Source organism: Deinococcus sp. AB2017081, from assembly GCF_034440735.1.
Taxonomy (GTDB): Bacteria; Deinococcota; Deinococci; order Deinococcales; family Deinococcaceae; genus Deinococcus; species Deinococcus rufus.
Genome location: NZ_CP140098.1, coordinates 3,324,511 through 3,550,617, shown reverse-complemented (window position 1 = coordinate 3,550,617; position 226,107 = coordinate 3,324,511). Strand labels below are relative to the sequence as shown.

Genomic DNA, 226,107 nt, shown 5'->3' with positions numbered 1-226,107 from the left:
ATCGCGCCGTGCCGCCTGCACCCCTGTGGTAGACCGGGCCGAACTGTAGGGAGACGGTCAAGACCGTGGGGGACACGCTTCCCGGTGGGCGGTCGTATGCTGGTCGGCATGAACAGAACGCCATACAGCCGTTGGACTGCCGGGAGTGTGCTGTCCTGGGCGCTCGGGGTGACCCTGGGTGTCATCCTGGGCGTGGCCCTGCTGATCGCCACACCCATCATGATGCGTGCCGCCACGCCTGCCCCATCCGCGAATGCGGAGGCCGGCGAGCCTGCCCAGGCCGGATCGAACGCCGAGGCTGGAGCGAACAGTGCGTCCGGAACCGCTGGCGAGGCTGGTACGGACATGGCATCCGGTTCCAGCGGCGCGGCCGGCACGAACGCTGAATCCGGCGCGGGCGGCGAGTCCAGTTCCATGTCCGGTTCTGCCTCGACCGGCGCTGCCGCTGGGGAAGGGGCGACGCCCCCCGCCGCTCCGGCCACTGAGGGCGCGGCCCCGGCCGCTGGCGCGTCGGGCGACGTGCAGGCCGGACAGACTGTGTACGCGGCCAACTGCTCGGGCTGCCACGGCGAAAACGGTCAGGGTGTGGTCGGGCCGAGTCTGGTGACCGCTGACGGCCCCAAGGCCTGGACGGACGCCCAGTTCCTGGCCACCCTGCGCGAGGGCAAGACGCCCGAGCGCCAGCTGAGCGCGGCCATGCCCCGTTTCAGCGAGGCCCAGATCAGCGACGCCCAGGTCGTGAACCTGCACGCGTACATCAAGACCCTGAACTGATCGGTTCTCCAGTCACGGGGCAGGGGGAAGATGGACGTCGCCGTTCCATCTTCCCCCTCTGTGCTACCCCCGGTCGCCCACGTGGATCGCCGCGATGCCGAAGGTCAACAGGCGGTAGCGGGTGCGGAAGCCCGTGGCGCGCATGAGCTGGGCGAGCTGCTCGGGCGGGGGGAAGGCCAGGACGCTCTCGGGCAGGTAGGTGTAGGCCCCGGCATTGCCGCTGATCAGGCCGCCGATGCGCGGCAGGACATGCTGGAAGTACACGCGGAAGACGCTGCCCAGCAGCCCCGGGCGTGGGGGCGGAAACTCCAGGATCACGACCCGGCCGCCCGGTGCGAGCACCCGCCAGAACTCGGCGAGGCCCTGGGCGTAGTCGGCAAAGTTGCGGAAGCCGAACGCGCACGTGATCGTGTCGAAACTGCCGTCGGGATAGGGGAGGGCCAGGGCGTCCCCTTCTTCCAGCACGATGTCCAGATGCCGGGCGGCAGCCTTCTGGCGGCCGATGGCGAGCATCTCGGGGACGAAGTCGCTGCCGGTCACGGCCACCTGCGGGGCGCGGGCCTTGAGTTCCAGCGCGAAGTCGGCGGTGCCGGTCGCCACATCCAGAATGCGCTGCGGGTTCAGGGCCAGCGCCTCCTGCGCGGCGGCGCGGCGCCACCCGCGATCCACCCCCAGGCTGAGCACCCGGTTCAGCAGGTCGTAACGGGGCGCGATGCTGGCGAACATGGCCTGGACGTCCTGGCCCTTGTCCTGCTTGTCGCCCACGGGCGGCCGGTTCGTCATGACCCCGATGATAGACGGCGCAGGCCGGGACAGACCGGACGCCCTACGCCAGTCTCAGCAGGCCCGCCGGGGTGGGGATGAAGCCACACGCGGCGTAGAAGTCCGTCAGGTGCGGCTCGAAGTCCACGTGCAGCCACTCCAGGCCGCCGTGTGCGCGTGCGGCCTCTGCGGCCCGCTGCACGAGCTGCACGCCGATCCCGCGCCGCTGCCACTGCGGATGCACGGTCGTGTCCAGCAGGAAGGCGTGCACGCCGCCGTCCCATGCCACGTTCACGAAGCCCACCAGCACGTCCCCGTCGTGGGCGGTGATCCACGTCAGGCTGCGCTCCAGCACCGGCCCCCACCACGTTCCGTCGGCGCTGCCGCCCCATGCGGCCTGCCGCAGCACACCCAGTGCCGCCAGATCGGGCCACTCGCGGACGCGGTATGTGGTCAGGAGATGATCCCCAGCGCCCGCCCGACCTCGGCATAGGCCTGGAGGGCGTGATCGAGGTCATCCTTCGTGTGCTCGGCGGTCACGATGTTGCGGATCCGGGCCAGGTCGCGCGGCACCGTGGGGAAGCCCAGGCCGACGGCAAACACGCCCCGGTCGAACAGCAGGCGGCTGGCCTCGAAGGCGGCGGTGGCCTCGCCGAAGATGACGGGCGTGATCGGCGTGGTGCTGCCGAAGGTGTCGAAGCCCAGGGACTTCAGCTCGGCCTTGAAGGAGCGCGTGTTGTCCCACAGGCGCTCCATCAATGTGGGGTCGCGCTGCACCTCCTCCAGCGCGGCACTGAGCGCCCCGACCGTTGCGGGGGCCTGCGCGGTGCTGAAGAGATACGGGCGGGCCCGGTTGATCAGCAGTTCCCGCAGGCTGGCATGCCCGGCCGCGTAGCCGCCCACCCCGCCCCACGCCTTGCTCAGCGTGCCCACCTGGATCACGTCGTCGGCGTACTCGAAGCCGAAGTGGTGGACGGTGCCGCGTCCCTGGGCCCCCATGACGCCGCTGCCGTGGGCGTCGTCCACGTACGTGACCGCGCCGTAGCGCCGGGCGACCTCGACCAGCCTGTCCAGCGGGGCCACGTCGCCGTCCATGGAAAAGACGCCGTCCGTCACGACCAGCTTCAGGCCGTCCGTGTCGTGTTCCTTCAGCAGGCGTTCCAGATCGGCCGGATCGGCGTGCCTGTAGACCTTCTTGGTCGCCTTGGTCAGCCGCAGGCCGTCGATGATGCTGGCGTGGTTCAGTTCGTCGCTGATCACGAGGTCGCCCTCTTTCAGCAGCGCTCCCAGCACACCCTGGTTGGTGGTGAAGCCGCTGTGCAGCACCAGGGCGCTGCCCGTGTGCTTGAAGGCCGCGATCTGGGCCTCGAAGTCCTCGTGAATCCGCAGGGTGCCCGCGATGGTTCGCACCGCGCCGGCTCCCGCACCCCACTTCTCCAGATATTCAGCAGCCCGCGCTTTCAGCGCCGGATGATCGGCAAAGCCCAGGTAGTTGTTGCTCGCCAGGTTCACGACCTCGCGCCCGTCGACCCGCGTGCGGGCACGGCTGGCGCTGTCCAGCACCCGTGGGTGGATCAGCAGCCCGCTCGCGCGCAGGCTGCCCAGCTCGGCATTCAGACGGTCGTGCAGACTCGTGGACATACGGGCAGTGTAGGGTCGGAGGGCCGGGCGCGTCCGTGGAGCGGAGACGGAGTCGCCCGCTACAGCGTCTGCACCTGCGGCGCGACCTGCGTGCCCAGCAGGGTCACGGAACGCAGCATCTGGGCGTGCGGCATCAGCACGTTCGTCATCTGGAAGGTCAGGCGATCCACTCCGCCCAGCGCGCCGTGCACGTGCCGCACCTTCGCGGCCACGGTGTCCGGTGCACCGATCAGGTACGGCCCCCGTGGCCCGCACGCGGCGTCGAACTGGGCCCGGTTCGGCGGTGCCCAGCCCCGCTCGCGTCCCAGGGTCTCCAGCATCCGTGCGTAGCCCGGCCAGAAAGCGTCCCGGGCCTGGGCGTCGCTGTCGGCCACGAAGCCGAAGGCGTGAACACCCACGCGCAGCGACTCAGGGGCGTGCCCGGCCTGCGCTCCGGCCTTGCGGTACAGATCCACCAGAGGCCGGAAGTGCTCGAACGCCCCGCCGATGACCGCCACCATCAGTGGCAGGCCCAGCAGGCCCGCCCGCACGAAGGACTCCGGTGTGCCGCCCACGCCCACCCACACCGGCAGCCGCTCCTGATACGGGCGCGGGTAGACGCCCTGCCCCCTCAGCGGGGCGCGGTGCCGGCCCGACCAGTGCACGTGGGTCTCCTCCCGCAGGCGCAGCAGCAGCTCCAGCTTTTCCTGAAACAGCGAGTCGTAGTCCTGCGTATTCAGCCCGAACAGCGGGTACGCCTCGACGAACGACCCGCGCCCCACGACCAGCTCGGCCCGCCCGCGCGACAGCAGATCCAGCGTCGCGTACTGCTGGAACACGCGCACCGGGTCATCCGCGCTCAGCACCGTCACGGCGCTGTTGAGCCGGATCCGGGTCGTCCGCGCCGCCGCGGCTGCCAGGATCATGCCCGGCGCAGAATCCAGATATTCCGGTCGGTGGTGCTCGCCCACCCCGAAGGACTGCACGCCGCTCGCATCGGCCACCTCGATCTCCTCCAGCAGGTTCGCCAGCCGGTCGGCGGGCGACAGCGTCACCCCGGTCAGCGGGTCGGACACCACGGCGGCAAAGCTGTCGATTCCCAGTTCCATACTTCGGAATATAAACCAATTGGAAAAGAAAAGCTGTGGGCCGGGAACCTCCATGTGGAGGTTCCCGGCCCGTGTGGTGAAGGTTACTGGCTGGTCACCGGCGTCGGCAGGTGCAGGGTCGTCCGGTTCAGGGACGAACTGCTCAGCGTCCGCTGGTACGTGGCCGTGTCACGCGGCAGGTAGACGTAGTGCTCGGCGCGTGACCAGCCGCTCTTCAGCGTCCAGGTCTGGTGCATGTTGGGCGTGGTCGTCGTGAAGTCCACGGTCACGTCGGCGCTGGCGTAGGCCACGCGGTCGTGGCTCAGCAGGGCCAGCTCCTCGCCGGCGTCGCGGGTGCCGTTGGTGTTGGCGTCGCGCCACATCAGCCAGTGCAGCAGCAGCACCTTCGTGCCGGCGGCGCTGACCGTCGGTGCAGCGGTCGTGCCCGCCGGGATCAGTGTCTCGACCGCCACGGCCTGCGCCGACGTCGCCGTCCAGCGGGCCGGATCGACCTCGGCCGAGGTCTTGCCGACGCCCACGCTGATCTGATACACGCTCTGGCCGCCCTCGGTGAGCAGGGTCAGGTAGGCGTTCGCGGGGGCGGCGGGGAAGCGCACCTCAGCCCCGGTGGGCAATGGGGGCCGTCCACCGTCCGGCGTGCCCGTCGTGGCCGCTCCACACGCGATCAGGCCCAGGGGCAGCAGGCCCAGCAGACCGGTCATCAGTCTCCGCTTCATTTCAGGCCTCCGTTCGCGCCCATGCTCGTCAGGCGGTCACTGTCCGGGTGCAGGCGGATGGCGATGGCCTCGTCTGCCGCCGGCACGGAATTCATGGTCACCACGAAGCGGTTCGGCGTGTCGCTGGGCTGCAGCACCTCGTGGCGCACCACGCTCCACCCGGCCACGCGCGATCCCGTCTCGGCCGAGCGGCTGTCGGGGCTCGTGAACGAGTACGTGAAGGCGCTGCTCGCGTAGCTGTAGAGGTCGTGTGTCCTGTGCAGTTCCTCGGTGGTCTCCGGCAGGCTGTTGCCGTTCGTATCGCGGAACAGCGAGAAGTAGACGTTGCAGGTCTTCACGGTGTCCGGCGTGACCACCACGTTCTGCATGCCGGTCGTCTCGCCGCCCTTGAACGGCAGCACGCACTTCGCGTTGGTCTTCAGCGCGTTCAGGGCGGAGCCGTCCATGCTGATCGTGCCCGTGCTGAGGGTCGTGGTGTTGTACGTGCTCAGGTAGCCCGTGCCCAGGAGCTTCGCCTTCGCCGTGACCTCTGGACTGTCCTGCTCGAAGTAGAACGCGGCCAGCCGCAGATCCGGCGTGACCGGCGTCGCCGGGAACTGGAAGTTCAGTGTCACCGGCGGCACGTACGGCGGGTAGGGGCGTGGGCATGCCGTCAGCAGGGTCAGCAGCGCCACGCCCGTGCCTGCCACCCTCACCGTCCTTGCACCATTGGATGTGTTCACATGACCACAGTACAGGCGTCTCACAAACCCCCGTGCTGCAGATGAGCGGAACTGACCGGAAGCTGACGGAGCGGGGGAAACGGGCAGAGGGCAGACCCCCAGGGCCGCCCTGGGGGTTCAATCGCTTCTCGCTTTGCTCGGCCCTCCGGGAGTCGATGACCTTGCGGCGCAGGGCGGCCTGCGCCTTCATTGCCTACTCGCTCCGCTCGCCGCCCTGTGGGCGTGGCATAAAACCCCCGGGGCGGCTCGGGGGTTCATCCGCTTCTCGCTCCGCTTGGCCCTGACGGGCGGCGATTACCGGTTCATAATATGAATCGCCTGCTTGTGCACTGCCTCGGCGGCCTCCAGCACGCTCTCGCCCAGGGTCGGGTGGGCGTGGATGGTCAGGGCGATGTCGCTGGCGGTCGCGGCCATCTCCAGGGCCAGGCCGGCCTCGCCCAGCAGGTCAGAGGCGTGGGGCCCCACGATGTGGACGCCCAGCAGCAGATCGGTGTCGGCCTCCACGACCATCTTCACGAAGCCGTCGGTGGCTTGGAGGGTCATGGCGCGGCCCGAGGCCGACAGGGGGAACACACCGGTCTTGACCGTGTAGCCCTTGTCCTTCGCCTCCTGCTCGGTCAGGCCCACCCACGCCAGCTCGGGGCTGGTGTACACGACGCCGGGAATGGCGACGGCGTCCTGCTCGGCGGGCTTGCCGGCAATGACCTCGGCGGCGACCAGACCTTCCTTCATGGCCTTGTGGGCCAGCATGGGGTTGCTCGCCACGTCGCCCACCACGTAGATGTGGGGCACGTTGCTGCGCTGCTTCGTGTCGGCGGGAATGAAGCCCCGGTCGGTCACGTGCACGCCGGCCGCCTGGGCGTTCAGGCCGTCGGTGCGGGGACGGCGCCCCACGGCGACCAGCACGCGGTCGAAGACCTCCGTGGTCTTCGCGCCGGTCTTCACGTCCTCCAGCTCGACGTGGATGCCGTCGGCCTTCTTCTCGGCCTTGTTGGCCTTGGTCTGCACGGCGATCTCGATGCCCTGCTTCTTCATGATCTTGGAAAATTCCTTGACGGCGTCGGCGTCCGCGCCCGGAATCACGTTGGGCAGGAACTCGATGACCTTCACCTTGCTGCCCATGTTGTTGTACACGTGCGAGAACTCGAAGCCGATCACGCCGCCGCCCACGCACAGCATCCGCGCGGGCACCGGATCGGGCACGACCAGCGCGCCGGTGGAGTCCACGATGTGGATCTGGTCGACGTCCAGGCCCGGCAGTTTCGCGGGTTCGGAGCCGGTGGCGATGATGAAGTTCGCGGCGGTGTAGGTCTTGTCCCCGACCTTGACCGTGTGGTCATCGACAAAACTGGCCTGCCCGATCAGGTGCGTGACCTTGTTGGCCTTGAACAGCGCGCCCACGCCGCCGGTCAGCTTCTTGACGATGCCGTCCTTCCAGCCGTTCAGTTTGGCGATGTCGAGCTTCTGCTCGCCGAAGGTCAGGCCGAAATCGGCGGCATGGCGGGCGGCGGCGATCTGTTCTCCGGCGTGCAGCAGCGCCTTGGTGGGAATGCACCCGACATTCAGGCACACGCCGCCCACGGCCTCGCGCTCGGCGCAGGCGACCTTCAGGCCCAGCTGCGCGGCGCGGATCGCGGCGTGGTATCCGCCGGGCCCAGCACCGATCACGAGCACGTCGTAGTCATAGGATGTCGTCATGGACGCAGTCTACCGCCGGCCCTGGTGAGCCGTCACTGACCTGCCGCCATAGCCGGACACGGGGGATTCACAAGTGGGGCTGGTCAGTTCGGGCTGAGCTGCGACACCGGCACGATCGCCGCGAAGTTGCCCACCATGCGGCCCTGGTGCAGCCTGGGTGTACCGGTGATCTGCACCTCGACCTCGCTGCCGTCGGCACGGCGCAGGCGGGTGCGGTAGGTGTTGCTCCGGCCTTCCCGCCGGGCGTCCCGTGCCTGTGTCAGGTGCGTGTGGTCCTCGGCCACCGTGAAGTCGAAGGGCGAGCGTCCCACGATCTCGGCGGCGGGGCGGCCCAGCAGCGCGGCGTAGGCGCGGTTCACGTACACGAAGCGCCCACTGCTGTCCAGCACGGTCAGACCGTGCTCGACGCTCTCCATGACCTGCCGCGCGAAGTCAAGTTCCTGCGCGTAGGACTCCTGCAGCAGGCGGTAGCCGCGCACCACGCGGATCACACGCTGGGCCAGCCAGAAAGCGAGTCCCTGCACGCCCAGCAGCGGCAGCAGCACCCAGTATGCGGCCGGGCGCGGCACGAGCAGGGCGACCAGAAAGCTGTCGAGGATCAGCAGCCCGAAGAGCACATAGGCCCATCTGAGCTCGAACTGACCTGGCCTCATTCTCTCATTCTCATCTTCGGCACTGACATTGTCCTTACGTCAGCCTTGAACAACCCGGCGGGTGGTTCCCGCTCCAGTCCGTCTGGGCGTCAAGCCCGCCCGTCACAGCGGCGGGGCCGGCGCCGCCCTATCCTGTGGGCATGACCGCGCCCGAGCCGACCGCCCCCCAGACCGGGCCGCACATCCACCTGCCCGACGGCTCCTGCTGCAAGCCCACCAAGTTCGCGCACCTGCACCAGCACACCCAGTACTCGCTGCTTGACGGCGCGGCCAAGCTCAAGGAACTCCTGAAGTGGGCCAAGGAGGTCACGCCCGAGGGCTGCACGCCTGCCCTGGCCATGACCGACCACGGGAACATGCACGGCGCGGTGCACTTCTACAACTACGCGACCGGCATGGGCGTCAAGCCGATCATCGGCTACGAGGCCTACGTGGTGCCAGGCGAGGGCACGCGCCGCGACCGCACCCGCGGCCAGGACGGCGAGAAGGGCATCTTCCACCTGACGCTGCTCGCCCGCGACTTCGAGGGTTACCAGAACCTGTGCCGCCTGAGCAGCCGCGGGTACACCGAGGGCTACTACTACAAGCCCCGTATCGACCACGAACTGCTGCGCGAGCACCACAAGGGTGTGATCGCGTTCAGTGGCTGCCTGGGCAGTGAAGTCCAGCAGCTGCTCCTGCAGGGCCGCGAGGACGACGCCAAAAAGCGCCTGCTGTGGTACCGCGAGCTCTTCGGCGAGAATTATTTCATCGAGATCCAGGATCACGGGCTGCCCGAGCAGAAGCGCAACAACCCCATCCTGAAGGCCTGGGCGAACGAGCTGGGCATCGGCATGGTCGCCACGAACGACGGGCACTACGTGAAGAAGACCGACGCGACCGCGCACGAGACGCTGCTCGCCATCCAGACGAAGGCCACGCTGGCCGACGAGAACCGCTTCAAGTTCCCGTGCGACGAGTTCTACGTGAAGGATCTGGAGGAGATGCAGCGCGCCCTGCCGCTCGCGGAGTGGGGCGCGGAGGTCTTCGACAACACCTCGCTCGTGGCCGACATGTGCAACGTCGAGTTGCCGGTCGGCAAGAAGCGCGTGTACCAGATGCCCGCCCTGCCGATCCCGGAAGGCCGCACCATGGCCGAGGAACTGCGCGTGCAGACGTACGCCGGGAGCCTGCGGCGCTACCCGCACCACGTCACCGAGGCGCTGCTGCGCGAGTACGCGACCCGCTCGCTGGCCGCGCTGGAGCCGGAGGAGCGCGAGCGGGTCACGCGGCGCACGGACGGCTGCGACGCCAGAAGTTGTGACCTCGACACCCTGCTCGTCCTCGTGGCGTTCCTGGGCAGCGAGTGGGAGGCGCGCGGCAAGGCCGCCGGTGAGAAGTACACCAAATACCCTGCGCTGGAGGTCATGGAGGCCGGAGCCGAGAGCGGCCCTCTGCCGGACTACGCGTGCACCGACTGGCAGCGCAGCAAGGGGGAAGCCAGCGACACGGCCATCCAGCTCGACCCCGGCAGCGAGGAGGAGACCACCTGCCGCGCGCACCACACGCACGCGCTGGTGCTGCTGCGCCGCGCCGAGTACGAGCTGAGCGTCATCAACAACATGGGCTTCCCCGACTACTTCCTGATCGTCGCGGACTACATCAACTGGGCGAAGGATCAGGGCATCAGCGTGGGGCCGGGGCGCGGGTCGGGCGCAGGCTCGCTGGTGGCGTACGCCATGCGGATCACGAACCTCGATCCCCTCGAGTTCGAGCTGCTGTTCGAGCGCTTCCTGAACCCCGACCGCATCTCCATGCCGGACTTCGACATCGACTTCAACGACGCCCGCCGCACGGAAGTGATCCAGTACGTGCAGGACAAGTACGGCGAGGACAAGGTCGCGCAGATCGCCACCTTCGGGACGATGGCCAGCAAGGCGTGCCTGAAGGACGTGGCGCGCGTCATGGGCCTGGAGTACGCCAAGGTCGACAAGGTCTCCAAGCTCATTCCCATCAAGTTCGGCAAGAGCTACTCGCTGGAACAGGCCCGTGACAGCGTGCCGGACATCCAGCAGTACCTCGCCGAGGACGCCGAACTCCTCAAGGCGTACGAGTTCGCGCAGCAACTGGAGGGTCTGACCCGCCACGCCTCCGTGCACGCCGCCGGGGTGGTCATCGGCAAGACGCAGCTCACGGACCTCGTGCCGGTCATGCGCGACACGAGCGGCGCGGGCATGGTCTGCCAGTACGACATGAAGGCCGTCGAGGACATCGGCCTGATCAAGATGGACTTCCTGGGGCTGCGCACCCTGTCGTTCCTCGATGAAGCCAGGCGGATCATGCGCGAGTCGAAGAACGTCGACATCGACTTCGACACCATCCCCTTCGACGACAGGATCACGTACGACCTGATGAGCCGCGGCGACACCAAGGGCGTGTTCCAGCTCGAAGGCGCGGGCATCGCCGACGCCAGCCGCCGCCTCAAGCCCCGGCGTCTGGCCGACATCATCGCCCTCTCGGCCCTGTACCGCCCGGGCCCCATGGAGAACATCCCCACCTACGTCCGCCGCCACCACGGCCTGGAGGAGGTGGACTACGTCCGCGACGGCTTCCCCACCAGCGCGAAGTACCTGGAGAAGATCCTCGCCGAGACGTACGGCATTCCCGTGTACCAGGAACAGATCATGCAGATCGCCTCTGAGGTCGCCGGGTTCTCGCTGGGCGGGGCCGACCTGCTGCGCCGCGCGATGGGCAAGAAGGACGTGGCCGAGATGGCCAGGCAACGCGACCTGTTCGTGGAAGGTGCGAAAGGGAATAACGTTCCGAAGGACGAGGCGAACAAGCTCTTCGACCTGCTGGACGCCTTCGCGAACTACGGCTTCAACAAGTCGCACTCGGCCGCGTACGGCGTCATCACGTACCAGACCGCGTGGCTCAAGGCGAACTATCCGGTCGAGTTCATGGCCGCGCTGCTGACCGTCGAGCGCAAGGACAGCGACAAGGTCGCCGAATACATCAGCGATGCCCGCAAGATGGACGTGCGCGTGCTGCCGCCGGACATCAACCGCTCGGCCGCGGACTTCGCGGTGCAGGGCGAGGAGATCCTGTTCGGCCTGTACGCCATCAAGGGCCTCGGCGAGAACGCGGTGCTGAAGATCCTGGAGGAACGCGAACGCGCCGGGCGCTACAGGTCGCTGGCGGACTTCTGCTCGCGCCTGGGCAACAAGGTCTGCAACCGCAAGGCCATGGAAAGCCTGATCAAATCCGGGGCCTTCGACGCCTTCGGCGAGAGAAAGCAGCTCACCGAGAGCCTGGAAGAAGCCATGACGTGGGCGCAGGGGGCCGCGGCGCTGGCGAACAGCGGCATGGACGCCCTGTTCGGCGCGCAGGAGGTCGCCCCGGAACCCGGCCTGAAACAGAACGTCACCGGCTACACCGACCTCGAACGCCTGTCCATCGAGAAGGACGCCCTGGGCCTGTACATCAGCGGGCACCCCCTGGAGCAGCATGAGGGCCTGCGCGAGGCCGCCAGCTGCCGCATCAGCGATCTGGACACGTGGTTCCAGACGCAGAACGTCGCGCCCGGCAAGCGCATCAAGGCCGTCCTGGCGGGCATGGTCGAGTCAGTCGTCAAGAAGCCCACCAAGTCCGGGGGCATGATGGCCCGCTTCATCCTGGCCGACGAATCCGGCCAGACGGAACTGGTCGCGTTCTCCCGCGCCTACGACCGCATCCAGGACAAGCTGGTGAACGACACGCCCGCCCTCGTCATCGTCGAACTGGAAAGCGAGGACGGCGGCCTGCGCGCCATCGCCGAGGAACTCGTCAGCATCGAACAACTCGCGGAAGTCCCCAAGGTCATGTACGTGACCATCGACCTGGAAACTGCCAGCCCCGACGCCGTGGGCGAGTTCCAGAGTGTGCTGGACGAACACGCGGGCAGCATGCCCACATACCTGCGCCTGGAGACCCCCGAGCAGTTCGTGATCTACCAGCTCGACCACGGCATGGGCAGCCCCGACGCCATCCGCGTGCTGAACCAGACCTTCCCCTGGGCGGACGCGTATCTGGCCTATGACCAGCAGACCATCCTGGGCCGCTTCGCGCCGAAGCCCCCGGCGTGGATGAACAAGCAGCAGGGTGGGGGGATGCGGGCTTGAATTTAGAAGAGATACAACTACTCTCTGCTCAGGATTTGAGGAAACTCTATGAGGATTCCACAGGGCTATCTTGGGAAGAGGAGTTAGGCTCTGCTTGGCTGAATAAGAATCATGGAAGTTTTAATATTTTTTACAAACGACCGATTCTGACTGCCTCTGCATATGTAAATTTAAGCCAAAAAGCCAGTATTTTATCCCAGACTCACTGCCAGATTTGCAACTCTTCGGCTCCCATCGTAAACCTTCCTCTCAGAATTAAACCAGAATCTTATCAATATTTAAATTCCGCAAAGAAAAAAGCATTCAGGAGTGCAATAAGACATAGATTCAAGAGTCAGATGTCTTTTGAGAAATTTAATGGTGATGTCTGCATATCTGTAATTTTTGTCTGTAGTTTATCAAGACCGAAAAAAGATGTGGATAACTTGTCAAAAATGCTTTTGGACTCACTCAAGAACATCGTCATAGAAGATGATGGACGTGTTGTTCATCTTAGCGTGGCTAGGCTAGATCATTCAGGGGATGAAGAGTACATCCTGATCCGCATTGCAAATTCAAGCTTAAACGATAATTCAAACGTCGCTGCAAATAAGATGATTCATAGCTGGGGAGGAATGCCAGAACTAAAGATAGAAGATTATCTTTGAAATAACAGTTGCTTCAAATTCTCTATCCTCGCAACATGTCATGGATCTGCCCATGCCGGCGCTTGTGCGGGTGGGCTGGGGCAGGGGCGTGGGGCGGTTACTGCGTCCAGTCCTCCACCTTCAGGTTCGCTACGCAGCTGCCCGCAGTCAGGCGGGTCTTGATTCGCGGTCAGGTTTTTCCCAGATCCCGACGTTTACTGGGTGCTCTGGCGGCCCAACACAGTGTCGATGACCATCTGCACGAAAGCGTCATCCAGCGGTTCACGCGTGAACCAGCGACGGTAGAACAGTGGCCCCATCAGTTGGGCGGTCAGTGCGCTGTGATCGGCGTCTGGGGGCAGTTCGCCGCGTGTCCTGGCCCGCGTCATGATTTCCCGGAAGGGAGCCATATGGCCGCGCTGGATGCGGCTCAGGATGTCGGCAATGCCGGGGTCACGTTCGGCGGCGTCAATGACCGAGGGCAGCACGGTGGACCACCGTGCGGTGGTCAGCAGATGCGCCAGGGTCGTGAGTTGCGTGGTCAGGTCGCGGCGCACGTCGCCGGTGTCGGGGATGTCCTGGCGGTCGATGAGCTGGGCGCAGGCGTCGGTCAGCAGGTCGGCGCGCGTGGGCCAGTGGCGGTAGATGGTGGTCTTGGCGATCCCGGAGCGGCGGGAGACCTCATCGATGCTGACGCCACCTAGGCCGCTTTCGGTCAGCAGATCCAGTGTGGTGGCCAGGATGGTGGTGCGAGACCGCTGAACGCGCGGGTTTGTGGCGCTGCGATCCGGCGGGGGCGAACTGGGGGAGATGACGGGAGGTGGTTGTGCCATGCCTTGATTCTCACCTCCTCAAACACTACGCTACCGTAGCGTATCGTACGCGCCCCGATGAACCGTATCCCCGCTGGAGGATCGTATGAAAGTCGCTTCACTGCGAATTATTACCGACGATATCAGGCGCATGGTGCCGTTCTACGAAACCGTCACGGGTCTCAGGGCCCGGTGGGCGAACGACCACTTTGCTGAACTGGTCACGCCTACCTTCACCGTGGCGATCGGCAGTCGCCGCACCATGCCGGTGTTCAGTGACGGTCCACTGCACACCGACAACTGCAGCCCCCTCCTTGAACTTCTGGTGGATGATGTCGACCATGAATACGAACGCCTCAAACCCCTGGTAGGCGAGTACGTCATGGAGCCCACCACGCAACCGTGGGGCAACCGTTCCATCATTTTCCGCGATCCCGACGGCCACCTGCTCAACCTGTTCACCCCCGTGACCGAGCAGGCCCGACAGAAATTCGGGGCGTGAGTCGTCAGGCGCGTCAGCCACCGCACCTTGACACTGGCTACAGGCGAAGCGGTATCTCTTCGTCGCACCGGTGCGTGACCTCGACCTTGCTGTAGGGCAACTGAAGCTCCTGTGGGATGCGGATGGCCTGGCTGTTACCGCTCTTTGAAGGTTCGGGATCGGGTCATCGGGTTACCGCTGGGGCAACCCCATTCTGTATTTACAGGGTGAGAAGGCGAGTCAGCGCGTCGTGTACCCCCTCCGCCCCTGCGGGGCACCTCTGGTTCGCAGCTCTACGAGTCCCCTGGGGGGGAGGCAGGGGTGTCACTCCTTGGCTCCCCCCCAGGGAGCTGGCACCGAAGGTGATTGAGGGGTCAGCCTTCAGCGTCCTCGGAAACGGGCTCTTCGGCCACCCCACCAAAGCTTGCCCAGTCCCGCTCCTGCTCTGGCGGTTGCTCACGTTCAGGCATGCCTTGAAAGGCAGATAGCGCCTCAACGATTGCTCGACCATCCTGCCTGTTTTCTGGGGTCGTCCTGGGCCACGGCTTGCATCGTACAGGGGCATAAAGACCGAGGCGGCAGGCGTGTGAGGAAAGTCGCGCCGCATGCGACCCCTCCGCCCCTGCGGGGCACCTCCCCTTAGAAGGGAGGCTTTGAAGGGCGTCACAGCCGACGTTTTCGCGCTTTTCAGGCTCCCTTTTGAGGGGAGCTGGACGCGCAGCGGACTGAGGGGTCAGCCCGCCGCCCCACCTCCAGATAAAAATCAACCCGCGCTTTTATCCCGCCCCGCCCGTAGAACGGGAAGCGGCCCGGCCCCGGCAAACCTGCCACGGGGGCGTGCCCGGAGGCTGTCATGAATCTAAGAAAACTGCTGCTGATCGTGCTTGCCCTCTCGACACTCGTGGTGACTGGCGCGGCCAGCGCGACCGGCTGGCCCGACCCGGACGATGCGTACTGCTCGACGCAGGGCACCGTAAAGATCTGCAAGCTCCGCTGAGGACGGCGGACACAGGGGGGACGGCAATGGCTGTTCCCCCATTTTATGCCGTCAGGCGGTGACGTACAGATCGACCACGTCCCCGACCAGCCCCATGTCCTGCAACCGCCGCGCGATCAGCGAGCGGTGGCACTCGCCGGGGTTCTTCTCGTAGCACAGCAGGGCGGCGTGCCCGTGGGCGGCCAGCGTGCCCAGTTCCTCCAGTGCGCCCTGCTGCGTGGCGAGGTGCAGGGTGTATGCGGCCTTCAGCGCGGCAATGTCCTTATCCAGCTTGTACGCCTTGCGGACGGCGGGCGGGGTACCCAGGTCGCGCAGGTGCCGGTACGCGATGCCCTGCTCCTTCAGCGCGGTACTCAGCGCGGTCTTGCTGTAGCCCCGGCGGCGGCTCTGGGCGCGTTCACGGGTGTCGACCAGCACGGTCACGCCGGCGTGCGTCAGGGTGGCCAGGAAGGCATCCAGCGGGGCGTCCTCGTAGCCGATGGTGTGCAGGGTGGGCGGGGTCATGCGTGCACGGTAGCGGGGGCCGCGCCGGGGGATCGTGGTGATCCTCCCCGGCGTGGCCCCCACGGGCGGCGGTCATACCAATTCCGATCGGATCGGTTCTCTGAACCGATTCGATCCGACCGGACTCGCAGAGCTGCGTAGCAGCGGGAGTCGGTATCAGTCGCTGGCGACGCCCAGGCGCGGGCCGCCCGACTGGTGCGGCTGGGTGGTCACCGGCTTGGCGTACCACGTCATGGCGGGGCGGGCATCCAGGGTGAAGGTGTAGCCCAGGCGTTCCCAGAAGCGGGCACCGCGCGGATTCTCGCCCAGGACGCTGGCGAGGATGCGGGTGGTGCCCGGCGGCACATGGCGTTCGAGGTACTGCACGGCCTGTTCCCCCAGACGCTGGGACTGCCGGTCTTCGCGGATCAGCAGCAGGTTGATGGTCACGTCGCCCGGCTGCGGATAGTCGTTCTTGCAGTCCAGCGCCCCCACGAGGTCGCCGTGGTCGTCATGGAGCAGGCGCAGGGCGCGGCGGTGGTCAAGCAGGGCGATCTCGATTTCACGTTCCACGTCGCCCAGGGTGGGGACGCGGCTGCCCAGCAGGGCAAAGTAGCCGGGTGTGGCGGTGTACAGCGCGTGAAGCATTGGCGCGTGGTGCAGCGCCAGTGGAGTGGCGATCAAGGACGGGCCTCCCGTCCAGCGGGTCTTGGGTTGTGCGGTGCTGGACAACTGGCAGCATACGCCGCGAGTTGTCACAGTTCTGTGAATGTGCCGCGCCGCAGGACTTGAGGTGAAGTTCACCCGGATGTGGGTGGGGGTGCGCTACCCTGCCCGGATGACCGGCAGCTTCTATTCCTCCAGACTGGCGCGGCCCGGCGCGGTGCTCGCGCCCATGGCCGGGTACAGTGACGCGCCCATGCGGCAGCTCGCCGCCGAACACGGGGCGCTGTGGACGGTCTCGGAGATGATCAGTGCGCGGGGACTGGTCGGTGGCGGCGACACCGAGAAGCTGAATCTGGGCCGCCCGTACGCAGGCGAACTCGGCCGCGTGGTGCAGCTGTTCGGGGCCGACCCGGACGTGCTGGCGGCGGCGGTGGCGCGGGCCGAGGCATGGTTTTCCCCGGCGGCCATCGACCTGAACATGGGCTGCCCCGTGCCCAAGATCCGGGGCAAGGGCGGCGCGTGCCTGCTCCAGACCCCTGAGGTCGCGTACACGCTGATCCACGCCATGCGCGGCGCGACGGGCCTGGACGTGAGCGCCAAGATCCGGCTGGGCTGGGATCACGACCGCAGCGTGGAGGTCGCGCAGGGGCTCGCGGCGGCGGGTGCGGCGCTGATCACGGTACATGGCCGCACCAGCGCCCAGCGCTACACCGGCCAGGCCGACTGGGACGCGATCGCGCGGGTGGCCGCCAGCGTGGATGTGCCGGTGGTGGGCAGCGGCGACATCACCAGTGCACAGATCGCCCGCGAGCGCCAGCGCTGCGGCGTGGCCGCCGTGATGATCGGGCGGGGCGCGGTGGGCAACCCATGGATCTTCACGGCCCTGGCAGGCGGCGACGACGCCTGGCCCGACGTGACCACCCGCGCCCGCACCGCCCTGCGGCATGCCGAGCTGCAGGAGGCCTTCTACGACGACGACACCGGCCGCCTGACCCTGCGGCCCCTGCGCAAGGTGCTGCCCGCGTACCTGCCCGACGTGCCGGAGGTGCGCGACGCGCTGGTGCAGGTCGTGACCGTGGAGGACGTGCGCCGGGCCCTGGATCCACTGCTGGATCTGCCCACCGGGCATGGTGGTGGAACAGCGAGCACGGCGCGTGTCACGGCGGGGTATGCTGGACAGCAGAGATGAACGTCAGCGAGTACTACACCTACCTGTCCGCTGCGCGGGAACAGTTGTGGAACTATCTGCGTGCCCTGCCGCAGGCAGACCTCGACCGTGACCTGATCGAGTCCGGCGACCGGTTCCACTCCATCAAGGATCTGGTGCTGCACGTCACGGACGTCGAGGATCACTGGGTGCATTCGGTGGCTCGGGGCGACGGCGTGAACCGCGAGGGCCGCTACGCCCACGACTGGGTCAAGCCGGACGCCGCGCAGTACGACCTGTCCTGGATCATCGACTACGGCCGCGAGGTCAATGAGCGCACCCGCACCTTCTTGGAATCCGGCCCGGACATGAACCGCAGCGTGAAACTGGTGCAGGACGACCCGGCCAGCGACACGGTCACGCTGGATCAGCTGTTCTGGCACGTCATGACCCACGAGGTGCGGCACACGGCACAGATCGCCCTGATGATCCGCCAGCTGGGCCACACCCCCCCGTGGCTGGACTACATGCGCTTCGCCCGCCCGCAGGTCACGGCCGCCCAGAGCGGCGGGGTCGATGGCCTGGGCCTCGACGACGACGGCGACGACCTCTGATCTCCTGACAACGCCGCCCGGATCAAGTGTCTGGGCGGCGTTCATTACTGAGTGCTACAGGATCCGTTGGCCCAGCAGGCTGGCGGCCATCCCGACCATGACCTCGGCCGTCTGGTTGCGGGTGTCCAGGATGGGGTTGACCTCCACGATGTCCATGGACGTGATCCGGTGCGAGTCCGACAGCAGTTCCATGAGCAGGTGGCCCTCGCGGTAGGTCAGGCCGCCGGGCACCGGGGTGCCCACGCCGGGGCACACGCCAGGATCCAGGGCGTCGGCGTCGAAGGACACGTGGATGCCGGACACGCCGTCCAGCTGTTCCAGCGTCCGGTCGACGATCCGCGTGATGCCCAGCTGATCCACGTCCTTCATGGTGTAGGCGCGGATGCCGGCCTCACGCAGGGCGTCGCGCTCGCGGGTGTCTACGGATCGGATCCCGATCATGGTGATGTCCTCCGGGCGCAGCGTCCAGCCGTCCCCCAGCCCGGTCAGCCGGGAATCGCCCAGGCCGGTCAGGTGCGCGACCGGCATGCCGTGGATGTTGCCGCTGGGGCTGCTGTCCGGGGTGTTGTAGTCGGTGTGGGCGTCCACCCAGATCACGCCCAGGCGGCCGGTGCCAGTCCCGGCCCCCAGGCGGCGGGCGTTGCCGGCCACGGTGCCCATACTGACCGAGTGGTCGCCGCCCAGGGTCAGCGGGAACACGTCCCGGGGCAGCGCGGCCACCCGGTCGGCGGTGAGCCGGCAGGCATCCAGAATGGGTTCCAGAAAGACCAGGCCGCCGCTGGCGTGCTTGTCGAGCGTCTCGGGGATCGGCACCGGTACGTCGCCCAGATCCGTGACGTCATGCCCCAGGTCGCGCAGCGTGCGCGAGAGCTGGGCGTTGCGCAGGGCCGAGGCCCCCATGTCGACGCCACGCCGGCCGGCCCCCAGATCCATCGGAATGCCCAGTATCGAGACCTTCATGAAGAGCAGTCTAGGGGTGCTCAGGCGCTATGCCTTGCGCGTGCAACATTATTGCCGGTTCGTCTGTGACGGACGGCCTCCACGCATCGTCCGGTGCATATTCATGTCGCGGACTCAGCGGCGTTCGTGGGCCCAGGTCGTCAGGTCGCCGTCGTCTGCGCTCCAGCGCTGCCCCGTGCGGGTGAAGCCGGTCTTCTCCAGCACGCGCTCGCTGGCACGGTTGTGCCGGGCGGTGGCGGCGACCACGCGGCGCACGCGGGCCAGGGTGTGCAGGTGCGCCACGAGCGCGCCCACAGCTTCGGTCGCGTACCCCTGGTTCCAGACGGCCGGATTCAGGCCGTAGCCGATCTCCAGCTCGCCGGACGCGCTCACCGTGCCGGTCGAGCCCAGCTGGCCGATCGCGGTGAGTCGGTTCCCGGCGCGGGCATCACGGGCCACGAGCGTGAAGGACGTGTCCGGGTGCACGTCCTCCTGACCGGGCCGCAGACGCGCCAGGATGGCGGGGAAGAACGCCAGGGGATCGCCCGGCCACGCGGGCGGAAAGTGCACGGACATGGAACTGTCCGGCCCGGATCCACCGAACCCGCAGTTGAGGTCGAAGCTGGGATGGTCGAGTCGCTGCTGGATCATGCGGCGGGTCAGGGGCAGCAGCCACGTGCGGGGGGTGCTCAGGATCGCCACGCCTGCAGGGTACGTGAAGATGACGGCCCGCTCACGGGCTGATGGGGGCGCCGGACACGGGCTACACTCGGCAGACCGCTCCGGGTCTGCGCTGAGCAGGTCACGGTGCTGCCTGCCCGTCCATGAATGATCCGTCCTTCCCCGTCACCGCCGTGCCCGACGCTCTGCCTGTGCCCACCCTGGGGCGTCGGGCGCTGTTGCTGGCGGACGTGGTGCATCCCTTCGTCTACCGCGAGACCTTCCCGCACGGCCTGCCGGACATCGACATCGTGCTGGCGGCCGGCGACCTGCCCGGCTCGTATCTGGAGTTCGTGGCGAGCAAGCTGACCGTGCCCGTCGTGTACGTGCACGGCAACCACGCCAACGAGACGGTCATGGACGAGGACGACCGGCGCGTGCCGCCGCGTGGAGTGATCGCCGCGCACCGCCGCGTGGTCGAGGTGGCAGGACTGCGGATCGCGGGCTGGGGTGGAGCGCCGCGCTACCGCCACGGGGGCAACGGCCAGTACTCGCCGGCCGAGGCCTCGTGGGGGCTGGGCCTGCTGGCCATCCAGGCAAGACGCGGCGTGGATGTGCTGCTCACGCATGCGCCGCCGCTGGGGCCACACGCTGGGCAGGACTACGCCCACCGGGGCGATCCGGCCATCACGCGCTTCGTGCAGCGTCGCCGCCCGGGAGTACTGGTTCACGGACACATCCACGAGTACGAGGGAAAGAAGCTCGAATACGTCGATCAGACCACCGGTACCCGCGTGCTGAACGCCTACGGCTACCGGATCGTGGAGCTGTGAGACCCTGCGCCAGCCCCCGGCGGGGGCATGACCGCTGGCTTAAGGCTTGCTGTGCGTCCAGCACATGGCGCAGCGCACTCCAGATGACAGGATGACCGCGTGGCAGGACAGCGACCTCCACCGCCGGCCGGGTGCCGGCCGTGGTCGCCGCGTCGCCAGAGGGGGAGACGCCCACCCCTCTAACAACGGGCGTGCGAGCGGGCTGACGCCGGCCTCTGGAGGGTTCGAGTCCCTCCGCCCGCCGAACCCATGAACTGAACAGCGGCCAGGAGTCATTCCCTGGCCGCTGTCCTGTTACCGTCGGGGCATGACCACGAACGCCCGGCGCCTGCGGGATTTCCACCACGCCATCGGCCTGAGCGTGCCGGGCCGGCCCACCGTGCCCACGCCGCCGCTGCTGGCCCTGCGGCGCACCCTGATCGACGAGGAAGCCGCCGAGGTGCGGGCCGAGTTCGCCGCCCTGGCGGCCCGGCTGGAGGCGGGAGAGACCCCTGGCCCGGCCGCCCTGACCGCGCTGGCCCACGAGCTGGCCGACCTGCTGTACGTCACCTACGGAGCACTGGATACCCTGGGCATCGACGCCGACGCCGTGTTCGCGGAGGTGCACCGCGCCAACCTGGCCAAGGCGAGCGGCCCGCGCCGCGCTGACGGCAAGCAGCTCAAGCCCGAGGGATGGCAGCCGGCAGATGTCGCGGGCGTGCTGGCCGCGCAGGAGCCGGTGGGGTAACGGACAGCGGGGGAGACCGGCTGGCCTCCCCCGCTGTTCAGGGGCCGCCGGGCGGGGTCAGAACGGCGTTTCGTCCTCGGTCACCTGAACCGGGGGGCGGGGAGCAGTGGCGGTCGCGCCGCCGGGAGCCGGGCGGGCGGGCGCAGGCCGGGCCGCGTGGGGGGCCGACGCGGGACGTCCGCCGCCGGGGGTGGCGTAGCGCTCCTGGCGCTTGCCGCCCCGGAAGATCGCCAGGGTGACGTACTCGAACTCGCCGTCGGATTTCTCGCGCAGGTGGTCGGGATCGGTGCTCTTGGCTCCACGCGAGTACTTCACGGCGGCCGGCAGCTTCATCTTGCGGCTGTCCACGGCCTCCAGCTCACGGCGGCGGTACGCGTGGCCCTTGTGGATGACGAGTTCCTCGCCGTCGGGGCTCGTCCACTTCCGCGCGCCGATCAGCGTCCAGTCGAAGTCGGGCTCGTTGTCGTGCGGGAACTGATAGCCGCCGGTGGGCACCTCGCCGCTCGTCCAGCCCAGGCGACCGTACTGGCGCTGCACGTCCAGCAGCTTGTCGGCGCTGTCCACGTCCACGGTGACCCGTGCCCCGAGATCCGTCAGAAATTCGATGTGTAACACGATTCCTCCTTACGTAAATAACATAACACACTCCGCGGGAATCCGCAGGGGATGCCGCCCGCGGCGGCTCAGCCCCGCCGCGTCAGCACGTACAGCGCCCGCTCACCGTCGCGGGCCAGACCACTGACCTCGAACCCGGTGTCCAGGTACGTTCCCAGCGCCTCCCGCAGGGCCAGCCGCCACGCCCGGCGCGTCTCCACGCTCAGCGTCTCGGGGCGGGTGGGCACCTCGACCAGCACTCGGCCCGCATCCAGCCCGGTCACCACCTCGCCCGGCGCGGTATCGGGCAGCGCGGCCAGGGCCACGGCGCCCTCGGCGGGTTCCGGCGGGCGCTCCGCGTGCTCGCGGGTCAGCTCCCACTCGATCATCAGGCGGTCGGCGGGTTCGGCCGCGTGGCGGTCGGCCGACAGCGCGTACCAGTCCGGGTGGTACGACCGCGCCACCGCGCCCAGCTTGCCCAGGTTCAGGCGGGCGTTGCGGGCCACCAGCGGATCGAAGGTCCACGTCATGCGCGTGTGGCCCTGCGCCCGTGCCCGCTCGCGCTGCGCGAGTTTCAGCGCCACCGCCAGTCCGCTGCCGCGCCACTCCGGACGCACCGCCAGCAGGTGCGAGTGGTGCCACGTCTGCCCCCCCACCACCGCCGGAAACCCGTAGGCGAGGCCCACCGGCACGTCCACGTCGCCGCCGACACCGCTGGCCGGGTACGCGCCCAGCACGATCCCGCCCGTGGCGGCGCTGATGCGGAACATCGTGCCCGGCAGCACCTCGCGGTCGGCGTAGCCCCACGCGGCCACCTGCACGTCCTCCAGCGCCCGCATGTCCCACGGGTCGGTCACGTCGCGGATCACATAGGGCTGATCTACGAGGTGCACGGTCAAGGGTGGAATTCCTCCTGCACCTCGGCGATCCGCTCCACGAAGTCGCGGTTCAGGGTCACGCCGATCCCCGGCCCCGTCGGCACCGGCATCAGGCCGTCATGGGCCTCCAGCGGCTCGTTCACGACGTCGGTCTCCCAGTAGCGGCTGGCGCTGCTCGTGTCGCCCGGCAGCGTGAAGCCCGGCAGGGTCGACAGGTGGATGTTGTGGGCCCGGCCCACGCCGCTTTCCAGCATGCCGCCGCACCACACGGGGGCACCGAAGGCCTGCGCGAGGTCATGCACCCGGCGCGCCTCGGCGTGGCCGCCCACCCGCGCGACCTTCACGTTGATCACCCGCCCGGCGTCCAGCGCGAGGCCCTTGCGGGCGTCCTGGGCGCTCGCCACGCTCTCGTCGAGGCACAGGGGGGTGCGCAGGCGGCCCTGGAGGGTGGCGTGATCCACGAGGTCATCCCACGCGAGCGGCTGTTCGATGTAGGTCAGGCCGTACTCGTCCAGCGCCCGCAGGCGGCCCGTGTCGGCCAGGGTGTACGCGCTGTTGGCGTCGACCGTCAGGCGGATGTCCGGGAAGGCCTCCCGCACCGCCCGCACCGGCTGCACGTCCCAGCCGGGCCGGATCTTGAGCTTGATGCGGCGGTAGCCCTGCTCGACGTGCCGGCGCACCACGTCCACCGTGGCGGCCTCGTCCGGCTGGATGCCCAGGCTCACGCCGACCTCCACGCTGTTTCGGCGGCCGCCCAGCAGCGTGCCCAGCGGGACGTTCAGCATCCGGGCCCACAGGTCCCACGCCGCCATCTCGACCATGGCCCGCGCCATGCGGTTGCCCCGGAAGCTGCCCAGCGCGTCGTGGAGCGCCTCGGGGTTGGCGAAGGTCTGGCCCAGGAGGCGCGGCAGGAACACCTCCCGCAGCAGGTGCAGCGCCCCGACGATGGTCTCCTCGCGGTACATGGGCGCGAACTCCATGGTGCCCTCCGAGAGGCCCTGTACGCCGTCGCCGTGCAGCACCAGCAGCGGCACGACCTTCTCGGTCTGCACCCCGAAACTGGTCTCGAAGCGGAACTTCAGCGGCAGGCGCACGACCAGCAGTTCGGCAGCGTGGATACGGAGCATGGCCTCAGTATGGAGCGCGTGCGGACGGATCGCGGGCCGGGGCAGGCGCGGTCGTTCCACGCACGACCAGCTGCGACCCGAAGACATAGTGCCGCTCCCGCCCGGCGGGCTCCTGGATCAGGCGCAGCAACTCTTCCAGGCTCTTGCGGCCCAGCTGTGCGAAGTCCTGCCGGATCGTCGTGAGCGGCGGGTCGAAGTACGCCGCCTCGGGCGTGTCGTCGAAGCCCACCACGGACACGTCGTGTGGCACGCTCAGTCCGCGCTGGCGCAGGGCACTCAGGACCCCCAGCGCCATCTGGTCGTTGGCGGCGAACACCCCCGTGAAGATCACGCCGTCCTCTAGGGCGCGGACGGTCGCCTCGAAGCCGCTGCGGGCACTCCAGTCGCCGTCGTAGGTGGGCAGCGCGTCCACACCGACCTGCTGCACGACGCTGTAAAAGCCCTCGCGGCGCAGCCGCGCGTCGCTCCAGCCGGGCGGGCCACTGATGTGCAGCAGCCGCCGGTGTCCCAGCGCTGCCAGATGGCGCGTGGCGGTCGCGGCTCCCTCGAACTGGTCAATGCTGACCGTCGGGCCGTGGACATCGGCGGTCGCGTCGATCATCACGACCGGCAGGCTGCCGTCCAGCCCGCGCGCGATCTCGTGCGCGTCGTAGTTGGTGAGCAGCACCAGGCCGTCGACCCCGAACTGCTGGAGCCGGCGTACGGCGGTCAGGACATCCTGCTCGCGCACCTGCTCCAGATCGACCTGTTGCAGGGTGGTCAGCATGATCTCGTAGCCGACCTCATGGGCACTCTCCTGCACGTTCTGGAGGATCTGCGACGGGCCGTACTGGTTCATGCCGTGCGCCACCACGCCGATCAGCTGTGAGCGGCGCGTGACCAGGCCCTTGGCGAGCAGGCTGGGCCGGTAGCCCAGATCCTCGATGGCCCGCTGCACGCGCTCGCGGGTGTGCTGCGCGACGTTCGCGTGGTTGTTGATCACCCGCGACACCGTCTGGTACGACACGCCGGATCGTCGGGCGACGTCGTGGATGGTCACGGTCGGGGCGCGGGCGGGCGCGGGGGTGGACTTCTCGGGCGTGGTCATTCACCCTCCATTCTGGCCGCACGGCCACCGGCGTCTACGGCACGCACCTGCATCCCCCCGTCATGCACGGGGGCAGGCCGGGGACAGCCGCCGTCCGGGTCGCCCGGACTACTTCAGGCCGGCCGTCGCCATGATGCCCTCGGTCACGCGGCGCTGGAACAGCAGATACGCGATCACCGTCGGGACGGCGGCGGTCACGGCGGTCGCCATGCTCTTGGCATACGCCACGCCGTACGCGGACTGCACCTGCGTGATCCCCACCGGGATGGTGAGTTTCGCCGTGTCGTTCATGACGATGAAGGGCCACAGGAAGTTGTTCCACGCGCCGATGAAGGTCACGATGGCCAGCGACAGGGTGATGCTCCAGTTCAGCGGCAGGAAGATCCCGAACAGCACCCGCCACTCGCTCGCGCCGTCGATCCGGGCGGCGTCGCCGAGTTCCGGCGGCACCTGGTCGAAGAACTGCTTGTAGATGACCACGGCCACGGGCGCGGCGAGCTGCGGGATGATCAGACCCGCGAAGTTGTTCACCAGCCCCAGTTTGTTGATGAAGATGAACAGGGGGATCAGGCTGGCCTGGAAGGGAATCATGAACCCGGCCAGGATCAGCACGTACAGCCAGCGCCGGCCCCGGAAGTCGATCTGTGACAGCGCGTAGGCGCACAGCATGGAGAACAGCAGCACCATGACGGTGATCAGCAGCGTGGTGATCACGCTGTTGGCGTACCAGCGCACGATCGGGCTGTTCTGGAAGATGTACGTGTAACTGCTCAGGTCGACCGTCTTCGGCCACAGCGTCGGCGGGGCGGTGATCGTATCGGCCTCGGGTTTGATGGACGTGATGACGGCCCAGTAGATCGGGAAGAACCACAGGGCAGCCAGCACCAGGGTCAGGCCGGTGATCAGGGTGCCCCACATGCGGGCCAGCCGGACGGCCAGGGTCGGGGGGGGCTTGGTGGTGCGCAGGGTCGGTGCAGCGGTCATATCAGCGCGCTCCTCTGTTCAGGACCCGGTTCTGGAGCCCCGAGGCCAGCAGGATGATGACCATCAGCACCACGCCGATCGCCGAGGCGTAGCCGCCGTGCTGCTGCTGGAAGCCCTCGCGGTACGAGTACAGCAGCAGCACCAGGGTCTTGTCGAAGGGCCCGCCGCCGGTCAGCAGGTAGACCTGGTCGAAGATCTTGAACTGCGCGATCAGCTGCAGCAGCAGGATCAGGCTGGTCACCGGCCACAGGTTCGGCCACGTGATCGAGCGGAACATCCGCCACCCGGCCGCGCCGTCCAGGGCGGCGGCCTCGTAGATGTCCGCCGGGATGTTCTGGAGCCCGGCGATGAACAGCAGCACGTTGAACCCGACGGTCCACCAGATGGTCACCAGGGCGACGGCCGGCATGGCCCACACGGGATCCTGGAACCACGCGGTCGTGCTGCCGGTCAGGGTGTTGAACAGCCCGAAGTTCGAGTCCAGCACCCAGTTCCAGACCAGGGTGACCACGCTGACGGGCAGCACCTGCGGCAGGAAGAAGGCGGCCATGGCCAGGTTGCGCAGCTTCTTCAGGCGCATGACCAGCAGCGCCAGCCCCAGGCCGACCAGGGTGTTGGGCACGACTGTCAGGAAGATGAAGTACAGCGTGCCCACCAGGGCTGTCCAGAACGTGGGCTCGCTGAACAGCCGGACATAGTTGGCGAACCCGACGCCGGTGCCGGCACCGGTGAGGTCGGCGTTCGTGAACGACAGCTGGATCACGCGCAGCGAGGGGTAGATCAGGAACAGCACGTACAGCAGCACGAACGGCGCGACCATCAGCGCGGCGGTCAGCCAGCGTTTCCTGACCTGCAGCCGCTTCTGGGGGCTGAGCACCGTGGCCTGTGGGGGAGCGGTCTTGAGCATGTCACCTGCCTTTGCCTGCGGACGACGGGTCAGGGGAGGGAGGAGCGCGTCGCGGCGACCCCCCTCCCCTGCAGGCCACGCTTACTTGTTGAAGCTGGTCAGCGCGGCCTTGAACTTCGCGATGCCCTGTTCGGCGCTGAGCTGGCCCAGCAGCACCGGCGTGAAGTTGTTGCCGACTGCGTCGTACACCGGGCCGCCCACGCCGAAGATCGGCACGTTGGGTTCCAGGGTGGCGTTCTTGGCCGCCACCGCCGAATACTGCGCGACCGGCTGCAGCGCCTTGAAGGCCGCGCTGCTCTGCGTCGGCAGGTACGACGGGATGTGCCCCCCGCCCGCCCAGCCCATGCCGCCCTGCTTGTTCACGTAGCCGATGAAGGTCATGACCGCCTTCAGCTTCTCGGCGCTCATGGGGGTCTTGGTGTTGTTGGGGATGGCCAGGGTGTGCGAGTCCGCCCACGTCTGGCTGGCACCGGCGAGTTTGGGGAAGGCCATGATGCCGTAGTCGAACTTGATGGTGCCCTTGGCCTTGGCGTCCACCATGGTGGGCACCTCCCAGTTGCCGTTGAACATCATGGCGGTGCGGCCGGCGGTGAACAGCGCCACGGCGGCGGGGTACGCGGTGTTCTTGGTGAGGTATCCGGCCTTGGTCCAGTCGGCCATGGTCTGCAGCGCGGCCTTGCCCTTGGTGTCCAGGTCGTTCAGGTACAGCTTGCCATCCTTGTACATCGTGCCGCCGGATTGCAGGAACAGGGAGTACCACATGCGCCACAGCGTCGCGGGATCCTGGTTGGTGCTGAACGCGGCGGGCGTCACGCCGGTCTTGTCCTTGATGGTCTGCATGGCCTGGCCCAGGCTGGCCAGTGAGGTGATGCCGGTCGGCTTGCCATCGGCGCCCAGCAGCCCGGCCTTCTTCAGCAGGTCTTTGTTGTAGTACACGACGTAGGTGTGCGTGTCGAGCGGCAGGGCATACAGACCGGTCTTGCCCGCTGCCTTGGCATCGGTGTTCAGGGTGGTGACCAGGTTGGCCTGGAAGTCCGTGGGCTTGAGTCCGCCCAGCGCCAGGTCGGCGGTGGTGAAGGGCCGCAGGTCGTTCTTCTGGAGGCCGGCAGGTACGGCCGACAGGTGGTAGGTCATGACGTCGGGCGTCTGGCCGGACACGCTGGCGGTGTGCACCTTGGTGTAGAAGGGGTTGCCCCACGTCTGGGTGGTGCGGTTCACCACGATGTCCTTCTGGGACTTGTTGAAATCGTCCACGATCTGCTTCATGCGGATGCCGTCGCCACCGCCGAAGAAGTCCCAGAACACGATGGTCGTGGCGGCCTGCGCGGATGCGGAGAGGGCCAGAGCCAGGGTGAGCGCTTTGGTCGTGAGCACAGGGGTAAGACGCATGTGGTGCCTCCTGAAGCGTGAAAGAGGGCGGGGGAGGGGCGCTGGAGACCAGCACCCTCCGCGACGACATCCGGTTCCGGGTCAAGCAACGGCAGGGGGTGGGCAGCAGCTCCCACATTGAATTTGTGAACGATCACATGGTAAGGCAGCCCACCGGGGCTGTCAAGCCTGGGTGTCAGGCGGGCGTGTGCTGGCTGGTCAGCACCGTGAACGACAGTGGCGGCAGCGTCAGCGTCGCGGTGCCGGCATTCAGGGCCGGCGGATTGATGGTGTGGATGGTCACGGCCTCGGGCTGCTCGAAGGAGTTCGTGGCCATCGGGTCGCGGCCGGTCATCTGCCACGCCTGTGTCAGGGCGTCCGGCGCGACGTCCTCCCACTTCACGGTCACCTCCAGGGCCTCGGTCTGTGACCGGTTCACCAGGAACGCCGCGCCCTTCCCGGTCGCCGGATCATGGCTGGCCGTGACGTCCAGCAGGGACACCTCGCCGAACTTCCTCGTCTCGTGCGTGGGGGCCCTGACCAGTACGTCCAGCGAGTTGCCGGCCGCATGCTGGCTGAACATCATCAGCGGGTGGTAGATCGTCTGCAGGAACAGGCCGTCGGCGCGGGTCATGATCGGGGCGATCACGTTCACGATCTGCGCGATGCACGCGATCCGCACGATGTCCGCCTTGCGCAGGAAGGTCGAGAGCCACTGCGCCACGACCAGCGCGTCCTCCAGGGTGTAGACCTCCTCCAGGATGTGCGGCGCTTCCTCCCAGTTGCCGTCGCCGCCCACCTCGCGGTACCACACGTTCCACTCGTCCCAGCACAGGCCCACGTCCTTCCGGCTGCGGGTGTGCGCCTTCGCCAGCCGGATCGCGGCCGCCACCGTCTCGGCGTGCTCGTCGAAGTGCACGCTGCTCGCCAGGTACGAGTCGGTGTCCACGGCCTCCTTGGAGTTCATGTTCGGGTTGCCCACGTAGTAGTGCATGGAGAAGTAGTCGATGTGGTCGTACGTGCGCTCCAGCACCACGCGGTCCCACTCCGGGAAGGTCGGCATGGCCGTGTTCGACGACCCGCACGCGATGGTCTTGATCGTGGGATCCATCCAGCGCATCAGCTTCGCGGCCTCCACGGCCTTATCGGCGTACGCCACGGCGTCCAGGTGCCCGATCTGCCACGGGCCGTCCATCTCGTTCCCCAGGCACCAGTACTTCACGCCGTAGGGATCCTTGTGCCCGTTCTTCGCGCGCAGGTCGCTGAAGTGCGTGCCGGTGGGCAGGTTCATGTACTCCACGAGGTCCGCGGCGTCCTGGATGCTGCCGGTGCCGAGGTTCACGGCCCACATCGGCTCGGTCTTCAGTTCCTCCGCGAACTCCATGAACTCGTGCGGGCCGAACTGGTTGGTCTCGATCGAGCGCCACGCCAGCGCCCGGCGGCGCGGCCGGTCGGCCTTCGGGCCGATGCCGTCGGTCCAGCGGTAGCCGGACACGAAATTCCCGCCGGGGTAGCGCATGATCCGGTAGTTCAGGTCTTTCAGGGCTTTCATGACGTCGGGCCGGAAGCCGCGCTCGTCGGCCAGGGGCGACTTCGGGTCGTAGATGCCCTCGTAGATACAGCGGCCCATGTGCTCGGCGAAACCCCCGAAGATCAGGGGCGAGATGTCGGACACGATGCGCTGGGTGTTCAGGGCGACGGTCGCGGTGCGGGTGGAGTGGGCAGTGGTCACGGTGGTCCTCTCGGGGCAGGTCGGTCGGGAGCGAAGGCCTGTGGCTCCGGATGAAGGGCTCCGGCAGCCGGCGTGCGTGTGGAGGCGGAACGGGGATCGGCGGGACTCGCCTCAGGGTGAGGGCAACCTCCTGCAGCGACATGGAGGGAGGGCGGCACAGGGACGGAGCGGCCGGCAGTTCCGGTCGCGGCTGGGGATGTGGACACCTCCATCATATATTGTGATCGTTCACAGTCAAGCGTCGACGTGGCACGACGGCGCCCGGGCCCCGGCTCAGGCGTGGGAGCGGTGGGCCGGGGCGGTGCTCTCCCGCTCGACCAGCGTGGGCTGAAAGACCAGATGCCGGGCGGGGCGTTCCGGGTGCGCCATCCGGCGCATGAGTTCGTCCAGGCTGCGGCGGCCCAGCAGGCCGAAGTCCTGACGCACCGTGGTCAGCGCCGGCTCGAAGAACGCGGCCTCCGGCACGTCGTCGAAGCCGACGACGCTGACATCGTGCGGCACGCGGCGGCCCAGCTGGCGCAGGGCACGCATGGCCCCCAGCGCCATCTGGTCGTTGGCGGCCATGACCGCCGTGAACTCCAGACCGCTGTTCACGGCGGCCAGCGTGGCCGCGTAACCGCTGATCGCGGTCCAGTCCCCCTCGTACACCGGCAGCGGCGTCAGGCCGTGGCGCTCCATGACCTGGCGGTAACCGGCGGCCCGCATGGCCGCGTCGCTCCACATGGCCGGCCCCCCGATATGCAGCACCCGGCGGTGCCCCAGCGTGGTCAGGTGCTGCGCCGCCAGCACCCCACCGGCCACCTGGTCGATGCTGACCGTCGCGTCCCCGGCCGACATGGCCGCGTCGAGCACGATGGTCGGGAGATCGGTATCGAGCAGCGGGGCCAGCGCGTGCGCGTCGTAGGGCGTGAACATGACCACGCCGTCGACCCCGAACTGCTGGAGCCGCCGGAAGGCGACCGCGATCTCGGCCGAGCTGAACTGGTTCAGGGTGGCGAGGATGACCTCGTAGCCGTGGGTGCGGGCACTGCGCTCGACATTCTGGGCGATCTGGGCCGGGCCGTAGTGCTCGGTGCCGTGCGCGATCATCCCGATCAGCTGCGAGCGGCTGGTCGCCAGGGTCTTGGCGACGATGTTCGGCCGGTAGCGCAGGGTCTGGATGGCCTGGAGCACCCGCTCGCGCGTGTCCTGCGCGACGCTGGCGTGGGCGTTGATCACCCGCGACACGGTCTGGTGCGACACGCCCGCCTGCCGCGCGACGTCATGGATGGTCACGTTGCGGGTGCGGGCCCGTTTCCGGGATCGGGCGGGGGATGCGCTCACCGGGGGGGGCGCGCCCTCATGCTGCGCGTCTGGAGCAGCACGACGGCCAGCAGGAACACCCCGCGGATCACGTTCTGCCAGAACACATCGATGGTGATGACGCCGCGCCCGTTCTCAAAATTCAGGATGTTGAAGATGAGCCCCAGCAGCACGATGCCGACCATGGTACTGAACACGCTGCCCCGGCCCCCGCTGAGGAGCGTGCCGCCCACCACGACGCCCGCGATGGCCGTGAGCTCCCAGCCCACGCCCTCGGTCGGCTGGCCGGCACCGAACTGCGCGGCGAGGATCACGCCCGCGAGGCCGGCGAGCAGCCCGGACAGGGTATAGACCTGCACCTTGACCCGGTCGACCTGCAGGCCCATCAGGCGGGCGGCGTCCTCGTTGTCGCCGGTGCTCAGGGCGGTGCGGCCGAAGCGCGTGCCGTGCAGCGCCGCGCCGGCCGCCGCCAGGATGACGGCCACGATCAGCACCGGCACCGGAATGCCCAGCAGGTCGCCCTGGCCCACCTGGGCGAAGGGGCCGCCCGAGTCCACCGGCACGGCCGCCCGCTGCGAGAAGTACTGCGCCGCGCCGCGCGCCCCCAGGAAGGTGCCGAGCGTGATGATGAACGGCTCGACGCGCAGGCGCGTGATCAGCACGCCGTTGAGCAGTCCGACGACGGTGCCCGCCAGCACGCCGGCCAGGATGCCGGCCAGCGCCCCGTGCGGACTGGCGAGCGCCGCCGCGACGCTGCCCAGCGCCGCGACGCTGCCCACCGACAGGTCGATGCCGCCCGTGATGATCACGAAGGTCATGCCGATGCCCAGCAGCATGAACATGGCGTTGTAGCGGAAGAAACTGCTGATGTTGTACGTGCTCAGGAAGCCGGTGTACAGCACCGAGGCCAGCGCCACGAGGATCACGAGCGCGACGAGCGCGCCCTGTCCGCGCAGCAGCCTGGACACGCGGGACGCGGGCAGGGTGGATCCGGTCATGTCAGCGCCTCCTGGCCTGCAGGGCGACCGCCCCGATGATGATGGCGGCCTTGACCATCAGCGCGACGTCGTCCGGGACGCCCTTGACGAGCAGGGTGTAGCGCAGCAGCTGGATGAACAGCGCCCCGATCAGGGTGCCCAGCATGGTCACGCGCCCCCCGGCCAGCGCCGTGCCGCCCACCGCCACCGCCGCGATGGCGTCCAGCTCCATGTTCTGCCCCACCAGATTGCTGTCCGAGGAACTGTTGATGGCGATCACGATCAGGCCCGCCAGTCCGGCCAGCACGCCGCTGATGGTGTACACGATCAGCCGCACGCGATCCGAGGGCACCCCGGCCAGCCGCGCGGCCTCCGGGTTGCCGCCGACGGCGATCACCTGACGGCCGAACAGCGTGTCGCGCAGCACCCAGGTCGCCACGGCCAGCAGCGCCAGCATCAGGTACACCTGCACGTTCAGCCCCAGCACGCGGCCGGTGCCCAGCGCGCTGAACGCGGGCTCGGTGAAGTTCACGAGGCTGCCGTGGCTGATCACCTGCGCGATGCCGCGCCCCGCGATGAACAGCACCAGCGTCGCGATGATCGGCTGGATCTGGAAGCGCGTGACCAGAGCCCCGTTGAACAGCCCCAGCAGGCCAGTCACGACCAGCGGCACCACGATCGCCAGGATCACGCCGGACGGGCCGTCCAGCGCCGGATTCAGGAACAGCAGCGGCGCGATGGCCCCGCCGATCGCCATCAGCGAGCCGACCGACAGGTCGATGCCGCGCGTGGCGATCACGAAGGTCATGCCGATGCCCACGATCACGATCGTGGCCGTCTGGGTCAGGTTCAGGTTCAGGGTGTTCACGGTCAGGAAGCGCGGCGTGGTCAGCGCGTTGAAGATAATCAGCGCGATCAGCGCGATCAGCGCGCTGGACATCGGCAGGGCGGGGCGGGCCCGCCGCGCGGGCGCGGGCGGGTGGGGGCGGTCAGGACTGAGCACGGTCATGGCTCCCTCCGGGGGGGGTGTCGCCGTGGGCCATGGCGGCCAGCAGCTGCTCCTCGTCCAGGTCGTCCTGGGTCAGGGTGCGCACGGACTGCCCGTCGCGCAGCACCGTCACGCGGTGGCAGCCCTCCAGCAGTTCCTCCAGATCCGAGGAGATCATCAGGACGCTCAGGCCCTCTTGGGCCAGCTCGCTGATCAGGCGCTGGATCTCGGCCTTCGCGCCCACGTCGATGCCGCGGGTGGGTTCGTCGAGGATCAGGAGCTCCGGCTGCAGGCACAGCCAGCGGGCCAGCAGCACCTTCTGCTGGTTGCCGCCCGACAGCTCCCGGATGGGCTGCTCGGCGCTGGCACAGCGGATGCCGAGCCGGTCGATGAACTGCTGCACGATCCGCTGCTGCTCGGCGCGGCCCACCACGCCCGAGCGGGTCAGGCGCGGCAGCATGGCCAGCGTGAGGTTCTCGCGCACCGACCACTCCGGCACGATGCCGTCGTGCTTGCGGTCCTCACCGCAGAAGCCCACGCCGGCCCGGATCGCGGCGGCGGGCGACGACCAGTGCGTGACCCGCCCGTTCAGGCGCACCTCGCCCTGCGCCGCCTCGGCCGCGAACACGGCGCGGGCCGTCTCGCTGCGCCCGGAGCCGAGCAGGCCCGCGAGGCCCAGCACCTCGCCCCGGCGCACGTCCAGCGACACGTCCCGCAGCTGTGGCGGCCGCGCCAGCCCGGTGGCCTGCAGGCGCGTGTCGGTGCCGGGCTCGTGCCGCTTGAAGCCCGTCTGGCCCTGGGCCTCGAGCTCCTGCTCCTGGCGCCCCAGCATCAGCGACACGAGCTGCAGGCGGCTCAGGCCGCCCAGTTCACCCGCGTACACGGTCTCGCCGTCGCGCATGACCGTGATGTGGCTGCACACCTCGTACAGCTCGTCGAGGCGGTGCGACACGAAGATCACGGACACGCCCTGCGCCTGCAGGCGGCGGACGACCCCGAACAGCGTCCGCACCTCCGAGTCGTCCAGTGACGACGTGGGCTCGTCCATGACGACCAGCCGGGCCTGGAGGGCCAGGGCGCGCGCCAGCGCCACCATCTGCTGCGTGGCGAGACTGAACTCGCCCAGCGGCCGCGTGACGTCCAGCTCGATGCCCAGCTCGCGCAGCTGGGCGGCCGCCCGCGCGTGGGTGGTGCGCCAGTCGATCCAGCCGTAGCGGCGGCTCTCCTGGCCGAGCAGGACGTTCTCGGTGACACTCTGGAGCCGCACCAGGTTGACCTCCTGGTAGATGGTGCCGATGCCGTGCAGCTGGGCCTGGATGGGGGTGGTGAAGGTCACCTCCTGACCGCTGAGCCGGACGGTGCCGGCGTCGCGCAGGTACGCGCCGGTCAGGATCTTGAGGAGGGTGGACTTGCCGGCTCCGTTCTGGCCGATCAGGGCGTGCACCTCGCCCGGCCCGACCCGCAGGTGCGCGCCGCGCAGGGCGGGAATGCCCGCGAAGGCCTTGTGGATGCCGGTCATCTCCAGCAGCGGCTGCGTCATAGGTCTCCGTACACACGCCGGCAGACCCGCGGGCTCCACAGGCCCGCGAATCTGCCGGCGCGCCGATCAGAAGGCGGAATTCAGGCTGGCTTTGGCGTTCGAGATGTCGAAGAAGCGGTCGTCGTTGATCAGCTTGGGCGCGATCTTCTTGCCGGCGGCGTAGTCCCTCATGGTCTGGAAGGCCTTGACCCCGAAGCGCGGGTTGCACTCGACGGTGGCACCCAGCTTGCCGGCGATGATCGCCTCGAGCGCGGACTTCTGCCCGTCGATGCTGACCAGCGTGATGTCCTTGCCCGGCTTGCGGCCGGCGGCCTCGAGCGCGGTGATCGCGCCGAGCGCCATCTCGTCGTTGTGGGCGTACACGGCGGTGGCGTCCGGGTGCGCCTGGATCAGCGCCTCCATCACCTTGCGGCCCTCGTCGCGGGTGAAGTTCCCGGTCTGCGACACGAGCACCTCGATGCCCGGGTGCTTGGCGATGTAGTCGTGGAACCCCTTCTCGCGGGCGATCGCGGGCGACGAGCCGGTCGAGCCGAGCAGCTCGATGACCTTGGCCTTGCCCTTGGTCGTCTTGACCAGCCACTCGGCGGCACGCTGGCCCTCGGCGTAGAAGTCCGAGCCGATGAAGGCCACGAAGTCCCGCCCCGGCTTGGCGACCGTCTCGTCGACGTTGCGGTCGATGATGAACATGGGGATGCCGGCGCGTTTGGCTTCCAGCACGACGGGCGTCAGGGGTTTCTCCTCGCGGGGCGTGAGGAAGATCGCGTCGACGCGCTGCGCGATGCACGAGCGGACGTCGCTGGCCTGCTTGGCCGCCGAGCCGTTGGCGTTCGTGAACACCAGCTGCCAGCCCAGGCGCTTGGCCTCGTCCTGCATGCTCTTGGTCTGCGCCAGCCGCCACGGGTTGTCCATCTCCGACTGGTTGAAGCACACGCGGTACGTGGGCTTCACGGCCAGTTTGGGCAGTCCGGTGCTCTGCGCGGCGGCGAAGGTCAGGGCGGCGATGGCGGCAGAGACGGTCGCAGTGCGGATGTTCATGGGGACTCCAGCGGGACACTCCGCACAGCGTGGGCAGGCGGGCAGAGGCATGCACCACGGTCACGGTGGTGGCGCGCGGCCGAGACGTGTCGGCGGTTTCGGATAGTGAACGCTAACATGCATAACATGACATTCGCAGCCTGTCAAGGGAAGGTGATCTTAAGATCCGTGACGATGCCAGGAGGTGCGTCAGGTGGTAGATATGCCCACTGAATCGGTGAAAACCATCGCGATTCCTGTCGCCCCGCCGCCTGCACGTGACCCGCGGACGGGCCGATCTGGCGGCCGGCTGGGTCGGCTTGACATGGCGACGATCGACTCATTACGCTGTTAACGTTCACAATCACGTTGCTGCCCCGGCACTCGCCGACCACGTCCCGTCCAGCAGGAGGACAGGAGATTCCATGACCCCGCCCAGCCCCACCCCCACGCCCCGGACGGCTCCATGACTGCCCGGCACACCATCGGGGTCGATTTCGGCACCGAGTCCGGCCGCGCCGTTGTTGTCCGCGTCTCGGACGGCGTCATCGTCGGTGAGGGCGTCACGCCCTACGCGCACGGCGTCATGGACGCGCGGCTCCCGGACGGCACCCCGCTCGGCAAGGACTGGGCGCTGCAGCACCCGCAGGACTACCTCGACGTGTTCCGGCAGGCCGTGCCCGCTGCCCTGCGTGACGCCGGCGTGGGCGCGGATGACATCGCCGGGATCGCCGTGGACTTCACGGCCTGCACGGTGCTCCCCACCCGCGCCGATGGCACGCCGCTGGCCCTGCTGCCCGAGCACGCCGGGAAGCCGCACGCGTGGGTGAAGCTCTGGAAGCACCACGCCGCGCAGCCGCAGGCCGACCGCATCAACGCCGTGGCCGAGCAGCGCGGCGAGCCGTGGCTGCCGCGCTACGGCGGCAAGATCAGCAGCGAGTGGCTGTTCGCCAAGGCCCTGCAGATCCTGGAGGAGGATCCCGCCACCTACGCCGCCACCGAGCGCTTCATCGAGGCCGCCGACTGGGTCGTGTGGCGGCTCACCGGCGTGGAGACCCGCAACGCCTGCACGGCCGGGTACAAGGCCATCTACCAGGACGGCCAGTACCCCAGCCCCGAGTACCTGGGCGCACTGAACCCCGGGTTTGCGGACTTCGTGCAGACGCGTCTGGGTGCAGAACTCAGCCCCCTGGGCGGCCTCGCCGGGCACCTGACCGAGGAGGCCGCCGGCTGGACGGGCCTGAGGGCCGGCACGCCCGTGGCCGTGGCGAACGTGGACGCGCACGTCACGCTGCCCGCCGCGGGCGTGACCGAGCCCGGCCGCCTCGTGGCGATCATGGGCACGAGCACGTGCCACGTCATGGTCGATTCGCAGCTGCGCGAGGTGCCGGGCATGTGCGGCGTGGTGCCGGGCGGCGTGGTGCCGGGCCTGTACGGGTACGAGGCCGGGCAGAGCGGCGTGGGCGACATCTTCGCGTGGTTCGTGAAGAACGCCGTGCCCGCCGGGTATTACGCGCAGGCCGAGCAGGAGGGCCTGAGCATCCACGCCCTGCTGGAACGCGAGGCCGCGAAGCAGGCCCCCGGCGAGCACGGCCTCGTGGCGCTCGACTGGATCAACGGGAACCGCAGCGTGCTCGTCGACGCGGAACTCAGCGGGATGATCGTTGGCCTGACCATGGGCACCCGCGCGCCGGACATCTACCGCGCGCTGATCGAGGCGACCGCGTACGGCACGCGCCTGATCATCGAGACCTTCGAGGCGAGCGGCGTGCCCGTCCACGAGCTCGTGATCGCCGGCGGCCTGAAGAAGAACCGCCTGCTGATGCAGATCTACGCCGACGTGACCGGCCGCCCCCTGAGCGTGCTGGACGCCGAGCAGGGCCCCGCACTGGGCAGCGCCATCCACGCCGCCGTGGCTGCCGGAATCTACCCGGACATCTTCGAGGCGGCCAGGGCCATGGGGCAGGTGAGCCGCAACGTGTACACGCCCGACCCGCAGGCGCAGGCCACGTACACCGAGCTGTACGAGGAATACCGCACCCTGCACGACTACTTCGGGCGCGGCGCGAACGAGGTCATGCACCGCCTGAGACAGCGCCGGAGGGCCGAATGACCGCGAACCTGAGCCACCCCGATGTGCGCCGCGACCTGACCGACCTGCACCTCGAACTCCCCAGAAACGGCCTCGTCACGTGGACGAGCGGCAACATCAGCGCCCGCGTGGACGGCGGGATGCTCATCAAGCCCTCGGGCGTGACCTTCGAGAATCTGACGCCGGAGAGCATGGTCATGACCGACCTCGACGCGCGGGTGCTGGAGGGCACGCACAGCCCGTCGTCGGACACGGCCACGCACGCGTACATCTACCGTCACCTGCCGGACGTGGGCGGTATCGTGCACACGCACAGCCCCTACGCGACCGCGTGGGCCGCGCAGGGACGCGAGATCCCCTGCATTCTGACCGCCATGGCCGACGAGTTCGGCGGCCCGATTCCCTGCGGGGATTTTGCCCTGATCGGCGGCGAGCAGATCGGCGCGGAGGTCGTCCGTGTCCTGAAAGGGCACCGCTCGCCTGCGATCATCCTCCAGAGCCACGGCGTGTTCACCCTCGGGCCCACGCCGAGGGCCGCCCTGAAGGCCGCCGTGATGGCCGAGGACGTCGCCCGCAGCGTGTTCCTGGCCGTGCAACTGGCCGCGAGCCTGGGCACGCCGGTCAGGACGCTCGATCCCGCCGACATCGACTCGCTGTACGACCGCTACCAGAACGTGTACGGGCAGCGCCCGCAAGGAGACCGCGCATGATCTACCTCGACACCCCGCAGCTGTGGTTCGTGTGCGGCTCGCAGCACCTGTACGGCCCGGAACCGCTCGCGCAGGTCGCCGACCACGCGGAGCAGATCGCCGCCGCGCTGGACGCCAGCAGCGACATTCCCCTGGAAGTCGTCGCCAAGGGGGTGATGACGACCGCCGAGGAGATCCGTGCGCTGTGCCGGCAGGCTGATGCCGACCCGACGTGCGCGGGCCTGATCCTGTGGATGCACACCTTCAGCCCCGCGAAGATGTGGATCGGCGGCCTGGGCAGCCTGAAGAAGCCCTTCGTGCACCTGCACACGCAGTTCGAGCGCGAGCTGCCGTGGGCGTCCATCGACATGGACTACATGAACCTCAACCAGTCCGCGCACGGCGACCGCGAGGCGGGCTTCCTGCACACCCGGCTGCGACTGGAACGCAAGGTCGTGGTCGGGCACTGGAGCGACCCGGACGTGCACGCCCGCCTGGGCGCGTGGTCGCGCGCCGCGTGGGCGTGGGCCGACTGGCAGGGCGCGAAGTTCGTGCGCTTCGGCGACAACATGCGCAACGTGGCCGTGACCGACGGCGACAAGGTCAGCGCCGAGATGAAGTTCGGCTTCAGCGTGAACACCCACGGCATCGGCGATCTGGCGGCCCGGATCGATGCCGCGAGCGATGCCGACGTGGACGCTCTGATTCAGACCTACCTGACCGAGTACGACGTGGCCGAGGAGCTCCGCCCCGGCGGCGACCGGCACCAGTCGCTGCTGGACGGCGCGCGCATCGAGGCGGGCATGCGGGCCTTCCTGCAAGACGGCGGCTACCGGGGCTTCACGGACTCCTTCGAGGATCTGCACGGCCTGACGCAGCTCCCGGGGCTCGCCACGCAGCGCCTGATGGCCGAGGGCTACGGCTTCGGCGGCGAGGGCGACTGGAAGACCCCCGCCCTGGTGCGCGCCATGAAGGTCATGGCCCACGGATTGGGCGGCGGCACGAGCTTCATGGAGGACTACACCTACCACCTGGAACCGGGAAAACATCAGGTGCTCGGCTCGCACATGCTGGAGGTCTGCCCGACCATCGCGGACGGCAAGCCCCGGCTGGAGGTGCATCCCCTGGGGATCGGCGGGAAGGACGACCCGGTGCGGCTCGTGTTCGACGCCCAGCAGGGCGCGGCCATCAACGTGTCCCTGATCGACCTGGGGAGCCGCTTCCGCTTCATCGTGAACGAGGTGGACTCCGTGGAGCACCCGGCGCTGCCGAAGCTGCCGGTCGCGCGGGCCGTGTGGGAGTGCCGCCCGGACTTCAAGACCGCGTGCGCCGCGTGGATCTACGCCGGCGGCGCGCACCACACCGGGTACTCGACCGCCGTGACGACCGAGATGATCGAGGACTTCGCGGGCATGGCCGGCGTGGAACTCGCGGTCATCGACGCGAAGACCGAATTGCGCGACTTCCGCCAGAACCTGCGCCTGAACGACCTGTACTACGTGCTCGCGCAGGGGCTGCGGGCGTAATGAGAATCAGGCTCCTGGCCGCGCTGCTCCTGACGTCCGCCGCCCTCGCCGGCGGGGGAGGCCCGATCATGCAGCCCGCCCTGAAGGGCGACACGCGGCTGCACGACCCCACGGTGCTGAGGGTCGGCTCCCGCTACGTCGCCATGGGCACCGGCCTGGAGAACGTGGACGGCGGCACCCTGCGCCTGCGGACGTCGCCCGACGGCATCACGTGGGCGGACGCGGGCACGCTGGGCGTCCGCATTCCCGACTGGATCTACGACCAGATCGGCACGCAGCCCCCGAACCTGTGGGCCCCCACGCTCTCCGTGCGCGGCGGCACCACGTACCTGTACTACGCGGCGTCCGTGTTCGGCGAGAACACCAGCGTGATCGGCCTCTACACGAACGCGAAGCTCGACCCGATGCACCCGGAACGCGGCTGGGTCGACCGCGGGCCCGTCCTGACCACGAAGAAGTCCGACACCTTCAACGCCATCGACGCGTACCGCCTGGACACGCCGGATGGAAAGGCGTGGCTGGTGCTCGGGTCGTACTGGACGGGCGTCAAGCTGCGGGAACTCGACCCGGTCAGCGGAAAGCTCAGGGGCACGAAGCAGTACGACCTCGCCTCGCGCGGGGGCGGCGCGGTCGAGGCCGCCACCATCGTCCGGCACGGGAAATACTTCTACCTGTTCGTGTCCTTCGACCGCTGCTGCGCGGGCCTGGACAGCACGTACCGCATCATGGTCGGGCGATCTGCGGCCATCACTGGGCCGTACACCGACCGCGAGGGCGTCCCGATGATGGGGGGCGGCGGCACGCAGGTGCAGGCCACGAAGGGCAGATACATCGGCCCCGGCGGGCAGGAGGTGTACACGGACGGCGCGCAGCAGCGGCTCGTGTACCACTACTACGACGGCGACGAGAACGGCGTGAGCCACTTCCAGACCGCGCCCCTGACGTGGGACGCGGACGGCTGGCCCGACCTGGGCGCGCTGCCGAACGGGGGGAATTAGCATGTCCATGCAGACCGCCGCGATCATGCAGGGCGACCACCACATCGAAGTCGGGGAGATCCTCAAGCCCGTGCCCGGCCCCGGCGACGTGCTGATCCGCGTGGGCGCGAATTCCATCTGCGGCAGCGACCTGCACTACTGGCACGAGGGGAAGATCGGATCGGCGGTCGTGGCGGGGGCCTTCACGCCCGGCCACGAGTTCGCGGGCACGGTGGTCGAGGGCAGCGGCGCGGCGCACGGCCTGCCGGACGGCACGCTGGTCGCCGTCGATCCGGCGCAGCCGTGCGGGCACTGCTTCTGGTGCCATGAGGGCAACCACCATCTCTGCCCGAACATGGTCTTCGTGGGTGCGCCCCCGTACGCGGGTGCGATGGCGCAGTACATCGCCGTGCCCGCCAGCAGCGTGTACCCGGTGCCCGACGGCTTCACGGCCGCGCAGGCCGCCCTGCTGGAACCGCTGGGCGTCGCCATGCACGCCCTCGACCTCGCGAAGCTCCGGCCCGGCACGCACCTCGCCATCCTGGGCGCGGGCACCATCGGTCTGTACGTGCTGATGCTCGCGCGGATCAGCGGGGCGCTGACCCTCAGCGTGATCGACCCGCTCGCGTACCGGCGCGAGAAGGCGCTGTCCCTCGGCGCGACCGCCGCGTACCCGGACGTGCCCAGCTACCTCGCGGCGGTGCAGGACACGCCCACGCGCGGGGCGGACGTGGTCGTGGAGGCCACCACCAGTCCCCTGGGGCCGCGCCACGCCACCGAGGCCGCGCGGATCGGCGGGAAGGTCATCCTGGTCGGCATTCCCGACGGGGACGAGTTCACGCTGACGGGCTCGCTCGTGCGGCGCAAGGGGCTGACCATCAAGCTGTCGCGGCGCATGGGGCACATCTACCCGCGCGCCATTGAGTACGTGCGCTCCGGGCGCATCGACGTGACCGCCATCGTCACGCACACCCTCCCGCTGTCCCAGGTGCGGCCCGCGTTCGAGATGCTCGCCGCCTACCGGGACGACGCCATCAAGGTGGTGCTCGAACCGTGACGGCCACCGAGCCGGCCCGGCCGCCCGCCCTGACGCAGGTGCGGCTCCACGACGCGTTCTGGTCGCCGCGTCTGGAGGCGAACCGCGCCCACACGCTGCCCGCCCTGTACGCGAAGCTGCAGGAGGTCGGGGCGCTCGACGCGTACGACCTGCCCGAGTACGCGAAGAAAGGCATCACGATTCCGAAGACCCACCACGTCACGCCGCAGATGTGGTGGGACAGCGACGTCGCCAAGTGGATCGAGGCGGCCAGCGCGTCCCTGGTGACGCACCCGGACGCGGCGCTGGACGCGCAGATCGACGATGTCGTCGAGCGGATCGCGGGGGCGCAGCAGCCGGACGGGTACCTGAACACGTACTTCACCGCCATCGAGCCCGGGAAGAAACTGACGAACGAGCGCGACTGGCACGAGCTGTACAACGCCGGGCACCTGATCGAGGCGGCGGTCACGCACCACCAGGCGACGGGGAAGACGTCGCTGCTGGACGTCGTGGAACGCTACGCGCGTTTCCTGGCGGGCGTGTACGGCACCGGCCCCGGCCAGCGCCCCGGCTACCCCGGCCACGAGGAGATCGAGCTCGCCCTGCTGCGCCTGTACCACGTGACCGGGCGGCGCGAGCACCTGGACTTCGCCCGTTACTTCCTGAACCAGCGCGGAGCCCTGCCCAACTACTTCGAGACCGAGGCCCTCGCGCGCGGCGACGACCCGCGGGACTTCTGGGCGGGCACGTACGAGTACATGCAGGCGCACGTGCCGGTGCGCGAGCAGACGCAGGTCGTGGGCCACGCCGTGCGCGCCATGTACCTGTACGCCGCGATGGCCGACCTCGCCGCCGCCGACGGGGACGCCGCCCTGCGCGCCGCGTGCGAGCGCCTTTGGGCCGACCTGACCCGCCACAGCCTGTACGTGACCGGGGGCCTGGGGCCGTCCGCGAGCAACGAGGGCATGACGCGCCCCTACGACCTCCCCAACGACACCGCCTACGCGGAGACGTGCGCGTCGGTGGGCCTCGCGTTCTGGGCGCGGCGCATGGCCGCCCTGACGGGCGACGGGGCGTACGCGGACGTCATGGAACGCGCCCTGTACAACACCGTCCTGAGCGGCGTGTCGCTGTCCGGCGACGCCTTCCTGTACGAGAACCCGCTGGAGTCCGACGGCACGCACCGCCGCTGGGCGTGGCACGCGTGCCCGTGCTGCCCGCCGAACCTCGCGCGGATCCTCGCGTCGCTGGGCGAGTACGTGTACGCCGTCAGTGCCCGCGAGGTCACCGTGAACCTGTACGCCAGCAGCACCCTGAGAACGGACGTGGCCGGGCACCGCCTCACGCTGACGCAGGAGGGCGCGTACCCGTGGCGCGGCGACATCCACCTGAGCGTGGAACTGGACGCCCCCGCGACCTTCACCGTGCGCCTGCGGATTCCCTCATGGGCACAGGGCGCCACCCTGACCGTGAACGGCGAGGCCGTGGACGCGACCCCGCAGCAGGGCTACGCGGTGGTCACGCGCGAGTGGCGCAGCGGCGACCGCCTCGACCTCACCCTGCCCCTGGTGCCGCGCCGCACGTACGCGCACCCCGCCGTGCGGCAGGACGCCGGGCTGGTCGCGCTGGAGTACGGCCCGCTCGTGTACTGCGCCGAGGGGCTGGATCAGGACGCCGACCTGCACGCCCTGAGCCTCCCGCGGGGCTTGGCCCTGAGCGCGCGCTTCGACCCGGAACTGCTGGGCGGCGTGACCATCATCGAGGGCGACGCCGTGGCCGACACGGTGGGAGGCGACGACCTGTACTCCGCGGCACCTCCATCCACCCACCCCACCCGCCTGACTGCCATTCCGTACGCCGTGTGGGACAACCGCGAGCCGACGCCCATGCGCGTGTGGCTGCGCGAGACCGTCCGCTGATTCATCCCAAGGAGCCCCGATGACCTACCCCCGACCCCAGCTGAAACGCGCCGCATGGCGCGACCTGAACGGCGCGTGGGCGTGCGCGTTCACGGACGTCCGCACGCCCGCCGCCGTGACCTTCGACCGGCAGATCACCGTGCCGTACGCGCCGGAATCGCCCCGCAGCGGCATCGGTGATCCCATGCCGCATCCGGTCACGTGGTACCGCCGCGCGTTCACCCTGACGGACGACGAGGTGCCCGGTGAAGGGGAGCGCGTGCTGCTGCACTTCGGCGCGGTCGACTGGGAGGCGCGGGTGTGGGTGAACGGCTCCTTTGTCGGCGGGCACCACGGGGGGTACACGCCCTTCACGCTGGACATCACGGACGCGCTGGAGGGGCCGGACGTGCGCGTGGACGTCCGCGCTGCCGACGACCACGCCGCCATGGGCCAGCCGCGCGGCAAGCAGGACTGGTACCCGGAGGGCACCGGGCACGCCATCTGGTACCCGCGCACGAGCGGCATCTGGCAGACCGTGTGGCTCGAGCGGGTGCCCGCCGCGCGGCTGCTGAACGTGCGCTGGACGCCGGACGTGGCGAACCTGTCGCTGACCCTCACGGCCACCGTCACGCCGGAGGCGGTGGGGGGCCGCCTCGCGCTGGCCCTGAGCGTGGACGGCGACACCCTCGCGGACGAGTCGTACACGCTGACCGCCACGACCCTCACCCGCACCGTCGCCCTGCCCGATCCCGGCATCGACAACGCCCGCGACCGGCTGCTGTGGTCGCCCGAGCACCCGCAGCTGATCGACGCGGCGCTGACCGTCACGGACGCGGCGGGGAGCGTGCAGGACAGCGTGCAGAGTTACACGGCGCTGCGCTCGGTGGGCCTGGACGGCGGACACTTCCTGCTGAACGGCCGACCGTACCCGCTGCGCCTCGCCCTCGACCAGGGCTACTGGCCGGACGGCGGGATGACGGCGACCGGCGACGAGCTGCGCGCCGACGTGGAGCTCGCGCGCAAACTCGGCTTCAACGGTGTGCGCAAGCACCAGAAGATCGAGAGCCCGGCGTGGCTGGAGTGGTGCGACCGCGTGGGCCTGCTCGTATGGGAGGAGCTGCCCAGCGCGTACGCCTTCACCCCGCGCAGCGTCGCGCAGCTCACGCAGACGTGGCTGGAGGTCATGGAGCGCGACGTGTCGCACCCGTGCATCGTGGCGTGGGTGCCGTTCAACGAGTCGTGGGGTGTGCCCGACCTGCCCCTGAAACCCGAGCAGCAGGCGCTGGTGCAGGGCCTGTACTCGCTGACGCGCAGCCTCGACCCCACGCGGCCCGCCATCGGGAACGACGGCTGGGAGCACGTGGCGGGCGACCTGCTGACCATCCACGACTACGCCGCCGACACGGACGTGCTCCGCGAACGCTACGGGCACCGGGGCGCGCTGGGCACGACCCTGGAGGACTACCGCTCGGCGGGCCGCCGCCTGACGCTGCCCGGCTACGACCCGCACGGCAAACCCGTGATCCTGAGCGAGTTCGGTGGGATCGCCTTCAACGCGGACGGCACGGCCGGCTGGGGCTACAGCGAGGCCGGCGACGAGGCGGGGTTCCTGGCGCGTTACGAGACGCTGATGGCGACCATCCACGACTGCCGCATGCTCGCGGGCTTCTGCTACACGCAGCTCACCGACACGTACCAGGAGATCAACGGCCTGACCACCCTGGCCCGCACCCCGAAAGCCGACGTGACCGCCCTGGCGGCCGCCACCCGGGGCCGGACGGTGGAGAAGGACAACCCGCTCGGCTACCACCGCCGCTGGCTGGCGCGCACGGGGCGCGAGCCCACGCCCGCCTGACGGCCGCGCGCCCCGCGGGCGCGGTCGCCGCGGCCGGTCATGGCCCGATCACGGGGCGGGCGGCACACTCCGGGGCGAGACCCGCCCGGCTCCGGAGGCCCCATGACCCACGCTCCATCCCCACGCCCCGCCGCGCCCGCCCCCTGCACGTGGCTGACCGACCGCATCCCCCTGACCGGCCGCGTGGGAGGCCGCCACCGGCTCGTGTGGGCCCTGCACGCCGCCGGGCACCCCGACACGGACATCGCCGCGCACCTGCACGTGCCGCCCGCCACGGTCGCGGCCGCCCTGCGCAGCCTCTACCGCGCGCTCGCCCTCGACGCCGACGACCCCGACACGGCGCGCCTGCAGGCGCGGCAGCTGTACCGCGCGGCCCTGGCCGGGCCCGGCACGCCCCCCGGCCCCCCGAGCTGACCGGGCCCGCGCCGCGCAAGGTGAGCGCCCCCTTTGCGTGCGGCCCGGCCCGCCGCGATAATGGCCGCAGGTTCCGGCCGCCCCGCGGCGGCGGGAGCACTCCCCACCCGGACGACCTGTGCTGTCGTCCCGCCCGTCCAGACCGGACGGCGCGCCAGGAGAGCGACCATGACGACCACGAACGAAGGGATGGCCCCGGCCGCCCAGCCCACCCCTGCGCCCACCCAGGGCACGCGCATGGCCACCCCGCAGAACCCCGGCTTCGACCGCCGCTACGACGTGCGCGGCCTCGACGACATTGACGTGGCCGTGCTCGGCACCTTCCCGCACGTGCGCGAGGACGACCCCGTCGCGTACCCCGGCGAGCCCATGCAGATCGAGATCGTCACCGACGAGTTCAGCCCCATCTGCCCGTGGAGCGGCCTGCCGGACTTCGGACGGCTGGAGATCCGGTACCTGCCCCGGCACGCGTGCGTGGAACTCAAGAGCCTGAAGTACTACCTCACGAGCTACCGCTTCGTGGGTATCTTCCACGAGCACGCCACCCGCCGCGTGCTGGGCGACCTCGTGAAGCTCCTCGACCCGCTGAGCATGGAGATCCGCTGCGACTACGGCATGCGCGGCGGCATGAACACCATCTGCACGGTGCGGTACGCCGCGCCGGATCACGCCCCCGCCCGCTGATGCCCTGGACGCTCCGCACCGAGTTCACGTTCGACTCGGCGCACGTGATCACGGGCTACGACGGCCCCTGCGGTCGCCTGCACGGCCACACCTACCGCGTCCGCATGGAACTGAGCTCCGAGAAACTCCGCCCCAGCGCGCACGTGAAGCGCAACATCATGGTCGCGGACTTCCGCACCCTCAAGTGGGCCAAGAAGGACATCGAGCAGGGCGGCCTCGACCACGCCTTCCTGAACGACCTCCCGGAACTCGGGGACGACACGACCGCTGAAGTGATCGCCGCGTACCTCCACCGCAAGACGATGGAACGCGTCCGCGCCGACCTGCCGGACGGGGACGACGGGGGAGACCTGAAACTCCGCGTGACCCTGTGGGAGACGCCGGACAGCAGCTGCGAGTACTGGGAATGAGCCTGTGAGCCTCAAGTACCCGGTGCACGAGCGCTTCTACACGTGGCAGGGCGAGGGGGTGCACCTGGGGCGCGCGGCGTACTTCATCCGCCTGTACGGCTGCCCGCAGGCCTGCCCGTGGTGCGACAGCGCCGGCACGTGGCACCGGGACTACCGCCCGGACAGCGTCAAGCTGATGTCCGCCCGCGAACTCGCGGACGTCGTGCAGGCCGAGAGCCCAGAGGGGGCCTTCGTGGTCGTCACGGGTGGGGAGCCGATCCTGTTCGATCTCGCGCCGCTGGTGGACGCCCTGCACGCCATCGGGCGGCGGGTGCACATCGAGACGAGCGGGATCGCGCCGCTGCGTGGCGACATCGACTGGGTGACGCTGTCGCCCAAGCCGTTCGGGCAGTGGCCGGAGGCGTCCGTGGTCGCCCGTGCGGACGAGGTGAAGATCATCGTGCACGACGTCGCGGACATCCAGGCGGGGCTGGACACCCTGACCGGTCTGCGGGACGACGCGGTGATCTGGCTGCACCCGGAGTGGAGCAAGGCCCGAGACCGCGACACGGCCGTGCTGAACGCCATCACGGAGGCGGTCAAGGCGAACCCGCGCCTGCGCGCCGGGTACCAGATGCACAAGCTCTACCGGGCCGACGACCTCGACGCACACAGCGACAAGCGCCTCGTTCCCCTGGGCGGGAACGCAGAACTGGGGTACTGACCATGACGAACACACAGAAACGCGCCGTGGTGCTGCTCTCGGGTGGGCTGGATTCCAGCACCGTCCTGGCGATGGCGATCAAGGACGGCTACACGTGCACGGCGCTGTCCTTCCGGTACGGGCAACGGCACACCGTGGAACTGGAGCGGGCAGCGAAGATTGCAGCCCACTTCGGTGCCGATCACCGCGTCATCGACATCAACATCGGATCGTTCGGCGGCAGCGCCCTGACCGACGAGTCGATCACCGTGCCCACGGACGGCACCGCGGACGGCATCATCCCGCCCACGTACGTGCCCGGCCGCAATACCGTATTCATCGCGGTGGGCCTGAGCCTCGCGGAAGCCATCGACGCCGAGCGCATCTACCTGGGGATCAACGCGGTGGACTACAGCGGCTACCCGGACTGCCGCCCGGAGTACCTGGCGGCGTTCCAGACGCTGGCGGATCTGGCGACGAAGGCGGGGCTGGAAGGACGTGGAGCGAAGCTGACCGCGCCGCTGGTGGAGATGAGCAAGACGGACATCGTGAACGCGGCGCTGGAACTCGGGGTGCCGATCGAGCTGACGTGGAGCTGCTACCAGGGGGGCGCGGAGCCGTGCGGGGTGTGCGACTCGTGCCGCATCCGCGATAAGGCGCTGATTGACGCGGGGCACCCGGAACTCGCCACCATGTACGCGCAGGCACAACTCGCCGGTCGCTGAATCCGGTCGTCCACTGCCCCCGACGCCGCGCGGTGTCGGGGGCAGTGCCGTGCCGCAGATTGTGAACTGAGGTTGACACTCCCCAGATGGGGGGATATACCTGAGCCGTATTCCGCACAACGCCCATCCCGCCGCACTTTCTTCGCATTGCAGGAGGTTCGCCCATGACACGGATGCTCATTCCGCTCTCGGTGCTGCTCATCGCCGGCACGGTCGGTGCCCAGAAGACGACGCTGACCATCGAGAGCTGGCGCAACGACGACCTGAAGGTCTGGCGCGACTCCATCATTCCGGCCTTCGAGAAGCAGTACCCGAACATCCACGTGGTGTTCTCGCCCAGCGCACCGGCCGAATACAACGCCGTGCTGGACGCCAAGCTCAAGGCGGGCACGGCGGGCGACCTGATCACGTGTCGCCCCTTCGACAAGAGCCTGGAACTGTACACGGCCAAACAGCTGACCAGCCTGAACAGCCTGGCGGGCCTGAAGAACTTCGACGCGGTCGCCAAGGCCGCGTGGTCGACCGACGACGGCAAGACCACCTTCTGCATTCCCATGGCGTCCGTGATCCACGGCTTCCTGTACAACAAGGCCGCCTTCAAGGAGCTGGGCCTGACCGAGCCCGCCACCGAGGCGCAGTTCCTGGCGGGCATGACGAAGATCAAGGCGGGCGGCAAGTACGAGCCGCTGGTCATGGGCACCAAGGATCAGTGGGAAGCCGCGACCATGGGCTACCAGAACATCGGCCCGACGGTGTGGAACGGCGAGACCGGGCGCAAGGGGCTGCTCTCCGGGTCGGCGCAGTACAACAAGGGCGGCTTCCTGGCCGCCTTCCAGGCGCTGGAACGCTGGAAACCCTTCCTGCCGCGCGGATATCAGGCACTGGCCTACCCCGACGCGCAGAACATGTTCGCGCAGGGCCGGGGCGTGGTCTACCCGGCGGGCAGCTGGGACATCGGCACCTTCCGGCAGATGAATCCCAAGCTGGAGCTGGGCGCGTTCCCACCGTACTCGATCGGCGGCAAGAAGTGCGTGATCGACGACCATCCCGACATCGGCATGGGCATCAACGCGGCCAGCAAGAACCAGGCCGCCGCGCAGACCTTCCTGAACTGGGTGGCGTCGGACTCGTTTGCCACGCTGTATGCCAACGCCCTGCCGGGCTTCTTCCCGCTGGCGAACGTGAAGTACACCGTGAAAGATCCGGTCGCGCAGGAATTCCTGGCATGGCGCACCCAGTGCGGCAAGAGCTTCCGCAGCTCGTACCAGATCCTGTCGCGTAACGCCAACCCGAACAACGAGAACGATCTGTGGAACGTGTCCGCCCAGCTCCTGAACGGCGCGATGACGCCGCAGGCCGCCGGCGACATGGTGCAGAAGAACCTCGCGAGCTGGTACGCCCCGCAGAAAGGGAAGTAAGCCCGGCACCTGTCAGGCCCCGTCCGGTGTCTACCGGGCCGGGCCTGAGCCATATCGGGCGGCATCGTGACCGTGTCGTCCACGAGGCTGTGAGTCCTGTGCAGCAGAGGGGGGACTCGCAGAGCGCGAAGCGGGGTGCCGGGCCGGATGTCCAGAGTGATGTTCCCGTGTCTTCCCATGTTCCCACTCCAGAGGTGCCCTGAATGACGTATCCCGCCCGCCGCGTCCGCCGGCCGTTTCCGTGGCACATCGTGGTGTTCCTGGCCCCGGCCGTGCTGATCTACACGGTCGTGATGATCTATCCGATCCTGTCGTCGCTGTGGCTGTCGCTGCGGGGTCAGGTGGTGGGCAGCCCCGAGCAGTTCGTGGGGCTGGCGAACTACCAGAAGCTGCTGGGCACCGAGCTGTACGCGCAGCCGCTGTGGAACGCCGTGCGGAACAACGTGGTGTTCTTCGTCCTGCACATGCTGGTGCAGAATCCGGTGGGCCTGCTGCTGGCCGTGCTCCTGAGCTTCCGGCTGCGCGGCGCGGCGGTGTACCGCACGCTGCTGTTCACGCCCACGGTGCTGTCGGTGGTGATCATCGGCTTCGCGTGGAAGCTGATCCTGAATCCGGCGTGGGGCGTGCAGCGTGGCCTGCTGGAGCCGCTGGGATTACAGGCGCTGGATCAGCCGTGGCTGGGGCTGCCCGGCACGGCGCTGATCACGCTGGGCCTGATCTCGGTGTGGCAGAACATCGGCATTCCCATGCTGCTGTTCCTGGCCGCCCTGGTGCGCATTCCCGACGAACTGTACGAGGCCGCCCGCCTGGACGGCGCGGGTGGGTGGCGCATCTTCCGCTCGATCCAGTTGCCGCTGATCCTGCCCACCGTGGGGATCGTGAGTGTGCTGACCTTCGTGGGGAACTTCAATGCCTTCGACCTGATCTACTCGGTGCAGGGCGCGCTGGCCGGGCCGAACTTCGCCTCGGACATCCTGGGCACGCTGTTCTACCGCACCTTCTTCGGCTATCAGCTGCAGGCGGGTGACCAGTACATGGGCGCGGCCGTGGCGGGTGTCATGCTGCTGATCATCCTGACCGGCCTGCTGCTGTATCTCGTGACCATCCAGCGCCGCCTGACCGAGGTGGAACTGTGACCGCCCGCGAGGTGCTGGCCGGCACGACCGGCCCGGCGGCGGCCGAGAAGCCCGTGGTGGGCCGGGGCACGCAGCTCCTGGCGCACGGGGGCCTGATCCTGTTCAGCCTGCTGGCCACGCTGCCCACGCTGCTGATCATCATGAACTCGTTCAAGGATCGCCTGAGCATCTTCTCGCACCCCTTCGCGCTGCCCACGCCGTCCACCTTCACGCTGGAGGGCTACCAGACGGTGGCGACCTCGGCGAACTTCGCGCTGTTCTTCCTGAACAGCCTGACGGTCACGGTCGGCTCGCTGCTGCTGATCGTGCTGACCAGCTCCATGGCGGCCTTCGCCCTGAGCGAGTACCGCTTCCGCCTGAACACCCTGACGGGCCTGTACCTCAGCATCGGGATCATGGTGCCGATCCGCCTGGGCACGGTCGGCATCCTGAACCTGATGGTCGATCTGCACCTCGTCAATACCCTGTGGGCGCTGATCCTGGTGTACACCGCGCAGGGCATTCCACTGGCGGTCTTCGTGCTGACCTCGTTCATGCGCGGGGTGCCCCGCGACCTCAAGGAGGCCGCCCGGATCGACGGGGCCAGCGAGTACCGCATCTACGGCCTGATCCTGCCGCTGGTGCGCCCGGCGCTGGGCGCGGTCACGGCGATCTCCATGATCCCGATCTGGAACGACCTGTGGTTCCCGCTGATCCTCGCGCCCGGCGAGAAGACCAAGACCGTCGTGCTGGGGGCGAGCGCCTTCCTGGGGCAGTTCGTGAACGACTACAACGCCGTGCTGGCCGCCCTGACCCTGGCGATCGTGCCGGTCGTGCTGCTGTACGTGATCTTCTCGCGCCAGCTCGTGAGCGGCATCACCGGGGGGGCGCTGAAGTGAGGCGGATTCCGGCCGTCTCCGGTGCCGTTCAGGAGGCGGCCCGAGCAAAGCGCGAAGGAAAGGCAGACGCTTTCCCGGAATGGAGGGGGGTAGCGGCGAGGTTCCGCTGGCCCACGCAGGGGAGGGAGAGCGTATGAACCGGGTGGGCCTGATCGGTGCGGGCGTCATGGGCCGTGTCCACGCGCAGGCCTGGGCACAGCGCCCCGGCGTGCTGGGCGCCATGTACGCGCCGGATGAGCCTGCGCGCGACCTCGCCGCCCGCTACGGCATCCGGGCCTGCGCGACCCTGGACGACCTCTGGTCAGCGGTGGAGGTGGTGGATCTCTGCACCCCCACCCCCACGCATGCCGACTACGCCGTGCAGGCGGCCCGTGCCGGGAAGCACGTGATCTGCGAGAAACCCCTGGCCCGCACCCTGGACGACGCCGACCGGATCATCGCCGCGTGCCGGGATGCGGGCGTGCGGCTGTTCGTCGCGCACGTGCTGCGCTTCTTCCCGCAGTACGCGGCGGCGTGGGCACAGGTGCGCTCCGGTGCTGTGGGTGACCCCCGCGTGCTGCGCCTGGGCCGCATGGCCCCGCCGCCCCCCGCCGGAAGCTGGCTGCTGGACGAGGCCCACAGCGGCGGCGTGCCGCTGGATCTGCTCATCCACGACCTCGACTACGCCCGCTGGATCGCGGGCGAGGTCGGGACGGTCTACGCCGCGCAGTCCAGACGCCACGGACACGTGACCGTGCATGCCACGCTGTCACACACCTCCGGGGCGATCACGCTGGTGGGGGGCGGGTGGGCTGCCCCTCCTGGCGTGTTCCGCACGCACCTGGACATCGCCGGCACCACGGGCGTGATCGAGTGGACATCGGACGCGCCAATGCCCCTGCGGTCGCATGGGGCCGCGCCACCGGCCCCGGCACAGGACGGAGCGGCGCTGCCCGACCTGGGGGCGGACGATCCCTATGCGGCCGAACTGTGGCACGCCTACGACTGCCTGGAGTCCGGCGAGCCCTTCCGGATCGAACCTCCGGATGCCCGCGCCGCGCTGGCGCTGGCGCTGGCCGTGGGCCGCAGCGTGGCGTCCGGGCAGCCCGAGCAGGTGGACGCATGATCCGCGTGGCGCTGCTGGGCGTGGCGCACGTCCATGCGGATGGCTACGGGGCGTGGCTGGCCGGACAGGTCGGTGCGGAGGTGGTCGGGTTTGCCGAGGACGATCCGGTGCTGGCCGCAGAATTCGCCCGGAACACCCGCCTCCGGCATCTCCCGCTCGCGGACGTCCTGGCCGCTGCACCGCAGGGCGTGATCGTGTGCAGCGAGACCGCGCACCACCGCACCTATGTCGAGGCAGCGGCCCAGGCCGGTGCCCACGTCCTGTGCGAGAAGCCCATCGCCACGACGCTGGAGGATGCCCACGCCATGCTGGAAGCCTGTGCGCGGGCGGGGGTGGCGTTCCACACCGCCTTTCCCGTCCGGTACTCGCCCGCCGTGCAGGATCTCCGGGCCGCCGTGCACGCGGGACAGCTCGGCACCGTCCTGTCTTACAGTGGTGTGAACCACTCGGTCGCGCCGGATCATGAACGCGGGTGGTTCAGCGATCCGCTGCGGGCGGGCGGCGGCGCGGGGATGGACCACATCATCCATGTCGTGGATCTGCTGCACCATCTGGGAGACCGGGTAAAGGCCGTCTACGCGCAGCTCCGGCCTGTCCCGGCGTGGTTGCTGCCCGGACGGGAGGCCACGGACGCCGCCGGACTGGTCACGCTGACGCTGGCCTCGGGGGCCGTCGCCACCATCGACTGTTCGTGGAGTCGACCCCGGGCGTACCCCCGCTGGGGTCACCTGACCGTGGACGTGACGGGCACCGCCGGACTGCGCTCGCTGGACGTCTTCGCAGAGCACGTGACCGTCACCGGTTCCCGCGGGCGGCACTGGGCCGGCTACGGGCACGATCTGAATGCGGCCATGCTGCGCGACTTCCTGCGTGTCTGTGCCGGGCGCCCTGCACTCCTCCTGGCCGATGGTCAGGCCGGCCTGCGCTCGCTGGAGGTCGTGCTTGCTGCCTACGACGCCAGTCGGCGTGGGCACCCGGTCAGCCCCTGACCCGATCTGCTCATCTCGGGCGGGTGTGACTCCGTAGTCAGGTACCGTGATTACACTTCCCGTATGACCGTCCGTCCTGATCCGAGCCCCAGCCGGGCCTGGATCGTGACGTCGGACAGACTGCGGCGCATCAACTATCTGGCCGTCATGCTGGTGCTGCCCCCCGTGTTCCTGTGGAACGCGCTGCGGCTCGACGTGCCCGCCGAACGGCTCCTGCTGGTGCTGTCGGCTGTCGGCCCCCTGGCCAGCCTCGTGTTCCTGATCGTCAGCCGGGGGCGTGCCCTTCCGAGCCGCCGGATGGAACCGGTGATCGACGTGGTGCTGCTGCTCACCGTCGCCCTGCTCGCTGCAGTCCACTGGCACTCCGCCCGCCCGGAACTCACCAGCGGGGCGCTGCTCTCGGCCCTGCTGTTTCCGGGGTATTTCATGCGCTGGAGCGTGGTGTACCGCGACCACCCCGTCCGACGCCACGGCCTGAGCGCGGCTTATCTGCTGCTCACGGTCGCAGCGGTCGCCGGAGCGTATGCCCATGGCCACCGGGACATCGATCCGCTGACCGTCCTGCTCCTGGGGGGGTTGCTGCTCGTGCATCTGTCGGACTTCCAGCGCGTTGCCCGGCAGGTCGATCTGGAACGCGAGCAGCGTACCGCTGCCGAACACACGGCCCGCCACGATTCCCTGACCGGCCTGCCGAACCGCCGCGCCTTCGAGCAAGACGGAGAGCACCTTGATCCCACCCGGCGGCACAGCCTGATCGTGCTGGACATCGACCACTTCAAGGTCATCAACGACACCCACGGCCACGACATCGGTGACCAGGTGCTGGCGGCCCTTGCCCCCCGCCTGGTGGCCATCGTGCAGCACCACGGGCGCGCGTACCGCTGGGGCGGCGAGGAGTTCGCTGTCCTGCTGCCGGACACCCCGGCCATTCAGGCCGCCGAGATCGCGGAGACGGTTCGCCGCCGGATCGAGGAGCAGCCGTGCGCGGGCGTGGGGATCACCGTGAGCCTCGGGGTGGGCGAGTGGCAGCCGAACCTGAGTCTGCGCGAGAACTTCGTGCTGGTCGATACGGCCCTGGGGCACGCCAAGGAACGGGGCCGCAACCGGGTGTGCCGCGTCGACTGCGGCCCGCTGCCGCCCTACCTGCACTGAGCCGGACGCCGCTATCCTGCCGGGTGCACCGTCTCCCGCCGCGACACCGTCCCCAGGAACAGCGCCACGACCTCGCCCTCCGCGCCGCGCCGTACCTCCACACGGTAGGTCGCCAGGGTGCGGCCCACGCGCTCCGGGGTGGCGACGGCCACGAGCAGATCGCCCTCGCGGACGGCGCGGAAGAAGCTCAGGTGGGTCTCCACGGCGACCGCCTGCGCGTGCTGGTTCGAGATGATCGCAAACGCCTCGTCGGCCACGCTGAAGATCAGGCCGCCGTGCGCGGTGCCGTGCATGTTCAGTCCCGTACTGCCCACGGTCACGGCCACACGGGTGCGCTCTGGCGTGGCCTCCAGCACGGTCATGCCCAGGGCGGCGGCGTAGGTCATCCGTCTCCCTCACCGTGCGCGTCCCTGAGCTTGCGCCAGCGCTCGGCGACCCGCGCTTCCCAGCCCTCGCCGGTGGGGGCGTACAGATCCAACTGGATGCCGTCCGGCAGGTAGTCCTGGGCAAACGAGCCGTCCGGGTCGTCGAAGTAGTAGGCGTAGCCGGTGCCGTAGCCCTGCTGCCGCATGAGCTGGGTCGGGGCGTTGCGCAGGTGCAGCGGCACGGGCAGCGTCTCACCCTCGCGCACGGCGTCCAGGGCGTGCTTCCACGCCACGTACACGGAGTTGCTCTTGGGGGCCAGCGCCAGATACACGACCGCCTGGGCCAGCGCCAGATCACCTTCCGGGCTGCCCAGGAATTCCACGGTGTCGCGGGCGGCGATACACAGGCGCAGTGCCTGCGGGTCGGCCAGGCCGATGTCCTCGGCGGCCATGCGCACCACCCGCCGGGCCACGTACAGGGGATCGGCCCCGCCCTCGACCATGCGGGCCAGCCAGTACAGCGCGCCGTCCACGTGGCTGCCGCGCACGCTCTTGTGCAGGGCGCTGATCAGGTTGTAGAAGTCCTCGCCGTTCTTGTCCATCTGCGGCAGGTGCTTGCCGAAGGCCTCGGTGATCGCCTCCGGCGTCACCGGATTCGCCAGGGTGCTGGCGACCTCCAGCGTGCTCAGGGCGCGGCGGGCGTCCCCCTCGGCCAGCCGGGCCAGGAGTTCCAGGGCGTCCTCCTGCGCGGTCACGCCCGGCAGGCCGCGCTCGTCACTCAGGGCGCGGTTCAGGAGGGCGCGCACCTCCTTGTGGGTCAGCGCCTGCAACACCAGGGTGCGGGCACGGGACCGCAGCGCCGGGTTCACCTCGAAGCTGGGGTTCTCGGTGGTCGCGCCGATCAGGGTCAGCAGCCCGCTCTCGACGTGCGGCAGCAGCGCGTCCTGCTGGGCCTTGTTGAAACGGTGGATCTCGTCGAGGAACAGGATGGTCTTCTGGCCCCGTGCGCGCAGGCGTTCGGCCTCGGCGGTCGCCTCGCGCACGTCCTTGACCCCCGCGCTGACCGCCGACAGCGGGATGAAGTGGGCCCCGACCTCGCCGGCCAGCAGCCGCGCCAGGGTCGTCTTGCCCACGCCGGGCGGCCCCCACAGGATCAGGCTGCCCAGCCGCCCCGACTGCAGCACGCGCGTCAGCGGGCGGCCCGGCCCCAGCAGGTGCGACTGCCCCACGACCTCCGCCACGGTGCGGGGGCGCAGGCGTTCGGCCAGGGGCGCGGGGGGGTCGAACAGGGTCACGCGGGCAGGATACGGGGGTGGGCGGGGGCAGATGGGATGGACGCTCAGGTTGTGCGCTCATGGAGCGCCCGGCGCCAGCAGTCATCCGGCACCGCTCCATGTACCGTCCGGACGCCGGGCGCGGCACAATGCCCGCATGGACTACTCGACCTTCGACCATCAGGTCACCCTGGCGGACTTTCCGCCGGACGTGCGCGTCACGGCGCACCCGGAGGGGCACGGCTGGACGCTCCGTGCCGTCCACGCCGACGGCCACACCGGCCTGGATCTGCTGCTGACCGACGGTGCGGCCGACATGTACGGCGAGGGGCCAGCCTTCAGCGCGGCGCTGGCCCGGCTGCGGCAGGCGGCCGTCTCGGGCCTGCCCGCCGTTCAGCCGGATGGGACGCTGGAACGCCTCGTCTTCGTGCGGGATTGAGCGGTCCGTGGCGCGGCGGCCTATCCTGCCCGGATGACCACCCCTGATCCTGCCGAGGCCTACGTCCGTCTGGCCCACGCCATCGACGCCCACGAGGAGGGCTTCATCGACGGCTACGGCGGCCCCGCCGACTGGACTGACCGCACGGCGGTGGCGCCCACCGAACTGCGCGAACACGCGAGGCGTCTGCTGGACGACGTGCAGGCCGTACAGCCGCCGGAGCGCCGCGCCTTCCTGGACGTGCAGGTGCGGGCCATGCTGGTCACGATCGACCGCCTGTGCGGCGACACGCGGACGTACCGCGACGAGGTGCGCGGCCTCTTCGACGTCGAGCCGGTGGGTCTGACACAGGACGAGCTGGACGCGGCCCTGGACACGCTGGAGGCGGCGCTGCCCGGCACCGGCCCGCTGCCGGCCCGGATGGAAGAGATGCGCTCCTGGGTCGTCGTGCCCCGGGAGCGCATCCTGGAGCTGGCCCAGACGATCCTGGCCGAGCTGCGGGAGCGCACCCGCACCCGCCTGGGCCTGCCGGACGGCGAGGACTTCAGCATCGGGCTGGTGACCGACCGGCCGTGGAGCGGCTACAACTGGCCGCTGGGGAACCTCAGGAGCCGGATCGACATCAACACGGACCTGCCGGTGCTGCTCACGAACCTGCCGGATCTGCTGGCGCACGAGGGCTACCCCGGCCACCACACCGAGCACGCCAGCAAGGAGGCCCGGCTGGTGCGGGAACTCGGCTGGCGCGAGCACAGCCTGCAGCTTCTGAACACCCCCGAGTGCGCCGTGTCCGAGGGCATCGCCATGAACGCCCTGCGGGCCGTGATGGACGCGGACGAGGAACTGGACTGGCTGACCGGCGACCTGGCCGCGCAGGCCAGCCTCGACCCGGACGACGTGCGGGCGTACGCCCACGCCGCCCGCGTCATGGATCGGCTGCGGGCGGTGAATGCCAGCGCCGCCCTGATGCTTCACGAGCAGCAGCGCCCCGAGGCCGAGGTGCTGACCTTCCTGGAGACCTACAACCTGCTCACGCCCGAGCGGGCACGGCAGTCGCTGCGGTTCATCTCGAACCCCACCTTCCGCGCGTACACCTTCACGTATGCCGCCGGGCGGGAACTGGTCGGCGACTTCCTGGCGGCGGGCGGTTCCGGCGCGTTCGGGCGGCTGCTGCGCGAGCCGCTCACACCGGCGCGCCTGCGGGCCGAGGCCGCACACGCGGGCTGAAGCCGCGCCGGTGGCGCTACACTCCGCTGGTATGCCACTGGATGTGGGCTCGCGGCTGGCCGGGCGTTATGACCTCCGGGCCCTGCTGGGCGAGGGCGGCAGCGCCCGGGTGTTTCACGCGCTGGACACCCTGATCGACCGCGAGGTCGCCGTGAAGGTCATGCACGCGCATGTCCCGGATTCCGACCGGTCGCGTTTCCTGCGGGAAGTCCGCACCCTGGCCCGCCTGACGCACCCCGGCATCGTGCCGGTGCTGGATCTGGGCACCGAGGAGGACACCGGGCGGCCCTTCTTCACGATGCCCCTCATGACCGGCGGGCCGGTGACCGCCCTGGGGCCGCTGGAGGACGCGCCGCTGCCGCTGGCCCGCTACCTCACGGCGGCGGCCTTCGCGTCGCGTGCCCTGCATTTCATCCACGCCCAGGGCATCACGCACCGCGACCTGACGCCGGGGAACGTGCTGCTCGACGACGCGGGCCTGCCGCGCATCATGGATTTCGGGCTGGTGGCGCTGAGCGAGCACACCCGCCACCTCACCCGCAGCGGCGTGACCCTGGGCACGCCCGCGTACATGGCCCCGGAACAGGCGCGGGGCGTGGGGGTCGGGCCCAGGAGCGACCTGTACGCCCTGGGCGCGGTGCTGTACCGCGTGGCCTGCGGCATCCCGCCCTTCGTGGGCGACAGCGACCAGAGCGTGATGTTCCAGCACGTCTACGAGCGCGTCCCCGATCCGCGCGACCTGAACCCGGCCGTGCCGGACGCGATCGCCCGCGTGCTGCTGGCGCTGCTGGCCAAGCGTCCGGAGGATCGCCCGGAGAGCGGCGAGGCCCTGGCGCACCTGTGGGCGCTGGCGCGGCGGGACGTGTGGAGCGCCCATGCCCGGGGCCAGTACCGGGGTGGCCGGGCCCGGACCGGCGAGCACCCGGACGGCCCGGCCCGCGTGGGTTCCCTGCGTGAGCTGTGGAGCGTGCCCCTGCCCGGCGAGGTCACGTGGCCCGCGGCCGTGGTCGGTGAGGACGATCTGGTCGCCGTGGGCACGCGCGGCGGCCAGCTGGTGCTCACCCACGCGTCGGGCCGGCCCTTTGCCACCTTCGCCGCGAAGGACGAGGTGACAGCGCCCGCCACCTTCCACGGGGGGCACATCCTGTTCGGTGCGTGGGACGGCACCCTGCGGCGCGTGAACCTGCACACCGGCGCGGAGCTGTGGCGCCACCAGGCCCGCGCCGAGCTGACCGGTGCCCCGACCCTGTGGCGCGGCCGGGTGCTGGCCAGCAGCCGCGACGGCCACCTGCACGCCCTGGACGCCATGACCGGTGAACTCGCGTGGGCGTACCGCACGTCCGGCCCGGTCGCGGCGAGCCCCCTGATCTGGGGCGGCGCGGCGCTGCTGTGCGACGAGAGCGGGTGGCTGCACGCCCTGGACGCCCAGGACGGCCATCCCCTGTGGCGCGTGGAGGTCGGCACGGTGCACGGCACGCCCGCCCTGCTGCCCACCTCGAACGGCGAGGCGACCCTGGTCGTGGCCACGTGGGAGGGCGAGGTGCACGCGCTGGCGCTGGGGGTGGATCGGGGCCGGGCGGTGCTGCGCGGCCCGGAGCCGAACATCTGGACGTACGACCTGGAGGACGAGGTCTGGGCTTCCCCGGCCCTGACCCGTGGGGACGGCACCCACGGGCTGGCGATCCTGGCGGGCTGGGGCGGCACGGTGCGGGCCCTGCGCCTGCTCGACGGCGAGGACGTGTGGTCGCACACCCTGGAGGGTCGCGTGACCGCCAGCCCCGTGATCAGCGCCGGTCTGGTCTTCCTCGCCTCCGAGGCGGGAGAGCTGACCGCGCTGGATGTCCGCACCGGCGCCGTGCGGTGGCTGCACCGGGAGCGCACCGGCGTGCAGGCCACGCCGCTGGCGGCTGCCGGCACCCTGTATGTCGCGTTCATGAACGGCACGCTGCGGGCCTACGGCAGCCCGGCCCTCGACCCCGGAGCGTAGCGCTGTCCGGCGCCCGATCATGTGGTGGACATGGAGGCCTCGTCAGGGGCGCTTCAACCCCCGCTTAACCGCCTGCCGTAGAATCCGGGCACGACCGGCAGTGTCCGGCCCCACCCCCGCACGGCAAGGAGTCCAGCATGCCCAACATCGGTGCCCCAGAACTCATCATGATCCTGCTCGTTGCCCTGATCGTCTTCGGGCCGCGCAAGCTGCCGGAACTGGGCAAGAGCCTGGGGGCGGGGCTGCGCGAGTTCCGCAAGAACACCCAGGGCCTCAAGGAGGAGCTGGAGGGCAGCTTCCGCGACGCGCCCACCGCTCCTGCCCCCGCGCCTGTGCGCTCGGTGGCGGCCGCGGACGTCGCGGCCGTGGTTCCCGCCGCCGTCAGCCCGGCCGCCGTGACGCCAGCGGCCGTGACGCCGGCACCGGAGCCCGCCCGCCCGACGGACTGAACCACGGAGCACCGGCCCACCTGTCGCCATGACCAGGTGGGCCGGTGGCTGGTGGCCGGACGCACACGGCGTGACCGGGTAGGCGACGCTGTGTCAGATTTTCGACACGGACGGGTCAGATCCGCTAAGGTGAGGGCGTTCCATCCCACGTTCAGCGGTCTGTCTCCGTCCTCTCGTCGTCCGGGTTGCGTCGTCCTGTGCTGACAGCGGCCCCACCGAGGCTCTATGCACACATCCACGCGCGTCCTGCTTCCCCTGTGCCTGGCCACGATGACGCTCCTGCTGGGGGCCTGCGGTACCAGTGCCCGGACCGCCCCGGATCCGGACGCCGTGGCGGATCAGCCCTGGGTGTACACGGCCCCGGACACGGCGTTCTCTGCCCAGAGCCTGACGCCCGGCGCCAACAGCCTGAGCCGCGAGAGGATGCTGCAGGCGAGCAACGGCTGGGGGCCGATCGAGATCGACCGCTCCAACGGCGAGCAGCGGGCCGGCGACGGCCGGACGCTCACCATCGCGGGGCAGACCTTCAGCCGGGGCTTCGGCGTCCATGCGAACAGCTCGGCGACCTTCAGCCTGGCTGGCCCGGGGGCCACGTGCAGCCGCTTCCGGGTCGGCATGGGAATCGATGACGAGGTGAAGGGCCGGGGCAGCGTGACCTTCCAGATCTACCTGGACGGCACGCTGGCCTACAGCAGCGGCGTCATGCGGGGACAGGGGGCGGGGCGGCTCAGGTGGGCCGACCTGAACATCACGGGGAAGCAGCAGCTCAAGCTGGTGGTCACGGATGGGGGAGACGGCCGCAGTTCCGACCACGCCGACTGGGTCATGCCGCAGGTCTTCTGTCAGGCCGCCGGGCCGAGGCCACGCGTGACGTTCGGCCAGAGCAGCGTCGAGATCTTCCACAAGCATCACGCCACCGTGAATGCCACCTTCACGGGGATCAGCGGCGCGGTGACCCTGCGGCTGGTGCCACCCCAGGACTTCCCCACCGGCGGGTATGCGCCCGGCGGTTCCAGACCCGTCGTGCTGGAGACGACCACGGTGACCCTGGGCGGCGCGGCGCGCACCGTGCCCCTGAATCTGGCGGCCCCCGGCCTGCCCGGCTACTTCAACGAGACCGACGGCACCGAGGGCCGCCTGTCGTATCCCTACACCCTGGTCGCCAGCCAGGACGGGCGGGACGTGGCCAGCGCGACCATCACCATCAACGAGAAGATGCTGCGCCTGGAGCCGAGTGTGGAATACCCGGATGGCCCCCTGCGCTCTGGCGTGCCCGGTACGTTTGTGGTGACCATGAAGGTCACCCCGGCGCTGGAAACAGTCGAGGAGCTGGGTCTGGGCCTGGATTCCAGTGGCGCGTGTCAGGAGCCTGTCCAGGTCACGCCTGTGGGCAGTACCTATCTGGAGAACGGACTGCTCAAGCGGCGGTATCAGATGACCTGCTCTGCGGAATACACCACCAGCCTCAATACCCATGTGGGGTTGGGCGACATCTCCGGGTACCGCGAGTGGTGGTACTGGACGACCTTCGGGAGCGATATCACGGTCACCGCCACGCCCTGAGCGGCCTCTGTGTGACGGTGCCGGGCGTCATGGCGTGATTCCGGCCGGCCCCTAGACTGTGGGCATGCCCCTGCTGCGCCGTGTACTGGCCGTCCTGCCGGTTCTCGTGTTGGCTGCCTGTTCCGGTCAGCCGGCACAGTCCAACCCCTTCGTCACCGGCCGCACGTGGAACATCGCCCACCAGGGCGGGGAACTCGTGCGGCCCAGCAACACCATGACCGCGTTCCGCCACGCGGCGGCGCTGGGCGTGGACATGCTCGACATGGACATGCACATGACGCGCGACGGCGTGCTGGTGCTGTCGCACGACACCACCCTGGATCGTCTGACGGACACGCGCGGCACGATCGCGGAGATGACGCTGGCGCAGGTGCTCGCCGCCGACGCCGGATACGCCTTCTCGCCGGACGGCCGCGAGACCTTCCCCTACCGGGGCCAGGGCGTGCGCGTGGCCCAGCTGTCCGAGGTGCTGGCCGCCTTCCCCGCCTCGCCCATGACCATCGAGATCAAGACGGCGCAGCCCGGTGTGGCCGCGCCCTTCTGCACGGCCCTGCGGACTGCACGCGTGACCGGGCGCGTCATCGTCGCCAGTTTCAGTGACGCCGCCATGCGGGACTTCCGCGCCGCGTGTCCGGAAGTCACGACCAGCATGACCGAATCCGAGCTGCGCCCGCTGGTGCTCCTGAGCAAGGTCGGGCTGGCCGGCCTGGCCCCGCTGCCGGGCGCCGCCGCGCAGGTGCCGGTGCGGGCGGGCGGGATCGAGGTGGTCACCCCCGGGTTCATCCGGGCCATGCACGCCCGTGGCGTGGCCGTGCAGGTCTGGACGATCAACGACCCCGCCGAGATGCGCCGCCTGATGGCTCTGGGCGTGGACGGCATCTTTACCGACCGGCCGGACGTGCTCAAGGAGGTGCTGGCCGCCGGCGCGAGATAGCCCCGTAGACTCCGGGGGTGATGCCACGTTGCCGATTGTTCGCCGCCGCCGTGTTCCTGACCGTGGGCAGCGCCCACGCGCAGCTGTGGCAGACGCCGCAGGCCACCGCCGCGCAGGCCATCCTGAATGGGTACGCGGCGCAGGGCAACGTCCTGACGCGCGGAGACTCGACGGTCACGCTGGACGTCGCGGGGAATGCCGTGGTGGGCGTGTACGTGCAGGCGGCCAGCCTGGGTGATCTGGCGCGCGGCATCGGGGCGGGCTGGGGTCTCGTGGAGGCCGACCTGCCGAAGCTCCAGGCGAATCTCGCCGCGCCCCGCGTGCTGGACGCCGCCAGACAGGGGTTCGTGGACGTGACCAGCGACGACATGACCGACGTGGTCGCCCTGAAAGCCACCACGACTGGGACGAAGACCGTCTATGCGGCGTATGTGGCCGCGAAGGTCTGGCCCGACAACACGTTTCCGGTCACGAAGAACGTCACGGGCCGCGCGACCGCCTCCGACACCCTGCGGATCTTCAGCGACTTCCAGTGTCCGTACTGTCGCCAGATGTGGCAGGTCGCGGCCCAGGGCTGGGAGGCCGCCCCGGACACGTACCGCGCATACCACTACCAGTTTCCGCTGACCAGGCACCGCAACGCCCTCGCCGCCGCCGAAGCCAGCGAGTGTGCCAGCGCGCAGGGAAAGTTCTGGCCGTATGCCGACGCGCTGTTCGCCGCCTACGACACCTGGACGCCGCTGGAACCAAAGGCCGTTTCCCCGCTGCTGACCACCTATGCCAAGACCACGGGACTCGACACGGCGGCCTTCACTGCCTGCGTGACCGCGCATACCTTCAGGAGCAGCATCGACGCGCAGATCAGGGCCGGGATCGCCGTGGGCGTGCAGGCCACCCCCACCGTGTATCTCAACGGCGTGAAACTGGATGACTATAGCGACGCAGACGAACTGGCCCGCGTGCACGCCGCCACGACCGCCACCCCCGACGCCGCCACGCTGATTGACGCGCGCCTGAAGCTGTTCCGGTGACCCCCGGCAGAGGGAGTGGACAGCGACTGTTAACTTGTCTCACTATGTAGTCATGCGAGGTAATGATCCAGATGGCAACCTGCTGCGCGGCACGCTGGACTTCCTGTTGCTTGCCAGCCTGGAAGGCGGCCCGCTGTACGGCCTGCGGATCATTCAGGACGTGCAGGCCAAGACCGGCGGGCACTTCGCCTTCAAGGAGGGCACGCTGTATCCGGCCCTGCACCGCCTGGAGAAGCGCGGTCTGATCCACGCCGAGACCCGCCCCAGCGACAGCGGCGGCCCACCGCGCAAGTACTACCACCTGACCGATTCCGGCCTGACCGAACTGCGTCGGCAGCGCGACCGGCAGCGTGCTCACGCCAGCGCCCTGCGGCCGTATCTGGAACTGGCGTGAACAGGGAAGAGCAGTTTTTGCGCGGCGCCACACGTGGTCTGGGTCGCCGGGCCCGTCTGGCTGCCCAGGCGGAACTGCGCAGCCACCTGCACGAGCGGGTGCAGGCCCTTCGGCTGGAAGGCATGACGGAGGCGACCGCCAGTGCCCAGGCCATGCGCGAACTCGGGCACGCAGGTGCAATCCGCCGCTCACTGTGGGGCGCCCACCCGCCGCTGCACCTGCTGTGGTGGGGATCACTGGGGGTCGGCGTGGTGCTGACCGCCCTGTATTTCCGCGATGTGCAGGTGTTTTCCAGCCCCTTTCCAGAGATTGGCGGGGGCTACGGCGTGACTTATGCGTCCGGAGACGCCGTGCGCGGCCTACAACTGGACAGCTGGCAGCGTCGTCTCCCTCCACAGGCACGCATCACGGACGTCCAGGGAGTGCCGGCACTCGTGGTCGGCGCGGCGGCTCCCATCCCGCTGAGGGGCGGTGCTGACGACGACCGGCCGTTGCTAGTCGAACTCTGGGATCTGCCGGGAGCCGACCGATTTGCAATCAAGGATCAGAACGGCAACTACCGGCCGGCGTTTCCGTGGCTGGAGCAGGCGAAGCGCGTGCGTGGCCCCTACCTGAAGCTTGCCCGGCTTGGCGTGCGGGCGTACCGGGCCGGGTACCGCGTCCGGATCGACGGCCGATCCATCAGCGGCAGACTCGGCCTCAACGGGGTGGCCCTGCCCGGCGAGGTCGGCCCCCGCTTCACGGACTGGACGGATCACCTGCACATGCGTCTGGTGCGGGAGGACGTGAGGGCCGCGCTGCCCAGTGCCCACCAGCGCAGAATCAGCCTCCTCAACTTCGAGATCAATCCTGTTCCCGGCGATGTGAATGTGATCCGCGCCGAACCCGGCCGCGCGTACGTGCTGGTCGGCCGGGTGCAGGAGCAGGTGCTCTCCGAGGGCCGCCTTGAAACAACCGGTGAGGAGAACCTGCTCGTGACACGGCCCATCGTGGCCGGCCCGGACGGCATCCTGCGCCTGCCCGCGTTCACCACTCCGTATGCTGGCCGGTGGACGTCTCTCCAGCTGTATCCAGATGTCGCCGCTTGGGCCGCCGCGTCCGTGGCATCGTCGGCTGTGCCGGCCCTGCTGATCGAGGCCGGGCCGGAGTACGTACAGGGCATGCCCCTGCGCGTGGCACAGAACGTCGTGGTGCAGGATCGGCCGTACGAGATCGCTCTGGTCGACAGAACACAGACGCCGGGGCCGTGAGGTTCACCCCCACGGCCCCCTGACTGACTCCTGTTACGCCCGCGTCTCGTACCGCGTCAGCAATTCGCCCTTCAGGTCATCGAAGCCTACGCCCTTGCGCTCCTTCAGGCCGTCTGGGGTGCGTTCGCGCACGCTGACCTCGCGGCCTTCCTGTTCCTTGTCGCCCACGACGAGCATCACCGGGATCTTGCTCAGTTCGGCGGTGCGGACTTTCGCCTGCATGCGGTTGGAACTGTCGTCCACCTCGGCCCGCAGCCCGGCGTCGTGGAGCTCCTGGCGCAGCGCCCACGCATAGTCGTTGTGGCGGTCGGCAATCGGGATGATCATGACCTGCCGGGGGGCCAGCCACAGCGGGAAGTCCCCACCGTAGTGCTCGATCAGGATGCCCGTGAAGCGCTCGACGCTGCCGAAGGGGGCGCGGTGGATCATCACGGGACGGTGGTCCTGACCGTCCTCGCCGACGTAGCTGATGTCGAAGCGTTCGGGCAGGTTGTAGTCCACCTGGATGGTGCCGAGCTGCCACTCGCGGCCCAGCACGTCCTTCACCACGAAGTCCAGCTTGGGGCCGTAGAACGCGGCGTCACCCGGCTCGACCGTGTAGGGCAGGCCCACTTCTTCGACCGCCTCGATGATCTGCTTCTCGGCCAGATCCCAGTTGGCCTCGTCGCCCACGTACTTGTCGCTGCCCGGCTCGCGTACGCCCACGCGGAAGCGCACATCACGCATGCCGAAGGTGCCGAGCACCAGCACCGTCAGGTCGAGGACGTCCAGGAATTCCTTCTTCAGCTGATCTGGGCGGCAGAAGATGTGCGCGTCGTCCTGCGTGAAGCCGCGCACGCGGGTCAGGCCGTTCAACTCGCCGGACTGCTCGTAGCGGTACACCGTGCCGAACTCGGCCAGCCGGACGGGCAGGTCGCGGTAACTGCGCGGCTTGCTGCCGTAGATCCGGACGTGGTGCGGGCAGTTCATCGGCTTGAGCATGTACTGCTCGTCGTCGACCTCGATGGGATTGAACTGCGACTCGGCGTAGTACGGGTAGTGCCCGCTCGTGCGGTACAGGTCGAGGTTCCCGATGTTCGGCGTGATCACGCCCTGGTACCCGCGCCTGAACTGCTGCTCTTTCAGGAAGCTGGTCAGCTCCTCGCGCAGCACCGTGCCGTTCGGCAGCCACAGCGGCAGGCCCTTGCCCACCATGGGGTCGATGGTGAACAGTTCCAGTTCCCGGCCCAGCTTGCGGTGGTCGCGCCTCCTGGCCTCCTCCAGCTGGTGCAGGTACTCGTCCAGCTCCTTCTGGGTGGCGAAGGCCACGCCGTAGATACGCTGGAGGATCGGGTTCTTCTCGTTCCCGCGCCAGTACGCGCCGCTGGTGCTCATCAGCTTGAAGGCCTGGGGCAGCTTTCCCGTGCTCGGGAAGTGCGGCCCCCGGCACAGATCCACGTAGTCGCCCTGCTGGTAGAAGGTGATCGGCTCGTCGTCGGGCAGGCCCTCGATCAGCTCCTTCTTATAGGGGTCGTGCGGGAACTGGGCCAGCCCCTCGGCCTTGCTGACCTCACGGCGACTGAACTCCAGATTGCGGCCGATGATCTCGCGCATCAATTTCTCAATCTCGGGCAGATCCTCTTCCTTCAGCGGCTCGGGCAGGTCGAAGTCCTGATACCAGCCGTTTTCGATGCTGGGGCCGACCCCGCGCTTGATCGCGTCGTCCCCGTAGCCCTTGCCCCGGTAGAACTCGCCCACCGCCTGGCTCATCACGTGGCCCAGCGAGTGCCGGAACAGCGGCGCGGCGGCCTCCGGGTTCTTCTTCGTGATCAGCGTGATGGCCGCGCCGTCCGGCAGGGGCGTCAGCAGATCCACCAGTTCGCCGTTGGAGGTGGCCGCCAGCGCGTCCTGCGCCAGCCGTGGGCCGATCGCCTTCGCGGCGTCCAGCGCCGTCGCGCCCTGTTGCAAGTCCAGTTGTTTACCGTCGGGAAGAACTACGTGCATACGTACCTCGATTCAAATCATGAGTGACCCGGTCTGGCCGCAAACCCAGCAGAACGCCTGAAAACCTTGACAGAGGTTCTCAGGCGCTCAGAGTTCGCGTGCTCAGACCGGGCAGATAAGGCATTCGCTGTAGCCACACGCCACGCATCACCAGACCGGAGTGATGGCGGGGCGGCTTCATTGGGGCAGGATAGCGGGTGGGGCAGGGGAGGGGCAACCCGGCAAAGAGCCTAGTGCGGGGTCGGCTCCGGTGCCGGGAACGCCTTCCCAAACGTGAAGGCCTGCGCGGTCGGCCCACGTGCCCGCAGATGGACCAGGCGCTCCCATGCCTCGGTCGTGGTCGGGATGTGCCCGGCGGGAATCCACCACAGCGCCGTGAACGCCTCCGTCATGTGCTGGAAATACTGCCGGCGCTCGCGCAGCAATTGAAGGTGGTCGCTGCGGTACACGTAGTCGCGCAGGGGTTCCAGGCCCTCCCACACGGACATGTTCACCAGAATGCTGTCGTCCTCGAAGGGGCGCAGGTCGGTCGCGCTGTCGCCGTCTCCCTGGAGTCGCCACACGAAGCCCGGCGTCCGGTCGGCCAGCGCGTTGATCTCGTCCAGGCGTGATGTGAAGCCATGGAGCTGTGCGCTGCCTAACGGCGCGGTCAGCCGGCCGATATTGACCTGGGCGAGGTGCATGGCCTGATCGTAGCTGGATTGGAGCAGACAGAGCAGCGCCCCGACGCTCGGGCCGGGGCGACAGGAGAGAAGCGGCGCTTACCAGTTGTTCGCGCCGACCGGGCTTGCCTGATCCAGACCCTTGGGGTTACGCCCCCATTTGTTGCTGCCCGGTTCGCTGTCCAGAACGCAGAAGACCAGAACCACCAGACTGCCGAAGGGAACGAGATTGAGCAGATACCACCACCCGCTCTTGCCGCTGTCGTGCAGACGGCGCACCGTCACGGCAATGGAGGGGAGGATCACGGCCAGCGCGTAGATCAGCAGCAGGACGGCGAAGACCAGGGTGGCTCCGGCGAAGCCCGTGGCCGCACTGCCGCCTTCCTCCTGGGCGGACATGGCCAGCACCGCGCCCTGCACCGGGATCTGGAGCAGGATCAGGATCACCGTGTTGATCAGTGTGAACATCCAGTACTCGCGGCGGCGGGCGCGGCCCTGGAAGTTGGCGTAGTTGTTGCGGATGACGTTCAGGTAGTCGTTCATGGTGGGGCCTCCGGGGTGGGGTGTGGAAAGTCTAGGCGGTGGGGCGCGGTGGTTGTGCGGCACCTGCCGCCCCGCCGGGGGTAGGGTGGGGGATCATGCGCGCCCTGATCACCTGGCCCCTGCTGCTCGTGCTGGCCGCCTGCGCGCCCGCCACGTCGCCCACCCGGACGCTGCCCGACACGGTGGCGGCGCTGCCGGGCCTGCCCACGGATCACCTGCGGGTCGTCGTCATGGGCGACCAGGGCACCGGCACGGACACGCAGTGGCGCGTGGCGGCGGCCATGCGGGAGGTCTGCGCACGCGAGGGCTGCGACCTGGGCGTGGCGCTGGGCGACAACTTCTACCCGGCCGGGCCGAAGTCGCTGAACACCACCCTGTTCCGCGACCGCTTCGAGGTGCCGTACGGTCCGCTGAAGATCCCCTTCCTGGTGGTGCCCGGCAACCACGACGAGTCCTGGCTGGCCGGCGGCGACGGCGCAGACTCACGCGGCGCGGACGTGCAGGTCGCGTATTCGCGGATCAATCCACAGTGGGTCATGCCGGCCCGCAGTTACCGCGCTCCCGTGGGTCAGCTCGTGGAGTTCTTCGCGGTGGACACGACGCCGATGGCCGCGTACCTGCCGCCCCGCCGGGCCGACGAACGGGTGGGCGGCGCGTGGGAGGTCGCCCAGCGGGCGTGGCTCTCGGGTGCCCTGTCGCGCAGCACGGCGCACTGGCAGCTGGTGCTGGGCCACCACCCGCTGTTCAGCAACTCCACCCATGGCGACGCCGGACAGTACGACGGGCTGGGACTGGCGTTCCAGCGCGGCGACGGTGTGCGCACGCTCTATATGGTCGCGTGTGGCCGCGCCGATCTCCTGCTGGCCGGGCACGACCACGCGCTGGAGGTGTTCGGGCCGCAGCCGGAGTGTCCGGGAACGTGGTCACTGGTGTCAGGCGCTGCGGGCAATCCAGCGTCGCCGGGCGGGGGGAAGCGCGCTGCGGCCTTCGAGGTCTACCGGCAGGCGGGATTCATGGTGCTGGACATCGCGGCGTCGGCCCTGCGCGTGGAGGTATACGTGCTGGACGCCGCCGGAACGCCCCAGCGGGTGCACATACAGGAACTTGTCCGGCCCTGACATTCGGGGGGATTCGGGGGGATCCGGCGGCCTGGAAGTGCCAGCGTCCGGCGTGCTGCACGGCGTGGATGGCCGGCACACGGTTCTGACCTCCAGGTCACGTGTCGTGGATGAGAATTTTGCATGAAGGCCGTAAGAGTTGCCCTGACACCATGCGCGTATGCCCGCAGCTCCGGAGGTTCCGGGGTTCGCTCCCCTCCCGAGGTGTACCCGAGTGATGCCAGTCCCCACATCCACCACCGCCCTGCAATCCGCCCTGAGTGACCTGCTGCGTATGCACGCGCCCGAGGCGACCCTGCTCGCCTCCGTGGGCGAGGAGGTGCTGCGCGTCCGGGCGGACGCCGCTGCGAACGTGATCGGAGCGGACCTGGTGCCGCCCGACGACTGGTTCGAGCGGGGCGAGATGACGTGGCTGACCCGGGACGGAGCGCTGTTGGGGCTGCTGTGGAGTGAGGATGGTCACGTGCCGGCCACGGCCGTCCAGGTGCTGACCATGCTGCTCGCGGCGGCGCGCGTGGACGGCGCGAACCGGGAGGCAGAGGTGCTCGTCACGCAGCTGCCGATGGCGACGGCGTGGCTCAGCGCGGATCTCCAGTTCCGGCGGGTCAGCCGGCCGTTCCTTGAACTGTTCGGCCTGACCGACGTACATCTCGTCGGCCGGTCGCTGTCGCAGGTGTTCCCGGATCGGCCGGCGTTGCTGACCAGCCTGGTTCAGGCCGCCGCAGGCCGGTCGGTCCGGCTGGCCGACGAGCGCTTCGAGGTCTCCGGGACGGCGCTGTGGGTGCGTGGCGAGGCCCGGTCGTATTTCGGCGGGGCATCGGCCGGGGTCATGCTGACCCTTCAGGACGTCACGGGCGAGTACGACCGGGCCTCGCGGGTCACGGCGCTGCTCGACACGGACCTGCCGTGTGCCCTGCTCTCCGACGCCGGCATCGTGTTGAACGCCAGTCAGGGCCTGCTGGAGCTGTGTCCGCCGTCGGCGTCGGCGGCGCCCGGAGCGCCGCTGTGGGCGTGGCCGTGCTTCGCGGATGTGCCCTCGGAGGCGGTGCGCAACCTCGTGAAACTCGCTGCGACGGGCGGCTCGGCGCGGGCCGAGGTGGCCCTGGCGAACGGGGAGCGGCTGCCACTGTCGGTGCGGCGCACGTCCGAGCCGGGCCTGCTGGTGGTCGAGGGCCTGACGGGCCGACGCGACGGTCAGCTGCCCTCCGGCATGATCACCCAGGTGCTCGCGCAGTCCGACGACGCCACTGTCCTCGTGGACGCGTCGGGACGCGCCCAGCTGGTCAGCGAGCGGGCGGCTCAGCTGCTCGGCGTCGAGGCGTCGCGCCTGGTCGGCCTGGGCCTCACGCGGGTGCTGGGCGAACTGGGCGTGCGGACCTTCACGACCGACGGCGATCCCCTGCTGCTGCCCGAGTGGCGCACCCTGACCCTGCCCCTGCGCCGTGAACTGCTGCTGGCCCTGCCAGACGGTGGCCTGCGGCATATGGAGGTGCGGGCTGCCGCCCTGGACACCGACGCCGGCAGCGTCCTGCTGACCCTGCGCGACCTGACGGCGCTGCGCCGTGCCCAGGCGCGTGTGCGGCACAATGCCCGCCACGACGCCCTGACGGGCCTGCTCAACCGCATGGGCCTGCGCGAGGCGATCACGGCGCCGGCGGCCGTGCGCGGTGGGCTGGGCACCGTGGCGTGCGTGGACATCGACGGTTTCGGCAGCCTGAACGCCGCCCTGGGCAAGACCGCCTGCGATCACCTCCTGATCCAGATTGCGGCCCGCCTGCACGACATGGCCACCTCGAAGGGGGGCAGCGCGGCCCGTCTGACCGACGACACCTTCGCGGTGGTGCTGCCGACGCTGGGGGCACTGGAGGTGACCCAGGCCGTCCAGGAGGCCCTGGGATCCAGCGTGCGGGCCGGACAGCGGGACGTCCCGCTGACCTACGCGCTGGGCCTGGTCACGCCGCGCGCGGTGACCACCCCGGATGCCGCCCTGGGCGACGCCGAGATCGCCATGCAGCATGCCAAGCGCCAGGGCCGCGCCCAGGTGCGTACCTATGATCCGGGCATGCGTGCCCAGGTGGCCCGCGCCTTCGAACTCGAGGATGCCCTGCGCGGCGCGGTGGCGGGGGGGCAGTTCACGCTGCTGTACCAGCCCGTCACCGACCTGACGACCGGGCGGGCCCTGGGTGCCGAATCGCTGCTGCGGTGGAACCATCCGGCGCTGGGGGTGCTGCCGCCCAGCCAGTTCCTGCCGCTGGCCGGGCACAGTGACCTGATCACCGAGGTCAGCGCGTGGGTGGTCGAGCATGCCCTGAACGGTCGCCAGACCATCCGCACCGCCCTGCCGGAGCGCTTCGGGGCGTGGCAGGTCAGCGTGAATCTGGGCCTGGAAGAACTGCGCCGCAGCGCTGGCCTGGGCCGCGTGCAGACCCTCCTGAGTGAGCACGGGGCGCCGGACATCGAGGTCGCGGCGGGCAGCCTGATCGATCACAGCCAGGAGACGCTGGGCCTGCTGGAGCAGCTCCGTACCCTGGGGGCACACCTGAGCGTGGACGACTTCGGCGACGGGGCCAGCAGTCTCTCGGCGCTGACACGCTTCCCGCTCAGTGCCGTGAAACTCCACCCGACCCTGACCGCCCGCCTGCCCGACGACCAGCGCTCGGTGGCCCTGGTGCAGGGCACCATTGACCTCGCGCACCGGCTGGGACTCCAGGTCGTGGCGGTCGGGGTCGAGACCAGCGAGCAACTCGACATGCTGGCCTCGATGGGCTGCGACGCCGCGCAGGGCTACGCGATCTGCCCGCCGCTGGCCCTGCCCGATCTGCTCAAGTGGCTCCAGGCACACTGATCCCTGTCTGAGCGGGGCCGGAGGGGTATCCCTCCGGCCCCGTCGCGCCGCTGAGAGGCCTATAAGAAAACCCCCGCCGGAGCGGAGGTTCTGGTTGGTAGACTCGAGGAGATTTGAACTCCTGACCCCTACAGTGTCAATGTAGTGCTCTACCCCTGAGCTACGAGTCTATGCGGGTGTGGCGTACACGCGAAGGTTTGGAGGCGCTGACCGGACTCGAACCGGTGGTGGAGGTTTTGCAGACCTCTGCCTTACCACTTGGCTACAGCGCCGCTGTTGTTCCGGCTTGTGCTGTCCCTTGCGGGCGGGGCGCTTCGGCCTTTCCTCTCCAGCGCGTGGCATGTTAGCACGGCCTCTGCGGAGTGTAAACGGGGGTTCGCAGGGGGCGGTACGGGAAGCATCGGCGCCGTTCCCATGGCGGTGGCGGGCCCCACACCGTCTCAGAACCGCGCGGCGACGGTGCCAGCGTGTCAGACCCCGGTTCTCTCCATGTTCACGGCCGGGACGGGAGCGGCGCTGGACGGTTCGGGCCAGTGGGCTGACCGGATGGTCACATGTTCCCGGTGTCCTGTGCCGGCTCTGGTACGCTGACTTTGTGATTGTTGCACCCTCTTGGACGTGCCGCTGATGCTGGCGCGTGCCCGCAGCGTGGCCCTGATCGGCGTCGATGCCGTCCCGGTCGAGGTCGAGGTGGACGTCTCTCAGGGGTTGCCCGCCTTCACCGTGGTCGGCCTTCCGGATCAGGCGGTCAGCGAGGCGCGGGAGCGTGTCCGGGCAGCCATCCGCAATGCGCAGCTGCCGTTTCCGGCGGCTCGGATCACCGTGAACCTCGCTCCGGCAGATCTGCGCAAGGAAGGGCCGCTGTATGACCTGCCGATCGCGCTGGGCGTGCTCGCGGCGCAGGGGCTCCTGCCCGCGCGGGCGCTGGACGGCGTGCTCGTGGCCGGGGAGCTCGCGCTGGACGGCAGCCTGCGGCCCATCGCCGGGGCGGTGAACCTCGCGCTGCTGGCCTCCACGCTGGCACTGCCTGCGCTGCTGCCATCGGGCAATGCCCCCGAGGCCGCGTTGATCGACGGCGTCACGGTCTATGGAGCCGCCACGCTCCTGGACGCGGTGCGGCACCTGTCGGGGCAGGCTCCGCTGGAGGCCACCGAGGCCCCGGTGCCCGAGCACGATCCCGGCGCGTTTCTGGATCTGGCCGATCTCAAGGGGCAGGCAGCGGCCCGCCGGGCGCTGGAGGTGTCGCTGGCCGGCGGCCACAACCTGCTGCTGGTGGGGTCTCCGGGCAGCGGCAAGACCATGCTGGCCCGCCGTGCCCCTGGGCTGCTGCCCCCCCTGTCCCGGTCGGAGGCGCTGGAAGTCACGCGCATCCACTCGGCGGCCGGCGTGCTCGCGGCGCGGGGTGGCCTGAACCTGGACGCACCGTACCGCGCCCCCCACCACACCGTCTCGGACGCGGGGCTGATCGGGGGCGGCAGCGTGCCCCGCCCCGGCGAGGTCAGTCTGGCGCACCGGGGCGTGCTGTTCATGGACGAGTTCCCGGAATTCAGCCGCAAGGCGCTGGAGACCCTTCGCCAACCATTGGAGGACGGCGCGGTGACGATCAGCCGGGCACGGGCCACCGTGCAATACCCGGCGCGGTTCCAGCTGATCGCGGCCATGAACCCCTGTCCCTGTGGGCATCATGGCGACCCGGAAAAAGCCTGTGCGTGTACGCCGTCCGAGCGGCTGCGCTACGCCTCCAGACTCAGTGGCCCGCTGCTTGACCGGGTCGATGTGGTGGTCAGGGTGCCCCGGCTCACGGTCGAGGAACTGACCCGCGCCCCCGAACCCGAGGCGTCTGGCCCCGTGCGGGCACGCATCACGCAGGCCCGCACGCGCATGCTGGAACGTCAGGGCATGCGCAATTCCGATCTGGCAGGGCAGGCGCTGCGGCAGCACGCCCCCCTGACGGCTGGGCCGGAAGCCTTCATCAGAGCGGCGGCCCGTCAGCTTGGACTGACGGGCCGGGGATTTGACCGGGTGATCCGGGTGGCGCGGACGGTGGCTGACCTGTCCGGCGCCGACACCATCACCGAAGCTCACCTGGCCGAGGCCGTGGGCTACCGGCCGCGGGAGCTGAGCTGAGGCGTGCCGTCATTCCTCGCTGGCGTCGCGCCGCTCGCGGGTGGTGCCGTCGTCGGCCCCGGAGCCGCGTTCAACCAGCCCGCCGGGGTTCAGCACGCCGGGTACGCCGGACGTGTTGCCGTTCACGACGGCGGGGACGACCAGCGTCTGGTCTTCCCGGTCGCGCACGGCCTCGCCCTCCAGGGGCGAATTCACACGGTTGCCGGACTCCTGTTCGATCTCCTCGACGCTCTTGCCCAGGGGTTCGCTGCCGTAGCGGTTCGAGTTGTCAGTCATGCGAGCAGTGTGGCGGGCGGGCCCTGCAGCGCGGGTGAGGGGGGCATGCAGGCCTCTTTACCGCACCGCGCCACCGGGCGGCGGCTCCTCATGGCAAGTCGGTATGCTGAACCCAGTCCGGAACGGACGGACGGCACAGACCGTGGGAAGGGAGTGACATGACGGAGCGAACAGGTGGACGGGCGCAGGATGTCCTGAGAACCATCGGAATGGACGAGACGCCGGTCAGCGTGCTGGAACGGGAGGACGCGCTGTTCGTCCTGACGCCGCAGACGCTGGTCTACCAGGACGGCGGGGGAACGCGCCGCGTGACCCTGCGCGACCTGACGCGCATCCACAGCGACGAGCAGGGCGTGCTGCGGGTCGAGACCCCGGCAGGTACCGCCCTGACTGCCACCCTGCTGGGCTTCGACGTGACGCAGGTGCAGGCCTTCTTCGTGCAGGTGCGCGACACGACGGCGCGGGCCAAGGAGCAGCCGACCTCGCCGCTGCCGACGGCCGGTGGCCTCAAGACCTTCGCGCCGGTCCCACCGACTCCGGAACCGGCTCCGGCGCCGCGTGCGCCAGCGCCCGAGACCGCACCCGCCCCGGCGGCCGTGAATGCCGCGCCAGCGGCCACGGCCACCCCCCCGCAGGCACCGCGCCGCGAGCCCACCGCGCCCACGCCGCCCCGCGCCCCAGAGCCGGCCCGCCCGGTCGTGATCTCGTCGTCGGCGTTCACGCCCAGCGCGGCCCGCACACCGGCCCCGCAGCCTGAGCCCGCACGGATGCCGGAGCGGGTGGCCGAGCCGGTTCGCGCCGCCGCGCCGCCGGCCACGGCCCGGCCGGTGCCCCCCAGCCCGGCCCCGACCAGTCCTGCTGTCGCCCGCCCGGAGGCCACCAGCCCGGCTGCCATTACCCCGGCCCCGGCCGCGACACCGGCCCCCGTGACCCCGGCCGCCCCGCCCGCGTCGCCGCTGGAGGCCCTGCTCCGTCAGGCCGAGGTGGTGGACGCGCTGACTGGCCGCCTGCGGTTCCTGGGCGGCGTGCTGTTCGTGGCGGCGCTGGCCCTGGCCGCCGTGCAGTACCTGAACGGAGCGCGGCTCGACGGCCTGTGGACTCTGCTGTCGGGCGGTGTAGGCACCATCGCGCTGCTGGCGCTGGCCGACGTGGCGCGGCTGCTCGCGCTGGGGGCGCGGCAGACGGCCCAGCGCCGTGACGACGGCCGCGATGCCTGATGTGCCTGTGGAGACCGTGCTTTCTGACACCACCTCAATCAGCGAGGCCCGCGAGTTGCTCCGCCAGGCGGTCGCCATTCCCTCGCTCTCCGGACAGGAACAGGAGGTCGCCGCCTTTCTCAGCGGCTGGATGGCGCAGCGCGGGTTCCGTGCCCATGTCGACAGTGCTGGGAACGCCGTCGGGGAGCGGGGCAGCGGACCGCTGACCGTGGCGCTGCTGGGCCACATGGACACCGTGCCGGGCGAGATCCCGGTGCGCATCGAGGACGGCGTGCTGCACGGTCGCGGCAGCGTGGACGCCAAGGGATCGCTGTGCACGTTCATGGCGGCGGTGGCGGCCCTGCCCGAATCCGCGCTGGCGGCGGCCCGCTTCGTGGTGATCGGCGCGACCGAGGAGGAGGCCCCCAGCAGCCGGGGAGCGCGGCACGTCATGCACTCCCTGAACCCGGACATCGTGCTGATCGGTGAGCCCAGCGGCTGGGAGGGCCTCACCCTGGGCTACAAGGGTCGGCTGGTGGCGCGCGTGACCGTGACCCGGGGCAACTTCCACACGGCCGGCGAGGGCCAGAGCGCGGCCGACGACCTGACCGAGGCGTGGTTCCGCGTGCGGGCGTGGGCGGCGCGCACCGCCGAGGGCGGCGGCATCTTCGACGCCGTGCAGGCCACGGTGCAGGATCTGAACAGCGTGAACGACGGCGTGACGCAGCGGGCCACCGGCACCTTCGGCCTGCGCCTGCCGCCCCGCATTCCCCCGCAGGAGGCCGAGGACACCGTGCTGGAGCTGCTGCACGATCTGCCGGAGGTGCAGGTGACCTTCACCGGCCACGAGTCGGCGGTGCGCCACCCCAAGGACAACGTCCTGACCCGTGCCCTGCGCGTGGCGATCCGTGCGCAGGGCGGCACGCCGGTGTTCAAGGTCAAGACCGGCACCAGCGATATGAATGTCGTCGCGGAGCTGTGGCCGGTGCCGACCGTGGCCTACGGGCCGGGCGACAGCGCCCTGGATCACACGCCCGACGAGCGCATCGACCTGGCCGAGTACGACCGGGCTGTCGCGGTGCTCACGGCCGCCCTGACCCGTTTGGCCAGCGCGTCCTGAGCTGAACCCTAGACCGTCATGGATCCCGTCACCCTGATCCTGATCCTGTTCGTGGCCGCGTTGGTGCTGTTCGCGACCGAGTGGCTGCCGGTCGATGTCACGGCGCTGGGGCTGCTCTCGGCGCTGCTGGTGAGTGGCCTGATCACGCCCCGGCAGGCCTTCGCGGGTTTTGGGAGCGACACCGTGATCACCCTGGCCGGGCTGTTCATCCTGACGCGGGTGCTGCTGCGGGCTGGCGTGATCGAGTGGGTGGGCACCACCCTGGCCCGGCGGGCCCGGAACGCCACCACCATGCTGCGGGCCATGCTGGGCACGGTCGCCGGCGTGAGCGCGTTCACCAGCAACACCGCCACCACGGCCGTGTTCCTGCCGGTCGTGTCCGGGCTGGCCCGCCGGGCAGGCATTCCGGCCAGCCGCGCCCTGATGCCGCTGGCCTTCGCGAGCATCCTGGGTGGCACGATCACGATCATCGGGACGAGTACCAACATCGTCGTGTCGGGTGCCCTGCCCGCCGCCGGGCAGGGCCCACTGGACTTCTTCGAGCTGGCGTGGGTGGGCGTGCCGACGGCGCTGGTGGGACTGCTGTACCTGTTCTTCATCGCGCCCCGGCTGCTGCCGGCAGGAGAGGGTGCGCTGGAGGAGTCGCTGCGGGCGTATCTGGCCGACCTCACTGTCGCGCCGGGCAGCCCCCTGGCCGGGCTGACCCTGCTGGAGTCTGGCCTGGGCCGCGACCACGGCCTCACGGTGGTCGCGGTGCGGCGCGGCGGCGAGACGATCTATGCCCCCGGTGCGCCCTTTCGGCTGCAGGAGGGCGACACCCTGGCCGTCGAGGGTTCCACGGAGCGCATCCTGGCGGGTAAGAGCACCCTGGGCGTCGTCAGCCGCAGCGAGCAGAAGCTTCAGCCCGGTGCCGCCGACGGCGACGTGCGGCTGGTCGAGGCCGTCGTGATGCCCGGCTCGCCGCTGCTGGGCCGCACCCTGCGGGAGGCGCGGTTCCGGGAGCGCTACGGCGCGTCCGTGCTGGCCCTGCACCGCCGGCAGCAGCACATCGAGCGCCTGGGCCGCCTGCGGATCCAGATCGGGGACGTGCTGCTCGTCCAGGGCGGGGCGGCGCGACTGGACGCGCTGGGCGACCATCTGGTGGTGCTGGGCGACCTGACCGAACACCAGCGGGATCTGCGACGCGCGCCGCTGGCCCTGCTGCTGTTCGGCGGTGCGGTCGTGCTGGGCGGTGCGGGCGTGGTGCCGCTCGCCGTCGCGGTGCTGGTCGCCGTGGCCCTGAGCCTCGCCCTGCGGCTGATCCCGCCCGAGGAGGCGTACCGCTCGGTGGAGTGGCCGGTGATCGTGCTGGTCGCGTGCATGCTTGCCTTCGGCGGGGCCTTCGAGAGCAGCGGCGCGGCGCGGGTGCTGACCGAGGGGCTGTCTGGCGTCCTCGAGCCGCTGGGGCCATACGGCCTGCTGGGGGCGCTGTTCGTGGTGACGGTGGCCCTGACCCAGCCCATGAGCAACCAGGCGGCGGCGCTGGTCATGCTCCCCCTGGCGATCGGCACCGCCACTGCCCTGGGCTACGACCCTCGCCCCTTCGTGATCGGGATCACCGTGGCCGCCAGCAACTCCTTCATTACCCCGCTGGAACCCTCCTGCATGCTGGTCTACGGGCCGGGACGGTACACCTTCATGGATTTCGTGCGCGTGGGGGCCGGGCTCACCCTCGTGACCTTTGTCGTGTCCATGCTGGTGATCCCCCGCATCTGGCCGTTCTGAACTGTCATGCCCATCGGCGGCTCCAAGAGCTGGCACGTCCGGAATGACCGGACATCCCAGCCTGAGCAGTCGGGAATGTGCAGGCGGGAGCGCTGCGCCGTCCACCCGTTGACCATGTGGTCGTCGTGAAGGCAGGGGGTTCACGGCTTGCGGGAGCAGGCCAAATCCTGTACCCTCATTAGTCGGTGCGTCGTGAGCTTCACCGTCCGGGGGGTTCCCCGGCAAGACAGTTCCGGCGCAGCGTGCCAGCATGGTGGGACACCGCCCTGGCGAGAATCAACCCAATGTGGGCAGAGCAGCATCACGGCCACCGGAACCCTGCGGCATGCGCGGGGGAGACCCGATCAAAGGGCCGTTTTGGTATGTGAGCCCACCGCTTGGAGGGAGTAGAGAACATGGCGAAAGGAACGTTCGAGCGCACGAAGCCCCACGTGAACGTGGGCACGATTGGCCACGTGGATCACGGCAAGACCACGCTGACGGCCGCCATCACCTTCACGGCCGCCGCCGCCGACCCGACCATCGAAACCCTGGCGTACGACCAGATCGACAAGGCCCCGGAAGAAAAGGCCCGCGGCATCACCATCAACACCGCCCACGTCGAATACCAGACCCCGGGCCGCCACTACTCCCACGTCGACTGCCCCGGCCACGCCGACTACGTCAAGAACATGATCACCGGTGCCGCGCAGATGGACGGCGCCATCCTGGTCGTCAGCTCCGCCGACGGCCCGATGCCCCAGACCCGCGAGCACATCCTGCTGGCCCGTCAGGTCGGCGTGCCGTACATCGTCGTGTTCATGAACAAGGTCGACATGGTCGACGACGAAGAACTGCTCGAGCTCGTCGAGATGGAAGTCCGCGAACTGCTCAGCAAGTACGAGTTCCCCGGTGACGACCTGCCGGTGGTCAAGGGCAGCGCGCTGCAGGCCCTCGAAGCGCTGCAGAAGAACCCCAAGACCCAGCGCGGCACCGACAAGTGGGTCGACCACATCTGGGAACTGCTGGACGCGGTGGACGCGTACATCCCGACCCCTGAGCGCGACACCGACAAGCAGTTCCTGATGCCGGTCGAAGACGTGTTCACCATCACCGGGCGTGGCACCGTGGCGACCGGCCGCGTGGAGCGTGGCGTGGTCAAGGTGCAGGACGAAGTCGAGATCGTGGGGCTGCGCGACACGCGCAAGACCACGGTGACTGGGATTGAAATGCACCGCAAGCTGCTGGACAGCGGCATGGCGGGCGACAATGTCGGCGTGCTGCTGCGTGGCGTGGCGCGCGATGACGTCGAGCGCGGTCAGGTGCTGGCCAAGCCCGGCAGCATCAAGCCGCACACGAAGTTCGAGGCGAGCGTGTACGTGCTGAGCAAGGATGAAGGCGGGCGTCACAGCGCGTTCTTCGGCGGGTACCGGCCGCAGTTCTACTTCCGGACGACGGACGTGACGGGTGTGGTGGAACTGCCCGAGGGCGTGGAGATGGTGATGCCCGGGGACAACATCACGTTCGTGGTGGAACTGATCAAGCCGATCGCCATGGAAGAAGGCCTGCGCTTCGCCATCCGCGAGGGCGGCCGTACCGTCGGCGCCGGCGTCGTGGCGAAGGTTCTGGAGTAATAGACAATGGTTGCCCCCAAGATCCGTATCAAACTGCGTGGCTTTGACCACAAGGCGCTCGACCAGTCCGCCAGCAAGATCGTGGACACCGTGCGCCGCACCGGCGCGGACGTGAGCGGCCCCGTGCCGCTCCCCACCCGCATCCGCCGCTTCTGCGTGCTGCGCTCGCCCTTCATCGACAAGGACAGCCGCGAGCACTTCGAGATCCGCACCCACAACCGTCTGGTGGACATCATGAACCCCACCAAGAAGACGATCGACAGCCTGATGACCCTCGACCTGCCCACCGGTGTGGACATCGAGATCAAGACCGTGGGGGGCCGCGCATGAAAGGCATCCTCGGCACCAAGATCGGCATGACCCAGATCTGGAAGGGCGACCGCGCCATTCCGGTGACCGTCGTGCTGGCCGGCCCGTGCCCCGTCGTGCAGCGCAAGACCGCGCAGACCGACGGTTACGAGGCCGTGCAGATCGGGTACGCCCCCAAGAGCGAGAAGGCCACCACCCGGCCGCTCGGCGGGCACTTCAAGAAGGCTGGCGTGAGCCCGCTGCGCTTCCTGCGCGAGTTCCGTGGCTTCGCCCCGGACGGTGACACCGTCAGCGTGGATATCTTCGCCGAGGGCGAGAAGATCGACGCGACCGGCACCAGCAAGGGCAAGGGCTTCCAGGGCGTCATGAAGCGCTGGAACTTCAAGGGCGGCCCCGCGAGCCACGGTTCCAAGAAGTGGCACCGCCGCCCCGGTTCGATCGGCCAGCGCAAGACGCCCGGCCGCGTGTACAAGGGCAAGCGCATGGCCGGACACATGGGCATGACCCGCATCACCGTGCAGAACCTGGAAGTCGTGGAGATCCGCGCCGGCGAGAACATCATCCTCGTCAAGGGCGCGATCCCCGGCGCGAACGGCGGACTCGTCGTCCTGCGCGGTGCGGCCAAGGGAGGCAGGTAATGGCGCAGATTGACGTCATCGGTAAGAACGGCGGTCGGAGAATCGACGTGGATCTGCCGGAAGTAAACAAGAACATCCTGCACGACGTCGTGACCTGGCAGCTCGCCAGCCGTCGCCGTGGCACGGCCAGCACCAAGACCCGCGCACAGGTCAGCCGCGGTGGCAAGAAGATGTACTCCCAGAAGGGCACGGGCAACGCCCGTCACGGCGACCGCTCGGTGCCGACCTTCGTGGGCGGCGGCGTGGCCTTCGGCCCCAAGCCCCGCAGCTACGGATACACCCTGCCCCGCCAGGTGCGCCAGCTGGGTCTGGGCATGGCGCTCGCCGCCCGTCAGGGTGAGGGCAAACTGGTCGCCGTGGACGGCTTCGACCTCGACGGCAAGACCAAGGGCTTCCTGGCGTGGGCCGCCCAGAACGGCATGGACGGCACCGAGAAGGTGCTGCTCGCGACCGATGACGAGATGGCCCGCCGCGCGGCGCGCAACGTCAGCTGGATCAGTGTGATGCCGGTGGCCGGCGTGAACGTGTACGACATCCTGCGCCACGACCGCCTGGTCATCGACGCGGCCGCGCTGGAACTCGCGGACGGCGAAGGGGACGACGCATGAGCCACTACGACATTCTTCAGGCCCCCGTGATCAGCGAGAAGGCGTATGCCGGCATGGAACGCGGCGTGTACTCCTTCTGGGTGAGCCCCAAGGCCACCAAGACCGACATCAAGGACGCCATCCAGAAGGCGTTCGACGTAAAGGTCATCGGGATCAGCACCATGAACGTGCCCGGCAAGCGCAAGCGCGTCGGTAAGTTCATCGGTCAGCGCAATGACCGCAAGAAGGCCATCGTCCGCCTCGCCGAAGGTCAGAGCATCGCGGCCCTTGAAGGCCAGGCCTAAGGAGAGACTGCACATGGCCGTCAAGAAATACCGTCCGTACACCCCGTCGCGCCGTCAGATGACGACCGCCGACTTCAGCGGACTGACCAAGAAGCGCCCCGAGAAGGCACTGACCACTGCGCTCCCCAAGACCGGCGGACGCAACAACCGTGGCCGCATCACCAGCCGCTTCATCGGCGGCGGGCACAAGCGCCTGTACCGCATCATCGACTTCAAGCGCCGTGACAAGGCGGGCGTCCCCGGCAAGGTCGCCTCGATCGAGTACGATCCCAACCGCAGCGCCCGCATCGCCCTGATCCACTACGTGGACGGCGAGAAGCGGTACATCCTGGCCCCTGAGGGTCTGGTCGTGGGCGCCATGGTCAACGCTGGCCCCGAGGCCGAGCCCAAGCTGGGCAACGCCCTGCCGCTGCGCTTCGTGCCGGTCGGTGCGGTCGTGCACGCCGTGGAACTCGTGCCGCAGAAGGGCGCGCAGCTCGCCCGCTCCGCCGGCACCAGCATCCAGGTGCAGGGCAAGGAGAGCGACTACGTGATCCTGCGTCTGCCCAGCGGCGAACTGCGCCGCATCCACAGCGAGTGCTATGCGACCATCGGCACCGTGGGCAACGCCGAGCACAAGAACATCGTGCTGGGCAAGGCCGGCCGCAGCCGCTGGTTGGGCAACAAGCCGCACCAGCGCGGCAGCGCGATGAACCCCGTGGATCACCCCCACGGCGGTGGTGAAGGCCGTACCGGCGCGGGCCGCGTGCCCGTCAGCCCGTGGGGTCAGCCCAGCAAGGGCCTCAAGACCCGCAAGAAGCGCAAGGTGTCCGACCGCTTCATCATCACCCGCCGCGGCGGGAAGTAAGGAGGGTAGCTCATGCCCCGTAGCCTCAAAAAAGGGCCGTTCGTGGACGACCACCTCCTGAAGAAGGTGGACGCGCAGAACGACGCCAAGACCAAGCGAGTCATCAAGACCTGGTCGCGCCGCTCGACGGTCGTGCCCGAGATGATCGGCCACACCATCGCCGTGCACAACGGCAAGCAGCACGTGCCGGTGTTCGTGAACGAGCAGATGATCGGCCACAAGCTCGGTGAATTCTCGCCCACCCGCAGCTACCGCGGCCACGGCTCCGAGAAGTCCGCGAAGGGGAGCAAGAAGAAATGACCGCTCCCGCCGAACAGACCTTCCGCAACAAGAAGCAGCGCAAGCAGCAGGTCAAGCTGCGCCGTCCCGGTTACGCCGTGGCGAAGTATGTCCGCATCAGCCCGCGCAAGGTGCGGCTGGTCGTCGACGTGATCCGTGGCAAGACCGTGCGTGACGCCGAGGATCTGCTGCGCTTCATCCCGCGTGCCGCCAGCGAGCCCGTCGCGAAGGTGCTCAACAGCGCCAAGCACAACGCGCTGCACAACGACGAGATGCTCGAAGACCGCCTGGTCATCACGGCGGCCTACGTGGACGCCGGCCCGACGCTCAAGCGTCTGATTCCCCGCGCCCGTGGCAGCGCGAACATCATCAAGAAGCGCACCAGCCACATCACCATCATCGTGGGCGAAGGCGCCACGAGCCGGGGGAAATAAGATGGGCAACAAGATCAACCCGAACGGCTTCCGCCTGGGGATCACCCGGGGCTGGAACAGCCGCTGGTACGCCGGCAAGAAGCAGTACGCCGGCCTGCTGAAGGAAGACGAGCGCATCCGCAAGCTCGTCAACAAGGAGCTGGCCGCCGCCGGCATCGCCCGCATCGAGATCGAGCGCGCTGGCCAGCAGGTCAACGTGATCATCTCGGCGGCCAAGCCTGGCATCGTGATCGGCAAGGGCGGCGACTCCATCAAGAAGCTGCGCGGCGACATCGAGCGTCTGGTGTCCGCTGGCACGGTGGCCGTGAACGTCGCCGAGATCCCCAACCCGAACATCAGTGCGCCGCTGGTCGCGCTGCGGATCGCCGAGCAGATCGAGCGTCGCTTCGCGTTCCGCCGCGCGATGAAGCAGGCCGCGCAGCGCGTCATGGAGTCCGGTGCACGCGGCGTGAAGGTCGTGCTGTCCGGTCGCCTGGGCGGGGCCGAGCAGGCCCGCCGCGAGACCGTGCGTGAGGGCCGCGTGCCCCTGCACACCCTGCGTGCCGACATCGACTACGGCACCGCGCTGGCCCGCACCACCTACGGCATCCTGGGCGTCAAGGTCATGGTGTTCAACGGCGAGGTCATCGGCGGCAAGACCGAGACCTTCGCCCGCCCGCAGCGCAAGCAGGACGACCGCCGCCCCGAGGGTGGCGACCGCCCCAACCGCCGCCGGCCGACCGCCCGCCGGCGCACCGGAGGTGAATGATGCTTCTTCCGAAGCGTTCCAAGTTCCGTAAGCAGCACCGCGGCCGCATGACCGGCGATACCAAGGGCGGCGACTACGTGGCCTTCGGCGACTACGGCCTGATTGCGACCGAGCCCGCGTGGATCAAGAGCAACCAGATCGAGGCGTGCCGCATCGTGATGAGCCGTCACTTCCGCCGCGGCGGCAAGATCTACATCCGGATCTTCCCCGACAAGCCCGTGACCAAGAAGCCCGCCGAGACCCGAATGGGGAAAGGGAAGGGTGCCGTGGAGTACTGGGTCAGCGTGGTCAAGCCCGGCCGCGTGATGTTCGAGGTGTCCGGCGTGACCGAGGAACAGGCCAAGGAAGCCTTCCGTCTGGCCGGTCACAAGCTGCCCATCCAGACCAAGATGGTCAAGCGTGAGGTCTACGATGAAGCCCAGTGAGATGCGTCAGCTGAAGGCGGAAGACTTCGCCCGCGAAATCGACGCCCGCAAGAAAGAACTCATGGAGCTGCGCTTCCAGGCCGCCGCCGGCAACCTGGCCCAGCCTCACCGCGTGACGCAGCTCCGCCGTGAAGTCGCCCAGCTCAACACCATCCGCACCGAGCTGAGCACGCAGGGAGAGCAGGCATGAAGAAGACCTTTACCGGCGTCGTCGTCAGCGACAAGGCCGACAAGACCGTCAGCGTGAAGGTCGAGCGCAAGTTCGCTCACCCGCTGTACGGCAAGGTCGTGACCCGCAGCCACAAGTATGCGGCCCACGACGAGAAGAACGAGTTCCGTGTGGGTGACCGCGTGGAGATCATCGCGGTACGCCCGATCAGCAAGACCAAGACCTGGAAGGTCACCAAGCTGATCGACCGTCCCCGTGGTATCGAGACCACCGCCGTGGACACCGAAGGGGGTCAGGCATGATCATGCCCCAGTCCCGCCTGGACGTGGCGGACAACAGCGGCGCGCGCGAGATCATGTGCATCCGCGTGCTCAACAGCGGCATCGGCGGCAAGGGTCTGACGACCGGGGGCGGCGGCAACAAGCGCTACGCCCACGTCGGTGACATCATCGTCGCCAGCGTCAAGGACGCCGCTCCGCGCGGCACCGTCAAGGCCGGCGACGTCGTCAAGGCGGTCGTCGTGCGCACCAGCCACGCGATCAAGCGTGCCGACGGCAGCACCATCCGCTTCGACAAGAACGCGGCCGTCATCATCAACAACCAGGGCGAGCCGCGTGGCACGCGCGTCTTCGGGCCGGTGGCCCGCGAGCTGCGCGACCGCCGCTTCATGAAGATCATCTCCCTGGCCCCGGAGGTGCTGTAATGCCCCGCCCCAGCGCCGGAAGCCACCACAACAACAAGCTGCACGTCAAGAAGGGTGACACCGTCATCGTCCTGAGCGGTAAGCACAAGGGCCAGACCGGCAAGGTGCTGCTCGCGCTGCCCCGTGACCAGAAGGTCGTCGTGGAAGGCGTGAACGTCGTCACCAAGAACGTCAAGCCCTCGGCCGGCAACCCCCAGGGTGGCCAGGAGCAGCGTGAACTCGCCCTGCACGCCAGCAAGGTGTCGATCGTCGACCCCGAGACCGGCAAGGCCACCCGCATCCGCAAGACGATCGTGGACGGCAAGAAAGTCCGCGTGGCCGTTGCCAGCGGCAAGAACATCGACTGACCCCTCCGGGCCGACCTCACCGTCGGCCTGAGCGGCGCTCTCTGAAAAACTGGGAGACCGCTCGAAGGAACCCATCATGGAACAGCTCAAACAGAAGTACAACGACACGGTGCGCCCCGCGCTGATGCAGCAGTTCGGCTACTCCAGCGTCATGGCCGTTCCCCGGATCGAGAAGATCGTCGTGAACGAGGGTCTGGGCAGCGCCAAGGAAGACAGCAAGGCCATCGACAAGGCCTCGCGCGAACTGGCCCTGATCACCCTGCAGAAGCCCATCGTCACCAAGGCGAAGAAGAGCATCTCCAACTTCAAGCTGCGCCAGGGCATGCCGGTCGGCATCAAGGTCACGCTGCGCGGCGAGCGCATGTACGTGTTCCTGGAAAAGCTGATCAACATCGGCCTGCCCCGCATCCGTGACTTCCGTGGGATCAACCCCAACGCCTTCGACGGCCGCGGGAACTACAACCTCGGCATCAAGGAGCAGCTGATCTTCCCGGAGATCACCTACGACATGGTCGACAAGACGCGCGGCATGGACGTCACCATCGTCACCACCGCCAAGACCGACGAGGAAGCTCGCGCCCTGCTGCAGGCGATGGGCCTGCCCTTCCGCAAGCAGTAACGAGGAACTTATGGCGAATACTTCCAAAGTCGTGAAAGCCGCACGCGGACACAAGTTCGCCGTGCAGAACTACAACCGCTGCAGCCGCTGTGGCCGCGCCCGTGGCTACTACCGCTTCTTCGGCATGTGCCGCATCTGCATCCGCGAGATGGCGCACAAGGGCGAACTGCCCGGCGTGAAGAAAGCCAGCTGGTAAGCACAGCATTCAGAAGGAGCCCCCGGTGACGGGGGTTTTTTCGTTGGGCCGCCGTAGGCGCGTGTGGCCGTAGGCAGGACGTCCAGAACATCAAGAGGCCGACTGGAGGATATCCAGTCGGCCTCTGTGCGGGTGTTCGTTTACTTGTACAGACTGGTATAGGTATTGCCAGTGCCGTCCGTCCAGACCTGCCACAGGCCGCCTGAGGGGTTCAGCGCATAGGACGGGGAGGCATCCTGGGCGACGGTCAGGCTCCGCACGGCACCGGTCGAGGGTGTCAGGGTGCCCGCGAAGCCTCCGCCAGCTATCCACAGGACGCCGCTGGCGTCGAAAGCGAATACCTGGGTGCCGTGGTCAAAGGAAGCGGGGAGTTTAGTGATGGCGACTGTGCCGTCCGATCCGACCTTCCCAACTGCACGTTCGGAACTCGGGAGCACACCGTAGATCCACGGGGTGCCGGAGTCATCGACCGTGATCTTGCTGATCGACGAGAATCCTGTTGCACTGGTTCTCTTGACAGCCAGCGTGGACGTATTTACCGTTACCACTTCGCTTTGGTCGCTGTCGTAGGCGGCCATGACACTTCCGTCCCGACTGCTGCCGAGGAGCTTGGAGAAGGATGACCAGCTGAGATCAGTCACAGCATCGAAGGTGCTGCTCGTTTCATCAAAGCGGGCGACCTTGTGCATGTTGTCCTTGAACACCACAGCCCACAGTCGCCCCTGGGCATCCACGGCGGGCGGACTGTCCCAGCCGAATGCGGCGTCCCAGTACCTCAGGGCGCTGCTCGAATATTTGAACAGTGGGCCGCCGCCCAGGCCAGGGAGCCACACGCCCCCACCAGGGATGGGCAGGACGTCCACATAGATGTATCCGTTGTTGTTCTTGAGGGTAGCGGCATCGGTGGCCTTTGTACCGTCGAAACGGGTCAGGACAGGGTAGATGGCACTACCCTCGACCTGCCGGACGTACCAGAATCCGCCGTCAAGCGCAGTGCCCACGCCCACGACGCGGTACTTGCCGAGCAATGTCCGCTTGGGCCGCGTGGCCAGTGTGAATGGCCGGGTGGCCGTGATGGCTTGGCCGGTGGCAGTCAGGGTGACCTCGGATGTTCCTGAGAGCAGGGCCGTGCCGCCGGTCAGGGTGAGCGTGGTGCTGACGACTCCGTTTTTGGTCAGTGTGACGGACTTGCTGCTCGATGTGACGCCGGCAGGCAGACCGCTCACTGCAAGGGTCACGCTCCCCGCGAAGTTGTTCAGGCCCGTCACTGTGATGGGCAGCGTGGTCTGCTCGCCACCGTAGACCGTGGCGCTGTCCGTGGTCAGGGCAACGGTTGGAGCAGGCACCGTCACCGCAATAGGGGTAGTAGAACGAACCGAGCCGGACGTGCCGAGCAGGGTCACGGTGTAGGTGCCGGGAGCCAGGGACGCGGCGGCATTCAGCGTGACCTGCCCGTTGGCAGAGCCCTGGCTCACGCTCACGCTGGCGGGGGTCACGCTCAGGCCGGTGGGCGGATTCTGCGCGGTGATGTCGACCTTGCCGCTGAAGCCGTTCATGCCGGACACGTTGATGCTCAGAGGAAGGCTGGCGCCCGGTAACACGGTGACTGGGGAGGTGTACAGGTACATCGAGAACGCGGGAAGCGAGGAGATCACGTACAGCGGTACCCGGTCGAGTTCCCGGCCCTGGTCGTCTTTCACGAGCAGATTGACCGTACCGGAGGCGTTCCCGATCAGTTTGAAGGTGAGCGTGGCGTCCACCCGCTGTTGCCCCAGTCCCATGGCCTGGATGCCCTGCGATGCACGGCTCACCTTCTGGGCAGAGAGCGCCGGCAGTGTGAGGGTCGATGGCCCGACGGTCAGCAGGTCGTTGTCGGTGCTGAGGTGAACGGTGCCGCTGAATCCGCCGTCCTGAAAGAAAGTGGCGCGCACGCTCAGGGTGTCGGTGGTGAAGTTGAGCTGGCCTCCGTTGGCATCGAGATATGCCGACACCTGTGGTGCCTGGGCCGTGCCGATCAGTTCGGCTGTGGCCGCTGCCGGGAGATCCTGAAGCGCTGCGATCGGCTCGGAATCGACGTATTCTACGGCGTTCCAGCCTGCCCGCAACGACACGTTGAGCGACAGCTGCGGGCTTCCGGAACAGGAGACGGTGCCCTTGAACGTGGACGTCCCGCTGCTGTAGATCCGCAGGATGTGATGGGGCACAGAGAAGGTCTGATCGTTGCGACGTTCCTGCACGGTTCCTAAGAAGTCGCCCTTGCTGCTGACGACGGCCAGCCTGCTCCAGGCACTGATCTGGAGGGTGTGATCTCCAGTGCCCGCGTAGGTACATCCAGACGCACCAGTGGGCAGAAGGGTCGATAACGTTTCTGCTTCTGGCGTGGCCTTCAGGTCAAGAGACAGTGCGCCGGCGGCGTTGAGCGTGCCTTTGTTGGTCACACTGAGGTCGGAGGTGGTTGCCAGCAGAACAGTTCCCGGAATCAGAGCCTCCCCGCCGACCTTGCCGGTGATCTGTGTGCCGGAAATCTGTACGGGAATAGGTTTGGGGTCAGGTGGTGATGTGGTGTCGCCGCCACATGCGCTGAGGAATGCAGTCGTGAAGACCACAAGACTTATCGGTATACCTGTCTTCATAAAGTCTCCTTCATTTTCACTCACGATTTTAAATTTTCTTGTGGAGTGATGGGGAGCAGCTACGTGGCAGCGTGCGAATCCGTATCGGCAGTGCCTCATGAAGGCGTGGCGGCCGCATCAGCGTGGCGGGAGGTGGATGTCCTGTGCTGCAGCGTGCGCGGCGTGACACTCACCCGCCTCCGGTCTGCTATGCTGCTGTGCTTGACCGGGGCCAGGACTGCGCTCCGCTGTGGAGGTGCATGACCGTGACGGCCGCCGAGAACATTCAGGAGACGCTGTACCCCGCGCCGATCAAATCGGTGGAGGCGGGCAGCGCGGCCGAACGCGCGGGCGTGCAGCCCGGTGATGTGCTGCTGCGGGTGAACGACCTTCCGGTGACGGACGTGCTGGCGTACCGGCACGCGCTGTCGCAGGGACCGGCCACCCTGGAGATCGCCCGGCCGCGCACCGCTCCCCAGATCATGACCGGCGTGCCGGGCACTGCGCAGGATCACCACCGCCTGCTGCTGCCCACGCCGCCCAGCCTGGACGAGACCTTCACCTTCGCGGTGGAGTGGGAAGATCCGGGGCTGGAGTTCGAGGAAGTCCTGTTCGACGGCATCCGCAAGTGCGCGAACAAGTGCGATTTCTGCTACGTGCACCAGATGCCCCGGGGCTTCCGCAAGAGCCTGTACATCATGGACGACGACTTCCGGCTGTCGTTCCTGTACGGCTCCTTCGTGACCCTCACGAACCTGACCGAGACCGACATCCAGCGGATCCAGGACGAGAACCTGTCGCCGCTGTACGTGTCGGTGCACACGGCCAACCAGGATCTGCGGCAGGACATGATGAAGTGGTGGCGGCTGAAGGTGAAAGACCCCCAGGCCGTGCAGATCCGCAGCATGATCGAGCGCCTGGAGGACATTGACCTGTACACCCAGATCGTGCTGGTGCCGGAGCGCAACGACGGCGACCACCTCGACGAGACGGTGGCATACCTGTCGGGCCGCCCGAACGTGATCTCGGCAGCGGTCGTGCCGATCGGCCTGACGTCGCACCGCACCAACCTGCCGGATGTCCGCACGTTCACGCGGGAGGAGGCCCAGGACTCGCTGCGCCGCCTGAACGTGTGGCGCAAGCAGTTCCTCGCCGAGCGCGGCACGCGGTTCGTGTTCCCCAGCGACGAGCTGTACCTGCTGGCTGGCGAGCCGCTCCCCACCGAGGAGGAGTACGAGGGTTTCCCCATGCTGGAGAACGGCGTGGGCATGATCCGCGACTTCCTGACCGAGGGCCTGCCGGAACTGCCCGCCGCGCTGCCGGAGCCGCGCAGGGTCATCCTGGGCACCGGCTCGCTGTTCGCCGAGTCCCTCGACCGCGCCGTGGAGCCCCTGCGGGCCATTCAGGGTCTGACGCTGGAGGTGCGCAGTGTGGAGAACAAGACCTTCGGCAAGGTCACGACCGTGGCCGGCCTGCTGACTGGCCGCTGCTTCCGCCACGCGGTGAAACCCGGCGAGGCCGACCTGCTGATCGTCCCGCCCACCACCCTGCGCTACGGCACCGAACTCATGCTGGACGACACCAGCCTGGAGGAGCTGCGCCGGGAACTGCGCATGGACATCCGGGCCGGCGGGGCCACCCTGGGTGAACTGGCCCGCGTGATCCTGCAAGGCGCCCAGAGCAGCGGTCACCAGTGGGGGATGAGCGCTCACGCGGTCAAGGACGCCGGCGATGCACCCGCTGAGGCGCAGATCGCCGAACAGGGGATGCGGGGGCAGGCATAGGGTCAGGGCAACTCCAGGCATCCTGGGCGCGTAATCCGGGGTATGAGAGCCCTCTCCCTGATCTTTGGCATCCTCGCCGCGCTGGGCCTGCTCCTGGGCCTGCTGCCGCTGTTCGGCTGGCTGAACTGGATCTTCGTCCTGCCGCCGGCCCTGCTGGGGCTGATCTTCGGTGCCCTCAGCAGAGACCGCACGGCGACCACCCTGAGCGCCGTCGTGGCCGTCCTTGCGGCCCTGCGGCTGATGCTCGGCGGCGGCGTCATCTGAGCCAGATGGCGCGTGTTGCACGCGCGCCCGGGTGTCTGCTACTCTGCACGGGCTCAGGCGCGGCCACGCGTCCACGCATCCAGGGTCCTTAGCTCAGTTGGTAGAGCATCGGTCTCCAAAACCGAGGGTCGTAGGTTCAAGTCCTGCAGGGCCCGCCACGGACAGCCCCCGCCCAGCGCGGGGGCCTGTCGCTGCCGGTCAGAGGCGTTCGTGTCGCTGCGAAGTCTCCAGCAGCGCGGTGGCGGCGGTCAACCGGTTCATGCGAACTGCATGTCGACGGAGGAGACGGCCTGCAGATGATGCCGGCAAGCGCGGCTCCGCACGCACATGACGAGCGGGGAGCGGTGACACGCCCTGCTGGGTGGTGGAGCAGGAGGCGAGGAAACGAACCTCGTCCGGTCTGCTCGTTCATCTGGTCGACGTGCGGTGCCACATGGGAGGCACGTGGCCCTGCCCTGTCTGCGCTGGACACACTGGTGCTGAGGATATTCCCACCGGCCGACGGTCGACTGACAGCAGAGTTCAGAGGGAATGAGGGTACCCATATTCCCTCTGAAACAAGCGGAGCGAGTCCCTGATAAGGCAGCGGTTGGAAGTGGAGCCCTGGGGCATCCGTTCAGCCCCGGAGTTGAACTGAACACCGCTGTGACACAGCGCTCCTGGGCCTCGTGGTCTTTCCCCTCGGCGAGATCCGGTTCCGGGGCGGTGCGGCAGTGAACCTCGGACGCGGCCTGTCCACCGTGGGAACCTGCCGGGTCACCACCACAGCAGACGGTGCTGTCGGCCGGGCCCACGAGGGTATGAGAGTCGGCAACCGTCCGGACAGAACTGGAGCCAGTCCAGGGGGCGCCGCTCGATCCGGCAAGGGGAGAGGGGTGCTGCCGCGTCCCGGGAGATCCGGCGGTCATGGACTCACATGAAACGGCTCAAACCGCCTGGTGGCTGTCATGGGAAGCGATCCGGGGCACACAAGGACGATCCGACCAACTGGTGGTACACACCACACGGCCCAACCTGTATAGACAACAGGCGACCGGTCGTCTCCTCCTTTTGGCCGATGACAACGGTACTTTCTGATCGAGCCATCAGAATCCACATCGAATGATGAGAGTACCGACCATGAGACAACCCATACAGGAATTCTTCACATTGAACCGATTCACCTTTGTAAATACGCCTGTTTCCGGTTTTAAAAAATTCTCATCTGTGCTCACACGTGATAAACGTCACACTAAGTCCTACATTTTACTTTCATAACGTTTCGTTAAGGTGCGGTCAGAGGCAAGTCACCGCACGGTGTCATCCCCGCGCATCTTCGTTCCCCCCTCACCCATCCCAGCGTCTCCCATCGCAGCGCGTCAGCGTGCGAGGACGCTCTTCCTGTCCACTCCAGCCGAGGAATTCCATGACCCACGTCCCCCCTGTCCGCTTCCGCACCGCCGCCCTCCTCCTGATCCCCCTGGCCCTGGCTGCCTGCTCGCAGGCCCCCAGCACGCCCCCGGTATCCGCCGCGAACGGTACGCAGGCTGACACGGCCCTCCTCCCCTGGACGGCCACCGACGATGGGCTGGGTGAGTTCGGTGCCCTGGCCCTCGTCTCCGGTGAGAACAAGCTCTCGGCCCTGGGGTGGACGAGCGCCACGAACGGCTACGGCCCCGCAGAACGCAACAAGAGCAACGGCGGGAGCGCTGCCGGGGACGGCCGTACCCTGACGCTGAACGGTAAGACCTACAGCAGCGGGCTGGGTGTGCACGCCAGTTCCAGCGTGACCTTCACGCTGGACGGCAAGTGCAGCACCTTCGCCAGCGACATCGGTGTCGACGACGAGGTCGGCTCCTCCGGCAGCGTGGTGTTCCAGGTGTATGCCGACGGCACGAAGCTCTACGACTCGGGCACCATGACCGGATCGAGCAGCACCAAATCCGTCAGCGTCAGCGTGGCCGGCAAGAAGGAACTGCGCCTGGTCGTCACCGACGGCGGCAACGGGGCGTCCAGCGATCACGCGGACTGGGCCAACGCCCGCGTGCTCAGCTGCACGACCTCCGGGAATGTCTCCAGCTCTGGCGACGTGACCTACAAGGCGCCGCTGGTGATCACGAAGGGCGGCACCTACACCGGCAACTACCGCAGCACCGACCCCAGCATTCCCGCAATCTCTGTCAAGACGTCGGAGCCGGTGATCATCGAGAACGCCAACGTCAAGGGGCCGGGCAACCTGATCAGCGGCTTCCGCATGCAGCTCACCGTGCGCAACACCCGCGGCTACGGCGTCAATCCCAACATCAGCGGGCGCCCGACCGGCCGCTTCATCAACTCCGAGGACACGCTGAACCTGAGCATCACCAACAACTACCTCGAGGGCACCGGCGGCATCTACGTCCGCAACTTCATCGGCAAGGGCAGCAGCGGCCAGACCATCAAGATCCTGCGCAACAGCGTCCGCAATATCGACGGCCGGCTGAGCAACGGCAGCGGCGGGTACCAGAACGCCTTCCGCCGGTACCAGTTCGTCCAGTTCAATACGGTGCGGGGGCTGGTGAACGCCGAGATCGCGTGGAACCAGGTGATCAACGAGCCCGGCAAGAGCGCCCTGGAAGAGAACATCAACATGTACCAGTCGACCGGTACGTCCGGCAGCCGCGTGAAGATCCACGACAACCTGATCTGGGGCGCGTATGCGATCAACACGGCAACCGACACCGGGTACGCCGGTGGAGGCATCCTGCTCGGCGACGGCGACGGCAGCTCCAGCAGCACGGCCGGCGGGTACTTCGACGTGTACGGCAACACGATCATCAGCACGAGCAACCAGGGCATCGGGATCTCGGGCGGGCACGACCACAAGGTGTACAACAACCGCATCGTGTCCAGCGGCCTGCTGCCGGACGGACGCAAGATCGCGGCGCAGAACGTGGGCATCTACGTGTGGGACATGTACGGCTCCAAGGCCGGGGGCAACTGGTACAACAACACCGTCTTCGACAACAAGATCGCGTGGCTGCGGCATCGCACGGACGGCAGCACCTTCCTGAACAACACGTGGTTCAAGGACTGCTCCAGCACCTGCTACAACAACACCACCCTGATCAACCCCCCCACGCTGGTCACGGAGACCACCGAGCACGCGGCGTGGAAGACCCGGGCCGCGAGCGCCGGCCACACCATCGGCGTGCAGTGATCCTGCCCCCTCTCGCCTGAACGTCGAGAACGCGCCCGGCCACCTGGCCGGGCGTCTGCATGGTGGGGCCCACCGTGCGGCACGGTGTGGTGGCCCTGAACCTCCGGGGTTCACTGCCGCTCGCGCGACCTCACCTCGCGGCCAGGGCGCGCGAGACGTCGAGAATGCTGACCGACCCGGCCGGATCCACCGTGCCCGCGCTGTTGGCCTCCCCGGCGTTGACCACGACCACCTTCCGGCCGTCCGGAGTGAAGGTCAGCATCTGGGGCAGGGCGCCGACGGTCACGGGCGGTGCCCGCAACGTGCCGTCGGCGTTCAGGAACAGCACGTGACCGGGGTCGGTCTTGGGAAAGGTCTCGACAGCCACGGCGATCAGGCCGTCGGGCCGCACAGCCGCCCACGTGGGGGTCCGTCCGTACGATGCCAGCGGCAGGGTGCCGGTCTTGACCGGGCGGGTCACGTCACGCAGATCGAGGATGTCCAGCCCGGCCGCAACACGGTTGACCACCAGCAGGCGCTTCCCGGTTCGGTCGTAGGCACTCATGCTGGCCACGCCCTGCCCGAAGGCGAAGGGCGCAGCCTGGTAGCGGCCGGTGAGGGCCAGGCGACCCGTGTCCTGCACGGTGTAGAGGGTGACGCTGCCACTGACCTCGCTGCTCACGACGAGCAGCGGCTGCCCGCCGGGGCTGTCTGTCGCCGGAATGAAGAGCAGGGCATCCGGCTGGAGGTCGCCGGCATCGCCGCTGTCGGGCGCGGCGGTCGGGTCTCCGAAGCGGGCGTAGTCCACGATGGTCGGTGTGGTCGGATCACTGACATCGAAGACCATGATGCCGCCGGCCCGTTCCAGGCCCACGAAGGCCAGCGTGCGGCCCGCGATCACGCCGGTCGTGACGGCTTCCGGTTCCGGCCCCCGGTCATCGCTGCGGGTGTCGAAGGAACTGATGGTGCCCTCGCTGCCGAACGTCGCGGGCGTCCGCGCCGCCAGGTCGCGCTCGATGGCGTCTCCGGTGTCGGCCACGAGGGCCAGGTCCGTGTCCCACACGCTGACGCTGCGCCCCCCGAAACTCAGGAGCCGGTCGGCCAGTCCGTTGCCGTCCGTGTCGGCATCCGGGCGACTGACGTGGAGGCGGCCCAGGGCCGTGTCGGCCTGCAGGCTGGCGGCGTCCGGGAACACGGCCGGATCGAGGGTCAGCGTGCCCACCCTCACCGCGTCGCTGCTGCTCAGGGTCTCGTCACGGGGATTGCCCTCGTTGGCGGTCAGCAGGTACGACCGGCCCCCGATCGCGACATGCGCGATGTGATCCGGCATGTACATCCCCTGCACCGGCCAGGTGCGGATGTTGATCCGGTCATAGTCGCTGGCGTCCAGCCCCTGGCCGGGCACGCGGTGATCCTTCAGGCCCAGGCTGCGCACGTCCGTGACCGTGCCGCTGGCGATGTCCACCGTGGCGACCGCGTTGTTGTTCTGGAGGGTCACCCATGCCACCCGGCTGTCCGGCGACACAGCCGCGAAGTGTGGCTCGGCGTCCACGGACAGCCGGCCGCTGCGGCCCAGCCGGATGCTGCCTGCCCCCTGCGGCGTGTCGAAGGCCGTGAAGTCGGTGGTCGTGATCACTGGCCCCGGCGGGACGCCGGGCGTGCCCGGCTGGGCACACGCGGTCAGCAGGAGGGTCAGGATGAGCACGGCGCGGCGCGGGGACGTCATATCTCGAATGTAACTGACCAGACCTTCAGGCGGTTCCAGTACCACCCGCCAGGGGGATGACGGGCCTGGGCCGTGACCGCTCAGGGCTCACGTGTGGTCTGGAAGGCCAGGTACGCACGGGCCACGAACGCCGGGTCGCTCAGGGTGCCGTCCAGGGCCTCCTCGATGCGCCGCAGGCGGTAGCGCAGCGTGTTCAGGTGGATGTGCAGGCGCGTGGCCAGGTCACCCAGCGAGCCGCTGTGGGCGAGGTACTGCCGCAGGGTGTCCTCCAGGCGGCCGTCGGGATCGGCGCGGGCCAGGCGGGTGTGGAACTGCTCGGCCAGGGGATGCAGGGCGCCGCTGTCCAGCACGGCCCGCAGGGGGTCGACGTGTTCGAACGCGGCCATGCTGCGGGCCCCCTGCACGCCGTCCAGCGCCTGTACCGCCTGCCGCAGTGCCGTCTGTACTGTCCCGAACCCGGCCTGCGGCTGACTGACGCCCAGCCGGAAGTCCACGGCGGTCGCGGTCAGCAGCGCGGCGTGCAGACCGCGCATCTCGCGTTCCGGAGCGCGGCCCGGCCACAGCCACAGCGCCAGGTCGCCGCGCACGGTGGTCAGGCAGCTCAGCTCCCGGCGGTGAAAGTAGCCCTCGCCCACGCTGCACAGGACGTCCAACTGCTGGATGTGGGCCTCGCGGGCCCGCGCCGCACGGGGCAGGGCGGTACCCAGGCGCAGGGCGGCCAGCACGGTCGTCTGCCCGCCGGGCATCCCCGACGTGTCTCCGGCCAGCAGCGTCTCGAACTGCCGCTCGCCCACCCGGCGGCGGGCCGCGCCGGCCGCCGCCGACTGAAGCCGCGCCAGCCGCACCAGATCGCCCACCAGCGTGGCCAGCGCCTCCCAGCCGCTGTCCACCTCCAGGGTCAGGATGCCGACCGGGCGGCGGTCGTACTCCAGCCGCTGCGTGAGCGTGACCGGCCCCGGTTCGCCCGCCTGGGCCACCACGTCGCCCCAGCTCGACCGTACGGTCGCCCGGCCGCCCGTCACGGCCGCCAGCCAGCGGGCCATGTCGGTCTCCGGCTGCGGCGCGGTCAGGGTGCCGTGCAGGTCGCCCAGCAACTCGGCCAGGGCGGGCAGGTGGGGGCTCAGCGTCCGGGCCAGCACCCGCAGATACGCGGCCCGCCACTCGGGGGCGGGCACGTCCGGCAGCAGCATCGGGGCGGCCGAGAGGTCGGGCACGGGGACATCGGGCGTGACCTGCGCGAGGCCCAGTTCCGCACGCACCTCGTTCAGGCTGAGCACTGCATGCGTACCGGACACTGTGAAAGTGTACAAAGCCGCCTGTGCATTCTGTGCAGACCGTGCTTGAGGTGAGGCCCGCATCGGCCTAGGCTGCGGCTGTCTGACAGTTCACCGCTTCACCCCGGAGGTTCCATGACCGCCACCATCCCGCCCCCGTCTGCCCGTGATGCCCTGCATGAGCGGCTGCGCTCACCCCTGCTGCACTTCATCGGCGGCGGGTGGGTGCCGTCCGAGAGCGGCGAGACCTTCGAGTTCCTGACGCCCACCGACAACAGCGTCCTGGGCCACGCGGCCAGCGGGACTGCCGCCGACATCGACCGCGCCGCCCAGGCCGCGCACGCTGCCTTCCCGGCATGGCGTGCCCTGAGCGGGAAGAAGCGCCGCGCCGTGCTGCACCGGGTGGCCGATCTGATCGAGGCCCGTGCCGACGAGATCGCGACCGCCGAGAGCGTGGACACCGGCCAGCCCATCCGCTTCATGAAATCGGCTGCCGCCCGCGCCGCCGAGAACTTCCGCTTCTACGCCGACCGCGCCGAGGGCGCCCAGGACGGCCTGAGCCTGCCGACCCAGGGGTTCCTGAACTACACCCTCCGCCAGCCGATCGGGCCGGTGGGCGTGATCACCCCGTGGAACACGCCGTTCATGCTGTCGAGCTGGAAGATCGCCCCTGCGCTGGCCGCCGGCTGCACGGTGGTACACAAGCCCGCCGAGTGGAGCCCGGTGACCGCGACCCTGCTGGCCGAGATCATGCACGAGGCGGGGATTCCCGTCGGCGTCGTGAACCTCGTGCACGGCTATGGCGAGAGCGCCGGCCGGGCGCTGACCGAGCACCCGCTGATCCGGGCGATCGCCTTCATCGGCGAGAGCCGCACCGGGAGTCTGATCCAGAAGCAGGGGGCCGACACCCTCAAGCGCGTGCATCTGGAACTGGGCGGCAAGAACCCGGTCGTGGTCTTCGCGGACGCCGATCTGGATCGGGCGCTGGACGCCGCGATCTTCATGATCTACAGCCTGAACGGGCAGCGCTGCACCAGCTCCAGCCGCCTGCTCGTGCAGCGCAGCGTCCACGACGACTTCGTGGATCGGCTCGCGGCGCGGGTGGCGCAGATCCGCGTGGGCGATCCCCTCGACCCCGCCACCGAGGTCGGCCCGCTGATCCACCCGGTGCAGGCCGATAAGGTCTGCTCGTACTTCGACCACGCCCGAGAGGGTGGCGCGACCGTCCGGGTCGGAGGCGAGCGGATCGGGGAGAGCGGCAACTACGTGCGGCCCACCCTGTTTACGCAGGCCACCAGCGACATGCGGATCAGCCAGGAGGAGATCTTCGGCCCGGTGCTGACGGTCATTCCCTTCGACGACGACGCGGACGCCCTGCGGATCGCCAACGACGTGCCCTATGGTCTGGCCGCGTACGTGTGGACGAGCGACCTGACCCGCGCCCACACCTTCGCGCACGGCCTGGACAGCGGCATGGTCTGGATCAACTCTGAAAACGTGCGGCACCTGCCCACGCCCTTCGGTGGCATGAAGGCCAGCGGGATCGGTCGCGACGGCGGCGACTATTCCTTCGACTTCTATATGGAGACGAAGAACATCGCCGTGAATCTGGACGGGCATAGGGCACAGCGGCTGGGGATGGACATGGAGACTGGATCATGACCACGCTGAACGCTATCTGGGAACGGATTGAAGCATGGTATGAGGCGCAGGGGGCGCTGGCTCAGCTCCAGCCGGGCGCAACAGAAGAACAGATCGCGGCCCTGGAGGCCTTCCTGGGATATCCGGTCTCTGATGACCTGCGGGCCTCGCTGCGTCGGCATGACGGCACCGTGGATGGAGGCTGGCCCACCGGAACGCTGCTGGGCACGGCCGCCAGTCAGGATGAGGCCACGGTCTGGCGTGAACTGCTCGATGGTGGGGATTTCGACGGAAATACCGACCACGACGCTTCTGCTGGGCGTGAACAGGTCGAGCGCGGCTGGTGGTCGCACGGGTGGGTGCCGCTCGACGCGGATGGGGGTGGGAACGGTGCCGTGGTGGACATGACGCCTGGCCCGGCCGGAAGCATGGGCCAGGTGCTCGATATGGATCACGAGGCGGGGCCGAGTGGCCCACAGCACGACACTCTCGCTGGCTATCTGGAAGAGATCGCTGAAAAACTTGAATCCGGCGAATACGTGGTGGCCGACGGTGGCGTCTATGCCGCCGACGAGGTGGAAGATGAGTGACGCCCACCGCATCCTCATCACTGGGGCCGCCGGCGAGATCGGCTCCGCGCTGCGCGACCTCATCCGCGACTACCTGCCGGACTCTGGCACCATCCTGCGCCTGACCGACCTGCGCGACCTGGGTGCCGCGCGGGATGGCGAGGAGGTCATGACCGCCGACCTGACCGACTTGAACGCCATGCACGGGGTCATGGATGGCGTGGACGCCGTGATCCACCTGGGCGGTATTCCCAACGAGCACACCTATGAGCGCATCCGCGACGTGAACGTGGACGGCACGTACCACGTGCTGGAGGCGGCGCGGCAGGCCGGCGTGCACCGCGTGGCCTTCGCGTCCAGCATCCATGCGGTGGGCTACTACCCGCGCGAGCCGATCACCCCGGACGTCCCCGTGCGCCCGGACACCTATTACGGCGTGAGCAAGGTCATGGGCGAGACGTTGGGCCGCATGTACTTCGACCGTTATGGCCTGGAATTTGTGGGTGTGCGGATCTGCTCGTTCCAGCAACGCCCGATGGACGCCCGACACCTGTCCACATGGCTGTCGCCGCGTGACGCCGCGCAGGTGTTCGCCCGTGCGGTCACGGCCCCGGACGTGGGCTATCTGATCGTGGCCGGCATCAGCGGGAACACGCGGCGCTGGATGACCCCGGAAGGCTGGGACGTGCTGGGCTACGTCCCGCAGGACGATGCCGAGGCCCACGCCGCGCAGGTGCAGGACATCCACGGCGACCCCGCTGACCTCACCGAGCAGCGGCAGGGCGGCATCTTCGTCGATCCGTCGTACACCGGCCTGGCCGGAAAGGAGCAGTGACATGGGTGCCCGCACCGGACAGCAGTTCCTCGACCGCCTGAGGCAGAACCCCCCGAACCTGTACGTGGACGGAGCGCGGGTCGAGGATCCCACGACCCACCCGGCCACGCGCAATGTGGCGCACTCGCTGGCGGGGCTGTACGACCTCCAGCACGATCCGAGATACCGTGACCTCCTGACTTTCGAGGAAGGCGGCGAGCGTCACGCCACCGCGTTCCTGGTGCCGCGCACGAAGGACGACCTGCGGAAGATCGGGGCGGCGCACCGCGTCCGGGCGGACTACTCGCTGGGCACGCTGGGCCGAGCCCCGGACTACATGAACGCGAACGTCATGGCAGCGGGGATGGCGAGTGCGTACTTCGACCAGGGCGAGGGCCAGGAGCGGCACTTTGGCGAGCACATGCGCCGGTACTTCGAGTACGTCCGGGCGAACGACCTGTGCCTCACGCACGCGCTGACGAACCCGCAGGTGAACCGCAGCAAGCAGGCCTCCGAGCTGCCCGACCCCTACATCGCGCTGGGCATCGTCGAGGAGACCGCTGCGGGCGTGATCGTGCGCGGGGCGCGGATGCTCGCCACGCTGCCCATTGCCGACGAGATCCTGATCTTCCCGTCCACGGTCATCAAGGAGAACGGCGACCGCAGCCGCTACGCCGTCGGCTTCGGGCTGCCCACGGACACGCCGGGCCTGTCGTTCCAGTGCCGCGAGCCCTTCGACCTGGGGCGCGACACCGAGGATCACCCGCTGTCGAGCCGTTTCGACGAGCAGGACGCCTTCGTGATCTTCGACGACGTGCTCATTCCCTGGGAGCGCGTGTTCCTGATGTACGACATGACCCTGGCGAACCAGGCCTACGCGAAGACCGACGCCGTCCTGCACATGGCGTATCAGGTCGTGAACCAGAAGATCAGCAAGACCGGGGCCTTCCTCGGCGTGGCGCAGGGCATCGTGGATACGGTCGGCAGCGGCCAGTTCCAGCACGTGCAGGGCAAGGTCAGCGAGATCATCATCACACTGGAGATCATGAAGGCGCTGGAGGTGGCGGCAGTGGACGGCGCACAGCTCAACGCCTATGGCGTGATGACCCCCGCCCGTGGCCCGCTGGATGCCGCCCGCAACTACTACCCCGCCATCTACCCGCGCCTGAACGAGATCATCCAGCTGCTGGGCGCGTCGGGAATCATCATGATGCCCAGCAGGGCCGACCGCGAGGGGCCGCTGGGGCACTTCATCGAGAAGCACCTCCAGGCCACCAATGCCACCGCCGAGGAGCGCCTGAAGCTGTTCCGGCTGGCGTGGGATCTGACCCTGAGCAGCTTCGGCGCGCGGCAGAACCTGTACGAGAAACACTTCTTCGGCGACCCGATCCGCATGTCGAGTGCCCTGTACGAGGTCTACGACAAGCAGCCGTATGTGCAGCGCATCCGGCAGTTTCTTGACCAGCCGAAGCCTGTAGTGGCGGACTGAATGGCGATGAGGCAGAGCCGAATCCGAGCGGAGCGAGCAGCCACAGGAAGGGGGTCGCGTCGTCGGAGGGGGAATTGGCGGGGTGTGCCGGTTCTCCCGGAGGCGCAGCGGCACCCGACGACTTTCGGAGACGTCCAATGATCCCCAACACCATCCGTATCGCGCACGCTGTCCTGTACGTCACCGATCTGGCCCGGTCGCGGCACTTCTACGTGGAACTGCTGGGTCTGAACGTCCTGCACGAGACTGCCGGGGCGCTGTACCTGCGCGGCACGGAAGACCGTGAATGGACGCTGAAACTGGAACTCGCCCCCGAGGCCGGCGTGAAGCACGTCGCGTACCGTGCGGGCACGGACGCCGATCTGGACGCCCTGGCCGCGCTGCTGGACGCCCAGGGCCTGCCGTGGCGCTGGGAGACCGACCTCGACCGGCCCCGGCTGCTGCGCTTTCAGGATCCGTCCGGCGTGCCCGTCGCGTACTACGCCGAGTCGGTCAAGCACCCGTGGCTCCTTCAGGATTACCACCTGCACCGGGGCGCGGGGCTGCAGCGCATCGACCACATCAACGTCATGACGCCCGACGTGGCGGGCACCATGCGCTGGTATACGGAGCACCTGGGCTTCCGCCTCAGCGAATACACCGAGGACGATGACGGCCGCATCTGGGCGGCATGGATCCAGCGCCGGGGCAGCGTGCACGACCTGGCGCTGACCAACGGCACCGGCCCCCGTCTGCACCACCTGGCGTACTGGATGCCCGACATGCAGAGCATCATCCGCACCTGCGACATCCTGGCCGGGGCACGGATGCCGGAACACATCGAGCGCGGCCCCGGCCGCCACGGCGTCAGCAACGCCTTCTTCCTGTACATCCGCGACCCCGACGGCCACCGCATCGAGCTGTACACCAGCGACTACCTGACCGTCGACCCGGACTTCGAGCCGATCCGCTGGCACCTGAACGACCCGCGCCGCCAGACGCTGTGGGGCGCCCGAACTCCGAAAAGCTGGTTCGAGGAGGCGTCCGTGCTGGAGGCCTACGCGGGCGGCTGGGTGCGGGAGCACGAGAGTGAACTGAAGGGTCTGCCGGTGCATGTGATCTGAGGTTCTGGGCGAACTGCTCAGTCGGCTACGCGGCCAGCTCCCCTGGGGGGGAGCCAACCATCACATCCTTACCTCCCCTTGAGGGGAGGTGCCCCGAAGGGGCGGAGGGGTTAGCACGGCGCCCGCCCCGCCCCATCTCCCCGAGGTGCCATCCATGAAAACTGCCAACTTCATCGCCCGTGGCCGACAGCACCGTGGGGTGCTGCGTGACGGGCTGCTCTACGACGCGGCGGGCGAGGCTCACCGCCCGGACGACGTGCAGTTCCTGCTGCCGGTCACGCCGGGCAAGGTGATCGCACTGGCGCTGAATTACGCCGACCACAACGCGGAACTGGGCTTCCAGACACCCGAGGAACCCGTGATGTTCCTCAAGCCCAATACCAGCCTGCTGCCGCACCGGGGCACGGTTGAGTACCCGCGCGGGGCGCAGTTCATGCATTACGAGGTGGAGCTGGCCGTGGTGATCGGCCGCGACGCCCGGCGCGTGAAGTCGCGGGATGCCGGGGACTACATCGGCGGGTACACCATCGCCAACGATCTGGTCGTGCGGGACTACGTGAGCAATTACTACCGGCCGCCCATGCGGGCCAAGGGCTGGGACACCTTCGGGCCGCTGGGGCCGTATCTGGTCAGCGCAGACGAGGTGCCCGATCCCTACAGCCTGGGCCTGCGGGCCTATGTGAACGGCGAGCTGCGGCAGCAGGGCAACACCCGCGACATGATCCTGAAGGCCCCGGAGCTGATCGAGTTCATGAGCCGCTTCATGACCCTGCAGGCGGGCGACGTGATCCTGACCGGCACCCCGAAGGGCGTGTCCCACGTGAAGCCCGGCGACGTGATGCGCCTGGAGATCGACGGGCTGGGTGCCCTGGAGAACGACGTGCAGTGGGAGACCGAGGACGCCGAGCCGCTGATCGCCCAGGAGGGGAAGCGCGAATAATGCCCCACCTCATCGTCGAATACACCGACAACCTGCCCGAGCCCCGTATTCCCGAGCTGCTGCGGGCCCTGAACGGCGTGCTGCTGGCCCGCGCCGACGTGTACCCGGCGGGCGGCATCCGTGCCCGCGCCGTCCGCCTGACCGAGTACGTGGTCGCGGACGGCACGCATGACGACGCCTTCGTCCACGTGACCCTGAAGATCGGCTCCGGCCGCAGCGAGGAGGTCAAGCGCGAGACGGGCGCGGCACTGTTCGAGGTGCTGAAAGCGCACTTCGCGGCGGACTTCGATTCCAGATACCTGGCCCTGTCGCTGGAGATCTCGGAGTTCAGCGAGGCGGGCACCTTCAAGCACAACAACATCCACGCCCGCTACCGCCGGGAACAGGCATGAGCGCCCTTACCGACGCGCAGGTGCAGGACGCGGCGGCCCGGCTGGATCACGCCGAGGAGACGCGCACACCCATTCGGCAGCTGTCGCGGCAGTACCCGGACATGACCCTGGGCGACGCCTACCGCGTGCAGCGGGCGTGGGTCGATCTCAAGCTGTCGCAGGGGCGCACGCTGTACGGGCACAAGATCGGCCTGACGTCGCGGGCCATGCAGATGTCGTCGAACATCACCGAACCCGACTACGGAGCGCTGCTGGACGACATGGTGTTCCCCGAGGGCAGCGAGATCCCCACGTCCCGCTTTATCGTGCCGAAGGTCGAGGTGGAACTCGCCTTCCGCCTGGGACGCGACCTGAGCGGCCCCGATTGCACGGTGCTGGACGTGCTGGACGCCGCCGACTGGGTCATCCCGGCCATCGAGATCATCGACGCCCGTATCGAGCGCATCGACCGCGAGACGGGCGTGACCCGGAAGGTCTTCGACACCATCAGCGACAACGCCGCGAACGCCGGGATCATCCTGGGCGGGCGGCCGGTGCGTCCCACCGACATCGACCTGCGCTGGGTGGGGGCGCTGCTGTACCGCAACGGCGTGATCGAGGAGACCGGCGTGGCGGCGGGCGTGCTGAACCACCCGGCGACCGGTGTGGCGTGGCTGGCGAACCGGCTGCATCCGCACGGCGTGACCCTGAGGGCCGGGCAGATCGTGCTGGCCGGATCGTTCACCCGTCCGGTCGATGCCGCCCCCGGCGACGTGTTCCACGCGGACTACGGCCCCCTGGGCGGCGTGGCCTTCCGCTTCGGGCGATGATGCACCGTGGAGGGAGAGATGCCGGATGCATCCTGACGCCCGCGCCCACCGAGGAGACCCCATGACCGACCTGACCAATCCCCTGAAACGTGCTCTGGCGGCCGGTATGCCGCAGATCGGCCTGTGGGTCACGCTGGCCGATGCCTACCCCGCCGAGGTGCTGGCCGGGGCGGGCTTCGACTGGCTGCTGATCGACGGGGAGCACGCGCCCAACGATGTCCGCAGCGTGCTGGCGCAGCTCCAGGCCGTGGCGGCGTATCCGGTGGCCCCGGTCGTGCGCCCGCCCGTGGGCGACACCCACCTGATCAAGCAGTATCTCGACCTGGGCGTGCAGTCGCTGCTGATCCCCATGGTCGAGAGCGCGGCGCAGGCCCGCGACCTGGTCGCCGCGACCCGTTACCCGCCGCAGGGCGTGCGCGGGGTGGGCAGCGCCATCGCGCGGGCGTCGCGCTGGAACGCCGTTCCGGACTATCTGGCACGCGCCGACGACGAGATCTGTCTGATCGTGCAGGTCGAGTCGGCCGCCGGGCTGGACGCGCTGGACGGAATTGCGGCTGTGGAGGGCGTGGATGGCGTGTTCATCGGGCCGGCCGACCTGAGTGCCAGCCTGGGGCACCGGGGCAACCCCGGCCATCCGGAGGTGGTGGCCGCCATTAAAGACGCCATCGCCCGCATCACGGGGGCTGGGAAGGCGGCGGGCATCCTGTACACCGACGAGGCGCAGGCGCGGGCGGCCCTGGACGCCGGCTGCAGGCTGGTCGCGGTGGGTGTGGACGTCAGTCTGCTGGCGCGTGCGGCCCGCGACCTGGCATCCCGCTTCCGGGATCAGGGCCGCAGCGGCTGACCGTAGCGCGTCAGAAATTCCTCGCGGGGCATCCACGCCATCTTGGGCTGCTGCACGCTGGGCGGCCGGGTCGTGCCGTGCACGAGGCGCAGCACCCGGAAGCCCAGGCCGTAGAGGCGGGCGCGGGCGGGCGGCAGCTTCAGCAGCGTGAAGCCCGCCTGTTCCAGCGGCCCATAGAACAGTGTGACGGCGAACACCGCCTGGGCGTCCGCTAGTTCCGGCAGGGTCTGCATGGCATACGCCACGTCCTTCAGGCTGCGCTGGTACGCGCGGTACGTGCCCAGCTGGCTGCGGGCGGCCATGCTGACCAGCCGCGCTGAGTCCAGATGCATCTCGGCGGTGGGCGTGTCCGGCGGCAGCGGCAGCGGCGCAGGGGCGTCCCTGAGCGGCGCGACCCGCATCACGGCGTCCGGGCGGCTGGTCAGGTCGATGACGTGGTGGGCCCGCGTGAAGTTCGCCTCGACGGTCAGTGCGTAGGCGTGCGCCAGCGCGTCGCGGGGCGTGGCGCGGCGCAGTCCCGGCAGGTCGCGCACGGGCATGGGCCGGTAGCCACGTGCCTTCAGGTCGGCCAGCGTGGCGGCCAGATCGTCCGGCCCCACGCGCAGGGTGCCGCCGGGCCGGGCTGCGACATCGGGAAGGGGCAGCGGATGGACGCCGCGTGCCGCCAGCGCGAGCAGGCTCCGGTGGCCGGGTGCGGGGCTGGCATCGGCGGCCCACGACCGGATCGCGTGACCGGCCGCCACGTCGAGCGCCGCGAGGGGCGAGGCCGGGCCGCTGCCGGCCACCTCGTGCCCGGCCTCGGCGGCGGCCCTCAGGGCGTCTCCCCAGCCGATCGCCTGCGCGGCCGGCACGACCACGGTCAGTCGGGTGGGGCCGGCGGTCTCCAGCACGCAGCGCAGCGTCTCCGGATCACTCACGGGCACGATCAAGCCGATCTCGGGGCCGCCGCTGCCGCCGTGCCACGCGCCGTAGGTGCCGGCCCGCAGCCGGGCGCGGCGGACTCTGGTTAGGGTGGACACGGCAGCAGACATGGGTGGACTGTAGCGGGTTCCGGGCGTCAGCACGCCGCCCGGGGGCTCATCCCGAAGTCGGGCGACAGTCTCATGCGCGGCGTCGTATGCTCTGAGGCGCGATGCTTCACGAAGCCTTGAAGATTGAACGGCAGGGTCCGTCCGGCGGGCAGGAATGAGGCCACTGCGGATCGGGCTGTTCACCGACACGTTCCTTCCCGATCAGAACGGCATCGTGACCAGTGTGGGCCTCCTGAGCGACGAACTGCGCCGGCTCGGGCACCACGTCGATGTGGTCGCGCCGGACTTCCCCGAGCACGTGGACACCCGGCCCGATGTGCGCCGTGTGGAGTCGATCCGCTACATGTTCCTGCCCACCTACCGCCTGGCGTGGCCGACCCGCAAGAATTTCGAGCAGAAATACGACCTGGTGCATACCCACACGCCCCTGACCCTGGGGCTGGCCGGCATGCGGCTGGCACGCAAGTGGGACGTGCCGCACGTGGCGACCTACCATACCCACCTGGAGGCATACACGCACTACGTGCCGGGCCTCACCGCCGTGCAGCAGGCCACGGGCCTCGTGACGCGGGCGGTCGGCCACCTGTACGGCCGGGCCGCCGCCGTGATCGCCCCCACGCCGGGCATGCTGGACGTGCTGCGTGACCTGAAGGTGCGCAACCCGGTCGTGATTCCCACGTCGGTCGATCCGGCGGTGCTGCACGCCGCGCCGGACGTCGAGAGCCCGTGGCCCGCCGGTACGCGGCGTATGCTCACGGTCGGGCGCCTGGCCAAGGAGAAGCGCTTCGACCATGTGCTCGACACGGTCGCGGGCCTGCCCGACGCGCACCTCGTGATCCTGGGCGAGGGGCCGGAGCGCGAGCATCTGGAGGCGCACGCCGAGCGCCTGGGCATCGCCCACCGCGTGACCTTCCTGGGCGTGAAGCCGTGGACACAGATCGGCGCGTACTACCGTCTGGCGGAGCTGTTCCTGTTCGCCAGCGACACCGAGACGCAGGGTCTGGTCTTGCAGGAAGCCCAGCTCATGGGCGTGCCGGTGGTGGCGGTCGGCGCACGCGGCACCCTGAGCGGTGTGGCCCACGAGCGCAGCGGCTACCTCGTGGCACCGGGCGACGTGAACGGACTGATCGCGCACGCCCATCACATTCTCGGGGATCCCCACGTGTGGGCCCGGCTCTCGGCCGGGGCACGGGCGTTCGGGCACACGACCACCCCGGCCGGCGTGGCCCAGCAGGTGCTGGAGGTCTACGCGGAGGCCCTCAACCTCCCGCGTGAGGTCACCTTTCCGGCCGAGGCGGGCCTGCCTGGTCATCCGCGAAATACCCTCGCGTATGACCGGTGATGTTGCGCAGGTGCTGCCACAGGAACGGCACGAGGCCCTTGTCCAGCCGCCGCGCACTCGTCTCGACCAGGGCGCCCGGCACGTAACCGATCACGCCCACGCGCCCCAGTGCCTGCCCCAGGATCACGTCCTCGTAGGCCTCGACCACCGGGTAGCCGCCGGCCAGCAGCGCCGCCTCGCGCGAGAAGGCCATGTTGCCCGCCGCCAGATTCGGCTTGCCGACCACCCGGCACGCGTGCAGGAACGCGCTGTAGCCTGCGCCCGACAGCTGTGCCCACACCGGCGCCACCCCACAGAAGCGCATCGGGCCGTACAGGGCCACGTGGCCGGCCGTGTGGGCTCCCAGCCGCTCCAGCCAGTCCGGCACCGGCAGCGAGTCCGCATCGGTCGTGGCGATCCACGTGCTCCGGGCGGCCAGGAGCCCGGCCTGACGGGCCCGGGCCACGCCGCGCTCCGGGCACGGCACCACCCGTGCGCCCCACGCCTGCGCCACTCCCGCCGTGTCGTCCGTGCTCGCGTTGTCCACCACGATCACCTCGGCCGGCGCACAGGTCTGGCGTTCCAGGGCCTGCAAGGTGGCGGGCAGATACGCCGCCTCGTTGCGGGCGGGAATCACGACGGAGAAATCGGGCACCCGGACAGGCTAGCAGTTCCGGCACAACGCGAAGTGCGTCACAATGGACGGCTGTGACTGTCCGCGACCGACTGCCGATCCGAGCTGGCACCCTGGGGGCCGTGGTGGCCGCCGCCGCGTCGCTGGCTGCCGCTGAATTCGTGCGTACCGGCCTGTATCTGCCGTACCTGGGGCAGGGCCGCGTGCCGCAGGAGGTGCTGGGACTGCCGCCCACCGCCGCCGGGCTGGCGTGGGCTGCCCACTTCGCCGCCGATTCCGTGATGCGTGGCCCGACGGGGCTGCTGATCGCCCGCTACGGCCTGCGCCCGGTGCTGGTGGCCGGGGCGCTGCTCATGCTGGGCGCGATCGCCCTGCTGCCGCTGGCGCACTCGGTGTGGATCCTGATCGTGATCGCCGCGCTGCACGGCGTGGGCTTCAGCGCCATGTGGCCCGGCACCATGAACCTGACCGCCGACGCCGCCGAGCCCGGCGTGCAGGGCCGCGCCCTGACGGCGGTGAGCATGGCGGTGGTGCCCTTCGTGGGGATCAGCTATTTCCTGTTCGGTCTGCTGCGCGATGGCCCCTTCATGACCGTGTACGCCGTGTGCCTGGGGGCCCTGGCCCTGTCGGTGGCGTGTGCGCTGCTGGTGCCGGGCCGGGCCGTGCGTGGCCCCAGCCGTGTCCCGACGCCCCCGGAGGAGCGGGCCCGCATCCTGCGCCGCCTCGCGCCGCTGCTGCCCGCCGCGCTGATGCAGACCCTGACCCTGGCCCTCTTCGGGGGGGTGCTGTTCAAGCTCCTCGACACCTTCAGCCTGCCGTACTGGCAGCTGGTCACGGTGCTGGCGGTGGGGGCCGGCGTGGCGTTTGCCTGTCTGCCGGTGGTCGGCAAGGTCGCGGATCGGGGCCGGGCCCGCTTCACGCTGACCCTGGGCTTCGGCCTGATCGGCGTGGGCCTGCTGGCCTTCGCGTTCACGCCCCCCGGCTGGACGCTGTTCCTGCTGGCGGCGGTGGTCGGGCTGGGCTACTCGGGGGTGCAGCCCGGCTGGGGGGCGCTGGTCACCGCCACCCTGCCCGAGGCGCAGCGTCCGGCCGCATGGGGGGTGCTCATGACCGTCGAGAACATCGGGACGGCGCTGGGGCCGGTCGTGGGGGCATTCATGTTCCAGCACTACGGGGCTCCCGGTCTGTTCGGTCTGGGAGCGGCCCTGGCCCTGGCCACCGCGCTGTTCTATCTGGTGTTCCGCCGGCTGTTTGTGCCACAGCCCCAGCTCGCCTGAGATGCGCGTGTGGCCGGGTGTGGCAGCCCTCGCGGCGGTGGCCCTGGCCGAGGTGCTGGGCCGGGCGGCGGGCTGGGGCGCCCTGGGGCCAGGGGACGCTGACACGAACCGCGTGGCCGTGACCTTTGACGATGGCCCCAGCGACCAGACCCCCGCGCTGCTGGAGGTGCTGAGCCGTCACGGCGTCCGCGCCACCTTCTTCGTCACCGCGCCGGCGTGTGTGGCCCACCCGGCTGAGCTGCGATCCCTGCTGGACGCCGGACACCAGATCGAGGCCCACGGACGCTGGCACACGCACGCGCTGCTGCTCCCCCCGTGGCGCGAGTGGGCACAGCTGCGCTGGCATCCCCGCGCCGCAGACAGTGGCCCGCACCTGTACCGGCCGCCCTACGGCGGACACAGCCCCCTGACCCGGCTGCTGGCCCGTGTGCACGGTCGCAGGGTCGCCCTGTGGGATGTCGAGGGCCGCGACTGGACACACGCGGACGCCGCCACCCTGGCCCGGCAGACCCTGGAGCGCACCCGCCCCGGCAGCGTGATCCTGCTGCACGACGGGCCGGCCGTGACGCCTGCCCTGCTGAACCGGCTGCTGGCCGGACTGGAGACACGTGGACTGACCGCCGTCACCCTGAATGAGCTCCCCGCCCGGAGGATCACGCTGCGGGCGGGGCTGGGGCGGCTGCGGGCGAGTTATGGAGGCTAGGCGACAGTCCGGCACCACTGCCCTGACATTCCGGATCTACACTGCGGCCCAGGAGGCAGTCTGATGGGACTGGTCATGCTGGCCGTGTTTCTGCCGATCATCTCGTTGGGTCTGCACTTTTCGAGAAGACAGGAACGTCTGAACCGGGCGATGGACGCGATGGACGATTCGCGCCGGGACGCGGGCTATGTCGGCCCCCACCTGCCTGGCCCGTTCTGATAAAGCGTCCCACCTAAGGATCGTGATGACCCATCGCTCCAGTTGCGACTGAGCTGGAGCACTCCAGACGACGCTCAATCACCTTCCGGGAAACGGCGCGGCTCTGCACAGAGCACCCCGCCTCTACCCGGCAGCGTCCAGCGCCCGGTCATCGCGGCGTATCTGCAAGCCTCTCAGCCCGGCGTCGGCTTGCTGACGCGCTGACGGCCGGCCATGGCGCGGCCCAGCGTCACCTCGTCGGCGTATTCCAGCGCCCCGCCCACGGGCAGGCCATACGCGATGCGGCTGACCGTGGCCCCCAGGGGTTCGAGCAGACGCCCGAGGTACAGCGCCGTGGCGTCGCCCTCGACGGTGGTGCCGGTCGCCAGGATGACCTCCATGCCCTCCGCGACGCGGGGCAGCAGGGGCTTGATGTGCAGGCGGTCGGGCCCGACGCCGTTCATGGGGCTCAGGACGCCGTGCAGGACGTGATACAGGCCCCGGTACTCGCCGCTGCGTTCGATCGCCAGGACGTCACCGGGTTCCTCGACCACGCAGATCACGCTCTGGTCGCGGCTGGGATCACTGCACACGTCGCAGCGCTCGGCGTCGGTGATGTTGAAGCAGATGGGACACGAATGCAGGTCACGCTTGGCTTCCAGCAGGGCGGAGGCCAGCCGCTCGATGTCCTCGCGGGGCTGCTCGAAGAGGTGGAAGGCCAGCCGCTGAGCGCTCTTCGCGCCGATGCCCGGCAGGCGCGACAGTTCGCGGATCAGGGCGACCAGGGAGGGGGGGTATTTCATGCTGGCCCCTGCGGGGCCGCAGGGGGCCGGCTTGCAACGCTGCGAAGCAGAGGGCAGAAGGCAGAAGGCGAAGAGATGGGGGATCGCTCCATCAGAAGCCGGGGATGCCCAGGCCGCGCGTGGCGTCCTGCTGCAGGGCGTCCGCCTTGGCGCTGGCGTCCTGCACGGCGACCAGGATCAGGTCTTCGAGGGCCTCGACGTCCTCGGGGTCGACGGCCTTCGGGTCGATCTTCAGCGCGGTCAGCTTGCCGTGGCCGTTCATGGTCACGGTGACCAGTCCGCTGGCGCTGCCCTCGACCGACTTGGCGGCCAGATCGTCCTGGATCTTGGCGGCGGCGGCCTGGGCCTGCTGCATCTGCTTCATCAGCTTCTTCATGTCCATCGTGAGGTCATTGTAGCCGGGCCACCGGCGGCACATTGGTGCCCGGTCATGGGTTGATCACGTGCCGTGCTCATGATGTGGCTCAGCACCGCCGGCTCAGGTGTGGCACCGGGGGGTGCCGGAGCACCTGAACGGTCCCGGCCGAGGGAAGGGAGGTGAGAGGAAGTCCCGTCCGGAGCCCACGCTCCGTGTCCGCCCGGCAGTTCGTCCGCCATCCACCCGACGGGTCAGACCCGCCGGCTGTCCATGTCCTGTGCCCGCTGCGGCCAGGACAGAGGGGGCGTCGTCATGCCTGCATCCCCGCGTCTGTACCGTCCGTCCCTGCCCCTGTGCCTGCTGCTGGGCGGCCTCCTGATCGCCAGCCACGCCCGCGCCGACGCGGCCGAATCGGCCGCCAGCGCCGGCTTCCTGACCCAGCCGGTGTCCGGCCTGGGCGACATGATGGCCCCGGTGCCGTGGGGCTGCGGCGGCGCGGCCCCCGCCACCCAGAGCATCCTGGAACTGCACTGGAACTGGCACTGCTCCTTCGACAACACCATCAATCCCGCGCTGGGGCGATTCCCCAACGACGGCAACCGCTTCTTCGGCTTCCACCGGCAGTTCCTGTACACCTTCAACACCTACCGCCAGAGCCAGGGGCTGCCCTTCGTGCAGACGTGGATGCCCTTCGCGGGGGCGACCATGCCGCTGGGGCACGCGGCCCGGCCCGACCTGGCGCCGTGCAACAACTGCACGACGCTGCCGAATACGTTCCGGTTGCCGTCGGCGGGGGGCACCTTCAATCCGGCGACGACCACCCTGGAGGACTACGGCAACTCGCTGGTGCCGTGGCACAACGGCACCCACGTGGCGATGGCCGAGGCCGGCGGCAATCCCGGCAACAACTGCTTCCTGCCGACCAGTCCGCTGCACTTCCGCGACATCATGTGCGTGACCACCGCGCCGCGCGATCCGATGTTCTTCCGCTTCCACAACTTCGTGAACGACCTCCAGGACGAGCTGCTGACCTTCCAGGACACCGACGTGATGGTCGTGTTCGACAGGTCTGGCTCGATGACCCTCCCCAACGGCACGGGTACCGACACCCGCCTGAATTCGGCCAGGGCGGCGGCCAGCCTGTTCGCCGACCTGATGCGTGACGCCAGCAACAACCGCGTGGGCCTGCTGAGCTTCTCGACGGCGGCCAGCCCCAGCCCCGAGCTGCCGCTGACCCTGGCGAGCAGCGCCCCGGCGGCCATGACCACGGCCCTGGCGGGCATCAGCGCGGGCGGCGCGACCAGCATCGGCGGCGGGCTGCTGGGTGCGGTCACGGCGCTGAACGCCAGCAGCAACCCGCACAAGGCCATCCTGCTGCTCACCGACGGCGTCGAGAACACCGCCCCGATGATCGCGGACGCGGTGGGCCGCACCCCGAACCAGCTGCGCGACACCCACGTCTGCGCGGTGGGCTTCGGCACGCCCGGCAGCCTGGACGGCCCGAGACTGCGCGATCTGGCCGAGCGCCAGGGCGGCACCTACCGCGCCGATGCCGATCCGCTGACCCTCAAGAAGTATTTCGTGGAGTGCTTCGCGGACATCTTCGATACCTTCGTGGGGAAAGACCCGATCGGCACGCTGGCGGCCGGACAGCAGGGCAGTGCGCCCACCGTGCACGTGGCCAGCGGGGACGGCGAAATCGTGTTCGTGTCGTCGTGGGACACGGCGGTGCCGCCCGGCAGCCTGCGCCTGGCCGTCACGTCGCCGTCGGGCACGCCGGTCAACCTGAACGCGCCGAATGTCGAGAGCCGCTTCGGGCCGACATGGCACATCGTGCGCGTCAAGACCCCGTACCTGCTGGAGCGCGATGGCCGCTGGACGGCCCGTCTGACCCGGCCCATGCGCTCCTTCGTCAACGGCTTCACGCCGGACGCCTTCAAGACTCCGGCGGTGGGCACGGCCCTGTACGCCCAACAGCTGACCCAGCTGTGCGCCGACGGCTGCGCCAAGACCCTGTTCTACGAGGAGGCGAAGGCCAGCCTGATCCACCACAGTCACGGCAACGCCCTGTACCCGGCCGTCATCAACACGAAAAAGGCGGGGGTCACGCCGGTCGTCGACCGGGTCGCCACGCCCGGGGCCTTCGCGGCGGCCCTGAAGCGCGGCGGTTATGACCTCGTGGTGGCGTCCCTGCTGCCCGACAGCGGCCCACAGGTCTACGACGACCTGCTGGCCGAGTGGGCGTGCTCCGGCAAGGGGCCGAAGATCCTGCTGAACGACGTACGGAAGGAGGGGGGCGAGGCCACGCTGCGCTGCCTGGGCGCGCTGCGCACCGACGAGCGCGGCTTCAGCGCCATGAAGGGCGACGGCTCGGTCTTCAGCGGGTCTGTGGGCTTTGCGGCCATGCCCATGGCCGGCATGACCATGCGCCCCGACACGGCCAGCTTCAAACCGACCGGCGCGGCGGGCACGGGCACGCCCGGCGTCTCGCCCCAGCGCGGCGCGGTCATCGTGTCCCGCGCGGCCGTCAGCCCGAACGCCCCGGCCACTGCCCAGCGCTACTTCATCGAGTCGCTGGCGTCGGGCACGGCCCGCGTGCGGCCCCACACGTGGCGCAGTCCCAACTACACCGGCGAAGCCCTGCACCCGGCCTTCCACATCCCCGAGCCGTACATCCCCCTGGGCGGCTTCGACAGGGTCACGGCCAGGGTCGAGGTCACCCGGCCGCTGGAGAGCCAGGGCCGCCTGTACGCCGGCACCGATGTCAAGGAGGGCACCCGGCGGGAAGGCGATCCCCTGACCCTGCGCCAGACGGCCGACCTGCGCGTGAACCCCCGGCAGGCCGCCGGTGCCGTGAAGACCGAGACCCTGAGCTTCCCGCTGAACGATCTGGGTCAGGACGGCGACACCAGTGCGAACGACCGCTACTGGGAGGTCGCCCTGCCCGAGAAGGTGGCCGAATTTGACGGCGAGTACACCTTCCACGCCTACTTCACGATCTGCCGGGGCACGCTGTGCTTCGACCGCGAGGCCCAGCAGACGGTGGTCGTGGACGCGAAACCCGACCCGCGTGCCAGCAAGGTGCAACTGGTGCAGACCCCTAACAACGTGGCGGGCGTGGCGAACGTGCTGTACACCCCGCTGGACGCCGCCGGGCTGCCGCTGGGGCCAGATCGCCAGTCCCAGCTGCGGTTCACTGGCAGCAAGGGCGTGGAGGTCAAGGAGGTGCGTTCTGTGGATGCGGCCGGCACCTACGCGATCACGGCCACCTACGACCCGCTGAACACCAACCCGACCCTGACCGTGGCCCCCTTCGGGCGACCGGCCGAGGGGCAGGAGATTGCGCTGAGGTAGGTGGCGATCGATCAACAGCAGGCACCGGCAAAGCGAACAGGACGATGTGTTCGCCGGTGTCTGCTCTACAGCGCCGCGATCCGGGCGTGTTTGGCCCGCCGGTACAGCTGGGCGGGGCGGCCCACGCCGGTGCGGCGCTCGCCGCTGGGCGTCAGGATGCCCTGCGACAGCAATCTCTTGCGGAAGTTGCGCTTGTCCAGTCGGCGGTTCAGCACGGCCTCGTACACGCCCTGGAGTTCGGGCAGGGTGAAGGTGTCGGGCAGGAATTCCATGGCGAGGTTCCCGTACTCCAGCCGCAGTTGCAGCCGCCCGATCGCCTTGTCCAGGATCGCGTGGTGGTCGAAGGCCAGGGCGGGCGGCTGGTGGGCGCTGAGCCACTCGGCCCCCAGCGTGTGCCCGCCCGCCGTGACGTGCACCGTGCCGTGCGGCAGCACCGCCAGATGCGCCACCGACACGATGCGGCCGCGTGGATCGCGGTTTACCTCGCCGAAGGTATAGAACTGCTCCAGATGGCGAGGTTCGAGCTGCACGGTGGTCTCGGTGCGCAGTTCACGCAGGGCGGCCTCGTGGAGTTCCTCGCCCGGGTAGACGAAGCCGCCGGGCAGGGCCCAGTCCCGCGCGTGGGGCAGGGCGCCGCGCTGTACCAGCAGGACGCGCAGTTCGCCGCCGTGCATGGCGAAGGCGGCCACGTCCACCGCCAGACCGACCTGGGTGGCCTGCGGGGGAAGGGTCAGCCGGGTCATGACCGGATGGTAGGTTCGTGTATGTGGTACGTCAAGGATAAGTGTCTAGCACAGTGGGGGGCAAGACGCGTCCGGACGTGCTCGACAGCGTGTTTCGGGCAGACGTCGGGCTGCCCTTCGGGGCACGCGCGCCCCCGCTGGGACGGGCGCCGATCCCCGCTGTTCTGAGAAGCGTGCAGGATCGGTGACGGTCAGGCCGCCGCCCGCGCGTGGTAAACTGAAGTCTACCCGCCACGGCGTGGTACAGCCGCCGGAGCTCCAGCGTGAGACCCGGCGCGCGGAGGTGATGAACATAGCGAAAGAACACAAGGTCAACGAGCAGATCCGCGTGCGCCAGATCCGTCTGATCGGCGCGGAAGGTGAGCAGGTGGGCATTATCGACACGCGAGACGCCATGAACATGGCGCGTGAGGCGGGCATGGATCTGGTCATGGTCAGCCCGCAGGCTGTCCCGCCCGTCTGCCGCCTGCTCGACTATGGCCGGTTCCGCTACGAGCAGCAGCAGAACGAGAAGGAAAACCGCAAGCGGGCCCGTGCCCAGGAAGTCAAGGCGATCAAGTTCCGCGTGAAGATCGACGACCACGACTTCAACACCAAGACCGGCCACGTGCGCCGCTTCCTGGAGGAAGGGCACAAGGTCAAGGTCACGATCATGTTCCGTGGCCGCGAGCGTACCCACCCGGAACTGGGCGAGCGCATCCTGACCCGCGTGTCGGAGACCCTGGCGGACATCGGCGCGCCCGAGAGCATGCCGAGCATGATGGGAATGGACATGAACATGATCATGGCCCCCAAGGCAGCCCCGGCGCCCCGCAAGGAACGGCCGGACGACGAGGGTACGGTGGCTCCTGTCGCCACCACGGCCCCGGCGGCCGCGCCGGAGCCCACCGCGACGCTCTGAACATACCCCAGAAGGCCGGGCGGCCCACCGTGAATGGTGGGCCGTCTTCCCGTCTTCCATGCTTTATAAAGTAAACTGACGGGCATGGAGCAGCGCTCCGGGAGGACGACCATGATCAAGATGTACACCACCAGCTGGTGCAGCGACTGCGTGGCCACCAAGCGTGCCCTGACCAGCCGTGGCATCCCCTACGAGGAGATCAACATCGAGCAGGACGAGCAGGCCGCCGAGTACGTGATGAGCGTGAACGGCGGGAAGCGCAGCGTCCCGACCCTGGTGTCCGGCGACGTCGCGGCCAGCCTGAGCGGCTTCCGGCCGCAGAAGCTCGACGCCTTCCTGGCCGAAGCCGGGCTGTAAGCGCAGAACGAATACGGGCCGCCTCCGTCGGGGGGCGGCCCGTCCTCGTGTGGTCAGCGTTCGGCAGGCACCGGGCGCAGCGTGTAGATGCCGGGATCGCTGGGGTTGCTGGAGGCCACCAGCTGCCCGACCTCGACCGCATCCGGTTCGGCCAGAATGCGCGTGAAGTCCGAGGCGCTGAGTACGGTCTCGCGCACCGGCAGCTCCTGGCCCTGTGCCCAGCGCACGAGTTCCGACAGGGCCTGGGCCCCCGCTGCGCCGAAACGCGGCCCGAAGGCGGTCGCCGTGACCACCGCCGACGCTCCGGCACCCTGCCCGGTCACCAGCAGCGCGGCGTATCCGGCCCGTGTCCGTTCGCCCTGCCGATCCGTCACCAGGATCAGCTTGCCACCGGTCAGTTCCGACCCCTGCACGCGGGCCATGATGGCGTTCAGCGTTTCCTGTGGCGCTCCCGGCACTCCCAGCGGATCGGCGACGTTCATGGGCGCAGTGTAGCGGCCCCGGTCACATCAGCGCCCGGTGATCCGTGAGCATGCAGCGGTCCTGCACGACCTCGATCCCGTGGGCCTCCAGCTCCTGCGCCACGCGGTCGTCGCGGATGCCCTGCTGGAGCCACACGACCCCGGGCAGCGGCTGCATGGCCAGGATCTCGTCCAGGTGCCCGCGCACCTTGTCGCTGCGACGGAACACCTCGACGATATCGACCGGCACGCTGATCTCGGTCAGGGACTGCATGGCCCGCTGCCCGAAGTACGACTCGCCCCGCGCCGCCAGGGCGGGATTCACGGGGATCACCGTGTAGCCCTGGCGCTGCAGGTACTCGGGGACGAAGTGGGCCGGCTTCATGGTGTCCGGGTGGAAGCCCAGGACGGCCACGACCTTCGCGCCCTTCAGGATGCGGGCCAGATCGGCGCTGCTGGTCACGGCGCCTGCCCGGCGGCATAGGCCGCGTGCGCGGCGTCGAGCGTGGCTGCCAGTTCCGTGTCGGTGTGCGCGGCGCTGACGAAGATGCTCTCGAACTGGGACGGCGCCCAGTAGATGCCGCGCGCGAGCATGCCCTGGAACCACGCCGCAAAGCCCGCCGTGTCGCTGCCCGCCGCCTGCGTGTACGTGCTCACCGAGCCGTGCGGCGCGTCCTGGTGGAACGCCGTGAGCATCGAGCCGATGTGGTTCACGCTGATCGCGACACCCGCCGCAGCCGCGGCGTCCTTCAGCCCCGCCGCGAGCCGGGCCGTGTAGACGTCGAGCCGCGCATAGATGTCCGGGTCGGCCTCCAGCGCGCTCAGGGTGGCCAGGCCCGCCGCCATCGCCAGCGGATTGCCGCTCAGGGTGCCCGCCTGGTACACCGGCCCCTGCGGCGACACGAACTCCATGATCTCGGCCCGGCCGCCATAGGCCCCGACCGGCAGGCCCCCGCCGATGATCTTGCCCCAGCAGCTCAGATCCGGCTCCAGGCCCAGCAGGCCCGTTGCGCCGTTGAGGCTCAGGCGGAAGCCGGTCATGACCTCGTCGGCAATCAGCAGGGCACCCGAGGCCTTCACGCGGTGCAGCGCCGCCAGGAAGTTTGGCGTGGGGATCAGCACTCCGGCATTCCCGACCACCGGCTCGAAGATCACGGCCGCGATCTCGTGCCCGCGCGCCGCGATCAGGGCGTCCAGCGCCGCCGGGTCGTTGTACTCGGTCACCAGCGTCAGGCCCGCGTACTCCTGGGGCACGCCCGCGCTGCTGGGGGCCGCCGCGCCCAGGGGGCCGTCGGCGTTGGTCATCAGGCCGCTGCCGGCCTCGACCAGCAGGCCGTCGGCGTGGCCGTGGTAGTTGCCCCGGAACTTCACGATGAACTTGCGGCCCGTGAAGCCCCGTGCCAGCCGCAGGGCGCTCATGGTCGCCTCGGTGCCGCTGGACGTGAAGCGCACCTTGTCCGTGCCGGTCAGGCGCGTCACCAGTTCGGCCAGTTCCACCTCGCGCGCCGAGGGGGCGCCGAAGCTCGTGCCGCCGTTCAGGGCGGTGCCGATGGCCTCACGCACCGCCGGATGGTCGTGACCCAGGATCATCGGGCCCCACGACCCGATGTAGTCGATATAGCGCGTGCCGTCGGCGTCCGTGAGGTACGCGCCGTGGGCCGAGGCGATGAAGCGCGGCACCCCGCCCACCGACTTGAAGGCCCGCACCGGGCTGTTCACGCCGCCCGGCGTGACCGCCTGCGCCCGTGCGAACAGGGCCTGCGACTGCGCCGTGCTGGACGGCCCGGCGGAAGACGATGCTGGAGGCAGGGTCGCGTCACGGGTCATGCCATCACGTTAGCGCGGGCTGCCCCGGTGGAAGGCAGCCCGCGCTTCTTTACGGTGCGGCTACAGACCCAGCAGACCCGCTGCGGCCGTGGCCGTGAGTTCCTGGCGGAACGGGGCGACCAGGGCCTTCTCCTGCGCCGTGGCGGTCTGGACGGTGCCGTTCAGATCCGGCGCCTGGCCGCGTTGCAGGGCGGCCGCCGCCTGGGCAAAGTCGATGTCCGGCAGGCCCAGGCCCCGGTTCACGCCGCTGCGGACGGCCGCGTAGCGCTCGGCGCTCATGCCCTCGCGGGCCAGGGCGGCCGACTGCGCCGTGCGGGCCGCGCCGATGCTGCCGCCCACCTCGCGCAGGACGTTCAGCACCTGCACGATGTTGGGCGTCTGCCCGGCCTGGATCTCGGTGAAGACCTGCTGCGCCCCGGTGAATGAGCTGCCCAGGGCCGTGCGGACATCACGGCGCACGCGCACGAACTTCTGCACGTCCGCCTGGGTCAGGGGGGCCGCCGCATTCCCGGTCGGGGCCGGGGTGGTCGTCCCGTTCTGTGCTCCCGGGGTCTGCGTTCCGGTCGTCTGCGTCTGGGGCACGGTCCAGCCTGCCAGGAACTGCTGCGCCGGCCGGATCACCGCGAACCACGCCACGGCGGCCAGCACCACCAGCACCAGCAGCGATCCGCCGCATCCCAGGCAGCCACATCCCACTCCACGTCTCTGTGTCATCCCAGTCCTGTACGCCCGCAGGGGCCGCCGGGTTCCCGGCCCGGTTGACAGGCGGTGTCCGGACGGTGCTTCATACGACTCGTCTGCACAATTCAAGCCGCGCCCCGCCGTGGGACGCCCCGGAGGCCCGATGACCGTACGATCCCGCTCCATCACCCTGAGCACGCTGCTGCTCGGCTCGCTGACCCTGTCCGGCTGCGCGCCGCTGCTGTACTCCAGCGACACGCGCGTGCAGGACACCCGCACCTTCCGGGCCGTGCCGCCCACGCTGACCGCCACGCCGGGCGCGACCCTGACCCAGGGCGTCATGCCGGGCATCCAGGGGCAGGCCGCGTATGCCATCGAGGTGCCGGATCGCTGGAACGGCACGCTGGTCATGTACACCCACGGCTACGCCGGCACCGGCGCGGACGTGAAGGTACAGGTGCCGGCCCTGCGCGAGTACTGGCTGTCGCAGGGCTATGCGTGGGCCGCCAGCTCGTACAGCAGCAACTACTACGACGTGCGGGCGGGGGTCGAGGACACCAACGCCCTGGCCCTGGCCTTTCCCCGGCTGACCGGCAAGGCGACTCCTGGTAAGTACGTGATCGTGGGCTTTTCCATGGGCGGACACGTGGCCGGCGCGGCCGTGGAGGCCGAGACCATGCAGACCGCCCGCAACCGCGTGACCTACGCCGCCGCCATGCCCATGTGCGGCGTGATGGATCAGGACTACGAGTTCCAGTGGCTGGGCGACTACACCGCCGCCGCCGCACAGCTTGCGGGCACCAGCTCCGGCGCGTATCCCGACACGACCTTCCAGAAGCGCCTGCCCGAGACCCTGGGCAAGCTGTTCACCAGCTTCAGTGGCCCGGTGTGGCAGGAGAACGACGGAGCGGGCGCGAAACTGCGCGACCTGGCCAGATCCCTGACCGGCGGTGAGCGGCCCGTGTTCACCCTGGGCTTCCGCCTGGGCGGCTACCAGCAGGCCGTGCTGAGCACCGGCGGTTCGGACGGCACCCTGACCGGCATCCTGCCGCGCAACCTGTACAGCAACCAGGGCGTGACGTACCGCTGGACGACCGGCGATCCCACGGCCGACGAGACGGCCTTCAACGCCGCGCTGCCCCGCACCGCCGCCGCGAACGAGCCCAACCCGCCGCGCTGGGACGGCGTGCGCTGGCTGCCGCGCGTGCAGGGGCAGATCAGCGTGCCGGTGCTGACCATGCACACCACCGGGGATTTCTACGTGCCCTTCCGCCACCAGCAGCTGTACCGCCAGCACGTGAACGCTCAGGGCCACGGCGATCTGCTGGTGCAGCGCTCGATCCGCGCGGCCGGGCACTGCGAGTTCACGGCGGCCGAACTCGTCGAGGGCTTTGGCGCCCTGATGACGTGGCAGACCACAGGTCAGAAGCCAGCAGGCGACGACGTGACCACACCTGCCGTGATCGCCGACCCCAACTACGGCTGCGCGTACACACGCGGCACCCGCGCCGGCGTGGCTCCGTGCCCCGGTGCAGCTCCAGCCCCAGCTGGTTCGATGTAGTCCAGCCGCGTGCAGGCGAGGTGGGGGAGACTCCGCCTCGCCTGTCCGGTTATGCCGACGGAATTCCGCCGTACAGCGCCGTAACCAGCGCCCAGCCCTCCTGAAGTGTCGCCGTGACGGGGCCGCCCTGCGCCTCGTTGCTGACCGTCCAGCCGCTGCCGAGCGGCACATCGGCCCTGTCCAGCGGCCAGCGCACGCCCGACAGGGTCAGGCCGCGCAGGTCGGAGCACGCGACCACACTCAGGGTCACGCCGGCGGGCACGTCCACGCGCAGGCCTGCGCCGGGCAGCAGGGGCCAGGCCCACTCGTCGCCGCTGGTCAGGGTGACGCCCAGGCCGTGTTCCCGCGCCAGCCGCACGCCGCCCAGCAGGAGCGCGGCCGTGTGGTCGAAGCGCCCGCCGAAGGCCCCCACGAAGACCAGCTCGCGTGCGCCCCGTGCCAGGGCGTCCCGAACCGCCAGTTCCGCGTCGGTCTCGTCCTTGGCGGCCGGATGCACCTCGCGCGGCGCGTCCAGCTCCACACCGTCTGAAGAATCGAAGTCCCCGACCCAGGCGTCCACGCGCACGCCCAGCACGTCGGCGTGGCGGGCCCCGCCGTCGGCCGCGACGACCAGATCCGGGCGCGGCAGGGCCAGCAGCGCGGCCGTGCACACCAGCCGTCCTCCGACCAGAATCCACGCGGTCACGGCGCCGCTCCGTCCACCCGGTCGTCCGGCACGTCCAGCACGCGCGAGGCGTCCACGTCCACGCGCAGCGCGTCGCCGTCCAGCGCCGCCGCCTCCCGCGCACTCAGGTGGAGGGTCAGCGGGCCGTGGGGATGAGCCACGGTCACGGTCAGGCCGGTGTCGGTGCGCTGGCGCCGGGTGACCGGGAACGCGTCGCCCGTGCCCAGCCGCACGGCCGTCTCGGGTACCAGTCGCACCCGCCCCGGCCCGCCCGGAAGGAGGTTCTCCCAGCCCAGGAAAGCCGCCACCCACGCGGTCGCGGGCCGGTCGAACACCTGTGGCGCCGCGCCCTGCTGCACCACGCGGCCTGACCGCATGACCGCCACCCGGTCACTCAGGGCCAGTGCCTCGCGCTGGTCGTGCGTGACCAGCAGCACGCCCGCCCCGACCCGCGCGAACAGGGCCCGCAGCTCCGAGCGCAGTTCCTCGCGCCGCTGTTCGTCCAGATTCGACAGCGGCTCGTCCAGCAGGAGCAGCCCCGCCCCGGTCGCCAGGGCGCGGGCCAGGGCCACGCGCTGCTGCTGCCCGCCGGACAGCTGCGTCACGCGGCGCGAGGCCAGCGCCTCCAGGCCGACCAGGGCCAGCACCTCGCGGGCCTGCGCCTCGGCGGTCGTCCGCGCCGCGCCGCGCATCCGGGGACCGTAGGCCACGTTGCCCAGCACGCTCAGGTGCGGAAACAGGGCGTAGTCCTGAAAGACCAGCCCCACGTGCCGCGCCTCCGGCGGTAGGGCCGTCACGTCCCGCCCGGCGACCTCCACCCGACCCGAATCTGGCCGCTCCAGGCCTGCCACGCAGCGCAGCACCGTGCTCTTCCCGCAGCCCGACGGCCCCAGCAATGTCAGCGTCTCGCCAGCCGCGACCGAGAGCGACACCTCCTGCACGGCCTGAACGGTGCCGAAGGATTTGTGGAGGTGATGAAGATCTAGTGCAGTCAACTGGCCAAACTCCCGCCTCGACTTTCGTGTTGCCAGAGCGCGTTGTCCAGCCGTGCCGGTGTGGTGTCGAGCTGCATTGCGACCTCCCGAATAGCCCTAGTGACACGCTGCCGGTCGCCCTCATGCCCGAGCCTGAGCGGGTGGTCATCCAGTCTGGAGAACAGCCGGATCAGCATCGAGTCCACTTTCACGTGATCCTCGCGCCCCATCAGCCACAGCAGGTAATGGGCCAGGGTCGGGCCGATGCCACGTACTTCCGGGGCCAGATCACGGAGCATCAGGGTCTCGGCTGCATCATCGTCCAGACACTGGAAATCGGCTGTGGTCTGGACGCGGTGTCGAACGAAGAAATCCGCGACGTCTCTGGCAACCTCGACTTTTAAGCGCCCTGACAGCTTCTGCCGGTTCTTCAGCACGTCAGAGGCGTAACGCTCACTTCCGACGGCATCGACCCGCAGGATGAACTCGCTGAACGTCAGTTCCGGAATGTCCGGCAGGTCGGCATGCAGCCGGTTCAGAAGAGGTTCGACCACAGTCTTGAACCTGGCCTGAGCGCTGAAGACGCAATTCACCACCGAGTGAACGCCACTGTGATGCAGGCTGAAATCTGGATCGACCTCGATGTTCTGGGTCTTCACGAATTCAGCCAGCCTCGTGGTCAGCGTGTCGGTCATGCTCAATTGTTTCACGTCACCTCCCCACGCCCGCCGTCCAGCAGCGTGAACACCAGGGCCGAGAGGAGCAGCAGGCCGGTCGCCAGGGCACACGCCTCGCCCAGGTTGCGCTCGCCGGGGCGGCCCAGGCGGTCGTACAGGCCGGTACTCAGGGTCGCCCACTCGGGGCGGGTCAGCACCAGGGTCGCGCCGAACTCGCCCAGCACGGTGGACAGGGCCAGCGCCGCGCCCCCGCGCAGGGACGGGAGGGTCAGAGGCAACGTCACGGTGCGGAGCACGCCCCATGATCCCGCACCCAGCGACCGGGCGGCCTCCAGCACGCGGGGTGGCAGCGCCCGCAGCGCCGGCAGCAGCGAGCGCACGACCAGTGGCAGGGCCAGCAGTACGTAGGCCGCGATCAGCATGGGCAGCGTGGCGGCCAGTACCGGGTACGCCAGCAGGTAGCCCACCGCCAGAGAGACCGGCGAGACCATCAGCGGCAGCAGCGACACCACGTCCAGCACCCGCGACCGGGCCCGCCATGCGCCCAGCGCGAAGGCTCCGCCCAGCAGCACCGCCCCGGCCCCGGCCATGACCGCGAAGCGCAGGGTGTTCCAGACCAGCAGGCCCGCGTCCGGGTCGCCCAGCACGCCCCGCCAGTAGCTCAGAGTGGGGCCGGACGAGCCCAGTACGCCCCGCAGGGCCACGGCCAGCAGCGGCGCGAAGCAGATCAGCGCCGTCAGGGTGCCCAGGAGCAGCAGCCCGACCAGCGCCCCGCCCCGTGCCCTGGGCAGCCCCGCCACCGGCACGCCCACCCCGCCCCGGCCCAGCGACACGTAGGCCCACGTCGCCGCCAGCGTCAGGGCCAGTTGCCCCAGGATCAGGGCGCTCGCCTCGGGCAGCCGCAGCTGGAAGGCCGACTGGTAGACCTCGACCTCCAGGGTGCCGTAGCGCTCGCCGCCCAGCGCCAGAGGCAGCCCGAAGCTCAGGGCCGAGTACAGGAACACCAGCACCGTGCCCGCCGCCAGTCCCGGCAGCGCCAGCGGCAGCGCCACCGTCCACGCCGCCCGCCCTGCCGACGCCCCCAGCGACCGCGCCGCGCCCAGCACGTTCGGCGGCACGCGCGAGAAGCCCCCGTAGGCCAGCCGCACCATGACCGGCAGGTTGAAGAACAGGTTCCCCAGGATCAGCAGCGCCGGCGTGTCACTGAGATCCACGCCCGTCCAGCGGGTCACCCAGCCCTGCGGCCCCAGCAGCGCCGACAGCCCCAGCACCGCCACCAGCACCGGGGTCACGAAGGGCAGCAGCAGCAGCCGCAGGAACAGGGCCTTGCCCGGCACGTCGTGGCGGGACAGCAGGTAGGCCAGCGGAGCCCCCAGCAGCAGGGCGAGCCCGGCGGTGCCGGCGGCCTGGGCGAGTGTCCACGCCAGGCGGCCCAGGAAGTAGGGATCCTGCCAGATGCCCAGGTTGACTCCGCCTTCCAGCAGGGTGCGGGCCAGGGGGACAGCGAGGAAGGCGGTGATGAAGAGGAGGGCGGGGAGGGTGAGGAGGGTTCTGGGCACGGGCTACCCCACCCCCCGGCCCCCTGCCCCCCTGGGGTAGGGGGAGCGGCGCTGCGCTGGGCATGTGGTCGCCAGGTTGACTGGCCGGCCTTTGTGGTGGTTTCGGTGGCGAGGGGCGGCGTATCTGCCCTTTGCGTTCACGCCGTCACCGCCCGTGCGCTGCGCGCCCGATGGCATTCGGTTCGGGGCAGGGGAAAGGGCTTCGTCTTTATGGCCCTCTCCCCTCGTGGGTGACTCGTAGAGCTGCGAAGCAGAGGGTGGAGCCGCGCAGCGGCGGGGGGTGAGGGGGCGTGTGATCACCACAACCCCATCAACGTACACTCACCTCTCCCTGGCTGGGGGTGAGGGGTTATCTCGCCCTCAGAACCTGCGTGATCCACGCATCCACCAGGCGCTGGGGGTTGGCGGGCACCGTGTTCGTCGCGTTGGCGGTGCTGGGCACCTGGGCAAACGTGTACACGGGGTCGAGCGGCGTGCTGCTCACCGCCGGGTAGACCCACATGCGGGTGGGGATGTCGGCCTGCACGGGGGCGCTCAGCATGAAGTCCACGAACTTCCTCGCCAGGGCGGGCTGCTTCGTGCCCTTCAGGATGCCCACGCCTTCCAGCTGCAGCCACGTGCTGCCGGGCAGCAGCAGGGTGCCGGTGGGCGCCTGCTGCGGGGGCTTCTTCGGGTCGTAGCCGTCGGCGTAGTAGACCTCGGCGGCGGGGCTGCTGGCGTAGCTCAGCACGATGGGGTATTTCCCGCCGTTCTTGCTGAAGTCCTTGTTGTAGGCGTCGCTCCAGCCACGGGTGATCTTCATGCCGTTCGTGCGGGCGGTCTTCCACCACGTCCATGCGCCGGCCTCGCCGTAGTGGGTCACGGTGGCGAGCAGGAAGGCCAGACCGGGGCTGCTGGTCGCGGGGCTCTGCACGACCGTCAGCTTCGCGTAGGTGGGGGTCGCCAGTTCGTCCAGGGTCTTCGGCAGCGCCAGCCCGGCCTTCTGGAAGTACGCACGGTCGTAGTTCAGGGCCACGTAGCCGTAATCCACGGTGTTCAGGGTTCCGGCCTCGTCCAGGCGGCGGGCGGCGGGCACGGTGCTGAGCCTCGGAGACACGTACGGCGTGAGCACATCGGCCGACCTGGCGCGGGCCAGCAGGCTGTTGTCCAGGCCGTACACGACATCGGCAATGGGCGCACGGCGCGTCAGGATCAGGCGGTTCAGCAGGTCGCCGGCATCGCCGCCCTTCACGAAGCGCACCCTCGCGTTGTTCTGCGTCTCGAAGGCGGCGACAAGTTTCTTGTCCACGTCGAAGGAATCGTGGGTCACGACTGTCAGGGTCGTCTGGGCGTGGGCGGCTCCGGCCAGGAGCACGGTCAGGTACACAGCAGTTCTACGCATAAAAAAGTCCCCTCGCGTCACGAGGGGAAGCGGGGAGGCGGCACGGGGCCACACTCCGGTCACGCTCCCTCCGCCGGAATGACCCGGATCAGGTTCCTGGGGTAAGTCTCAGCCCTGTTGCAGATTCAGGGCACCCCCGGTGACGCGGGGGCAGGATAGCAGTTCAGGCGAGCCGCGCCGGGCTATTCGATCTCATTCTTCAGTTCTTGGATAGCGCGAGATGGTCAGACCGATCCCGAGATTTCCGGCAAGCCGGGCCAGAGACGCGGGAAGATGGTCGGCCTGATGCACAATTTCTTTGCCTGCTGAGTCAAGCGTGCCAACACGATCCTCGATTCCGAAATCAAGTTCCATCCATGAGTCCGCCCACGTTGGATCGCCTTCTGTCAGGAGCTGTTGGAGGATCGAGAGACTGTCGGTATGGGCCTGAAGAAAGGAGATGGCTTCGCTGATCTGCACGTCAGGCTCGTCAAAATCTGCGCAACTCACGCGGGCGAGAAGTCCGGATAGCGGCTGCACGTGCGGACTGAACGATTTGCGCCTTGAACCGGCATGCCAGTGGTCGTGGGCGGTGAATGAGGCGCGAGACAGAAACGCGGTGGGATCAAAAAGGCCGCAGACACGCAGGATGCAGGACACCTTGTCACGATATGCGGTCATGCCGGTCTGCCGCAGGAGATCCTGTGGCGTGTCTGATGAACGTGGCCTTGAAGTGGCTGGGCTGGGGAACCTGCTGGTGTGGTTGGTCGTGCGGGACGGCGCGGGCCGGGTGCTGCTGGGCCGCCGGGACGGTTCTGCGTACGGGCACGGGTTGTGGGGCCTGCCGGGCGGGCAGGTCGAGGACGGCGAGGGCCTGCCGGAAGCGGCGGCGCGGGAACTGTGGGAAGAAACCGGTCTGACGGCTGATCCCCTGTCCCTGACCGTGCTGGGCGTGCGGCGGTATCAGGTGGATGGCGTGCGCGGCGTGGATGTGCTGTTCCGCGTGCACGAAGTGAACGGTGTCCCTGAGCCGCTGCACAAGACCTCGGAGGTGGGCTGGTTCGCGCCGGAGGCCCTGCCTGCCGACGCGCTGCCGTGGATCGCGCCCGTGCTGGACGCCTTCCTGAGTGGTGGGGCGCGCGTGGCCGAGCAGCTGACGGATGTGGCGGCCGTGCGTGCTCTGCCCGGCTGATGCCCACAAGGATCGTGGCCGGCCCGGATGCGGCATGGTGGGGGAGATGATCCCTGCCGATTCCCGGCCGCGCCGCGCTCCGCCCTCCTGGCTGCTGGTCGCGGGCGTGGTGCTCGTGGCCCTGAACCTGCGTCCGGCCATCGCAGGCTTCGGGCCGCTGCTGCCGCAGATCCAGGCGCAGCTGCACCTGAGTGCCGCCACGGCGGGTCTGCTGACCACCATCCCGCTGCTGTGCTGGGGTGTGCTGGCCCTGACCGCGCCCCTGCTGACGCGCCGCTGGAGCAGCGAGGCCGTGATCCTGGCCATGGTCGCCGTGCTGGGGGTGGGTGCCCTGTTGCGGGCCGGGCCGACCCTGGGCGTGATGCTGCTGGGCACCGTGCTGGTCGGAGCGGGCATTGCCGTGGTGAACGTGCTGCTGCCCAGCCTGGTGCGCCGTGAGTTTCCCGCGCAGGTCGGGGTGATGCTCGGGGTCTACACACTGGCGGTCGTGGGCGGGGCCACGCTCGCGTCGGCAGTCGCGGTGCCGCTCCAGGTCGCGGGCGGGTCGTGGCAGGCCTCGCTGGCCACGTGGTCGGGACTGGCGCTGCTGGGGGCCGTGGCGTGGCTGCCTGCGGTGAGGGGCCGGCCCCACCGATCGGTGGGCACGGTGCCGGTGTGGCGGGAGCTGTTCCGCAACCCCCACGCGTGGCCGGTCACGCTGTTCATGGGTACGCAGTCGCTGGTGTTCTTCACGTGGCTGGCGTGGCTGCCGCGTGTGTGGCACGACCAGGGCCTGAGTGCCGGGGTGGCCGGGGGGCTGCTGTCGCTGGGGAACGTGGTGCAGCTGCCGTTCGCGCTGTTCATGCCGATCCTGGCGGGCCGGTTCGGCGTGTGGCCGCTGATCGTGATGTCCGTGATCCTGGACGTGGTGGGCCTGCTGGGGCTGCTGCTGGTGCCCGCGCACCCGCTGGTGTGGACGCTGCTGCTCGGCGCAGGCTGCGGCAGCACCTTCCCGCTTGCGCTGTACCTGATGGCCGTGCGGGCCGACACGCCGGCGCAGGCCCCGCAGCTGTCCGCGCTGGCGCAGGGGGTCGGGTACTCGCTGGCGGCGCTGGGGCCGGTGGCCTTCGGGGCGCTGCACGACCGCACCGGCGGGTGGAGCGCGCCGCTGTGGTTCCTGATCGTGGACACGGGGCTGGTGCTCGTGACCGGGTACTGGGCGTGCCGCCCTGCACGGGGAACCGCATGAGTTTTCACCTCGTGTCGTGGCTGGTGCTTCAGGACGCCTCGGGGCGCGTGCTGCTGGGCCGCCGCGCGCACACCTCGTACGGCGAGGGTGAGTGGGGCCTGCCGGGCGGACGGGTGGAGGCCGGGGAGTCGCTGGCCGCCGCCGCCGTCCGTGAGGCGCACGAGGAAGTCGGCGTGACCGTGGATGCCGCGTCAGTGACTCCGCTGGGCCTGTGCCGCTACGACCACGGCGGGGCGCAGGGGGCCGATGTCTTCTTCCTGGCGCGGGCATGGGCGGGCCAACCGTCGCCGCTGGACAAGACGTCGGAGATCGGGTGGTTCGCGCCGGACGCCCTGCCGCCGGACGCGCTGTGGTGGGTGGCCGGGGTGCTGCGAGCCCACCTGCTGGGCGGCGCACGCCTGACCGAACTGCTGGACGGCTGGGACGACCTGCACATCCTGGTGTCATCCCCGGCTGTCCCTGGAGGATGAACACCCTCCGCATTGCCAGAAGTCCTTCCATCTGGAATACTTCCAAATGAAATGAGTCTTCACCTTCCCCCCACCCCTAGCCCCAGCGATGATCTGTATGACGTCGTGCGGCTCACGCTGCGGCTCTCGCGGCGGTTCAAGCATGCCTTGGACGAACCGCTGGAGCAGGCCACCGGCCTGAACACCAAGGAACTTGTCGTGCTGGCGGCGATCATGGACGGCGCGAGCACGCCCGGCAAAGTCGCCGCCGCGCAGAACCTGCCGGCTCCCACCGTGACCCGCATCATCACCACCCTGGTCGAGGCCGGACTGGTCGAGCGCGTGACCGACCCCACCGATCTGCGCCGCTTCGAGCTGCGCCTCACGCCGCAGGGGCAGGCGACCCGTGCCAGCGTCCGCGCGAATGGCATGACCATCGTCGGAACGCACTTCGGGCACGTCCCCGACGCCACCGTGCAGGCCGCCCTGCACGCCCTGCGCGCCCTGCACGAGGTGTTGAACGCCGCCCCCCTCACCACCGGGAGAACCGCATGACCAGTCCCACCCCATCCGTTCCCACCCACGCGGGAGCCAGCCTCAGCCCGCGCGAGAAGCTCCTCGCGTTCACCGGCATCCTGACCGTCCTGTTCCTCGCCAGCCTCAACCTCACGGTGGTCGGCAGCGCCATGCCGCGCGTGATCTCCGACCTGGGCGGCTTCCACCTGTACGCATGGGCGTTCACGGCATATTCGCTGGCCACGACCATCGCCATTCCCATCGTGGGCACCATCAGCGACCGCTTCGGCCGGCGGCCGCTGCTGCTGTTCGGCATCGCCGTGTTCGCCCTGTGCTCGGTCGCGCTGGGCTTCGTGACCAGCATGGAACAGCTGATCGTGTGGCGGGCGCTGCAGGGCATCGGCGGCGGCACCCTGATGGCCATGAGCTTCACCGCCATCGCGGACATCTTCACGCCCATCGAACGCGGCAAGTACCAGGGCTACACCGGCGCGGTGTGGGGCGTGAGCAGCGTGGTCGGGCCGCTCGTCGGAGGCTTCCTGACCGATCACCTGGGCTGGCGCAGCGTGTTCTTCGTGAACATCCCCTTCGCCCTGCTGGCGGCGGTCGTCATCTTCCGCTTCTTCCGCCTGCCGGCTCCCGGTGTGCGTGGCCACTTCGATGCGCTGGGGGCCGCGCTGCTGGCCGGCACCGTCACCGCCCTGACCCTCGCCATGAGCTGGGGCGGCGGCACGTATGCGTGGGGCAGCCCCACCATCCTGGGCCTGCTGGCCACGACCCTGGCGCTGGGCGCGTGGTACGCCGCGCATTCCCGCACGCAGGAGCGCCCGATCCTGAACCTGCGCCTCATGCGCGAACGCTCGATCTTCACGGCGTCGATGGCGGGCCTGCTGGTCAGTGCAGGGATGTACGCCGCGATCCTGTACCTGCCGCTGTACATGCAGGGCGTGCGCGGCTCCAGTGCCAGCGGCAGCGGCCTGGCCCTGGCTCCGCTGATGGGCGGCATCATCCTGACCTCGACCCTGTCGGGGCAGATCGTGAGCCGCACCGGCCGCTACAAGTGGATGGTGCTGACCGGCGCGGCCGTCGCCACCGCCGCACTGCTGCTCGCCACGCAGCTCTCGCTGGCCACGCCCCTGATCCTCGCCGTGGGGCTGATGGTGCTGCTGGGCATCGGCCTGGGGCCGGTGAACAGTCAGCTGACCCTGGCGGTGCAGAACGCCGCGCCGCGCGAACAGCTCGGCAGCGCGACCGGCGGCAACCAGTTCTTCCGGCAGATCGGCGGCACGCTGGCCGTCAGCCTGTTCGGGGCGCTCGTGAACGCGCAGCTCGCCGCGAACCTCGGCCCGGCGCTGCCCGCCGCCGCCCGTGACCTGCCCGCCGCCGTACAGGGGGCCATCGCCAACCCGAATGTCCTGAGCAGCCAGCAGGCGACCCAGGCCCTGGGGGGCGCCCTCGGGCAGGCCGGGCACCCGGAACTGCTGACCCCGATCCTGAACGCCCTGCGCGGCGTGCTGATGGGTGCCATCGACCACGTGTTCCTGGTGTCCGCGATCCTGGTCGGGCTGGCCTTCGTGGTGGTTCTCTTCCTGCCGGAGCGCCCGCTGAAGGGCCGGGCCACCGTGAAGATCGAGGAGACCCGGCTGGAGGGGGCGGGGGCGACGGACTGAGAGGAACTCCGATTGAATCCCGCTGCAAGCGGGATGAAATCCGACCGAAGGGAGTAGGGGCAACTACGCATTTCGGGAGATGGACGGACATCCGGTTCTTTCCCGGATGTCCGGGAATCGGACGGAATCCGTAGGAAATGCGCAGACCGCAGACGGCAGAGAGCGGAGGGCTAAAGATGTTCTGGCCCTCCTCTCTGTGCCGTCTGCTCTAGGCTGTCGGCATGCTCGACGTTCTGGTGATCGGTGGGGGCCTTGCGGGCCTCACGGCGGCGCGCACCCTGACCCGTGCGGGGAAGCGGGTGCGGGTGCTGGAGGCAGCCCCGGAGGTGGGCGGCCGGGTGCGCTCGCGCGTGGTGGACGGCTTCACCATCGATGCCGGGTACCAGGTGCTGTTTCCGTCGTATCCGGCGGTGCTCCGCCAGCTCGACCTCGGGGCGCTCGACCTCGTGCCGATTCCTCCGTCTGCGGTCGTGCGGCGCGGGTCACGGGCGGCTGTGCTGGGCGACCCCATCCGCGATCCGGCGGGGCTGCTCTCCACGCTGACCACCCGCGTGCTGCCGCTGGGCGACAAGCTCCGGGTCGTTAAGCTCGCCGCGAGCCTGCGTGCTCCCGCACCCCACACCCTGCTGACCGGCCCCGACGAATCCACGGAAGGCTACCTGCGCCGCCAGGGCTTCAGCGACGTGGCGCTGGACGTGTTCTTCCGGCCGTTCTTCGGCGGGATCTTCCTTGACCGCCGCCTGGGCACGTCGGCGCGGCTGTTCCGCTACTACTTCCGCATGCTCATGGACGGTGGGGCGGCGCTGCCCCGTGCCGGGATGGGCGCGATTACGGCGCAGCTCGCCCAGGGCGTGGATGTGCGCACCGACACCCGTGTGACCCGGCTGGTGCCACACGGCGAGCACGTCACGGCGGCCACCTCTGCCGGCGAGATCGACGCGCGGCATGTGATCGTGGCGACCGATCCCGACACCACGCAGCAGCTCACCGGCGAACCCGTGTCACGCGGCAGCGTGGGCAGCACGTACCTGCACTACGCGGCGCAGGAGCGCATCGACCCCGAGACCCGCCTGCTGCTCAATGCCGAGGACGGCCTGATCAACAACGCCCAGTGGGTCAGCAGCGGCGTGCCGGGCCGGGCTCCCGCCGGACAGCACCTCCTGACCGTCTCGGTGCTGGGCCTGCCGGAACTGGACGACGACGCGCTGGACGCCCGCGTGCGCGGCGAGCTGTCGCGCTGGTACGGGCAGGAGGCCGCCCTACGCCTGCGCACGCTGCTCACCGAGCGCATCCGCCACGCGCAGTACCCGCAGCCGCCGGAATACGCCGCCACCCTGCCCGGCCACGCCACGGATCTGCCCGGCGTGCTGCTCGCCGGCGAGATCACCTCGATGAGCGGCATCCAGGGGGCCATGGAGAGCGGGGAGAAGGCCGCTGCGATCGTCCTTGGTGACCTCGCCGGCATGAGCCGGCCGCGCGGCGCGTAAAGGATGGGGAGGCGTGACCGTATCCTGAGGCCATGACTGCCCATCTCGACCATCTGGTCATCGCCGCCCGCACCCTGGACGAGGGCCGGGCGTGGCTGGAGGGTCGCGTGGGCGTGTCCATGCAGCCCGGCGGCACGCACGACACCTTCGGGACCCACAACGCCGTGCTGTCTCTGGGGCCGGACGCCTACCTGGAGGTCATCGCCGTGGATCCGGACGCGCCCGTCCCGCCGCGCTCCCGCTGGTTCGCGCTGGACACGGACGAGATGCGCGGGCGCCTGGAGGCCGGCCCGGCCCTGATCCACTGGGTCGCCGCCGTCGAGGGCCTGACCCCCAGCGCGGACGTGCTGGAACTGTCGCGCGGCGACAACCGCTGGCGGCTGACCGTCGCGACCGACGGGGCGCTGCCCATGTACGGCGTCGCGCCGTCGCTGATTCACTGGCTGAGCCCGCCGCCCCCCACCCGGCTGGCGGACGCCGGGGTGCGGCTCGTGAAACTCCAGCTCGGCACGGCGCACCCGGATCGGCTGCGGGCCCGGCTGGACGCCCTGGAATTCGATGGCGAGGTCGAGGTCTACGAGGCCCCACAGGCGGAGCTGCGGGCAGTGCTCCAGACGCCGGGTGGACTCGTCACGCTGTAGGGGTCATCACCCTCCAGCCTGTTACGTGGTAGCCCGACGGGCAGGCCGACGGCCATGCAGCACCAGCGCGGCCACCAGCCCCGCGACGAAGCCGAACAGGTGGGCCTCCCACGACACGTAGGGGTTGCCCGGCAGCACGCCCCACAGGATGCCGCCGTACAGCGCGAAGGCCAGGGCCGCCACGCCGATCGCCACGGGCGTGCGCTCCCACCAGCCCACGCCCAGCAGGTATGCCAGATACCCGAAGATCAGCTCGCTGGCCCCCAGGTGGACACTTCCGCCCCGCCCGAACAGCCACACCAGCGCCCCGCCCAGCACCGCGATGATCAGCGTCGCGGCCACGAAGCGCCAGACGTTCCGCACCGCGCCCATGAACGCCAGCACGGCCAGCGGCACCGTGTTGGCGATCAGATGGGGGAACCCCGCATGCAGGAACGGCGCGGTCAGCACGTGCCAGAAGGTGCCCGGATCGCGCGGCAGGATGCCGTAGGCGTCCAGGCTGCCGCCGACCGCCGTGTCCACGACCTCCTGCCCCCAGACGCCCGCGATCAGGGCGGTGGTCAGCGCCAGGGCGGGGCGCACCTGCGCGGTGCGGCGGGGCGGCACCAGCGGCGAGGATGACAGGGGAGACCGGCGCACCCCCACAGTCTGACGCAGCGGGGTGAGGACACAACTCCCAAGGCTTTCCGAAGGCCACGGCCCCGCCCTGGCTCATACCGGCACGCCTAGCATGGCCCCATGCAAACGCGAACCCTCGGACACTCCGGGCTCCAGGTCTCCACCGTGGGCCTGGGCTGCAACAACTTCGGCGGTCGCCTGGATCAGGTGGGGACGGACGTGGTGGTGCGCCGCGCCCTGGACGCCGGCATCACCCTGTTCGACACCGCCGACGTATACGGCAACCGGGGCGGCAGCGAGGAGATGCTGGGCCGGGCGCTGGGGGGCGAGCGCAGCCGCATCGTCCTGGCCAGCAAGTTCGGTCACGACATGGGCGACGGCCGCAAGGGCGGGCGGCCCGAGTACGTCCGCCTGGCGCTGGAGGCCAGCCTGAAGCGCCTGGGCACCGATTATCTCGACCTGTACCAGCTGCACACGCCGGACGCCACCACGCCCATCGAGGACACCCTGGGGGCGCTGAACGAGGCGGTGCAGGAGGGGCTCGTGAAGCACATCGGGGTCTCCAACATGGACGCGGCCGGTGTCCGGGACGCCGACCGGATTGCCCGCGAGCACGGCTGGCCGCGCTTTACCTCGTGCCAGGATGAGCACAGCCTGCTGGTACGCGGTATCGAGCGGGAGCTGATCCCCACCATGACGGAACTGAACCTGGGCCTGCTGCCGTACTTTCCGCTGGCCAGCGGCCTGCTCACCGGCAAGTACCGCCGCGACCAGCCCCTGCCCGAGGGGGCCCGCATCACCGGGAGCGAGAACGCCCAGAGCCGCTACCTGAATGACCACAACTGGGACGTGGTCGAGCAGCTGCGCTCCTTTGCCGAGGGGCGGGGGCATACGCTGCTCGAACTTGCCTTCAGCTGGCTGCTGTCCTTCGACGTGACCAGCTCCGTGATCGCTGGGGCGACGAAGCCCGAGCAGATCGACGGGAATGTGGCGGCGGCGGGGTGGGTGCTCAGCAAGGAGGAGTTGGCAGAGGTGGATCGGATTACGGGGTGAGGGTGGGGGCTGGCGACAAGCTTCCCACCCCCCCAGCCCCCCTACCCGGAGGGCAGGGGGGAGCTAAGCGCTGCGCTCGGCAGGTGGTCGCCATGTCGTCCTGGCCGGCATTCATGGGATTGACGGTAGCGAGGGGCGGTGTACCTGCTCATTGCGTTGTCGCTGTCACCGCCCGTGCGCTTCGCGCCCGATGGCATTCGGTAGAGGGGCAAGGTGCGGGGCTTCGGTTTTTAGCTCCCTCTCCCCTTGCGGGAGAGGGTTGGGGTGAGGGGGGCGTGTGACCACCGTTGCCGAATCCAGTCACCCTGCCACCGTTCCCATCCTCTACCCGATCCGCCCCCGCAGCCAAGCCACCACATCGGCCACGCCTACGGTCGTGACCTCGCCTGTCCGCCTTTCTTTGACCTCGACCTCGCCGCGCTCCAGCGCCCGGCCGATGGTCACGCGCCACGGCAGGCCCCACAGATCAGCATCGGTGAACTTCACGCCGGGGCGTTCGGTGCGGTCATCGAGCAGCACGTCCACGCCAGCGGCGCGGAGGTCGGTGTACAGCCGTTCGGCGGTCTGCACCTGGGCCGGGTCGGTCATGTCCACGACGGTCAGCACGGCGTGGTACGGGGCGATGGCGTCCGGCCACACCAGCCCACGGTCATCGCCCATGACCTCCGCCACGGCCTGCACCAGTCGGGTCACGCCCAGGCCGTAGCACCCCATGAAGACCGGCTGGGGCGTGCCGTCCGGGCCGGTCACCGTGAAGCCCAGGGCCTCCGTGTAGCGCGTGCCGAGCTGGAACACGTGCCCGACCTCGATGGCGCGGGCCGACTGGAGGAGCTGGCCCGGATCGTGGAGGCTGGTATCTCCAGTCCGTGCCTGCCGTACATCCACGACCTCCGGGAGCGGGAACTGCACGCCCCAGTTGGCCCCACTGACGTGCCAGCCAGTCTCGTTCGCGCCGGTGGCGAAGTCGCGCAGGGCGGCGGCCTCGTGGTCACACAAGCGCAGGAAGGCCGGGTGGAGGTCGGCGCGGTGGGCGATCACATCGTCGGACAGGTCGGGGGCCACGGAGCCCAGCGGCACGGTGTCCACATCGGCCCAGGTGTCCGGCCCGGCGGTGTTCACGCTCAGGAGGGTGCCGCCGGCGTACCGCTGGGCACGTTCCTGCACGGCGTTCCAGACCTTCACCGCGTTCACGCTGTCGTCGCCGCGCACGCTGACCAGCACCGGCACGTGATGGTTGCCGTCCGGCCGGGCGAAGGTGGCGACCAGCAGCACGTTTTTCACCAGATGCCCCCGCCCGCAGCCCAGCGCGTGACAGGCGGCCTCAGCGGTGGCCGTGCCCGGCGTGGATCGGCGCTCAATGTGCGTGAACGGTGAGGCTCCAGCGTCCGGTGCCCGGCCCACGGCGCGTTCGGCGTTGGCGGCGTACTGGCCGTCCGGGCTAAAGAGCACCTCGTCCTCGCCCACGTCTGCCAGGATCACGAATTCACGGCTGCCGGTGCCGCCGATGCTGCCGCTGTCGGCCTCGACCGCCCGCCACGGCACGCCCAGGCGCGAGAGGATGCGCCCATATGCGCCGGCCATGACCTCGAAGTGCGCGGCCAGATCCTCCGGGGTGGTGTGGAAGGAGTAGGCGTCCTTCATCACGAATTCCCGCGTGCGCAGCAGGCCGGCGCGGGGGCGCAGCTCGTCACGGAACTTGCGGCCGATCTGGTACACGCTGACCGGCAGGTCGCGGTAGCTGCGGGCCAGGTCGCCCACCACCGACGCGGCCACCTCCTCGTGCGTCGGCCCCAGCGCGTGTGCCCGCCCGGCGCGGTCGGTCACGGTGAACATGATGCCCTCGGCGCGGGTGTAGGCGTCCCAGCGGCCCGACTGCTCCCACAGCGCCTGCGGGTGCAGCAGCGGGAAGTCCACCTCCTGCGAGATGTCCTCCAGCTCGGCGCGGATCAGCGCCTCCAGCCGCGCCAGCACGCGCGTCATGAGCGGCAGGTGCGCGTACAGGCCCGCGCCCACTTTCCGAACGAATCCGGCCCGGCTCAGGGCCTGGATGCCCCGCGTGTCGGCGTCTGACGGCGCGTCGCGCCACGTGACGAATAACCCCTTCGATACCCGCATGGTGTTCCCCTTCTGAATGCAACGACGACAGGTCGGCGTCCCCAGGACGCGCGGCGGCACATGGCGTGGTTACACCCCGGAGGGCGGCGGGAGCACGGGCAGGCCCGCACCGATCCGGATGGTGGGGGTGATCTGCTCGCTCATGCGGCGGAGCCTAGCGGTCAGCGGGGGCAGTCGTCAATCCGCCGGATGGTCAGGGGAGGGGCGAGTGAGGGGACGATGGTTCTGGTGGGGTCGTCACTCTATATTCCCAATCGGCCATCTGGGACGGCGTTGCCGTCCACCCCCTCCCAGCCTCCCCCGCAAACGCCTGATGTGAGATGAGAAGCGGCGGCATCGGGGCGACATGGAAAATGGGCGTCCAGTACGAGGGCAAGCTCCGCTCGCCACCCCCCTCCCAGCCTCCCCCGCAAGGGGGGAGGGGTAAAACCGTGGCATCCCACCCTGCCCCTGACCGAATGCCATCGGGCGCGCAGCGCACGGGCGGTGACAGCGACAACGCAATGAGCAGGTACGCCGCCCCTCGCTACCGTCAATCCCGTGAATGTCGGCCAGGACGCAACATCGACCACATGCCGAGCGCAGCGCTTAGCTCCCCCTGCCGGCGGGCAGGGGGTTGGGGGGTGGGGACGCCCGCCGCAGGCGCCCACCTTCCACCCCCTTTACTGCACCGATTCCGCAAGCACCGCCCCATGCAGCCGCGCATATACGCCCCCCCTGGCGAGCAGCTCAGCGTGCGTCCCCTCCTCGGCCACGCCGTCTTCCGTGAGCACCACGATCCGGTCGGCGCTGCGGATGGTGCTCAGGCGGTGGGCGATGACCAGCACCGTGCGCTCACCGCGCAGATCGTCCAGCGCGGCCTGGACGGCGCGTTCGCTGTGGGTGTCCAGGGCACTGGTGGCCTCGTCGAGAATCAGTACCGGCGGATCATTCAGAAACGCGCGGGCGATGCTCAGGCGCTGTTTCTGTCCGCCCGAGAGCTTCACGCCGCGCTGGCCGACATCGGTGTTGTAGCCGTCGGGCAGGGCCGTGATGAAGTCGTGGGCGTGGGCACGGCGGGCGGCGGCCATGACCTGCGCGTCGGTGGCGTCCGGGCGGCCGTAGCGGATGTTGTCGGCCACGCTGCCGGCGAACAGGTACACGTCCTGCGGCACGATGCCGACCTGCCGCCGAAGAGAGTCCAGCGTCACGTCCCGGACATCGTGCCCGTCGATCACGACCTGCCCGGCGGTGACGTCGTAGAAGCGGGGGATCAGGGCGCACAGCGTGGACTTGCCTGCGCCGGACGGGCCGACCAGCGCGACCGTCTCACCGGGATGGATGGTCAGGTTCAGGTCGCGCAGGACATGCTCGCCGTCCTCGCGGTAGGCGAAGGCCACGTCCCGCAGTTCGATATGGCCGCGCACGTCTGGCAGTGGCACGGCGTCCGGCGCGTCACGGATGGCCGGAACGAGATCCATGATCTGCATGAAGCGCGTGAAGCCGGGCAGGCCCGCCTGCGTCACGCGGGCGAAGTTCACGAAGCGCTGCACCGGATCGACCAGCACGCCGACCAGCAGCAGGTAGGTGATCAGATCCGCCACGGTCAGGCGCTGTCCGGCGATCAGCACGCCCCCCAGCACCACCACGATGACGGTCAGCAGGCCGGTGAAGGTCTGCACGCCCTGGTGGAACCACGCCTCGTTGCGGTAGACACCCCGGCGCGTGGCCACGAAGCGCGCGTTCTGGTGGGCGAACTTGCGGGCCTCGGCGTTCTCGCGGGCAAAGGCCTGTACCACGCGGATCCCAGCCAGGGAGTCCTCGACCTGGGCATTCACGTCGCCCATCGACACGCGGCTCGCCAGGTACGCGGCGGTCAGGCGGCGGTGGAAATACAGCGCGTACACGGCCATGACGGGCAGCAGCGCGAACACCACCCACGTCAGGGCCGGGTTCACGTGGATCAGTACGGCGAAGGTGCCGCTGAACTTCACGGCGGCGATCAGCAGGTCTTCCGGGCCGTGGTGCGCGAGTTCGCTGATGTCCTCCAGGTCGCCGGTCAGGCGGGACATCAGCTGGCCGGTGCGCTGGGTGTCGTAGAAGGCGTGCGGCAGGCGCTGGTAGTGGTCGAACAGGTCGCGGCGCATGTCGCGCTCGATCCACGTGCCCATCATGTGGCCCTGGTAGTCCACGAAGGTGTCGGCGGCGACCTGCGCGGCCAGCAGCGCCAGCATGAGCCCGCCCGCCGCGTAGATCGGGCCGGGGTCGATGGGCGCCGGGCCGCCCAGCACCTCGCCGGTGATGAAGCGCACCACCAGCGGGAACGCGACAGCGATCCCCGCCACGAGAAACGCACACGCGAGGTCGAGCAGCAGGACGCGCCGGTACGGGCGGTAGTACGACAGGAACGTCCGTCGCCAGCGTCGGGCACGGGCGGCGTCGGACTCGGGAAGGGTGGGGACAGTCGGGTTTACATGGGGCGTCGGCCCCGGATGGGTGTCGGGCATGACTCGGTCTGGCCTCCAGAAAGGACGGTGGTGCGGGACTGGGTGGTCAGAACGATCTGCGTCATGGGAAACCTCCGGGGGCGCCCCGGCTCCGGCGTGGAGCGGGACGGTTCAGGCTACCTTGTGGTCAGGCAAAGCCCGTAAGCGCAATGGCAGAGGGGGCGGGCAGGCCAGTTCACTGGCCTCACCCACCCCCTCCGGTGCCGCTCAGGCCCGCAGGTACTGGCCGAACCACGCCAGGGTCTGGGCCCAGGCGTCGTCGGCAGCGGCCTTCACGTAGTTCTGGCCGGTGTCGTTGTTGAAGGCGTGTCCGGCTCCGTCGTAGATCTTGATGCCGTAGCGGGTGCCCGCTGCCTTCAGGGCCGCCTCCAGCTGCGGGATGCCCGCGTTGATGCGCGTGTCGGTGCCGCCATAGATGCCCAGCACGGCCGCCCTGATGTTCGGCACTGCCGCCGTGTCGGGCGCGGGGCCATAGAAGGGCACGGCCGCTTTCAGCTCGGGTACCGCCGTCGCCAGCCGCCATGTGAGCCCGCCGCCGAAGCAGAAGCCAACCGCGCCGATGCCCTGCACGCCCGGCTGTTTCTGGAGCACGGCCACGGCCTCCTTCAGGTTCGCCACGTGCTCGTCGCCGGGCGTCTGGGCCAGATAGGAGCTGATCTGCGCGGTGTCGATGTACTGCGCGGTGCCGCCGATCTGCGACACCAGATCCGGAGCCATAGCGATGTAGCCGGCCTTGGCGAGCCGCCGCGCGATGTCCTGGATGTGCGGCTGCAGCCCCCGGTTCTCGTGGATGACCAGCACACCCGGCGCGGGGGCAATTCCGACCGGCCGCGCCACGTAGGCCAGATGCGTGAAGCCCCGCGCCCCATACGTGACCGGGCCGACCGTGATGGCCGGGTCGCGTGGATCGACCATGCCCGCGCCGCTGGCCTTGTCCGGCTGGGGCGGGGCCGTCTGTGCCTGGGCAAGCTCGGCCGCGCTAACGCCCGCGATGCCCAGCGACGCGATCAGGGTGCGGGCCCCGACCACGCCGCCACCCAGCAGGGTCATGCGTCGCAGGAACTCGCGGCGTTGCAGCTCGCCCTCGCGGTAGTCCTCGGCAAATTCCTCGGCGACGTAGCGGAACAGATCCTGTTTGTACTCGGTCATGGTCAGTCCTCCGGGGGTGGGGGGCGGCCGGGCGACAGCGTGGCGGGGGGCCATGGGACATCCGGCACCGCCCGCTGGCAGGGCGGGCGTGAGGGGTGGGCGGCGCTGTCTTGATGTTCAACATGCCAGGGTTCTGTTCATGTTCTGTGCACGACCCTTGCGCCAACCATCATGAAGACGGCCTCCACGTGGGAGGCCTCATCTGGGACGTCTGGATGTGATCAGGCCCGCTGTCTGGCCTTCAGCGCTCCCTTCTGCTGGAGGTATTCCGCGATCTGCACGGCGTTCAGCGCGGCCCCCTTCAGGAGCTGGTCGCCCGACACGAACAGGTCGATGCCGCCGGGGAAGACCAGCGACTCGCGGATGCGGCCCACCTCCACGTCGTACTTGCCGCTGGCGGTCAGGGGCATGGGGTACAGCTTCCCGGCCGGGTCGTCGCGCACCTCCACCCCGGCCGACGCGGCCAGCAGGTCACGCACGGCCTGCGGGTTGGCGGGGCGTTCCAGCTCCAGCGTGATCGCCTCGCTGTGCGTGCGCAGGGTGGGAATCCGCACGGCGGTACACGAGATCTGGAGGCTGTCGTCCCCGATGATCTTGCGGGTCTCCCACGCGACTTTCATCTCCTCCTTGGTGTAGCCGTTGTCCTGGAAGGCGTCGATGTGCGGGATCACGTTGAAGGGGATGGGGTGCGCGAAGACGCTGGCCTGCGCCTGCCCGCCGTCCAGTTCCACCCGCGTCTGCTCCAGCAGCTCGTCCATGCCCTTGGCCCCCGCGCCGCTGGTCGCCTGGTAGGTGCTCACGATCATGCGCTTCACGCCGTACTGCCGGTGAATCGGGGCCACGGCCACCACGGCGATGGCGGTGGTGCAGTTCGGGTTGGCGATGATGCCCCGGTGGGTCAGGGCGGCGTCCCCGTTGACCTCGGGCACGACCAGGGGCACCTCGGGGTCGTAGCGGAAGGCGCTGGAGTTGTCGATCACGACCGCGCCGCCCGCCACCCAGGCCGGAGCCAGGGCCTTGCTGATGCTGCCGCCCGCCGACGCCAGGATCACGTCGGCGTCGATGGCGCCGTCCGGCGTGGCCTGCACGGTCAGCGGCTGATTCCTGAACATCAGCGTGCTGCCCGCGCTGCGTGGGCTGGCGAACAGCAGCAGCTCGTCAAAGCGCAGGCTGCTGCCCTCCAGCACCTTCAGAAGTTCGTGTCCCACCGCTCCGGTTGCTCCCACGATCGCTACGCGCATACGCTCCTCCAAAGAAAAACCGCCCCGCACGTCTGGCGGGGCGGTTGCCGTCACGACACCGCCCTCACGGGGTAATGGTGGTCATGCGGGCGTTCATGTCACGCAGGGTAGAGGCTGCGCCGCAGGGGGTCAAGCGCAGACGTCTAACCGGAATCCGCTGCGGCCACATTCAGCCCTTGCGGCGGAAGAGGCCGCCGAGCAGCCCGCCCCCCGGCTTCCTGGGTTCCCGCCGGGGCTGGAAATCCTCCAGCTTGATCTCCGCTTCCGGATGCGGCGCGGCCTCCCAGCCGTAGTCCGTGGCAATCAGGCCGCCGTAGCGTCCGGCCGCGTACAGGGCGTGCTCACGCTCCTGCTCGGGGCTCAGGGCACGCGGGTCGGCCAGGGCCTCGAGCATGGCCTGCAGACTCTCGTCCGGGCAGGCCCAGTGCCCCTGGCTGAACACGGCCTCCTGGCCGTAGATACGGATTCGGACGGACATAGCGTGGCTCCGGGAATGGGTCGGGAAACGCCGGACGGCGGACGTCCGTGGCAGGGATCGGATTGTGTAACCCGCCCAGGATAGCGCTCCCGATCCCGCACGCGTGTCCTCACTTCACCTTTTCACCTAGACGCCGCTCATTGCCGGCGTGGAGCCGCGCGATGTTCTCGCGGTGCAGCCAGATCAGCAGGCCTGACAGCCCCGCGATCACCAGCATCTGCCACGGCGTCCGGCCCAGCGCCACCACCAGCACCGCTGCCACCAGCGCCCCCACGATGCTGCCGGCACTCACGAAGCGCGTGAGCCACATCGTGAAGATGCCGACCACGAAGGTGCCCCCACCGATGACCGGGTCGAGCGCGGCGATCGTGCCGAAGCTGGTCGCCACGCCCTTGCCGCCCCGGAACCCCAGGAACGGGCTGAAGTTGTGGCCCACCACGGCCGCCACGCCGCACGCGGCGGCCCACGGCTCCGCCAGACCCAGGGTGCGGGCCAGCGTCACCGCCAGCGCACCCTTGAGGATGTCGAAGACGGCCACGGCCAGGGCCGGCCCCTTGCCGACCGAGCGCATCACGTTGGTGGCGCCGCTGTTGCCGCTGCCGACCGTCCGGATGTCCACGCCCCGCCCACGGGCGACCCACGCGGCGGCCGGGATGGAGCCCAGCAGATACGACAACAGCACGGCAACGACGGTCACAAAGGTCACGGTCAGGATTGTATGCCCCTGGGGAGGGCGCCGGAGCGAGGAGCGTCATGGTTTGATTTCCCCCCGGGCATGGGCTACTCTGCTGTGCGCTGGAACGGTGCCCGAGTGGTTGAAGGGGCACGCCTGGAAAGCGTGTGTACGGGCAACCGTACCGAGAGTTCGAATCTCTCCCGTTCCGCCAGAAGAAGAGAGGGGGCTGCGACCGCTGGTTGCGGCCTTTTTTCGTTTCGTTTCACCCGAATCGAGGCTCAGTCCGAGTGTGCGGCGACCAAAACGTGTCCCCGTGTTTTGGACAGAGCGTGTAGACATTCCAGGTTGAAGCGTGACGAAAAAGAGGCTGCCGGAGGATCCGTATGCTCGATTCACTCCCGCAGATCATCGAAGAATTCCTGCTCGACGGCGAGGCCAGAGGCCACAGCCCCCAGACCACCCGCGCATACCGTGCCGCGTTCACGGCCTTGACCACCTGGATGGCCACGCGGAACATCGAGCGCCTGACCCAGATCACGCCCCTGTCCCTCCGCGAATACGCCGTGCACTGCTCGGCCACCCTGTCGCCCGGCGGTGCCCATGCGCGGTTGCGCCCCGTCAAGACCCTGCTGAAATGGGCCCACAGTGAGGAACTGCTGCCGACCGACCTGACCCGCCGGCTGCCGATGCCCCGCTTGCCGCGGGAACCGATGCCAGCAGTTCGGTTCAGTGACTTCCAGAAGCTGCTCGGCGCGGCCCGGCTCAAATCCCGGACACCGCTACGGGACGTGGCGCTGCTCACCGTGCTGTACGACACGGGCGTCCGCGCCTCTGAAGCCCTGAACCTGCAACTCGACGACGTTCGTCCCGAAGGTTTCCTGCTGATCCGCAAGGGAAAGGGCGGGAAATCGCGCTCCGTCCCCATGGAGCGCCCGACCCTCAAAGCAGTCCGCGCCTACATCTCGCAGGAACGGGACGCTGACCCTGGAAGCCCCTACGTGTTTCTGGTGGGTGACCACCAGATGACCCGTGGGGCTCTGGACAAGGTGCTCGACCGCCTGTGCCAGTTTGCCGCCTTGCAGCGCCTCAGCGCCCACGCGTTCCGCCGTGGGTTTGCCGTGCAGTACCTGCGCAACGGCGGGGACGTCTTCACGCTGCAGCGCATCTTCGGTCACTCCTCGTTGGAGATGAGCAACCGGTACGCTCAGCTGCTCGACGATGACGTCAAGGCGGCCCACCGCCGCTCCTCACCTCTGCGCAGTCGGGGAGAATAAGCATGGCCCGGATCGACACGCACTTCGAGGCGTTTCTGGCCGAGCGCCAGCAGTCCGGCCTCAGCCCGAAAGGCGAGCGGCTGTTCCGGGACGCGTGGACGGCCTTCCGCCGCCTCCCCGGCTCCTACCGGGCCGACGGGGCCGCCGTCGGGGCCATGCTCACCCAGGGCCGCCGCTGGGGGCGTCACGACTCCTACCGGCTCGCCCGGGGCCTGGTGCAGATCCTGACGTGGCTGCGGGCCCACCAGCACATCCCGGCCTCGACCGCGCTGGTACCCCCGTTGCCGCGGAGTGTGTATGGGCCACACCTGCTCACCGAAGGCGACATCGCGCGGCTGCTCCGGGCGATCGACGACCCAGGGATCCGCACCCTGGCGTATCTCGTCTACCACACGGGCCTGAAGGCCCAGACGCTGATCGGCCTGAAGAAGGAGCAGGTCAGTCTCGCCACCCGCTCCCTGACCCTCCCCGGCCGGGATGGTGGGCCGGACGTCGTGCTGCGTCTCAGCGACCCGGCGTGTATTGCCCTGCGCCTGTGGTTCCTGCGCCGGCGCCAGAAGGCCCTGTACCTGTTCCATGACGCGACCACGATGCCCCTGACCCTCCGCTCCGCCTCCCACGCCCTCCGGGAGGCTGGAACGGCCGCGCATCGGCCCGGCATCGGCTTCGGACGGCTGCAGTACGCCCACCTGCGGCTGCTCGCCCTGAAGGAATCCGAGGTCGACCAGGCCCTGATCGAATCCCGCCTGCAGCAGCCGTTCCGGCTGGCCCACCTGCGCCTGCCGAACCTGTTGTTCCTGGCCGACGCCCCCTTCAACCCCCAGTACGTCCTCAGCCTCACCACACGGAGACCATCATGAAGATCCGCATGCCCAGCCACATTCCGCCGACGTACGCCAATTTCACCCTTCTGGACGCGAAACGCGGGGAGGTCGTGCTCAATCTGTGCTTCGCCGAGGGCGATGAGAAGAATCCCACAGCGACCGTGGTTCACAAGGTCGTCTTCCAGACCGCGAACTTTGCGCGGCTCATCCAGCTCGGGCAGGAACTGCTTGACGACGAGGCCAGACGCTATGGGGACGCGTAGCGGGGCGAGATGGATGGCGTATCCCGGTCAATCTCTCTTTCCTGCTGAGCGACCTCCTACGCCCTGCAGGCCAGTCCTTCGATAACAATCTGCCCCCCGCCCCTCGGTTGGTGCGGCGAGCCTCCACAAGCCCCCCGGTGGGGAACGTCGGGCCCGCACCCACGCTCGACAGATCCACCCGGGCGCTGCGCTGACCGTCTTCAGCCGGCCTCTCATCGGAGGCGACCAAGCCCCACAACCGGGGTTGTAGCCTGGAAGTGAAGGTGAACTCCGGGCTGGTGCTGAGGTGGCATGGGGTCTGGCCGGGACGCTCCGCGCTGCCGCGCGGGAAGGGTGGGATCACCCCGTCCGGCTGATCTTGGCGACTCTGATGCGGCGTGACGTTCAGGGCCTGGTGTCCTGGTCGGCACGTCGGCTGCTGCCGCAGCCAGCAGGGTGGAGGGGCCGGCCACCACGGGACGTCCGGCTCAGTTCAGGGCGTGCTGTCACTTAGGAGGGGTGAAGTCACCTGTGCTCGGGGAGGGCCGTTCTGGGGATCGGCCGGGTGACCGGACGCCATCAAGGTTAGGCCTGTGGATGTTGAAGCCGGCAGACCGGCCGCTGCCGCGGCCCAGCAGTGGGGGAGAGGGCCAGTGCCCTTCGGCACGTCCTCGCTCGCCACCCGTTCACACCGTTCATCTTCGTCACGCCCGTCAGGGCGACAGGGGGATTGCCGCTCAGGCAATTCCCCTGAACTCTTGGAGGTTCGCTATGAAACCCGTCCGTCGTCGTTCACCTGCCTCGTCCAGCACTCCGCGTTGCGTCGCGCTGTCCTCGGGGCGCTTCGCGCAATCGGGAATGCGCAAATGACTGCACCGCGTCTCTCGTATCCCGAACCTGCTCCGCCGCCCAGCCCCGAACGGTGCCAGCTGGCACCACAGAATTCACCGTGTCAGACATCACTAAGCGACAACCATCCCTCTGTCCTGGCAAGGTGTGGTCATCTGTGGACAGTTTCAGATATGACCTCGATCTCCGATGCACCAGTACTGTATCCAGGGAACAGGAACTGTCCACTGGCGCAGGGGCGGGTAAACCCTGACGCTGCGGCGATCTTGCCAGTTCTGCCGATCAAGCCCGGCATCCACATCCTGCGCCGTCCACCTGGGCACAAAAAGAGTGTGCACACCCGCCAGGCGGTAATCAAGGAGCTGAAATCCGGCCGCCGGAAGCGGGTGCTGTGGGCTGTCCATTCCACGATTGGCGAGCATGCGCTGGCGAGGGAAGCGGTTGAACAATTCGAACAGGCTGGCGTGGCTTGCACGTTGGTGAAGGGCAAAAAGCACACCCTGGGCATGCCTGAATACGTGCGGCAGCTTGAATGGAGTGACAAGCCCGAGGTGAAGGTCATCTCCTTCGCGCACCTGGCGCATATCTACGACCGCCATGGTCTTCTCCGGGCTCTGAAAGCTGACCTGCTCGTCATCGACGAGTTTCCGCTGTCTGGCCTGGTGCAGGATCAGCAGATCCGTCTGCCGAACTTGGAGACCTTCGGCCGGCACAGTGCAATCTGTGCGCGGCTCGCTCAGGTACTTGGCACCCCGCCGCCCGCCACGGTTCAGGCACCGACCGACGTGCGCCGGCTCGCCGAGCAACACTACTTCACTGGCTCAGCCTTCCTGCAGGCGATCGGTTCGCACTGGCGGGACTCAGACTGGGCCGCCTTCGAGGAGCAGCTGCGCACGCTGAGCCCATACCTGACCGATGACTGGTTCGGCGCGTTCCGCAACGATGTGGCGCACCCGGAACGCAACCATTACCGGTTTGGCCTGTCCTGGAACATCCTGCGTTCCGGAGGGATCCAGGCACCGCGCTTCTACGGCCACGTGCTGCTCCCACTGCACGGCCTCCCCCCGACATTGATCCTTGACGCGTATGCGGACGAAACGCTCTATGGAGCTGTGTTTCCGGGCCACCTGATTCACCCTATCGAACCGTCGGAGGATGGCCGGCCGTTGGAGGTACAGGTGGCCCCGGAGCTGCATCTCGATGACCTGAACATGGTGAAACCCACGCAGTTCGCGAAGTGCCTCCACATCGCCGAGGAGGTGCTGCAGCACCAGAGAGACCGCCAGATCACGATCATCACGTCCAAGGCGCAGCGCGACCCGGAGGGCCCATGGATGCGTGCACTGTCGGAAGCCGCGGTCTATCACGGGATCACGACGATGCCGCTGTACCTGCACCATTACGCCGGTCGGGGCCTGAACACCTTCGAAGGCACGACCCTCTTCATGCTGAAACAACCAAGGCTTCCACTCCGACATTCCCTTGGCACGATGGCGGCCCTGTATCCGGATGATGCCGAGGCCCGGCAGCGAACGCAGGATTGGCTGGAAGACTCGGAGCACCTTCAGTTGATGCACCGTAGCCGCCAGGCGATCTATCCGGAGCAGTGTGAATGCAGGCCCCGTATCATCCTGGGCTACTGGCCACGCCCGTCCTTGATCGAGCGCGGGTGTAAGGTGACACCGTATGTGCCGAAGCTGTCGTTCACGTGGCGTAGCCGTCATCCGCGTTGGCGGGACGCTGTCCTGTGCCTGGCCGAGGAGATGGAGTCCACCCTGGGTGGGGTGTTTAGCAGCGTGTACGCGGTGCTCGGTCTGCTGAAGCATCGTCGCGGTGATCCTGACAAGGCAGAGGAGAGTTTGCGGCGCCACCGTGCGGCCCTGGCAGAAGCGCTTCACCGGACTCCACCTCCATTGGGTTCGGAACTTGACCATTGGCTGCGGCATGGCACTCTGCGGCGGTTCCGGGACGTCCAGGCATTCGCAAAGCCGGCAAGTCCGTTGGATGACCTGTTGAGGGCTGCCGGATTCGGGACTGGGTCAGTGGAGCGGCGCAAGGTGGCGGCCGGTCACAGCCTGAGCACCAAAGTCTGGATCCGGCCAGGTGTTGATGCGCGCGCAATGTTCGAGCAAGTGTACCGATAGCTGCACGTCACATCCGGTGAACGGTGCCGTCTGTTCTGCGGCGTGCCACCATTTCTCTACGTTCTTTCCACATACGCGCGTGCGGGGCGGCCCAGACTAGGGCGTTTCGGCCTTGTGACCTCCGCCGCCGCGAAACCCATCACGGAGTCCACCATGACCCCTCCCATTCCCCTGCCCGGTGGCCATGGCCACCGGGCGTCCCTGCGCGAATTTCGGAAGACCCTGGTCGTGCTCTTGCACGGCATCGGCGACGATGACCACACCATCGCCGCGCTGCTCGGCGTCTGCACCCGGACGGTCGCCAATCTCCGCCGCGAAGAGGGTCTGCCCGTCAACCGTAAACCCAGGCAGCATCAGCCCTGAACATTCATCACTCGACCAGCAGGCCGCCCCGCGCGGCCTGTTTCTATTGGAGCCCCATGCCCACAGCCACCCGAGACGCTCGCATCCGCCACTACCATTCACAGGGGTGCAACGACGTGCAGATCGCTGGAAAACTCTGCGTCAGCGCTCGCACTGTCGCCAATTTTCGCCGCGCCCAGAACCTGCCGGTCAACGCCCCCAACGTCGTGCTCGGACGAGAAGGCGAGCAGCTGGTAACGCAGCTTGCGCAGTCCATGGGCTTCACGGCCGATCGCCCGGCCGAATGGCTTTCCCCCTTTGACGTCCGCATCAATGGCCACCGGGTTGAGGTCAAGACCGGTCGCGACACCGAGGATCCTGGCGTATTCAAGTTCTCGACGTCGGCGACCCGCAAGGGGAGATTCACCAACCCTACGCAGCGCAAAAACTACGCCAAGGACGCAGACTTCATGGCCTTCGTGTGCAAGTCCGTGCACGGGCAGCCCACGCGCGTGTTCATCATGACCCCAGTAGAAATGGCTCCGAACATGCGCATTGACGTCGGCAAAGGGACGTACGCGGCGGCCGAGAATGCCTGGGAGCGGCTGCGCTGATCAGTGCGTCATTAATCTAACCTCCTACGTACTTCCATAGGAAGCTGAGTCGCTTCATTCATGCCCACTTGGTAGTTTTGAAAGCTTGCCATTCTTATGTATGGGTGATCTTGACCGGGTGCGTTCTGCCGCACTAAATCCATGATTCTAAAGGGTTCACCACCATTAAAATCTTCCCATTGAATCTGCTCTCCCAAAATAGGCCAGATACAGGCAGCATAACTTCTTGGTGGAACGCCGCCCATGCCCCTCGACACAACCCCACAGACACGGCCTTGAAGATTATTTACAGGGCCGCCGCTCATTCCAGGCATAAAATCGGCCTCCACGTCAAAGTATGGAAAGGGGCGCACTGAGCCAAAGCCCTGCTCGTTGATTTCTTTAACGTTGCCAGAGGCCAGCCTTGGGTCATGGCCAAGCAGAAGCAGACCATCAGCAGTCAATCCGTCATGGGCAATTGAAGCAGCGTAACCAAACGCCCTGATTCGCTCACCGATTAAGGGCGGGTCGGCATCCAATGAGGCAAATTCAATTGGAGTGTTCGATGGTACGGTTTCATCACGCCACACACGCAATATAGCTATATCATTACTGAAGCGTGATCGATGTACCTGTCTAACTTCGCGTCGTAAGCCATAGCCGCCCTCGATAATTTGCAAAACTGAGATAGTCATAAAGTCTAGCACTTCGGATTCGGGCCATTTGAAGGAATCTCTCTCGATATCAGGATTATCCACAATGTTGGAGATAAGTGAAGGTATATTGTGCCATGCAGTCAGCAGTATATCAGGGGCAATAAAAAAAGCGGTTCCCACAGCATGGCGTTTTTGTGTTTCATTATCTGTAGCGATTAAAGGTACAACCCAGCGTGTCTCAGGGGCGTCGAGGGCGGCGGGAACGTTCACGGAACGGGTTATCATTCTAGCCTTTGCCTTTTCCGCCTTGCGTTTCTTGGCAGCTTTCTGAGCCGCCTTGGTTTTCTTGGGCTTTGGCACAGTTCGGATTCTATTGCACGAACCGGCTCTGGTTTGTCGTCTGGTACCGTGAAGTGCAGTCCTGGGATCGCTCAGGCCCTCCATCCGCTTCGACTTATGCTGTTCCCAATAAACCCGGTGACGCCCATTCCCTTGGCATGGTGTGGCAGCGAGGCATTCAGCTGGCTGTTTTTCGTTCTTTATCCTCGGCGATCTCGTCAGGCTGGAAAGAGCATCGGCCGGGGCGCGCTGCTCACCGTTTTGAGCACCTTGTACCAGGGTGGTTCCGGTCATCCGTCATCACCGGCACCAGCAGCGTGAAATCCACACCGAAGGCATCCGTCGCAATGTACTTGTCGAACTCTTCGTACGCCTTCACGAACACCTCGGCGACGATCTTCTTATCAATCTGGGCACCGCATGCCTTGCGCCATACGTCGAGATGCGAGATGAACTTCTTCTTCAGGTCGTTTCTCGAACCAGCGTGGAGTTGGTTCAGGCGGGCCGCGCCCTGCTGATCCAGCGTGTACAGGGAATTCTGGACGTCAGGAAGATTTCGCCGTACACAGGCATACAGCGTGTTGCCGCCGGGGAGCCGAACCATCAGCGGCGGCTTTCCACGGGTCAGGCGGTCGATCTGCTCTTGCCGCCAGTCCTGTAGCTGATCCCGGTACTCGGCATCAATGAACGACACGGCAGGGGTACGGATGTTGCGGGCCATTTCCTTGTCGATGCCGAGTTTGAGGAGAGAGTGCTTGATGTCGAACTGCTTGCCGGCCTTGCGGTCTTCGATGCTGAGGACGACGACATCGGCCAGCATGGCTTTCTGGGCCTGGATGTTGGCCTGTTCTTCCACGACCTGCCGTTCGAGCTGTTTGAGTATCTCTGGGGTTAGCCGCTTGGCATCGTCCCACAGCCGGTCGAGCTTCTGCAGAAACGCCTTGTCCAGAACCTGTGGGCCAGACATTACCTCTTGGTTGGTGTGCCGCGCCCGGTCGGTGAGGTTTGCTGAGCCGAGCCAGCCGACGGCCGCATTGCCCTGACGGCGGAGGTACAGCTTGGCGTGCAGGCGGTTGCGGGCCCGGACGTCTGCGCCTCGCCCTGCCATGTCCTGTAGCACGCCGAGATTGCTGCTGCTCCGCGCAAAGTCCTGCGGATCGGCGGTGGTCAGCACTTTCACCGAAGTGAAAGTGGCCAGTCCGGCGATTCCTTCCAGTGCAGTCGGTGCCACGGTGATGTAGGGGCTAACCAGCCAGCAGTCGCCGTCGTAATTTTGTAACTGCCCAATGGCCTTATCCCAGGGACTCCACATCCACCTATTCTCCCCCTTCCAGCTTTGTAAGTATCTCTTTAATATTGTAGATGCCGTATAAATTGGTCTTAGCTATGTAGAGCACAAGCACATTGAGCGATGCCCTGACTATTTCCTGATCGGACGCATCATAAGGAGACTTTTGGCCATGGAATAGATTGTTGCGTACTCTGGAAAGTACAGAAACGACACTTCCCCATTCAACGGCTGCTGTTGGATTCCAAGGCCACGGGTCATGGCGCACTCTCGCCCTAAGAAGAACCCCCCGCATCTCTTCCCTTGTGGATTGTTGGTCGAATCGAAAGTATCGTGGGTAGCGTTCTCTTATGCTCTTTACTTGGAATATCGGCCAGTGGCCATAAAACTGAGTGACGCTTTGTCTAAAATCTTCATCGTTGTTCATAAGCAGTATGAAATTTCTGCTCAATTCTTCATTTCTACCGATTGCTGCCTGCCAGAGTGAATCGCTATCCTCGTCAGTCACACAAGCGGCCCATGCATTTAGTGAAAGCCACGTGTACATGAATGACTCAAATGAGTCGCCTTGCCCACTTGCAATACCATCAACAGCTTTTCGAAACCACGCCAAAATCAGCTCTCTTCCATACGGGTGGAGTCTATCGTACAGAGTGAAGTCAACATTTGGCACCCGCCTATTCCCTCGTAAGTGGGGTTGAGTCATGTATCTACCTCCAATAGCGGCTCCATGCCGTGGTTCTTGCTGATCCGCGTGTCGAACACCGCCAGCGTCTGAAAGCGCTTCGAGTCCTTCCAAGCCTCCATCGACACGCGCCAGCCCACGCGGCCGCGCTTAAATGGAATCGCTGCCTTGAACTCGACGACCTGATTGGTCTCGGTGATCTGCTGCAGCGGGTGCATGGCGTCTACGAAGAAGCCCCGACCCGGCGTGTACTTCGCGGTGCCCACGTTATTGCCGAAGCTGGCCAATACCCAGCCACGGGAATCCAACACCACGCCGCGCACCGGGCGGGTGAGGGTGCCCGCCACGCGCCATGCCGCGAACTCGAAGGAGGCACGGCACATGCGGGCGAGCTGCACCATCGCCTCCACATCGGTCGTCGTGACGCGGCAGACCTCGTTCACGCGGTGGGGTGGCATCAACAGACGCCAGCTGGCCTCTTGAACAATGCCTTCCTCCGCGTCCTGGCGCGACTTCAGGGCCTTCCCGAGCTGCTGGGCGGCCCGGTGGAACGCGCCGGCCTGCGCCGTCTGAAACAGGTGGTGCGTGACTTCGTGCAGGCCTTCGTGACGCTCCCTGAGTGGATGTAGATTGCGCTCGATGTAGATCGTTTGGGTTGCCGCATCGTACATCGACCTCGTCGCCGCCTTGACCGTCAGGCCCAGCGTGTCCGCCAGCACTCGGTAGTCGGACTCGAAGCCTTGGGCTGCGTGCCACTCGTCCAGCCACGTATGAAATGCGGGCTGCAGGTCGTGGAGGGTCGTGATCATCGTCTGGGGTCGAGGTCGCGGATGCGTTGCAGGGCGTCCTCCACTGTCCGGACGGGGTGAAAGCCGGCCACGCGGAGCACCCGTTCCTGCTGGATTGGGTCGCGCAGCCAGTCGTGCCCCTCGGTCATGATGGCTTGTGGGATGGCGTCGCGGAAGGCTGGTAGCGCCTCGGCGTCGGCGATGAGGATTACCGTGGGAGAAACGTCGTCTGTGTACCCGTGTGCCACGCGGGGATCTGCCGGAGGGATCGGCAGCCGGCACTGATAGGCGGCCACCCCGACGCGGACTATCTCGTCATAGACGCTGAGGATGGCCTCTTTCGTACGATAGGAGCCGTACTTCGCCTCGTCCTTGCGTTTGACGATCGGGAAGGTCTCCATGATGTAGTCCACATCGTCGCGGCCGATCTCATAGAGGTGGAAGAACAGGGCGTCTAACTCAGCACGGAGCCAGAAGCGACGTTCGTCGTCCCAGACGAAAGGCTGGCCGGTGTATCCGAGGGCTGTAGCGAAGCTAGCTAGGTCGTTTGCCGTGTAGGTGAGTTCCAATATGCGCGGCGTGATGAAGGCTAGGAGCTGGGGGGTAAATGTGCTCGGTGGTAGGACGGGAAATTGTTGGACGTACCCAAAAGTCATGTTGGTGCCGGCAACTTTCTGTCTTGCAACGTAATCTAATGCAAAACATGCGAAAATACTTGTGAATACCGCACTTAAGGGATTATCCGGGAAGATGAGAGGCATGCTGTGACCCACCGCAGAGTTAGGCAGAGGGGTCATAATTATGGTGCGCTCATTCGTGACGTTGGTAATATTGCGAAAACCAATTAGCCAAGGGTCGGCAGAGATTGAGCGCCGACTCCTTAGTCGATCCTCGACCTCGCCTCCCTTGACCCAGTACCTCGGCAGTGGCACACAGTCGGATGATGCCTTCTCGCCGCTCGTCAGGTCGCGCGTCTCGCCGTCCGGGGTATAGGTGGCGTAGCGGTGGTCGAACTGGTGCATCAGCTTCGCCTCGTACAGCGGGAGCATCTGCTCGCCACCACGCTCGAAGCGGTTGCCGAGGAGGGCCCAGCCGTCCTGAGTGAGTTCTGTGGCGGTACGAAACAGACCAGAGTCGTTGGACATGTGGAACATTGCCATAAACTTGACGCCCCAAGGATTCTCGCCCGACGCCTCGTTGATCAGCACGGGCACCCGCCGGTAAATGCCCTTAGTGATTTCAGCGTCGCGGGCACTGCGGAAGATGGGTGCGGTACGTGTGTTGGGATTTAGTAGAACCAAATCCTCCGGCGTCAGCGAAAACCGACGCTCTGCGCTCCTTGCCTCTTCAGCTGTGGAAACATCACACGACATGACCAGTGGAATAGTTGGTTCGCCTCTCCCAGATAGTGCAAGTGTTACAAATAACTTTTGATTTAAACCTACTTGTTTGAAATACGCCTTATTATTGAAGAAATGAATTTCTTTGAGTTGGCCTGAATCTGTAATTTGCTGAAAAAATGACTTATAAGTGTCGTCAGTGGCGATTCCGCTTGGGACGATGATGCCCATGTGTCCGTCAGAGTGAAGCACCCGCCGTCCCAACTCGCTGAAGATCGCGTAGGTGTTCACGTCGCCGCGCCCGGTCAGTGGGTAACGCATGCTGGTACGGATGAAGTGGCTCTCGCCCTCAGCCTGTCGCAGGGCGTTCAGGAAGGCCGCGTGGATGACTGGCTGCTCGGTCTTCAGCGCGGCAATCTTGCGTGTCCGGGCTGCAGCGTTGGCCGCCGCAGCGATCTCGGGCACGCGCTGGGCGAACCATTCCTTTTCCTGCAACTTGATTCGCTCCCACGGTGGATTGCCCAACACGCAGTCGAATCCGCCCTGGTCGAATACGTCCGGGAAGGCAATGTGCGGGTGCAGGAAGCTGTACTGCCGGGCGGAGTCGGTGACCAGGTCGCGCACGGCCTTCAGGCCTTCGGTGTCCGGGTGGCTGTCCAGGGCATTCAGGATCAGCGTGGTGATGGCCGGGGTATTCGGGGTTTTCGGGGCCACGAACGCGGCACACCATGCGTCTGCAAGCAGTTTGCGGTGCCGGAGATGGTCGTTCTGCTGGATGGCGTAGAAGGCCGCTTCCTGCGCCTGGGCGCTCTGGAAGTCGTCAGGCTCGATGCTGTCCAGCGCTCTGACCATCCGCGTCAGCGGGGCCAGGTCGTCCACCGGGTTGAAGAGAAGTTGCTGGCCGGTGGCGAGCAAGGCCTGCTGCTGGCGCTCGGCCTTGTTGCGCTTCTTCAGCTCGGTCACGGTGGGCTTGTCGTCGCCCTCGATGGCGGTGAAGGCTTCGTCGGGTAGGCCTAGCACGCGCACCTCGGTGGTCTTGTCTTGGGTACGGGTCTTGCGGGTGTCCTTCAGCACCTCCGTGACGCGCATCATGTCGGGCGTGGTGCCCAGCAGGCTGTTGCCGACCCGCAGCCGGTGATCGAGGAACGCCAGCGGCTTACCCGGTACGGCGCTTTCTAGCCATAGGGCCACCCGCGCCAGCTCGATGGCCATCGGGTTGATGTCCACGCCGTAGATGCAGTGGGCGATGACCGTCCGGGTCGCGTCCCGGAGCTGCGCTGGCGACGGGTGAGTGACGTCTTGCGTGACCCGAGCCAGGGCCAGCCCGATCCGCCGCGCAGCTGCCAGAATGAAGTGCCCGCTGCCGCACGCGGGGTCGATCACCTTCAGGGCTTTCAGTGCAGCCACTGGGTCAGGTTTGGCCAGCGCCTGCTCGATCACCGGGTCGAGGGCGCTTTCCAGCAGCAGCTCGATCAGGCCACTGGGCGTGTAGTAGCTGCCGGTGGTCTTGCGCTCGTTGCCGGCGGCGGTGGTCAGCCGGAAGGTGCCGGTGCGCGTGTCGATTTCCGGGTGGAGTTCGAGCAGGCTCTCGTAGATGCTGCCCAACTCCTCGGCGTCCAGGCCTGCGTAGTTCACCGTCTTGGTCGCGCCGCCCTGCTGGATCAGAGACAGGGCGCGGATCGCCCGGTACAGGTCGCTGTTGGCGAGGGTAACGTCCTGGCTCAGCAGTGCGTGTGCCTCGAACAGATGGCCCCCGAAGGCTGGAACGCCGACGAAGGGGAGCCCTGCGTACATGCCGCACAACAGCACCTTCAGGCCCTCCCACGCGTCGCCGTGCTGGGCGCTGCCCTCCATCTCGGCGGCGACTGCTCGTAGGCGTCTGGTGGAGTAGTGCGTGTAGCGCTCCCTGGCCGTGTCGTCGGCATCCGGTCCGTGCAGCAGGTCGCGATCTTCGATTACGAAGGTGAAAACGAGCTGGTACACGACCTTCAGCGCCAAGCGGTACAGATCGATGGCGCTCAGCTGACCTCCGCTGAGCTGATCGCGCAGGGCCTTGTTCCGTTTGACGAATCCAGCCCCCAGCACCTCGATGGCCTGAGCCACGCCGTCTCTCAGCGCGTCATTGGCGCGGGTGCCCTGCTCGTCGGCCTGTTTGTTCCACTGCTCGATGACGGCTTCTTGCGCCCCCTCGAAGCGGCTGCGGTGGGCCAGCAGCCACAGCAGGCGGAACGCGGCGCTGTCGCCCTGGTCGAAGATCTCTTCCAGATCGAACTGCACGTACGCCGGCCGCGTGACCTGCACGTTGTCGCGCAGCAGTCGCAGCTTCTCGCCGTTGGTGACGATACCCCACAGGTATGCCGGGGTACGGTTCAGGAATTCCTGCACCAGGCCGTGCGGGCTGGCGCGCAGCTGGCCCCGCTGTCCGATCCGGTCAAGCTCCTCGCCGGGACTCACCTGGATCGGCACCGTACCGAGGAAGCTCAGCGGGTACGTCTTGCCGTCGATGACGATGTCTGGCCGCGTCTGCAGGTCGGTGTGTTCAAGTTCCTGTAGGAGGGGGCCGATCCAGTACCGCCCCGCGTCTGCGCCCGGCTTGACCTTCGCCTCCGTCCAGCGGTTGTACGCCTTACGCAAGCGATCCCATGACCGGCTGATGGCCTCCTCGACGGGTTCCTTCGGGGCGAGGCCGTAGCTCTCGGGATCAAGCAGTGGGCGGGCCTTCGCCCGGTCGGCCAGGGTCAGCAGGAAGTCGCTAGTGATGCCCAGGCCCTCGACCCTGACGTTGCGTGTGAGGCCCGTGGTCATGACCGCACCCCGGCCGGCTGCGGCACGAAGATGTACAGGCCGATCACGTCCGGCTCGGCAGGCGTTTCCAGCGCGTAGGTGGCCCCCAGGCCGCGCAGCGCACCACGAACACGGGTATGGGCTTCAAGCAGGCTCTCCGAGCGCGTCAGGGCCCTTGTGGCGAGGAAGGGGCGCAGGGTGTCGAAGTCCTGCAAGACCGCGTCCAGTCGCTGCTGCTTCACCTGCGGCGGCAGGTTGCTGTCCGGCTGCAAGTCGAACAGGGCGCGAACGGCGTCCTCGCCCAGCCACACAGGATGATCCGGGCTGCCCTGGAAAGCCACAGGATCGAGTTCCTCGGCCAGGGTCTGCCACGTGCGGTTCCCCTTGCGGCCATTCAGGTGGAAGCGGTGACGGAGCAGCAGCAGCGTCGTCTGCGTGGTCACGCCGGCCGTTCGGATCACCCCGGCGCGCTTGGCGAGGCTGTCGTCCTGGTCGTCCAGCGCCTGCCCGAGCACGAAAGAAGCCAGCTGTTCGGTCAGGGCAGCGTTGCGGCTCAGGTTCACCGAGCCACGTTCCTGCACGTCATCGAAGCGCACGCGCATCCCCTGTCCGAACACATCGCGCAGTTCCGGCAGGGCGGGGCGCTCCACCTGGAAGCGCCCCTGCTTCTCGGTCACGGTCACGCCGGCCAGCTTCAGGGTATCCAGCGTGAACTGCTGCACGGCCAGCGTGTCCCCCAGGGCCGCGCGGGTGGCCTTCAGTTCCTGGGCCACGTCGTCGATACGGATGCTGTTCTGCGCGAACCGGCTGCGGGAACGGACTTCCCGGTCGGCGGCCTGCTGCCAGCGCAGATCCAGGTCGGCCTGCTCGGGCAGTTCGAACAGGGGAGACATGATCGCGTCCTTGCGTTCCTGAAGCAGCACCTTCTGGAACACCAGGTCGAGGATGCTGTCCACCTCATCCGGGGCCGGCACGGTCATGCCCAGCGTCCCTCGGATGGTGCGGTGTTTGCGGACGAGCACCTGCAGGATGATCCGGTCGATGCGGTTGTCCGAGCCGGACAGCGTCACGACCCGCACGGTAGGACTGGCCTGACCGTAGCGGTCGACGCGGCCTTCACGCTGTTCCAGCCGCGTGGGGTTCCACGGCAGGTCGTAGTGGATGACGGCGCTGAAGTCGCGCTGCAGGTTGATGCCCTCGGAGAGACAGTCCGTGGCCACCAGTACGCGCGGGGTGTGGGCCGAGAGTTCGGCGATCACCCCTTCGCGCTCGTCAGGTGTCAGGCGGCCAGTGACGGCGCGCACCTCCACCCCTTTCAGCTGGCCGCGCAGCGCCTCGGCGACATACTCGGCAGTCGCAATGAAGCGGCAGAACACGATGGGCTGGTGCCCGGTGCCCAGCATGTCCTGCACGATGCCCCTGAGTTTGGTCAGCTTGGCGTCCTTGGGGCCATGTAGCGCCTCGGCGCGTGCCGCAAAGGCCAGCAGCCGGCGGGTATTCTCGCTGGCCTCAGACTCGGTCTGAGCGCCGGGCGTGGTGTCCAGGGCGTCGGTCTCGTCCTCGGCCGGGTCGTAGACCAGGCTGTGCCCGGTGCTCTCGATCAGGGCGGCGTCCTGTTCGTCCGCCATGCTGGCGCGGTTAAACAGCGTCTCGGCCGCGGCAGCAGGGCTGGACGCCATGGCGCGCAGCAGCCCCAGGGCGGCCCACCAGCGGATACGCTGACGGTTCATGGCCTCACCGGTGTCCCGCACACTTTCGCGGGCGTAGTTGAGCACGTCGTCGAACAGGTGCGCGTACTCGGTGTGCAGGGCGTACGTGGTCTCCGCGTCGCTGCGTTCCGGGAATGGGGTATTGGCGTCCATGTAGGCTCGCACGTCGGCCCGCTTGCGCTGGACGAGGTGCCGGGCCAGTTGCGTCCGGATCTGGTCGTTGTCGGCTCCGGACATGTCCGGTGGCAACTTGGCGAACTCTGGATTGAGCAGTTTCAGCAGCGAGCGGAAGGCGTCCTCCTTGCCGCTGTGTGGCGTGGCCGTGACCAGAATCAGGTGGCGGTCGTTCCTGGCGGCCAGTCCTTCGAGCAGCCGGTAGCGCTGGTGGCGCTTGCTGCGTCCCTCGGTGCCCTCGGCGCAGGTGTGCGCCTCATCCACGATCACCAGTTCCGGAGCCTTTTTTAGGAACTCGTCACGCCAGCGGTCGCTCTTCACGAAGTCGAGCGAGACGATCACGTTCGGAAACTTGTCGAAGATGCTCTGGCCGGTGCGGCACTGGCGTTCCAGGCGCTTGACCGTGGTGGGCAGCACCAGGGTCGCGTCGAGCCCGAACTTGGTGCGCAGTTCGGCCTGCCACTGCTCAGCCAGATGTGGCGGGCAAAGCACGGCCACGCGCTGCACCTCACCACGGTCAATGAGTTCACGGGCGATCAGGGCCGCCTCGATGGTCTTGCCGACGCCCACGTCGTCGGCGATGAGCAGCCGCACCGGATCGAGGCGCAGGGCCATCAATAACGGCACCAACTGGTACGGCTTGGGTTCCACCCCAAGACGCGCCAGCGAACGGAACGGCCCGGCCCCACTACGGATCGCCAGCTTGGCCGCGTCCCGCAGCAGGCGTGCGCTCGACGCTGCGGAGAACGAGGTGCTTTTCGGCAGATCAAACGCCGCGCTCTCGATCTTCTCACCGCCCGTGCCGACGTAGATGCCGGTGCTTTCCGTCTCGCTGCCCCCGAGGGGTTTGAGCATCAGGAACTCTTCGCTGGACTCGGGCTGGACGACCCATTCGCGTCCGCGCGCCCTGACCATGGTGCCGATGTCGTACTTCATGTTGCCGCTCCAAAGACGTAGTCGTGATTCTGGACAATATCCGGCCAGCGGCCGGTGTCGTGGGTGAAGGTCAAAACCTCGTAGCCGGCGTTGTACAGCGCCTTACGGATCTTCAGGTCGCGCTCGGCCACGCTCTTCTCGGTGTGGACGGGGCCATCGATGAAGACCACCACCGGCACGTCCAATCCGTCATAGGCAAAGTCCGGCCGCGCGTAATGATCGTCGATCAGGCGCTGCGCATCATTAGGGAGCCGCAAGCCCCGCTCGGCCAGGAAGGTCAGGAATTCCCGTTCCAGAGAGGAGTCGCACTTCCTCAGCAGCGCGGCCAGATGCGCCGCCGTGTCGCCGGTCTCCGCACCGTCTAGGACAGGGGTGAGCAGGCCCAGCATCAGGTCGCGCACCAGATGCCGGTCGAGCAGTTCGTGGTGCATCTGGTTCCCGTAACCCATCAGGCAGTCGTAGCAGGCGGCTACGCACGGTTCCGGCCGCAGGCTGCCCAGATCCTCGCCGCTGGCGGGATCGAAGTGCATCAGGGACAGCGCTTCCTGCGCGACGCGCTGCCACGCGCCGGCATGGGTGGACAGGTGCTGCAGGACGCCCGCCCCGCCCTCAGAGGCCTCGAAGAACAGGATCGAGTTCGGTGAGTGGCCGTCGGGCAGCAGCTCGGCGATCAACTCGCTGTCTTCGAGTTGGTAGACGAGCTGGATGGCGTTCTTCAATGCCGACATCAGGGTGGTGATGGCGCGCTCGTCAGCCACCGTGGTCGGCTGGACAACCAGGACGTTGCGCGTGTCCTCAACGAAGGGCACGATCTTCTCGGTGGGCAGCGGTTTCTCGGCTTTCAGGGCAGCCTCGTAGTCCTTCTGGCTCACCCACTCGGCCGTGTGCACATTGATGTGGTACCCGATGTCCTGCTTGTTCTTGCGGTTGCGGTGCCCCAGGTTGATGCGCCACAGGGTCGCGCTGTCACCGTAGGTAAGGCTCAGCAGCTCAGTTCCCTCGGCGCCGAGGACGGCGTTGCGCTGGCGGCGCAGCTGGCCGCCCTGCGTGGCGAACCGCACGCCCGTGCGGATCTCGAAGCCGATGCGTGATCTCTCTTCCTCGTCGCTGCTGATGCGTTCCCGGCGTCTGGTGGCCACGCTCTGCATCCGGAAGAGGTGCTTCAGCTGCGGTTCCAGCGGCGCGCCGCAGTGCTCGCAGCGGTCACGGGCTTCGGTGGCGCCCCCAGGGTGGATGTACCCACACGCGGAGCAGCGCTGCGCGGACACCACCGGCAGCTCGCTGGTCTCGCCGCGGGCTTCCAGGATGACCTTGTGAGCCTCGTACTTCGAGCCGTTGTGATAGATGATCGCGCGCGGCCCGAACTCGCTGACCGCCAGGAAGCGCGGCCGGGACAGGTAGTGCTCGCTCTGGCTGCGACCCACCGAACGGCCCGGAATATACGCGCTCAGGGGGAGGCGCGCGAAATTGTAGCCGGGCAGGAAGCCCTCGCTGGCCAGGTAGCGGTAGGTGGAGAAGTCCGACTGCTCGACGTCGCCTGTCTCGGTCAACAGCCGGATCTGTTTTTCCGCCTCGTTGTGCTGCTGTTTGGCCGTCACCCGTAGGTGCCCCTTGGATGGGTCACCCAGGATGCCGTTGTTGTAGTCGAGCTGAGACTTGGCCGCCCGGTACAGGTCACGCCAGCGGTTGCAGGCGCGGTTGAAGGCCTGCGGCGCGCCGCGCAGGGTATGGATGACCCATTCCTCGGAGTACCACGGCGCGTTCACCAGTTGGGCGGCCAATCCGCCCAGCACGGCCTGGCTGCGGTTCAGGGCCCGCTCGAACGCGTCCACACTGGCGAAGTTCTCGGCCAGTGTGGTCAGCACGGGCAGGGTCGGGTCGGCCATGTCCAGCACCCCGACCAGCGAGCGGTCGAGCTTGGCGCGGGTCTCGGCCAGCCAGATGGCGTGCAGATGCGAGCGGATCAGCGCCTCGTTGCCGAGTTCCAGCCGGGGCGTGGTGACGACACCGTTCACCATCTTCTCGGGGTTGCGGAAGAAATACTGGTCGTGTGAGTTTCCGAGGGTGGCGTAGGTGGTGACCAGGGCCGGCTGCCCGCTGCGCCCGGCTCGGCCCGAACGCTGGGCGTAGTTCGCCGGCGTCGGCGGGACGTTGCGCATGCCGACCACGTTCAGGTCGCTGATGTCGACGCCCAGCTCCATGGTCGGGGAGCAGAACAGCGTCGGCAGTTCCCCGCTCCGGAACTTGTCTTCACGATCCTGCCGCTCGTCCGCCTTGATCTGCGCCGTGTGTTCGGCCGACTTCAGGTGGGTGAAGCGGTCGCTGGGCTGTTGATACAGCTCCGCGAAGAAGGCGTTGGGTTTCGGCGGCTCGTCCGTCCGCAGGACGCGCAGCACGTCGTCGTAGCCCTGCTCGCCGTCCCCGGCCAGCCACGTCATCGCCGTGCCCTTCAACTGGTAGAAGCCCTTGTCGACTTCCTCGATGAATTCCCCCAGGATCCGGAACAGATCCTCGATCATCACGCCTGCGTCGACGCTCTTCAGCTTGTCCGGCCACAGCGGGAACGTACCGGGGCGACACAACAGGCGGCCGAAACTGCTCATCGGCCCGAGGTACGCGACGTCATAGTCCGGTCGGCCCTGGGGCGGCCGGCTCCCCAGCTTCACGACCTTCGCCGTGTCGAGCGTCCGCAGTTCGTCCCCGGTAATGGCCCACATGCTCTCGACGTCGATCAGGCCCATGTTCGCTTCGAGGCCGGACTGGAAGTCCTTGGTCAGATACGGCGTCTTGATGGCCAGGTTCCGGCGCAGCCAGCCGAACAACACCTCAGCCACAAACTGGCGCTGGTCAGGTGTGGCCTGCCGCAGGGCCGGGTGGGCGCTCTGCCAGTCCGCCTCGATCGCACAGACCTCGTCCAGATACGGATATGCGAAGCGCAGCCGGCCGCTCTGTTCCAGGTTCGGCATGGTGAGCTTCCAGCCCGCCTGTTGATCTGCCCACAGGTGGTACCCGAGCACGTCCTGCAGCGCCTTGATGGTGCGGTCGCGTTCCCGGAACCGGACAGAGGGATCAGCCGCGAAGTCAGCCAGGGTCAGGTTCAGGGCTGTGTAGACCCGGCGCGTCAGGTCTTCCTGCTCGATGCCCTCCGGGCCGGCCGCCACCAGGGCCCGGTACAGGCCAGAACGCAGGCTGGCGACGAAGACAAAATCGTTGAAATGTCCCGACTGCAACGACGCATCCTGGCGGTTGTCGCTGAAAGTCAGAATCTTCTGCGCCGTCTGCGGCAGCCCACTGTGCCGCAGGTGCTGCACGGCCGACATGCTCAGCAGCGTCGTGGCGGTCGAGCGGCCCTCGGCGCTGAGGGTGGCGAGCTTGGTGAGATGCCCCGTGCCCGCCGAGTAACTGACGCCGCAGTGCAGACAGTACGGGAACGATTCCTCCACGAACTGCACCCGCGCGCCTGATGGGCCGCCCTCGCCGTCGGGACTGACCCGCAAGGTCTCCGGTAACTGCTTCTTCCGGTCTGACTTCAGCTTGACTGTGTCCCCCTGAACGTCCAGCCAGGTGGTCGGCACGCGGTCGAGCATGTCGTCGTAGTCTTCCGGCCACGGCCGACTCTCCGGGGTGGCCGGGAAATACAGGTAGCCGTCCTGGCCGTCTTCCGAGACCTCGTTCCGGGCGAACGGGGAACGCGCCGTGAAGACTGTGCGGCCGGTGGCGGCGTCGGATTGACGCCGCACCGCGTAGTAGTCATGCCCACACGACCGGCAGAATTCCAGCGGATACAGCCGCATGCTCCGGTCGGTGCCGGGCGCGAAGAGCTGCCCTTGCAGCGTCAGGCGCTCCGAACGGTCGTCGCTGAGCGTCGTATACACCGTCGAAGCCTTGCTGACGAACTGGTGCAGGCGGAACGCAAAGGTCGCCCGGCCTGTCTCCGGGTGGGGGAGGGCATACCCGCGCATCAGGCGTTCCTGGATGGCCTGGGCACAGCGGTCTTCCGGAACGCCGGTCACGGCTTCGAGGGCTGCGGCCAGCGACCCTGCACCGGTCAGGCGCCGGGGTGCCTGCCGTTCCAGTCGCCCGGCCTCCCCGTTCCAGCGCAGGCCCAGGGTGGATTCGATCCAGCACACCAGTGGGTCGGCGATGAACGCGCCAAACTCCTCTGGGACGGGAAGCAGGACACTGTCAGCCAGCTGGCTCTCGTCGTACGTGCCCTCCGTCACCCGCCGCAGCCGCTCCCCGATGATGTTCTCCACCGGGATGGCCACCCCAAAGAGCTTGGACGCCACGGCTGCGACTTCGGCCTGACGGTCTTCATAGCGGGGCAGGGACGACATGGTCGCGGAGGTGCCGATGCATTGCAGCTCCGTCGCGTCCATGCGGTCACGTACCCGCCGGATCAGCATGGCCACGTCCGCCCCCTGCCGTCCCCGGTAGGTGTGAAGCTCATCAAACACCAGGAACTTCAGTCCCTGAGCCCGCTCGACGAGCTTGTACTCGTCGCGTCGGGTCAGGATCAGTTCGAGCATCATGTAGTTGGTGATCAGGATGTCCGGCGGGTCATTGATGACGGCATCTTTCTGGGTCTTCTTTTCCTGACCGGTGTACCGGGCGAAGGTGACTTTGCGTTCGTCTGGTTGCTCACCGAGGAACTTTTCCAGCTCTTCCATCTGGCTATTCGCTAGGGCGTTCATCGGATAGACGATGATGGCCTGGATGCCCTGGCCACTGCCCCGGCGCAGCACGTGATCTACGATCGGCACGATGTACGTCAGGGATTTCCCGGAGCCGGTGCCAGTGGTGACGACGAAGTCCTTCCCAGCGCGACCAAGCCGCGCGGCCTCCGCCTGGTGGGCGTGCAGCCTGGCAGGCACGCGGGTGCCGTCTTCCCGTCTGAACTGGAAGATATGTGCGCACTCGGGATCGAGCACACCGTCTGCCACCAGATCCGTCACACTGCCGCCCGGCTCGAAGTTCGGGTTCAGCTGCACCAACGGTTCCGGCCAGAATGCTCCCGCCGAGAATTGCTCCGCGACATACCGTTCCACCCTCGGATCCAGGATCGAGATGAACGACCGGACGTAGCTGGCGTAATCGTTGATGACGTTGTTCCTGAACTCGAAGACATCCATGTGCGCCCCTTCAGTTGGACAAGATTCCCCCTTCATAGCGCACCACGCGGCCTGAAAAGGCGGCATGTGCGCGATTGCCAGATCACGAACCCTCACACATCGGGGGTCAAGTGGTCGTCCCCACGCGCCTCCAACCCCTCTGTTCTCGACTCAAAGGAAGTGAATACCATGCACCCAGCCCCGCAACCTTGCCCCATCTATCTCGATTGCTCCCCACCGACTGCACCGCCTGGACAGGAAGAAGACCCATGACACACCGCTCGCCTGTTTCTTCAAAGGCGTGCAATTTCGTCTCCCAACTTGTAGACTCGCCCCCAGCGTAAGCGTGCTCCCACACCTTCGCTCTGTGTCGGAAAGGCTGTCTAGGACGACTTTTTCAAGCTGTTTTGAAGGGCTCATTCCTGGAAAGCGTGTGTACGGGCAACCGTACCGAGAGTTCGAATCTCTCCCGTTCCGCCAGCTCCGCGCCCCGTATGGCCCCGTGCCCGGGGCGCGGCCTCTTGCGTTCTGCACCGGTTCCCCCATTCCACCGCGAGGTCTGCATGTCCACGGCATCCCGTCGTCCCTGGCCGTCGCTGGCCGGCCTTCCCCGCAACGCGCGCAGCGCCATCATCACGGAGCCGCTGTGGGCGGTGTTCGGTGTGGTGGTGCTGTACTACGCGCCGCTGTACATGCGTGAAGTGGGCCTGAGCAGCACCGAGATCGGGCTGGTCGGATCGATCACACTGGCGGTGTCCTTCGTGTTCCAGATCCTGGCCGCGCCGGTCACGAACCGTCTGGGCCGCAAGCGCACCACGCTGGTCTGGGATCTGGTGTCGTGGTCGGTGCCCATGTTCGTATGGGCGGTGTCCGACAGTTTCGCGGCCTTCGTGGTGGCGGGGGTGCTCAGTGCCACGGGCCGGATCGTGACGGTGTCGTGGAGCCTGCTGGTCATCGAGGACGTGCCGCAGTCCCTGCGTGCCCGGGTGTTCGGCATCCTGAACCTGACGGTGGCGCTGTGCGGGCTGGCCGCGCCGCTGGTGGGACTGGTCATGCAGCGCTACGGCGTCGAGCCGACCATGCGGGTGTACTACGCGCTGGGCGGGGTGGGCATGACCGTCATGTTCCTGTGGCGCAACGCGATCACCCAGGAGACCGGCACTGGTCAGGCCGCCATGCTGGAACACCGTGACCTGCACCCGTGGCAGAGCGTGACCCGCACACTCGCGCACGTGTGGGAGGGCCGCCACGCGCCGGGCCTGCCGCAGGTGGTGGCGTTCTACGTGCTCAGCCTGTTCCTTGACCAGATGAGCGTGTTCCAGATCCTGTACTTCCGCGAGGCGCTGGGCTTCGGCGTGGGCACCGTGTCGCTGCTGCCGGTCGTGACCGCCGCCGTGACCGTACTGATGTACGGCCTGGTGCTGCGCCGGATCACACACGTTCCGGCCGAGCGGACGCTGGTGGTCACCCGCGTGCTGGGCCTGCTGGGCGCAGGTGCGCTGCTGCTGGTGCCGGCTGGGAACGTGGGGGCGCTGCTGGCCGTGGTGGGCGTGCTCGCCGCCGCGATCTTCCTGACCCAGACGTACCAGAACGCCGTGCTGTTCGCCCGGCTGCCGGCGCGGGGCAGTGCCGACCTGTATTCGGGCGTGCAGCTGCTGGGCCTGCTGGGCTCGATCCCGGCGGCGGGCGTGGCCGGCGTGATCTACCACGCGCAGCCCGCCGCGCTGTTCGTGGTGATCGCTGTGCTGAACGCCGCGCTGCTGGGGCTGGCGGTGGTGCTCGTGCGGGGGCGGCCGTCAGGGCAGGGCGCAGACTTGTAGAGCCGGGTCACCGGGCACAGGGGGCAGTGAGCACGGGAGAACGTTTTGCTGACATGACGGTGGGCAGGGGCATGAACTGCAGCGGGATCAGGACTGGCTCGGTTGGACAGCTGCGGGGAAGGCCACACGGGCTGACATCCGGCTGACATTCCCTGACGGAGGACTGACACACGCCCGGCAAGCTACCGCCATGAAGAAGTTCCTGACCCTGGGCCTGGCCCTTGTCGCAACGTCCGCCGCCGCGCAGAGCCTCACGGGGGCCGGCGCGTCCTTCCCCTACCCGCTGTACTCGAAGATGTTCGCTGAGTACAAGTCCGTGGGCGGCGTGGACATCAACTACCAGTCCGTCGGTTCGGGCGCCGGCCAGAAGGCCATCACCGAGCGCACCGTGGACTTCGCCGCCAGCGACAACCCCATGAGCGACGACGCCATGAAGGGCGCACCCGCCAAGCTGCTGCACATCCCCACGGCCATCGGCGCGGTGGTGCCCAGTTACAACCTGCCCGGCGTGACCGCGCCCCTGAAGTTCACGGGCAAGGTGCTGGCCGACATCTACCTGGGCAAGATCAGGACGTGGAACGACAAGGCCATTGCCGCGCTGAACCCCGGCGTGACCATTCCCCCGCTGCCGATCACGGTCGCCCGCCGCAGTGACGGCTCGGGCACGACCTATGTCTTCAGCGACTACCTGAGCAAGGTCTCGACCGAGTGGAAGAGCAAGGTCGGCGTGGGCAACAGCCTGCAGTGGCCGGTCGGTACCGGCGCCAAGGGCAACGACGGCGTGGCCGGCGTGGTCAAGAGCACCCCGGGCGCGATCGGCTACGTGGAACTGGTGTACGCCAAGCAGAACAAACTGCCCTACGGCAGCGTGCAGAACCGCGCCGGCAAGTTCATCGTGGCCGACAACGGCCCCGCCGCGCTGGCTGCCAAGGGCGTCGTGATTCCCGCCGACACCCGCGTGTCGCTGACCAACTCGGCCAATGCCGACGCCTACCCGATCGCCAGCTTCACGTACGTGATCTTCTACCAGGATCAGAAGTACGGCAGCCGCACCCAGGCCCAGGCCCAGCAGCTCAAGAAGCTCCTGACGTGGATGGTCACGTCGGGCCAGCAGTACAACGAGCCGCTGGACTACGCCAAACTGCCCGACAACGTCGCCAGCAAGGCCAAGACCATCATCAACACGCTGACCTTCGGCGGCACGAAGATCTGAGCCAGACCCTCTACGGGGCGGCCCTCCACGGGGGGCCGCCCATTTGCCGTGTCAGCCGCTGCGCACCGTTCAGCTGACCTGCTCCTGACGATTTCACGGTGAACTGCTCCGTAGATGCCTGCCGAGGTCATGACCCCATGAGTGAACCCGCCCGCCCCGCCCCGCCCGCCCGCCTGTCGAGTGCCAGCGACCGCGTGTTCGAGGTGCTGATCCTGCTGCTCGCCTCGGTGATCCTGCTGGTGTTCCTGACCAGCATCTACCAGCTCACGCGGGACTCGTGGCCGGCGCTCCAGCGCTTCGGGCTGGAGTTCTTCACGCAGCGCACGTGGAATCCGGTCACGGGCGTCTTCGGCGCGTCCAGCATGATCCTGGGCACGCTGATCACGAGTCTGGCCGCGCTGGTCATCAGCGTGCCGCTGGCCGTGGCGAGCGCCCTGTTCGTCGCGGAGTACGCCCCGAAGTGGCTGGCCAATCCGGTGGGGTACCTGATCGAGCTGCTGGCGGCCGTGCCCAGCGTGGTGTACGGACTGTGGGCGCTGTTCGTGATCGCGCCGGTGCTGGCGCGGTGGCAGATCACCTTCTTCAACCAGGAGCTGTACCCGGAGCGGCTGGCGCTGTACACGAAGTGCGCGGGCCTGTGGGCCGAGAACCAGACCACCCTGCAGTGCTTCTTCGTGCCCAGCAGCGGCGCGGGACGCGGGCTGGCGCTGGCGATCATCATCCTGACCGTCATGATCCTGCCGTACACGGCGTCGGTGGCGCGCGACGTGATCCGGCTGGTGCCCGCCGATCAGCGCGAGGCGATGTACGCCCTGGGGGCGACCAAATGGGAGGTCATCTCGCGGGCCATCCTGCCGTACGCACGGGCCGGCATTCTCGGTGGCGTGATCCTGGCGCTGGGCCGCGCCCTGGGCGAGACTCTGGCGGTCGCCATGGTGATCGGAGACAGCCAGGACGTGATCCGCTCGATCTGGGGGAACGCCAGCACCATGGCGTCGGTGATCGCCAACCAGTTCGGTGATGCCCGCGAGACCCTGCACCGCTCGTCGGTCGTCACGCTGGGCCTGAGCCTGTTCCTGCTGAGCGTGCTCGTGAACTACGTGGCGCGGCTGATCATCGCCAGACTCACCCCACGGGGGATCCAGTGATGAGCGCTGCCACCCCGGCGGCCGCCCGCCGCCCCGCCACCGGCCTGAGCCCCGCCCGCCGCGCGAAGAACATGCTGATGGGCGGCCTGATCCTGATCGCCACCCTGGTCGTCGTCGCGCCCCTGATCCTGATCTTCCTGTACCTCCTGCGCGAGGGCATCGGCGCGATGAACCTCGACTTCTTCACGAAGGTGCCTGCCCCGGAGGGCGAGACGGGCGGCGGCCTGCTGAACGCCATCCTGGGCAGTGTCGAGATGCTGCTGATGGCCTCGGTGATCGGCGTGGTCGTCGGCGTGGCCGGCGGGATCTTCCTGGCCGAGTACCCCCGCCACCCGCTGATGCCCACCGTACGTATGATCAGTGACGTGCTGGCCGGGATTCCCGCCATCGTGATGGGTCTCGTGGCCTACGGCCTGATCGTGCTGCAGTTCGGCTTCTCCGGCTTCGCGGGCGCCCTGGCGCTGGGCTTCCTGATGATTCCCATCGTCGTCCGCACCAGCGAGGAAGTCCTGAAGCTCGTGCCGCTCTCGGTGCGCGAGGCCGGGCTGGCGCTGGGCCTGCCCAAATGGCTGGTCACGCTGCGGATCGTGCTGCCCGCCGCCGCCGGCGGGATCATCACCGGCGTCATGCTGGCGCTGGCCCGCGTGGCCGGCGAGGCCGCGCCGCTGCTGTTCACGGCCTTCGGGAACCCGAACGTGAACCTCGACCCCAGCAAGCCCATGAGCGCCCTGCCGCTGGAGATCTACCGGGGCGCGACCAGCGCCTACGACGAGAACCAGCGCCTTGCCAAGGCCGGCGCGCTGCTGCTGATCACGCTGATCTTCGTGACGAGCCTGCTGGCCCGGCGCTTCAGCCGCCGGAAGTAGGCGGCGGCGGGCTCCGGGCGGTGAGGAACAGCATGGATGCCCCAGCCCCCACCCGGCTCCGTGCCCGCGAGCGGAAACCACCGCCAGAGCAGACGCCCGCCTCATAGCCCACAGCTCAGAGCCCCCACCCACCCCGTCCTTCCAGGAGCCCCATCCCATGACCCAGCCCACCCCCGTGATCCTCAGTGCCCAGAACGTCGACATCTTCTACGGCGACAACCGCGCCGTGAAGAATGTGTCGCTGGACTTCCGCCGGGGCACCGTGAACGCCCTGATCGGCCCGTCCGGGTGCGGGAAGACCACGTTCCTGCGGGCGATTAACCGCATGCACGACATGACGCCCGGTGCGCGGGTGGCGGGCAAGATCCTGCTCGACGGCCAGGACATCTACGACCCGGCGGTCGATCCGGTCAGCATGCGCCGGCGCGTGGGCATGGTGTTCCAGAAGCCCAATCCCTTCCCGACCATGAGCGTGTTCGACAACGTGGTCGCCGGCCTGAAACTGACCGGCGTGCGCGACAGGGCCCAGCTGATGCAGGTCGCCGAGCGCAGCCTGCGCGGCGCGGCGCTGTGGGAAGAGGTCAAGGATCGCCTGAACACGCCCGCCACTGGGCTGTCCGGCGGGCAGCAGCAGCGGCTGTGTATTGCCCGCGCCCTGGCCGTCGACCCCGAGATCCTGCTCATGGACGAGCCGACCAGTGCGCTCGACCCGGCCAGCACCGCCAAGATCGAGGATCTGATGTCCGAGCTGAAGAAGGTCACGACCATCGTGATCGTCACTCACAACATGCACCAGGCCGCCCGCGTAAGCGATACCACGTCCTTCTTCCTGGTGGGCGACATGGTCGAGCACGGCGTGACCGACCAGATCTTCACCAGCCCCCGCGACGAGCGCACCGAGGCCTACGTATCGGGCCGCTTCGGCTGACCGTACACTCCAGGCATGACCCGCGCCGCCCCCACCGTGCTGGAACGGGGCGGCGCGGTTTAAGTTGAGTTCGCGGCCTCCAAGACCCTCTATCCGTCCGCCCTCGGCGCTCCTCCCTCCCCTGGGGTAAAGGGTCTCTGGCTCACGACGCTGCCATGGTCTGCAATCAACTTGATCCCGTATGAGGGGTCGCCTTCCGCCTTGCCGATATCAGCCCCTCACCCCGCCCGCACCCGCCACGCGCTGAACAGCGGCACGGCCGCCCACACCGCGCACGCGGCAGCCAGCGCGGGGAAGCCCACGCGGGCGATCACCACGCCGCCGATCAGCGTGCCCAGGCCCGAGGCCACGAAGCCCAGGCTGTCCGTGACTCCCTGGGCCGCTGGAAAGCGTGTCAGGGCCTTGCTGCCGGCCACGAAGGCGAGGTTCCACCCCAGGCCCAGGAGGAACATGCTGATCCCCAGCCACGCGGTGCCGGGCAGCGGCGCGGTCAGGGCGGCCGACAGCAGCAGGGCCGCGCCGCCCACGTAGCCGAACCGCAGCCCGAGGCGGTCGATCAGCGGGCCGGTCAGCCACCCGAAGCCGAACATGCCCAGGATGTGGCCCGAGATCAGCGCCGCCACGCCCGCGTGATCCACGCCCATGTGGTGCGCCCGCAGCGGCGTGAGGCTCATTAGGGTGACCATCAGGCCCTGGGCGGTGGCCACGGCCAGTGCGGTGGAGCGCACCCCTGGAATCCGGAACGCCTGCGCCAGGGTCAGGCGGGCGGGAGGCGTGCCGGCCACCACCGGCCGCAGCGGTCGCCAGATCAGCATGAGCACGGCGGCCACGGCCAGCAGGCCGCCGCCGACCAGCCAGCCGGCGACCTCTGCGGTGCTGCCCAGCGCCCGGCCCAGCGCTTCGATGGGGTGCGAGAAGCCGGTCATGACAAACGACCCCAGCACGCTCATGAGCATCAGCGCGCCCAGGGCGGTGCCGCGCCGCGCCTCGGGGACACTCTCGGCGGCGGCGTAGCGGGCCTGCTGGTAGCCGCCCTGGGCCCCGCCCATCATCATCGCGCCCAGCAGGAAGACCGGGGTCACGCCTGCGCGGGCACCCAGGAAGCCCACCACCGCCCCCACCGCCCCCAGCGTGAACGCGACGGCCAGACCGAACCGCCGCCCCGAGCGCAGCATCAGGGCCCCGAAGGCCCCGGCGGTCACGGCCCCCGACGCCTGGATCAGTGTGCTGGGCAGGCCCGCCAGGGTCTCGCTCGCCAGCCCGCTGATGATCAGGCTGGCCAGCACCGTGCTCACCGTGGTCGCGCCGGTCGCCAGCGCCTGGGCGGCATACAGCGGCGCGACCCGCCCCACATCCAGCCGGGCCGTGCCGGACGTGGAGGCGGCGTCACTCATGGCTGCTGTCCTCAGGGGTGCGGGGGCTCACGCCTCGCCCTGGGCCTTCCACCGCTCCTGCACGGCCTCTTTGAGGTACGTGGCGGCGTCCTGGGTACTGGCCCCTGGCGTGAACACGCGGCCCACGCCGATCTCCCTGAGGGTCGGCAGATCCTGATCCGGGATAATCCCGCCGCCGAACACGATGATGTCGTCTGCGCCCTGCTCGCGCAGCAGCGTCATGACGTCGCGGAAATACACCATGTGGGCACCGGACAGCACGCTCAGGCCGATGGCGTCCACGTCCTCCTGCACGGCGGCGTTCACGATCATCTCGGCCGTCTGGCGCAGGCCCGTGTAGATCACTTCCATGCCCGCGTCGCGCAGGGCACGGGCCACGACCTTCGCGCCCCGGTCATGCCCGTCCATGCCGGGCTTGGCGATCAGGACTCGTATCCTTCGGTCTCCTGTCACGTTCATGCCTCCTGATCTAGAGCATCTGTCATAAGATCCGTTCTTTATGACCGAGCAGAGCGAGTGAATTTCACAGAGGATTTGGGAGAATGGAAGCACCAGACGCTGTTTAACTGATGCTGTAATTCGGACAAATACTCTAACGCTCGTTTGGCAGCAGTCTAGCGTGTGGCGGACGGAACACCGACAATACGCCCATGCTGAGCGTGCTGGCCGTGCTGGTTCTGACCGCCGCGCCCCCGCCTCTGCCGCTGGCCGGGCCGCGCTGGACACTCTCGGGCCTCACGCCGGACAGCGAGGTGGATGGTGGACGGCTTCGCGTTCCCGGTGCGCGGATGACCCGCCCCGCGTTCACCCTCCAGGGCGACCGGCTGACCGGCACCACCGGCTGCAGTCCCCTGCGTGCCCGCGTGGCGATCAGCGGCGACACCGTCCGGATCTGGGATGTGCAGGCCGGCACGACTGACCGCTGCCCCGATCACGCCCTGGCCCTGCGCGAGGACTTCACCGCCCTGCTGAAGACCGCCACCCGGATCGAGTGGCGGCATGGGACGCTGATCCTGCACGCGGGTGCGGGGCGGCTGGAGTTCACGTCGGTGCCGCGCTGACGTTCAGCGGGCGAGCAGCACCGCCACGATCGCCAGCGCCGCCGGCACCGTCTGGATGAAGAGAATCCGCCGGTTGGCAGTCATGGCACCGTAGAGGCCGGCCACAGCCACGCAGATCAGGAAGAACAGCTGCACGGCAGGCGACCCGATGACCAGCCCCCACAGCAGCCCGGCGGCGAGGAAGCCGTTGTACAGCCCCTGGTTCGCGGCAAGGGTGCGTGTCTGGGCAGCGAACTCGGGCGTGGTGCCGAAGGCCCGCATGGCACGCGGCGTCTCCCACAGCACCATCTCCAGCACCAGGATGTACACGTGCAGCAGGGCGATTCCGGCGACCAGCACGGCGGCAACGGCGCTCACTGCACGGCCCTCGCGAGGCGTGACACGACCCGTTCCTGGCCCAGCGTGGCGAGCAGCTCCGGCAGATCGGGGCTCTCCATCGTCCCCGCCACGGCGGCCCGCACCGGCGGCATGACCTTGCCGAGCTTCAGCCCCTTCTCCTCGGCGTAGGCGTGGAACATGGCCTTGATGGAGTCGGCGTCGAAGGTCGGCAGGTTCTTCAGGCGGGCGGCGAGTTCCGGCAGCAGATCCCGTGCGCCGTCGATGGCCGCCTGCGCCTTCTCGTTCACGGCGTACTCCTCTGACCAGAAGTAGCCTGTCTTCTCCAGAAACTCGCTGAAGACCTCCATGCGCGGCGTCATCAGTCGCGTCACGGCACGGAAGTAGTCGTCAAGCGGCAGTTCCGATTTCTGACCCTGCAGGAAGGCGTGCAGGCGGCGGGCCACGTCGTCCTCGCTCAGCACCTCGCGCAGGTACTTGCCGTTGTACCAGCGCAGCTTGTCGAGGCTGAAGACCGGGCCGCCCAGGGTCACGTCCTCCAGCCGGAACACGCGCTCAAATTCGGCCAGGTCGAAGAGCTCGCGGCCGTCCGGGTGCGTCCAGCCCATGGTCGCCAGGAAGTTCAGCATCGCCTCGGGCAGGAAGCCCTGCTGCTGGTACCACTCGACGCTGGTGGGATTCTTGCGCTTGCTGATCTTGGACTTGTCGGCGTTGCGCAGCAGCGGCATGTGCGCCCACACCGGCTCCGGCCACGAAAAGGCGCGGTACAGCAGGATGTGGATGGGGGTGGAGGTGATCCACTCCTCGGCCCGCACCACGTGGGTCACGCCCATCAGGCGGTCGTCGACCACGTTCGCGAGGTGGTACGTGGGGAAACCGTCGGCCTTCAGGAGTACCTTGTCGTCGATCTCGCGGTTCTGGAAGTGGATGGGATCGCGCAGGGTGTCGTTCACGACCGTCTCGCCGTCACGCGGCACCTTCAGGCGGATCACGGCGGCCTCGCCCGCGTCGACCCGAGCCTGCGCTGCCTGCGGGTCGAGGTCGCGGCTGGGCACGTGGATCACGTGGCCGCCCGCCTGGGCCGCCTCGCGCAGGGTGGTCAGCTCCTCCGGCGTCTCGAAGGCGTAGTAGGCGTGTCCCGACGCCACGAGCTGCCGCGCATAGTCGCCGTAGAGGTCGAACCGCTCGGACTGCCGGTACGGGCCGTTCGGGCCACCCTGGAGGGGCGACTGATCCGGCGTCAGGCCCAGCCACTGCATCATGCGGAAGATGCGCGTCTCGCTGTCCGCCACGTAGCGGCCCCGGTCCGTGTCCTCGATCCGCAGGATGAAGGTGCCGCCCGACTGGCGGGCCAGGGTGGAGTTGAACAGCCCGATGTACGCGGTGCCCACGTGCGGGTCGCCGGTGGGGCTGGGGGCAATGCGGGTCACGACAGACATGAGGAACAGGATACGGGCCGCGCGGGGTCTCAGCGTCCGGCCACGTCCCGCAGCAGCCGCGCCACCTGCGCCGCCGTGCCGCCCGGGGTATGGGTTCGCGCCACGTGCTCACGGGCGGCCAGTCCCAGCGCCTGCGCCTTCTCGGGATGCGCCGCCAGCGCCCGCAGCGCCCACGCCAGCAGTCCGGGCTGCGGAGGCACGAGCAGGCCGGTCACGCCGTCCTCGATCAGTTCGGCCTGGGCCGGGATGGGCGTGGTGACCACCGGCAGGCCCGAGGCCATCGCCTCCAGCGTGACCAGCGACTGGTTCTCAGCCAGGGTCGGCTGGAGCAGCGCGTCGGCAGCGCGGTACAGCTCCGGCATGTCCCAGCGGCGGCCCAGGAAGCGGACATTGCCCAGCTTCAGTGTCCGCGCCAGCCCCCGCGCCAGCGTGCCCACCCCGGAGTCCATGTCGCCGGCAAACACGAAGTCCAGCCCCGGTGCCCGACGCGCCGCCAGGACGGCCGCCAGCTGATTTTTCTCGGGAGCGAAGCGCCCCGGTACCAGCACCGTGAAGCGCGTGAACTCCAGGCCGTGGCGCAGGGCCGTGCGCTCGGCGGGCGGTGCGGGCCGGAAGCGGTCGGTGTCCACCCCGTTGCGGACACTGTCCACGCGGGGCAGGCCGAAGGCCCGGTGCATGAATGCCTGCCCCCACGCCGAGACCGTCACGACCTGCTCGGCCGTGCGCTGCGGCGCGGCCTTGGTGCGGCGGTACACGGCGCGGTACACGTGGTTCAGGCCCGCCGGGTAGTGGTACTCCAGCTGGTCGTGGACGACCACGACGCGGGGCGCGGCCAGCCCGGGCAGCAGCGCCGCGTAGGTGGCCGGTTCCCAGACCTGCACGGCCCGCACGTCGGCTCCGCGTGTCAGGTCGGGCAGGGTGCCCAGACCGTCGTAGCGCGTGACCGGCACCCCCGCTTCCGTGAGCCGCTGCACGAGGCCATCCAGCGGCGCGGCGCGGTTCAGGTACACGTGGGGTGACACGCCGTGTGACTTCAGGCGGGGCAGGACATCGAGCAGCCAGACCTCGCTGCCAGCCACCCGCGGAGCGTCGGTGATGAAGGCGACATTCAGGACGGCGGGGGTGGGCACGCCCTAACTTTAGGGCGTCTGAGTGCGGTATCTGGGTCGCTGGTGTTCCGCCGTGCTTCTCATGGCCTGTTCGCTAGGGTGGACGGCAGCGGGAGCGGGCGGGGCGGATGGTACCGCGCGGCCGATCCGGCACCGGCCGGGGTGAACCTTGAGGGATGCGCTACGAATCATGCTGATGTTCTTCGACCTGGCCGGCCTGACCCTGCTGGCCATGTCCTTCGTGCAGACCGTGCTCGCGGCCGTGATGCCCGCCATCCGGCGCGGATCCGTGCCAGACCGGCCGGGCGAGGCCCTGCACTTCACTTTCCTGATTCCCGCCCTGAACGAGGGCCGGGTGATCGGCGCGACCGTTGCCACCCTGCGGTCGCTGGCCCCGGATGCCCACATCGCCGTGATCGACGACGGCAGCGACGACGACACAGCGGCGGTCGTCCGCGCGCTGAGCGATCATGACGCCTCCATCACGCTGCTGCGGCGCTTTTCCCCCCACGCACGGCAGGGCAAGGGGCAGGCGCTGAACTGGGCCGCCCGTTCCCTGCTCGGCGATCTGCAGGCCGCCGGCCGTGACCTGACCCGCGAGATCGTGGTGGTCGTGGATGCGGACGGCCGGATCACACCGGAGCTGCTGGACGAGGCGCGGGCGGCGATGGACGACCCCCTGGTGGCCGGTGCCCAGGCCCGCGTGATCATCCGCCCGTCCGGGGCCCGCCGAGGCGTGGGTCTCGTGATCGGCCGCGTGCTGGAGCGGCAGCAGGATCTGGAATTCTTCGTGATCCGTTCGGTGCAGCGCCTGCGCCACCGCTGGCGCTCGGTGGGCCTGTGCGGCAACGGGCAGTTCATGCGGGCCTCGTATCTGCACGACCAGATCACCCAGGGCGCCGCCGCGTGGCCGGACTGTCTGGCCGAGGACTTCGCGAGCGGGCTGGCGATGCGCCTGGACGCTCCACGCCACCGCATGGTCTTTCTGGAGGCGGCCGTGACCCAGCAGGGGCTGCCGAGCCTGCGCCGCTTCCTGCGGCAGCGGGCCCGCTGGGCCCAGGGCACCATGCAGTGCCTGCCCTACCTGCCGGGGCTGTGGTCAGGCCGGGTCGCGCTGGGGGCCAGACTGGATCTGAGCTACGCCATCCTGGCCCCGTGGCTGAACGCGGTCATCATCCTGTGTCTGCTCACCCAGCCGCTGCGCTGGCTGCTCGACACACGCGGCATCATCCTGAGTCCGGCGCTCAGCCTCACCATCGCGGTGGTGAACATCGGCCTGCAGTGGCAGTGGGTGCTGCGCTACCACCGGGGCCGGGGGCTGGGGGCGGTGCTGTTCACCCTGGTCAGTCAGCCGCTGTACGGCTTTGCGCTGTCGCTGGCGCTGCCCCTGGCGTACTGGAACCACTTCACGGGCCGGCGCACGTGGGACAAGACCGCCCGCCACCTGGAACCGGTCGAGCCGATCCAGGCCGTGAACGGCGACTGACGGGCCGCAGCCCTACTCGACCGGTTCTCCGCGCTGGAGCCGCACCGCCCGCACGAGGTTCTGGTACATCAGGGCGCTGGTCAGCGGCCCCACGCCACCGGGCACGGGCGACTGTGCCCGCACCGGCAGCCCCGGCGCGGCGTCCCCCTCGACCCCGCTACCCTCTTTCACGTTGATCCCGGCGTCGATGACGACATGGTGCGGCTGCACGTGCTCCGGCCGCAGCAGACCCGCCCGGCCGACGGCGACGACCACGGCGTCCACCCCGGCCAGCACGCTGCCCAGGTCGCGGGTGTGCTCGTTGCACACGGTCACGGTCACCCCCCGGTTGTTCAGCATGAAGGTCAGAGGCCGGCCCACCGTGCGCCCCGGCCCGACCACGGCCACCCGCCGCCCGCGCAGGTCGTCGCCCAGCACCGAGCGCAGCAGGAACCGCACGCTCCGTGGCGTGGGCGGCAGCAGCGCCTCCGGCTCCCGCCCCGCCGCGATCAGCGCGAGGTTGCCGGGCGTCAGGCCCTCCACGTCCTTGCGGTGGGCGACGTGCAGCAGGGCCTCGTCGGCATCCAGGCCGGGGGCCAGCGGCAGTTCCAGCATGATGCCGTGTACCGAATCGTCCCGCGACAGCCCGTCCAGCGCAGCGTGCAGGTCGTCCTGTGTGGCCGCCGCGCCCAGGTTACGCACGCTGAAGGCCACGCCCAGCTTGCGGGCCCGCCGAGCCTTGGCCTCCACATACACCGCCGACGCCGGATCAGCCGAGGCCAGCACACTGACCAGATGTGGCCGGAACGCCTCGGCCGCCTCCCATTCGCCCAGCGCGGCCCGGACGCCTGCCATGACGTCCTCGGCCAGGTGCTTGCCGGTCAGACTGTGCGGTTCTGCACTCTTCCCTCCGCTTCGCGGCTTTGCAAGTCCGCCGTCTGCCCTCTGCATCAGTGCTTGAAGTGCCGCGAGCCCGTGAACACCATGCTGATGCCCAGCTCGTTGCACGCGGCGATCACTTCGGGGTCGCGCTTGGCCCCGCCGGGTTGCAGGATGGCCGTCACGCCTGAGCGGGCGGCGAGACGCACCACGTCGTCGAAGGGGAAGAAGGCTTCACTGGCCAGCACTGCCCCCTGCGCGCTCTCGCCCGCGTTCGCCACGGCGCGTTCCGCGGCCCAGATGCGCGAGACCGCGCCCGCGCCCAGGCCCACGGTCACGCCACGTTTCGCGATCACCACGGCGTTGCTGCGGGCGTGCTTGACCGTCGCCCACGCGAAGCGGAGATCCAGCCACTCCTGCTCGGTCGGCTCGCGGGTGGTGACGGTCTCGGGGCACAGGTCGTCCCACGGCCGGGAATCCTTCTCCTGTACGGCGAAGCCGCCGGTCAGGGGGCGGACGTCGAGCACGCTCACATGCTGCTGCGGCCCGGCGATCAGCACGCGCAGATCCGGCTTCTTTTCCGCGAACCACGCGATGGCCTCGGTGCTCACGTCCGGGGCGATCAGCACTTCCAGGAAGGTGCCGCGCATGCTCTGCGCCGCGGCCAGATCGACAGGCCGGTTCACGGCGACCACGCCGCCGAACACGCTCAGGGTGTCGGCGTCGCGGGCGCGTTCCCACGCGGTCTTCACGTCGGCGGCCAGCGCCACGCCGCAGGGGTTGGCGTGCTTGACGGCCACGCACACCGCCGCGTGCTCCGGCACCGCCGCCTCCTGTGCCGACAGTTCCTGGCACAGCGTCCACGCGGCGTCGGCGTCGGTGAAGTTGTTGAAGCTCATGGGCTTGCCCGCCACCACCCGCGCATCGATGACCGGCCCGCTGGCACTCCCCAGGCGGTAGATCGCGCCCGGCTGGTGCGGGTTCTCGCCGTAGCGCACCTCGGCGGCCTTGTCCAGATTCAGCGTCAGGGTCTGGGGCAGCGTGGTCGGCAGCTCATCAGACGCGCCCTCCAGATACGCCGTGATGGCCGCGTCGTATTCGCTGGTGTGGCGGTACGCCTTGGCCGCCAGCCGCTGCCGGTCGGCCGGGGCGACCTCGTCCTGCAGGGCCAGCGGGTAGTCGGCGGGATCGACGAGCACCAGCACGCCGCTGTGGTTCTTCGCTGCCGAGCGGATCATGGCCGGGCCGCCGATGTCGATGTTCTCGACGACCTCGTCAAACGGCGCCCCCCGCGCGACCGTCTCGCGGAAGGGGTAGAGGTTCACGCACACCAGATCGATCGTGCCGATCCCGTGCTGGTCGAGCTGCCCCAGGTGGTCGTCGTCCCGCCGGGCCAGGATGCCGCCGTGAACCGCCGGGTGCAGCGTCTTCACGCGGCCGTCCAGCATCTCGGGGAAGCCGGTCACGTCGCTCACCTGCCGCGCCGCCACACCCGCGCCGGTGATCGAGGCGTAGGTGCCGCCGGTGCTGAGGATCTCCCAGCCGCGCTGTTCGAGTTGCCGCGCGAACTCGATCACGCCGGTCTTGTCGCTCACGGAAATGAGTGCCCGTCTCGCCATGTGTGTCCTCCGGTGCAGCGGACGCCCGCTCCACACAGGAAGCAGTGTCCGACCCAGGCGCGCGATCACGAAGAAGATTCCGGAGGCTCCCCCGTGGTCAGCCCACGTTCAGCGCCAGTCGCCCCCGCACTGCGTCCAGCATACCGCCCGTTCACGGGCCCACGGCGATGGCCTCGACCTCGACCCACAATTCCGGACGCACGAGGCCCGCGACCTGCACGGCGCTGCTCGCGGGCGGCGCGGCCGTGTTCACGAACTCGTCGCGCACCCGGCGAAACGCGGCAATGTCCTGCATGTCCGTCAGGAAGATGGTCAGCTTCACGACCGCGCCGAAGTCCAGGCCTGCCGCCGCAAGTACGTGCCCCAGGTTCCGGAACACCTGCCGTGCCTGCGCCTCGAAGTCATCTGCGCCGACCACGTTCCCATGGTTGTCCAGCGCGATCTGCCCGGAGATGTACACGGTACGTCCGCCCCTGACCTCGGCCGCGTGGGAGTACCCGGCGGGGCGGCCCAGATCCGGGGCGTGGATAAAGCGGACAGGCAGCTCGGTGGTCATGCACCATTGTCGCGCCCGGTGGTGAGGTCATACGGGACTGACGCGCTGCCCGGGCCTGCCGTGCCACGTCCGGCAGGTGCATTCGCCGCTCCGGGCCCGCGTGGCGTTCGTCCTCGCCTCGTCCGCCCGCGTGGTCGACTCACCTGGGGTCTGTACCAGGTGTTGTCAGGTGCACTGCGTCAGTTGCTGTTGCCGCTGCCGTCCGGCCCAGGATTGACCAGCGCGGCCGGTTCAGGGATGGTCACGGTGCCCCGGATGACGCTCTGGAGTTCGGCCAGCACGTCGCGTTCCTTCTCGTTGACCTGTTCGCCGCCGATGCCCAGGAAGCCGCCTTCCTTGGCGGCCTGCGACGTGCGCTCGGCCACCTGCATCAGCATGTCCTGATACGCGCGGGAATCCTCGGGGCTGGCCTTGGCCGAGACGAGCCACACGGCCTGGCGCACGGCCTGTACGTTCTGCTCGACCGCCTCCTGCATGTTCTTCGCGCGGTCGTCCTGCATCTCGCGGATCTCGTCGCGGCTGGGGCCAGTGCCCAGCAGGTCGGCGGCCATGGCCTCCATCAGGGGGGTGCGGCCCTCCCGGCTCACACTCTCCCGGATGCTGGCGGCGATGGCCTGGGCCTCGGCCAGCAGGCCGGTCAGGCCGCTGGGGCTGGCGGCCACGACGGCGGCACCTGCCCGGCCGGGGCCGGTCATGACGCGGAACCACTCTTCTTTCGTGAAGCTGTCCTTGAGGCTCATGTGCCAAGCGTATGGGGTGACCTTTGGGGTGTCATCCCCCCTTCATTCACGGGCCTTCACGTCCGACAGGTCGAAGCGAACCGCGTCGGTGTCCTCGGGCACGCTGACCGGATCGGGTTCCAGGCCGTGCGATCCGAACATGCCCCCCGCGACCAGCGAACCACCGACGGCGTCACCGGGCCGCCCGTCGCGCGGGACGAGGGGCTTCATGCGCCACGCCACCACGATCAGGACGAGTGGCAGCACGATGAAGATCAGGACGGCAACCATCCCGGCAGTGTGCCACGGCGGGAGAGGAAGAGACCCGGCACGGGAGGCCGGGTGAGGGGACGGTTACGCGCTCTGGGCTTCGGGTACCGGGCGCTGGAGGTGGTCGCGGCCCCACGCGTCGATCGCGTCAATGACCGACTGGAGCTGGCGGCCGGCGTGGGTCAGCGAGTACACGCTGCGGGCGAGCTTGCCGTGGCTGTCCTCGGTTCGCTTGCTGATGATGTTCAGCTGCTCCAGGTGTTCCAGGCGTTGCGTCAGGGTGGCGCTGTTGCACCCGCCGACGGCTCGGGCCAGTTCGTTGAAGCCTTTTTCGCCGTCCAGCAGAGAGCGCACGATGTGCAGCACCCACTTCTCCTGCAACACCCCGATCGCCCGGTAGACCGGGCAGAATCCAGTGTGTTCAGTGCTCATGGCAGAATCATACACCTGAACGCGATACAAAGTGCAGCCAAAGTCACATCACTTGACTTTGTAAAGCAGTGGGTTTATGGTGCCGGGTATGACGACCTTCACCGAGACCCGCCCCACCACCGACACCCTGACCATCACCGAGGCCATCGAGACCCGCCGCAGCATCCGCAAGTACGTCCAGGAACCCATGAACCAGGACGACCTGCACGAGATCCTGCGTCTTGCCAGCCTGGCCCCCAGCGCGTGGAACGCCCAGACGTGGCGCTTCGCGGTGGTGCAGAGCCCCGAGATCAAGGAGCAGCTGAAGGCCGCCGCCTACGGCCAGGGCCAGATCACCAGCGCTCCCGCCGTGATCGTCGTGTACTCCGACATGGAAGACACCCTGAACACCGTCGAGGAGACCGCCCACCCCGGCATGGGTGAGGAAGGCCGCACCGGTGCCCGCAAGACCTTCGAAGGAGCTTTCGGCGCTCAGGACGTCGCCCAGCGCGGCCAGTGGGGCCTGTCGCAGGCGAACATCGCCTTCGGCTTCCTGATGCTCGCCGCCCGCGGCAAGGGCTACGACACCGTGCCCATGCTGGGCTTCAACCCCCAGGCCGTGAAGGAACTGCTGGGCCTGCCCGAGCACGTCCAGTTCGCGGGCCTGCTGCCCATCGGCAAGCGCGCCGAGGAAGGCTTCCCCCACCACCGCCACAGCGTCGAGCGCATCACCAAGTTCTACTGAGTCCCAATCCGGTGGCGGGCCTGCGCTCGCAGGCGCACCGGACGCTCAAGACCGCTCCCACATCGGGGGCGGTTTTTCGTGTCCACTGGAGGGCATGAGCCCTGAATCCGCGAGCCAGGCCATCATCGTCCACGACTTCGGCGGCCCCGACGTCCTGCACTGGGAGCCGCGCTCCCTGCCGCAGCCCGGCCCCGGTCAGGTGCGCGTGCGCGTCACCGTGGGCGGCGTGAACTACGCCGACCTGCTCGCGCGGCAGGGGAGGTACGGCACGCGGCAGCCACCCTTCACGCCGGGGCTCGATGCCGTGGGCGTCGTGGAGGCGCTGGGCGAGGGCGTGTCCGGCCTGGATGTCGGCGGGCGGGTCGCGTGCTATCCGGCGGACGGCGGCTACGCCACGCATGTCGTGGCCAGCGCCGTGTTGTGTGTTCCGCTCCCCGACAGTGTGCCCGACGATCAGGCCGCCGCGCTGACCATGCTCGCCACCGCGTACGGCATCCTGATCAGCGCCGCCGACCTGCACCGGGGCGAGTCGGTGCTGATCCACGCCGCCGGGGGCGGGGTCGGGCACCTCGCCGTGCAGTACGCCCGCGCGCTGGGGGCGGGCCGGATCATCGGCGTGGTCGGCTCCGATTCCCGCGCCGCCTTCATCGAGGGCCTGGGTGTGGATGACGTGATCCAGCGCCACACCGAGGACTTCGCCGAACGCGTCACGGAGATCACCGGGGGGCAGGGCGTGGACGTCATTCTCGACTCTATCGGCGGCGACACGGCCGAGAAGGGCGCAGGCGTCCTCGCGCGCTTCGGACGGCTCGTCACGTATGGGCACGCCAGCGGTCGGCCTGGCCGGATTCCCACCGCGCCCCTGCACCGCGAGTGCCGCGCCGTGATCGGCTACAGCAACGGCACCCTGCGCCAGCACCGCCCCGAACAGGCCCGGCAGACCACGCTGGAGGCCCTGGAATATGTCAGGAACGGCGACGTGCGCGTGAACATCGGTGCCCGTGTGCCCCTGGCCGAGGCGGCGCGGGCACATGAACTGGTCGAGTCGGGAATGGTGGACGGGAAGGTGCTGCTGACGGTGGCGTGACGGTGGAGTGGTGTGCGGGCTGGGCGGAAGGTGTGCGCCTGCGGCGGGCTCCCCAACCCCCTGTCCCCACCGGGGATAGGGGGAGCGAAGCGCTGCGCTCGGCAAAGTGCGTGTTGGACTGCGCAGCTGGGCGTGTTCTCGGAGCTGTGGAGGTGACGTACCTGCCTCGTGCGTTCACGCCGTCAGCGCCCGCGCGCTTCGCGCACGACGGCATTCGGTTGGGGGCAGGGTGGGGGCTTCGGTTTATAGCTCCTTCCCCTTGAACCCTTGATGTGCATTGCGATAGATGGTGGCCAGGACGTCAGATTTTAGCCCCTCCCCCCTTGTGGGGGACTGGGACAGCTCGCACCGCGAGAGGCTGGGAGGGGGGTGACGGGCAGCGCCCGGCCTCGTTCTGGACGCTCACTATCCGTCTCATGCTGATGCTTGCCATTCGCATTTCACATCAGGCGTCTTGAGTGGGAACTCGTAGAGCTGCTTGCAGAGGGCTGGGAAGGGGCTGAACTGAAGCGTCGTCATAGTGCGCTGGGCACACATGCTCACCCGTCCTCCGCCACCCCGCCCGCGCCCACGCGCCACACCCGCGTCGCCACCCTCTGTACCAGCGTGCGGTCGTGGCTGGCGAACAGCACCGTGCCGGGGAAGGCCAGAAGCACGGCCTCCAGCGCCTCGATCATGCGGATGTCCAGGTGGTTGGTGGGTTCGTCCAGCACGAGCAGCTGCGCCCGCGTCACGCTCAAGCGGGCGAGGCTCAGGCGGGTGCGCTGCCCGCCCGACAGGCTGGTGAGCAGGGAGGCCGGGCCGGGGAGCCACAGCTGCGCGGCGACCTCGTGGAGCTGGTGTGGGGTCAGGAGCGCGTTGGCATCCAGCAGGGCGTCCCCCACGGTCTCCAGGCCGGTCAGTTCCTCGCCGTGCTGTCCGGCGACATAGTGGGTGAGCCCCACGCCCCACCGCACCTCTCCGCCGTGGGGCAGCGTGCCCAGGAGGGCCCCCAGCAGCGTGCTCTTGCCGCCCCCGTTCGGGCCGGTCAGCGCGACCTTCTCGCCGCGCCGGACGTGCAGGGTCATGCCCCCCAGCACCGGGCGGCCGTCGCGGCACACGCTCAGGTCGCGCACCGTCAGCACCTCGGCCGGGCCGGGCGGGGTGGCCTGGAGATCGATGCGCAGGATGCGGCGGTCGTCGAAGGGCTTGGCGGTGGCGTGGTCGTCCAGCCGCTCGATCTGCCGTTCCAGCCGCCGCGCCGCCGAGGCGTTCACGCCCTGGGCGTTCTGGGCCTTGCCCTTGGCGAGCAGCTTGTCACCGTCGCTGGCGCGTCTGTGGTTGTACTGCCCGGCGCTGCGCGCCTTGCTGGCCCGGCGGGCACGCTCCTCGTCCAGCGCGGCCCGCCGGCGCCGGTAGGCGTCGTGGTCGCGCTCCTGGGCCTCGCGCAGCACGGCCTTCAGGGCCATCGCCTCCGAGTAGGGGCCGGGATACACGGTCAGCCGCCCGCGTTCCAGTTCGGCGGTCTGCGTCGCCACGGCGTCCAGAAAGGCGCGGTCGTGGCTGGCCAGGACGAAGGCGGCGGCGCTGGAGGCGATCCACCCTTCCAGCCACCGTGCGCCGTCCACGTCCAGGTGGTTGGTGGGTTCGTCCAGCAGGTAGACGTCGGCAGGGGAGAGCAGCAGCCGGGCCAGCAGCGCCCGCCGCGCCTGCCCGCCCGAGAGCCGCGCCGCGTCCGCCCCGTCATCCAGGCCCAGGCCCGAGAGCACCCCCGCCGCCCGGGCCGCGAAGTCGTAGCCGCCGGCCAGCCGGTAGGTCTCCTCGGCCTCTGCGAAGGCGAGCAGGGCCGCGTCCGTGCCCTCACCCAGTGCGGCCGAGGCCACCTCGAAGGCCCGCTGGGCCTCCCGCAGTTCCGGTGGCGTCACGGCGCCCTGCAGCGTGCCGGTGCCGGCATCCTCCTGCTGGGCGAGCAGCGCCACGCGGCCCGTGATCACGGCAGTGCCCCCGTCCGGCGCGTCCAGACCGGCCATGCTACGCAGCAGGGTGCTCTTGCCGCTGCCGTTCGCGCCCACCAGCGCCAGCCGGGCACCGGGGCCGACCGCCAGATCGACATCCTCGACGACCACCACGTCGCCGTACGTCCGGGCGACCTTCCTCAGCTCTATCAACATGTGCAACTCCCTGCAGATCAGGCCACTCCACGCGGGGCGGGCGGCGACTTCAGACCGTGGATGCAGGGGTTACAGGCGCAAGAGGCAGGAGTCCTTTGAATGGGCGGCAGGGGAACGCCAGGGAACCTGGGGCTGGGTGCAGGATAAGCCTGCAGCGACTGAATAGGCCAGTCGGCGGACAGACGCGGGTATGCTCCGGTGGCATGTCATCCACCACGTCGGTCATCGTCATGGGCGTCTCGGGCAGCGGGAAGACCACGCTGGGTATCGCGCTGGCGGCGCGGCTGGGCTGGAATTTCGCCGACGCCGACGACTTCCACCCCGAGGCCAACGTGCAGAAGATGGCGCGTGGCGAGCCCCTGACCGACGCCGACCGGGCCCCGTGGCTGGCGACCCTGCACGGCGTCCTGGCGCGGCACGTGGCCGAGAACCGGCCACTGGTGCTGGCGTGCTCGGCCCTGAAGGAACGCTACCGTGCGACCCTGCGTGGCGATCTGGACGGCGTGCGGCTCGTGCATGTCCACGGTTCCCGCGACCTGATCGAGGCGCGGATGCGGGCGCGCGAGCATTTCATGCCGCCCAGCCTGCTGGACTCGCAGTTCGCGGCACTGGAAGCCCCCACTGACGCCATCGTGGTCGATATCGCCCGTCCGGTGGCCAAGGAGGTCGAGGTGGTCGTGCAGGCGCTGGAGCTGGCCTAGGCGTCCCGCCGCCGCAGCAGCAGGGCGAGCAGGAACACCGCCGTGTTCACGAGCACGATGGTCGCCCCCGGCGCGGTGTCGAGGTAATAGCTCAGGTACAGCCCGGCGACCCCGCCTGCGCTGCCCAGCACGGCGGCGAGCAGGATCATCTTCTTCAGGCTGCGGGCCAGCAGGCGGGCAGCGGCGCTCGATGTGATCAGCAGGCTCACGCTCAGGGTCGTGCCCACCAGCTGCACGGTGAGCACGACGACCAGCCCGATCAGCACCAGCAGCAGGTTGTTCAGGCGGCGCACCGGCAGGCCCACCGCCCGCGCCTCGGTCGGGTCGAAGGACGCCAGCAGCAGTTCCTTCTGGATGGCGGTCAGCAGGCCGCCCACGACCACGGTCACGCCCAGGGCGCCCCACAGGTCGGCCGCGCTGACCCCCAGCGGATTGCCGATCAGGAACGAGCTGAGATCCGTGGTGAAGGTCGGCGCCCGCGACAGGAGCACGATCCCGAGCGAGAACATCCCCACGAACACGATCCCGATGGCGCTGTCCTGCTTGAGGCCCCCCCTCCCTCCGATGGCCCCGATGCCCAGCGCTGTCAGCACGGCGGCGACCATGGCCCCCACCAGCAGGTTCCCCTTCGTCAGGAACGCCGCGACGATGCCCGGAAAGACCGCGTGGCTCATGGCGTCCCCGATGTAGCTCAGCCCGCGCAGCACCACCCATGCGCCGATCAGCGCACACAGCACGCTGACCACCACGACCGCGACCAGTGCCCGGACGAAGAAGTCGAACTGGAGGGGATCGGTCAGGACGTGCATGGACGTTCCGTGGAGGGGTGAGGTCGGCCCGCTGTGCCCGGTCTGCGGCGCTCGTCCAGTGGCCTAGGCCTCGGCATGCATGTGCCCCAGGTGGCTCGAACTGAACGTCCGCTCGATGTTCTGCGGTGTGTAGACCTCGTCCGGAGTGCCGCTGGCGACGATCCGGCGGTTGATCAGCACGAGGTGGTCGCACCAGCGCCGGGCCTGTTCCAGGTCGTGGGTGACCATCACGACCGCCCGGCCCCGGTCGGCCTCGGCGCGCAGCAGGGCCATCAGGCTCTCCTGGGTGGCGGCGTCCACGCCGGTCAGGGGCTCGTCGAGCAGCAGCAGGTGCCCGCGCCGGGCCAGCATGCGGGCCAGCAGCACCCGCTGGCGCTGCCCGCCCGACAGCGCCCCGATGTGCCGGTGGCGCAGGTCATACACGCCGGTCTCCTTCAGGGCCCCCTCGACGATCTCGCGGTCCTTGCGGCCCGGAAAGCGCAGCCAGCCCAGGCGGCCGGTGCGGCCCATCATGGCGACGTCCCATACCGTCACGGGGAAGCCCCAGTCCAGCGTCTGCTGCTGCGGCACGTAGGAGATGCAGCCCCGGGCGGTGTGGCCAGGGTCGAACTGCACGGCCCCCGCGTGATCCGGCAGCAGACCGACCAGCGTGCGCAGCAGCGTGCTCTTGCCCGCCCCGTTCGGCCCGATGATGGCGCTGAACTGCCCCGCCTCGAAGCGCACGGTGGCATCTTCCAGCGCGATCTGTGGGCCGTAGGCGACGGTCAGGTGGTTCACGCCGAGCATCAGGGCAGGATACGCCCTGGAGAGCCGGGCCGGAGGCGTACGCTGCGGCCATGTCCAGCGTGCCGCCCGAGTCCGATCCCGCCCGCCTGCTCGCTGCCTACGACGCCCAGCTGCGCGAGGACGCCGAGATGACGGCCGCCGACAGCGTGAGCCGCGACGGCCCGCTGCTGAGGGGCGTGTTCGGGAACCGGGGGTTCGTGACCTACCGCGACCTGGGCGGCCTGGAGGGCGCGGCGCTGGACGCCGTGATCGCGCGGACTGTGGCGCACTACGGCGCGCAGCCCCAGATCGACACCTTCGAGTGGAAGACACGCGGCCACGACGCGCCGGCCGACCTCCCGGAGCGCCTGATCGCGCACGGTCTGATGCCGGCCGAGGTCGAGACCGTGATGGTCGGGGCGGCGTCGGCGCTGGCCCGGCGTACACCCCTGCCGGACGGTGTGACGGTGCGCCGCATCGACGACCAGTTCGACCCCCTGCCCGACATGCGGCGCATGGCTGCCGCACAGGACGTGATCTTCGGGGGTTCGATCGGCCTGGAGATCCTGCTGCGTGGTCTGGAGCGCCGTCCCGACTCGACCGAGCTGTGGATCGCGGAGGCGGGCGGCGAGGTCGTGTGCGCGGGCCGGCTGGAGGTCGTTCCGGGCAGCGAGTTCGCGGGCCTGTGGGGGGGCGGCACCCTGGAGGCGTGGCGCGGCCGGGGCATCTACCGTGCGCTGGCCGCCGCCCGTGCGCAGTCGGCCGTCTCTCGCGGCGTGCGCTACCTGCACAGCGACTGCACGGCCATGTCCCGGCCCATCCTGGAGCGCAGCGGCCTGGTGCCCGTCACGACGACCACGCCGTACCTGTGGCGGCGCTGAGCCTCCGGACACGCCGCTCACTTCAGAGCCTTCACCATGATCTCGACATTCGCCCTCAGCGCCTTCAGGAAGGTGTCGCCGCTGCTGCCCTTTGGCCCCAGCGCGTCCGTGTACAGCGGCGGGGCCACCTTCGCGCCGGTCTCGGTCGCCAGGGTGCGGGCCAGACGGTCGTTCACGGTGTCCTCGGTGAAGATCACGCGGGTGCCGCTCTTCTTCACGTTCTGGATCAGCGCCGCCAGTTCGCGGGCGCTGGGCTCGCGTTCGGTGCCCAGGCCCGGCAGCACCGTGCCGGTCAGGGTCAGGCCGTAGTGCGCGGCAAAGTACGCCAGCGCATCGTGATTCGTGACGATCTTCTTCTGCGCGGGCTTCAGCGTGGAGAACTGCGTCTGTGCCCACGCGTCCACGCCGGCGAGCTGTTTCAGGTACGCGGCAGCGTTCTGCGCGTAGGTGGCCTTCCCAGCCGGGTCGGCGGCGCTCAGGGCAGCCTGGATGGTGCGGACATACCCGGCCGCCAGGGTCGGATCCCACCACGCGTGCGGGTCGCGGGGGCCGCCGCTGCCGGTCTCGCCGGGCGCGGGGCGCAGCGTCAGGCCGGCAGTCACGGTCACGGCCTTCACGCCGGGGTTCGCGGCCTGCACCTTCGGCAGCCACGGTTCCAGGTTGGCCCCGTTCAGGAACAGCACGCGGCTGCCCGCCAGCCCCCGGATCACGCGGGTGGTGGGCTGGAAGGTGTGCGAGTCGGCCCCGGCCGGGATGATGGTGTTCACGGTCACGCGCTGGCCGCCGACATTCTTCACGAAGTCGGCCACGATCGAGGTGGTGGCGCTCACCGGCAGGGGCGCGGCGTGGGCGACGGACGCGCCGGCGAGGATCACGAGGCTGGACAGGTAGGTGGTGGTCATGGGTGGACTCCGTGCAGGGATGGGGACGATGGTCGGGTGAGCCGGGCGTGCGGGCGGCGGACTATGCCAGTTCCACGCCCGGAAAGCCTCCCCGCGCCAGGGTGCGCAGGGCGTTCGTGCTCAGCCACACGCGCCGCAGCTGCCCGTGCTCGCGGATGGTCTTCTTCTGGAGGTTGGCGTGCTGGGTGCGGGCGCTGATGCCCGTGACCTTGCGGCCCACCCCGCCCTGGGCGCGGGCCCGGCCCCGGCGGGTCACGCGGTTCACCACGTGGCCGCCCTTGCCGGTCAGGTAGCACGTGCGGCTCACCGTGCCCCCGCCGGCGCGGCCACCGCGCTGTCGAGCAGGTGGTGCAGCGCGACCGGGTCGAGCCCGTGGCCGATGAACACGATCTCGCTGTGGGCCTGTGCCGGGTCGTGCCACGTGCCCGCCTGCTCCAGCGCGAGCTGCCGCCCGGTGTGGTTCCACAGGGTGGCCATGCCGTCGCCCAGGTTGACCCAGCCCTTGCTGCGGATCACGTTGCGCGGCAGTCCCTGGCACAGCGCGTGCTGGAAGCGCTCCGGGTCGAAGGGCACGTCGCTGCGGTACACGACGGTGCCCAGGCCGTAGGTCTCGGATTCCGGCGTGTGTTCCTTGCCCAGTTCGGCCATCCACGCGTCGAGCTGCATGCTGGCCTCCGGGTCGAACAGGCCCACGCCGAGCAGTTCCTCGGCGGGCAGCGTGCCCCGCACGGCCTCCAGCACCCGCGCCCGGGGGTTGGTGATCCCAACCAGCTCGCGCAGGCGCTGCACGTCGTCGGGGGTCGCCAGGTCGGTCTTGTTCAGCACCACGATGTCCGCGAACTCCAGCTGCTCGGCCAGCAGCTCCCCGAAGCCGCGCTCCAGGTCGTCGCCGGGGATGCTGTCCTGACGGTTCCACAGCTCGAAGAACTGGGCGCTGTCCACCACCGTGATCATGGCGTCCACGTGCACCCGGCCGATCAGATCCGGAATGGCGGGCTGGCCGGGTTCTGCCGTGATCTCCAGTTCCTCGGGGGTCAGGCAGAAGCTCTGCGCGATGGGCAGCGGTTCCCCGATCCCGGTGCTCTCGATCAGGATGGCGTCCAGGTCGCGGGTGGCGAGCAGCTCGTCCACGGCGTGCAGCAGGTCGCCGCGCAGGGTGCAGCAGATGCAGCCGTTGGACAGTTCGGTGATGTGTTCATCGGTCTTCACGATCAGCGAGGCGTCGATGTTCACCGCTCCGAACTCGTTGACGATCACGGCGGTGCGCCGGCCCCCGGTCTGGGAGAGCAGGTGATTCAGGAGCGTGGTCTTGCCCGCGCCCAGGAAACCGCACAGGACGGTGATGGGAACGGACGCAGCAGGAAGGGAGGCGGTCATGGCCTGAGAATGATAATTCATTCTCAATAAGCAGGCAAGGGTGGGCTGATGCTTTACAAAGTAAAGTGTGCCCCGCTGACCATCCGAAAACGTGCCCGGTGCTACGCTTGAGCCATGACCAGTGCTTCCACCGAAATCCAGAAATACGACGTGGTGATCGTCGGCGGTGGCCCCGCCGGACTCACCGCCGCGATCTACACCGGCCGCGCCAGCCTGAGCACCCTGATCCTGGAGAAGGGCCTGCCCGGCGGCCAGATCGCCCAGACCGAGGAGGTCGAGAACTACCCCGGCTTCCCGGAACCGATCGCGGGGATGGAACTCGCCATGCGCATGCAGCAGCAGGCCGAGAAGTTCGGCGGGAAGATCGAGATGGACGAGGTGCAGTCGATCGTCCGCAGCGACGACGACACCGAACACGAGTACCCTTTCACCGTGACCGGCTACAGCGCCTCCTACCGTGCCAAGGCGGTGATCCTCGCCACCGGCGCGAACCCCAAACGCCTGCACATCCCCGGCGAGGAGCACTTCTGGGGCAAGGGCGTCTCGACCTGCGCCACCTGCGACGGCTTCTTCTACCGCGGCAAGAAGGTCGTCGTGATCGGCGGGGGCGACGCCGCCGTCGAGGAAGGCCTGTTCCTCACCAAGTTCGCCGACGAGGTCACGCTGATCCACCGCCGCGACAGCCTGCGCGCCAACAAGGTCGCCCAGGCCCGTGCGTTCGCCAACCCCAAGATGAAGTTCGTGTGGGACACCGTTCCTCTGGAAATCCAGGGTGACCAGTCCGTGACCGGCGTGCGCCTGAAGAACCTCAAGTCCGGCGAGGAATACGACATGCCTACCGACGGCGTGTTCATCTTTATCGGTCACACGCCCAACACCGAGTTCGTGCAGGACACCGTCAAGCTCCGCCCCGACGGCTACGTGGACGTCACCGACGAGATCTACACCAGCGTGCCCATGCTGTTCGCCGCTGGCGACGTCAGCGACTACATCTACCGCCAGCTCGGCACCAGCGTCGGGGCCGGCACCCGCGCCGCCATGAGCGCCGAACGTGCCCTGGCTGCCCTCGAAGTGCAGGGCGAGGCCACCGCAGCAGACGACTGAGGCAGAACAGAGCAGCGCCCCGCCGATTGTGGATGGCGGGGCGTTACCTTTGTCTGGGGCATGAAAATATAGGACCATCTCTGATCAATCCACCGTGTCTGTTGGAAAGTGCCGTAAAGCCTGAATAGGCGCATAGAATTTAGACGTTCATGCTGTACGAAGCCCTCAGCGCTATTTGATTGTAATGCCCGTATCGGAACGGTAGTCGACCGTCACTCGGTCGAGCGGCCCGGACGAGACCCTGACGGACAGGGAGGCCGAGTTCTGCCTGGAAGAACAGATGACGGTGTGAATATAGCGGTCAACACCTCTTATCTCACTGGGAATCAGAGAGATGGAGGCTGTTCCTGCATCCGATACAGTAAATATCGGTTCATTGTATATTGGAGACCCGACGTGAGATTGATATCGGTACGTGTAGATGTTCGTTACATCTAGACTTCCGCTGAACACCTGCACCTTCCAGATGACATTCCGACAGGAATCGATGGCGGCCTGTCGTATCTCGATTTGTGGTGAATATGCAGAAATGGGCGCTGATGAATTTGCGCAGCTTTCCAGAAACACAGAGCCAACGAGAGCAATACCCATTGATACGCGCTTGATAGAGTCCATCAATCCCTCCTCTGGTTCCTACTTCAACACCCCAGCCCACACCAGCAGCAGCCACAGGATCACCGGGATCGCCAGCGAGCCGACGATCAGCTTGATGAGCCGCCACCAGTCGTTCAGGAATTCCCGCATGCGCCCAGGCTAGCAGGGGCAGCGCGCGGCGTCCGGGTCGTGGCGCACCCTCCCGGAAGTGGGGCAGCGCGGGCGGGGCATGGCGTCCTAGAATCGGGTGTGCCGCCGGAACGCCGCCGCGGGTGCCCATGACCTCGACCGTGACGCCGGTGTACGGCGCGCAGGGCGAGCAGGTCGTGCTGGGCCGCGAGCTCGGGCACGGCGCGCGCGCGGACGTGTTCCTGCTGCGCAACCGCCCGGATCTGGTCGCCAAACGCTGGCGCGACGAGCTGAAACCAGGGGAGGCCGCGCACCTGCGGGCGCTGGTGGCCGCCCACACGCCGGAACTGGAGGCCGTGAGCACGTGGCCTGTGAACACCCTGCACGACCACCGGGGCAGGGTGCTGGGGCTGGTGCGGCCGTACGTGAACACCGGCGACTTCCGCGAGGTCATCCACCTGTACTCCCCGGCGCTGCGGGCGCGGGCGTTCACGGGGACGGGCTGGGCGTTCCGGGTGCGGGTGGCGGCGGCGGTCGCGCAGGCCTTTGCGGCGCTGCACGGCGCGGGGCAGGTCATGGGCGACGTGAACCCGCTGCACGTGCTCGTGTCGTCGCAGGGGCGGGTGCGGCTGGTGAACGTGGACGCGTGGCAGCTCACGGCGGGCGGCGAGGTGTACCGCACGCCCACCGCCACCGCCCTGTTCCTGCCGCCCGAGTTGCAGGAGCGGGAGCTGGAGGGCATGACCCGCACCGCGCAGCACGACGTGTTCGGGCTGGCCGTGCTGGTGTTCCTGCTGGTGTTCGACGGCCGGCACCCCTACGCGGGCGTGCCGGCGCAGGGCGACGTGCCCGTGCCCGCCCGTGCCATTGCCGAGGACGCCTACGCGTACGCGCGGCCCCCGCGCCCCGGCGTGCGCCCCCCGCCCGAGGGCCTGCCCATGACGGCGCTGCCGCCGGCCCTCCAGGGGCTCTTCGCCGCGGCGTTCGCGCCCGCGCACGCAGAGCGCCCGACGGCGGCCGAGTGGGCGCGGGAACTCGGCATCCTGGCCGACACCCTGGTGGCCTGCGAGCGCGACGACGCCCACCAGCACGAGATCGGCGCGCCGTGCCCGTGGTGCGAGCTGGAGGCCATCCGCGAGGTCTCGCCCTTCACGTCCGACCGCCACGGCCCCGAGGGGAGCGCGCAGGCCGCGCAGGTGGAGGCGCTGTGGCAGGGCGTGATCCACGTGCCCGCCCCGGAACGCCTCCAGCCCCCCGCGGAGCCCGCCGCGCTGCCGGAACTGCCCCTGAACCTGCCCACCCCACCCAACGCCGTCGCGGAGGCGCAGGTGGAACGCGCCCTGCGATGGACGCTGCGGATCCTCGTGCTCGTGCTGCTGTTCGGCGCGACCTTCGCGGTGCAGCGCTCGGTGGTCGCCGGGCTCGTCATCCCCGCGCTGCTGGTGCTGGCGTTCACGGTGGGCCGCCGGGTGTCGGTGGACTGGGACGCCATGATCGAGGGCTACCAGAACTGGGAGGGCCGCCTGACCGAACGCCTGTTGCCCGCCCGCGGGAAGTGGCAGACGTACCACACGGCGCTGGCCGCACGCCGCGCCGAGGTGGACCGCGAGCTGGACGACCTGCGCGCCCGGCAGCGCGCCCTGGAGGAGCGCCTGACCCGCGAGAACGCCCGCGCCGAGTACGACCGGGACTTCGCGGCCCTCGACGCCCAGCGCCGCGCGCTCCTGCAGGGCGAGGAGCGGCAGTGGACGGCGGTCGAGGCGCTCGTGCTTCAGCGGCGCGAGCGGGCCACGCTGGACTTCCTGAAGCGCCAGCCGATCCGCGCGGGCATCCTGCCTTACTTCACGACCCGCCACGAACTGCAGCTCGCGGGCGTGGGCCTGCGCACCGCCGCCGACGTGACCGCCGCCCGCGTGGACGACGCCCCGGAGGGCTGGCGGCCCGCCCTGATCCTGTGGCGGCAGGGCCTGGAGGACTACCTGCCCGTCAGCGTGGATCTCGTGAGTGCGGAGCAGGTGCAGGCCGTGCGCGCCGAGCACCGCGCCCGCTGGGACGAGGGCTTCGAGGAGTACCGCCGCGCCGTGAACGCCTTCCGCGCCGCCCGCTGGGGCGCGGAGCAGGCCGCCGTGCAGGCCGAGCTGGGCGACGTGGCCGCACAGGTCGCCCAGCACCAGCGGGCCCTGAAGACCCTGGGCGGCCTCGCCCGGCAGGGGTAGCGCCCCCGGCTTCACGCTGTCTTGCCACAGCCGGCCCCCGCAACGGCGAGTTCCCTACACTGCCGGTATGACCCTCAGCGAACTGGCCGGCCAGACCGCCCCTCAGAGCCTGCTGACGAACATCCCGCGCCTCGTCGCGCACTACTACGAGACCAAACCCCTCGCCAGCGACCCCCTGCAGCGCGTCGCGTTCGGCACCAGCGGGCACCGCGGCACGTCCCTGGCCGGCACCTTCAACGAGAACCACATCATGGCCGTGTCGCAGGCCGTCGCCGAGCACCGCGCCTCACAGGGCATCGCCGGGCCGCTGTACATGGGCCTCGACACGCACGCCCTGTCGGAACCCGCGTGGATGACCGCGCTGCAGGTGCTCGTCGCCAACGGCGTGCGGGTGCGGGTGCAGCCGGGCAGCTTCACGCCCACGCCCCTGGTCAGCCACGCGATCCTGGAACACAACCGGCGCGGCACGGACGGCACCGCCGACGGCATCGTCATCACGCCCAGCCACAACCCCCCGCAGGACGGCGGCTTCAAGTACAACCCGCCCAGCGGCGGCCCCGCCGACACCGACGTCACGAAGGTCGTGCAGGCGCGCGCCAACCAGATCCTGGAGGACGAACTGCGCGACGTGCAGCGCGTGTCCCTGGAAGACGCCATGGCGGGCCTGGAGGAGTTCGACTTCATCACGCCGTACGTCGAGCAACTCGGCACGGTCATCGACCTTGACGCGATCAAACAGAGCGGCGTCCACATCGGCGTCGATCCGCTGGGCGGGGCGAGCCTGCCGGTGTGGCAGGCCATCCAGGCGCGCTACGGCCTGAACCTCGAGATCGTGAACACGATCATCGACCCCAGCTTCGCGTTCATGAGCGTCGACCGGGACGGCAAGATCCGCATGGACTGCTCCAGCCCCTACGCCATGGCCGGCCTGCTGCGCCTCAAGGACGACTTCGACGTCGCCATCGGCAACGACCCGGACAGCGACCGCCACGGCATCGTCACCGCCGACGGCCTGATGAACCCGAACCACTACCTCGCCGTCATGATTGAGTACCTGTTCCAGAACCGCCCCGGCTGGCGCGCGGACGCCGCCATCGGCAAGACCCTGGTGAGCAGCGCTCTGATCGACCGCGTGGGCGCGGGCATCGGCCGGAAGGTGGTCGAGGTGCCGGTGGGCTTCAAGTACTTCGTGAGTGGCCTGCTGGATGGCTCCTTCGGCTTCGGCGGCGAGGAGAGCGCGGGCGCGAGCTTCCTGCGCATGGACGGCGGCGCGTGGAGCACCGACAAGGACGGCCTGATTCCCGGCCTGCTCGCCGCCGAGATGACCGCGAAGACCGGGAAGACGCCCAGCCAGCGCTTCGCCGACCTGACCGCCAAGTATGGGGCCACCGCCTACGACCGCCAGGATGCGCCCGCCACGCCCGACCAGAAGAAGATTCTGGGGAACCTCTCGCCCGAGCAGGTCACGGCCACCACCCTGGGCGGCGACCCGATCACCGCGAAGCTCACGCGGGCACCCGGCAATGGCGAACCCATCGGCGGCCTGAAGGTCACCACCGATCAGGCGTGGTTCGCCGCCCGCCCCAGCGGCACCGAGGACGTGTACAAGATCTACGCCGAGAGCTTCCGGGGCGCAGACCATCTGAAACAGGTCATGGACGAGGCGCGGGATGTGGTGGGGGCGGCGCTGGGGGGGAAGTAGGCAAAGCTGGATATTCAGTCGATGGCAAGCCGACGGAATAAGTCTGAACTGATCGCCTCTCCGTGACCTTTGAATGGAACAATGAAGCGTCTCACTTTTTCGTGCCTCCAGCCGCTGATTTTTAAGAGTGCCTCCAGATACTCCACTTTGAGGTCAGGCTGATGGATCTGATCGAGGCAGTCGATCATCTCCTCGGAAACCTCTCTCAACTGCACAGCCAGAACACCAACTGCTGTGGTTGGGACGCCGAGGTCATTAAGAGCGGAGGACTGCTGACCGCCGATCAAATTGAAGAGATTCCTGATGAATACATGCTCGCGGGGGAACTGGTAGTGGAATCCCGCCAAAAAAAGAGCGTCCTGCTTCACCCAGACGTCGTTGGACGAGAATCGGTCAAGAAGTAGAGGAAGCAGTTCTGGATTTTCCTCCTCGGCCAGGGCGTGGATAGCTCTCGATAGCTCCCTATTGGACATGGCGTGGCGAAAGGCTTCATCGGTACCCAGGTAAGGTTCAACAGCTTCAAAGGGGGTGGGCGGGCTTTCCATAGTCAGCCGGATTCTTCCACCATTGCCCCCAAAGTGGTGTCTGGATACCCGCGCTACACTCCCCTGCGTGACGGTGCCGCCCTCCGGGTCTTCCTCTCCCGACGTTCCCCCTGAAATCGACCTGGAGTTTCCGGGAGACGTGACGCCGCGCTCGCCCCGGCGGTCGCTGCGGGTGAACACGCTGATCGTCATGGCGGGCACGCTGGGCTCGCGGCTGTCGGGCATCGTGCGCCAGCAGATCATCAACCTGTTCGACACGTCGCTGACCGACGCCTTCAACGTGGCGGTCAAGGTGCCGAACCTGCTGCGCGAACTGCTGGCCGAGGGCGCGCTGGTCAACTCGTTCATCCCGATCTACAAGTCGCTGGACGCGGTGGAACGGCGCAAGCTCGCGCAGTCGTTCAGTGGCGTGATGATCGCCGTGAACCTGATCCTGATGGCCGTGGGCATCCTGGCCGCGCCGTGGATCGTGGGTGTCCTGACGGCGGCGGACTCCAACATTGACCGGGCGGTGGCGGTGTACATGACGCAGCTCGTCATGCCGTTCCTGACCCTGATCAGCCTGTCGGCCGTGGCGATGGGCCTGCTGAACGCCGACGAGCACTTCCGCGAGAGCAGTTTCGCGCCCGTGGCCTTCAACCTGGCGAGCATCGTGGCGCTGCTGCTGCTGCCCGACACGGCGACGTGGCTGGCCTTCGGGTGGCTGATCGGCGGGGTGGCGCAGCTGGTGGTGCAGCTCCCGGCCCTGAGCCGCTTCGGCCTGCTGCCCACGCCGTCGCTGTCGGGGCACCCGGCGCTGCGGCGCGTGCTGGTGCAGATGGCCCCGTTCACCCTGACGGCGGGGGCACGCCAGATCCTGAACGTGTACGTGACGCGCCTGCTGACCAACAGCGCCCAGTTCGGCTCCGGCACCCAGACGGGCTACGGCAACGCCGAGGCGCTGTTCACGACGGTCAACGGGCTGTTCGTCGTGTCGCCGGTGCTGGCGATGTTCCCCCGCTTCGCGCAGCACGCCGCCGAGAAGGACTGGGGAGCGTTCCGCAGCCTGACCGCTCAGGCGATCCGCGCCACGACCTTCCTGGCCGCGCCGATGAGCGCGCTGCTGGTCGCGCTGGCTCCCTACGCGGTCAGCCTGTTCAACCTGGGGCGCGGCTACGACGTGGGCAAGTTCCAGGCGGGCGCGGGCATCCTGACCGGCTGGGCGCTGGCCCTCCTTCCCTGGGCGCTGGTGACGGTGCTGCTGCGCACCTTCTACGCCCGCGAACGCACCCGCGAGGCCGTGGTGGTCAGCGCGGTGGGCTTCGTGGTGGAGGTCGGCCTGTACGCCCTGCTGGTGCCGCCCCTGGGCTTCCTGGGCTTCGGCGTCAGCACCGCCCTGAGCGGCACGCTGATGACGGCCGCCCTGATCGTCATGTACCGCCGCACCCTGGCCTTCCCCGGGCAGGAGGTCGCCGCCCACCTGATCCGCGTCGTGCCGCTGTCGGTGGTGGCCGGACTGGTCGCGTGGCTGGTCTCCCGCGTGCTGCCCGCGCCGGGCTTCATCGTGCCGGGGGCGCTGGGGCTGGCGGTGGCCGGCGGCATCGGCCTGGGCGTGTACCTCGCCGGTGCCCTGGCCATCCGTATGCCCGAGATGGGCGGGCTGCTGCGGCGTCTGCGGCGGTAAGGGCGAAGGTAAACCCCTCCGCCCCTCCCTGCGGGCTCTACGAGTCAAGGGAAGGCAATGATGTGATGGTTGGCTCCCCCCCTGGGGAGCTGGCGGCACGGCCGGCTGAGGGGTTACGCGGCCCTACTGCCGATCCTCCCCCCTCACGTCACCGTGCGGCGTCCTGTTTTCTGACCGATGACCGCCCGGTAGATGTCCTCCAGCGCGGCCGTGCGGCTTCCCAGGTCATACGCGGCGGCACTCTTGCGGGCGTGGGTCTTCCATGCCGGGAGCGTTCCCGGTTCCAGCGCGGCCAGCAGGCCATCGGCCAGGGCCTGGGGGGTGGCGGCCCGGACGGTGCCGTTCACGCCGTCCTGAATCAGATCCAGGGCGGCGGGGCTGCGGGCCGCGACCAGGGGCACGCCGGCGGCCAGGGCCTCGATCATGCTCATGGGAAGCACCTCGCTGGTGCTGGCGGTCAGGAAGACGTCGGCGGCCCCCAGCACGGCGGGAATCTGGGCATAGGGCAGCGGCCCGCTGAAGCTCACGCCCTCGGGGGCGGTCTGTTGCAGGCCAGCGCGGCTGGGGCCGTCCCCGACGACCAGCAGGCGCAGCTCGGGGCGGCTGGCGCGGGCCACATTGAAGGCGTGCAGCAGCGTGTCCAGGTTCTTCTCCGGGGCCAGTCGGCCGACCGACACGATCAGCGGCGCGTCCTGCGGGATGTGGTACTGCGTGCGCACGGCCGCCCCGTCTACATCCCGGAACGCCGACAACTCGACCGGATTCGGAAAGACCTGCACGTGGCCCGCGTAGCCGTACTCGCGCAGCATGTCCACCATGGCCTGACCGGGGGCCAGCACCGCCTGCACGCGCCGCGCGAAGGCGCTGATGTGGGGGCGGATGATCGCCCGGCCCAGGCGGGGCGGTACCGGGGCGTAGTGCAGGTATTCGTCGTACTGGGTGTGGGCCGTGTACACGACCGGGGCGCCGGACAGCCGGGCCCACCGCAGGGCCAGCTGGCCGGCCAGGAAGGGGTGCATGGTGTGCAGCACGTCCAGATCGCGCAGCGGCAGCCGCGAGGTGAGCACCGGCCCCGGCGCCAGCATGACGGGGTAGTCCGGTGGGGCTCCCAGGGCGCGCGCGCCGGCGAAGGACGTGTTCAGGCGGTACACGCCGTCCTCGGCGGGCGGCATGAGGGGATGGCGCGGGGCGAAGATCCGGACGTCGTGGCCGCGGGCACGCAGGCCGCGGGCGTACAGGGCCGTGCTCGTCGCAACGCCGTTGCGCGAGGGGGAGTAGGTGGCCGTGACGATTCCGATCCGCACGCTGCGGGCAGTCTAGAGCATTGGTCTTCACCCTTCATCCGGCCGTGCGGCCGCGGACCCGCCGCTATCCTGTACTCCATGAACGCCTCCGGCCTGCCCCTCGTCATCCCGTGCGTGGACATCCAGTCCGGCCGCGCCGTCCGCCTGTACGAGGGCGATCCCGACCGGGAGACGGTGTACTTCGAGTCCCCGCTCGACGCTGCGCGGCACTGGGTGGGCCTGGGGGCGGGGCTGGTGCATCTGGTCGATCTGGACGCCGCGACCGGGCGCGGCGAGAACCGGGACGTCATCCGTACCATCACGCAGGAGCTGGGGGTGCCGGTGGAGGTGGGTGGCGGGATCCGCGACCGCCGTACGGCGGAGGAACTGCTGCTGGTGGGCGTCGACCGGGTCGTGATCGGCACGGCTGCCGTGACCCGCCCGGAACTGGTGGCGGAACTCGTGGCGGCGCACGGCCCCGAGCGCGTGGTGGTCAGCCTGGACGCCCGTGGCCTGGAGGTCGCCACCCACGGCTGGGCGGCGGGCAGCGGCGTCAGCGTCGCCGAACTCACGCCCCGGCTGGCCGATGCGGGCCTGGAGACACTGATCTTCACCGACGTCACGCGGGACGGCACCCTGAAGGGTCTGAACCGCGACCTGATGCGGCAGGTGCGCCGGCTGTGGGTGAACACCCTGATCGTGGGCGGCGGCGTTGCCAACGTGGAGGACATCCGCCTGCTGCACGAGGAAGGCATCCAGGGGGCCATCGTGGGCCGCGCGATCTACGAGGGGACTCTGCCGTACCCGGTCACGCTGCACTGACGCCGGCCGGCACGGATCCTCAGCGCTTCCGGTCGCGGCCCCCGGCGATCCCGAGGACGCGCAGCACCATGACGGCAGGAATCGCCAGGATCGCCAGCACGGCGTTCCAGATGGTGCCCCGCACGCTGGGCAGCAGGCGGCCCTCGCCGTGGCGGGCGACTGGGGGCAGCACCCGCGGCAGCTGGGGCACTTCCACCCCCAGCACCCGGCCCCGCGCGTCGCGCGCCGGCGCGTCCTGTGCCGCCAGCGCCTCGCGTTCCTGGCGACTGGGCGAGGTGCTGATCTCTGCCCCCTGGGCGGCCAGCGCCTGTTTCTTGGCCACGTTCGCCGCGCCGCCCGCGTGGGTGCCGAACTTCTGCGAGTACACCCACGTGACCTCGGCCCCGAAGAAGAAGATCATGGCCGAGTAGTAGATCCACAGCAGCAGGATCACCAGCGCCCCTGCCCCGGCGAACACGTTGCCCGGCGCGGCCTGCCCCAGGTACAGCCCGATCAGGAGCTGCCCCAGGTTGAACAGCGTCGAGGTGAAGATGCCCCCCACCCACACCTCGTGCCACTGGAGCTTCACGTCGGGCAGCACCTTGTAGATTGCCGCGAACACGGGCGCCAGGAACGCGGTCGAGAGCAGCAGCGTGCCGGCGCGCACGAAGAACGCCCCCGCGCCGATGGTGTCGCCCAGCCGCTGCGCGATGGCCGACAGGTATGTGTTCAGGCCCAGGAACGCGATCAGCAGCACCCCGATCGCCAGGATCATGACGAAGGACTTCAGCCGGGCGACGAGCACCTGCCCGATGTTCATCGGCGGCACCGGGTCGGCCCCCCACAGCGAGTTCAGCGCGTCCTGGATCTGCACGAATAGCCCCGTGGCCCCCAGGAACAGCGTGACGAAGGCCAGCGCCGTGGCGGTCGTGCTGCCCCGGCTGAGGGTCTCGGGCTTGATCAGGCCACGCAGGAAGTCGGCCGTGGTGGTGCCCAGGTTCTGGGCAATGATGCTCCCCGCGCCGAACAGCTGATCGAGTACGGCACTGTCCGACAGAAACCGGCCCGCGACCAGCACCGCCAGCAGGAGCAGCGGCGCGATGGCAAAGACCGCGTAGTACGCGATGGCGGCGGCCAGGCGGGGCGCACGATCCTGCCCGAACGCCAGATAGGCTTCCCAGATCAGGGACGGCACGGCAGCGAGCTTCACCCGGCCAGTGTATGGGCGGTGGGTCATCCACTCCTGCGGGAACGGTTCAGGAAATACCCATACGGAACGTGCCCGGCGCTACTGTGACGGCCATGCGAGCCATTCCGCCGGAGTTCACGCAGACGCTGGAAGTCCTCGTCACGGACGACATGACCGTGCAGTTCGGGGAACTCGGAGCGGTGCACCCGGTGTACGCCACGTACTGGCTGGCGCGGCACTTCGAGGAGGCCGGGCGCAAGGTGCTGCTGCCGTTCCTGGAGCCCGGCGAGGGAGCGATCGGCTCGCAGGTGGACGTGACCCACACGGCGTCCGCGCTGCCGGGCATGCGCGTGACCGTGACCGCCACCTGCGAGCACGTGGACGGCCGCCGGGTCGTGTGCCGCGTGAGCGCCGTCCATGAACTCGGGGACGACATCGGGCACGGGACGACCACGCAGGTGGTGCTGCCACAGCAACGGATCGATGCCACCTTCGGAGCGCTGCGGGAACGCTGGGGAGCGCGGCACAGGGCGGAGCAGGAGTAATTGCGTTCATGCCCTGAACAGCCCGGGGAGCGCGCTGCGCTGCGGTGGCGGCACTCCGGGGCTTGCGTGCATTTCGTGCGCGGACGCCGTGCTGGCGCGGCCCGGTATGCTGCAGTGTCATGCCCAAAGCTCCCCCCGTCTCGCGGTACTACGACGTCAGCCGTGACGCGCACGGCCAGCGCTTCATCGATGTGCACGTCACCGGTCTGGCCCTGCTGCAGAACCCGCTGCTGAACAAGACGACGGCCTTCACCCGCCAGGAGCGCCGCGACCTGGGCCTGGAGGGCCTGATCCCGCCGCACGTGAGCACCTTCGACGAGCAGAAGGAGCGCACATACCGCCGCTATCTCGGCTGCGGCAGCGACCTCGAGAAGCACGAGTACCTGCGCGCCCTGCAGGACAGGAACGAGGTGCTGTTCTACGGCGTGCTGGAGGATCACCTCGAGGAGATGCTTCCGATCATCTACACGCCGACCGTGGGCGAGGCCGTCAAGACGTACTCCAGCAACTACCGCTATCCGCGCGGCTTCGCGGTGAGCACCGAGGATATCGACCGCATCGACGAGATGCTGGAGAACGTGTCCGTGAACGACGTGCGCATGATCGTCGCGACCGACTCCAGCGCGATCCTGGGCCTGGGCGACCAGGGCTTCGGGGGCATGGCGATCTCGATCGGGAAGCTCTCGCTGTACACCGCGGCGGGCGGCGTGGGCCCCGACAAGACGCTGCCGGTGGAACTCGACGTGGGCACCAACCGCCAGGATCTGATCGACGACCCGCTGTACCTGGGCGTGCACCACCCGCGCCTGACCGGTGCCGAGTACGACGAGTTCCTCGACACCTTCGTCGAGGGCGTGGCGCACCGCTACCCCAAGGCGATCATCCAGTGGGAGGACTTCGCGCGCGGCACCGCCTTCCGCGTGCTGGAGCGCTACCGCAGGGTCATTCCCAGTTTCAACGACGACATCCAGGGCACCGGCGCGATGGCCCTGGCCGGCCTGACCTGCGCGGCCCGCATGAAGGGCGAGGCCATGACGGAGCAGGTGTTCGTGGTCGTCGGGGCGGGCGCGGCCGGCATCGGCGTGGCGCAGGCGATCCGCCAGGGTCTCGTCGCCGGCGGTCTGAGCGACGCCGACGCCGGGGCGCGTGTGTACGTCGTCGACCGCCACGGCCTGCTGATGCACGGGCAACCCGATCTGGAGGCGCAGCAGCTGCCGTTCGCGCGCACGCCCGAGAGCCTGAGCGGCTGGACGTACGCCGGGACGTACCCCACCCTGCACGAGGTCGTCGTGAACGCCCGCGCGACCGCGCTGCTGGGCTTCACCGGCGTGCCCGGCCTGTTCCGGCAGGAGACGGTGGAGGCCATGCTGGACGCCACCCCCCGGCCGATCGTGTTCCCGCTGAGCAACCCCTCAAGCCACGTGGAGGCCCGCCCCGCCGACGTGATCGCGTGGACGCGCGGCGGCGCGATCATCGCGTCCGGCAGTCCCTTCCCCGACGTGGAATACGGCGGCGCACGGCACCCGGTCGGGCAGGGCAACAACGCCTTCATCTTCCCCGGCCTGGGCTTCGGGGCCGTCACCGCCCGCGCCCGCGAGATCACCGACGCCATGATCATGGCTGCCGCCCGCACCCTGGCCGACTACACGCAGGAACGTCACCCCGGCCACGTCTACCCGCCGATCAGTGAGCTGCGCGAGATCAGCATCCGCATCGCCGTGGCCGTGGCGCGGCAGGCGGTGACGGACGGCGTGTGCGCCCAGCGGAGCATCCGCGGCCTGAACGACGAACAGCTGGAGGCCGCCATCCGCGAGCGCGCGTGGCTCCCGCAGTACCTGCCGCTGCACCGGGCAGCGGACGCGCGGGAGTGATAGCAGAATTCAGAGGCATCGAGGGAACCCCTCAATGCCTCTGAATCGAGCGGAGCGAGGTACTGACAAGGCAGCGGTTGGAAGTGGAGTTGAGGAGCATCATTTCAGCCCCTCAATGGAACTGAAAACCGCTGTAACACCGAGGGCAGAGAGCCGAGGGCAACGGATGGTCGCACTCGGCTCTCTGCCCTCTGCTGTCTGCGCCTTTACATGTGCAGCGAACGCTTGTCCGTCGCCAGCGCGGCTTCCTTCACGACTTCACTGAGGGTCGGGTGCGCGTGGACGGTGCGGGCGAGATCCTCGGCGCTGCCGCCGAATTCCATGATGGCGACGACCTCGCCGATGAGTTCGGACACGCCGCTGCCGATCATGTGGACGCCCAGGATCCGGTCACTCTGCGCGTCGGCGACGACCTTCACGAAGCCGCGCGGGTCGCCGTGGCCGAGCGCGCGGCCGTTCGCGCTGAAGGGGAACTGTCCGGTCTTCACCGTCAGGCCCTTCTCTTTGGCCTGCTTCTCGCTCAGGCCCGCCCACGCGATCTCGGGGCTGGTGTAGATCACCCAGGGGATCACGTCGTAGTTCACGTGCCCGGCCTGCCCGGCGATCATCTCGGCGAGGGCCACGCCCTCCTCCTCGGCCTTGTGCGCCAGCATCGCGCCGCCGATCACGTCGCCGATGGCGTACACGTTCGGCAGGTTGGTGCGGTAGTGGCCGTCCACCTTCACGAAGCCGCGCTCGTCGAGCGCGAGGCCCACGGCGTCGGCTCCCAGGCCGTTCGTGTTCGGCACGCGGCCGATCGACACGATCAGCTTGTCGAAGCGGGCGGTGACCTCGGCATCCTTCTCGGTGTAGGTCACGCTCACGCCGGAGTCGTCCTGCTCGACCTTGGTGATGTTCACGCCGAAGTGGAAGTCCAGGCCCTGCTTCTGGAACTGCTTGAGGGCCTCCTTGGCCAGGCCGTCGTCGGCGGCCATCAGGAAGCCCGGCAGGGCCTCCAGCACTGTGACCTGTGCGCCCAGGCGACGCCACACGCTGCCGAGCTCCAGGCCGATCACGCCCGCGCCGATCACGCCGAGCTGTTGCGGGACGGCCGTGAACTCCAGCGCGCCGCTGTTCTCCACGACGTGCCCGCCGAAGGGTGCGAGCGGCAGCGCGCGCGGGTTGCTGCCCGTCGCGACGATCACGTGCCTGGCCTTCACTTCCGTGCCGGCGGCGTCCACGACCCACTCCTCGCCGTCCTGGCGCAGCAGCTTGCCATAGCCGAAGAAGGACGTGATCTTGTTCTTCTTGAACAGGTACGCCACGCCGCCCGTGAGCTTGTCCACGACTCCGGCCTTGCGGGCCAGCATCTTCGCCACATCCACGGACGCGCCCGAGACCTGAATGCCGTGCTCGGCGGCCTCGTGCGTGATCATCTCGAACTTCTCGCTGGAGTCCAGCATCGCCTTGCTGGGAATGCACCCGACGTTCAGGCACGTGCCGCCCAGACTGGCCTTGCCGTTCCGCTCGAAGGCGTCCACGCACGCGGTCTTGAAGCCCAGCTGGGCCGCACGAATCGCTGCGACGTACCCCGCCGGGCCGCCGCCGATCACCAGAACGTCATAGGAATCCATACCGCTCACGAGCGTACCACCGCGCCGCAAAAGAGATGGTGCCGCGTTCCCGGCCGCGGAACACCTTTGCCCGGAACGGAACGAACGAAAGCCCCGCCAGACCCCTACGCGCGGCGGTAGCGCTTGGCCGGGCGGCCCACCCCGCCCGCGTCCGTCTCCACGGTGGCCTCGCCGCTCTCGACGAGGTGTTCGAGGTAGCGCCACGCGGTCACGCGGCTGAGGCCCAGGCCCGCCCCGAGTTCGGCGGCCGTGCGCGGCGGGCCGCTGCGCAGCGCTGCCCGCACGCGCTGCAGGGTCTCGGCGTCCAGGCCGCTCGCCGCGGGGGCCGGGGTGCCCAGAAGGGCGTCGAGGTCGCCCTGGCGCACGTCCGGCTGCGCCCACAGGGCGGCGCGCTCGCGGGCACGCTCCAGCGCCTGCCGGAAGCGCGGTGGCGTGACCGGCTTGACGAGGTAGTCGGCCGCGCCGTGGATCAGGGCGTCCTGCACGCTCGCGGTGTCGCTCGCCGCCGTGACCAGGATCGCGTCGATCCGCGCGCCCGCCACGCGCAGCTCGCGCAGCAGTTCCAGGCCGCGGCCGTCGGGGAGCTGCACGTCGAGCAGCAGCAGCGCCGGGCGCAGGGTGGCGGTCATGGCGCGCGCGATCCGGATCGTCTCGGCGAAGCCCAGCACGTCGAAGCCCCCGGCGTCGTGCAGCCAGCGGGTGTGCAGCGCCGCGATCTGCGGGTCGTCCTCGACGATCAGCGTCCGGATGGGGGCCGCGGGGGTCGTCACGCGCCGTCCCCGGCGGGCACGTCCAGCGTGAAGCGCGTCCACGTCCGGCCCGCCACGTCCGTCACCCGGTCGTGCGTCAGGTCGGCCCCCTGCGCGTCGGCGCGCGCCTGCACCAGCGCCAGGCCCACGCCGCGCCCCGCGCCCCTGCTGCTCACGCCCCGCCGGGTCACGGTGGCGGCCAGTTCCGGGGGCACGCCCGGGCCGCTGTCGCGCACCTCCAGCACCAGCCCCTCGGGATCGGCGGCGATCAGGACGTGCACCTGCGCGCCGCTGGAGCCCGCGGCGGCCTCCAGCGCGTTCTCCAGCAGGTTGCCGGCCGCGAGTTCCAGCAGGTCGAGGGTGGCGGGCGGCACGCCCGCGGGCATGGCGGTGAGCGGATCGACCGTGAGGGCCACGCCGAGCTCCGCGGCGCGGTCGAACTTGCCGAGCAGCAGCGCCGCGAGCCGCAGGGGCCGCACGCGCGCCACCGCGTCGGCGTGCGCGGCGTGCCGCTCGGCCTGCGCGTGGATCAGGGCCAGCGCCTCGCGCGTCTCGCCGAGGTGCAGCAGGCCCGCCAGGGTGTGCAGGCGGTTCGTGAACTCGTGCGTCTGCGCGCGCAGCAGCTCGGCGTAGCGGCGCGACTGCGTGAGCTCGTCGGCCAGCGCCCGCACCCGCGCCAGATCCCGCAGCGTCAGCACCTGCGCGCCGTCGCCGGTGTCCTGCACGCCCGCCAGCAGCGGCCGGCCGCGCACGTCCAGCGGCACGTCCGCCCCGCCGGGCAGGCCGCCGGGCAGCAGCGTGGACAGCGGCACCGGCAGTTCCTGCGCGGGCACGCCCAGCAGCGCGCGGGCCTGCGGGTTCATGACGTACACCAGCCCCCCGCGCACGACCAGCACGCCCTCCTCCAGCGCGTTCATGACCGTGCGGTAGTGCAGCAGCCCGCCCGCGATCTGCTCGGGTTCGAGGTTCAGCATCTCGCGCTGCGCGCGCCGCGCGAGCAGCAGCGACAGGCCCAGCGCGAGCGCGAGCGCCCCCAGGTACCACGGCAGCGCCGCCCACAGCACGTCCCGGAACACGTCGCGCAGCCGCGGCAGCAGGAAGCCCACGCTCGCCAGGCCCAGCACCTCGCCGCGGCCGTCCACGACCGGCACCTTCGAGCGCACCGAGCGGCCCAGCGTGCCCTGCACCGTCTCGGTGACGCTGCGGCCCGCCAGGAACGCCGTGAAGTCCCCGCCGGCCATCGGCTCGCCGATCCGCGACGGCTCGGGGTGCGTCAGGCGGCGGGTGCGGCGATCCGTGACGACCACGTAGTCCGCGCCCAGCAGTTCGCGGTAGGTGTTCATGACCGTGTTCACGGTGGCGCGCTCGGCGGCGTTCCCCGACAGGGCGGCCACCACCGGGGGCAGGGCCGCGACCAGCCGCGACTCGCGCAGCGACCGCTCCGCGAACGAGCGGTGGATGCCGCCGTATACCCCCTGGCTGACCAGCCCCAGCAGCGGCACCGCCAGCAGCAGGAAGGCCCCCAGCGTGGACAGGAACAGCCGCGAGCGCACCCGCAGCAGTCGCGGCGTGTGAGGCAGCGCGACCTCGCGCGCCAGCGGCCCCAGGCCGTCCGCCGGGCTGCCGGGCCGTCCCGGGCCGGAGGGAACGCGCTGCACGCTCATGGTCACGGCAGTGTGGCACACCGCCGCGCGGCGGGTTGTGTTCACGTCCCGGACAATACCCGGCCGCCCCGGTGACCGGAAAAGTGACGTCCTGGCGCGGCCCCAGCCAGGCCCGGCCGGCGGTCGCCCCGCGCCGACCCGGCCGCCCGACCCGGCCATGACGCACACTGCGCGGCGTACCTCAACCCAGCCCCGGCCGCCCCCCGCAGGCCACCTTTCCCCACGCGCGGCGCGCCGAGAGCCGCACGACCCCCAGGAGGCGTCACCCATGCCCAGGATCTTCCGCAGTCTCTACGCGCAGGTGCTCACCGCCATCGTGATCGGCGTGGCCGTCGGCCACTTCTTCCCGACCGTCGGGGAGGGGCTCAAGCCGCTCGGCGACGGCTTCATCAAGCTGATCAAGGTCGTGATCGGCCCGATCATCTTCTGCACGGTCGTCAGCGGCGTCGCCAGCATGCGCGACACGAAGAAGATCGGCCGGGTGGGCGGCAAGGCCCTGCTGTACTTCGAGGTCGTGACCACCGCCGCCCTGCTGATCGGGCTGGTCGTCGTGAACCTCGTCGGGCCGGGGCGCGGCATGAACATCAACCCCGCCACCCTGGACACCAGCGCCATCGCCAAGTACACCGAGGCCGCCGGGCAGCAGACCGTCGCGGACTTCATCCTGCACGTCATCCCCACCACCTTCGTCAGCGCCTTCACCGAGGGCGACCTGCTGCAGGTGCTCCTGATCGCGCTGCTCAGTGGCTTCGCCCTGATCCGCATGGGCGACCTGGGCCAGCGCATCCTGAAGGGGATCGACGCCGTGAGCGTCATGGTGTTCCAGATCCTGGGCTTCATCATGAAGCTCGCCCCCATTGGCGCGTTCGGCGCGATGGCCTTCACCATCGGCAAGTACGGCGTGGGCAGCCTGCAGCAGCTCGCGTACCTGATGGGCACCTTCTACCTCACCTGCGCGCTGTTCATCTTCGTGCTGCTCAACATCATCGCGAAGCTGTCGGGCTTCAGCCTGCTGAAGTTCCTGCGCTACATCAAGGAGGAACTGCTGCTCGTGCTGGGCACCAGCTCCAGCGAGAGCGCCCTGCCGCGCCTGATGGCCAAGCTGGAGAACGCCGGCGCGAACAAGAGCGTGGTCGGGCTGGTCGTGCCCACCGGGTACTCGTTCAACCTCGACGGCACCAGCATCTACCTGACCATGGCCGCCGTGTTCATCGCGCAGGCCACCAACACCAACCTGTCCTTCGCGCAGGAAGTCGCGCTGCTGGGCATCCTGCTCCTCACCAGCAAGGGCGCGGCGGGCGTCACGGGCAGCGGGTTCGTGGTGCTCGCGGGCACCCTGGCCGCGCTGGGCAGCGTGCCGGTCGCGGGCCTCGCCCTGATCCTCGGCATCGACCGCTTCATGAGCGAGGGCCGCGCCATCACCAACATCATCGGCAACGGCGTCGCCACCCTGGTCGTCGCCCGCAGCGAGAGGGCGCTCGACATGAACCGCCTGACCCGCGTCCTGAACGGCGAGCAGCTCCCCCCCGTGAACGCCGACGTCCAGGCCGAGGAGCGCGCCGAGGGCCGCCCGCTGGGAGGCGTGCCGGCGTAGACCTGCGCGGGGCCGGGGCGGGCGGAGGGGCGGCGGGGGCCGCTCTCCGCCCGCTCCGCTGCGCCGTTCCCCCGTCGGGGCCCCCCGGAGCCGCGCATGTGCGGCACGGCGCGTCCGGCCCTCCTCCTATCCTGAGAATGTGATGAAACATGCCTTCATGTTGGCGGCGCTGACCATCGCCGCTCCGGCCCTCGCCACCTCGCCCGCCGCCGCGCCGCTGGCCTACCGGACGGGCACGGTCTCGCTGCTGGGCGGCAAGGCCACCCTGGACACCGGCTCGACCCTGCGATACCTCGACGCCGCGGGGGCCCGGCGCGTCATCGTGGACGAGTGGGGCAACCCCCCGGAGGCGGCCGACGACGCCCTGGGCATGATCGTGCCCGCCGGCATCGATCCCGCCACCCGCGACGGCTGGGCGGTCGTGGTCACCGAGAGCCGGGACGGGCACGTCTCGGACAGCGACGCCGCGAAGATCAATTACGACAAGCTGCTCAGGGACATGCAGGCCGGCACCGCCGAGGCCAACAAGGAGCGCGAGGAGGCCGGGTACGGCACCCTGGAACTCGTCGGCTGGGCCGACCCGCCGCGCTACGACGCGGCCACGCACAAGATGTACTGGGCCAAGGAACTCGCCTTCGACGGCAGCGACCAGCACACCCTGAACTACGCCGTGCGCATCCTGGGCCGCGACAATGTGCTCGAACTGAACGCCGTGGCCGGCATGACCCAGCTCCCACAGATCAAGCGCGACATGGCCACCCTGCTCTCGCAGGTGTCCTTCGCGCCCGGTGCCCGCTACGAGGACTTCGACGGCAAGACCGACAAGGTCGCCGCGTACGGCATCGCAGGCCTCGTCGGCGTGGTCGCCGCCAAGAAACTCGGCCTGCTGGCCCTCCTGCCCCTGCTGCTGAAGAAGGGCTGGATCGTCATCGCCGCCGCCCTGGGCCTCCTGGGCCGCGTCTTCGGCCGCAAGGGCGGCGCGCAGGCGTAAGGGCGCACAAGGCAGAAGGCAGAAGGCCACAGCACGGTCTTCTGCCTTCTGCCATTGGCCTCTGGCCCTCAGCCCTCTGCCGTCAGCCCCGCGTAGGCCACCGCCACCTGCGCGGCCACCGCCGCGTTGTGGCGCACCAGGGCGATGTTCGTGACCAGGCTGCGGCCCTCCGTGAGTTCCACGATGCGGCCCAGCAGGTACGGGGTGGTGTCCTTGCCGGTGAGGCCCCTGGCGTCCATGTCGGCCAGCGCGCGGTCGATGTGCGTGGCCATCTCGGCGGCGGGGATCTCGTCGGCCTCGGGCACGGGGTTGGCGAGGAGCACGCCGCCGGACAGGCCCAGCGCCCACTTGGCGCGCAGCACGCGGGCGGCCTCGTCCGGGGTGGCCACGGACAGCGGCGAGCGGAAGCCGCTGGAACGCGAGTAGAACGCGGGGAATTCCTCGTTGCCCAGCGTGATCGCGGGGACGCCCTGGGTCTCCAGCACCTCCAGGGTCAGGCCGATGTCGAGGATGCTCTTGACGCCGGCGCTGACCACGCACACGTCGGTGCGGGCGAGTTCCAGCAGGTCGGCGCTGACGTCCATGGTGTCGCCCGCGCCGCGGTGCACGCCGCCGGTGCCGCCCGTGGCGAACACGCGGATGCCCGCCAGCGCCGCGATGCGCATGGTGCTCGCCACGGTCGTCGCCCCGTGCCGCCCAAGTGCGACCGTCACCGGCAGGTCGCGGGTGCTGATCTTGTCCACGCCCTTATCGGTCGCCAGCAGGTGTAGTTCTTCCGGGGTCAGGCCCACCTTCAGGCGGCCGCCCAGCACCGCGATCGTCGCGGGCACCGCGCCGTGCGCGCGCACGACGTCCTCGACGCCGCGGGCCATCTCCACGTTCTGCGGGAACGGCATGCCGTGGCTGATGATGGTGCTCTCCAGCGCCACCACCGCACGCCCCGCGTCCAGCGCGGCGGCCACCTCCGGGTGCAGGTCGAGGTACGGGAGGACGGACGGCTTGGCGGTGTGTGGCATGAAAAACCTCTGGGGTGTGACGGGAAACGGAGGGAAGGGTCAGGTCAGGCGGGCGGTGATGGCGGCGGGCGTCAGGGCGGGGGAGACGGCGTGGTCGCTCTCGACGGTGATGGCCGCCGCCGCGTGCCCGTGCCGGGCGGCCTCGGCGGGCGGCCGGCCGGATGCGAGGGCCGCGAGGAACGCCGCGAGCATGGCGTCGCCCGCGCCGGTCACGTCGCGCACGGCCGCGGGCAGGGCCGGCAGGGTGTGGACGCCGTCCGGAGCGGACAGCACGCTGCCCTGCGCGCCGCGGCGCACCCACACGACCGCCACGCCCCGCGCATGCAGCTCGGCCGCCGCCGCGCGGATCGCGTCCACCGTGTCGGGCACGGCGTGGCCGACCAGCACCTCCAGCTCCGGCACGTTCGGCGTCACCGCGTGCGGCGACAGGCCCGCCGCCAGCGCCGGGAGGAGCCGTGCGGCCTTCGGCACGCTCACCGGCTCGAACACCACCGGCACGCCCGCCCCCGCTGCCAGCGACAGCACGTGCGCGAGCGTCGCCTCCGGCACGTTGCCGTCCGCCACCGCCCACGCCGCCCCGCCCAGCGCCCCGCGCCGCTCCTGCACCGCCGCGGGCGTCAGCGCGTCCATCGCCTCCATGGCCGCCACCGCCACGAGCAGCTCGCCCGACGCGTCCAGCACCGCCGTGTACGTGCCCGTCGCCACGCCCGGCGCGCGCAGCACCCCGCGCACGTCCACCCCCGCCGCCTCCGTCCCGCGCAGCAGCTCGTCGCCCAGCGCGTCGCGGCCCACCACGGAGATCAGCGCCACACGCACGCCCAGCCGCGCCAGGTTCTCCGCCACGTTCCGGCCCACGCCGCCTGGAGCCTGCACCGTCACGCCCGGATTGCTCGTGCCCGGCACCGCCGCCGAGTGCGTGCGCGCCTTCACGTCCACGTTCGCGCCGCCCACCACCACCACGCGGCCCGGCCCGCCCTCCGGCGGCAGCACGTACCCGCGGCCCAGCAGCGCGCCCTTCTTCACCAGATTGCTCACGTGCACGTTCACGGCCGCGCGGGTCGAGCCCAGGCGGCGGGCGAGCTCCTCCGACGTGGCCAGGGGGGTCTCCCGGATCAGGGCCAGCAGGGCGGATTCGGTGTCGGTCAGGGGCATGGCTTTGGTATAGTAAAGGGATTAGTTGGAGTTAAGCAAGGGGGGGATGCCTCGGGTTGCCCCACCCCCCAGCCCCCTACCCCAGACTCGTAGAGCTGCGCAGCAGAGGGGCAGGGGGAGCGGCGCTGCGCTGGGCAAAGTGCGCGGTGAAGGGCGCGTTTGGTCGAGTCTTCCGAGCTGTGGAAGCGGCCTCTCTGCCTCTGGCGTTCACGTCGTCAGCGCCCGCGCGCTTCGCGCCCATGAGCGAGTGCGCCTGAGTCAATAAGGCAAGAGGAGCGAGGGGCCGCCCCCGAGCGGATGGGGCCATGTGCGATGGCTTTCGGTCAGGGGGCAAGATGGACGCTTCGGCTTTTCCCCTCTCCACTTGTGGGAGAGGGCGGAGCCGCGCAGCGGCGGGGGGTGAGGGGGCCACCAGTCAGCGCCGCCGGAACAAGTTCCCTTGTCTGTCCCCTCTCCAATTAGGGAAGGGCAAGGGTCGCCTTCTCACTTCCCCCGCGTCCCCTCCCACAGCGCGAGCACATCCTGCGCTTCGTCCACGTGCATCTGCTCGACGAGGGCCCCCTGGTGCGTGGCCACGCTCCTGCCCTCGGCTCGGGCGGCGTCCCACGCGGCGATCAGGGCGCGGGCCTCGTCGGCCTCGTCGTCGGTGACGCCGTAGGCGGCGTTGGCGGGGTCGATCTGGGCGGGGTGGATGACGGTCTTGCCGGTGAAGCCGAGGTCGCGGCCCTGCCGGCACTCGCGGGCGAAGCCGTCGGGGTCGCGGACGTCGTTGTACACGGCGTCGAGGGGGATCTTGCCGTGGGCGCGGGCGGCGAGCACGACGGCGCTCAGGGCGTGCAGCAGGGGCGCGCGGTCGGGGTGGGGGCGGGTGCGCAGGGCGCGGGCGAGGTCGTTCGCGCCGACGAGCAGGCCGGCGACGCCCGGCACGGCGGCGATGGCGGGGGCGTTCAGGACGCCGCGGGGCGTCTCGATCATGGCCCACAGGGGCAGCCCGAGGCTCAGGTCGTGGGCGGTGCGGGCGTCCTCGACCTTCGGGAGGACGAGGCCGGCGGCCCCGGCGGTCAGGGCGAGTTCGCGGTCGTCGTGCTCCCAGGGGGCACCCGAGCCGTTCACGCGCACCAGCACGGGCACCGGCCAGCGGGCGGCCAGCGCGTCGCGGACGTGGGCGCGCGCGGCCTCCTTGTGCTCGGGGGCCACGGCGTCCTCCAGGTCGAGGATCACCGCGTCGGGGCTCAGGGTGCGGGCCTTGTCGATGGCGCGGGGCTTGTCGCCCGGCACGTACAGGACGCTTCTCAGGGGGCGGGCGGTCATGCCCCCATGCTAGGGCGCGGCCTGCGCGGCGAGCCACCACCCGCTCAGCAGGGCGGCCTCGACGCGCGGGCCGTGCTCGTCCGGGGTGAAGCCGTCGCCGCACAGGCCCAGCCGCTGCCCGGCGTCCCAGTGCCCGGCCCCGGCGGCGCGGCGGATGGGCGTGGCGTAGCGCCAGCGGTGCGCGAAGGCACTCTCCACGCCGGGCAGGTCGCCCAGCACGTCTCGCGCGGCGTCCAGGAGTTCGGGCAGCACCTCGTCCGGGGTGCGTTCCAGGTTCGCGCGCGACCACGCGGGCGTGGCGTGCAGCATCACGGCGGGGGGGTGCCCGGCGGGGCGCTTGGTGTGCTCGCGGGCGATCCACTCCAAGACAGGGTGCCCCCGCAGTTCCAGCGCGGGCCACGTGGCGTCGAGGTCGGCGGCCAGCACCACACCGGCCGCCCACGCGGGGTCGTAGGCGACGTCCGGCACCGCCACGCCCGTCCCCGCAAGCAGCGGCAGGAGCTGAGGGGCGGGCACGTCCAGCAGCACGGTGCGCGCGCGGGCGACCTCGCCGGACGCGGCCAGGACGTGCCACACGTCACCGCGGCGTTCCAGGGCGGTCACGGTCACGCCCGTATGTACGTCCAGTCCGTCCGCGAGGGCCTTGCCCAGGGCGCTCAGCCCCTCCGGGGGCGCGTAGCGGGGGTGGCCGTCGCTGCGGGCCCCCGTGACGCGGCCGTCCTCCCAGCGGGCGAAGCCGCGCGCCCACTCGCGCAGCCAGCCGTCCCGTTCCCCCTGCGCCACGAGCCCGCGGGTGCGCTCCGCGCGCACCGTGAAGAAGCGCGCGCCGTGGTCGAGTCGGGCGGCCGCGCCGTCCTCGCCCTGGGCGCGGCGGGTCGCGGCGCGGCCGGACACGCCGCGGCCCTTGTCGAGCACCCGCACGCGCTCCCCGGCCCCGTGCAGGTCGCGGGCGGCGGCCAGTCCGGCCAGCCCAGCCCCGACCACGACCACGTCCAGCACGTCAGGCGTCATGGCGCTCCGGTCGCCGGGCGGCGCTCGACGCGAGCAGCAGGGGCAGCAGGGCCAGCAGGAACTTCAGAGGACGCGGCATGGGCGCAGTATCCGGCGTGGCGTGGGCTCAGTCCGTGGCCTGGAGTAACTTCACCATCCCCGCGTACCCCCGCTGCCGGGCGTGCTCCAGGGCCATGGTGCCGTCCCGGTCGGCGATCCGCGGGTCGGCCCCGTGCGCCAGCAGCACGCGCACGATCTCCGTGTGCGTGGGCCCGCCGTCGCCCAGGATCACGGCCTCCAGCAGGGCCGTCCAGCCCAGGTTGTTCACGTGGTTCACGTCGATGCCCGTGGTCGCCAGCACGGCCCGCACGTACGCGAGGTGGCCGCGGTCGGCGGCCGGGATCAGGGCGGTGCCGCCGAAGCGGTTGGTGCGCGTCACGTCGGGCCGGGCCCTCAGCACCTCGCGCAGCATGGCGACGCTGCCGGTCTCCCCGGTCACGAGCAGGGCGTTGTTCCGCTGCGCGTCCTGCCGGTCGGGATCGGCCCCGGCGTTGATCAGGACGCGTGCGGCCGCCACGTGGTCGCCCACGACCGCCCACGTCAGGGCGGTGCGGCCGGCGGCGTCGGCGGTGTTCACGTCCGCCCCGGCGCGCAGCAGCGCCGCGACCTGCGCGGCCTGCCCGGCCTGGGCGGCGGCGAGCAGCCGGGCGTCCAGCGCTGCGCGGGCGGCGGGGGCCACGCGAGCGATCGCGGGGTGGGCCGCGCCGCCGGCGTGCGCGGAAACGGGCCACGCGAGCACGGTCAGCGCGGCGGGCAGCAGGAGTCGCCTCGGCATGCCTCCATCATGCGCGCGTCCGCGCCGGGGGGCATCATGGGCGGGTGAGCACCCTGCGTCCCCGCGTGCATTTCACGGCCCGGCAGTACTGGCTGAACGACCCGAACGGCCTCGTATACGCGGGCGGCGCGTACCACCTCTTCTACCAGCACAATCCCCGCGCGGCGGAGCACGGCTACATGAGCTGGGGCCACGCGACCAGCCCCGACCTGCTGACCTGGACGGAGCACGACGTCGCCCTGCCGTGGCGCGAGCGGCACGACGTGTTCTCCGGCAGCGCGGTCGTGGACTGGGCGAACACCAGCGGGCTCGGGCGGCCCGGCGATCCCCACCCGCCGGTGGTCGCCATGTACACCGCGGCCGGGTATTACCACCAGGCGCAGCACCTCGCGGTCAGCCGCGACGGCGGCGCGACCTGGGACTTCGCCACGCCTGACCCCGTGCTCGACGAGGGCAAGCAGGACTTCCGCGATCCGAAGACCTTCCGGCACGCGGCCAGTGGTCAGTGGATCAGCGTGGTCGTCCACCCCGACGAGCGCCAGATCGGCGTGTACGGCTCGCCCGACCTGCACGTGTGGCGGGAGCTGTCCAGATTCGGCCCGGTGGGCGGCGTGGACGGCATCTGGGAGGTGCCGGATCTGTTCCCGCTGACCACTCCGGATGGCCAGGAACGCTGGGTCATGAAGGTGGACGTCTTCGCGGGCGGCCCCCAGGGCGGCACGGGCGCGCAGTACTGGGTGGGCGACTTCGACGGCGCGGTCTTCACGCCCACGCAGCCGGCCCGCTGGGCGGACTGGGGGAAGGACTTCTACGCCGCCATCACGTACAGCGACCTGCCCGACCCCGGGCGGCGCGTGTGGCTGGCGTGGATGAACTCGTGGGACTACGCCAAGGCCATCCCCACCCACCCGTGGCGTGGCGCGATGACCCTCCCGCGCGAGCTGGGCCTCGCCCCGGACGGCACTGAGTGGGCCCTGACGCAGACGCCCGTGCGGGAACTGGACGGAGTGCGGCAGGAGCGACGGGAGCTGATCCCCGGGCAGGACGTGGAGGTCACGCCGGGGCAGGCCCTCGACCTGGAAATGACGGTGCCGCAGGGGGGCCGCGCGATCCTCACCTTCCGCTCGGAGGCCGGCGTGGAGGCGACCCTGCGCGCCGGCGGGGGAGAGCTGGTGCTGGAGCGGCCCGCCCGCGCGGACGTGCCGGGCTTCGGTGGGACGCACGCGGCCCCGCTGCCGCCGGCGGGCGGCGACACCGACCTGCGCGTGATCCTCGACACGTGCTCGCTGGAGGTCTTCGCGGCGGGGGGCCGGGTCAGCCTCACCGACCTGCTGCTGCCCGCCGCGCCGGTCACCCGCGTGACCCTGGACGGGGAGGCCCGCAGAGCGCTGTGGCCGCTGCGTCCCTGCGTGCCCGACTGGGAGGGAGAGGAGAGCCCGGAGCGCTGACGCGCCGCCTCGGCGTCCGGGCCAGGCGCAGACGGACGGTGGCCCCGGGGCGGATCACGGCAGCACCAGCCGGGGCTCGGGCGCGGGGCCGGCGGCGGCGCGGCGCTGCACGTCGCGCAGGGTGGCGTCGGGGTCGGCGTGGATGCCGTGCTTGCGGAAGGACGTGGCGAGGCTCTGCACGTCGCGGGCGAGGAGGTCGCGGAAGTTCGGGTTCTGGCGGGTCACGAGTTGCGGGAAGTCGATGATGATCACGGTGTTCTCCCACCACAGCAGGTTGTAGGTGCTGTAGTCGCCGTGCACGTAGCCCAGGCGCAGCAGCTGCGCGAGGCCGTCCACGCTCTGCTCCCACGCGCTCGCAGATTGTGCGGGGCTGAGCTGGGCGTCGCTCAGGCGGGGGGCGACGCTGTCTTCGGTGCCGATCAGGCGCATCAGGACGGCGGGCACGGTCTCGGCGTAGTCGTCGGGGCGGGGGCCGGCCATGGGCTCGGGGACGTTCAGGCCGGCGCGCCACAGCGTCCACAGGTGCGCGTACTCGGCCATCACCCAGCCGTGCTGGAGCATCTGCAGGCCGGTGCGGCTGCGCGAGTGCATGGCGCGCGCGGCGCGCTGGTCGAGGATGACCTGACCCTCGCGGTACACGGCGTCGTTCTTGAAGCTGCGGGCGGTGAGGTCGCGGTAGATCTTGAGCAGGGCCGGGCCGTGGGGGCTGCGGGCCACGTAGGCGGTGGCCTCCTTGCCGCTCTTGAGTTCCGCGACGACCTCGGTGATCAGGCCGCGCGCGGTCAGTCGGCGCACGGTGTCGTCGGCGATGTCGTCCTCGTCGGGCGCGGCGAGGTCGTCAAGCCTCCGGCGGCCCTGGGGGCGGTGGCGTTTGCGGCGCAGTTTCTGCTCGCCGGGCCCGTCGTCGGGCCAGCGGGCGCTCATGGGTGCCCCGATCGGTCAGGGCGTGGCGGTGGTCCGGAAGGCCGGTGCGGCCGGTGACTGCAGTGCAACAAGGGAACTCCTGGAATCGCTGAGGGAACCTCGGGCAGGGATCGTCCAGTGGTCAATGTCGTTGTGGGTCATAGGCGGCACCTCCTTTTCGGTGATGGAACCAGCGTAGCAGGCCGCCCACATTGTGAAGCACCTCTAGGCCATCACGCCTAGTTCCCTGACGGCACAATGTTCCTGTCTGTTACCTGGTGTTACTTCCTGGGGTGTTAGGCTGAACGTGCGCCGCTGTCCACTCCATGTCCGACGGTTCAGGATGAACCGATGGCACGCGGCCCAGGGAGAACTGGATCCATGCAGCACACCGCCACCAGCCCGGGCACCCTGACCATCGGCCTGCACAAGGACGTGTGCACGGTGTACTGGCGGGGCTCCCCCGTGGCGCTGTCGCACAAGTGGGTCGTGTTCTACACCCTGCTGGCCGTCCATATCGACCGGCATGTCAGCACCGACGAGATCTGTGACCATCACCCGTGGAGCCGCCTGAGCCCGCACATCGCGGGGCGCGACATGTGGCGGTTCACGACCACCCAGGAACTGCGGTTTTTCGGGCAGCGCATCACCCAGAGCCCGGCGCGGCAGGCCAGCAAGCTCTTCACGCTGAACCTCGACGCCGCCCGCCACCTGCAGTTCGAGCCCAGCCGGCCGGCCATCGCCGACCACCTGCGGACACTGCGTGCGCAGCGCAACGCGATCAGCATGGAGCTCAGCGAGTGCACGCTGCTGCTGTACGCCGGACTGGTCGACCAGTCCCATGCCCGCCTGCTGGAGGTGCGTGGCCGCACCCTGGATGTCAACGAGCGGGCCCACACCGAGACGCTGATCACCATGTGCGTGGACGAACAGCAGGGCGTGCACGGCACCGCGGCGCAGCTGCCGACCCTGCACGCCCTGCTGGCGCAGCCCGGCCTGAACCGCATCAACCGTGCCCGGCTGCTGATCCGGCTGGCCCGTCACGCCACCCTGAGCAGCGACGTGGCGGCCCAGGCACACTTCGACGACCTGCGCAGCCTGCTGGTGCCCGAGGACGGCGTCGAGTTCTGTCAGTACCACATCAACTACGGTCTGTTCCTGCGCCGTGGTGGGAAGCTCGAACAGGCCATCCATCACCAGCGGGTCGCCCACGACGCCGCGCAGAATGCCCAGTGGTGGTACGGCGTGTACGCCGCCCGCAGCAACCTGGCCCTGACCCACCTGAGCGTGGCCGACGACAGCCCGCCGCTGGCCCGGCGGGCCCACCTGGAACGTGCCCTGGACTGGGCCATGCGGGCCAGCACGACCGCCACCCTGACCCGGCAGTCCATCTCGCAGGCCGTGGCCGCCGTGCTGGTCGTCCGCGCGTATCGCCTGCTGGGGCAGTACGACCGTGCCCGCCACTGGCTGACCGTCGCGCAGCTGTATCCGCCCCTGCCGGATCAGGCCGACCACCTGGCGGTCACCTTCGACGAACTGGCACTGATCGAGGAGGCGTGCGGCAATCACTTCCTGGCCGATGTGGCCCGCCGCACCGCCCGTCACCTCCGCGAGTCCTGAGCCGCGCGGCCCCGCCACAGCAGTCACGGTGCGGTCACAGTGTCCCCAGCACCATGCCTCCACCTCCGGCCGTGGGCGGGTGAACGTCCCTCCGCCCGCCGGTGCCGGGGGCATGGAGGGACACCATGAACGCACGCGCCGCCCGTCATTCCGCCCGCCTGATTCCGCTCCCGCTGACACTGACGCTGCTGCTGGCCGCGTGTGGTGGCCCCACGACGCCGCCCGGCACGCCGGTCACGGCCCTGACCGACAGCGGCCCCGGCTCGCTGCGTGAGGCCCTCTCGGCCGCCGCGCCCGGTGACACCCTGCGCCTGACCCAGACCGGCACCGTGACCCTGCAAAGTCCGCTGGTCATCGATAAAAACGTGACCATCGTCGCGACCGGCGTGACCGTCGACGCCGCCGGCAAGGGCCGCGCCATGGAGGTCGCCAACGGGGCCACGGTGACGATGCGGGGGGGCACGGTTACAGGAGGCAGGGGGGTCAGCGTCGAACTCACGACCATCGGCCTGCGCGGGCAGGGTCAGAGCGCAGCCACGTGGGGCGGGGGCCTGATGAACCGGGGCACCCTGACCCTGGACGGCGTGACCTTCACCAACAACAGTGCCAACAACGGTGGCGCCATCCTGAACACGGCCGGTGCCACCCTGACGCTGAAGAACGTCACCATGACCGGCAACCGGGCAACCGTTCCCACGCCGGATCTCGAGACAGAGAGTACCGGCTCGGGCGGCGCCATTGCCAATCGGGGCACCCTGACCATCGAGAGCGGCACCTTCACGGACAACCAGGCCGTGTACACCGGCGGCGTTGTTCGCCACTCGAACGGCACCCTGACGATCAAGGGGGGCACCTTCGACAGCAACAGCTGTAGCGCCCAGGAGTGTGCAGGCGGTGTGCTGCTCGTCTCTGCGGCTGGCGTGGCCACCCTCGAGGGGGGCACGTACACGCGCAATACGACGGCCGAGGCTGGCGGCGGTGGGGTCATCCTCCAGACGGGGCCGAACTCGGTGGTCACGATCAGCGGCGGCGCCTTCTCCGGGAACACCTCGATGTTCGGCGGTGTGTATGACGGCTTCCAGGGCGGCACGCTGAAGATCGCCGGAGGCACGTTCGAGAACAACACGGCAGGCAAGTATGGCGGGGCCTTTCAGGTCAACCAGAACGGCACGGCCTTCACCATGACAGGCGGAACCATCCGGGGCAACCGGGCGGGCCTGGCGGGCGGCGGGATCAGCAGCGGCATCAGCGTGACCCTGACCGGCGGCACCATTGAGGGCAATACCACCGAGGGGACTGGAGGCGGGGTCAATACCTACGCGCTGTCGGGCGTGAAGCACACCGTCACCCTGGGAGGGAGTCTGGTCATCCGCAACAACAAGGCGGCCACCTATGGCGGTGGGGTCGCGGCCGGCGGGGCCGATGCAGGTAGCGTGATCTACGACATGCAGGGCGCCACCATCCAGGGGAACGCGGCCCAGATTGCCGGGGGTGGGATGAATCTGGATCACGCCGTCACCCTGAATCTGAGTGGAGGGAGCATCTCCGGCAACACGGCCGTAAAGACGGGCGGCGGGATCACGGTGGGCGGCACGGTCACCATGACCGGCGGCAGCATCACCGGAAACAGTGCGACCAACCGTACCAGCGGCGCGGATACGGGGGGCGGCGGGGGCGGCGTGCGGCTGTACGCCGGCAGCCGCATGACGGCCAGTGGGGGCACGATCAGCAACAACACTGCATGGTACGGCGGCGGGGTCGAGACGAACGGCGCGTATCAGACGTCTCCCACGTCCACGTTCGTCCTGTCCGGGGCGACGGTCAGCGGCAACCGGGCCGATGGCCTGGACGGCGGCGGGTTCTGGAACGACGGCTC

General features: G+C 69.0%; 209 protein-coding genes, 5 tRNA genes and 2 riboswitches (2 of these 216 cut by a window edge). Of the genes, 119 read left to right on the top strand and 95 right to left on the bottom strand.

Features of this window, described 5'->3' with window-relative positions:
- Window positions 1–32, top strand: partial view of an MGMT family protein gene (locus U2P90_RS17315; RefSeq protein WP_295821753.1) — the final stretch only. It extends 343 nt beyond the left edge of the window; only the last 32 of its 375 coding nucleotides appear in the window; its start codon lies beyond the left edge, outside the window; its stop codon occupies window positions 30–32.
- A 76-nt stretch (window positions 33–108) separates the two neighbouring features.
- On the top strand, window positions 109–774 hold the full coding sequence (locus tag U2P90_RS17310) for a c-type cytochrome (RefSeq protein ID WP_322473105.1): 666 nt from the start codon (window positions 109–111) through the stop codon (window positions 772–774).
- A gap of 63 nt (window positions 775–837) precedes the next feature.
- On the opposite strand, the gene ubiE is transcribed toward U2P90_RS17310, so the two are convergent.
- From ubiE to U2P90_RS17270, 8 genes are all read right to left on the bottom strand, one after another.
- Window positions 838–1,557: a bifunctional demethylmenaquinone methyltransferase/2-methoxy-6-polyprenyl-1,4-benzoquinol methylase UbiE gene (gene ubiE, locus U2P90_RS17305; protein ID WP_295821758.1), complete on the bottom strand. Its 720-nt coding sequence runs from the start codon at window positions 1,555–1,557 to the stop codon at window positions 838–840.
- A gap of 43 nt (window positions 1,558–1,600) precedes the next feature.
- A complete protein-coding gene (locus U2P90_RS17300; RefSeq protein ID WP_322473104.1) occupies window positions 1,601–1,945 on the bottom strand; it encodes a GNAT family N-acetyltransferase in 345 nt (114 codons plus the stop codon).
- A gap of 44 nt (window positions 1,946–1,989) precedes the next feature.
- On the bottom strand, window positions 1,990–3,177 hold the full coding sequence (locus U2P90_RS17295) for a BioF/Kbl family PLP-dependent acyltransferase (protein WP_322473103.1): 1,188 nt from the start codon (window positions 3,175–3,177) through the stop codon (window positions 1,990–1,992).
- Window positions 3,178–3,236: 59 nt separating this feature from the next.
- Window positions 3,237–4,265, bottom strand: a complete 1,029-nt coding sequence (locus U2P90_RS17290; RefSeq protein WP_322473102.1) for an Atu2307/SP_0267 family LLM class monooxygenase — start codon at window positions 4,263–4,265, stop codon at window positions 3,237–3,239.
- Between the two features lie 83 nt (window positions 4,266–4,348).
- Window positions 4,349–4,981 carry a hypothetical protein gene (locus tag U2P90_RS17285; protein WP_322473101.1) on the bottom strand — a complete coding sequence of 211 codons (633 nt, stop codon included), beginning with the start codon at window positions 4,979–4,981 and terminating at the stop codon, window positions 4,349–4,351.
- The gene (locus tag U2P90_RS17280) at window positions 4,978–5,670 is read right to left on the bottom strand and encodes a hypothetical protein (protein ID WP_322473100.1); all 693 of its coding nucleotides are present in this window, start codon (window positions 5,668–5,670) and stop codon (window positions 4,978–4,980) included. The genes U2P90_RS17285 and U2P90_RS17280 overlap by 4 nt, the downstream gene beginning before the upstream one ends.
- Window positions 5,671–5,997: 327 nt before the next feature.
- A complete protein-coding gene (gene lpdA, locus U2P90_RS17275) occupies window positions 5,998–7,401 on the bottom strand; it encodes a dihydrolipoyl dehydrogenase (RefSeq protein ID WP_322473099.1) in 1,404 nt (467 codons plus the stop codon).
- Between the two features lie 83 nt (window positions 7,402–7,484).
- A complete protein-coding gene (locus tag U2P90_RS17270; protein ID WP_295821774.1) occupies window positions 7,485–8,054 on the bottom strand; it encodes a PAS domain S-box protein in 570 nt (189 codons plus the stop codon).
- 140 nt (window positions 8,055–8,194) lie between these two features.
- On the opposite strand from U2P90_RS17270, the gene dnaE reads away from it, so the two are divergent.
- Together dnaE and U2P90_RS17260 are read left to right on the top strand one after the other, a co-directional pair.
- On the top strand, window positions 8,195–12,193 hold the full coding sequence (dnaE, locus tag U2P90_RS17265) for a DNA polymerase III subunit alpha (protein WP_322473098.1): 3,999 nt from the start codon (window positions 8,195–8,197) through the stop codon (window positions 12,191–12,193).
- Window positions 12,154–12,840, top strand: coding sequence for a RusA family crossover junction endodeoxyribonuclease (locus tag U2P90_RS17260; RefSeq protein WP_322473097.1), 687 nt, complete (start codon window positions 12,154–12,156; stop codon window positions 12,838–12,840). The genes dnaE and U2P90_RS17260 overlap by 40 nt, the downstream gene beginning before the upstream one ends.
- Before the next feature lie 194 nt (window positions 12,841–13,034).
- On the opposite strand, the gene U2P90_RS17255 is transcribed toward U2P90_RS17260, so the two are convergent.
- Window positions 13,035–13,652 (bottom strand): TetR/AcrR family transcriptional regulator, encoded by a 618-nt coding sequence (locus tag U2P90_RS17255; protein WP_322473096.1) that lies wholly within the window; start codon window positions 13,650–13,652, stop codon window positions 13,035–13,037.
- 85 nt (window positions 13,653–13,737) lie between these two features.
- Between U2P90_RS17255 and U2P90_RS17250 the strand changes: the two genes are divergently transcribed.
- Window positions 13,738–14,133: a VOC family protein gene (locus U2P90_RS17250; protein WP_322473095.1), complete on the top strand. Its 396-nt coding sequence runs from the start codon at window positions 13,738–13,740 to the stop codon at window positions 14,131–14,133.
- Between the two features lie 832 nt (window positions 14,134–14,965).
- Window positions 14,966–15,109 carry a hypothetical protein gene (locus U2P90_RS17245; RefSeq protein WP_322473094.1) on the top strand — a complete coding sequence of 48 codons (144 nt, stop codon included), beginning with the start codon at window positions 14,966–14,968 and terminating at the stop codon, window positions 15,107–15,109.
- A gap of 51 nt (window positions 15,110–15,160) precedes the next feature.
- On the opposite strand, the gene U2P90_RS17240 is transcribed toward U2P90_RS17245, so the two are convergent.
- Together U2P90_RS17240 and U2P90_RS17235 are read right to left on the bottom strand one after the other, a co-directional pair.
- A complete protein-coding gene (locus tag U2P90_RS17240) occupies window positions 15,161–15,613 on the bottom strand; it encodes a DUF488 family protein (RefSeq protein WP_322473093.1) in 453 nt (150 codons plus the stop codon).
- Between the two features lie 156 nt (window positions 15,614–15,769).
- Entirely contained in the window at window positions 15,770–16,276 is a 507-nt protein-coding gene (locus U2P90_RS17235; RefSeq protein ID WP_295820977.1) for a GNAT family N-acetyltransferase, read from the bottom strand.
- Between the two features lie 154 nt (window positions 16,277–16,430).
- On the opposite strand from U2P90_RS17235, the gene U2P90_RS17230 reads away from it, so the two are divergent.
- Window positions 16,431–17,447, top strand: coding sequence for a tRNA dihydrouridine synthase (locus tag U2P90_RS17230; RefSeq protein ID WP_295820979.1), 1,017 nt, complete (start codon window positions 16,431–16,433; stop codon window positions 17,445–17,447).
- The gene (locus U2P90_RS17225; protein WP_295820980.1) at window positions 17,444–18,019 is read left to right on the top strand and encodes a DinB family protein; all 576 of its coding nucleotides are present in this window, start codon (window positions 17,444–17,446) and stop codon (window positions 18,017–18,019) included. Before U2P90_RS17230 ends, U2P90_RS17225 begins: the two co-directional genes overlap by 4 nt.
- 54 nt (window positions 18,020–18,073) lie before the next feature.
- Here U2P90_RS17225 and rocF read toward each other — a convergent pair whose 3' ends face one another.
- Window positions 18,074–18,979, bottom strand: coding sequence for an arginase (rocF, locus tag U2P90_RS17220; RefSeq protein WP_322473092.1), 906 nt, complete (start codon window positions 18,977–18,979; stop codon window positions 18,074–18,076).
- Between the two features lie 114 nt (window positions 18,980–19,093).
- Window positions 19,094–19,660, bottom strand: a complete 567-nt coding sequence (locus U2P90_RS17215) for a GNAT family N-acetyltransferase (RefSeq protein ID WP_322473091.1) — start codon at window positions 19,658–19,660, stop codon at window positions 19,094–19,096.
- 122 nt (window positions 19,661–19,782) lie between these two features.
- Here U2P90_RS17215 and U2P90_RS17210 point away from each other — a divergent pair, with 122 nt between their 5' ends.
- On the top strand, window positions 19,783–20,451 hold the full coding sequence (locus tag U2P90_RS17210; RefSeq protein WP_295820985.1) for a metallophosphoesterase: 669 nt from the start codon (window positions 19,783–19,785) through the stop codon (window positions 20,449–20,451).
- A 307-nt stretch (window positions 20,452–20,758) separates the two neighbouring features.
- Window positions 20,759–21,178: a hypothetical protein gene (locus U2P90_RS17205; protein ID WP_295820987.1), complete on the top strand. Its 420-nt coding sequence runs from the start codon at window positions 20,759–20,761 to the stop codon at window positions 21,176–21,178.
- A 57-nt stretch (window positions 21,179–21,235) separates the two neighbouring features.
- Here U2P90_RS17205 and U2P90_RS17200 read toward each other — a convergent pair whose 3' ends face one another.
- The 13 genes from U2P90_RS17200 to U2P90_RS17140 form a co-directional block, all read right to left on the bottom strand.
- The gene (locus U2P90_RS17200; RefSeq protein WP_322473090.1) at window positions 21,236–21,793 is read right to left on the bottom strand and encodes a single-stranded DNA-binding protein; all 558 of its coding nucleotides are present in this window, start codon (window positions 21,791–21,793) and stop codon (window positions 21,236–21,238) included.
- 68 nt (window positions 21,794–21,861) lie between these two features.
- Entirely contained in the window at window positions 21,862–22,611 is a 750-nt protein-coding gene (locus U2P90_RS17195; protein WP_322474719.1) for an acyl-CoA acyltransferase, read from the bottom strand.
- A 56-nt stretch (window positions 22,612–22,667) separates the two neighbouring features.
- Window positions 22,668–23,777 (bottom strand): o-succinylbenzoate synthase, encoded by a 1,110-nt coding sequence (gene menC / locus U2P90_RS17190; protein ID WP_322473089.1) that lies wholly within the window; start codon window positions 23,775–23,777, stop codon window positions 22,668–22,670.
- Window positions 23,778–23,781: 4 nt separating this feature from the next.
- On the bottom strand, window positions 23,782–24,864 hold the full coding sequence (locus U2P90_RS17185) for a LacI family DNA-binding transcriptional regulator (protein ID WP_322473088.1): 1,083 nt from the start codon (window positions 24,862–24,864) through the stop codon (window positions 23,782–23,784).
- A 108-nt stretch (window positions 24,865–24,972) separates the two neighbouring features.
- Complete coding sequence (locus tag U2P90_RS17180) at window positions 24,973–25,848, bottom strand: carbohydrate ABC transporter permease (RefSeq protein WP_295820995.1); 876 nt, start codon at window positions 25,846–25,848, stop codon at window positions 24,973–24,975.
- Between the two features lies 1 nt (window position 25,849).
- Window positions 25,850–26,755 carry a carbohydrate ABC transporter permease gene (locus tag U2P90_RS17175; protein WP_295820997.1) on the bottom strand — a complete coding sequence of 302 codons (906 nt, stop codon included), beginning with the start codon at window positions 26,753–26,755 and terminating at the stop codon, window positions 25,850–25,852.
- Between the two features lie 81 nt (window positions 26,756–26,836).
- A complete protein-coding gene (locus U2P90_RS17170) occupies window positions 26,837–28,144 on the bottom strand; it encodes an extracellular solute-binding protein (protein ID WP_322473087.1) in 1,308 nt (435 codons plus the stop codon).
- 175 nt (window positions 28,145–28,319) lie between these two features.
- Window positions 28,320–29,855: an alpha-N-arabinofuranosidase gene (locus tag U2P90_RS17165; protein ID WP_322473086.1), complete on the bottom strand. Its 1,536-nt coding sequence runs from the start codon at window positions 29,853–29,855 to the stop codon at window positions 28,320–28,322.
- Window positions 29,856–30,128: 273 nt separating this feature from the next.
- Window positions 30,129–31,178: a LacI family DNA-binding transcriptional regulator gene (locus U2P90_RS17160; RefSeq protein WP_322473085.1), complete on the bottom strand. Its 1,050-nt coding sequence runs from the start codon at window positions 31,176–31,178 to the stop codon at window positions 30,129–30,131.
- Window positions 31,175–32,155: an ABC transporter permease gene (locus U2P90_RS17155; protein ID WP_322473084.1), complete on the bottom strand. Its 981-nt coding sequence runs from the start codon at window positions 32,153–32,155 to the stop codon at window positions 31,175–31,177. Before U2P90_RS17155 ends, U2P90_RS17160 begins: the two co-directional genes overlap by 4 nt.
- A gap of 1 nt (window position 32,156) precedes the next feature.
- Window positions 32,157–33,143 carry an ABC transporter permease gene (locus U2P90_RS17150; RefSeq protein ID WP_322473083.1) on the bottom strand — a complete coding sequence of 329 codons (987 nt, stop codon included), beginning with the start codon at window positions 33,141–33,143 and terminating at the stop codon, window positions 32,157–32,159.
- On the bottom strand, window positions 33,124–34,662 hold the full coding sequence (locus U2P90_RS17145; RefSeq protein ID WP_322473082.1) for a sugar ABC transporter ATP-binding protein: 1,539 nt from the start codon (window positions 34,660–34,662) through the stop codon (window positions 33,124–33,126). Before U2P90_RS17145 ends, U2P90_RS17150 begins: the two co-directional genes overlap by 20 nt.
- Window positions 34,663–34,728: 66 nt before the next feature.
- Complete coding sequence (locus tag U2P90_RS17140) at window positions 34,729–35,697, bottom strand: ABC transporter substrate-binding protein (RefSeq protein ID WP_322473081.1); 969 nt, start codon at window positions 35,695–35,697, stop codon at window positions 34,729–34,731.
- 445 nt (window positions 35,698–36,142) lie between these two features.
- Between U2P90_RS17140 and U2P90_RS17135 the strand changes: the two genes are divergently transcribed.
- From U2P90_RS17135 to U2P90_RS17050, 18 genes are all read left to right on the top strand, one after another.
- On the top strand, window positions 36,143–37,789 hold the full coding sequence (locus tag U2P90_RS17135) for a ribulokinase (RefSeq protein ID WP_322473080.1): 1,647 nt from the start codon (window positions 36,143–36,145) through the stop codon (window positions 37,787–37,789).
- A complete protein-coding gene (locus U2P90_RS17130) occupies window positions 37,786–38,478 on the top strand; it encodes an L-ribulose-5-phosphate 4-epimerase (protein ID WP_322473079.1) in 693 nt (230 codons plus the stop codon). Before U2P90_RS17135 ends, U2P90_RS17130 begins: the two co-directional genes overlap by 4 nt.
- Complete coding sequence (gene araA / locus U2P90_RS17125) at window positions 38,475–39,983, top strand: L-arabinose isomerase (RefSeq protein ID WP_322473078.1); 1,509 nt, start codon at window positions 38,475–38,477, stop codon at window positions 39,981–39,983. The genes U2P90_RS17130 and araA overlap by 4 nt, the downstream gene beginning before the upstream one ends.
- Window positions 39,983–40,981 (top strand): arabinan endo-1,5-alpha-L-arabinosidase, encoded by a 999-nt coding sequence (locus tag U2P90_RS17120; RefSeq protein ID WP_322473077.1) that lies wholly within the window; start codon window positions 39,983–39,985, stop codon window positions 40,979–40,981. Before araA ends, U2P90_RS17120 begins: the two co-directional genes overlap by 1 nt.
- 1 nt (window position 40,982) lies before the next feature.
- A complete protein-coding gene (locus tag U2P90_RS17115) occupies window positions 40,983–42,017 on the top strand; it encodes a zinc-dependent alcohol dehydrogenase (protein WP_322473076.1) in 1,035 nt (344 codons plus the stop codon).
- Window positions 42,014–43,918 carry a glycoside hydrolase family 127 protein gene (locus U2P90_RS17110; RefSeq protein ID WP_322473075.1) on the top strand — a complete coding sequence of 635 codons (1,905 nt, stop codon included), beginning with the start codon at window positions 42,014–42,016 and terminating at the stop codon, window positions 43,916–43,918. The genes U2P90_RS17115 and U2P90_RS17110 overlap by 4 nt, the downstream gene beginning before the upstream one ends.
- A 19-nt stretch (window positions 43,919–43,937) precedes the next feature.
- Window positions 43,938–45,755 carry a glycoside hydrolase family 2 protein gene (locus tag U2P90_RS17105; RefSeq protein ID WP_322473074.1) on the top strand — a complete coding sequence of 606 codons (1,818 nt, stop codon included), beginning with the start codon at window positions 43,938–43,940 and terminating at the stop codon, window positions 45,753–45,755.
- A 102-nt stretch (window positions 45,756–45,857) separates the two neighbouring features.
- The gene (locus U2P90_RS17100; RefSeq protein ID WP_322473073.1) at window positions 45,858–46,169 is read left to right on the top strand and encodes a hypothetical protein; all 312 of its coding nucleotides are present in this window, start codon (window positions 45,858–45,860) and stop codon (window positions 46,167–46,169) included.
- A 237-nt stretch (window positions 46,170–46,406) separates the two neighbouring features.
- Complete coding sequence (gene queF, locus U2P90_RS17095; RefSeq protein ID WP_322474718.1) at window positions 46,407–46,853, top strand: preQ(1) synthase; 447 nt, start codon at window positions 46,407–46,409, stop codon at window positions 46,851–46,853.
- A complete protein-coding gene (locus tag U2P90_RS17090; RefSeq protein ID WP_322473072.1) occupies window positions 46,853–47,263 on the top strand; it encodes a 6-pyruvoyl trahydropterin synthase family protein in 411 nt (136 codons plus the stop codon). Before queF ends, U2P90_RS17090 begins: the two co-directional genes overlap by 1 nt.
- Window positions 47,264–47,267: 4 nt before the next feature.
- A complete protein-coding gene (locus U2P90_RS17085) occupies window positions 47,268–47,966 on the top strand; it encodes a 7-carboxy-7-deazaguanine synthase QueE (RefSeq protein ID WP_322473071.1) in 699 nt (232 codons plus the stop codon).
- 2 nt (window positions 47,967–47,968) lie between these two features.
- Window positions 47,969–48,670: a 7-cyano-7-deazaguanine synthase QueC gene (queC, locus tag U2P90_RS17080; RefSeq protein WP_322473070.1), complete on the top strand. Its 702-nt coding sequence runs from the start codon at window positions 47,969–47,971 to the stop codon at window positions 48,668–48,670.
- Between the two features lie 164 nt (window positions 48,671–48,834).
- Entirely contained in the window at window positions 48,835–50,088 is a 1,254-nt protein-coding gene (locus tag U2P90_RS17075; protein ID WP_322473069.1) for an ABC transporter substrate-binding protein, read from the top strand.
- A 203-nt stretch (window positions 50,089–50,291) separates the two neighbouring features.
- Window positions 50,292–51,224: a carbohydrate ABC transporter permease gene (locus U2P90_RS17070; RefSeq protein ID WP_295821688.1), complete on the top strand. Its 933-nt coding sequence runs from the start codon at window positions 50,292–50,294 to the stop codon at window positions 51,222–51,224.
- On the top strand, window positions 51,221–52,102 hold the full coding sequence (locus U2P90_RS17065) for a carbohydrate ABC transporter permease (RefSeq protein ID WP_322473068.1): 882 nt from the start codon (window positions 51,221–51,223) through the stop codon (window positions 52,100–52,102). Before U2P90_RS17070 ends, U2P90_RS17065 begins: the two co-directional genes overlap by 4 nt.
- Window positions 52,103–52,235: 133 nt before the next feature.
- A complete protein-coding gene (locus U2P90_RS17060) occupies window positions 52,236–53,207 on the top strand; it encodes a Gfo/Idh/MocA family protein (protein ID WP_322473067.1) in 972 nt (323 codons plus the stop codon).
- Window positions 53,204–54,196: a Gfo/Idh/MocA family protein gene (locus U2P90_RS17055; protein WP_322473066.1), complete on the top strand. Its 993-nt coding sequence runs from the start codon at window positions 53,204–53,206 to the stop codon at window positions 54,194–54,196. The genes U2P90_RS17060 and U2P90_RS17055 overlap by 4 nt, the downstream gene beginning before the upstream one ends.
- Before the next feature lie 63 nt (window positions 54,197–54,259).
- Complete coding sequence (locus U2P90_RS17050; RefSeq protein WP_322473065.1) at window positions 54,260–55,348, top strand: sensor domain-containing diguanylate cyclase; 1,089 nt, start codon at window positions 54,260–54,262, stop codon at window positions 55,346–55,348.
- 11 nt (window positions 55,349–55,359) lie between these two features.
- Here the strand turns inward: U2P90_RS17050 and paaI are convergent, their stop codons facing one another.
- Both paaI and U2P90_RS17040 read right to left on the bottom strand, forming a co-directional pair.
- Complete coding sequence (gene paaI / locus U2P90_RS17045; protein ID WP_322473064.1) at window positions 55,360–55,734, bottom strand: hydroxyphenylacetyl-CoA thioesterase PaaI; 375 nt, start codon at window positions 55,732–55,734, stop codon at window positions 55,360–55,362.
- Window positions 55,731–57,008: a replication-associated recombination protein A gene (locus U2P90_RS17040; RefSeq protein WP_322473063.1), complete on the bottom strand. Its 1,278-nt coding sequence runs from the start codon at window positions 57,006–57,008 to the stop codon at window positions 55,731–55,733. The genes paaI and U2P90_RS17040 overlap by 4 nt, the downstream gene beginning before the upstream one ends.
- 136 nt (window positions 57,009–57,144) lie before the next feature.
- Here U2P90_RS17040 and U2P90_RS17035 point away from each other — a divergent pair, with 136 nt between their 5' ends.
- From U2P90_RS17035 to U2P90_RS16995, 9 genes are all read left to right on the top strand, one after another.
- A complete protein-coding gene (locus tag U2P90_RS17035) occupies window positions 57,145–57,426 on the top strand; it encodes a hypothetical protein (RefSeq protein WP_295818794.1) in 282 nt (93 codons plus the stop codon).
- Window positions 57,427–57,459: 33 nt separating this feature from the next.
- On the top strand, window positions 57,460–58,653 hold the full coding sequence (locus U2P90_RS17030) for a hypothetical protein (RefSeq protein WP_322473062.1): 1,194 nt from the start codon (window positions 57,460–57,462) through the stop codon (window positions 58,651–58,653).
- Between the two features lie 31 nt (window positions 58,654–58,684).
- The gene (locus tag U2P90_RS17025; protein ID WP_322473061.1) at window positions 58,685–60,640 is read left to right on the top strand and encodes a serine/threonine-protein kinase; all 1,956 of its coding nucleotides are present in this window, start codon (window positions 58,685–58,687) and stop codon (window positions 60,638–60,640) included.
- A gap of 137 nt (window positions 60,641–60,777) precedes the next feature.
- Window positions 60,778–61,089: a twin-arginine translocase TatA/TatE family subunit gene (locus tag U2P90_RS17020; RefSeq protein ID WP_295818791.1), complete on the top strand. Its 312-nt coding sequence runs from the start codon at window positions 60,778–60,780 to the stop codon at window positions 61,087–61,089.
- Window positions 61,090–61,314: 225 nt separating this feature from the next.
- Window positions 61,315–62,652 (top strand): NPCBM/NEW2 domain-containing protein, encoded by a 1,338-nt coding sequence (locus U2P90_RS17015; RefSeq protein WP_322473060.1) that lies wholly within the window; start codon window positions 61,315–61,317, stop codon window positions 62,650–62,652.
- Between the two features lie 64 nt (window positions 62,653–62,716).
- The gene (locus U2P90_RS17010) at window positions 62,717–63,586 is read left to right on the top strand and encodes a glycerophosphodiester phosphodiesterase (protein WP_322473059.1); all 870 of its coding nucleotides are present in this window, start codon (window positions 62,717–62,719) and stop codon (window positions 63,584–63,586) included.
- A gap of 20 nt (window positions 63,587–63,606) precedes the next feature.
- A complete protein-coding gene (locus U2P90_RS17005) occupies window positions 63,607–64,617 on the top strand; it encodes a DsbA family protein (protein ID WP_322473058.1) in 1,011 nt (336 codons plus the stop codon).
- A gap of 52 nt (window positions 64,618–64,669) precedes the next feature.
- Window positions 64,670–65,011 (top strand): PadR family transcriptional regulator, encoded by a 342-nt coding sequence (locus U2P90_RS17000; RefSeq protein WP_322473057.1) that lies wholly within the window; start codon window positions 64,670–64,672, stop codon window positions 65,009–65,011.
- Window positions 65,008–66,261 (top strand): permease prefix domain 1-containing protein, encoded by a 1,254-nt coding sequence (locus tag U2P90_RS16995; protein ID WP_322473056.1) that lies wholly within the window; start codon window positions 65,008–65,010, stop codon window positions 66,259–66,261. The genes U2P90_RS17000 and U2P90_RS16995 overlap by 4 nt, the downstream gene beginning before the upstream one ends.
- Window positions 66,262–66,294: 33 nt before the next feature.
- Here the strand turns inward: U2P90_RS16995 and thrS are convergent, their stop codons facing one another.
- The 3 genes from thrS to U2P90_RS16980 form a co-directional block, all read right to left on the bottom strand.
- Entirely contained in the window at window positions 66,295–68,244 is a 1,950-nt protein-coding gene (thrS, locus tag U2P90_RS16990) for a threonine--tRNA ligase (protein ID WP_322473055.1), read from the bottom strand.
- A gap of 230 nt (window positions 68,245–68,474) precedes the next feature.
- The gene (locus tag U2P90_RS16985; RefSeq protein WP_322473054.1) at window positions 68,475–68,927 is read right to left on the bottom strand and encodes a DUF3291 domain-containing protein; all 453 of its coding nucleotides are present in this window, start codon (window positions 68,925–68,927) and stop codon (window positions 68,475–68,477) included.
- Window positions 68,928–69,005: 78 nt separating this feature from the next.
- Window positions 69,006–69,449 (bottom strand): DUF805 domain-containing protein, encoded by a 444-nt coding sequence (locus U2P90_RS16980; RefSeq protein WP_295818783.1) that lies wholly within the window; start codon window positions 69,447–69,449, stop codon window positions 69,006–69,008.
- A 95-nt stretch (window positions 69,450–69,544) separates the two neighbouring features.
- On the opposite strand from U2P90_RS16980, the gene U2P90_RS16975 reads away from it, so the two are divergent.
- Window positions 69,545–70,567: a metallophosphoesterase gene (locus U2P90_RS16975; protein WP_322473053.1), complete on the top strand. Its 1,023-nt coding sequence runs from the start codon at window positions 69,545–69,547 to the stop codon at window positions 70,565–70,567.
- Between the two features lie 217 nt (window positions 70,568–70,784).
- On the top strand, window positions 70,785–73,412 hold the full coding sequence (locus U2P90_RS16970; RefSeq protein ID WP_322473052.1) for an EAL domain-containing protein: 2,628 nt from the start codon (window positions 70,785–70,787) through the stop codon (window positions 73,410–73,412).
- 95 nt (window positions 73,413–73,507) lie between these two features.
- Here the strand turns inward: U2P90_RS16970 and U2P90_RS16965 are convergent.
- Both U2P90_RS16965 and U2P90_RS16960 read right to left on the bottom strand, forming a co-directional pair.
- Window positions 73,508–73,582 (bottom strand) — tRNA-Val (locus U2P90_RS16965).
- A 28-nt stretch (window positions 73,583–73,610) separates the two neighbouring features.
- Window positions 73,611–73,684, bottom strand: a tRNA-Cys gene (locus U2P90_RS16960).
- A gap of 355 nt (window positions 73,685–74,039) precedes the next feature.
- Between U2P90_RS16960 and U2P90_RS16955 the strand changes: the two genes are divergently transcribed.
- Window positions 74,040–75,539: a YifB family Mg chelatase-like AAA ATPase gene (locus tag U2P90_RS16955; protein WP_322474717.1), complete on the top strand. Its 1,500-nt coding sequence runs from the start codon at window positions 74,040–74,042 to the stop codon at window positions 75,537–75,539.
- A gap of 9 nt (window positions 75,540–75,548) precedes the next feature.
- On the opposite strand, the gene U2P90_RS16950 is transcribed toward U2P90_RS16955, so the two are convergent.
- A complete protein-coding gene (locus U2P90_RS16950; RefSeq protein WP_295818780.1) occupies window positions 75,549–75,815 on the bottom strand; it encodes a hypothetical protein in 267 nt (88 codons plus the stop codon).
- 158 nt (window positions 75,816–75,973) lie between these two features.
- Here U2P90_RS16950 and U2P90_RS16945 point away from each other — a divergent pair, with 158 nt between their 5' ends.
- From U2P90_RS16945 to U2P90_RS16855, 19 genes are all read left to right on the top strand, one after another.
- On the top strand, window positions 75,974–77,032 hold the full coding sequence (locus U2P90_RS16945; protein WP_322473051.1) for a hypothetical protein: 1,059 nt from the start codon (window positions 75,974–75,976) through the stop codon (window positions 77,030–77,032).
- Window positions 77,025–78,131 carry a [LysW]-lysine hydrolase gene (locus U2P90_RS16940; RefSeq protein ID WP_380101205.1) on the top strand — a complete coding sequence of 369 codons (1,107 nt, stop codon included), beginning with the start codon at window positions 77,025–77,027 and terminating at the stop codon, window positions 78,129–78,131. The genes U2P90_RS16945 and U2P90_RS16940 overlap by 8 nt, the downstream gene beginning before the upstream one ends.
- Window positions 78,132–78,149: 18 nt before the next feature.
- Window positions 78,150–79,895, top strand: a complete 1,746-nt coding sequence (locus U2P90_RS16935; RefSeq protein ID WP_322473049.1) for an SLC13 family permease — start codon at window positions 78,150–78,152, stop codon at window positions 79,893–79,895.
- A 395-nt stretch (window positions 79,896–80,290) separates the two neighbouring features.
- Window positions 80,291–81,508: an elongation factor Tu gene (gene tuf / locus U2P90_RS16930; RefSeq protein ID WP_322473048.1), complete on the top strand. Its 1,218-nt coding sequence runs from the start codon at window positions 80,291–80,293 to the stop codon at window positions 81,506–81,508.
- A gap of 6 nt (window positions 81,509–81,514) precedes the next feature.
- Window positions 81,515–81,838: a 30S ribosomal protein S10 gene (gene rpsJ, locus U2P90_RS16925; RefSeq protein WP_092265343.1), complete on the top strand. Its 324-nt coding sequence runs from the start codon at window positions 81,515–81,517 to the stop codon at window positions 81,836–81,838.
- On the top strand, window positions 81,835–82,455 hold the full coding sequence (gene rplC, locus U2P90_RS16920; protein ID WP_322473047.1) for a 50S ribosomal protein L3: 621 nt from the start codon (window positions 81,835–81,837) through the stop codon (window positions 82,453–82,455). Before rpsJ ends, rplC begins: the two co-directional genes overlap by 4 nt.
- Window positions 82,455–83,063, top strand: a complete 609-nt coding sequence (gene rplD / locus U2P90_RS16915; RefSeq protein ID WP_322473046.1) for a 50S ribosomal protein L4 — start codon at window positions 82,455–82,457, stop codon at window positions 83,061–83,063. The genes rplC and rplD overlap by 1 nt, the downstream gene beginning before the upstream one ends.
- Complete coding sequence (locus U2P90_RS16910; RefSeq protein WP_322473045.1) at window positions 83,060–83,347, top strand: 50S ribosomal protein L23; 288 nt, start codon at window positions 83,060–83,062, stop codon at window positions 83,345–83,347. Before rplD ends, U2P90_RS16910 begins: the two co-directional genes overlap by 4 nt.
- 13 nt (window positions 83,348–83,360) lie before the next feature.
- The gene (rplB, locus tag U2P90_RS16905; RefSeq protein WP_322473044.1) at window positions 83,361–84,194 is read left to right on the top strand and encodes a 50S ribosomal protein L2; all 834 of its coding nucleotides are present in this window, start codon (window positions 83,361–83,363) and stop codon (window positions 84,192–84,194) included.
- A gap of 12 nt (window positions 84,195–84,206) precedes the next feature.
- A complete protein-coding gene (rpsS, locus tag U2P90_RS16900; protein WP_322473043.1) occupies window positions 84,207–84,494 on the top strand; it encodes a 30S ribosomal protein S19 in 288 nt (95 codons plus the stop codon).
- Window positions 84,491–84,907 (top strand): 50S ribosomal protein L22, encoded by a 417-nt coding sequence (gene rplV, locus U2P90_RS16895; protein WP_322473042.1) that lies wholly within the window; start codon window positions 84,491–84,493, stop codon window positions 84,905–84,907. Before rpsS ends, rplV begins: the two co-directional genes overlap by 4 nt.
- Window position 84,908: 1 nt before the next feature.
- Entirely contained in the window at window positions 84,909–85,655 is a 747-nt protein-coding gene (gene rpsC / locus U2P90_RS16890) for a 30S ribosomal protein S3 (RefSeq protein WP_322473041.1), read from the top strand.
- Complete coding sequence (gene rplP / locus U2P90_RS16885; RefSeq protein ID WP_322474716.1) at window positions 85,655–86,080, top strand: 50S ribosomal protein L16; 426 nt, start codon at window positions 85,655–85,657, stop codon at window positions 86,078–86,080. The genes rpsC and rplP overlap by 1 nt, the downstream gene beginning before the upstream one ends.
- Window positions 86,067–86,270, top strand: coding sequence for a 50S ribosomal protein L29 (gene rpmC, locus U2P90_RS16880; protein ID WP_322473040.1), 204 nt, complete (start codon window positions 86,067–86,069; stop codon window positions 86,268–86,270). The genes rplP and rpmC overlap by 14 nt, the downstream gene beginning before the upstream one ends.
- Window positions 86,267–86,551, top strand: coding sequence for a 30S ribosomal protein S17 (rpsQ, locus tag U2P90_RS16875; RefSeq protein ID WP_322473039.1), 285 nt, complete (start codon window positions 86,267–86,269; stop codon window positions 86,549–86,551). Before rpmC ends, rpsQ begins: the two co-directional genes overlap by 4 nt.
- Window positions 86,548–86,952, top strand: coding sequence for a 50S ribosomal protein L14 (rplN, locus tag U2P90_RS16870; protein WP_103312535.1), 405 nt, complete (start codon window positions 86,548–86,550; stop codon window positions 86,950–86,952). Before rpsQ ends, rplN begins: the two co-directional genes overlap by 4 nt.
- A 38-nt stretch (window positions 86,953–86,990) precedes the next feature.
- A complete protein-coding gene (rplX, locus tag U2P90_RS16865) occupies window positions 86,991–87,299 on the top strand; it encodes a 50S ribosomal protein L24 (RefSeq protein WP_322474715.1) in 309 nt (102 codons plus the stop codon).
- A gap of 76 nt (window positions 87,300–87,375) precedes the next feature.
- The gene (rplE, locus tag U2P90_RS16860) at window positions 87,376–87,918 is read left to right on the top strand and encodes a 50S ribosomal protein L5 (RefSeq protein WP_322473038.1); all 543 of its coding nucleotides are present in this window, start codon (window positions 87,376–87,378) and stop codon (window positions 87,916–87,918) included.
- A 10-nt stretch (window positions 87,919–87,928) separates the two neighbouring features.
- Complete coding sequence (locus U2P90_RS16855) at window positions 87,929–88,114, top strand: type Z 30S ribosomal protein S14 (RefSeq protein ID WP_022800309.1); 186 nt, start codon at window positions 87,929–87,931, stop codon at window positions 88,112–88,114.
- Between the two features lie 140 nt (window positions 88,115–88,254).
- On the opposite strand, the gene U2P90_RS16850 is transcribed toward U2P90_RS16855, so the two are convergent.
- Window positions 88,255–90,747, bottom strand: coding sequence for a hypothetical protein (locus tag U2P90_RS16850; RefSeq protein ID WP_322473037.1), 2,493 nt, complete (start codon window positions 90,745–90,747; stop codon window positions 88,255–88,257).
- Window positions 90,748–90,986: 239 nt separating this feature from the next.
- Between U2P90_RS16850 and U2P90_RS16845 the strand changes: the two genes are divergently transcribed.
- The 4 genes from U2P90_RS16845 (at window position 90,987) to U2P90_RS16830 (ending at window position 95,952) form a co-directional block, all read left to right on the top strand.
- On the top strand, window positions 90,987–92,510 hold the full coding sequence (locus U2P90_RS16845) for a DUF512 domain-containing protein (protein WP_322473036.1): 1,524 nt from the start codon (window positions 90,987–90,989) through the stop codon (window positions 92,508–92,510).
- A 42-nt stretch (window positions 92,511–92,552) separates the two neighbouring features.
- Window positions 92,553–92,774, top strand: a complete 222-nt coding sequence (locus U2P90_RS16840) for a hypothetical protein (RefSeq protein WP_295823328.1) — start codon at window positions 92,553–92,555, stop codon at window positions 92,772–92,774.
- Between the two features lie 82 nt (window positions 92,775–92,856).
- Window positions 92,857–92,932 (top strand) — tRNA-Trp (locus tag U2P90_RS16835).
- A gap of 1,247 nt (window positions 92,933–94,179) precedes the next feature.
- The gene (locus U2P90_RS16830; protein ID WP_322473035.1) at window positions 94,180–95,952 is read left to right on the top strand and encodes an NPCBM/NEW2 domain-containing protein; all 1,773 of its coding nucleotides are present in this window, start codon (window positions 94,180–94,182) and stop codon (window positions 95,950–95,952) included.
- 130 nt (window positions 95,953–96,082) lie between these two features.
- On the opposite strand, the gene U2P90_RS16825 is transcribed toward U2P90_RS16830, so the two are convergent.
- The gene (locus U2P90_RS16825; protein ID WP_322473034.1) at window positions 96,083–97,657 is read right to left on the bottom strand and encodes a choice-of-anchor I family protein; all 1,575 of its coding nucleotides are present in this window, start codon (window positions 97,655–97,657) and stop codon (window positions 96,083–96,085) included.
- An 80-nt stretch (window positions 97,658–97,737) separates the two neighbouring features.
- Window positions 97,738–98,952: a PucR family transcriptional regulator gene (locus tag U2P90_RS16820; protein ID WP_322473033.1), complete on the bottom strand. Its 1,215-nt coding sequence runs from the start codon at window positions 98,950–98,952 to the stop codon at window positions 97,738–97,740.
- Between the two features lie 114 nt (window positions 98,953–99,066).
- On the opposite strand from U2P90_RS16820, the gene hpaE reads away from it, so the two are divergent.
- The 9 genes from hpaE (at window position 99,067) to hpaI (ending at window position 107,532) form a co-directional block, all read left to right on the top strand.
- Entirely contained in the window at window positions 99,067–100,593 is a 1,527-nt protein-coding gene (gene hpaE, locus U2P90_RS16815; RefSeq protein ID WP_322473032.1) for a 5-carboxymethyl-2-hydroxymuconate semialdehyde dehydrogenase, read from the top strand.
- Complete coding sequence (locus U2P90_RS16810; protein WP_322473031.1) at window positions 100,590–101,162, top strand: SMI1/KNR4 family protein; 573 nt, start codon at window positions 100,590–100,592, stop codon at window positions 101,160–101,162. Before hpaE ends, U2P90_RS16810 begins: the two co-directional genes overlap by 4 nt.
- The gene (locus tag U2P90_RS16805) at window positions 101,155–101,976 is read left to right on the top strand and encodes an NAD-dependent epimerase/dehydratase family protein (RefSeq protein ID WP_322473030.1); all 822 of its coding nucleotides are present in this window, start codon (window positions 101,155–101,157) and stop codon (window positions 101,974–101,976) included. The genes U2P90_RS16810 and U2P90_RS16805 overlap by 8 nt, the downstream gene beginning before the upstream one ends.
- A gap of 1 nt (window position 101,977) precedes the next feature.
- On the top strand, window positions 101,978–103,444 hold the full coding sequence (gene hpaB, locus U2P90_RS16800; RefSeq protein WP_322473029.1) for a 4-hydroxyphenylacetate 3-monooxygenase, oxygenase component: 1,467 nt from the start codon (window positions 101,978–101,980) through the stop codon (window positions 103,442–103,444).
- 137 nt (window positions 103,445–103,581) lie between these two features.
- Window positions 103,582–104,547, top strand: a complete 966-nt coding sequence (hpaD, locus tag U2P90_RS16795; protein ID WP_322473028.1) for a 3,4-dihydroxyphenylacetate 2,3-dioxygenase — start codon at window positions 103,582–103,584, stop codon at window positions 104,545–104,547.
- A gap of 154 nt (window positions 104,548–104,701) precedes the next feature.
- Window positions 104,702–105,487 carry a fumarylacetoacetate hydrolase family protein gene (locus U2P90_RS16790; RefSeq protein ID WP_322473027.1) on the top strand — a complete coding sequence of 262 codons (786 nt, stop codon included), beginning with the start codon at window positions 104,702–104,704 and terminating at the stop codon, window positions 105,485–105,487.
- The gene (locus U2P90_RS16785; RefSeq protein WP_322473026.1) at window positions 105,487–105,879 is read left to right on the top strand and encodes a 5-carboxymethyl-2-hydroxymuconate Delta-isomerase; all 393 of its coding nucleotides are present in this window, start codon (window positions 105,487–105,489) and stop codon (window positions 105,877–105,879) included. The genes U2P90_RS16790 and U2P90_RS16785 overlap by 1 nt, the downstream gene beginning before the upstream one ends.
- Window positions 105,876–106,688, top strand: a complete 813-nt coding sequence (hpaH, locus tag U2P90_RS16780; RefSeq protein WP_322473025.1) for a 2-oxo-hept-4-ene-1,7-dioate hydratase — start codon at window positions 105,876–105,878, stop codon at window positions 106,686–106,688. The genes U2P90_RS16785 and hpaH overlap by 4 nt, the downstream gene beginning before the upstream one ends.
- 61 nt (window positions 106,689–106,749) lie before the next feature.
- Window positions 106,750–107,532, top strand: coding sequence for a 4-hydroxy-2-oxoheptanedioate aldolase (gene hpaI / locus U2P90_RS16775; protein WP_322473024.1), 783 nt, complete (start codon window positions 106,750–106,752; stop codon window positions 107,530–107,532).
- Here hpaI and U2P90_RS16770 read toward each other — a convergent pair.
- Complete coding sequence (locus U2P90_RS16770) at window positions 107,514–108,563, bottom strand: YkoP family protein (protein WP_322473023.1); 1,050 nt, start codon at window positions 108,561–108,563, stop codon at window positions 107,514–107,516. The genes hpaI and U2P90_RS16770 overlap by 19 nt on opposite strands.
- A 154-nt stretch (window positions 108,564–108,717) precedes the next feature.
- Here U2P90_RS16770 and U2P90_RS16765 point away from each other — a divergent pair, with 154 nt between their 5' ends.
- On the top strand, window positions 108,718–109,905 hold the full coding sequence (locus tag U2P90_RS16765) for a glycosyltransferase (RefSeq protein ID WP_322473022.1): 1,188 nt from the start codon (window positions 108,718–108,720) through the stop codon (window positions 109,903–109,905).
- Here the strand turns inward: U2P90_RS16765 and U2P90_RS16760 are convergent.
- Window positions 109,841–110,539, bottom strand: a complete 699-nt coding sequence (locus tag U2P90_RS16760; RefSeq protein ID WP_295822749.1) for a glycosyltransferase family 2 protein — start codon at window positions 110,537–110,539, stop codon at window positions 109,841–109,843. The genes U2P90_RS16765 and U2P90_RS16760 overlap by 65 nt on opposite strands.
- Window positions 110,540–110,592: 53 nt before the next feature.
- On the opposite strand from U2P90_RS16760, the gene U2P90_RS16755 reads away from it, so the two are divergent.
- The 3 genes from U2P90_RS16755 to U2P90_RS16745 all read left to right on the top strand — a co-directional run bounded on the left by U2P90_RS16755 (window position 110,593) and on the right by U2P90_RS16745 (window position 112,717).
- Complete coding sequence (locus U2P90_RS16755; RefSeq protein WP_295822523.1) at window positions 110,593–111,795, top strand: MFS transporter; 1,203 nt, start codon at window positions 110,593–110,595, stop codon at window positions 111,793–111,795.
- A gap of 19 nt (window positions 111,796–111,814) precedes the next feature.
- Entirely contained in the window at window positions 111,815–112,498 is a 684-nt protein-coding gene (locus U2P90_RS16750; protein WP_322473021.1) for a polysaccharide deacetylase family protein, read from the top strand.
- A gap of 63 nt (window positions 112,499–112,561) precedes the next feature.
- Window positions 112,562–112,717, top strand: coding sequence for a hypothetical protein (locus U2P90_RS16745; protein WP_322473020.1), 156 nt, complete (start codon window positions 112,562–112,564; stop codon window positions 112,715–112,717).
- Between the two features lie 173 nt (window positions 112,718–112,890).
- On the opposite strand, the gene recR is transcribed toward U2P90_RS16745, so the two are convergent.
- Both recR and U2P90_RS16735 read right to left on the bottom strand, forming a co-directional pair.
- Entirely contained in the window at window positions 112,891–113,499 is a 609-nt protein-coding gene (gene recR / locus U2P90_RS16740; RefSeq protein WP_295822518.1) for a recombination mediator RecR, read from the bottom strand.
- 91 nt (window positions 113,500–113,590) lie between these two features.
- Window positions 113,591–113,881: a YbaB/EbfC family nucleoid-associated protein gene (locus U2P90_RS16735; RefSeq protein WP_295822516.1), complete on the bottom strand. Its 291-nt coding sequence runs from the start codon at window positions 113,879–113,881 to the stop codon at window positions 113,591–113,593.
- A gap of 288 nt (window positions 113,882–114,169) precedes the next feature.
- On the opposite strand from U2P90_RS16735, the gene U2P90_RS16730 reads away from it, so the two are divergent.
- On the top strand, window positions 114,170–117,211 hold the full coding sequence (locus U2P90_RS16730; RefSeq protein WP_322473019.1) for a vWA domain-containing protein: 3,042 nt from the start codon (window positions 114,170–114,172) through the stop codon (window positions 117,209–117,211).
- Window positions 117,212–117,276: 65 nt separating this feature from the next.
- Here U2P90_RS16730 and U2P90_RS16725 read toward each other — a convergent pair whose 3' ends face one another.
- Window positions 117,277–117,954: an NUDIX hydrolase gene (locus U2P90_RS16725; RefSeq protein WP_295822513.1), complete on the bottom strand. Its 678-nt coding sequence runs from the start codon at window positions 117,952–117,954 to the stop codon at window positions 117,277–117,279.
- 283 nt (window positions 117,955–118,237) lie between these two features.
- On the opposite strand from U2P90_RS16725, the gene infC reads away from it, so the two are divergent.
- A complete protein-coding gene (gene infC, locus U2P90_RS16720) occupies window positions 118,238–118,855 on the top strand; it encodes a translation initiation factor IF-3 (RefSeq protein ID WP_295823035.1) in 618 nt (205 codons plus the stop codon).
- Window positions 118,856–118,966: 111 nt separating this feature from the next.
- The gene (locus U2P90_RS16715; RefSeq protein ID WP_295823034.1) at window positions 118,967–119,212 is read left to right on the top strand and encodes a glutaredoxin domain-containing protein; all 246 of its coding nucleotides are present in this window, start codon (window positions 118,967–118,969) and stop codon (window positions 119,210–119,212) included.
- 53 nt (window positions 119,213–119,265) lie between these two features.
- On the opposite strand, the gene U2P90_RS16710 is transcribed toward U2P90_RS16715, so the two are convergent.
- The 4 genes from U2P90_RS16710 to U2P90_RS16695 are packed head-to-tail and all read right to left on the bottom strand — an operon-like array spanning window position 119,266 to window position 122,214.
- Entirely contained in the window at window positions 119,266–119,694 is a 429-nt protein-coding gene (locus tag U2P90_RS16710; protein WP_322473018.1) for a DUF3197 domain-containing protein, read from the bottom strand.
- 22 nt (window positions 119,695–119,716) lie between these two features.
- On the bottom strand, window positions 119,717–120,136 hold the full coding sequence (locus tag U2P90_RS16705) for a CoA-binding protein (RefSeq protein WP_322473017.1): 420 nt from the start codon (window positions 120,134–120,136) through the stop codon (window positions 119,717–119,719).
- Entirely contained in the window at window positions 120,133–121,500 is a 1,368-nt protein-coding gene (gene hemL, locus U2P90_RS16700) for a glutamate-1-semialdehyde 2,1-aminomutase (protein ID WP_322473016.1), read from the bottom strand. Before hemL ends, U2P90_RS16705 begins: the two co-directional genes overlap by 4 nt.
- Before the next feature lie 60 nt (window positions 121,501–121,560).
- Complete coding sequence (locus U2P90_RS16695; RefSeq protein ID WP_322473015.1) at window positions 121,561–122,214, bottom strand: hypothetical protein; 654 nt, start codon at window positions 122,212–122,214, stop codon at window positions 121,561–121,563.
- 130 nt (window positions 122,215–122,344) lie between these two features.
- Between U2P90_RS16695 and U2P90_RS16690 the strand changes: the two genes are divergently transcribed.
- Window positions 122,345–123,742, top strand: coding sequence for an alpha/beta hydrolase (locus tag U2P90_RS16690; RefSeq protein ID WP_322473014.1), 1,398 nt, complete (start codon window positions 122,345–122,347; stop codon window positions 123,740–123,742).
- 49 nt (window positions 123,743–123,791) lie between these two features.
- On the opposite strand, the gene U2P90_RS16685 is transcribed toward U2P90_RS16690, so the two are convergent.
- From U2P90_RS16685 to U2P90_RS16660, 6 genes are all read right to left on the bottom strand, one after another.
- Complete coding sequence (locus tag U2P90_RS16685; RefSeq protein WP_322473013.1) at window positions 123,792–124,427, bottom strand: thiamine diphosphokinase; 636 nt, start codon at window positions 124,425–124,427, stop codon at window positions 123,792–123,794.
- The gene (locus tag U2P90_RS16680; protein ID WP_322473012.1) at window positions 124,424–125,401 is read right to left on the bottom strand and encodes an ABC transporter ATP-binding protein; all 978 of its coding nucleotides are present in this window, start codon (window positions 125,399–125,401) and stop codon (window positions 124,424–124,426) included. The genes U2P90_RS16685 and U2P90_RS16680 overlap by 4 nt, the downstream gene beginning before the upstream one ends.
- The gene (locus U2P90_RS16675; RefSeq protein ID WP_322473011.1) at window positions 125,398–126,075 is read right to left on the bottom strand and encodes a hypothetical protein; all 678 of its coding nucleotides are present in this window, start codon (window positions 126,073–126,075) and stop codon (window positions 125,398–125,400) included. The genes U2P90_RS16680 and U2P90_RS16675 overlap by 4 nt, the downstream gene beginning before the upstream one ends.
- An 11-nt stretch (window positions 126,076–126,086) precedes the next feature.
- Window positions 126,087–127,616: an ABC transporter permease gene (locus U2P90_RS16670; RefSeq protein ID WP_322473010.1), complete on the bottom strand. Its 1,530-nt coding sequence runs from the start codon at window positions 127,614–127,616 to the stop codon at window positions 126,087–126,089.
- Between the two features lie 349 nt (window positions 127,617–127,965).
- Window positions 127,966–128,997 carry a thiamine ABC transporter substrate-binding protein gene (locus U2P90_RS16665; protein WP_322473009.1) on the bottom strand — a complete coding sequence of 344 codons (1,032 nt, stop codon included), beginning with the start codon at window positions 128,995–128,997 and terminating at the stop codon, window positions 127,966–127,968.
- A gap of 47 nt (window positions 128,998–129,044) precedes the next feature.
- Window positions 129,045–129,145, bottom strand: a riboswitch (TPP riboswitch).
- Window positions 129,146–129,189: 44 nt separating this feature from the next.
- Window positions 129,190–129,657, bottom strand: coding sequence for a hypothetical protein (locus tag U2P90_RS16660; protein WP_322473008.1), 468 nt, complete (start codon window positions 129,655–129,657; stop codon window positions 129,190–129,192).
- A 28-nt stretch (window positions 129,658–129,685) separates the two neighbouring features.
- On the opposite strand from U2P90_RS16660, the gene U2P90_RS16655 reads away from it, so the two are divergent.
- The 7 genes from U2P90_RS16655 (at window position 129,686) to U2P90_RS16625 (ending at window position 136,159) form a co-directional block, all read left to right on the top strand.
- Window positions 129,686–130,168: an NUDIX hydrolase gene (locus U2P90_RS16655; protein WP_322473007.1), complete on the top strand. Its 483-nt coding sequence runs from the start codon at window positions 129,686–129,688 to the stop codon at window positions 130,166–130,168.
- Between the two features lie 46 nt (window positions 130,169–130,214).
- Window positions 130,215–131,396 (top strand): CynX/NimT family MFS transporter, encoded by a 1,182-nt coding sequence (locus tag U2P90_RS16650; protein ID WP_322473006.1) that lies wholly within the window; start codon window positions 130,215–130,217, stop codon window positions 131,394–131,396.
- Entirely contained in the window at window positions 131,393–131,866 is a 474-nt protein-coding gene (locus U2P90_RS16645; protein ID WP_322473005.1) for an NUDIX domain-containing protein, read from the top strand. The genes U2P90_RS16650 and U2P90_RS16645 overlap by 4 nt, the downstream gene beginning before the upstream one ends.
- A gap of 51 nt (window positions 131,867–131,917) precedes the next feature.
- Window positions 131,918–132,400, top strand: coding sequence for a MarR family winged helix-turn-helix transcriptional regulator (locus tag U2P90_RS16640; protein WP_322473004.1), 483 nt, complete (start codon window positions 131,918–131,920; stop codon window positions 132,398–132,400).
- Complete coding sequence (locus tag U2P90_RS16635) at window positions 132,397–134,031, top strand: MDR family MFS transporter (protein ID WP_322473003.1); 1,635 nt, start codon at window positions 132,397–132,399, stop codon at window positions 134,029–134,031. Before U2P90_RS16640 ends, U2P90_RS16635 begins: the two co-directional genes overlap by 4 nt.
- A gap of 221 nt (window positions 134,032–134,252) precedes the next feature.
- Window positions 134,253–135,518, top strand: coding sequence for an NAD(P)/FAD-dependent oxidoreductase (locus U2P90_RS16630; protein WP_322473002.1), 1,266 nt, complete (start codon window positions 134,253–134,255; stop codon window positions 135,516–135,518).
- Window positions 135,519–135,550: 32 nt separating this feature from the next.
- Window positions 135,551–136,159 carry a VOC family protein gene (locus U2P90_RS16625; protein WP_322473001.1) on the top strand — a complete coding sequence of 203 codons (609 nt, stop codon included), beginning with the start codon at window positions 135,551–135,553 and terminating at the stop codon, window positions 136,157–136,159.
- A 21-nt stretch (window positions 136,160–136,180) separates the two neighbouring features.
- On the opposite strand, the gene U2P90_RS16620 is transcribed toward U2P90_RS16625, so the two are convergent.
- Entirely contained in the window at window positions 136,181–136,798 is a 618-nt protein-coding gene (locus U2P90_RS16620; RefSeq protein ID WP_322473000.1) for a rhomboid family protein, read from the bottom strand.
- A gap of 99 nt (window positions 136,799–136,897) precedes the next feature.
- On the opposite strand from U2P90_RS16620, the gene U2P90_RS16615 reads away from it, so the two are divergent.
- On the top strand, window positions 136,898–137,830 hold the full coding sequence (locus U2P90_RS16615; RefSeq protein ID WP_322472999.1) for an aldo/keto reductase: 933 nt from the start codon (window positions 136,898–136,900) through the stop codon (window positions 137,828–137,830).
- Between the two features lie 324 nt (window positions 137,831–138,154).
- On the opposite strand, the gene U2P90_RS16610 is transcribed toward U2P90_RS16615, so the two are convergent.
- The 6 genes from U2P90_RS16610 to plsY form a co-directional block, all read right to left on the bottom strand.
- Window positions 138,155–139,945: a proline--tRNA ligase gene (locus U2P90_RS16610; RefSeq protein WP_322472998.1), complete on the bottom strand. Its 1,791-nt coding sequence runs from the start codon at window positions 139,943–139,945 to the stop codon at window positions 138,155–138,157.
- 662 nt (window positions 139,946–140,607) lie between these two features.
- The gene (locus tag U2P90_RS16605) at window positions 140,608–142,431 is read right to left on the bottom strand and encodes an ABC transporter ATP-binding protein (protein ID WP_322472997.1); all 1,824 of its coding nucleotides are present in this window, start codon (window positions 142,429–142,431) and stop codon (window positions 140,608–140,610) included.
- 207 nt (window positions 142,432–142,638) lie between these two features.
- Window positions 142,639–143,580 (bottom strand): dienelactone hydrolase family protein, encoded by a 942-nt coding sequence (locus tag U2P90_RS16600; RefSeq protein ID WP_322472996.1) that lies wholly within the window; start codon window positions 143,578–143,580, stop codon window positions 142,639–142,641.
- A gap of 221 nt (window positions 143,581–143,801) precedes the next feature.
- Window positions 143,802–144,821, bottom strand: a complete 1,020-nt coding sequence (locus U2P90_RS16595; protein WP_322472995.1) for an aspartate-semialdehyde dehydrogenase — start codon at window positions 144,819–144,821, stop codon at window positions 143,802–143,804.
- Window positions 144,822–144,990: 169 nt separating this feature from the next.
- Window positions 144,991–145,299, bottom strand: a complete 309-nt coding sequence (locus U2P90_RS16590) for a hypothetical protein (protein WP_295822353.1) — start codon at window positions 145,297–145,299, stop codon at window positions 144,991–144,993.
- A gap of 109 nt (window positions 145,300–145,408) precedes the next feature.
- Window positions 145,409–146,005 (bottom strand): glycerol-3-phosphate 1-O-acyltransferase PlsY, encoded by a 597-nt coding sequence (gene plsY, locus U2P90_RS16585; protein WP_295822352.1) that lies wholly within the window; start codon window positions 146,003–146,005, stop codon window positions 145,409–145,411.
- Between the two features lie 91 nt (window positions 146,006–146,096).
- Between plsY and U2P90_RS16580 the strand changes: the two genes are divergently transcribed.
- From U2P90_RS16580 to U2P90_RS16550, 7 genes are all read left to right on the top strand, one after another.
- A tRNA-Ser gene (locus tag U2P90_RS16580) sits at window positions 146,097–146,186 on the top strand.
- Between the two features lie 172 nt (window positions 146,187–146,358).
- Entirely contained in the window at window positions 146,359–147,249 is an 891-nt protein-coding gene (locus U2P90_RS16575) for a tyrosine-type recombinase/integrase (RefSeq protein ID WP_322472994.1), read from the top strand.
- 2 nt (window positions 147,250–147,251) lie between these two features.
- Window positions 147,252–148,109 carry a hypothetical protein gene (locus tag U2P90_RS16570; protein ID WP_322472993.1) on the top strand — a complete coding sequence of 286 codons (858 nt, stop codon included), beginning with the start codon at window positions 147,252–147,254 and terminating at the stop codon, window positions 148,107–148,109.
- Window positions 148,106–148,336 (top strand): hypothetical protein, encoded by a 231-nt coding sequence (locus U2P90_RS16565; RefSeq protein WP_322472992.1) that lies wholly within the window; start codon window positions 148,106–148,108, stop codon window positions 148,334–148,336. The genes U2P90_RS16570 and U2P90_RS16565 overlap by 4 nt, the downstream gene beginning before the upstream one ends.
- A 1,001-nt stretch (window positions 148,337–149,337) precedes the next feature.
- Window positions 149,338–151,308: a hypothetical protein gene (locus U2P90_RS16560; protein WP_322472991.1), complete on the top strand. Its 1,971-nt coding sequence runs from the start codon at window positions 149,338–149,340 to the stop codon at window positions 151,306–151,308.
- Between the two features lie 153 nt (window positions 151,309–151,461).
- Entirely contained in the window at window positions 151,462–151,671 is a 210-nt protein-coding gene (locus U2P90_RS16555; protein ID WP_322472990.1) for a hypothetical protein, read from the top strand.
- Between the two features lie 56 nt (window positions 151,672–151,727).
- Window positions 151,728–152,264 carry a hypothetical protein gene (locus U2P90_RS16550; protein WP_322472989.1) on the top strand — a complete coding sequence of 179 codons (537 nt, stop codon included), beginning with the start codon at window positions 151,728–151,730 and terminating at the stop codon, window positions 152,262–152,264.
- 11 nt (window positions 152,265–152,275) lie between these two features.
- Here U2P90_RS16550 and U2P90_RS16545 read toward each other — a convergent pair whose 3' ends face one another.
- The 7 genes from U2P90_RS16545 to U2P90_RS16515 all read right to left on the bottom strand — a co-directional run bounded on the left by U2P90_RS16545 (window position 152,276) and on the right by U2P90_RS16515 (window position 168,074).
- Entirely contained in the window at window positions 152,276–153,259 is a 984-nt protein-coding gene (locus tag U2P90_RS16545) for a S1 family peptidase (RefSeq protein ID WP_322472988.1), read from the bottom strand.
- A gap of 232 nt (window positions 153,260–153,491) precedes the next feature.
- A complete protein-coding gene (locus U2P90_RS16540) occupies window positions 153,492–154,550 on the bottom strand; it encodes a phospholipase D family protein (protein WP_322472987.1) in 1,059 nt (352 codons plus the stop codon).
- A gap of 4 nt (window positions 154,551–154,554) precedes the next feature.
- Complete coding sequence (locus U2P90_RS16535; RefSeq protein WP_322472986.1) at window positions 154,555–155,232, bottom strand: hypothetical protein; 678 nt, start codon at window positions 155,230–155,232, stop codon at window positions 154,555–154,557.
- Window positions 155,229–156,020 carry an ImmA/IrrE family metallo-endopeptidase gene (locus U2P90_RS16530; protein ID WP_322472985.1) on the bottom strand — a complete coding sequence of 264 codons (792 nt, stop codon included), beginning with the start codon at window positions 156,018–156,020 and terminating at the stop codon, window positions 155,229–155,231. The genes U2P90_RS16535 and U2P90_RS16530 overlap by 4 nt, the downstream gene beginning before the upstream one ends.
- Window positions 156,017–160,144: an Eco57I restriction-modification methylase domain-containing protein gene (locus tag U2P90_RS16525; RefSeq protein ID WP_322472984.1), complete on the bottom strand. Its 4,128-nt coding sequence runs from the start codon at window positions 160,142–160,144 to the stop codon at window positions 156,017–156,019. Before U2P90_RS16525 ends, U2P90_RS16530 begins: the two co-directional genes overlap by 4 nt.
- Entirely contained in the window at window positions 160,141–162,942 is a 2,802-nt protein-coding gene (locus U2P90_RS16520; RefSeq protein WP_322472983.1) for a helicase-related protein, read from the bottom strand. The genes U2P90_RS16525 and U2P90_RS16520 overlap by 4 nt, the downstream gene beginning before the upstream one ends.
- Entirely contained in the window at window positions 162,939–168,074 is a 5,136-nt protein-coding gene (locus U2P90_RS16515; protein ID WP_322472982.1) for a DEAD/DEAH box helicase, read from the bottom strand. Before U2P90_RS16515 ends, U2P90_RS16520 begins: the two co-directional genes overlap by 4 nt.
- A gap of 365 nt (window positions 168,075–168,439) precedes the next feature.
- Between U2P90_RS16515 and U2P90_RS16510 the strand changes: the two genes are divergently transcribed.
- The 6 genes from U2P90_RS16510 (at window position 168,440) to pstB (ending at window position 174,028) form a co-directional block, all read left to right on the top strand.
- Window positions 168,440–168,529: transfer RNA gene (locus tag U2P90_RS16510), tRNA-Ser, on the top strand.
- A gap of 87 nt (window positions 168,530–168,616) precedes the next feature.
- Window positions 168,617–169,873: an MFS transporter gene (locus U2P90_RS16505; RefSeq protein ID WP_322472981.1), complete on the top strand. Its 1,257-nt coding sequence runs from the start codon at window positions 168,617–168,619 to the stop codon at window positions 169,871–169,873.
- Between the two features lie 190 nt (window positions 169,874–170,063).
- Window positions 170,064–171,086, top strand: a complete 1,023-nt coding sequence (pstS, locus tag U2P90_RS16500; protein ID WP_295822348.1) for a phosphate ABC transporter substrate-binding protein PstS — start codon at window positions 170,064–170,066, stop codon at window positions 171,084–171,086.
- 137 nt (window positions 171,087–171,223) lie between these two features.
- The gene (pstC, locus tag U2P90_RS16495; protein ID WP_322472980.1) at window positions 171,224–172,234 is read left to right on the top strand and encodes a phosphate ABC transporter permease subunit PstC; all 1,011 of its coding nucleotides are present in this window, start codon (window positions 171,224–171,226) and stop codon (window positions 172,232–172,234) included.
- On the top strand, window positions 172,234–173,100 hold the full coding sequence (gene pstA / locus U2P90_RS16490; protein ID WP_295820674.1) for a phosphate ABC transporter permease PstA: 867 nt from the start codon (window positions 172,234–172,236) through the stop codon (window positions 173,098–173,100). Before pstC ends, pstA begins: the two co-directional genes overlap by 1 nt.
- Window positions 173,101–173,257: 157 nt before the next feature.
- Window positions 173,258–174,028 carry a phosphate ABC transporter ATP-binding protein PstB gene (pstB, locus tag U2P90_RS16485; protein WP_295820671.1) on the top strand — a complete coding sequence of 257 codons (771 nt, stop codon included), beginning with the start codon at window positions 173,258–173,260 and terminating at the stop codon, window positions 174,026–174,028.
- Between the two features lie 218 nt (window positions 174,029–174,246).
- Here pstB and U2P90_RS16480 read toward each other — a convergent pair whose 3' ends face one another.
- Window positions 174,247–175,422: an MFS transporter gene (locus U2P90_RS16480; protein WP_322472979.1), complete on the bottom strand. Its 1,176-nt coding sequence runs from the start codon at window positions 175,420–175,422 to the stop codon at window positions 174,247–174,249.
- A 27-nt stretch (window positions 175,423–175,449) separates the two neighbouring features.
- On the bottom strand, window positions 175,450–175,881 hold the full coding sequence (locus U2P90_RS16475) for a cobalamin B12-binding domain-containing protein (RefSeq protein WP_295820666.1): 432 nt from the start codon (window positions 175,879–175,881) through the stop codon (window positions 175,450–175,452).
- 191 nt (window positions 175,882–176,072) lie between these two features.
- Between U2P90_RS16475 and U2P90_RS16470 the strand changes: the two genes are divergently transcribed.
- Entirely contained in the window at window positions 176,073–176,483 is a 411-nt protein-coding gene (locus U2P90_RS16470; protein WP_322472978.1) for an META domain-containing protein, read from the top strand.
- Window positions 176,484–176,486: 3 nt separating this feature from the next.
- Here the strand turns inward: U2P90_RS16470 and U2P90_RS16465 are convergent, their stop codons facing one another.
- Genes U2P90_RS16465 through U2P90_RS16455 form a run of 3 tightly spaced genes read right to left on the bottom strand, consistent with a single transcriptional unit; the run spans window position 176,487 to window position 179,388 of the window.
- Window positions 176,487–176,840, bottom strand: coding sequence for a DUF1304 domain-containing protein (locus U2P90_RS16465; protein ID WP_322472977.1), 354 nt, complete (start codon window positions 176,838–176,840; stop codon window positions 176,487–176,489).
- Window positions 176,837–178,258: a glutamate--tRNA ligase gene (gene gltX, locus U2P90_RS16460; RefSeq protein WP_322472976.1), complete on the bottom strand. Its 1,422-nt coding sequence runs from the start codon at window positions 178,256–178,258 to the stop codon at window positions 176,837–176,839. The genes U2P90_RS16465 and gltX overlap by 4 nt, the downstream gene beginning before the upstream one ends.
- 29 nt (window positions 178,259–178,287) lie before the next feature.
- Window positions 178,288–179,388 carry a glycosyltransferase family 4 protein gene (locus tag U2P90_RS16455; protein WP_322472975.1) on the bottom strand — a complete coding sequence of 367 codons (1,101 nt, stop codon included), beginning with the start codon at window positions 179,386–179,388 and terminating at the stop codon, window positions 178,288–178,290.
- A gap of 169 nt (window positions 179,389–179,557) precedes the next feature.
- Between U2P90_RS16455 and U2P90_RS16450 the strand changes: the two genes are divergently transcribed.
- Complete coding sequence (locus U2P90_RS16450; RefSeq protein ID WP_322472974.1) at window positions 179,558–180,853, top strand: glycosyltransferase family 2 protein; 1,296 nt, start codon at window positions 179,558–179,560, stop codon at window positions 180,851–180,853.
- Between the two features lie 12 nt (window positions 180,854–180,865).
- On the opposite strand, the gene U2P90_RS16445 is transcribed toward U2P90_RS16450, so the two are convergent.
- From U2P90_RS16445 to U2P90_RS16420, 6 genes are all read right to left on the bottom strand, one after another.
- On the bottom strand, window positions 180,866–181,783 hold the full coding sequence (locus U2P90_RS16445; RefSeq protein WP_322472973.1) for a bifunctional 5,10-methylenetetrahydrofolate dehydrogenase/5,10-methenyltetrahydrofolate cyclohydrolase: 918 nt from the start codon (window positions 181,781–181,783) through the stop codon (window positions 180,866–180,868).
- Window positions 181,783–183,330, bottom strand: a complete 1,548-nt coding sequence (gene purH, locus U2P90_RS16440) for a bifunctional phosphoribosylaminoimidazolecarboxamide formyltransferase/IMP cyclohydrolase (protein WP_322472972.1) — start codon at window positions 183,328–183,330, stop codon at window positions 181,783–181,785. Before purH ends, U2P90_RS16445 begins: the two co-directional genes overlap by 1 nt.
- Window positions 183,331–183,374: 44 nt before the next feature.
- Window positions 183,375–183,462, bottom strand: a riboswitch (ZMP/ZTP riboswitch).
- Window positions 183,463–183,481: 19 nt separating this feature from the next.
- Window positions 183,482–183,886, bottom strand: coding sequence for a RidA family protein (locus U2P90_RS16435; RefSeq protein ID WP_322472971.1), 405 nt, complete (start codon window positions 183,884–183,886; stop codon window positions 183,482–183,484).
- A gap of 179 nt (window positions 183,887–184,065) precedes the next feature.
- A complete protein-coding gene (locus tag U2P90_RS16430; RefSeq protein ID WP_322472970.1) occupies window positions 184,066–184,626 on the bottom strand; it encodes a hypothetical protein in 561 nt (186 codons plus the stop codon).
- Between the two features lie 42 nt (window positions 184,627–184,668).
- Window positions 184,669–184,896, bottom strand: a complete 228-nt coding sequence (locus U2P90_RS16425) for a hypothetical protein (protein WP_322472969.1) — start codon at window positions 184,894–184,896, stop codon at window positions 184,669–184,671.
- Window positions 184,897–184,959: 63 nt separating this feature from the next.
- Window positions 184,960–185,307: a winged helix-turn-helix transcriptional regulator gene (locus tag U2P90_RS16420; RefSeq protein ID WP_295820638.1), complete on the bottom strand. Its 348-nt coding sequence runs from the start codon at window positions 185,305–185,307 to the stop codon at window positions 184,960–184,962.
- Window positions 185,308–185,395: 88 nt separating this feature from the next.
- Here U2P90_RS16420 and U2P90_RS16415 point away from each other — a divergent pair, with 88 nt between their 5' ends.
- Window positions 185,396–186,031 (top strand): nitroreductase family protein, encoded by a 636-nt coding sequence (locus tag U2P90_RS16415; RefSeq protein WP_322472968.1) that lies wholly within the window; start codon window positions 185,396–185,398, stop codon window positions 186,029–186,031.
- A gap of 94 nt (window positions 186,032–186,125) precedes the next feature.
- Complete coding sequence (locus U2P90_RS16410) at window positions 186,126–187,118, top strand: quinone oxidoreductase family protein (protein ID WP_322472967.1); 993 nt, start codon at window positions 186,126–186,128, stop codon at window positions 187,116–187,118.
- 539 nt (window positions 187,119–187,657) lie between these two features.
- Here U2P90_RS16410 and U2P90_RS16405 read toward each other — a convergent pair.
- Window positions 187,658–189,268: an ABC-F family ATP-binding cassette domain-containing protein gene (locus U2P90_RS16405; RefSeq protein WP_322472966.1), complete on the bottom strand. Its 1,611-nt coding sequence runs from the start codon at window positions 189,266–189,268 to the stop codon at window positions 187,658–187,660.
- Window positions 189,269–189,471: 203 nt separating this feature from the next.
- Here U2P90_RS16405 and U2P90_RS16400 point away from each other — a divergent pair, with 203 nt between their 5' ends.
- Window positions 189,472–189,969 carry a gluconokinase gene (locus U2P90_RS16400; protein ID WP_322472965.1) on the top strand — a complete coding sequence of 166 codons (498 nt, stop codon included), beginning with the start codon at window positions 189,472–189,474 and terminating at the stop codon, window positions 189,967–189,969.
- Here U2P90_RS16400 and U2P90_RS16395 read toward each other — a convergent pair.
- Both U2P90_RS16395 and U2P90_RS16390 read right to left on the bottom strand, forming a co-directional pair.
- Entirely contained in the window at window positions 189,966–190,778 is an 813-nt protein-coding gene (locus U2P90_RS16395; RefSeq protein ID WP_295823314.1) for a metal ABC transporter permease, read from the bottom strand. The two genes, U2P90_RS16400 and U2P90_RS16395, sit on opposite strands and share 4 nt — an antisense overlap.
- 63 nt (window positions 190,779–190,841) lie before the next feature.
- Window positions 190,842–191,564 carry a metal ABC transporter ATP-binding protein gene (locus U2P90_RS16390; protein ID WP_295823315.1) on the bottom strand — a complete coding sequence of 241 codons (723 nt, stop codon included), beginning with the start codon at window positions 191,562–191,564 and terminating at the stop codon, window positions 190,842–190,844.
- 50 nt (window positions 191,565–191,614) lie between these two features.
- Here U2P90_RS16390 and U2P90_RS16385 point away from each other — a divergent pair, with 50 nt between their 5' ends.
- Window positions 191,615–192,424 carry a GNAT family N-acetyltransferase gene (locus U2P90_RS16385; RefSeq protein WP_322472964.1) on the top strand — a complete coding sequence of 270 codons (810 nt, stop codon included), beginning with the start codon at window positions 191,615–191,617 and terminating at the stop codon, window positions 192,422–192,424.
- 17 nt (window positions 192,425–192,441) lie between these two features.
- Here the strand turns inward: U2P90_RS16385 and U2P90_RS16380 are convergent, their stop codons facing one another.
- The 3 genes from U2P90_RS16380 to U2P90_RS16370 all read right to left on the bottom strand — a co-directional run bounded on the left by U2P90_RS16380 (window position 192,442) and on the right by U2P90_RS16370 (window position 194,703).
- Window positions 192,442–193,326 (bottom strand): metal ABC transporter solute-binding protein, Zn/Mn family, encoded by an 885-nt coding sequence (locus tag U2P90_RS16380; protein WP_322472963.1) that lies wholly within the window; start codon window positions 193,324–193,326, stop codon window positions 192,442–192,444.
- Window positions 193,327–193,387: 61 nt separating this feature from the next.
- Window positions 193,388–193,633 carry a 50S ribosomal protein L28 gene (gene rpmB / locus U2P90_RS16375; RefSeq protein WP_322472962.1) on the bottom strand — a complete coding sequence of 82 codons (246 nt, stop codon included), beginning with the start codon at window positions 193,631–193,633 and terminating at the stop codon, window positions 193,388–193,390.
- Window positions 193,630–194,703, bottom strand: coding sequence for a CobW family GTP-binding protein (locus tag U2P90_RS16370; RefSeq protein WP_322472961.1), 1,074 nt, complete (start codon window positions 194,701–194,703; stop codon window positions 193,630–193,632). Before U2P90_RS16370 ends, rpmB begins: the two co-directional genes overlap by 4 nt.
- A gap of 114 nt (window positions 194,704–194,817) precedes the next feature.
- Here U2P90_RS16370 and trxB point away from each other — a divergent pair, with 114 nt between their 5' ends.
- From trxB to pgm, 3 genes are all read left to right on the top strand, one after another.
- The gene (gene trxB / locus U2P90_RS16365; protein ID WP_295823524.1) at window positions 194,818–195,807 is read left to right on the top strand and encodes a thioredoxin-disulfide reductase; all 990 of its coding nucleotides are present in this window, start codon (window positions 194,818–194,820) and stop codon (window positions 195,805–195,807) included.
- 872 nt (window positions 195,808–196,679) lie between these two features.
- Window positions 196,680–198,746 carry a hypothetical protein gene (locus tag U2P90_RS16360; protein WP_322472960.1) on the top strand — a complete coding sequence of 689 codons (2,067 nt, stop codon included), beginning with the start codon at window positions 196,680–196,682 and terminating at the stop codon, window positions 198,744–198,746.
- 67 nt (window positions 198,747–198,813) lie between these two features.
- Complete coding sequence (gene pgm / locus U2P90_RS16355; RefSeq protein ID WP_322472959.1) at window positions 198,814–200,448, top strand: phosphoglucomutase (alpha-D-glucose-1,6-bisphosphate-dependent); 1,635 nt, start codon at window positions 198,814–198,816, stop codon at window positions 200,446–200,448.
- Between the two features lie 14 nt (window positions 200,449–200,462).
- Here pgm and U2P90_RS16350 read toward each other — a convergent pair whose 3' ends face one another.
- Entirely contained in the window at window positions 200,463–200,993 is a 531-nt protein-coding gene (locus tag U2P90_RS16350; protein ID WP_322472958.1) for a hypothetical protein, read from the bottom strand.
- 121 nt (window positions 200,994–201,114) lie between these two features.
- Here U2P90_RS16350 and murJ point away from each other — a divergent pair, with 121 nt between their 5' ends.
- The gene (murJ, locus tag U2P90_RS16345; protein WP_380102401.1) at window positions 201,115–202,656 is read left to right on the top strand and encodes a murein biosynthesis integral membrane protein MurJ; all 1,542 of its coding nucleotides are present in this window, start codon (window positions 201,115–201,117) and stop codon (window positions 202,654–202,656) included.
- Window positions 202,657–202,799: 143 nt separating this feature from the next.
- Here murJ and U2P90_RS16340 read toward each other — a convergent pair whose 3' ends face one another.
- Window positions 202,800–203,960, bottom strand: coding sequence for a glycosyltransferase (locus U2P90_RS16340; protein WP_322472956.1), 1,161 nt, complete (start codon window positions 203,958–203,960; stop codon window positions 202,800–202,802).
- A 78-nt stretch (window positions 203,961–204,038) separates the two neighbouring features.
- Here U2P90_RS16340 and hisA point away from each other — a divergent pair, with 78 nt between their 5' ends.
- The gene (gene hisA / locus U2P90_RS16335; protein WP_322472955.1) at window positions 204,039–204,761 is read left to right on the top strand and encodes a 1-(5-phosphoribosyl)-5-[(5-phosphoribosylamino)methylideneamino]imidazole-4-carboxamide isomerase; all 723 of its coding nucleotides are present in this window, start codon (window positions 204,039–204,041) and stop codon (window positions 204,759–204,761) included.
- 19 nt (window positions 204,762–204,780) lie between these two features.
- Here the strand turns inward: hisA and U2P90_RS16330 are convergent, their stop codons facing one another.
- Complete coding sequence (locus U2P90_RS16330; RefSeq protein WP_295820908.1) at window positions 204,781–205,950, bottom strand: YihY/virulence factor BrkB family protein; 1,170 nt, start codon at window positions 205,948–205,950, stop codon at window positions 204,781–204,783.
- Window positions 205,951–206,042: 92 nt separating this feature from the next.
- Between U2P90_RS16330 and U2P90_RS16325 the strand changes: the two genes are divergently transcribed.
- Window positions 206,043–206,474: a thioesterase family protein gene (locus U2P90_RS16325; protein ID WP_322472954.1), complete on the top strand. Its 432-nt coding sequence runs from the start codon at window positions 206,043–206,045 to the stop codon at window positions 206,472–206,474.
- A 119-nt stretch (window positions 206,475–206,593) separates the two neighbouring features.
- Entirely contained in the window at window positions 206,594–208,345 is a 1,752-nt protein-coding gene (locus tag U2P90_RS16320) for an NAD-dependent malic enzyme (protein WP_322472953.1), read from the top strand.
- 206 nt (window positions 208,346–208,551) lie between these two features.
- Here the strand turns inward: U2P90_RS16320 and lpdA (U2P90_RS16315) are convergent, their stop codons facing one another.
- From lpdA (U2P90_RS16315) to U2P90_RS16305, 3 genes are all read right to left on the bottom strand, one after another.
- The gene (lpdA, locus tag U2P90_RS16315) at window positions 208,552–209,958 is read right to left on the bottom strand and encodes a dihydrolipoyl dehydrogenase (RefSeq protein ID WP_322472952.1); all 1,407 of its coding nucleotides are present in this window, start codon (window positions 209,956–209,958) and stop codon (window positions 208,552–208,554) included.
- A 104-nt stretch (window positions 209,959–210,062) separates the two neighbouring features.
- Window positions 210,063–210,728, bottom strand: coding sequence for a response regulator (locus tag U2P90_RS16310; RefSeq protein WP_322472951.1), 666 nt, complete (start codon window positions 210,726–210,728; stop codon window positions 210,063–210,065).
- Window positions 210,725–212,416 carry a sensor histidine kinase gene (locus tag U2P90_RS16305; RefSeq protein ID WP_322472950.1) on the bottom strand — a complete coding sequence of 564 codons (1,692 nt, stop codon included), beginning with the start codon at window positions 212,414–212,416 and terminating at the stop codon, window positions 210,725–210,727. The genes U2P90_RS16310 and U2P90_RS16305 overlap by 4 nt, the downstream gene beginning before the upstream one ends.
- Window positions 212,417–212,639: 223 nt before the next feature.
- On the opposite strand from U2P90_RS16305, the gene U2P90_RS16300 reads away from it, so the two are divergent.
- Both U2P90_RS16300 and U2P90_RS16295 read left to right on the top strand, forming a co-directional pair.
- Window positions 212,640–213,965, top strand: coding sequence for a dicarboxylate/amino acid:cation symporter (locus tag U2P90_RS16300; RefSeq protein ID WP_322472949.1), 1,326 nt, complete (start codon window positions 212,640–212,642; stop codon window positions 213,963–213,965).
- 142 nt (window positions 213,966–214,107) lie between these two features.
- Window positions 214,108–214,956 carry a DUF2167 domain-containing protein gene (locus U2P90_RS16295; protein WP_322472948.1) on the top strand — a complete coding sequence of 283 codons (849 nt, stop codon included), beginning with the start codon at window positions 214,108–214,110 and terminating at the stop codon, window positions 214,954–214,956.
- 68 nt (window positions 214,957–215,024) lie between these two features.
- On the opposite strand, the gene U2P90_RS16290 is transcribed toward U2P90_RS16295, so the two are convergent.
- From U2P90_RS16290 to U2P90_RS16270, 5 genes are all read right to left on the bottom strand, one after another.
- Window positions 215,025–215,972, bottom strand: coding sequence for a pseudouridine-5'-phosphate glycosidase (locus U2P90_RS16290; protein ID WP_322472947.1), 948 nt, complete (start codon window positions 215,970–215,972; stop codon window positions 215,025–215,027).
- Between the two features lie 39 nt (window positions 215,973–216,011).
- Complete coding sequence (locus tag U2P90_RS16285) at window positions 216,012–217,124, bottom strand: carbohydrate kinase (RefSeq protein ID WP_322472946.1); 1,113 nt, start codon at window positions 217,122–217,124, stop codon at window positions 216,012–216,014.
- A 483-nt stretch (window positions 217,125–217,607) separates the two neighbouring features.
- The gene (locus U2P90_RS16280) at window positions 217,608–218,435 is read right to left on the bottom strand and encodes an HpcH/HpaI aldolase/citrate lyase family protein (protein ID WP_322472945.1); all 828 of its coding nucleotides are present in this window, start codon (window positions 218,433–218,435) and stop codon (window positions 217,608–217,610) included.
- 9 nt (window positions 218,436–218,444) lie between these two features.
- On the bottom strand, window positions 218,445–219,446 hold the full coding sequence (locus U2P90_RS16275; protein WP_322472944.1) for an NAD(P)/FAD-dependent oxidoreductase: 1,002 nt from the start codon (window positions 219,444–219,446) through the stop codon (window positions 218,445–218,447).
- Between the two features lie 106 nt (window positions 219,447–219,552).
- A complete protein-coding gene (locus tag U2P90_RS16270; RefSeq protein ID WP_322472943.1) occupies window positions 219,553–220,260 on the bottom strand; it encodes an ankyrin repeat domain-containing protein in 708 nt (235 codons plus the stop codon).
- 44 nt (window positions 220,261–220,304) lie between these two features.
- On the opposite strand from U2P90_RS16270, the gene U2P90_RS16265 reads away from it, so the two are divergent.
- Complete coding sequence (locus U2P90_RS16265; protein WP_322472942.1) at window positions 220,305–221,708, top strand: glycoside hydrolase family 32 protein; 1,404 nt, start codon at window positions 220,305–220,307, stop codon at window positions 221,706–221,708.
- 54 nt (window positions 221,709–221,762) lie between these two features.
- On the opposite strand, the gene U2P90_RS16260 is transcribed toward U2P90_RS16265, so the two are convergent.
- Window positions 221,763–222,632 (bottom strand): serine protein kinase RIO, encoded by an 870-nt coding sequence (locus U2P90_RS16260; RefSeq protein WP_322472941.1) that lies wholly within the window; start codon window positions 222,630–222,632, stop codon window positions 221,763–221,765.
- A gap of 360 nt (window positions 222,633–222,992) precedes the next feature.
- Here U2P90_RS16260 and U2P90_RS16255 point away from each other — a divergent pair, with 360 nt between their 5' ends.
- Together U2P90_RS16255 and U2P90_RS16250 are read left to right on the top strand one after the other, a co-directional pair.
- Window positions 222,993–224,231 (top strand): hypothetical protein, encoded by a 1,239-nt coding sequence (locus U2P90_RS16255; RefSeq protein ID WP_322472940.1) that lies wholly within the window; start codon window positions 222,993–222,995, stop codon window positions 224,229–224,231.
- A 125-nt stretch (window positions 224,232–224,356) separates the two neighbouring features.
- Window positions 224,357–226,107: the 5' portion of a beta strand repeat-containing protein gene (locus tag U2P90_RS16250; RefSeq protein ID WP_322472939.1), read on the top strand. It continues 145 nt past the right edge of the window; only the first 1,751 of its 1,896 coding nucleotides appear in the window; its start codon is at window positions 224,357–224,359; its stop codon lies off the right edge, out of view.

Bases quoted from the DNA above. Each gene is read 5' to 3' on its own strand.
- thrS (WP_322473055.1), bottom strand. From the start codon at position 68,244: ATGCACGTAGTTCTTCCCGACGGTAAACAACTGGACTTGCAACAGGGC.
- menC (WP_322473089.1), bottom strand. From the start codon at position 23,777: ATGCTCCGTATCCACGCTGCCGAACTGCTGGTCGTGCGCCTGCCGCTG.
- U2P90_RS16850 (WP_322473037.1), bottom strand. From the start codon at position 90,747: ATGAAGACAGGTATACCGATAAGTCTTGTGGTCTTCACGACTGCATTC.
- U2P90_RS16640 (WP_322473004.1), top strand. From the start codon at position 131,918: ATGAGTCTTCACCTTCCCCCCACCCCTAGCCCCAGCGATGATCTGTAT.
- queC (WP_322473070.1), top strand. From the start codon at position 47,969: ATGACGAACACACAGAAACGCGCCGTGGTGCTGCTCTCGGGTGGGCTG.
- dnaE (WP_322473098.1), top strand. From the start codon at position 8,195: ATGACCGCGCCCGAGCCGACCGCCCCCCAGACCGGGCCGCACATCCAC.
- U2P90_RS16625 (WP_322473001.1), top strand. From the start codon at position 135,551: ATGACTGCCCATCTCGACCATCTGGTCATCGCCGCCCGCACCCTGGAC.
- U2P90_RS16505 (WP_322472981.1), top strand. From the start codon at position 168,617: ATGTCCACGGCATCCCGTCGTCCCTGGCCGTCGCTGGCCGGCCTTCCC.
- U2P90_RS16555 (WP_322472990.1), top strand. From the start codon at position 151,462: ATGACCCCTCCCATTCCCCTGCCCGGTGGCCATGGCCACCGGGCGTCC.
- U2P90_RS17245 (WP_322473094.1), top strand. From the start codon at position 14,966: ATGAATCTAAGAAAACTGCTGCTGATCGTGCTTGCCCTCTCGACACTC.
- hpaB (WP_322473029.1), top strand. From the start codon at position 101,978: ATGGGTGCCCGCACCGGACAGCAGTTCCTCGACCGCCTGAGGCAGAAC.
- U2P90_RS16650 (WP_322473006.1), top strand. From the start codon at position 130,215: ATGATCCCTGCCGATTCCCGGCCGCGCCGCGCTCCGCCCTCCTGGCTG.
- U2P90_RS16270 (WP_322472943.1), bottom strand. From the start codon at position 220,260: ATGCCGAGGCGACTCCTGCTGCCCGCCGCGCTGACCGTGCTCGCGTGG.
- U2P90_RS17285 (WP_322473101.1), bottom strand. From the start codon at position 4,981: ATGAAGCGGAGACTGATGACCGGTCTGCTGGGCCTGCTGCCCCTGGGC.
- U2P90_RS17025 (WP_322473061.1), top strand. From the start codon at position 58,685: ATGCCACTGGATGTGGGCTCGCGGCTGGCCGGGCGTTATGACCTCCGG.
- hpaI (WP_322473024.1), top strand. From the start codon at position 106,750: ATGACCGACCTGACCAATCCCCTGAAACGTGCTCTGGCGGCCGGTATG.
- U2P90_RS17175 (WP_295820997.1), bottom strand. From the start codon at position 26,755: ATGCTCAAGACCGCTCCCCCACAGGCCACGGTGCTCAGCCCCCAGAAG.
- U2P90_RS16525 (WP_322472984.1), bottom strand. From the start codon at position 160,144: ATGACCACGGGCCTCACACGCAACGTCAGGGTCGAGGGCCTGGGCATC.
- U2P90_RS16515 (WP_322472982.1), bottom strand. From the start codon at position 168,074: ATGGATGTCTTCGAGTTCAGGAACAACGTCATCAACGATTACGCCAGC.
- rplE (WP_322473038.1), top strand. From the start codon at position 87,376: ATGGAACAGCTCAAACAGAAGTACAACGACACGGTGCGCCCCGCGCTG.
- rpsJ (WP_092265343.1), top strand. From the start codon at position 81,515: ATGGTTGCCCCCAAGATCCGTATCAAACTGCGTGGCTTTGACCACAAG.
- U2P90_RS16450 (WP_322472974.1), top strand. From the start codon at position 179,558: ATGCTGATGTTCTTCGACCTGGCCGGCCTGACCCTGCTGGCCATGTCC.
- U2P90_RS17145 (WP_322473082.1), bottom strand. From the start codon at position 34,662: ATGACGCAGCCGCTGCTGGAGATGACCGGCATCCACAAGGCCTTCGCG.
- U2P90_RS16600 (WP_322472996.1), bottom strand. From the start codon at position 143,580: ATGACCGAGTACAAACAGGATCTGTTCCGCTACGTCGCCGAGGAATTT.
- U2P90_RS16645 (WP_322473005.1), top strand. From the start codon at position 131,393: ATGAGTTTTCACCTCGTGTCGTGGCTGGTGCTTCAGGACGCCTCGGGG.
- U2P90_RS16940 (WP_380101205.1), top strand. From the start codon at position 77,025: ATGCCTGATGTGCCTGTGGAGACCGTGCTTTCTGACACCACCTCAATC.
- U2P90_RS16410 (WP_322472967.1), top strand. From the start codon at position 186,126: ATGAGCCCTGAATCCGCGAGCCAGGCCATCATCGTCCACGACTTCGGC.
- U2P90_RS16425 (WP_322472969.1), bottom strand. From the start codon at position 184,896: ATGGTTGCCGTCCTGATCTTCATCGTGCTGCCACTCGTCCTGATCGTG.
- U2P90_RS16690 (WP_322473014.1), top strand. From the start codon at position 122,345: ATGACCGTACGATCCCGCTCCATCACCCTGAGCACGCTGCTGCTCGGC.
- U2P90_RS16840 (WP_295823328.1), top strand. From the start codon at position 92,553: ATGAGAGCCCTCTCCCTGATCTTTGGCATCCTCGCCGCGCTGGGCCTG.
- U2P90_RS16785 (WP_322473026.1), top strand. From the start codon at position 105,487: ATGCCCCACCTCATCGTCGAATACACCGACAACCTGCCCGAGCCCCGT.
- U2P90_RS16370 (WP_322472961.1), bottom strand. From the start codon at position 194,703: ATGACCGCCTCCCTTCCTGCTGCGTCCGTTCCCATCACCGTCCTGTGC.
- araA (WP_322473078.1), top strand. From the start codon at position 38,475: ATGATCTACCTCGACACCCCGCAGCTGTGGTTCGTGTGCGGCTCGCAG.
- U2P90_RS16635 (WP_322473003.1), top strand. From the start codon at position 132,397: ATGACCAGTCCCACCCCATCCGTTCCCACCCACGCGGGAGCCAGCCTC.
- purH (WP_322472972.1), bottom strand. From the start codon at position 183,330: ATGGCGAGACGGGCACTCATTTCCGTGAGCGACAAGACCGGCGTGATC.
- U2P90_RS16550 (WP_322472989.1), top strand. From the start codon at position 151,728: ATGCCCACAGCCACCCGAGACGCTCGCATCCGCCACTACCATTCACAG.
- queF (WP_322474718.1), top strand. From the start codon at position 46,407: ATGGCCACCCCGCAGAACCCCGGCTTCGACCGCCGCTACGACGTGCGC.
- tuf (WP_322473048.1), top strand. From the start codon at position 80,291: ATGGCGAAAGGAACGTTCGAGCGCACGAAGCCCCACGTGAACGTGGGC.
- lpdA (WP_322473099.1), bottom strand. From the start codon at position 7,401: ATGACGACATCCTATGACTACGACGTGCTCGTGATCGGTGCTGGGCCC.
- U2P90_RS16630 (WP_322473002.1), top strand. From the start codon at position 134,253: ATGCTCGACGTTCTGGTGATCGGTGGGGGCCTTGCGGGCCTCACGGCG.
- U2P90_RS16320 (WP_322472953.1), top strand. From the start codon at position 206,594: ATGCCCAAAGCTCCCCCCGTCTCGCGGTACTACGACGTCAGCCGTGAC.
- hpaD (WP_322473028.1), top strand. From the start codon at position 103,582: ATGATCCCCAACACCATCCGTATCGCGCACGCTGTCCTGTACGTCACC.
- U2P90_RS17120 (WP_322473077.1), top strand. From the start codon at position 39,983: ATGAGAATCAGGCTCCTGGCCGCGCTGCTCCTGACGTCCGCCGCCCTC.
- paaI (WP_322473064.1), bottom strand. From the start codon at position 55,734: ATGACCTACGCCGCCGCCCTGGGCATGACCGTGCTGGAGGCCACGCCA.
- U2P90_RS16610 (WP_322472998.1), bottom strand. From the start codon at position 139,945: ATGCGGGTATCGAAGGGGTTATTCGTCACGTGGCGCGACGCGCCGTCA.
- U2P90_RS16830 (WP_322473035.1), top strand. From the start codon at position 94,180: ATGACCCACGTCCCCCCTGTCCGCTTCCGCACCGCCGCCCTCCTCCTG.
- rplC (WP_322473047.1), top strand. From the start codon at position 81,835: ATGAAAGGCATCCTCGGCACCAAGATCGGCATGACCCAGATCTGGAAG.
- recR (WP_295822518.1), bottom strand. From the start codon at position 113,499: ATGAAATACCCCCCCTCCCTGGTCGCCCTGATCCGCGAACTGTCGCGC.
- U2P90_RS17105 (WP_322473074.1), top strand. From the start codon at position 43,938: ATGACCTACCCCCGACCCCAGCTGAAACGCGCCGCATGGCGCGACCTG.
- U2P90_RS16745 (WP_322473020.1), top strand. From the start codon at position 112,562: ATGGGACTGGTCATGCTGGCCGTGTTTCTGCCGATCATCTCGTTGGGT.
- U2P90_RS16470 (WP_322472978.1), top strand. From the start codon at position 176,073: ATGCTGAGCGTGCTGGCCGTGCTGGTTCTGACCGCCGCGCCCCCGCCT.
- U2P90_RS16295 (WP_322472948.1), top strand. From the start codon at position 214,108: ATGAAACATGCCTTCATGTTGGCGGCGCTGACCATCGCCGCTCCGGCC.
- U2P90_RS17150 (WP_322473083.1), bottom strand. From the start codon at position 33,143: ATGACCGTGCTCAGTCCTGACCGCCCCCACCCGCCCGCGCCCGCGCGG.
- U2P90_RS16615 (WP_322472999.1), top strand. From the start codon at position 136,898: ATGCAAACGCGAACCCTCGGACACTCCGGGCTCCAGGTCTCCACCGTG.
- pstS (WP_295822348.1), top strand. From the start codon at position 170,064: ATGAAGAAGTTCCTGACCCTGGGCCTGGCCCTTGTCGCAACGTCCGCC.
- U2P90_RS16695 (WP_322473015.1), bottom strand. From the start codon at position 122,214: ATGACACAGAGACGTGGAGTGGGATGTGGCTGCCTGGGATGCGGCGGA.
- U2P90_RS16405 (WP_322472966.1), bottom strand. From the start codon at position 189,268: ATGTTGATAGAGCTGAGGAAGGTCGCCCGGACGTACGGCGACGTGGTG.
- U2P90_RS16715 (WP_295823034.1), top strand. From the start codon at position 118,967: ATGATCAAGATGTACACCACCAGCTGGTGCAGCGACTGCGTGGCCACC.
- U2P90_RS17170 (WP_322473087.1), bottom strand. From the start codon at position 28,144: ATGCGTCTTACCCCTGTGCTCACGACCAAAGCGCTCACCCTGGCTCTG.
- U2P90_RS17010 (WP_322473059.1), top strand. From the start codon at position 62,717: ATGCCCCTGCTGCGCCGTGTACTGGCCGTCCTGCCGGTTCTCGTGTTG.
- U2P90_RS17290 (WP_322473102.1), bottom strand. From the start codon at position 4,265: ATGGAACTGGGAATCGACAGCTTTGCCGCCGTGGTGTCCGACCCGCTG.
- U2P90_RS16445 (WP_322472973.1), bottom strand. From the start codon at position 181,783: ATGCAGAGGGCAGACGGCGGACTTGCAAAGCCGCGAAGCGGAGGGAAG.
- U2P90_RS17075 (WP_322473069.1), top strand. From the start codon at position 48,835: ATGACACGGATGCTCATTCCGCTCTCGGTGCTGCTCATCGCCGGCACG.
- U2P90_RS16975 (WP_322473053.1), top strand. From the start codon at position 69,545: ATGCGCGCCCTGATCACCTGGCCCCTGCTGCTCGTGCTGGCCGCCTGC.
- U2P90_RS16535 (WP_322472986.1), bottom strand. From the start codon at position 155,232: ATGACTCAACCCCACTTACGAGGGAATAGGCGGGTGCCAAATGTTGAC.
- U2P90_RS17230 (WP_295820979.1), top strand. From the start codon at position 16,431: ATGACCGGCAGCTTCTATTCCTCCAGACTGGCGCGGCCCGGCGCGGTG.
- U2P90_RS16945 (WP_322473051.1), top strand. From the start codon at position 75,974: ATGACGGAGCGAACAGGTGGACGGGCGCAGGATGTCCTGAGAACCATC.
- U2P90_RS17180 (WP_295820995.1), bottom strand. From the start codon at position 25,848: ATGACCGCTGCACCGACCCTGCGCACCACCAAGCCCCCCCCGACCCTG.
- U2P90_RS16285 (WP_322472946.1), bottom strand. From the start codon at position 217,124: ATGCCCCTGACCGACACCGAATCCGCCCTGCTGGCCCTGATCCGGGAG.
- U2P90_RS16570 (WP_322472993.1), top strand. From the start codon at position 147,252: ATGGCCCGGATCGACACGCACTTCGAGGCGTTTCTGGCCGAGCGCCAG.
- hisA (WP_322472955.1), top strand. From the start codon at position 204,039: ATGAACGCCTCCGGCCTGCCCCTCGTCATCCCGTGCGTGGACATCCAG.
- U2P90_RS16790 (WP_322473027.1), top strand. From the start codon at position 104,702: ATGAAAACTGCCAACTTCATCGCCCGTGGCCGACAGCACCGTGGGGTG.
- U2P90_RS16415 (WP_322472968.1), top strand. From the start codon at position 185,396: ATGACGACCTTCACCGAGACCCGCCCCACCACCGACACCCTGACCATC.
- ubiE (WP_295821758.1), bottom strand. From the start codon at position 1,557: ATGACGAACCGGCCGCCCGTGGGCGACAAGCAGGACAAGGGCCAGGAC.
- U2P90_RS16565 (WP_322472992.1), top strand. From the start codon at position 148,106: ATGAAGATCCGCATGCCCAGCCACATTCCGCCGACGTACGCCAATTTC.
- U2P90_RS17020 (WP_295818791.1), top strand. From the start codon at position 60,778: ATGCCCAACATCGGTGCCCCAGAACTCATCATGATCCTGCTCGTTGCC.
- U2P90_RS16710 (WP_322473018.1), bottom strand. From the start codon at position 119,694: ATGAACGTCGCCGATCCGCTGGGAGTGCCGGGAGCGCCACAGGAAACG.
- U2P90_RS16735 (WP_295822516.1), bottom strand. From the start codon at position 113,881: ATGGACATGAAGAAGCTGATGAAGCAGATGCAGCAGGCCCAGGCCGCC.
- rplB (WP_322473044.1), top strand. From the start codon at position 83,361: ATGGCCGTCAAGAAATACCGTCCGTACACCCCGTCGCGCCGTCAGATG.
- U2P90_RS17205 (WP_295820987.1), top strand. From the start codon at position 20,759: ATGACCACGAACGCCCGGCGCCTGCGGGATTTCCACCACGCCATCGGC.
- rplN (WP_103312535.1), top strand. From the start codon at position 86,548: ATGATCATGCCCCAGTCCCGCCTGGACGTGGCGGACAACAGCGGCGCG.
- U2P90_RS16540 (WP_322472987.1), bottom strand. From the start codon at position 154,550: ATGTGGAGTCCCTGGGATAAGGCCATTGGGCAGTTACAAAATTACGAC.
- U2P90_RS16810 (WP_322473031.1), top strand. From the start codon at position 100,590: ATGACCACGCTGAACGCTATCTGGGAACGGATTGAAGCATGGTATGAG.
- U2P90_RS17055 (WP_322473066.1), top strand. From the start codon at position 53,204: ATGATCCGCGTGGCGCTGCTGGGCGTGGCGCACGTCCATGCGGATGGC.
- U2P90_RS16985 (WP_322473054.1), bottom strand. From the start codon at position 68,927: ATGCACCTCGCCCAGGTCAATATCGGCCGGCTGACCGCGCCGTTAGGC.
- U2P90_RS16855 (WP_022800309.1), top strand. From the start codon at position 87,929: ATGGCGAATACTTCCAAAGTCGTGAAAGCCGCACGCGGACACAAGTTC.
- U2P90_RS17250 (WP_322473095.1), top strand. From the start codon at position 13,738: ATGAAAGTCGCTTCACTGCGAATTATTACCGACGATATCAGGCGCATG.
- U2P90_RS16675 (WP_322473011.1), bottom strand. From the start codon at position 126,075: ATGACCGACACGCTGACCACGAGGCTGGCTGAATTCGTGAAGACCCAG.
- U2P90_RS16605 (WP_322472997.1), bottom strand. From the start codon at position 142,431: ATGCCCGACACCCATCCGGGGCCGACGCCCCATGTAAACCCGACTGTC.
- rpmC (WP_322473040.1), top strand. From the start codon at position 86,067: ATGAAGCCCAGTGAGATGCGTCAGCTGAAGGCGGAAGACTTCGCCCGC.
- U2P90_RS16275 (WP_322472944.1), bottom strand. From the start codon at position 219,446: ATGACGCCTGACGTGCTGGACGTGGTCGTGGTCGGGGCTGGGCTGGCC.
- U2P90_RS16955 (WP_322474717.1), top strand. From the start codon at position 74,040: ATGCTGGCGCGTGCCCGCAGCGTGGCCCTGATCGGCGTCGATGCCGTC.
- U2P90_RS17140 (WP_322473081.1), bottom strand. From the start codon at position 35,697: ATGAACATCCGCACTGCGACCGTCTCTGCCGCCATCGCCGCCCTGACC.
- rplP (WP_322474716.1), top strand. From the start codon at position 85,655: ATGCTTCTTCCGAAGCGTTCCAAGTTCCGTAAGCAGCACCGCGGCCGC.
- U2P90_RS16255 (WP_322472940.1), top strand. From the start codon at position 222,993: ATGCAGCACACCGCCACCAGCCCGGGCACCCTGACCATCGGCCTGCAC.
- rpsC (WP_322473041.1), top strand. From the start codon at position 84,909: ATGGGCAACAAGATCAACCCGAACGGCTTCCGCCTGGGGATCACCCGG.
- U2P90_RS17050 (WP_322473065.1), top strand. From the start codon at position 54,260: ATGACCGTCCGTCCTGATCCGAGCCCCAGCCGGGCCTGGATCGTGACG.
- U2P90_RS16660 (WP_322473008.1), bottom strand. From the start codon at position 129,657: ATGACCGCATATCGTGACAAGGTGTCCTGCATCCTGCGTGTCTGCGGC.
- U2P90_RS16360 (WP_322472960.1), top strand. From the start codon at position 196,680: ATGACCTCGACCGTGACGCCGGTGTACGGCGCGCAGGGCGAGCAGGTC.
- U2P90_RS16530 (WP_322472985.1), bottom strand. From the start codon at position 156,020: ATGATCACGACCCTCCACGACCTGCAGCCCGCATTTCATACGTGGCTG.
- U2P90_RS17115 (WP_322473076.1), top strand. From the start codon at position 40,983: ATGTCCATGCAGACCGCCGCGATCATGCAGGGCGACCACCACATCGAA.
- U2P90_RS16765 (WP_322473022.1), top strand. From the start codon at position 108,718: ATGAGGCCACTGCGGATCGGGCTGTTCACCGACACGTTCCTTCCCGAT.
- trxB (WP_295823524.1), top strand. From the start codon at position 194,818: ATGACCAGTGCTTCCACCGAAATCCAGAAATACGACGTGGTGATCGTC.
- U2P90_RS17030 (WP_322473062.1), top strand. From the start codon at position 57,460: ATGACCACCCCTGATCCTGCCGAGGCCTACGTCCGTCTGGCCCACGCC.
- U2P90_RS17255 (WP_322473096.1), bottom strand. From the start codon at position 13,652: ATGGCACAACCACCTCCCGTCATCTCCCCCAGTTCGCCCCCGCCGGAT.
- U2P90_RS17015 (WP_322473060.1), top strand. From the start codon at position 61,315: ATGCACACATCCACGCGCGTCCTGCTTCCCCTGTGCCTGGCCACGATG.
- U2P90_RS17005 (WP_322473058.1), top strand. From the start codon at position 63,607: ATGCCACGTTGCCGATTGTTCGCCGCCGCCGTGTTCCTGACCGTGGGC.
- U2P90_RS17090 (WP_322473072.1), top strand. From the start codon at position 46,853: ATGCCCTGGACGCTCCGCACCGAGTTCACGTTCGACTCGGCGCACGTG.
- U2P90_RS17310 (WP_322473105.1), top strand. From the start codon at position 109: ATGAACAGAACGCCATACAGCCGTTGGACTGCCGGGAGTGTGCTGTCC.
- U2P90_RS17130 (WP_322473079.1), top strand. From the start codon at position 37,786: ATGACCGCGAACCTGAGCCACCCCGATGTGCGCCGCGACCTGACCGAC.
- U2P90_RS17240 (WP_322473093.1), bottom strand. From the start codon at position 15,613: ATGACCCCGCCCACCCTGCACACCATCGGCTACGAGGACGCCCCGCTG.
- U2P90_RS16560 (WP_322472991.1), top strand. From the start codon at position 149,338: ATGACCTCGATCTCCGATGCACCAGTACTGTATCCAGGGAACAGGAAC.
- U2P90_RS16300 (WP_322472949.1), top strand. From the start codon at position 212,640: ATGCCCAGGATCTTCCGCAGTCTCTACGCGCAGGTGCTCACCGCCATC.
- U2P90_RS16950 (WP_295818780.1), bottom strand. From the start codon at position 75,815: ATGACTGACAACTCGAACCGCTACGGCAGCGAACCCCTGGGCAAGAGC.
- U2P90_RS17100 (WP_322473073.1), top strand. From the start codon at position 45,858: ATGACCCACGCTCCATCCCCACGCCCCGCCGCGCCCGCCCCCTGCACG.
- U2P90_RS16400 (WP_322472965.1), top strand. From the start codon at position 189,472: ATGTCATCCACCACGTCGGTCATCGTCATGGGCGTCTCGGGCAGCGGG.
- U2P90_RS16970 (WP_322473052.1), top strand. From the start codon at position 70,785: ATGCCAGTCCCCACATCCACCACCGCCCTGCAATCCGCCCTGAGTGAC.
- U2P90_RS16260 (WP_322472941.1), bottom strand. From the start codon at position 222,632: ATGAGCGCCCGCTGGCCCGACGACGGGCCCGGCGAGCAGAAACTGCGC.
- U2P90_RS16590 (WP_295822353.1), bottom strand. From the start codon at position 145,299: ATGTCCGTCCGAATCCGTATCTACGGCCAGGAGGCCGTGTTCAGCCAG.
- U2P90_RS16395 (WP_295823314.1), bottom strand. From the start codon at position 190,778: ATGCACGTCCTGACCGATCCCCTCCAGTTCGACTTCTTCGTCCGGGCA.
- U2P90_RS16575 (WP_322472994.1), top strand. From the start codon at position 146,359: ATGCTCGATTCACTCCCGCAGATCATCGAAGAATTCCTGCTCGACGGC.
- hemL (WP_322473016.1), bottom strand. From the start codon at position 121,500: ATGACCCGTGACGCGACCCTGCCTCCAGCATCGTCTTCCGCCGGGCCG.
- U2P90_RS16730 (WP_322473019.1), top strand. From the start codon at position 114,170: ATGCCTGCATCCCCGCGTCTGTACCGTCCGTCCCTGCCCCTGTGCCTG.
- U2P90_RS16980 (WP_295818783.1), bottom strand. From the start codon at position 69,449: ATGAACGACTACCTGAACGTCATCCGCAACAACTACGCCAACTTCCAG.
- rpsS (WP_322473043.1), top strand. From the start codon at position 84,207: ATGCCCCGTAGCCTCAAAAAAGGGCCGTTCGTGGACGACCACCTCCTG.
- U2P90_RS17070 (WP_295821688.1), top strand. From the start codon at position 50,292: ATGACGTATCCCGCCCGCCGCGTCCGCCGGCCGTTTCCGTGGCACATC.
- U2P90_RS17000 (WP_322473057.1), top strand. From the start codon at position 64,670: ATGCGAGGTAATGATCCAGATGGCAACCTGCTGCGCGGCACGCTGGAC.
- pstB (WP_295820671.1), top strand. From the start codon at position 173,258: ATGACCCAGCCCACCCCCGTGATCCTCAGTGCCCAGAACGTCGACATC.
- U2P90_RS16595 (WP_322472995.1), bottom strand. From the start codon at position 144,821: ATGCGCGTAGCGATCGTGGGAGCAACCGGAGCGGTGGGACACGAACTT.
- rocF (WP_322473092.1), bottom strand. From the start codon at position 18,979: ATGAAGGTCTCGATACTGGGCATTCCGATGGATCTGGGGGCCGGCCGG.
- U2P90_RS16430 (WP_322472970.1), bottom strand. From the start codon at position 184,626: ATGAGCCTCAAGGACAGCTTCACGAAAGAAGAGTGGTTCCGCGTCATG.
- U2P90_RS16665 (WP_322473009.1), bottom strand. From the start codon at position 128,997: ATGCGTAGAACTGCTGTGTACCTGACCGTGCTCCTGGCCGGAGCCGCC.
- U2P90_RS16480 (WP_322472979.1), bottom strand. From the start codon at position 175,422: ATGAGTGACGCCGCCTCCACGTCCGGCACGGCCCGGCTGGATGTGGGG.
- U2P90_RS17185 (WP_322473088.1), bottom strand. From the start codon at position 24,864: ATGACCACGCCCGAGAAGTCCACCCCCGCGCCCGCCCGCGCCCCGACC.
- U2P90_RS17195 (WP_322474719.1), bottom strand. From the start codon at position 22,611: ATGCGGGCGCTGGAGGACGTGCAGGTGGCCGCGTGGGGCTACGCCGAC.
- U2P90_RS16390 (WP_295823315.1), bottom strand. From the start codon at position 191,564: ATGCTCGGCGTGAACCACCTGACCGTCGCCTACGGCCCACAGATCGCG.
- rplD (WP_322473046.1), top strand. From the start codon at position 82,455: ATGGCGCAGATTGACGTCATCGGTAAGAACGGCGGTCGGAGAATCGAC.
- pstC (WP_322472980.1), top strand. From the start codon at position 171,224: ATGAGTGAACCCGCCCGCCCCGCCCCGCCCGCCCGCCTGTCGAGTGCC.
- pgm (WP_322472959.1), top strand. From the start codon at position 198,814: ATGACCCTCAGCGAACTGGCCGGCCAGACCGCCCCTCAGAGCCTGCTG.
- U2P90_RS16420 (WP_295820638.1), bottom strand. From the start codon at position 185,307: ATGAGCACTGAACACACTGGATTCTGCCCGGTCTACCGGGCGATCGGG.
- gltX (WP_322472976.1), bottom strand. From the start codon at position 178,258: ATGTCTGTCGTGACCCGCATTGCCCCCAGCCCCACCGGCGACCCGCAC.
- U2P90_RS16380 (WP_322472963.1), bottom strand. From the start codon at position 193,326: ATGACCACCACCTACCTGTCCAGCCTCGTGATCCTCGCCGGCGCGTCC.
- U2P90_RS17135 (WP_322473080.1), top strand. From the start codon at position 36,143: ATGACTGCCCGGCACACCATCGGGGTCGATTTCGGCACCGAGTCCGGC.
- U2P90_RS17155 (WP_322473084.1), bottom strand. From the start codon at position 32,155: ATGACCGGATCCACCCTGCCCGCGTCCCGCGTGTCCAGGCTGCTGCGC.
- hpaE (WP_322473032.1), top strand. From the start codon at position 99,067: ATGACCGCCACCATCCCGCCCCCGTCTGCCCGTGATGCCCTGCATGAG.
- U2P90_RS17225 (WP_295820980.1), top strand. From the start codon at position 17,444: ATGAACGTCAGCGAGTACTACACCTACCTGTCCGCTGCGCGGGAACAG.
- U2P90_RS17035 (WP_295818794.1), top strand. From the start codon at position 57,145: ATGGACTACTCGACCTTCGACCATCAGGTCACCCTGGCGGACTTTCCG.
- U2P90_RS16845 (WP_322473036.1), top strand. From the start codon at position 90,987: ATGACCGTGACGGCCGCCGAGAACATTCAGGAGACGCTGTACCCCGCG.
- U2P90_RS16280 (WP_322472945.1), bottom strand. From the start codon at position 218,435: ATGACCGCCCGCCCCCTGAGAAGCGTCCTGTACGTGCCGGGCGACAAG.
- rpsQ (WP_322473039.1), top strand. From the start codon at position 86,267: ATGAAGAAGACCTTTACCGGCGTCGTCGTCAGCGACAAGGCCGACAAG.
- U2P90_RS16435 (WP_322472971.1), bottom strand. From the start codon at position 183,886: ATGACCACCGAGCTGCCTGTCCGCTTTATCCACGCCCCGGATCTGGGC.
- lpdA (WP_322472952.1), bottom strand. From the start codon at position 209,958: ATGGATTCCTATGACGTTCTGGTGATCGGCGGCGGCCCGGCGGGGTAC.
- hpaH (WP_322473025.1), top strand. From the start codon at position 105,876: ATGAGCGCCCTTACCGACGCGCAGGTGCAGGACGCGGCGGCCCGGCTG.
- U2P90_RS16325 (WP_322472954.1), top strand. From the start codon at position 206,043: ATGCGAGCCATTCCGCCGGAGTTCACGCAGACGCTGGAAGTCCTCGTC.
- U2P90_RS16825 (WP_322473034.1), bottom strand. From the start codon at position 97,657: ATGACGTCCCCGCGCCGCGCCGTGCTCATCCTGACCCTCCTGCTGACC.
- U2P90_RS17210 (WP_295820985.1), top strand. From the start codon at position 19,783: ATGAATGATCCGTCCTTCCCCGTCACCGCCGTGCCCGACGCTCTGCCT.
- U2P90_RS16290 (WP_322472947.1), bottom strand. From the start codon at position 215,972: ATGCCACACACCGCCAAGCCGTCCGTCCTCCCGTACCTCGACCTGCAC.
- pstA (WP_295820674.1), top strand. From the start codon at position 172,234: ATGAGCGCTGCCACCCCGGCGGCCGCCCGCCGCCCCGCCACCGGCCTG.
- U2P90_RS16350 (WP_322472958.1), bottom strand. From the start codon at position 200,993: ATGGAAAGCCCGCCCACCCCCTTTGAAGCTGTTGAACCTTACCTGGGT.
- U2P90_RS16935 (WP_322473049.1), top strand. From the start codon at position 78,150: ATGGATCCCGTCACCCTGATCCTGATCCTGTTCGTGGCCGCGTTGGTG.
- U2P90_RS17270 (WP_295821774.1), bottom strand. From the start codon at position 8,054: ATGAGGCCAGGTCAGTTCGAGCTCAGATGGGCCTATGTGCTCTTCGGG.
- U2P90_RS16520 (WP_322472983.1), bottom strand. From the start codon at position 162,942: ATGAAGTACGACATCGGCACCATGGTCAGGGCGCGCGGACGCGAATGG.
- U2P90_RS16805 (WP_322473030.1), top strand. From the start codon at position 101,155: ATGAGTGACGCCCACCGCATCCTCATCACTGGGGCCGCCGGCGAGATC.
- U2P90_RS16725 (WP_295822513.1), bottom strand. From the start codon at position 117,954: ATGACCCGGCTGACCCTTCCCCCGCAGGCCACCCAGGTCGGTCTGGCG.
- U2P90_RS16475 (WP_295820666.1), bottom strand. From the start codon at position 175,881: ATGAACGTGACAGGAGACCGAAGGATACGAGTCCTGATCGCCAAGCCC.
- U2P90_RS16910 (WP_322473045.1), top strand. From the start codon at position 83,060: ATGAGCCACTACGACATTCTTCAGGCCCCCGTGATCAGCGAGAAGGCG.
- rplV (WP_322473042.1), top strand. From the start codon at position 84,491: ATGACCGCTCCCGCCGAACAGACCTTCCGCAACAAGAAGCAGCGCAAG.
- U2P90_RS16385 (WP_322472964.1), top strand. From the start codon at position 191,615: ATGTCCAGCGTGCCGCCCGAGTCCGATCCCGCCCGCCTGCTCGCTGCC.
- U2P90_RS16770 (WP_322473023.1), bottom strand. From the start codon at position 108,563: ATGTCTGCTGCCGTGTCCACCCTAACCAGAGTCCGCCGCGCCCGGCTG.
- U2P90_RS17060 (WP_322473067.1), top strand. From the start codon at position 52,236: ATGAACCGGGTGGGCCTGATCGGTGCGGGCGTCATGGGCCGTGTCCAC.
- U2P90_RS17295 (WP_322473103.1), bottom strand. From the start codon at position 3,177: ATGTCCACGAGTCTGCACGACCGTCTGAATGCCGAGCTGGGCAGCCTG.